Source organism: Saccharopolyspora shandongensis, from assembly GCF_900106995.1.
In the GTDB taxonomy this organism is placed as follows: domain Bacteria; phylum Actinomycetota; class Actinomycetes; order Mycobacteriales; family Pseudonocardiaceae; genus Saccharopolyspora; species Saccharopolyspora shandongensis.
The window spans coordinates 113,991-343,094 of sequence record NZ_FNOK01000003.1 but is presented as its reverse complement, the minus strand read 5'-3'; the positions used below and the strand labels follow the sequence as shown (position 1 = coordinate 343,094).

At 70.7% G+C, this 229,104-nt stretch carries 210 protein-coding genes, 2 pseudogenes and 3 riboswitches (2 of these 215 running past the window's edge); of the genes and pseudogenes, 134 read left to right on the top strand and 78 right to left on the bottom strand.

Annotated elements, in window-relative coordinates; all coding sequences use genetic code 11:
- From BLW84_RS04885 to BLW84_RS04875, 3 genes are all read left to right on the top strand, one after another.
- On the top strand, window positions 1-844 hold the 3' portion of the coding sequence (locus BLW84_RS04885) for a M16 family metallopeptidase (RefSeq protein WP_093261672.1). 494 nt of this gene lie to the left of the window's left edge; 844 of the gene's 1,338 nt are visible here — the last part of the coding sequence; its start codon lies beyond the left edge, outside the window; the stop codon is at window positions 842-844.
- A gap of 155 nt (window positions 845-999) precedes the next feature.
- Entirely contained in the window at window positions 1,000-1,752 is a 753-nt protein-coding gene (dapB, locus tag BLW84_RS04880) for a 4-hydroxy-tetrahydrodipicolinate reductase (protein ID WP_093261670.1), read from the top strand.
- 15 nt (window positions 1,753-1,767) lie between these two features.
- Entirely contained in the window at window positions 1,768-2,220 is a 453-nt protein-coding gene (locus BLW84_RS04875) for a hypothetical protein (RefSeq protein WP_177226288.1), read from the top strand.
- Between the two features lie 105 nt (window positions 2,221-2,325).
- Here BLW84_RS04875 and BLW84_RS50260 read toward each other — a convergent pair.
- Together BLW84_RS50260 and BLW84_RS04870 are read right to left on the bottom strand one after the other, a co-directional pair.
- Window positions 2,326-2,685: pseudogene (locus tag BLW84_RS50260) on the bottom strand (DUF7134 domain-containing protein); the annotation flags it as partial.
- A 28-nt stretch (window positions 2,686-2,713) separates the two neighbouring features.
- Window positions 2,714-3,166 (bottom strand): hypothetical protein, encoded by a 453-nt coding sequence (locus tag BLW84_RS04870; RefSeq protein WP_177226283.1) that lies wholly within the window; start codon window positions 3,164-3,166, stop codon window positions 2,714-2,716.
- A gap of 978 nt (window positions 3,167-4,144) precedes the next feature.
- Between BLW84_RS04870 and BLW84_RS04865 the strand changes: the two genes are divergently transcribed.
- The 5 genes from BLW84_RS04865 to BLW84_RS04845 all read left to right on the top strand — a co-directional run bounded on the left by BLW84_RS04865 (window position 4,145) and on the right by BLW84_RS04845 (window position 9,501).
- The gene (locus tag BLW84_RS04865) at window positions 4,145-5,965 is read left to right on the top strand and encodes a selenium-binding family protein (protein ID WP_245760930.1); all 1,821 of its coding nucleotides are present in this window, start codon (window positions 4,145-4,147) and stop codon (window positions 5,963-5,965) included.
- Window positions 5,966-6,068: 103 nt separating this feature from the next.
- On the top strand, window positions 6,069-7,787 hold the full coding sequence (locus BLW84_RS47240) for a hypothetical protein (protein WP_245760929.1): 1,719 nt from the start codon (window positions 6,069-6,071) through the stop codon (window positions 7,785-7,787).
- A 19-nt stretch (window positions 7,788-7,806) separates the two neighbouring features.
- On the top strand, window positions 7,807-9,042 hold the full coding sequence (locus tag BLW84_RS04855; RefSeq protein WP_093261667.1) for a YeeE/YedE family protein: 1,236 nt from the start codon (window positions 7,807-7,809) through the stop codon (window positions 9,040-9,042).
- A gap of 45 nt (window positions 9,043-9,087) precedes the next feature.
- Entirely contained in the window at window positions 9,088-9,279 is a 192-nt protein-coding gene (locus BLW84_RS04850; protein WP_093261665.1) for a hypothetical protein, read from the top strand.
- A 33-nt stretch (window positions 9,280-9,312) separates the two neighbouring features.
- Complete coding sequence (locus tag BLW84_RS04845; protein WP_245760928.1) at window positions 9,313-9,501, top strand: hypothetical protein; 189 nt, start codon at window positions 9,313-9,315, stop codon at window positions 9,499-9,501.
- A 147-nt stretch (window positions 9,502-9,648) separates the two neighbouring features.
- On the opposite strand, the gene BLW84_RS04840 is transcribed toward BLW84_RS04845, so the two are convergent.
- Complete coding sequence (locus tag BLW84_RS04840; RefSeq protein ID WP_245760927.1) at window positions 9,649-10,140, bottom strand: VTT domain-containing protein; 492 nt, start codon at window positions 10,138-10,140, stop codon at window positions 9,649-9,651.
- Window positions 10,141-10,224: 84 nt separating this feature from the next.
- Complete coding sequence (locus BLW84_RS04835) at window positions 10,225-10,788, bottom strand: GNAT family N-acetyltransferase (protein WP_093261663.1); 564 nt, start codon at window positions 10,786-10,788, stop codon at window positions 10,225-10,227.
- Between the two features lie 150 nt (window positions 10,789-10,938).
- Here BLW84_RS04835 and BLW84_RS04830 point away from each other — a divergent pair, with 150 nt between their 5' ends.
- Window positions 10,939-12,156, top strand: coding sequence for a winged helix-turn-helix domain-containing protein (locus BLW84_RS04830; RefSeq protein ID WP_093261760.1), 1,218 nt, complete (start codon window positions 10,939-10,941; stop codon window positions 12,154-12,156).
- 45 nt (window positions 12,157-12,201) lie between these two features.
- Here the strand turns inward: BLW84_RS04830 and BLW84_RS04825 are convergent, their stop codons facing one another.
- Window positions 12,202-12,597, bottom strand: coding sequence for a winged helix-turn-helix transcriptional regulator (locus BLW84_RS04825; RefSeq protein ID WP_425441677.1), 396 nt, complete (start codon window positions 12,595-12,597; stop codon window positions 12,202-12,204).
- Window positions 12,598-12,685: 88 nt separating this feature from the next.
- Between BLW84_RS04825 and BLW84_RS04820 the strand changes: the two genes are divergently transcribed.
- Entirely contained in the window at window positions 12,686-13,378 is a 693-nt protein-coding gene (locus BLW84_RS04820) for an NADPH-dependent F420 reductase (RefSeq protein ID WP_425441678.1), read from the top strand.
- Window positions 13,379-13,475: 97 nt separating this feature from the next.
- Here BLW84_RS04820 and BLW84_RS04815 read toward each other — a convergent pair whose 3' ends face one another.
- The gene (locus BLW84_RS04815; protein WP_093261660.1) at window positions 13,476-14,477 is read right to left on the bottom strand and encodes a DUF4097 family beta strand repeat-containing protein; all 1,002 of its coding nucleotides are present in this window, start codon (window positions 14,475-14,477) and stop codon (window positions 13,476-13,478) included.
- A gap of 14 nt (window positions 14,478-14,491) precedes the next feature.
- A complete protein-coding gene (locus tag BLW84_RS04810) occupies window positions 14,492-15,055 on the bottom strand; it encodes a toxin-antitoxin system HicB family antitoxin (protein ID WP_093261658.1) in 564 nt (187 codons plus the stop codon).
- 162 nt (window positions 15,056-15,217) lie between these two features.
- Between BLW84_RS04810 and thyX the strand changes: the two genes are divergently transcribed.
- The 6 genes from thyX to BLW84_RS04780 all read left to right on the top strand — a co-directional run bounded on the left by thyX (window position 15,218) and on the right by BLW84_RS04780 (window position 21,571).
- Window positions 15,218-15,970: an FAD-dependent thymidylate synthase gene (gene thyX / locus BLW84_RS04805; RefSeq protein WP_093261656.1), complete on the top strand. Its 753-nt coding sequence runs from the start codon at window positions 15,218-15,220 to the stop codon at window positions 15,968-15,970.
- Window positions 15,971-16,187: 217 nt separating this feature from the next.
- Window positions 16,188-17,633: a serine/threonine-protein kinase gene (locus BLW84_RS04800; RefSeq protein WP_093261756.1), complete on the top strand. Its 1,446-nt coding sequence runs from the start codon at window positions 16,188-16,190 to the stop codon at window positions 17,631-17,633.
- A gap of 44 nt (window positions 17,634-17,677) precedes the next feature.
- On the top strand, window positions 17,678-18,304 hold the full coding sequence (locus BLW84_RS04795) for a TIGR03085 family metal-binding protein (RefSeq protein ID WP_093261654.1): 627 nt from the start codon (window positions 17,678-17,680) through the stop codon (window positions 18,302-18,304).
- A 148-nt stretch (window positions 18,305-18,452) separates the two neighbouring features.
- Window positions 18,453-19,385: a 4-hydroxy-tetrahydrodipicolinate synthase gene (dapA, locus tag BLW84_RS04790; protein ID WP_093261652.1), complete on the top strand. Its 933-nt coding sequence runs from the start codon at window positions 18,453-18,455 to the stop codon at window positions 19,383-19,385.
- Window positions 19,386-19,392: 7 nt separating this feature from the next.
- Window positions 19,393-21,117 carry a ribonuclease J gene (locus tag BLW84_RS04785; RefSeq protein ID WP_093261650.1) on the top strand — a complete coding sequence of 575 codons (1,725 nt, stop codon included), beginning with the start codon at window positions 19,393-19,395 and terminating at the stop codon, window positions 21,115-21,117.
- A gap of 214 nt (window positions 21,118-21,331) precedes the next feature.
- Window positions 21,332-21,571 carry a hypothetical protein gene (locus tag BLW84_RS04780; RefSeq protein ID WP_093261648.1) on the top strand — a complete coding sequence of 80 codons (240 nt, stop codon included), beginning with the start codon at window positions 21,332-21,334 and terminating at the stop codon, window positions 21,569-21,571.
- 49 nt (window positions 21,572-21,620) lie between these two features.
- Here BLW84_RS04780 and BLW84_RS04775 read toward each other — a convergent pair whose 3' ends face one another.
- Entirely contained in the window at window positions 21,621-22,148 is a 528-nt protein-coding gene (locus BLW84_RS04775) for a hypothetical protein (RefSeq protein ID WP_143060858.1), read from the bottom strand.
- Between the two features lie 128 nt (window positions 22,149-22,276).
- Between BLW84_RS04775 and BLW84_RS49805 the strand changes: the two genes are divergently transcribed.
- Window positions 22,277-22,411: a hypothetical protein gene (locus tag BLW84_RS49805; protein ID WP_281247359.1), complete on the top strand. Its 135-nt coding sequence runs from the start codon at window positions 22,277-22,279 to the stop codon at window positions 22,409-22,411.
- Between the two features lie 45 nt (window positions 22,412-22,456).
- Here BLW84_RS49805 and BLW84_RS04770 read toward each other — a convergent pair whose 3' ends face one another.
- Together BLW84_RS04770 and BLW84_RS04765 are read right to left on the bottom strand one after the other, a co-directional pair.
- Complete coding sequence (locus BLW84_RS04770; RefSeq protein ID WP_177226281.1) at window positions 22,457-24,037, bottom strand: alpha/beta hydrolase; 1,581 nt, start codon at window positions 24,035-24,037, stop codon at window positions 22,457-22,459.
- A 132-nt stretch (window positions 24,038-24,169) separates the two neighbouring features.
- Entirely contained in the window at window positions 24,170-25,006 is an 837-nt protein-coding gene (locus tag BLW84_RS04765) for a lysophospholipid acyltransferase family protein (RefSeq protein WP_245760926.1), read from the bottom strand.
- 119 nt (window positions 25,007-25,125) lie between these two features.
- Between BLW84_RS04765 and BLW84_RS04760 the strand changes: the two genes are divergently transcribed.
- Together BLW84_RS04760 and BLW84_RS04755 are read left to right on the top strand one after the other, a co-directional pair.
- Entirely contained in the window at window positions 25,126-27,621 is a 2,496-nt protein-coding gene (locus BLW84_RS04760; protein WP_177226280.1) for an FtsK/SpoIIIE family DNA translocase, read from the top strand.
- 221 nt (window positions 27,622-27,842) lie between these two features.
- Window positions 27,843-29,123, top strand: coding sequence for a sialidase family protein (locus tag BLW84_RS04755; protein ID WP_093261642.1), 1,281 nt, complete (start codon window positions 27,843-27,845; stop codon window positions 29,121-29,123).
- 367 nt (window positions 29,124-29,490) lie between these two features.
- Here the strand turns inward: BLW84_RS04755 and BLW84_RS04750 are convergent, their stop codons facing one another.
- The 4 genes from BLW84_RS04750 to BLW84_RS04735 all read right to left on the bottom strand — a co-directional run bounded on the left by BLW84_RS04750 (window position 29,491) and on the right by BLW84_RS04735 (window position 32,620).
- A complete protein-coding gene (locus tag BLW84_RS04750; protein WP_093261641.1) occupies window positions 29,491-30,705 on the bottom strand; it encodes an alpha-hydroxy acid oxidase in 1,215 nt (404 codons plus the stop codon).
- Between the two features lie 133 nt (window positions 30,706-30,838).
- Window positions 30,839-31,408, bottom strand: a complete 570-nt coding sequence (locus BLW84_RS04745; protein ID WP_093261639.1) for a phospholipase — start codon at window positions 31,406-31,408, stop codon at window positions 30,839-30,841.
- Between the two features lie 120 nt (window positions 31,409-31,528).
- A complete protein-coding gene (locus tag BLW84_RS04740) occupies window positions 31,529-32,062 on the bottom strand; it encodes an amino-acid N-acetyltransferase (protein WP_093261637.1) in 534 nt (177 codons plus the stop codon).
- A gap of 51 nt (window positions 32,063-32,113) precedes the next feature.
- Entirely contained in the window at window positions 32,114-32,620 is a 507-nt protein-coding gene (locus tag BLW84_RS04735) for an amino-acid N-acetyltransferase (protein ID WP_093261636.1), read from the bottom strand.
- A gap of 127 nt (window positions 32,621-32,747) precedes the next feature.
- Between BLW84_RS04735 and rimO the strand changes: the two genes are divergently transcribed.
- The 7 genes from rimO (at window position 32,748) to BLW84_RS04700 (ending at window position 39,329) form a co-directional block, all read left to right on the top strand.
- Entirely contained in the window at window positions 32,748-34,184 is a 1,437-nt protein-coding gene (rimO, locus tag BLW84_RS04730; protein WP_093261635.1) for a 30S ribosomal protein S12 methylthiotransferase RimO, read from the top strand.
- Window positions 34,181-34,810: a CDP-diacylglycerol--glycerol-3-phosphate 3-phosphatidyltransferase gene (gene pgsA, locus BLW84_RS04725; protein WP_093261633.1), complete on the top strand. Its 630-nt coding sequence runs from the start codon at window positions 34,181-34,183 to the stop codon at window positions 34,808-34,810. Before rimO ends, pgsA begins: the two co-directional genes overlap by 4 nt.
- Window positions 34,807-35,298, top strand: a complete 492-nt coding sequence (locus tag BLW84_RS04720; RefSeq protein WP_093261631.1) for a CinA family protein — start codon at window positions 34,807-34,809, stop codon at window positions 35,296-35,298. The genes pgsA and BLW84_RS04720 overlap by 4 nt, the downstream gene beginning before the upstream one ends.
- A 170-nt stretch (window positions 35,299-35,468) precedes the next feature.
- Window positions 35,469-35,942, top strand: a complete 474-nt coding sequence (locus tag BLW84_RS04715; RefSeq protein ID WP_093261630.1) for a helix-turn-helix domain-containing protein — start codon at window positions 35,469-35,471, stop codon at window positions 35,940-35,942.
- Between the two features lie 254 nt (window positions 35,943-36,196).
- Window positions 36,197-37,033 carry a PspA/IM30 family protein gene (locus BLW84_RS04710; protein ID WP_093261629.1) on the top strand — a complete coding sequence of 279 codons (837 nt, stop codon included), beginning with the start codon at window positions 36,197-36,199 and terminating at the stop codon, window positions 37,031-37,033.
- An 11-nt stretch (window positions 37,034-37,044) separates the two neighbouring features.
- The gene (gene pspM, locus BLW84_RS04705; RefSeq protein ID WP_093261627.1) at window positions 37,045-37,893 is read left to right on the top strand and encodes a phage shock envelope stress response protein PspM; all 849 of its coding nucleotides are present in this window, start codon (window positions 37,045-37,047) and stop codon (window positions 37,891-37,893) included.
- A 158-nt stretch (window positions 37,894-38,051) separates the two neighbouring features.
- Entirely contained in the window at window positions 38,052-39,329 is a 1,278-nt protein-coding gene (locus BLW84_RS04700; RefSeq protein WP_093261626.1) for a uracil-xanthine permease family protein, read from the top strand.
- Between the two features lie 15 nt (window positions 39,330-39,344).
- Here BLW84_RS04700 and BLW84_RS04695 read toward each other — a convergent pair whose 3' ends face one another.
- From BLW84_RS04695 to BLW84_RS04685, 3 genes are read right to left on the bottom strand one after another with little or no spacing between them, the layout of a single operon-like run.
- Window positions 39,345-40,124 (bottom strand): Fpg/Nei family DNA glycosylase, encoded by a 780-nt coding sequence (locus BLW84_RS04695; RefSeq protein ID WP_093261624.1) that lies wholly within the window; start codon window positions 40,122-40,124, stop codon window positions 39,345-39,347.
- A 7-nt stretch (window positions 40,125-40,131) separates the two neighbouring features.
- Window positions 40,132-40,767, bottom strand: a complete 636-nt coding sequence (locus BLW84_RS04690) for a LysE family translocator (protein WP_093261622.1) — start codon at window positions 40,765-40,767, stop codon at window positions 40,132-40,134.
- Window positions 40,764-41,600 (bottom strand): ParA family protein, encoded by an 837-nt coding sequence (locus tag BLW84_RS04685; RefSeq protein WP_093261620.1) that lies wholly within the window; start codon window positions 41,598-41,600, stop codon window positions 40,764-40,766. Before BLW84_RS04685 ends, BLW84_RS04690 begins: the two co-directional genes overlap by 4 nt.
- A gap of 161 nt (window positions 41,601-41,761) precedes the next feature.
- Here BLW84_RS04685 and BLW84_RS04680 point away from each other — a divergent pair, with 161 nt between their 5' ends.
- Window positions 41,762-42,493, top strand: a complete 732-nt coding sequence (locus BLW84_RS04680) for a class I SAM-dependent methyltransferase (RefSeq protein WP_093261619.1) — start codon at window positions 41,762-41,764, stop codon at window positions 42,491-42,493.
- Window positions 42,494-42,722: 229 nt separating this feature from the next.
- Window positions 42,723-43,142, top strand: a complete 420-nt coding sequence (locus tag BLW84_RS04675; RefSeq protein WP_093261617.1) for a DUF3040 domain-containing protein — start codon at window positions 42,723-42,725, stop codon at window positions 43,140-43,142.
- A 214-nt stretch (window positions 43,143-43,356) separates the two neighbouring features.
- Here the strand turns inward: BLW84_RS04675 and BLW84_RS04670 are convergent, their stop codons facing one another.
- The 3 genes from BLW84_RS04670 to BLW84_RS04660 are packed head-to-tail and all read right to left on the bottom strand — an operon-like array spanning window position 43,357 to window position 47,878.
- The gene (locus BLW84_RS04670) at window positions 43,357-45,606 is read right to left on the bottom strand and encodes a transglutaminase TgpA family protein (RefSeq protein WP_177226279.1); all 2,250 of its coding nucleotides are present in this window, start codon (window positions 45,604-45,606) and stop codon (window positions 43,357-43,359) included.
- A complete protein-coding gene (locus BLW84_RS04665; RefSeq protein WP_093261615.1) occupies window positions 45,603-46,856 on the bottom strand; it encodes a DUF58 domain-containing protein in 1,254 nt (417 codons plus the stop codon). Before BLW84_RS04665 ends, BLW84_RS04670 begins: the two co-directional genes overlap by 4 nt.
- Window positions 46,857-46,858: 2 nt before the next feature.
- The gene (locus tag BLW84_RS04660) at window positions 46,859-47,878 is read right to left on the bottom strand and encodes an AAA family ATPase (protein WP_093261613.1); all 1,020 of its coding nucleotides are present in this window, start codon (window positions 47,876-47,878) and stop codon (window positions 46,859-46,861) included.
- A gap of 632 nt (window positions 47,879-48,510) precedes the next feature.
- Here BLW84_RS04660 and mraZ point away from each other — a divergent pair.
- The 4 genes from mraZ (at window position 48,511) to BLW84_RS04640 (ending at window position 52,802) form a co-directional block, all read left to right on the top strand.
- Complete coding sequence (gene mraZ, locus BLW84_RS04655; protein ID WP_093261611.1) at window positions 48,511-48,942, top strand: division/cell wall cluster transcriptional repressor MraZ; 432 nt, start codon at window positions 48,511-48,513, stop codon at window positions 48,940-48,942.
- Window positions 48,943-49,154: 212 nt separating this feature from the next.
- Complete coding sequence (gene rsmH, locus BLW84_RS04650; RefSeq protein WP_093261609.1) at window positions 49,155-50,183, top strand: 16S rRNA (cytosine(1402)-N(4))-methyltransferase RsmH; 1,029 nt, start codon at window positions 49,155-49,157, stop codon at window positions 50,181-50,183.
- A gap of 22 nt (window positions 50,184-50,205) precedes the next feature.
- Entirely contained in the window at window positions 50,206-50,946 is a 741-nt protein-coding gene (gene ftsL / locus BLW84_RS04645; RefSeq protein WP_093261607.1) for a cell division protein FtsL, read from the top strand.
- A complete protein-coding gene (locus tag BLW84_RS04640; protein ID WP_093261605.1) occupies window positions 50,946-52,802 on the top strand; it encodes a peptidoglycan D,D-transpeptidase FtsI family protein in 1,857 nt (618 codons plus the stop codon). Before ftsL ends, BLW84_RS04640 begins: the two co-directional genes overlap by 1 nt.
- Window positions 52,803-52,814: 12 nt before the next feature.
- Here the strand turns inward: BLW84_RS04640 and eccCb are convergent.
- A pseudogene (gene eccCb, locus BLW84_RS04635) lies at window positions 52,815-54,095 on the bottom strand (type VII secretion protein EccCb); the annotation flags it as partial.
- Window positions 54,096-54,185: 90 nt separating this feature from the next.
- Window positions 54,186-55,532: an MFS transporter gene (locus tag BLW84_RS04630; protein WP_245760925.1), complete on the bottom strand. Its 1,347-nt coding sequence runs from the start codon at window positions 55,530-55,532 to the stop codon at window positions 54,186-54,188.
- A gap of 216 nt (window positions 55,533-55,748) precedes the next feature.
- Here BLW84_RS04630 and BLW84_RS04625 point away from each other — a divergent pair, with 216 nt between their 5' ends.
- Complete coding sequence (locus BLW84_RS04625) at window positions 55,749-57,467, top strand: IlvD/Edd family dehydratase (protein ID WP_093261601.1); 1,719 nt, start codon at window positions 55,749-55,751, stop codon at window positions 57,465-57,467.
- Between the two features lie 65 nt (window positions 57,468-57,532).
- On the opposite strand, the gene BLW84_RS04620 is transcribed toward BLW84_RS04625, so the two are convergent.
- Together BLW84_RS04620 and BLW84_RS04615 are read right to left on the bottom strand one after the other, a co-directional pair.
- Window positions 57,533-58,018 (bottom strand): CHAP domain-containing protein, encoded by a 486-nt coding sequence (locus BLW84_RS04620; protein WP_143060857.1) that lies wholly within the window; start codon window positions 58,016-58,018, stop codon window positions 57,533-57,535.
- 388 nt (window positions 58,019-58,406) lie between these two features.
- Window positions 58,407-58,751, bottom strand: coding sequence for a hypothetical protein (locus tag BLW84_RS04615; protein ID WP_093261599.1), 345 nt, complete (start codon window positions 58,749-58,751; stop codon window positions 58,407-58,409).
- A 605-nt stretch (window positions 58,752-59,356) separates the two neighbouring features.
- Between BLW84_RS04615 and BLW84_RS04610 the strand changes: the two genes are divergently transcribed.
- The 8 genes from BLW84_RS04610 (at window position 59,357) to BLW84_RS04575 (ending at window position 69,673) form a co-directional block, all read left to right on the top strand.
- Window positions 59,357-60,913 (top strand): UDP-N-acetylmuramoyl-L-alanyl-D-glutamate--2,6-diaminopimelate ligase, encoded by a 1,557-nt coding sequence (locus BLW84_RS04610; protein ID WP_093261597.1) that lies wholly within the window; start codon window positions 59,357-59,359, stop codon window positions 60,911-60,913.
- Window positions 60,910-62,379 carry a UDP-N-acetylmuramoyl-tripeptide--D-alanyl-D-alanine ligase gene (locus BLW84_RS04605; RefSeq protein ID WP_093261595.1) on the top strand — a complete coding sequence of 490 codons (1,470 nt, stop codon included), beginning with the start codon at window positions 60,910-60,912 and terminating at the stop codon, window positions 62,377-62,379. The genes BLW84_RS04610 and BLW84_RS04605 overlap by 4 nt, the downstream gene beginning before the upstream one ends.
- A complete protein-coding gene (gene mraY, locus BLW84_RS04600) occupies window positions 62,376-63,455 on the top strand; it encodes a phospho-N-acetylmuramoyl-pentapeptide-transferase (RefSeq protein WP_093261593.1) in 1,080 nt (359 codons plus the stop codon). Before BLW84_RS04605 ends, mraY begins: the two co-directional genes overlap by 4 nt.
- A 59-nt stretch (window positions 63,456-63,514) precedes the next feature.
- Window positions 63,515-64,912 (top strand): UDP-N-acetylmuramoyl-L-alanine--D-glutamate ligase, encoded by a 1,398-nt coding sequence (murD, locus tag BLW84_RS04595; RefSeq protein WP_093261590.1) that lies wholly within the window; start codon window positions 63,515-63,517, stop codon window positions 64,910-64,912.
- 15 nt (window positions 64,913-64,927) lie between these two features.
- Complete coding sequence (gene ftsW / locus BLW84_RS04590) at window positions 64,928-66,334, top strand: putative lipid II flippase FtsW (protein ID WP_245760938.1); 1,407 nt, start codon at window positions 64,928-64,930, stop codon at window positions 66,332-66,334.
- A gap of 59 nt (window positions 66,335-66,393) precedes the next feature.
- Window positions 66,394-67,485 (top strand): undecaprenyldiphospho-muramoylpentapeptide beta-N-acetylglucosaminyltransferase, encoded by a 1,092-nt coding sequence (gene murG / locus BLW84_RS04585; RefSeq protein WP_093261747.1) that lies wholly within the window; start codon window positions 66,394-66,396, stop codon window positions 67,483-67,485.
- A gap of 80 nt (window positions 67,486-67,565) precedes the next feature.
- Window positions 67,566-68,930, top strand: a complete 1,365-nt coding sequence (gene murC / locus BLW84_RS04580; RefSeq protein WP_245760937.1) for a UDP-N-acetylmuramate--L-alanine ligase — start codon at window positions 67,566-67,568, stop codon at window positions 68,928-68,930.
- A 35-nt stretch (window positions 68,931-68,965) separates the two neighbouring features.
- Window positions 68,966-69,673 carry a cell division protein FtsQ/DivIB gene (locus BLW84_RS04575; protein WP_245760924.1) on the top strand — a complete coding sequence of 236 codons (708 nt, stop codon included), beginning with the start codon at window positions 68,966-68,968 and terminating at the stop codon, window positions 69,671-69,673.
- Window positions 69,674-69,810: 137 nt separating this feature from the next.
- On the opposite strand, the gene BLW84_RS04570 is transcribed toward BLW84_RS04575, so the two are convergent.
- A complete protein-coding gene (locus BLW84_RS04570; RefSeq protein WP_177226278.1) occupies window positions 69,811-70,254 on the bottom strand; it encodes a MarR family winged helix-turn-helix transcriptional regulator in 444 nt (147 codons plus the stop codon).
- Between the two features lie 52 nt (window positions 70,255-70,306).
- Here BLW84_RS04570 and BLW84_RS04565 point away from each other — a divergent pair, with 52 nt between their 5' ends.
- Together BLW84_RS04565 and BLW84_RS04560 are read left to right on the top strand one after the other, a co-directional pair.
- Window positions 70,307-71,401, top strand: coding sequence for an FAD-dependent oxidoreductase (locus BLW84_RS04565; protein WP_093261581.1), 1,095 nt, complete (start codon window positions 70,307-70,309; stop codon window positions 71,399-71,401).
- 58 nt (window positions 71,402-71,459) lie between these two features.
- Entirely contained in the window at window positions 71,460-72,695 is a 1,236-nt protein-coding gene (locus tag BLW84_RS04560; protein ID WP_177226277.1) for a nitric oxide synthase oxygenase, read from the top strand.
- A gap of 10 nt (window positions 72,696-72,705) precedes the next feature.
- On the opposite strand, the gene BLW84_RS04555 is transcribed toward BLW84_RS04560, so the two are convergent.
- The gene (locus tag BLW84_RS04555) at window positions 72,706-72,984 is read right to left on the bottom strand and encodes a carboxymuconolactone decarboxylase family protein (protein ID WP_093261579.1); all 279 of its coding nucleotides are present in this window, start codon (window positions 72,982-72,984) and stop codon (window positions 72,706-72,708) included.
- A 349-nt stretch (window positions 72,985-73,333) separates the two neighbouring features.
- On the opposite strand from BLW84_RS04555, the gene BLW84_RS04545 reads away from it, so the two are divergent.
- The 4 genes from BLW84_RS04545 to BLW84_RS04530 all read left to right on the top strand — a co-directional run bounded on the left by BLW84_RS04545 (window position 73,334) and on the right by BLW84_RS04530 (window position 77,400).
- Window positions 73,334-74,650, top strand: coding sequence for an ABC transporter substrate-binding protein (locus BLW84_RS04545; RefSeq protein ID WP_093261744.1), 1,317 nt, complete (start codon window positions 73,334-73,336; stop codon window positions 74,648-74,650).
- Entirely contained in the window at window positions 74,647-75,537 is an 891-nt protein-coding gene (locus BLW84_RS04540; protein WP_093261577.1) for a carbohydrate ABC transporter permease, read from the top strand. The genes BLW84_RS04545 and BLW84_RS04540 overlap by 4 nt, the downstream gene beginning before the upstream one ends.
- Window positions 75,530-76,330 (top strand): carbohydrate ABC transporter permease, encoded by an 801-nt coding sequence (locus BLW84_RS04535; protein ID WP_093261575.1) that lies wholly within the window; start codon window positions 75,530-75,532, stop codon window positions 76,328-76,330. Before BLW84_RS04540 ends, BLW84_RS04535 begins: the two co-directional genes overlap by 8 nt.
- A gap of 98 nt (window positions 76,331-76,428) precedes the next feature.
- Complete coding sequence (locus BLW84_RS04530; protein ID WP_093261742.1) at window positions 76,429-77,400, top strand: helix-turn-helix transcriptional regulator; 972 nt, start codon at window positions 76,429-76,431, stop codon at window positions 77,398-77,400.
- 11 nt (window positions 77,401-77,411) lie between these two features.
- Here the strand turns inward: BLW84_RS04530 and BLW84_RS04525 are convergent, their stop codons facing one another.
- Complete coding sequence (locus tag BLW84_RS04525) at window positions 77,412-78,329, bottom strand: SDR family oxidoreductase (RefSeq protein WP_093261573.1); 918 nt, start codon at window positions 78,327-78,329, stop codon at window positions 77,412-77,414.
- 514 nt (window positions 78,330-78,843) lie between these two features.
- Between BLW84_RS04525 and ftsZ the strand changes: the two genes are divergently transcribed.
- The 12 genes from ftsZ to BLW84_RS04465 all read left to right on the top strand — a co-directional run bounded on the left by ftsZ (window position 78,844) and on the right by BLW84_RS04465 (window position 91,718).
- Window positions 78,844-80,277 carry a cell division protein FtsZ gene (gene ftsZ / locus BLW84_RS04520; protein WP_093261571.1) on the top strand — a complete coding sequence of 478 codons (1,434 nt, stop codon included), beginning with the start codon at window positions 78,844-78,846 and terminating at the stop codon, window positions 80,275-80,277.
- 324 nt (window positions 80,278-80,601) lie between these two features.
- On the top strand, window positions 80,602-81,306 hold the full coding sequence (pgeF, locus tag BLW84_RS04515; protein WP_245760923.1) for a peptidoglycan editing factor PgeF: 705 nt from the start codon (window positions 80,602-80,604) through the stop codon (window positions 81,304-81,306).
- Complete coding sequence (locus BLW84_RS04510) at window positions 81,303-82,037, top strand: YggS family pyridoxal phosphate-dependent enzyme (RefSeq protein WP_093261567.1); 735 nt, start codon at window positions 81,303-81,305, stop codon at window positions 82,035-82,037. Before pgeF ends, BLW84_RS04510 begins: the two co-directional genes overlap by 4 nt.
- 72 nt (window positions 82,038-82,109) lie before the next feature.
- Window positions 82,110-82,742 (top strand): cell division protein SepF, encoded by a 633-nt coding sequence (locus tag BLW84_RS04505; RefSeq protein ID WP_093261740.1) that lies wholly within the window; start codon window positions 82,110-82,112, stop codon window positions 82,740-82,742.
- Between the two features lie 19 nt (window positions 82,743-82,761).
- Window positions 82,762-83,046 carry a YggT family protein gene (locus BLW84_RS04500; RefSeq protein ID WP_093160639.1) on the top strand — a complete coding sequence of 95 codons (285 nt, stop codon included), beginning with the start codon at window positions 82,762-82,764 and terminating at the stop codon, window positions 83,044-83,046.
- A 47-nt stretch (window positions 83,047-83,093) separates the two neighbouring features.
- Window positions 83,094-83,927 carry a DivIVA-like cell division protein Wag31 gene (gene wag31, locus BLW84_RS04495; RefSeq protein ID WP_093261565.1) on the top strand — a complete coding sequence of 278 codons (834 nt, stop codon included), beginning with the start codon at window positions 83,094-83,096 and terminating at the stop codon, window positions 83,925-83,927.
- A gap of 89 nt (window positions 83,928-84,016) precedes the next feature.
- Window positions 84,017-84,439, top strand: a complete 423-nt coding sequence (locus tag BLW84_RS04490; protein ID WP_093261563.1) for a hypothetical protein — start codon at window positions 84,017-84,019, stop codon at window positions 84,437-84,439.
- A gap of 346 nt (window positions 84,440-84,785) precedes the next feature.
- On the top strand, window positions 84,786-87,935 hold the full coding sequence (gene ileS / locus BLW84_RS04485) for an isoleucine--tRNA ligase (RefSeq protein WP_093261561.1): 3,150 nt from the start codon (window positions 84,786-84,788) through the stop codon (window positions 87,933-87,935).
- Between the two features lie 147 nt (window positions 87,936-88,082).
- Window positions 88,083-88,197: riboswitch (SAM riboswitch) on the top strand.
- A gap of 39 nt (window positions 88,198-88,236) precedes the next feature.
- A complete protein-coding gene (locus BLW84_RS04480) occupies window positions 88,237-89,574 on the top strand; it encodes an aminotransferase class V-fold PLP-dependent enzyme (protein ID WP_093261559.1) in 1,338 nt (445 codons plus the stop codon).
- A 222-nt stretch (window positions 89,575-89,796) separates the two neighbouring features.
- Window positions 89,797-90,447: a signal peptidase II gene (gene lspA, locus BLW84_RS04475; RefSeq protein WP_093261557.1), complete on the top strand. Its 651-nt coding sequence runs from the start codon at window positions 89,797-89,799 to the stop codon at window positions 90,445-90,447.
- Between the two features lie 41 nt (window positions 90,448-90,488).
- A complete protein-coding gene (locus tag BLW84_RS04470; RefSeq protein ID WP_093261738.1) occupies window positions 90,489-91,373 on the top strand; it encodes an RluA family pseudouridine synthase in 885 nt (294 codons plus the stop codon).
- A 45-nt stretch (window positions 91,374-91,418) separates the two neighbouring features.
- A complete protein-coding gene (locus tag BLW84_RS04465) occupies window positions 91,419-91,718 on the top strand; it encodes a hypothetical protein (RefSeq protein WP_093261555.1) in 300 nt (99 codons plus the stop codon).
- Window positions 91,719-91,863: 145 nt separating this feature from the next.
- Here the strand turns inward: BLW84_RS04465 and BLW84_RS04460 are convergent, their stop codons facing one another.
- The 4 genes from BLW84_RS04460 to BLW84_RS04445 all read right to left on the bottom strand — a co-directional run bounded on the left by BLW84_RS04460 (window position 91,864) and on the right by BLW84_RS04445 (window position 95,844).
- Entirely contained in the window at window positions 91,864-93,243 is a 1,380-nt protein-coding gene (locus BLW84_RS04460) for an NAD(P)(+) transhydrogenase (Re/Si-specific) subunit beta (protein WP_093261553.1), read from the bottom strand.
- On the bottom strand, window positions 93,240-93,545 hold the full coding sequence (locus tag BLW84_RS04455) for an NAD(P) transhydrogenase subunit alpha part 2 (RefSeq protein WP_093261552.1): 306 nt from the start codon (window positions 93,543-93,545) through the stop codon (window positions 93,240-93,242). The genes BLW84_RS04460 and BLW84_RS04455 overlap by 4 nt, the downstream gene beginning before the upstream one ends.
- A gap of 39 nt (window positions 93,546-93,584) precedes the next feature.
- Window positions 93,585-94,685, bottom strand: a complete 1,101-nt coding sequence (locus tag BLW84_RS04450) for a Re/Si-specific NAD(P)(+) transhydrogenase subunit alpha (protein WP_093261550.1) — start codon at window positions 94,683-94,685, stop codon at window positions 93,585-93,587.
- A 202-nt stretch (window positions 94,686-94,887) separates the two neighbouring features.
- A complete protein-coding gene (locus BLW84_RS04445; protein WP_177226276.1) occupies window positions 94,888-95,844 on the bottom strand; it encodes an AsnC family protein in 957 nt (318 codons plus the stop codon).
- A gap of 209 nt (window positions 95,845-96,053) precedes the next feature.
- Between BLW84_RS04445 and dnaE the strand changes: the two genes are divergently transcribed.
- Complete coding sequence (gene dnaE / locus BLW84_RS04440) at window positions 96,054-99,638, top strand: DNA polymerase III subunit alpha (RefSeq protein ID WP_093261546.1); 3,585 nt, start codon at window positions 96,054-96,056, stop codon at window positions 99,636-99,638.
- A 226-nt stretch (window positions 99,639-99,864) separates the two neighbouring features.
- Here the strand turns inward: dnaE and BLW84_RS04435 are convergent, their stop codons facing one another.
- A complete protein-coding gene (locus BLW84_RS04435; RefSeq protein WP_093261544.1) occupies window positions 99,865-101,016 on the bottom strand; it encodes a M20/M25/M40 family metallo-hydrolase in 1,152 nt (383 codons plus the stop codon).
- Between the two features lie 32 nt (window positions 101,017-101,048).
- Window positions 101,049-102,560: an AbgT family transporter gene (locus BLW84_RS04430; RefSeq protein WP_093261736.1), complete on the bottom strand. Its 1,512-nt coding sequence runs from the start codon at window positions 102,558-102,560 to the stop codon at window positions 101,049-101,051.
- Window positions 102,561-102,744: 184 nt separating this feature from the next.
- On the opposite strand from BLW84_RS04430, the gene BLW84_RS04425 reads away from it, so the two are divergent.
- Complete coding sequence (locus BLW84_RS04425; protein ID WP_245760922.1) at window positions 102,745-103,758, top strand: Lrp/AsnC family transcriptional regulator; 1,014 nt, start codon at window positions 102,745-102,747, stop codon at window positions 103,756-103,758.
- Between the two features lie 30 nt (window positions 103,759-103,788).
- On the opposite strand, the gene BLW84_RS04420 is transcribed toward BLW84_RS04425, so the two are convergent.
- Both BLW84_RS04420 and BLW84_RS04415 read right to left on the bottom strand, forming a co-directional pair.
- Window positions 103,789-105,351 carry a multicopper oxidase family protein gene (locus BLW84_RS04420; RefSeq protein WP_093261542.1) on the bottom strand — a complete coding sequence of 521 codons (1,563 nt, stop codon included), beginning with the start codon at window positions 105,349-105,351 and terminating at the stop codon, window positions 103,789-103,791.
- Window positions 105,348-105,779: a hypothetical protein gene (locus BLW84_RS04415; RefSeq protein ID WP_093261540.1), complete on the bottom strand. Its 432-nt coding sequence runs from the start codon at window positions 105,777-105,779 to the stop codon at window positions 105,348-105,350. The genes BLW84_RS04420 and BLW84_RS04415 overlap by 4 nt, the downstream gene beginning before the upstream one ends.
- A gap of 118 nt (window positions 105,780-105,897) precedes the next feature.
- Between BLW84_RS04415 and BLW84_RS04410 the strand changes: the two genes are divergently transcribed.
- The 5 genes from BLW84_RS04410 (at window position 105,898) to BLW84_RS04390 (ending at window position 111,097) form a co-directional block, all read left to right on the top strand.
- Window positions 105,898-106,782 carry a LysR substrate-binding domain-containing protein gene (locus BLW84_RS04410; RefSeq protein ID WP_177226274.1) on the top strand — a complete coding sequence of 295 codons (885 nt, stop codon included), beginning with the start codon at window positions 105,898-105,900 and terminating at the stop codon, window positions 106,780-106,782.
- Window positions 106,783-106,949: 167 nt separating this feature from the next.
- Entirely contained in the window at window positions 106,950-108,176 is a 1,227-nt protein-coding gene (locus BLW84_RS04405; protein ID WP_093261538.1) for a cytochrome P450 family protein, read from the top strand.
- Window positions 108,177-108,245: 69 nt separating this feature from the next.
- Entirely contained in the window at window positions 108,246-109,427 is a 1,182-nt protein-coding gene (locus BLW84_RS04400; RefSeq protein ID WP_093261536.1) for a sensor histidine kinase, read from the top strand.
- On the top strand, window positions 109,424-110,062 hold the full coding sequence (locus BLW84_RS04395; RefSeq protein WP_093261534.1) for a response regulator transcription factor: 639 nt from the start codon (window positions 109,424-109,426) through the stop codon (window positions 110,060-110,062). The genes BLW84_RS04400 and BLW84_RS04395 overlap by 4 nt, the downstream gene beginning before the upstream one ends.
- Before the next feature lie 81 nt (window positions 110,063-110,143).
- A complete protein-coding gene (locus BLW84_RS04390) occupies window positions 110,144-111,097 on the top strand; it encodes a hypothetical protein (RefSeq protein WP_093261532.1) in 954 nt (317 codons plus the stop codon).
- Here BLW84_RS04390 and BLW84_RS04385 read toward each other — a convergent pair.
- Complete coding sequence (locus tag BLW84_RS04385; protein WP_245760921.1) at window positions 111,073-113,064, bottom strand: arabinofuranosyltransferase; 1,992 nt, start codon at window positions 113,062-113,064, stop codon at window positions 111,073-111,075. The genes BLW84_RS04390 and BLW84_RS04385 overlap by 25 nt on opposite strands.
- A 155-nt stretch (window positions 113,065-113,219) precedes the next feature.
- On the opposite strand from BLW84_RS04385, the gene BLW84_RS04380 reads away from it, so the two are divergent.
- Window positions 113,220-113,840 (top strand): DUF2567 domain-containing protein, encoded by a 621-nt coding sequence (locus BLW84_RS04380; RefSeq protein WP_093261530.1) that lies wholly within the window; start codon window positions 113,220-113,222, stop codon window positions 113,838-113,840.
- 4 nt (window positions 113,841-113,844) lie between these two features.
- Here the strand turns inward: BLW84_RS04380 and BLW84_RS04375 are convergent, their stop codons facing one another.
- From BLW84_RS04375 to BLW84_RS04365, 3 genes are all read right to left on the bottom strand, one after another.
- The gene (locus tag BLW84_RS04375; protein WP_093261528.1) at window positions 113,845-114,840 is read right to left on the bottom strand and encodes a DUF8017 domain-containing protein; all 996 of its coding nucleotides are present in this window, start codon (window positions 114,838-114,840) and stop codon (window positions 113,845-113,847) included.
- A gap of 30 nt (window positions 114,841-114,870) precedes the next feature.
- The gene (locus tag BLW84_RS04370; RefSeq protein WP_093261730.1) at window positions 114,871-115,548 is read right to left on the bottom strand and encodes an LON peptidase substrate-binding domain-containing protein; all 678 of its coding nucleotides are present in this window, start codon (window positions 115,546-115,548) and stop codon (window positions 114,871-114,873) included.
- Between the two features lie 84 nt (window positions 115,549-115,632).
- Window positions 115,633-116,283 (bottom strand): NUDIX hydrolase, encoded by a 651-nt coding sequence (locus tag BLW84_RS04365; protein WP_093261526.1) that lies wholly within the window; start codon window positions 116,281-116,283, stop codon window positions 115,633-115,635.
- A gap of 152 nt (window positions 116,284-116,435) precedes the next feature.
- Here BLW84_RS04365 and nadA point away from each other — a divergent pair, with 152 nt between their 5' ends.
- The 3 genes from nadA to nadC are packed head-to-tail and all read left to right on the top strand — an operon-like array spanning window position 116,436 to window position 119,895.
- A complete protein-coding gene (gene nadA / locus BLW84_RS04360) occupies window positions 116,436-117,452 on the top strand; it encodes a quinolinate synthase NadA (RefSeq protein ID WP_093261524.1) in 1,017 nt (338 codons plus the stop codon).
- Window positions 117,449-119,050 (top strand): L-aspartate oxidase, encoded by a 1,602-nt coding sequence (locus tag BLW84_RS04355; RefSeq protein WP_093261522.1) that lies wholly within the window; start codon window positions 117,449-117,451, stop codon window positions 119,048-119,050. Before nadA ends, BLW84_RS04355 begins: the two co-directional genes overlap by 4 nt.
- Window positions 119,047-119,895, top strand: coding sequence for a carboxylating nicotinate-nucleotide diphosphorylase (gene nadC / locus BLW84_RS04350; protein WP_093261520.1), 849 nt, complete (start codon window positions 119,047-119,049; stop codon window positions 119,893-119,895). The genes BLW84_RS04355 and nadC overlap by 4 nt, the downstream gene beginning before the upstream one ends.
- Here the strand turns inward: nadC and BLW84_RS47235 are convergent, their stop codons facing one another.
- Entirely contained in the window at window positions 119,896-120,045 is a 150-nt protein-coding gene (locus tag BLW84_RS47235) for a hypothetical protein (protein WP_177226273.1), read from the bottom strand.
- A complete protein-coding gene (locus tag BLW84_RS04345; RefSeq protein ID WP_245760920.1) occupies window positions 120,042-120,617 on the bottom strand; it encodes a Uma2 family endonuclease in 576 nt (191 codons plus the stop codon). Before BLW84_RS04345 ends, BLW84_RS47235 begins: the two co-directional genes overlap by 4 nt.
- 174 nt (window positions 120,618-120,791) lie before the next feature.
- On the opposite strand from BLW84_RS04345, the gene BLW84_RS04340 reads away from it, so the two are divergent.
- Entirely contained in the window at window positions 120,792-121,718 is a 927-nt protein-coding gene (locus BLW84_RS04340) for a CPBP family intramembrane glutamic endopeptidase (RefSeq protein WP_245760919.1), read from the top strand.
- A 36-nt stretch (window positions 121,719-121,754) separates the two neighbouring features.
- Here the strand turns inward: BLW84_RS04340 and BLW84_RS04335 are convergent, their stop codons facing one another.
- Window positions 121,755-122,546 (bottom strand): carbon-nitrogen hydrolase family protein, encoded by a 792-nt coding sequence (locus tag BLW84_RS04335; protein WP_093261516.1) that lies wholly within the window; start codon window positions 122,544-122,546, stop codon window positions 121,755-121,757.
- A gap of 304 nt (window positions 122,547-122,850) precedes the next feature.
- Here BLW84_RS04335 and BLW84_RS04330 point away from each other — a divergent pair, with 304 nt between their 5' ends.
- A complete protein-coding gene (locus tag BLW84_RS04330; protein WP_093261514.1) occupies window positions 122,851-123,477 on the top strand; it encodes a GntR family transcriptional regulator in 627 nt (208 codons plus the stop codon).
- A 155-nt stretch (window positions 123,478-123,632) separates the two neighbouring features.
- On the opposite strand, the gene BLW84_RS04325 is transcribed toward BLW84_RS04330, so the two are convergent.
- Window positions 123,633-124,922 carry an MFS transporter gene (locus tag BLW84_RS04325; protein ID WP_093261512.1) on the bottom strand — a complete coding sequence of 430 codons (1,290 nt, stop codon included), beginning with the start codon at window positions 124,920-124,922 and terminating at the stop codon, window positions 123,633-123,635.
- Window positions 124,923-125,018: 96 nt separating this feature from the next.
- Between BLW84_RS04325 and BLW84_RS04320 the strand changes: the two genes are divergently transcribed.
- The 7 genes from BLW84_RS04320 to BLW84_RS47230 all read left to right on the top strand — a co-directional run bounded on the left by BLW84_RS04320 (window position 125,019) and on the right by BLW84_RS47230 (window position 131,146).
- Window positions 125,019-125,717 (top strand): DUF2848 domain-containing protein, encoded by a 699-nt coding sequence (locus BLW84_RS04320; protein ID WP_425441675.1) that lies wholly within the window; start codon window positions 125,019-125,021, stop codon window positions 125,715-125,717.
- A 154-nt stretch (window positions 125,718-125,871) separates the two neighbouring features.
- Entirely contained in the window at window positions 125,872-127,461 is a 1,590-nt protein-coding gene (locus BLW84_RS04315; protein ID WP_093261510.1) for an ABC transporter substrate-binding protein, read from the top strand.
- A complete protein-coding gene (locus BLW84_RS04310; protein WP_093261508.1) occupies window positions 127,458-128,432 on the top strand; it encodes an ABC transporter permease in 975 nt (324 codons plus the stop codon). Before BLW84_RS04315 ends, BLW84_RS04310 begins: the two co-directional genes overlap by 4 nt.
- Window positions 128,425-129,342 (top strand): ABC transporter permease, encoded by a 918-nt coding sequence (locus BLW84_RS04305; protein ID WP_177226272.1) that lies wholly within the window; start codon window positions 128,425-128,427, stop codon window positions 129,340-129,342. The genes BLW84_RS04310 and BLW84_RS04305 overlap by 8 nt, the downstream gene beginning before the upstream one ends.
- Window positions 129,339-130,283 (top strand): ABC transporter ATP-binding protein, encoded by a 945-nt coding sequence (locus BLW84_RS04300; RefSeq protein ID WP_093261507.1) that lies wholly within the window; start codon window positions 129,339-129,341, stop codon window positions 130,281-130,283. The genes BLW84_RS04305 and BLW84_RS04300 overlap by 4 nt, the downstream gene beginning before the upstream one ends.
- On the top strand, window positions 130,256-130,921 hold the full coding sequence (locus tag BLW84_RS04295; protein WP_245760918.1) for an ABC transporter ATP-binding protein: 666 nt from the start codon (window positions 130,256-130,258) through the stop codon (window positions 130,919-130,921). Before BLW84_RS04300 ends, BLW84_RS04295 begins: the two co-directional genes overlap by 28 nt.
- A 66-nt stretch (window positions 130,922-130,987) precedes the next feature.
- On the top strand, window positions 130,988-131,146 hold the full coding sequence (locus BLW84_RS47230) for a hypothetical protein (protein WP_177226271.1): 159 nt from the start codon (window positions 130,988-130,990) through the stop codon (window positions 131,144-131,146).
- A gap of 394 nt (window positions 131,147-131,540) precedes the next feature.
- Here the strand turns inward: BLW84_RS47230 and BLW84_RS04290 are convergent, their stop codons facing one another.
- The 3 genes from BLW84_RS04290 to BLW84_RS04280 all read right to left on the bottom strand — a co-directional run bounded on the left by BLW84_RS04290 (window position 131,541) and on the right by BLW84_RS04280 (window position 134,947).
- Complete coding sequence (locus tag BLW84_RS04290) at window positions 131,541-132,830, bottom strand: hemolysin family protein (protein WP_093261505.1); 1,290 nt, start codon at window positions 132,828-132,830, stop codon at window positions 131,541-131,543.
- Window positions 132,831-132,876: 46 nt separating this feature from the next.
- Complete coding sequence (locus BLW84_RS04285; RefSeq protein ID WP_093261503.1) at window positions 132,877-133,560, bottom strand: YqeB family protein; 684 nt, start codon at window positions 133,558-133,560, stop codon at window positions 132,877-132,879.
- A gap of 115 nt (window positions 133,561-133,675) precedes the next feature.
- Window positions 133,676-134,947, bottom strand: a complete 1,272-nt coding sequence (locus tag BLW84_RS04280; RefSeq protein ID WP_093261501.1) for a M14 family metallopeptidase — start codon at window positions 134,945-134,947, stop codon at window positions 133,676-133,678.
- Between the two features lie 205 nt (window positions 134,948-135,152).
- Here BLW84_RS04280 and hisD point away from each other — a divergent pair, with 205 nt between their 5' ends.
- From hisD to BLW84_RS04260, 4 genes are all read left to right on the top strand, one after another.
- On the top strand, window positions 135,153-136,469 hold the full coding sequence (hisD, locus tag BLW84_RS04275; protein WP_093261499.1) for a histidinol dehydrogenase: 1,317 nt from the start codon (window positions 135,153-135,155) through the stop codon (window positions 136,467-136,469).
- Window positions 136,470-136,498: 29 nt separating this feature from the next.
- Complete coding sequence (locus tag BLW84_RS04270; protein WP_093261497.1) at window positions 136,499-137,617, top strand: histidinol-phosphate transaminase; 1,119 nt, start codon at window positions 136,499-136,501, stop codon at window positions 137,615-137,617.
- Window positions 137,614-138,231, top strand: a complete 618-nt coding sequence (hisB, locus tag BLW84_RS04265; RefSeq protein WP_093261495.1) for an imidazoleglycerol-phosphate dehydratase HisB — start codon at window positions 137,614-137,616, stop codon at window positions 138,229-138,231. The genes BLW84_RS04270 and hisB overlap by 4 nt, the downstream gene beginning before the upstream one ends.
- A 441-nt stretch (window positions 138,232-138,672) precedes the next feature.
- A complete protein-coding gene (locus tag BLW84_RS04260) occupies window positions 138,673-139,617 on the top strand; it encodes a YdcF family protein (protein WP_177226270.1) in 945 nt (314 codons plus the stop codon).
- Window positions 139,618-139,973: 356 nt separating this feature from the next.
- On the opposite strand, the gene BLW84_RS48875 is transcribed toward BLW84_RS04260, so the two are convergent.
- Entirely contained in the window at window positions 139,974-140,627 is a 654-nt protein-coding gene (locus tag BLW84_RS48875) for an excalibur calcium-binding domain-containing protein (protein WP_245760936.1), read from the bottom strand.
- A gap of 374 nt (window positions 140,628-141,001) precedes the next feature.
- On the opposite strand from BLW84_RS48875, the gene BLW84_RS04250 reads away from it, so the two are divergent.
- Window positions 141,002-143,092, top strand: a complete 2,091-nt coding sequence (locus BLW84_RS04250; protein WP_093261490.1) for a phosphocholine-specific phospholipase C — start codon at window positions 141,002-141,004, stop codon at window positions 143,090-143,092.
- A 28-nt stretch (window positions 143,093-143,120) separates the two neighbouring features.
- The gene (locus BLW84_RS47225; protein ID WP_177226261.1) at window positions 143,121-143,294 is read left to right on the top strand and encodes a hypothetical protein; all 174 of its coding nucleotides are present in this window, start codon (window positions 143,121-143,123) and stop codon (window positions 143,292-143,294) included.
- A 61-nt stretch (window positions 143,295-143,355) separates the two neighbouring features.
- Here the strand turns inward: BLW84_RS47225 and BLW84_RS04245 are convergent, their stop codons facing one another.
- A complete protein-coding gene (locus BLW84_RS04245; protein WP_093261488.1) occupies window positions 143,356-144,726 on the bottom strand; it encodes a cation:dicarboxylate symporter family transporter in 1,371 nt (456 codons plus the stop codon).
- Window positions 144,727-144,870: 144 nt separating this feature from the next.
- Here BLW84_RS04245 and BLW84_RS04240 point away from each other — a divergent pair, with 144 nt between their 5' ends.
- Together BLW84_RS04240 and BLW84_RS04235 are read left to right on the top strand one after the other, a co-directional pair.
- Window positions 144,871-146,496 (top strand): sensor histidine kinase, encoded by a 1,626-nt coding sequence (locus tag BLW84_RS04240; RefSeq protein ID WP_093261486.1) that lies wholly within the window; start codon window positions 144,871-144,873, stop codon window positions 146,494-146,496.
- Entirely contained in the window at window positions 146,493-147,173 is a 681-nt protein-coding gene (locus tag BLW84_RS04235; RefSeq protein ID WP_093261484.1) for a response regulator, read from the top strand. Before BLW84_RS04240 ends, BLW84_RS04235 begins: the two co-directional genes overlap by 4 nt.
- A 299-nt stretch (window positions 147,174-147,472) precedes the next feature.
- On the opposite strand, the gene soxR is transcribed toward BLW84_RS04235, so the two are convergent.
- Window positions 147,473-147,931, bottom strand: coding sequence for a redox-sensitive transcriptional activator SoxR (gene soxR / locus BLW84_RS04230; protein WP_093261482.1), 459 nt, complete (start codon window positions 147,929-147,931; stop codon window positions 147,473-147,475).
- An 84-nt stretch (window positions 147,932-148,015) separates the two neighbouring features.
- On the opposite strand from soxR, the gene BLW84_RS04225 reads away from it, so the two are divergent.
- The 8 genes from BLW84_RS04225 (at window position 148,016) to hisI (ending at window position 154,090) form a co-directional block, all read left to right on the top strand.
- Window positions 148,016-148,720 carry a thiamine pyrophosphate-dependent enzyme gene (locus tag BLW84_RS04225; RefSeq protein WP_093261479.1) on the top strand — a complete coding sequence of 235 codons (705 nt, stop codon included), beginning with the start codon at window positions 148,016-148,018 and terminating at the stop codon, window positions 148,718-148,720.
- On the top strand, window positions 148,720-149,643 hold the full coding sequence (locus tag BLW84_RS04220) for a transketolase family protein (protein ID WP_093261476.1): 924 nt from the start codon (window positions 148,720-148,722) through the stop codon (window positions 149,641-149,643). Before BLW84_RS04225 ends, BLW84_RS04220 begins: the two co-directional genes overlap by 1 nt.
- A 56-nt stretch (window positions 149,644-149,699) precedes the next feature.
- Window positions 149,700-150,329, top strand: coding sequence for an imidazole glycerol phosphate synthase subunit HisH (hisH, locus tag BLW84_RS04215; RefSeq protein ID WP_093261474.1), 630 nt, complete (start codon window positions 149,700-149,702; stop codon window positions 150,327-150,329).
- The gene (locus tag BLW84_RS04210) at window positions 150,326-150,526 is read left to right on the top strand and encodes a hypothetical protein (protein ID WP_093261472.1); all 201 of its coding nucleotides are present in this window, start codon (window positions 150,326-150,328) and stop codon (window positions 150,524-150,526) included. Before hisH ends, BLW84_RS04210 begins: the two co-directional genes overlap by 4 nt.
- A gap of 32 nt (window positions 150,527-150,558) precedes the next feature.
- A complete protein-coding gene (priA, locus tag BLW84_RS04205) occupies window positions 150,559-151,290 on the top strand; it encodes a bifunctional 1-(5-phosphoribosyl)-5-((5-phosphoribosylamino)methylideneamino)imidazole-4-carboxamide isomerase/phosphoribosylanthranilate isomerase PriA (protein WP_093261470.1) in 732 nt (243 codons plus the stop codon).
- Window positions 151,291-151,406: 116 nt separating this feature from the next.
- Window positions 151,407-152,873, top strand: coding sequence for an alpha/beta hydrolase (locus BLW84_RS04200; RefSeq protein WP_093261468.1), 1,467 nt, complete (start codon window positions 151,407-151,409; stop codon window positions 152,871-152,873).
- Window positions 152,874-152,978: 105 nt separating this feature from the next.
- Window positions 152,979-153,752, top strand: a complete 774-nt coding sequence (gene hisF, locus BLW84_RS04195; protein WP_093261466.1) for an imidazole glycerol phosphate synthase subunit HisF — start codon at window positions 152,979-152,981, stop codon at window positions 153,750-153,752.
- On the top strand, window positions 153,749-154,090 hold the full coding sequence (hisI, locus tag BLW84_RS04190; protein ID WP_093261464.1) for a phosphoribosyl-AMP cyclohydrolase: 342 nt from the start codon (window positions 153,749-153,751) through the stop codon (window positions 154,088-154,090). The genes hisF and hisI overlap by 4 nt, the downstream gene beginning before the upstream one ends.
- 25 nt (window positions 154,091-154,115) lie before the next feature.
- Here hisI and BLW84_RS04185 read toward each other — a convergent pair whose 3' ends face one another.
- Complete coding sequence (locus BLW84_RS04185; protein ID WP_093261462.1) at window positions 154,116-154,748, bottom strand: TetR/AcrR family transcriptional regulator; 633 nt, start codon at window positions 154,746-154,748, stop codon at window positions 154,116-154,118.
- A gap of 89 nt (window positions 154,749-154,837) precedes the next feature.
- On the opposite strand from BLW84_RS04185, the gene BLW84_RS04180 reads away from it, so the two are divergent.
- The 6 genes from BLW84_RS04180 (at window position 154,838) to lgt (ending at window position 161,400) form a co-directional block, all read left to right on the top strand.
- Window positions 154,838-156,415, top strand: a complete 1,578-nt coding sequence (locus tag BLW84_RS04180; RefSeq protein WP_093261460.1) for an anthranilate synthase component I — start codon at window positions 154,838-154,840, stop codon at window positions 156,413-156,415.
- A complete protein-coding gene (locus BLW84_RS04175; protein ID WP_093261458.1) occupies window positions 156,393-157,013 on the top strand; it encodes a Trp biosynthesis-associated membrane protein in 621 nt (206 codons plus the stop codon). Before BLW84_RS04180 ends, BLW84_RS04175 begins: the two co-directional genes overlap by 23 nt.
- Before the next feature lie 276 nt (window positions 157,014-157,289).
- Entirely contained in the window at window positions 157,290-158,099 is an 810-nt protein-coding gene (gene trpC / locus BLW84_RS04170; protein WP_093261456.1) for an indole-3-glycerol phosphate synthase TrpC, read from the top strand.
- Between the two features lie 54 nt (window positions 158,100-158,153).
- A complete protein-coding gene (gene trpB, locus BLW84_RS04165; RefSeq protein ID WP_093261454.1) occupies window positions 158,154-159,431 on the top strand; it encodes a tryptophan synthase subunit beta in 1,278 nt (425 codons plus the stop codon).
- Complete coding sequence (gene trpA / locus BLW84_RS04160) at window positions 159,428-160,222, top strand: tryptophan synthase subunit alpha (RefSeq protein WP_093261453.1); 795 nt, start codon at window positions 159,428-159,430, stop codon at window positions 160,220-160,222. The genes trpB and trpA overlap by 4 nt, the downstream gene beginning before the upstream one ends.
- Window positions 160,223-160,332: 110 nt before the next feature.
- Complete coding sequence (lgt, locus tag BLW84_RS04155; RefSeq protein WP_093261451.1) at window positions 160,333-161,400, top strand: prolipoprotein diacylglyceryl transferase; 1,068 nt, start codon at window positions 160,333-160,335, stop codon at window positions 161,398-161,400.
- 20 nt (window positions 161,401-161,420) lie between these two features.
- Here the strand turns inward: lgt and BLW84_RS04150 are convergent, their stop codons facing one another.
- From BLW84_RS04150 to BLW84_RS04135, 4 genes are all read right to left on the bottom strand, one after another.
- Window positions 161,421-161,765, bottom strand: a complete 345-nt coding sequence (locus BLW84_RS04150) for a helix-turn-helix domain-containing protein (RefSeq protein WP_093261448.1) — start codon at window positions 161,763-161,765, stop codon at window positions 161,421-161,423.
- Window positions 161,766-161,903: 138 nt separating this feature from the next.
- Entirely contained in the window at window positions 161,904-162,677 is a 774-nt protein-coding gene (locus BLW84_RS04145; RefSeq protein ID WP_093261446.1) for an ABC transporter ATP-binding protein, read from the bottom strand.
- Window positions 162,674-163,708: a FecCD family ABC transporter permease gene (locus BLW84_RS04140; protein ID WP_093261444.1), complete on the bottom strand. Its 1,035-nt coding sequence runs from the start codon at window positions 163,706-163,708 to the stop codon at window positions 162,674-162,676. Before BLW84_RS04140 ends, BLW84_RS04145 begins: the two co-directional genes overlap by 4 nt.
- Complete coding sequence (locus BLW84_RS04135) at window positions 163,705-164,646, bottom strand: ABC transporter substrate-binding protein (RefSeq protein ID WP_093261442.1); 942 nt, start codon at window positions 164,644-164,646, stop codon at window positions 163,705-163,707. Before BLW84_RS04135 ends, BLW84_RS04140 begins: the two co-directional genes overlap by 4 nt.
- A 607-nt stretch (window positions 164,647-165,253) precedes the next feature.
- Here BLW84_RS04135 and gltB point away from each other — a divergent pair.
- Together gltB and BLW84_RS04125 are read left to right on the top strand one after the other, a co-directional pair.
- The gene (gltB, locus tag BLW84_RS04130; RefSeq protein ID WP_093261441.1) at window positions 165,254-169,804 is read left to right on the top strand and encodes a glutamate synthase large subunit; all 4,551 of its coding nucleotides are present in this window, start codon (window positions 165,254-165,256) and stop codon (window positions 169,802-169,804) included.
- Window positions 169,797-171,299: a glutamate synthase subunit beta gene (locus BLW84_RS04125; RefSeq protein ID WP_093261439.1), complete on the top strand. Its 1,503-nt coding sequence runs from the start codon at window positions 169,797-169,799 to the stop codon at window positions 171,297-171,299. The genes gltB and BLW84_RS04125 overlap by 8 nt, the downstream gene beginning before the upstream one ends.
- Window positions 171,300-171,471: 172 nt before the next feature.
- Here BLW84_RS04125 and BLW84_RS04120 read toward each other — a convergent pair whose 3' ends face one another.
- The 3 genes from BLW84_RS04120 to BLW84_RS04110 form a co-directional block, all read right to left on the bottom strand.
- Complete coding sequence (locus BLW84_RS04120) at window positions 171,472-171,957, bottom strand: cupin domain-containing protein (protein ID WP_093261437.1); 486 nt, start codon at window positions 171,955-171,957, stop codon at window positions 171,472-171,474.
- Between the two features lie 77 nt (window positions 171,958-172,034).
- A complete protein-coding gene (locus BLW84_RS04115) occupies window positions 172,035-174,323 on the bottom strand; it encodes a HelD family protein (RefSeq protein WP_093261434.1) in 2,289 nt (762 codons plus the stop codon).
- Between the two features lie 135 nt (window positions 174,324-174,458).
- Window positions 174,459-175,859: a GntT/GntP/DsdX family permease gene (locus BLW84_RS04110; RefSeq protein WP_093261432.1), complete on the bottom strand. Its 1,401-nt coding sequence runs from the start codon at window positions 175,857-175,859 to the stop codon at window positions 174,459-174,461.
- Between the two features lie 159 nt (window positions 175,860-176,018).
- Here BLW84_RS04110 and BLW84_RS04105 point away from each other — a divergent pair, with 159 nt between their 5' ends.
- A complete protein-coding gene (locus tag BLW84_RS04105) occupies window positions 176,019-176,717 on the top strand; it encodes a FadR/GntR family transcriptional regulator (protein ID WP_093261431.1) in 699 nt (232 codons plus the stop codon).
- A 6-nt stretch (window positions 176,718-176,723) separates the two neighbouring features.
- Here BLW84_RS04105 and BLW84_RS49800 read toward each other — a convergent pair whose 3' ends face one another.
- The 3 genes from BLW84_RS49800 to BLW84_RS04090 form a co-directional block, all read right to left on the bottom strand.
- Window positions 176,724-177,494 (bottom strand): transglycosylase SLT domain-containing protein, encoded by a 771-nt coding sequence (locus BLW84_RS49800; protein ID WP_281247356.1) that lies wholly within the window; start codon window positions 177,492-177,494, stop codon window positions 176,724-176,726.
- 116 nt (window positions 177,495-177,610) lie between these two features.
- Window positions 177,611-179,965 carry a LuxR C-terminal-related transcriptional regulator gene (locus BLW84_RS04095; protein ID WP_093261429.1) on the bottom strand — a complete coding sequence of 785 codons (2,355 nt, stop codon included), beginning with the start codon at window positions 179,963-179,965 and terminating at the stop codon, window positions 177,611-177,613.
- A gap of 114 nt (window positions 179,966-180,079) precedes the next feature.
- Window positions 180,080-180,433, bottom strand: coding sequence for a nuclear transport factor 2 family protein (locus BLW84_RS04090; RefSeq protein WP_093261427.1), 354 nt, complete (start codon window positions 180,431-180,433; stop codon window positions 180,080-180,082).
- Between the two features lie 356 nt (window positions 180,434-180,789).
- Here BLW84_RS04090 and BLW84_RS04085 point away from each other — a divergent pair, with 356 nt between their 5' ends.
- The gene (locus BLW84_RS04085; protein WP_093261425.1) at window positions 180,790-181,512 is read left to right on the top strand and encodes a DUF2461 domain-containing protein; all 723 of its coding nucleotides are present in this window, start codon (window positions 180,790-180,792) and stop codon (window positions 181,510-181,512) included.
- On the opposite strand, the gene BLW84_RS04080 is transcribed toward BLW84_RS04085, so the two are convergent.
- Window positions 181,490-181,861: a VanZ family protein gene (locus BLW84_RS04080; RefSeq protein ID WP_093261423.1), complete on the bottom strand. Its 372-nt coding sequence runs from the start codon at window positions 181,859-181,861 to the stop codon at window positions 181,490-181,492. The two genes, BLW84_RS04085 and BLW84_RS04080, sit on opposite strands and share 23 nt — an antisense overlap.
- Before the next feature lie 74 nt (window positions 181,862-181,935).
- On the opposite strand from BLW84_RS04080, the gene pyk reads away from it, so the two are divergent.
- Window positions 181,936-183,357: a pyruvate kinase gene (pyk, locus tag BLW84_RS04075; RefSeq protein WP_093261721.1), complete on the top strand. Its 1,422-nt coding sequence runs from the start codon at window positions 181,936-181,938 to the stop codon at window positions 183,355-183,357.
- A 72-nt stretch (window positions 183,358-183,429) separates the two neighbouring features.
- Complete coding sequence (tesB, locus tag BLW84_RS04070; RefSeq protein WP_093261420.1) at window positions 183,430-184,362, top strand: acyl-CoA thioesterase II; 933 nt, start codon at window positions 183,430-183,432, stop codon at window positions 184,360-184,362.
- Here the strand turns inward: tesB and BLW84_RS04065 are convergent, their stop codons facing one another.
- Window positions 184,363-184,875 carry an Lrp/AsnC family transcriptional regulator gene (locus BLW84_RS04065; protein ID WP_093261418.1) on the bottom strand — a complete coding sequence of 171 codons (513 nt, stop codon included), beginning with the start codon at window positions 184,873-184,875 and terminating at the stop codon, window positions 184,363-184,365.
- 92 nt (window positions 184,876-184,967) lie between these two features.
- Here BLW84_RS04065 and BLW84_RS04060 point away from each other — a divergent pair, with 92 nt between their 5' ends.
- The 4 genes from BLW84_RS04060 (at window position 184,968) to BLW84_RS04045 (ending at window position 189,953) form a co-directional block, all read left to right on the top strand.
- Window positions 184,968-185,576 carry a LysE family translocator gene (locus BLW84_RS04060; protein WP_093261719.1) on the top strand — a complete coding sequence of 203 codons (609 nt, stop codon included), beginning with the start codon at window positions 184,968-184,970 and terminating at the stop codon, window positions 185,574-185,576.
- A 74-nt stretch (window positions 185,577-185,650) separates the two neighbouring features.
- A complete protein-coding gene (gene dacB / locus BLW84_RS04055; protein ID WP_093261717.1) occupies window positions 185,651-187,231 on the top strand; it encodes a D-alanyl-D-alanine carboxypeptidase/D-alanyl-D-alanine endopeptidase in 1,581 nt (526 codons plus the stop codon).
- 123 nt (window positions 187,232-187,354) lie between these two features.
- The gene (locus BLW84_RS04050) at window positions 187,355-188,029 is read left to right on the top strand and encodes a DedA family protein (protein WP_093261416.1); all 675 of its coding nucleotides are present in this window, start codon (window positions 187,355-187,357) and stop codon (window positions 188,027-188,029) included.
- 571 nt (window positions 188,030-188,600) lie between these two features.
- The gene (locus BLW84_RS04045) at window positions 188,601-189,953 is read left to right on the top strand and encodes an HNH endonuclease signature motif containing protein (protein ID WP_093261414.1); all 1,353 of its coding nucleotides are present in this window, start codon (window positions 188,601-188,603) and stop codon (window positions 189,951-189,953) included.
- 24 nt (window positions 189,954-189,977) lie between these two features.
- Here BLW84_RS04045 and BLW84_RS04040 read toward each other — a convergent pair whose 3' ends face one another.
- Together BLW84_RS04040 and BLW84_RS04035 are read right to left on the bottom strand one after the other, a co-directional pair.
- The gene (locus BLW84_RS04040) at window positions 189,978-191,144 is read right to left on the bottom strand and encodes an NAD(P)/FAD-dependent oxidoreductase (RefSeq protein ID WP_093261412.1); all 1,167 of its coding nucleotides are present in this window, start codon (window positions 191,142-191,144) and stop codon (window positions 189,978-189,980) included.
- A complete protein-coding gene (locus BLW84_RS04035; protein ID WP_093261410.1) occupies window positions 191,141-191,455 on the bottom strand; it encodes a bifunctional 3-phenylpropionate/cinnamic acid dioxygenase ferredoxin subunit in 315 nt (104 codons plus the stop codon). Before BLW84_RS04035 ends, BLW84_RS04040 begins: the two co-directional genes overlap by 4 nt.
- 280 nt (window positions 191,456-191,735) lie before the next feature.
- Here BLW84_RS04035 and BLW84_RS04030 point away from each other — a divergent pair, with 280 nt between their 5' ends.
- A complete protein-coding gene (locus BLW84_RS04030) occupies window positions 191,736-194,174 on the top strand; it encodes a GcvT family protein (RefSeq protein ID WP_093261408.1) in 2,439 nt (812 codons plus the stop codon).
- 10 nt (window positions 194,175-194,184) lie between these two features.
- Window positions 194,185-195,306 carry an aromatic ring-hydroxylating oxygenase subunit alpha gene (locus BLW84_RS04025; RefSeq protein WP_093261406.1) on the top strand — a complete coding sequence of 374 codons (1,122 nt, stop codon included), beginning with the start codon at window positions 194,185-194,187 and terminating at the stop codon, window positions 195,304-195,306.
- A 1-nt stretch (window position 195,307) separates the two neighbouring features.
- Here BLW84_RS04025 and BLW84_RS04020 read toward each other — a convergent pair whose 3' ends face one another.
- On the bottom strand, window positions 195,308-195,955 hold the full coding sequence (locus BLW84_RS04020; protein ID WP_093261404.1) for a DedA family protein: 648 nt from the start codon (window positions 195,953-195,955) through the stop codon (window positions 195,308-195,310).
- 99 nt (window positions 195,956-196,054) lie between these two features.
- Between BLW84_RS04020 and BLW84_RS04015 the strand changes: the two genes are divergently transcribed.
- Window positions 196,055-197,209 (top strand): sensor histidine kinase, encoded by a 1,155-nt coding sequence (locus BLW84_RS04015; RefSeq protein ID WP_093261402.1) that lies wholly within the window; start codon window positions 196,055-196,057, stop codon window positions 197,207-197,209.
- On the top strand, window positions 197,200-197,841 hold the full coding sequence (locus tag BLW84_RS04010; RefSeq protein ID WP_093261401.1) for a response regulator: 642 nt from the start codon (window positions 197,200-197,202) through the stop codon (window positions 197,839-197,841). The genes BLW84_RS04015 and BLW84_RS04010 overlap by 10 nt, the downstream gene beginning before the upstream one ends.
- Window positions 197,842-197,849: 8 nt before the next feature.
- Here the strand turns inward: BLW84_RS04010 and BLW84_RS04005 are convergent, their stop codons facing one another.
- From BLW84_RS04005 to BLW84_RS03990, 4 genes are all read right to left on the bottom strand, one after another.
- Window positions 197,850-199,232 (bottom strand): amino acid permease, encoded by a 1,383-nt coding sequence (locus BLW84_RS04005; RefSeq protein ID WP_093261397.1) that lies wholly within the window; start codon window positions 199,230-199,232, stop codon window positions 197,850-197,852.
- A gap of 211 nt (window positions 199,233-199,443) precedes the next feature.
- Window positions 199,444-200,724: a serine hydroxymethyltransferase gene (gene glyA, locus BLW84_RS04000; protein WP_093261394.1), complete on the bottom strand. Its 1,281-nt coding sequence runs from the start codon at window positions 200,722-200,724 to the stop codon at window positions 199,444-199,446.
- Window positions 200,725-200,749: 25 nt separating this feature from the next.
- On the bottom strand, window positions 200,750-201,853 hold the full coding sequence (gene gcvT, locus BLW84_RS03995; RefSeq protein WP_093261392.1) for a glycine cleavage system aminomethyltransferase GcvT: 1,104 nt from the start codon (window positions 201,851-201,853) through the stop codon (window positions 200,750-200,752).
- 115 nt (window positions 201,854-201,968) lie between these two features.
- Window positions 201,969-202,069, bottom strand: a riboswitch (glycine riboswitch).
- Window positions 202,070-202,169: riboswitch (glycine riboswitch) on the bottom strand.
- A 77-nt stretch (window positions 202,170-202,246) separates the two neighbouring features.
- Window positions 202,247-202,873, bottom strand: coding sequence for a TetR/AcrR family transcriptional regulator (locus tag BLW84_RS03990; protein ID WP_093261390.1), 627 nt, complete (start codon window positions 202,871-202,873; stop codon window positions 202,247-202,249).
- A gap of 102 nt (window positions 202,874-202,975) precedes the next feature.
- On the opposite strand from BLW84_RS03990, the gene BLW84_RS03985 reads away from it, so the two are divergent.
- From BLW84_RS03985 to BLW84_RS50120, 10 genes are all read left to right on the top strand, one after another.
- Window positions 202,976-204,154 (top strand): acyl-CoA dehydrogenase family protein, encoded by a 1,179-nt coding sequence (locus BLW84_RS03985; protein ID WP_093261388.1) that lies wholly within the window; start codon window positions 202,976-202,978, stop codon window positions 204,152-204,154.
- Window positions 204,155-204,216: 62 nt separating this feature from the next.
- A complete protein-coding gene (locus BLW84_RS47220) occupies window positions 204,217-204,372 on the top strand; it encodes a hypothetical protein (RefSeq protein WP_177226269.1) in 156 nt (51 codons plus the stop codon).
- A gap of 73 nt (window positions 204,373-204,445) precedes the next feature.
- On the top strand, window positions 204,446-204,643 hold the full coding sequence (locus BLW84_RS45995) for a CopG family transcriptional regulator (RefSeq protein ID WP_143060856.1): 198 nt from the start codon (window positions 204,446-204,448) through the stop codon (window positions 204,641-204,643).
- 91 nt (window positions 204,644-204,734) lie between these two features.
- Window positions 204,735-205,043 (top strand): YbaB/EbfC family nucleoid-associated protein, encoded by a 309-nt coding sequence (locus tag BLW84_RS03980; RefSeq protein WP_177226268.1) that lies wholly within the window; start codon window positions 204,735-204,737, stop codon window positions 205,041-205,043.
- An 85-nt stretch (window positions 205,044-205,128) separates the two neighbouring features.
- Window positions 205,129-206,343 carry a Tm-1-like ATP-binding domain-containing protein gene (locus BLW84_RS03975; RefSeq protein WP_093261383.1) on the top strand — a complete coding sequence of 405 codons (1,215 nt, stop codon included), beginning with the start codon at window positions 205,129-205,131 and terminating at the stop codon, window positions 206,341-206,343.
- Complete coding sequence (locus BLW84_RS03970; protein WP_093261381.1) at window positions 206,340-207,170, top strand: phosphoenolpyruvate hydrolase family protein; 831 nt, start codon at window positions 206,340-206,342, stop codon at window positions 207,168-207,170. The genes BLW84_RS03975 and BLW84_RS03970 overlap by 4 nt, the downstream gene beginning before the upstream one ends.
- Before the next feature lie 81 nt (window positions 207,171-207,251).
- The gene (locus tag BLW84_RS03965) at window positions 207,252-207,689 is read left to right on the top strand and encodes an SRPBCC family protein (protein WP_093261379.1); all 438 of its coding nucleotides are present in this window, start codon (window positions 207,252-207,254) and stop codon (window positions 207,687-207,689) included.
- A gap of 50 nt (window positions 207,690-207,739) precedes the next feature.
- Window positions 207,740-208,693: an NAD-dependent epimerase/dehydratase family protein gene (locus BLW84_RS03960; protein ID WP_093261377.1), complete on the top strand. Its 954-nt coding sequence runs from the start codon at window positions 207,740-207,742 to the stop codon at window positions 208,691-208,693.
- Window positions 208,690-210,192 carry a hypothetical protein gene (locus tag BLW84_RS03955; protein ID WP_342743100.1) on the top strand — a complete coding sequence of 501 codons (1,503 nt, stop codon included), beginning with the start codon at window positions 208,690-208,692 and terminating at the stop codon, window positions 210,190-210,192. Before BLW84_RS03960 ends, BLW84_RS03955 begins: the two co-directional genes overlap by 4 nt.
- Window positions 210,114-210,929 (top strand): glycosyltransferase family 2 protein, encoded by an 816-nt coding sequence (locus BLW84_RS50120; protein WP_342743099.1) that lies wholly within the window; start codon window positions 210,114-210,116, stop codon window positions 210,927-210,929. The genes BLW84_RS03955 and BLW84_RS50120 overlap by 79 nt, the downstream gene beginning before the upstream one ends.
- Here the strand turns inward: BLW84_RS50120 and BLW84_RS03950 are convergent.
- The gene (locus tag BLW84_RS03950) at window positions 210,836-211,303 is read right to left on the bottom strand and encodes a GtrA family protein (RefSeq protein ID WP_093261375.1); all 468 of its coding nucleotides are present in this window, start codon (window positions 211,301-211,303) and stop codon (window positions 210,836-210,838) included. The two genes, BLW84_RS50120 and BLW84_RS03950, sit on opposite strands and share 94 nt — an antisense overlap.
- Window positions 211,304-211,468: 165 nt before the next feature.
- Between BLW84_RS03950 and BLW84_RS03945 the strand changes: the two genes are divergently transcribed.
- Window positions 211,469-212,638, top strand: coding sequence for an NAD-dependent epimerase/dehydratase family protein (locus tag BLW84_RS03945; protein WP_093261373.1), 1,170 nt, complete (start codon window positions 211,469-211,471; stop codon window positions 212,636-212,638).
- A 275-nt stretch (window positions 212,639-212,913) separates the two neighbouring features.
- Here BLW84_RS03945 and BLW84_RS03940 read toward each other — a convergent pair whose 3' ends face one another.
- Window positions 212,914-213,819, bottom strand: coding sequence for a sulfite exporter TauE/SafE family protein (locus tag BLW84_RS03940; protein ID WP_093261372.1), 906 nt, complete (start codon window positions 213,817-213,819; stop codon window positions 212,914-212,916).
- Window positions 213,820-214,585: 766 nt separating this feature from the next.
- Here BLW84_RS03940 and BLW84_RS03935 point away from each other — a divergent pair.
- The gene (locus BLW84_RS03935) at window positions 214,586-215,371 is read left to right on the top strand and encodes a M23 family metallopeptidase (protein WP_093261370.1); all 786 of its coding nucleotides are present in this window, start codon (window positions 214,586-214,588) and stop codon (window positions 215,369-215,371) included.
- Between the two features lie 70 nt (window positions 215,372-215,441).
- Here BLW84_RS03935 and BLW84_RS03930 read toward each other — a convergent pair whose 3' ends face one another.
- From BLW84_RS03930 to BLW84_RS03915, 4 genes are all read right to left on the bottom strand, one after another.
- Entirely contained in the window at window positions 215,442-216,260 is an 819-nt protein-coding gene (locus BLW84_RS03930) for a SigB/SigF/SigG family RNA polymerase sigma factor (protein ID WP_093261368.1), read from the bottom strand.
- Entirely contained in the window at window positions 216,257-216,697 is a 441-nt protein-coding gene (locus BLW84_RS03925) for an ATP-binding protein (protein WP_093261366.1), read from the bottom strand. The genes BLW84_RS03930 and BLW84_RS03925 overlap by 4 nt, the downstream gene beginning before the upstream one ends.
- A 94-nt stretch (window positions 216,698-216,791) precedes the next feature.
- Entirely contained in the window at window positions 216,792-217,421 is a 630-nt protein-coding gene (locus BLW84_RS03920) for a vitamin K epoxide reductase family protein (RefSeq protein WP_093261364.1), read from the bottom strand.
- A complete protein-coding gene (locus BLW84_RS03915) occupies window positions 217,418-218,164 on the bottom strand; it encodes a DsbA family protein (protein ID WP_093261362.1) in 747 nt (248 codons plus the stop codon). The genes BLW84_RS03920 and BLW84_RS03915 overlap by 4 nt, the downstream gene beginning before the upstream one ends.
- Window positions 218,165-218,341: 177 nt before the next feature.
- On the opposite strand from BLW84_RS03915, the gene ligD reads away from it, so the two are divergent.
- A complete protein-coding gene (gene ligD / locus BLW84_RS03910) occupies window positions 218,342-219,337 on the top strand; it encodes a non-homologous end-joining DNA ligase (protein WP_093261359.1) in 996 nt (331 codons plus the stop codon).
- 247 nt (window positions 219,338-219,584) lie between these two features.
- Here the strand turns inward: ligD and BLW84_RS03905 are convergent, their stop codons facing one another.
- On the bottom strand, window positions 219,585-220,304 hold the full coding sequence (locus BLW84_RS03905; RefSeq protein ID WP_245760917.1) for a GntR family transcriptional regulator: 720 nt from the start codon (window positions 220,302-220,304) through the stop codon (window positions 219,585-219,587).
- A 98-nt stretch (window positions 220,305-220,402) separates the two neighbouring features.
- Between BLW84_RS03905 and BLW84_RS03900 the strand changes: the two genes are divergently transcribed.
- The gene (locus tag BLW84_RS03900; protein WP_093261354.1) at window positions 220,403-221,251 is read left to right on the top strand and encodes an acyl-CoA thioesterase; all 849 of its coding nucleotides are present in this window, start codon (window positions 220,403-220,405) and stop codon (window positions 221,249-221,251) included.
- A gap of 224 nt (window positions 221,252-221,475) precedes the next feature.
- On the top strand, window positions 221,476-222,684 hold the full coding sequence (locus tag BLW84_RS03895; RefSeq protein ID WP_093261352.1) for a PucR family transcriptional regulator: 1,209 nt from the start codon (window positions 221,476-221,478) through the stop codon (window positions 222,682-222,684).
- On the opposite strand, the gene BLW84_RS03890 is transcribed toward BLW84_RS03895, so the two are convergent.
- Entirely contained in the window at window positions 222,681-223,715 is a 1,035-nt protein-coding gene (locus BLW84_RS03890) for an Lrp/AsnC family transcriptional regulator (protein WP_177226267.1), read from the bottom strand. The two genes, BLW84_RS03895 and BLW84_RS03890, sit on opposite strands and share 4 nt — an antisense overlap.
- 105 nt (window positions 223,716-223,820) lie before the next feature.
- Between BLW84_RS03890 and BLW84_RS03885 the strand changes: the two genes are divergently transcribed.
- Complete coding sequence (locus tag BLW84_RS03885) at window positions 223,821-225,095, top strand: MFS transporter (RefSeq protein ID WP_245760916.1); 1,275 nt, start codon at window positions 223,821-223,823, stop codon at window positions 225,093-225,095.
- 18 nt (window positions 225,096-225,113) lie between these two features.
- A complete protein-coding gene (locus tag BLW84_RS03880) occupies window positions 225,114-226,319 on the top strand; it encodes a M20 metallopeptidase family protein (RefSeq protein ID WP_093261347.1) in 1,206 nt (401 codons plus the stop codon).
- A 32-nt stretch (window positions 226,320-226,351) separates the two neighbouring features.
- Here the strand turns inward: BLW84_RS03880 and BLW84_RS03875 are convergent, their stop codons facing one another.
- Complete coding sequence (locus tag BLW84_RS03875; RefSeq protein WP_093261344.1) at window positions 226,352-227,392, bottom strand: Lrp/AsnC family transcriptional regulator; 1,041 nt, start codon at window positions 227,390-227,392, stop codon at window positions 226,352-226,354.
- Between the two features lie 106 nt (window positions 227,393-227,498).
- Here BLW84_RS03875 and BLW84_RS03870 point away from each other — a divergent pair, with 106 nt between their 5' ends.
- Both BLW84_RS03870 and BLW84_RS03865 read left to right on the top strand, forming a co-directional pair.
- On the top strand, window positions 227,499-228,776 hold the full coding sequence (locus BLW84_RS03870; RefSeq protein ID WP_245760915.1) for an MFS transporter: 1,278 nt from the start codon (window positions 227,499-227,501) through the stop codon (window positions 228,774-228,776).
- 59 nt (window positions 228,777-228,835) lie between these two features.
- Window positions 228,836-229,104 carry the 5' portion of a M20 metallopeptidase family protein gene (locus tag BLW84_RS03865; protein ID WP_093261342.1) on the top strand. Its footprint extends 946 nt past the window's final position, so only the first 269 of its 1,215 coding nucleotides appear in the window; its start codon is at window positions 228,836-228,838; its stop codon lies beyond the right edge, outside the window.

The following is a 229,104-nucleotide window of genomic DNA, read 5'->3' as shown; positions in this document are numbered from 1 at the left end:
GCTGTTCACCTCGGCGGTGCTCGGCGACCACCCGCTCGGCCGCTCGGTGCTGGGCACGGAGGACTCCATCACCGAGATGACCCGGGCCCGGGTCAACGGCTTCTACCGGCGCAGCTACGAGATGCCGAAGATGGTCATCGCCGCTGCCGGCAACGTCGACCACAGCCGGGTGCTGCGGCTGCTGCGCAAGGCGCTCGGGGAGCGGCTGGACGGCGACGCGCTGCCCGCGCCGCCGCGCGCGGGCCGGGCGCGGTTGCCGAAGCAGAAGCAGCTGGCGCTGCACACCGACGACACCGAGCAGGCCCACCTGCTGATGGGCTGCCGCGGCTTCGACCGCTACGACGACCGCCGCTTCGCGCTCGGCGTGCTCAACGCGGCGCTGGGCGGCGGCATGAGCTCGCGGCTGTTCCAGGAGGTGCGGGAGCGGCGGGGCCTGGCTTACTCGGTGTACTCGGCCACCACGGCGTACTCCGACGCCGGAACGTTCTCGGTGTACGCGGGCTGCACCCCGGACCGGCTCGGCGAGGTCGCGACGGTGATCCGCGGCGTGCTCGCCGGCGTCGCGGCCGACGGGCTGACCGCGGACGAGGTGGAGCGCGGGCGCGGGCAACTGCGCGGCGGCCTGGTGCTCGGCCTGGAGGACAGCGCGTCCCGGATGAGCCGGATCGGCAAGATCGAGCTGAACTACGGCAGGCACTTCACGGTCGAGGAGACCTTGGAGCGCATCGACGCGGTCACCGTCGACGACGTGGCGGAGCTCGCGGCCGAGCTGCTGCGCCGCCCGCTGACCACCGCCGTCGTCGGGCCGTACGACTCGCCCGAGGACCTGCCCGACGGCGTGTGATCCGTCCACGGTTTCCGCTGGGATCGAACCTCCGATCCCAGCGGAAATCGCGGGCTCGGGCACCGTCGAGCGGGCGTGGGGTGCCCGTCACCTCGGAGAACGCCGGTGCATAGACTCGCGGCAGTGCGGCGTCGAGGTGGAAAGGTAGTCGTCACGTGAACAGCCCGATCAAGGTCGGCGTGCTGGGTGCCCGCGGGCGGATGGGATCCGAGGCGGTTCGCGCCGTCGGCGAGGCCCCCGACACCGAACTGGTCGCCGCGATCAACCGCGAGGACGGCCTCACCGGGTTGCTCGACGGCGGCGCCCAGGTCGCGGTCGACCTCACCCATCCCGACGCGGTCCTCGACAACATCCGGTTCTGCGTCGAGCACGGCATCCACGTGGTGGTCGGCACCAGCGGGCTCGGCACTCCGGAGCTGGCGACCGTTCGTTCCTGGCTGGCCGACCGGCCGGAGGTCGGCGTGCTGGTGGCGCCGAACTTCGCGATCGGTGCGGTGCTGTCGATGCGGTTCGCCGAACTCGCCGCGAAGTTCTTCGAATCCGTGGAGATCGTCGAGCTGCACCACCCCAAGAAGGCCGACGCGCCGTCGGGCACCGCCGCGCGCACCGCGCAGGTGATCGCGCAGGCGCGCGCCGAGGCGGGCCTGGGCGAGGTACCGGACGCGACGACCAAGGAGCTCGACGGCGCCCGCGGCGCGGACGTCGACGGCGTCCGGGTGCACTCGGTGCGGATGACCGGGCTGGTCGCGCACCAGGAGGTGCTGTTCGGCACCGAGGGCGAGACGCTGACCATCCGGCACGACTCCTACGACCGCCGCTCCTTCATGCCCGGGGTGCTGCTGTCGATCCGCGAGGTCGGGTCCCGGCCGGGCCTGACCGTCGGCCTCGACGCGCTGCTGGGGATCTGAGTGGCCCGCAAGCTGATCACCCCGCGGACGTCCTCGTTCGTGGTGGCGATCGTGCTGCTGGTGTACCTGGTGCTCATGGGCGGCCGCGCGGTCACCATGATCACCAGCGGGCAGCCGGTGTTCATCGCCCTCGGGGTGGCGGTCTTCGTGCTGCCGGTGCTCGGCGCGCTGCTGGTCGTCGATCAGCTTCGGTTCGGCGCGAGCACGGAACGGCTCGCGCAGCGGCTCTACGACGAGGACGCGCTGCCGGACGTCTCGCACCTGCCCCGGCGGCCCTCCGGGCGCGTCGAGCGGGAGGCGGCGGACGCTTACTTCGACGAGAAGCAGGCCGAACTCGAAGCCGCGCCGCAGGATTGGCGGCGCTGGTTCGCGCTGGCGCAGGCGTACGACCTGGCCGGCGACCGCAACCGCGGCCGCAAGGCGATGCGCCGCGCGATCGAGCTGGAGCGCGAAGAATCCGGGCGGTGACGCCGTTTCCGCCACTCGTCCGCGCCGCGTGACCCAGCCGCAATGAGCCCGGCGTAACTGGTGAACTCGAAGCCGACCACGAAGGCCGGATCGTCGCCGGTTCGCAGCCGGGCCACCGTGGAGGATCAGCAGCAGCGCCACCGCGACCCCGCTCGCAACCCGCAGCCTGCCCTGCTCGGCCGCCGAGTACAGCGCAGCGGCCACCGGCACGGCCAGCCCGATCGGCGGGTACGAGAGCACGTAGTACGAGAGCAACGCGACCGTCGTCACCAGCAGCGTCCCGACCGGCCACCGGCGGCGCACCAGCATCAGCACGGCGAACAGCGCGCTGAATCCGTACGCGCCGAGGCCCGGCGGTTCCGATCCGCCGACGCTCGCGGTGATCGCCGTCCCGACCACCACCAGCACCAGCATCGCCAGGCCGGTGTCGACCGCCAGCTGCCGCCGGTCGCTCGAAGCGTCCACGTCGCGGATCTCCCTTCCACGCGGAACATCAGTGCTTCCGGAAGCCGGGCACAGCCTTCGCGATCATCCAGCCGACCATGCCGGTACCAGCCCCGACCAGCACGCCGGTGACGAGACCGCTCAGGAATGCGAACGCCCGCAACAACAATCCCTCGGCCGAAGGCGCCGGCACACCGGCGAGATTCCCGTCGAGGCCGGGCGCAGCGCCGCCGAAAGCTGGCGTCCAGAGCAGCTGGTGCACGACGTCTAGCAGAACGCCGTAGATGACGCCGGTGATCAGCAGTGTGCGGAACGCGTTGGGCGCCCGAAGCCACAGTACGATCGCCGGCCAGACCGCGATGGGCACGAACACGAGCAACGCGTTGACCAGCGGGCTCGCGAGGCGGAGATCGTGGGCGATCACCCGTGGCACGCCCAGCAGCGCCAACCCGAACATTGCCGACAGCGGCATGCCGAGGGATTCCCGGAACCCATCGAGCATCAGCGCACCTCTTCCCGGTGCTAGGGGAGGAAACCGATGAATGCCGCCGTCGCGGTCACGGCGCTCGTCGCCAGCCGGGACCAGTGCCCGGTCTCGAACTCGACCGCGACCTGCCGCAGGAGTTCGGCGGAATGCACGGGCGCTGCCTTCGGTGAACATGATCTCGTTGCGCGGCCAGAAGTAGAGCGCGGAGAACAAGAACTCACCGCCCAGCAGCGAAACCAGGCTGCCCGCGAGTCACCGGCGCGGCACCGGTGGCGCCACAGCAGGACGAGGCTCGCCGCCGCCAGCACGGTCACGGCCCCCATCGGCGGGAAGAAGTCGGCTGGCCCGGTGATCCGGAAGAACTCCACGGCATCGGACCGCGACCGCGGGCTGTGGAAGACGTTCGGGCCTGGAAGCTCTCGAGCCGTACGCATCTCGACGTACGCCGGTGTTCGCGCCGGTCCGAAGTGGATTAGCTCCTGGTGCGCCGCAACGGCGGCGGCATTGCGGGCGATCCTGAGGCACAATGGGGGCAGGCGCGCGGACTCCGGCGGTTTTTCGGGAATTGTGAAATAAATGTTTCGCGGCGGCCGCAAGATAGGGTTACGTTGTTAACTCCTCTACCGCTCTTCGGGTGAACGCGGGCTCGTGCTGCGCTTTTCCGGGTAACGATGTGCGGCGATCTCACCAAGTGGTTGGGCCATTGACAGCGTCACCGGTAATCCTGATCATTTCAGCCATGTCTAGGTTCGCCACACTGGTGGCTCGCCTGCATGTCGATTTGGTGCAGCAGGCCAGCGCGCTCTGTTGCGCCGGCTAGAGCTCTCCTTTCGCGGAACCGGGCCCGGCGTGACAACGCGGTTTTCCCCCGGTCCGATGTGTTCCCTTCGGCATCGCCGCTTTCTCCGCTAGCGCGCATTTTTTCCGAACGCGTCGCCGGTGGCATTCCGGCATGCCTTCAGTCGGGTGATTCCACGGATTCTCGGAGCACAAATGAAGATACGTTTTCGCAGATGGCCCACTGGGCTGGCCGCCGTGCTGCTGGCGGTCGGCGCGGTCACGCTACCCGTCCAAGACGCCTACGCAGATGTCGAAGTGTCGACGCAATCGGTCAAAGGCGCCGACGGCAAGGACTACACGGTCACCAACCACCTGGTGAAGAGCGCGCTGGAGAAGTCGCAGTCCGACGGCAAGCGCAAGGAATGGCTGCTGGTCTGGGCCGGCGACGAGAACATCGCCGACACGGTGGTCCCGGACGTGCGGAACCTGCCCGGATCGCTGGGCGGCGGCGTCGGCAAGGCCACGAACGCCCTGCCCGGTCCCGACTTCCTCGCCGTCATCGACGCGACCCCCGGATCGCCCGGATACGGCGAGGTCGTCAACACCATCACCGTCGGGCCGCTGGTGGAGAACGAGCCGCACCACATGCAATACGTGTGGCACAAGGGCGACACCATCTACGCGGGCGCGCTCTTCGGCGCCGCCACCTACGCCTTCGACGTGACCGCCCTGCCCAACGTGAAGCTGAAGGGCATCAGCCTGCCCACGCAAACGCTCGGCGGCTCCGTGCCCGACGCCTACTGGGTGCTCAAGGACGGCACGGCGTACGCGACCTACATGGGCGGACCGGTCGCGCCCGGCCCCTACCGCTACGACGACGGTTCGGTGCACATCGGCAATGGTTTCGCCGGCAGCCCCGGTGAAGTCGTGCGCTTCGACGAGAACGCCAAGGTGCTCTCGCAGTCCCCGGCGGCCACGCCCGGCGGCGACAACGAGAAGCTCTGCGCCAACCTGCCGAGACTCGGCGAGCCGACCTGCGCCAACCCGCACGGCATCCAGGCCCGCGAGGACCTGAACACGCTGGTGACCGCCGACTACGTCGAGCCGCGCAACATCATCCTCGACCCGGTGAAGGCGCCGTCGCCGTACCTGCGGCGGCCCACCGTGCGCACCTGGGACATCTCCGACCGCAACCACCCGAAGCTGAAAGCGGTGTCCTACCTGCCGGATGGGCCCCGCGCCGACCCGAACGACCCGCTGCACCAGGAAAGCCGCGCGGTGATGGAGACGACCGTCACCAACCTCCCCGGCCACAAGGGCGCCTTCGCCCAGACCATGCAGGGCGGCGCGGTCTTCTACACGCCGGACATCACCGCGGCCGAACCGCATTGGCGGCAGGTCTTCGACGACGGCACGGCCAACCCCGGCTTCGACGCGGCCAACGACCGCAACGGCGGCAGCTCCAACGGCGGCTGGATCCAGACCAGCCTGGACGACCGGTTCCTGTACCGGGCGATCGTCGGGCGCCAGCCCGGCACCTTCGGGCCCGACGACCCGGGCACCACGGGCGGCGTCTACGTGCTGGACATCTCCAAGCTCGTCGGAGCCGGCGACGACTACAAGTGCTCGATCGACACCAAGCAGGAGGCCGAGTACGGCGGCGCCGAAGCCGACTGCCCGACGCTCGCCGGCGCCACCCCGATCAACCCCGGCAAGCCCGGCGCCGGCCCGCACTGGGGCGCGTACGACAACTTCGTGCTCGGCCCGGACGGCTTCTACCAGGAAACCCAGCAGCCGCAGCGGCTCGCGGTGTCGAACTACTTCGTGGCCCGATCCGGCCTGGACGGCGATCACAAGGTCAGCATCGTGAGCCTGGGCAAGGACGGCTCGGTGTCGGTCGACGACGAGTTCCGCGACGAGGTCACCGGTGAGGTCGGCGTGAACTTCAACCGGCGGTCCTGGCCGCACGGCGAGTTCGGCAACGCCAAACCGCACTCGGAGCTGTTCGTGGTCGCCGACGGCGACGTGAAGTAGAGCGCGCGCCCGGTGGAGGAGCCGTTCCCGCTGCGGAACGGCTCCTCGCCAGGAGGAACGAGCGGCGATTTCGCGCGAAATCGCCGCTCCCCACGCGTGACAGATGGCGATTTCGCGCGAAATCACCGGAACCCGAGCGAGAGAACGCGAGTGGCTGATGGAGAACATGCACTCCCACACCGGGGTGTCCAGTGTGGATCTGCTGGCCTTGGTGCTGCGGATTCTCCTGCTGACCAGCACCGCGGTGGTCGCGGGAGTCGGCCTGCTGCGCGCCGTGGTGGCGGTGCCACCGTGGCTGGCCTGGACGGCCGGCGGCATCGCCGCGCTGGCCAGCGGGTGGTCCGCGGCGGTGCTCGACATCAACATCGGTTTCGCGGTGGCGCACGCGATCCTCGCGCTGGCGGTGCCGCTCGCGTTGCGGTGGCGGGCCGCCGCGACCTACCTCGGGTTCGCGCTGGCCCTGCTGCTGATCGCCGAGGCCGGGCTCGGGCATTCGTCGCTCGCGTTCTTCCTCGACACCGTGTTCGCCGCCGTCGCCGTGGTCTGGTTCGGCTTCGCCGTCGGATCCTGGCGCGACGACAGCGGGCTGCGACCCGGCCCGGTGGCGCTGACCGCGGCGTTGGCGCTCGCCGGGGCCGGGCTCGCCCAGCTGCTGGTGTCGGGCCTGCTCGACCGCCGGCTCGTGGACAGCGCGTACGGCCGGGTGCTCGTCGGGCTGGCCGTGGCGTCGCTGGGTGTTCTGGTGCTGACCGCGGTGCTCCGCGACGTCCGGCGGGTTTACCGGCTGGGCGCGGTGGGAGTGCTGGTCGCGGTCGTCGTCTGGACCGCCCTGCCGGGCATTCCGCAGCCGCACGACCTGGCAGTGCCCGGTATTCCACGGCTCGCGTCGGCTGCCGGGACACCAGTGCTGGTCAGCCCGCACCGGCCGGGGCGAAACCTGGTGCACTTCCCGGCGAGCGCGGGACTGGACGTCGTGGTCGAATCCGGCGGCCGGATCTCGCGGGCCGTCCCGCGACCGGGCAGCACCGGAACCTGGGCCGAGGTCGAACTGGCCAGCGGCCGCAGCGATTTCGTGGTGCGTCGCGGCGCGGAGCAGGGCACGGTGGACGTCGACACCGGCGAACTCCCGGCCCTGCCGGACGCCGTCGCCGCGGACGGACCCGAATGCGCCAGCGCCGCGTTGGGCAGCATCGCCGCCGGGGCCCCGTCGGTGCTGGAAAGCTGCCCATCCGCAGTGTTGTCCACAGAGGACGAAGATGCGCTGCGCAAGCAGATCGGCTACCTCGCCGCAGCCGGCGTTCCGTCGGTCGCCGTGATCAGCGACGAATCGCCCCGCTCCCGAGCCGCCGCCGACGCGGCGCTTTCCCAAGCACAGCAACGCGGACTGGCGATCCGGGACGATCCCGGCGGCGCGCTGCTCGTCGTCTCCGGCTGGTCCCGCGCCGAAGAAGCCCTCGAATCCAGCAACAGCGGGCCGGGCTACATCTACGGCGTCCACCTCGCTCCGTGGTTGCTGCACGGACCGGTCGTGAACGCCGTGGCCGGCTCGTCGATCCCACTGCGCTTCGACCCCCGCGACGAGCGCTCGCTGACCTACGGCATGACGTTGGCCGGCGTGTTCGGCGGCGAACCCCCGTCGCTCGCCGGATTCCGCAACTGGCTGGCGGCGCGTCAGGAGAACCTCACCGGCGACGTCGCGATCTACGCCTCCGCCCAGGTGGACGTGATGCGGATGGCCAACCACCCGCACGGCAGTTCCGCCGCGGGCCAATGGATCCCGCAGGGCACCATCGTCGCCATTTCCGGCCCCCTCCCGTCCTGACCCAGAACCAGGAGTGCTCATGTCTGTTGTGGACGTATCGCGTCCCGTCGTCGCACCTGTGCAGGCGCCACCGGCGCAGCGTGGCGTGGTCGCGATCGGTGTCGCAGTAGCCGTCGTGGTCGGCCTCGCCGTCAACAACGCCGCAGGCTGGAAGCTCACGGTGCTCTACGCGATCGGCCTCGCGCTCGGGCTCGTGCTGTTCCATTCCCGCTTCGGCTTCACCTCGGCGTGGCGGCAGCTGGTGACCGTCGGCCAAGGCCGCGCGATCCGGGCGCACATGCTGATGCTGGGCGTGGCGTGCCTGCTGTTCTCCGTGCTGCTGGGCAGCGGCGCGAGCCTGTCCGGAACGCCGGAGGGCACCGTGGCGCCGGCCGGGCTCGGCGTGGTGCTGGGCGCGTTCCTGTTCGGCGTGGGCATGCAGGTCGGCGGATCGTGCGCCTCCGGGACGCTGTTCGCCGTCGGCAGCGGGCAGACCGCGATCCTGTTCACCCTCGGCGGTTTCATCGCCGGCTCGGTCGCCAGCGCCTTTGCCGCCGACTGGATCAAACTGCTGCAGAACACCGGACCCAGTGTTTCGCTCGCCGACACGCCGCTGGGATACACCGGGGCTCTGATCATCTCGCTGCTGGTCATCGGCGCCATCGCCGGCGCATCGGTGCTGATCGAACGCCGCCGGACACCACCGCCGATCGAACAGCCGCCGACCGAACGCGGCGTGCTGCGGGCGCTGCGCGGCTCCTGGCCGTTGTGGATCGGGGCGCTGCTGCTCGCCGGGCTGAACGCGCTGACGCTGTTCGTGTCCGGGCACGCCTGGGGAATTACCTCGGCGTTCGGTTTGTGGGGCGCCAAGATCCTCGGTTGGGTCGGCATCGACATCTCCGGTGCGCCGTTCTGGCGCGTGCCGGAGAACGCGGCGAAGCTCTCGGCGTCCGTGCTCACCGACCGGATTTCGGTGATGGACTTCGGAATCATGATCGGCGCGCTCATCGCCGCCGCCCTCGCCGGTGCCTTCACCCTGCACCGCAAGATCCCGTGGAAGCTGGCGGTCGGCGCCGTGCTCGGCGGCGTGGTCATGGGAATCGGCGCCCGGCTCGCCGGTGGCTGCAACATCGGCGCCTACTTCTCGGGCGTGGCCTCGTTCAGCCTGCACGGCTGGTTGTGGGGCGCGATGGCCCTCATCGGCACCTTCGCGGGCGTTGCGCTGCGCCCGCTGTTCGGGCTCACCAACCCCAAGCCGTCCGACTCGGTCTGCTGATCTGCCGCGCGGAAACCGCGTGGAACACCAAGAAATGGAGGAACCATGGCCACATCCATCCGCAGGTTCGCCGCGGCGACCGCGACCGCGCTGGCCGCCTGCCTGCTGACCGGCGGCGTCGCCACGGCCGAGCCGATCTGGGTGCTGCCCGGCGTCGACCTGGGCGCGGTGCTCGGCCCCACCGTCCAGCTGCCCACCCAGCTGCTGCAGCCCGTCTTCGACGCGCTCGGCGGCTGAGCAACGACCGAAGACGAATTGAGGAGGAAGAACATGAAGCGGACCGCAGGACGTGCCGTCGCCACCTCGTTGCTCGCCGGAGTCGCCTTGTTCGGCGCCGGCCCGGCCGCACTCGGCGAGGCACCGCAGGGAGACGGCGTGGCGGTCGTCGACGAGCCCGACACCGGCGACCTGAACAACAAGTGGACCTTCGCGCCGCTGGGGTGCCGGTCTTCGGCTTGATCGACTCGATCAGCGGCGTCCCCAAGCGCCTCGGCCTGCTCTGAGCCACCGCGCCGGTCACCGGGCCGTGAGTCCTTCGCGTCGCTTCAGCGTCCCGACGGGCTCACGGCCCTGCACGTGCAGGTCAGGAGCCGCGCGGCCTTTCGGTCACAGCCAGCCGACGACCACACCTGGCGCGATCGCCAGCGCGCCGAAGCGGATGAAGCGCCCGACGAAACCCGTGACCAGGAACGTGGTCAGCGGCACCTTCGCCCAGCCCGCGATCACCGCGATCGCGGCGAACGGCGGCAGACTCGCGGCCGCGCTGATCAGCAGCACCGCGCCGGTCCACACCGGCCGCTCGTGGCAGTTCGTCCGGAACTTCTCCAGCCACTGGCGCCAGCGGCTGTCCTTGCGCTCCGGCTCGGTCTTGCGCCGGAACATCCGGGGCAGCCGGATCGAGCCGCGTGCCGCGTAGTAGTGCAGCAGCTTCCCGCCGATCTGACCGGTGGCGATGACCAGCGCCAGCAGCCACCACGGGATCTCCGGGCTCTTGAGCACCAGTCCGATCGCGAACAGCTCGATGCTGATCAACGGGAGCAGAGCGGAGGCCACCGACACCCCGAAGGCGGTGGACAGCAAACCGATCACGGTCAGCACGATCGCTCCCAGCGAGCTCGGACCCCAGCAGGCGGTGTGGCCGGCGACCCCGCGCGCGCGCCCGAGCGAGCACGGCACCGGTGTTCACCGTTCTTCGAACTGCAATTCCATCGGACCCGACAATCGCAACTCCCGCAGCGGACGGCCGCCGGCGTCCAACGTGCGTACCGTACCGTCCGGGGCCCAGCCCGCACTGCGGAAGAAGGCCATCGACGCCGTGTTCGCCTCCGGCACCCACGTGATGCCCCGCGTGGCCCCGCCCGCGGCGAGCCGCTCCACCATCGCGCCGAGCAGCCGCCCACCGTGGCCGCGCCGTCCCCAGCGCGGTTCCACCAGCAGTGCGCTGACCAGTGCGACCGTGGCCGCATCGGCAGGCAGGGTGCCGTTGGCCGCCGCCACCTCGGCCTCCGGGGCCGGGCCTGCCGCGCAGAAGCCCACGATCCACGAGCCCTCCATCGCGACCAGCACTGCGGCTGGACCGTCGGACAGGGCATGCCGCCACTCCTGCTCGGTCGCCGCGCTGTCCAACCCGTCCAGCACCGCCGCGGGCAGCAGCTCGGTGAAGGCGGTGCGCCACGTCGTCAGCTGGATGCGCGCGATCTCAGCGGCATCGGACGGCACAGCTTCCCGCACATCGGCATCGGCCATGGCGACAACCTAACGTGCCCGACCGGCTACCGACCGGCCGCCCTGCAACCGGTACCGGGACTTCCGGTTCCGGGTGAATCCTGGTCCGCGGAGCGGCAAAACCGGCCGCTGATGATCGGTTTGTCGGGGGATGCTGGCACGATCTGGCGGGTGCAGACCATGAGCCGCGACACCGCACGCCGACTCGCCTTGGCCGCCCAGGGATTCGCCGACCCGCCGCCCCGCGGTGAGGTGACGCGCCGACACCTGCAGCGCGCCCTGGCCCGCACCAAGCTCCTGCAGCTCGACTCGGTCAACGTGGCCGTCCGGGCCCACTACATGCCGCTGTTCAGCCGGCTCGGCGGCTACGCGGCCGAGCTCCTCGACGCGGCGGCCTGGTCGCACCGGGCACGGCAACCACGCCTGCTCGTCGAGTACTGGGCGCACGAAGCATCGCTGATCCCGGTCGAGGACTGGCCGCTGCTGCGGTGGCGGATGCGGGAGTACGGCGGGGCTTGGCGACGGCGCAGTCGCGAGCTGCTGGAACGTTCGCCCCAGCTGATCAACGACGTGCTGACCGCGGTGAAGGAACTCGGGCCGATCGGCGCGGGTGGCCTGGAACGCGAGCTCGGCGGCGGCGAACGCCAGGGGAGGGGGCCCTGGTGGAACCGCACCGACACGAAACGGGCCTGCGAACTGCTGTTCGCGATGGGCGAGCTGACCACCGGCACCCGACGCGGCTTCGAGCGGCTCTACGACCTGCCCGAACGCGTTCTTCCGGCGCACGTGCTCGCACACGAGCCGGAAGACGACGAGGCGATTCGCGCGCTGGTGGAGCGGTCCGCGCATGCGCTCGGCGTCGCCACCGAACCGGATCTGAGGGACTACTACCGGCTTTCGCCCGCGCAGTCCAAGCAGGCCGTGGCCGAGCTGGTGGAGGACGGCGTGCTGGAGCCGGTCGCGGTGCAGGGCTGGCGGCAGCCCGCATACCGCTACACCGCGGCCCGCATCCCGAGGAAGGTCACCGGCCGGGCGCTGCTCTGCCCGTTCGACCCGCTGGTCTGGGAACGTTCCCGCGCCGAACGGCTTTTCGAGTTCCGCTACCGCATCGAGATCTACGTGCCCGAGCCCAAGCGGCAGTACGGCTACTACGTTTTCCCCTTCCTCCTCAACGGTGAACTGGTGGCCCGCGTCGACCTGAAGGCCGACCGCGCTGCCGGTGTGCTGCGGGTACCGGGCGCATTCCTCGAAACCGGCCACGATTCGGGCGAGGTCGTGCCGGAGCTGTCCGCCGCGCTGCGCGACATGGCGTCCTGGCTCGGCCTCGACGACGTCGTCGTCGGCGCCAAGGGAGACCTGGCCAAGCCGCTCCGCTCAGCCAGCCGCTGATCACGGAGGCCCGCCGAGAGCGGTGGCCTTGCGGACGGCGCGCGTTCAGCTCGCGCAGGTGCCGTCCGCGCGGTCCTGTTCTTCTTGCGCCGCCATGACTTCGTCGCCGTGGCGGAAGCCCCATTCGCCGAGCATCCCGATCGGGCCCAGCAGGCTCTCGCCCAGCTCGGTCAGCCGGTACTCGACCCGAGGCGGAGCCTCCCGGTAGGTGCAGCGGTCGACCAGGCCGTTGTACTGGAGCCTGCGTAGCGTCTCGGAAAGCACCTTGGTGCGGATGCCGCCGATCTGCCGCCGCAGATCGATCGGACGCAGCGGTCCCTTCCGGAGCGCCCAGACGACCACCGGGTTCCACGTGTTGGACAGCAGGTCGAACGCCAGCCGCGCCCGGCAGTCGGCGAGGAACTCGCTGTCCGCGGGCAAGACCTCGGACATCTCGGTCATAGGCCCCTCCTCGCCTGCGCGTAACCCCATCCTGCCCTGCCGTGAGACACCGATTGGTAGCTATCGGGCCGCTTAGCTTCGGACCGGCATACCACCGGAGAACTCGAACGAAAGCGAGAAGAGCCCTATGCGGATCGGAATTCTGGGCAGCGGGAACATGGCCGACGCACTCGGTACACAGTGGACGCGAGCCGGTCACCACGTGATGGTGAGCGGTCGCGACCCGGCCAAGGCCAGAGCGCTCGCGGAGCGGCTCGGGCCGTCGGCACGGAGCGGAACCTTCGCGGAAGCAGCCGAGTTCGGCGATGTCGTCCTCGTCGCCGTTCCGTACTCGGCGGTCGCCGACGCGCTCACCGCCGCTGGAGCCGAGACCGGCACCTTGCGGGACAAGATGCTGATCGACTGCACGAACGCCGTCGTCCCCGATCGCTTCACCATCGACCTCCCCACCGGAACGTCGATGGCCGAACGAATCTCCCACCAGGCGGTCGGGGCACGCGTCGTCAAGGCCTTCAACACCTGCCACGAATCCGTCTGGCGTTTGACCCCACCGGTTTTCGAAGGCCGGCCGCTGGTCGTTCCGCTGTGCGGGGACGACGCTGAGGCGATCGCCACCGTCCGGACGTTGGTGACCGACATCGGCTGCGAGCCGGCAGACGGAGGCCCGCTGGAACGAGCGTCGCTGCTGGAGGCTACCACCGCGTTCATGATCGGCCTGTGGTTCCGCGGCGTCGATGCGCAGGCGATGCTGCCTCCGCAGAAGTACGGCACCGGCGGCTGATCAGCCGCGGCGGCAAAGCTCGGCAGCGTCGTTGGATCGGTCGTCGCCCGGCCGATCCAACGACGCTGTTCGGCGCTCGCATCCGGCCTTCCACGTTTCACGTGGCTGTTGTCAACACGGCATCACCCGTTCCTGTGCGGCCGAAGATCTGCAGCTTCGGTTCCTTCTCGGGAGGTACCTCGGAGACCACCAGGTCGCTGCTCGCCGTGCCGGTGGACGAGGTGAGGTCCACCTCCGCGGAGGTTCCGCGGTGGACGGACACCTGCAACTCGCCGGAACCGGTGATCAGCTCGACCTGCCCGGCGGTCGCGTCTGCGACCGTCAGGTCACCGCTGCCGGAACGCACCAGCACGTCACCGGACACGGTGCCGAGCCACACGTTCCCGCTGCCGGTGGCCACCGACGACGCCGTCTCGATCACGCTGATCTCGACGTCGCCGCTGCCGCTGCGCGCATGCACGCCGCCGGCCATCGTGCCCAGCCGGAGCTGACCGGAGCCGGACCGGATCGTGGCCCGATCCGACGCCCGCTCGATCGACACCGTGCCGGAACCGGCCTGAACGTTGATCCGCCCGGCCGCGCCGGTCACGCTGATCTCGCCGGAGCTGGAGTGCACCCCGACCTCCGAGTCCAGCGGGGCCCGCACCTTGACCGCCAGCGGGACGTTGCGCAGCGGTGCGTTGGCCGGGGTCCGGACGGCGAGCCGGTTGCCGGTGAGGTCGATCCGCGTCCGCCGCACGGCCTCGGAGATCGGCTCCTGCGCCCCGCGGCCGCGGTCGGCCTCGCCGCCGGTGCGGATGCCGGCCTCGCTGAACTGCTCGCTGACCCAGCTCAGCAACCCGGTCAGGCCGCTGCGCCAGTCCGGCCCGCTGGCGGCGGCATCGTGCCGGACCTCGACGTGGGTGGTCGCGGTTTCGGCCAACTCGATCACGACCGGCCCCAGGCTGTTGCCGATGTCGATGCGAATCGGCCCGGCGGTGTCGAAGTCCTGGCTGCGCACCAGCTCGGCCAACCGCTCCTCGGCGCTCGACCGCTCCTCGGCCTCCGGCCGGTCGGCGGGCTCTGCCGGGCCGCCGCCCGTGGTCTCGTCGTTCGTCATCGCGATCCCTCCTCTCAGCCTTCGACCCAGCCGCGCACCCGCGAGCCGGGCTCGCCGCGCCACCGCCCGCGCGGGCCGCCGCCGGGCGGTGGCCACTGCCGGCCGCGACCGTGCCGCGGGTGGTCCCACGGGCCGCGCGGCCGCCCGGTGTGCAGCGCACCCTGAACCGCCTGCGCGACCCAGGTGTTCAACGACACGCCCTGGCTCGACGCGGCCTGTTCGGCCTGTGACTTGATCTCCTCCATCAGGCGGAGCGTGATGCGGCTGATGTCACCGCTGTCGCCGCTTGGCGGGGGTGGCGGTGGCTCGGCCTCGTCCTCCACCGTGGGCGGTGCGGTGTCGCCGCTGACCACCACCCGGACGTCGCGGCCGTCGAGGCGGATGTCGACGACCTGGCCGTCCAGCAAGGTCGTCACCTCCGCCGCCAGGTCGGACAGTGCGTTCATGATCGCCAGCCGTGCGGCCGGCTCGATCGCGCCGGACAGCGCCGCCGCGGTCTGCCGGGTCTGGTCGTCCCCGGCGGAGGCGGCGGAGCTCAGGTCCTCGCGAAGCTGCTCGATGTAAGGGCTCAGATCCATGACACCACTATGACGGCATGGTTGATGTCATGCAATGACCTGATGGTGTCATCTGGCGTCAGGGATCTCGTTGGGACTGCCGGTTACGCTCGATGCGCGCATGGGGAGTCGCAAACGGCGGTCGTCGACCGCCGTGCAGAGCAGGAAAGGGGCCCGCCCGTCGTGACCGAGTTCGTGCGGCCGAAAGTGCAGCTGATCGGCAAGACCGAGTTCTTCCCGCCGGAGGACGTGCCCTGGTCGACCGACGCCGACGGTGGGCAGGCGCTCGCGGAGTTCGCCGGTCGCGCGTGCTACCAGTCGTGGCGCAAGCCGAACCCCGCCACTGCCACCAACGCCGGCTACCTGCGGCACATCCTCGAGGTCGGCCACCTGTCCGTGCTGGAGCACGGCTCCGTGTCCTTCTACCTGTCGGGGATGTCGCGCTCGCTGACCCACGAGCTGATCCGGCACCGGCACTTCTCCTACTCGCAGCTGTCGCAGCGGTACGTGCCGGAGCGCGACGCCGCGATGGTCGAGCCCGACGTCATCGCCGGGGACCCGGAGCTGCACGAGAAGTTCGTGCAGGCCACCGAGGCGAGCGTCGCCGCCTACACCGAGCTGCTCGCCGCGCTCGAGGAGAAGTACGTCGACGAGCCGAAGGCCACGCTGCGCCGCAAGCAGGCGCGGCAGGCGGCCCGCGCGGTGCTGCCCAACGCGACCGAGACGCGGATCGTGGTGACCGGCAACTACCGGGCGTGGCGGCACTTCGTGGCGATGCGCGCCTCCGAGCACGCCGACGTCGAGATCCGCGGCCTCGCCATCGAGTGCCTGCGGCAGTTGCAGAAGGCCGCGCCGAACGTGTTCAGCGACTTCGAGATCACCACGCTGAAGGACGGCACGGAGATCGCGTCCAGTCCGTTCGTCACCGAGGGCTGAGCGAGTTTCACCCAGGTCTTCCGCGCAGGGACGGCCGGTGCCCGGTTCGGGCGCCGGCCGTCCCTGCATTCGGCCGCACGCAAGGGCTTCTCCCGGGAACCGATCGCTCTGCCGCACAGTCCAATGGCTGGTCCGACTCATCTGATTGGATGATCGGCGGGGGAGGAACGTTTGCGCTGCGTGGTCGCGCGCGAGGACTTCGGTGGAGGACGGCGCAGTGGTTGAGCAGGTCGGGCCGGGGCAGCAGGCCCGGGTGATAGGCGGTCGGTACCAGGTCGTCCAGGAGCTCGGGCGGGGCGGCATGGGGATCGTCTGGCGCGCCTGGGACCAGGTCATTGGCCGCGAGGTCGCGATCAAGGAACTGCACCTGCCCGACGGCGTGCCCCCGGCCGAGCGGCAGGTCTTCGAGGAGCGGGTGCTCCGCGAGGCGCGCACCGCGGGACGGCTGAACGACCCGGCGGTGGTCACGGTGCACGACGTGCTGGCCGAGTCCGGCGTTACGTACATCGTGATGGAGCTGGTGCAGGCGGTCACCCTCAGCGACTACGTCGCGCAGTGGGGTCCGCTGCGCCCCGAGCAGGCCGTGGACCTGACCCGCCAGGTGCTCTCCGCGCTGGAGACCGCGCACGCGGCCGGGATCGTGCACCGCGACGTGAAGCCGAGCAACATCATGGTCGCCGACGGCCGGGTCAAGCTGGCCGACTTCGGGATCGCCCAGACCCTGGACGACCCGCGGCTGACCAGCAGCGGCGCGATCGTCGGCTCGCCGTCGTTCATGGCGCCGGAGCGGATCAAGGGCGCGGACGCCTCGCCGGCCAGCGACCTGTGGTCGTTGGGCGCGACGTTGTTCTTCGCGGTCGAGGGCTGGATTCCGTTCGAACGGCAGACGACGGCCGCCACGCTGCACGCCGTGCTCAACGAGACGCCCCGCATGTCCGGTCCGCACGGCATGATCGGCTCGGTGATCACCGGGCTTTTGATCGCCGATCCGCGGGCGCGGTTCACCGGCCCGCAGATCCGGGCGCTGCTGGACAGCGCGCCCGCCATCGGCGGCAACCCGGAGCAGACGCTGCCGGTCGGCAGCCACACCCGGGTCGCCCAGGGGGCGCCGAAGCCGAAGCGGTCCAAGGGCTCGTGGCTGATCGCTGCGGCTGTCGCCGTCGTCGTGCTGTTCGTCGCCGGGCTCCTGGTCGGGCGGTTCGCGCTGGTCGGCGGTGGTGTGCCGGCCGCGATGGATTCGACCCTGGTGTTCGGCACGGGCGGCGACGTCGCCGGTTTCGACCCGGACGCCAAGGACTGCGGCACCGGGAAGATCACCGCGGGCCAGCCCATCAACAACACGACGTCCTGCTCCGACCCGCACGACTTCGAGTTCTACGCGTCGGGGTCCGCGTTCAGCTCCAGCAGCTACGACACGGCCTACCCCGGGAAGGACGTGCTGGTCGCATACGGCGAGGGCTACTGCTCGATGTACTTCGCCTCGGACAAGGTCGTCACGCCGGGCAAGCAGACCACGTTGCGCTACGTCACGCTTGTCCCCTCGGCGCAGAGCTGGGACGCGTACCGCAAGTCCGAGGGTGACCGGAAGGCCGGCTCGCAGAGCATCTACTGCGCCCTCTACAGCGCGTCCGGCGACAAGCTGCAGACTTCCGCGACGAAGTGATCGCCTGCGCCACCCCGCGGGTCGGCGGTGGCTAGAGTGGGCGCATGGGTGTGGCCAGCGATGAGCGCCAGCAGTTGTGCGACCTGTTCGAGCGGCTCGGCCCGGACGCGCCGACGTTGTGCGCCGGGTGGAATACCAAGGACCTCGCGGTGCACCTCGTGGTGCGCGAACGGCGGCCGGACGCGGTGGCGGGCAAGTTCGTGAAGGCGCTCGTCGATCGCAGCGAGCGCATCCAGAACGAGCTGCGCGCGCTGTCCTGGCCGGAGCTGATCGACCAGATCCGGCAGGGGCCGCCGAAGTGGAACCCGCTCGGCTTCTCCGGTGTGGACGAGGCGGTCAACGCCGCCGAGTTCTACGTGCACCACGAGGACGTCCGGCGGGCCCAGCCGGATTGGCAGCCGCGCCCGTCCGACCCGGAGCGCGAGGAAGCGCTGTGGAAGTCGCTGACCCGGGTCGCGAAGATGTTCTACGGGCGCAGCCCGGTGGGTGTGGTGCTGCGGCGCCCGGACGGCACCGAGATCGCGGCCAAGCGCGGTCCGCGCACGGTGCGCTTCGTCGGCGAGCCCAGCGAGCTGATCCTGCACGCCTTCAGCCGTCGTGCAGCGAAGGTCACGTCCGAGGGCAACGAGGCCGATGTGCTCGCGGTCGAGGATCTGCGCCGGTCGTTCTGACGCGAGAGGCGGAAACTCGCGCGCGCGGCGGCGGCCGGACCGGAAGAAACACGGCGTTCCCCGGCCTGCGGACGCCGGGTTTCCCGAATGTTGCCGGAGGCAGATCCGGCCGCTCTGAACAGGGAACTCATTAGGTAGCGTCAGGGCCATGACCGTCTGCCCCACTGCCAGTCCGGGCCGCCCGTTCGGCCGCGTCCTGACCGCCATGGTCACGCCGTTCGACGAAGACGGAAAGCTCGACCTGAAGCTGGCGCAGGAGCTCGCCACCTACCTGGTCGACAGCGTCGGCAACGACGGCTTGGTCGTCAACGGCACCACCGGCGAGAGCCCCACGACCAGCGATCACGAGAAGCAGCAGCTGCTGCGTGCCGTGGTCGAGGCGGTGGGCGACCGCGCGACCGTGGTGGCCGGTGTCGGCACCAACAACACCGAGCACTCGGTCGAGCTGGCGCGCGCTGCGGAGCACGCCGGTGCGCACGGCCTGCTGGTCGTGACGCCGTACTACTCGCGCCCGCCGCAGGAGGGGCTGTTCCAGCACTTCTGGACGGTCGCCGACGCCACCGATCTGCCGGTGATGCTCTACGACATCCCGCCGCGCTCCATCGTGCCGATCCAGGTCGACACCCTGAAGCGGCTGGCCGAGCACCCGCGGATCCTGGCGGTCAAGGACTCCAAGCACGACCTGCTGGCCGGTAGCGAGGTGCTGGCCAGCACCGACCTCGCCTACTACTCGGGCGAGGACCCGCTGAACCTGCCCTGGCTGTCGGTCGGCGCGGTCGGCTTCGTCAGCGTGATCGGCCACGTGGTGGGGGACCGGCTGCGCAAGATGCTGGACGCCTACGAGGCGGGCGACGTCACCGGCGCCCGCGAGGTCCACAATGGACTTCTGCCGGTGTACCGGTCGATGAACTTCGTCGGCGGGGTGATCTTCTCGAAGACGGCGCTCCGGTTGTGCGGCTACGAGACCGGGCAGCCGCGGCTGCCGCTGCCCGCGGCGACCGAGGAGCAGGTGCGGTTGATCACCAGCGACCTGTGGGATGCTGGCCTGGTACTGGTCAATCCGGACGCCGCACAGAGGTGAAGCAGCGTTGAGCGCAAAGGCGACAGCCACCGAGTACCACCCGGTGACGCCGACATCGTCGGCCCCACCATCCCCGCTGGCCGACGGTGGGCTGCGCGTCGTCGCGCTCGGCGGCATCGGCGAGGTCGGCCGGAACATGACCGTGTTCGAGCACGCGGACCGGCTGCTGATCGTCGACTGCGGTGTGCTGTTCCCCGAGGACGACGCGCCCGGCGTGGACCTGATCCTGCCGGACTTCGCCGCGATCGAGAACCGGCTGGACGACATCGACGCGCTGGTGCTCACGCACGGGCACGAGGACCACATCGGGGCGGTGCCGTTCCTGCTGCGGCTGCGGCCGGACCTGCCGGTGGTGGGGTCGAAGTTCACCCTCGCCCTGCTGGCGGCCAAGTGCCGCGAGCACCGGCTCGACCCGGTGCTGGTGGAGGTGGCCGAGGGGCAGCGCAGCAAGCACGGCGCCTTCGAGCTGGAATTCTTCGCGGTCAACCACTCGATTCCGGACGCGCTGGCGGTCGCCATCCGGACCCCGGCCGGGGTCGTGCTGCACACCGGTGACATCAAGCTCGACCAGCTGCCGCTGGACAACCGGCTGACGGACCTCGCCGGCTTCTCCCGGCTCGGCGACGAGGGCGTGGACCTGTTCCTGGTGGACTCCACCAACGCCGAGGTGCCCGGGTTCGTCACGCCGGAACGCGAGATCGGGCCGGTGCTGGACCGGGTGATCGGCAAGGCCACCCAGCGCGTGATCGTGGCGTGCTTCGCCAGCCACGTGCACCGCGTGCAGCAGGTGCTGGACGTGGCCGAGGCGCATGGCCGCAAGGTGTGCTTCGTCGGCCGTTCGATGGTGCGCAACATGGGCATCGCGAACGATCTGGGCATGCTGCGCGTGCCCGACGGGCTGCTGGTCGACCTCGACGAGGCGCTGGCGATGCCCGAGCACATGGTGGCGTTCGTCTCGACCGGGTCGCAGGGCGAGCCGCTTTCGGCGTTGTCCCGGATGGCGCGCGGCGAGCACAAGCAGATCCACATCCGCGCCGGCGACACCGTGGTGCTGGCGAGCTCGCTGATCCCCGGCAACGAGACCGCGGTGTTCGGCGTGGTCAACGGCCTGGTCCGGCTCGGCGCCAACGTGGTGCACCAGGGCCACGCGAAGGTGCACGTGTCGGGGCACGCCTCGGCCGGTGAGCTGCTGTACCTCTACAACGCGGTGCGGCCGAGCAACGTGATGCCGGTGCACGGCGAGTGGCGGCACCTGCGGGCGAACGCCGAGTTGGCGCGGCTGACCGGGGTGCCGGCGGATCGCGTGGTGATCGCCGAGGACGGCGTCGTGGTCGACTTGGTGGACGGGATCGCCGCGATCGCCGGCCGGTTCGAGGTGGGGCACGTCTACGTCGACGGCTTGTCCGTCGGCGACGTGGGCGAGTCCACGCTCTCCGACCGGCTCGTGCTGGGCGAGGGCGGGTTCATCGCGATCACGGTTGCCGTCGAGGCGTCGACCGGCCGGGCGGTGTCCTCCCCGACGATCTCCGGGCGCGGCTTCTCCGACGATCCGAAGGCGCTGGACGACGTGGTGCCGCTGGTGGAGATGGAGCTGGCCCGCACCGAGGCGGAGGGCATCACCGAAACCCACCGGATCGCCCAGGCGGTGCGCCGGGTGGTCGGGCGGTGGGTGGCCGAGACCTACCGCCGGCGGCCGATGATCGTGCCGAACGTGCTCCCCGTCGGATCCTGACTCGATCACCTGATCGAGTGGCTTATTGGTCCGCTTTGTCGACTAATTTTGATCGCTGTCGGTGGCCGTGATCTCCGGTGGGTGATCTGCGGAACCCGTTGGGAGCACACGGCGGGCCTGCCCGGAGATCCACTGCGAGGGTGGGTTCCGCCGGTTCGGGGCGCATTCGGATTCCTGGACCGGAGGAATCACCAACGGGAGATTGGGGTCTGAAGTGCGTACCTCCGCTCGACTCTTCGGCGCTGCCACCGCCGCGGCCGCAATGCTGGCGATCGGTTCCCCCGCGTTCGCCGACAGCTACGGCAACGACGGGATCAACGTGCTGAACGACAACAACACCAGCGTGTTGCCGATCCAGGCATGCGGTAACAACGTTGGCGTCTTCGCCATCGTGGCGCCGATCGCGTCCCCACAGATCAACAACTGCATCAACGCGCCGATCTGGGACCACTAGCTCAAGACCTCACGCCAGCTGTGCAGAAGGGCTGACCTCTCTCGGGAGGTCAGCCCTTCTGGCGTGATTCGCCCGGCATGGGGCCAACTTCTCGGTCACCACGACCAATCGGCAGCTCGATTTCGTCCAGCACATCGCCACCCGGCTCGACAAGCTCGACCTGCTCATGGTCGATGGCGAACCTGCTGAGTCCGCTACCGCCGCTGCCATGCCAGAAGCGCCTTCCGCCGTGGCATCGATCACGGTGGTCAAGGGCCACGTCGTCGCTGATGAGCGGGATGTTGCGCTTGCCCGCCTGCTGCGTGAGGAACTCGGTGAACCTGATCTCACCTCCGAACGGCTGCGCGAGGTCATCGGCCTTGCGCGGGCCGGCCAGGGAGAGCAGTCGAACCGCTATGCCCTGTCTCGGCGACTTGAGGAATTGCAGGACCGGAACGCCGAGTTGCAGCGATCGCTGGACGAGGTCAGCGAGCAGCTGGACGACGAGACCTTGGAGCTTGCCGAGGCACGAGCTGAGCTGGTCAAGGAAGCCGCCGCGGCCAGACATCTGCGAAGCAAGCTCATCGAGGCTCAGCACTGGGAAGACGCCTGGTCGCAGCCCGTCCACTCGCACAGCGATGAGTTGCCGGATTCCTTCGTGGACGTGCTGGCCAGAATCGAAGCGCTGAAGGGCCGGAGGAGGTCGACCCGAGTGGCAAGGTCTTCATGGGCGCCCACTTCAAGATCGCGAAGGCGGGCATGATCAGTCCTCGGATGCATTATCACGACTCGACCCGGCGCACCGGCAAGATCTACGTCGGCTACATCGGAGCCCACCTGCGCAGCAGGATGACCAACTGACCGAAGGGCCGGTCTCCGCGTGGAGACCGGCCCTTCAGCGGGTGATCAGTGCCAGTTGGACTGCAGGGCTTCCTGCAGGACCGCGGGCTGTTGCGGTCGGACCTTCAGCGCGCCCATGCCCTCCGGGGTCGGTTGCGGCAGCGCCTCGCACGTGGTGTCCGGGCCGTCACCCGGCTTCCGGGCCGGCAGCTTGCCGGTGGCCAGGTAGTCGGCGATCTGGTCGTCCAGGCAGGCGTTGCCGCCGAGCGAGCCCGAGTGCGTGGTGCCGCCGGGCAGGCTGATCAGGCTGGCGTTCGGGAAGCGCTTGCGGGCTTCCAGCGCGCCGGGGAACGGGGTCGCGGCGTCGAGCTCTTCGCTGATCAGCAGCGCATCGGTCACCTTGCTGCCGTCGACCTCGACCGGCTTGCCCGGCTTCGCCGGCCACGAGCGGCACGGCGCGTTGTACCAGGCGTTGGCCCACGTCTCGAACGGCGCCTTCGCGTACACCTCCCAGTTGTCCTTGCTCCACTGCTGCCAGCTCTGCGGCCACTTCACGTCGGTGCACTGCACCGCCAGGTAGACCGAGAAGCCGTTGTCGTCGCCGGGTGGGTTGGCGCCGTCGTAGATCTTCTTCAGCGATTCCCAATCGCCGTTGTGCACCCAGCCCGAGAACGCCTTGGCGCGGCTGTCCCAGGTCGCCTGCGAGTAGCCCGCGTTCAGGAACAGGTCGGTCCACTCGTCGGAGCCGATCACGTCACCGGCCGGCTGCTGGTCGAGCTTGGCGAGCTGCTCGTAGTAGAGCTTCTCCACGTCGGCGCCGGTGGTGCCCAGGTGGTAGGTGGCGTCGTTCTTCGCGATCCAGTCGAAGAAGATCTTGATGTTGCGGTCGAAGGCCACGTCCTGGTTCAGGTTCGCGTCGTACCAGACGTCCTCGACGTTCACGACGCCGTCCATCACGACCCGGCGCATCCGGTCGGGGTGCAGGGTGCCGTAGACCTGGCCGAGGTAGGTGCCGTACGAGAAGCCGTAGTAGTTGATCTGCTCGACGCCCAGCGCCTTCCGGATGCTGTCCATGTCCTCGACGACATCCGTGGTCTTGATGTGCTCGATCAGCTTGCCGTTGTTCCCGCACGCCCGCGCGTAGCCCTCGGACCGGTCGAGCCAGGCCTTCTCCAGCTCCGCGGCGGTCGGCACGTAGTGCGGGCGGTCGTAGGAGAAGTAGTTCGGGTCGCAGGAGAGCGCGGGCCGGCTGGACCCCACTCCGCGCGGGTCGAACCCGATCCAGTCGTAGGCGGCACCGGCGCCCTTCGGCACGTACGCGCCGAGCATCGACAGGGTCAGCCCGGATCCGCCCGGTCCGCCCGGGTTGACCAGCATGACGCCCTGGTACTGGTCGTCGGGCACGGTGTGCTTGATCCGCGAGACCGCGAGCGAGACCTGCTCGCCCGCCGGATCGGCGTAGTCCATCGGGACGCTGACCATCCCGCACTCCGCCCCGGCCTTCTGCAGGTTCGCGTTCTCGCACTTGCCCCACTGGACCGGTGCGGGCTGGAAGACCGGTCCGGGCGCGGCGGTTGCCGCACCGACGGCGGGAGACAAACCGATCAGCAGACCGGCTGCCATGGCAGCGGTGACGACTTTTCTCATGTTTGCCCCGTCTGTCCAGTTTGGTGCGCCCGAATGGCGACCAGTGTGGACAGTTAACGGGATCAGCCCCGGTGGGGCCGCGACATTGGCGAGAAATGCTCTACCGGAACACCTTCGGCTTACCGGACGTGATCACGGGCGCCAGGGGCTGGGTTTGTCGGTAGCCGGGCGCGTCGGGTCGAAGTGGCGGGGCGCTCCGAGTTCTCCCTCACGCAGCGGCACCATGCCGGTTGCGATGGCCCGCATGATGCGGTCGCGGGCCCTGGTGGCGTCGCCGACCCGGTCCGGGGACAGGTCGCTCAGGTCCACCGGCGCTCCGAAGTGGACTTTCAGCTTCGGCTGGCGGCGTACGGCCCGCAGCCACGACGAGAACAGGATCCGCAGGTCGCCGGCTTTCTCGACGCGGACCATGCCGTAGCACATCGCCTCGTGGGCGCCCCACTGGCTGACCGGCACCACCGTGGCGCCGGAGGCCAGCGCCATCCGGGCCACGCCCGTCTTCCCGCGCTCCGGCCACATGTCCGGTTCGAGGGTGATGCGGCCCTCCGGGTACATCAGCACCGGGCGGTGATCGCTGGTCAGCGCCGTGACGACCCGGCCCAGTGCCTCGCCCGCGGTGCTCTTGCCGCGGTCGGCGCGGACGTGCCGGCAGGCGCGGAGCACCGTGCCCAGCACGGGTGTGTCGAAGAGCCCGCCGGTGGCGAGGAAGCGCGGCGCGAGGCGGCGGGTGCGGCAGGCCGCGATCAGCGCCAGCGCGTCGAGGTTGCCGATGTGGTTGGCGGCCAGCAGCAGCGGCTTGCCGCGCACCGAATCCGGCACGTCACCGGTGACCTCCAGGCGCCCGGTCAGCCCGATGATCGCGCGGTCGACCCGCATCAGCGCGCGCCACAGCAGCGGCGCGTCGCGGAACAGCTTCTCGCGGTCGGATCGGCGTGTCGGCTCGTTCGGACTGGAAGGCAGGGCGACCATGATGGTCAAGGATCTCACGCGCGCTGCGCCGGTTGGAGCGGATTGCCCGAAAAACGGCCGACCTGCGATCTCCCGTGGCTGGTGTGACGCGAGAGGCGGGTGGAGATACCGTGTGGGGCATGGCGAGCCGGACATCGAGCGGGGGACGGGGCTCGTCGCGTGGCAAAAGCGCGACCAAGAGTAACGGCTCCGCTGCCCGGAGTGGCGGATCGGGCAGGTCGAGCACCACGCGGAAGAGCACCGGGAGCGCCAAGCCCCGCCCCGGATCGACGCACGCACCCCGCAGAACAGCGCCGAAGCGCTCCACCAGGACGAGTTCCAAGGGTGGCGGGAGCATCGCGCGCGGCGTCGGGAGCGTGGTCCGGGCGGTGGGCAAGACCAAGGAGCTCGACCCAGCGCACCGGCGCGACGGGCTGGCGCTGATCTTCCTCGCGACCGCGGTGATCGCCGCCGCCGGCGTCTGGTGGCAGGCAGGTGGCCCGGTCGGGCACTGGTTCGACTGGGCGCTGCGCTCGGTCATCGGCGTGGCGGCCGTGGTGCTGCCGATCGTGCTGCTGATCACCGCTGTGCTGCTGATGCGCACCGAGACCAGCGCCGAGGCCCGTCCGCGCGTGGTGATCGGCTCGCTGCTGCTGATCTTCACCACGCTCGGCGTCCTGCACATCGTGTCCGGCGCCCCGCTTGATTCCGAGAACTGGGCGAACGCCGGCGGAGCCCTCGGCTTCGTCGCCGGCGGCCCGCTCGCGCACGGGCTCACCGGCTGGGTCGCGGCGCCGGTGCTGGTGCTGATCGGGTTGTTCGGGCTGCTCGTGCTCACCGGTACGCCGGTGCGCGAGGTAGCGGCCCGGTTGCGCGGTCTCGGGCAGGAGGCCGAGGCGGGCCGCCCGGCGGCTGCCGCCGCCAAGGAGCTGGCGGCCGATCCGGCCTCGGTGAAGCTGCGCCGGCCGTCCCGCCGTCGCCAGGCGGCGATGTCCGAAGAGGACCGTCAGCTGTCGCTGGAGGACGTGCCCGAAGAGCCGCCCAAGCCCGCCAAGTCGAAGGCCGCCGCGGTGCCCGCCAAGCCGGTCGCCGAAGCCGCCGAGGAGAAGCCGAAGAAGAGCAGCAAGCCGCAGATCAGCCGCAGCGTCGAAGGCGACTACCAGTTGCCGCCGCTGGACGTGCTCACCGACGGCGACCCGCCGAAGAGCCGCAGCCGCGCCAACGACGCCATGATCGAGGCGATCACCGCGGTGCTGGAGCAGTTCAACATCGACGCCCAGGTCACCGGCTTCACCCGGGGGCCGACCGTGACCCGCTACGAGGTCGAGCTCGGCCCCGGCGTGAAGGTCGAGAAGATCACCGCGCTGACCAAGAACATCGCCTACGCCGCGGCCACCGACAACGTCCGGCTGCTCGCGCCGATCCCGGGCAAGTCCGCGGTGGGCATCGAGGTGCCCAACAGCGACCGGGAGATGGTGCGGCTGGGCGACGTCCTGCGCTCCGCCGAGGCGGGCAAGGACAGCCATCCGCTCGTGATGGGGCTGGGCAAGGACATCGAAGGCCACATGGTCACCGCGAACCTGGCGAAGATGCCGCACCTGCTGGTGGCCGGCTCGACCGGGTCCGGTAAGTCCAGCTTCGTCAACTCGATGCTGGTGTCGCTGCTCGCGCGGGCCACCCCGCAGGAGGTCAGGATGATCCTGATCGACCCGAAGATGGTGGAGCTGACGCCGTACGAGGGCATCCCGCACCTGATCGCGCCCATCATCACCCAGCCCAAGAAAGCCGCCGCCGCGCTGGCCTGGCTGGTGGAAGAGATGGAGCAGCGCTACCAGGACATGCAGGCCAACCGGGTGCGCCACATCGACGACTTCAACCGGAAGGTCTCCTCGGGCGAGATCACCGCGCCGCTGGGCAGCGAGCGCGAATACCGGCCGTACCCGTACATCCTGGCCATCGTCGACGAGCTCGCCGACCTGATGATGACCGCGCCGCGCGACGTCGAGGACGCCATCGTGCGGATCACCCAGAAGGCGCGGGCCGCCGGCATCCACCTGGTGCTGGCGACCCAGCGCCCGTCGGTGGACGTGGTGACGGGCCTGATCAAGACGAACGTGCCGTCGCGGCTGGCGTTCGCGACGTCGTCGCTGACCGACTCGCGGGTCATCCTGGACCAGCCGGGTGCCGAGAAGCTGATCGGCATGGGCGATGCGCTGTACCTGCCGATGGGGGCGTCCCGGCCGGTTCGGGTGCAGGGCTCGTTCGTCGGTGACGACGAGATCCACCGCATCGTCTCGTTCACCAAGGACCAGGCCGACCCGGAGTACACCGACGGCGTCACGGCGGCCAAGGCGGGCGAGAAGAAGGAAGTCGACTCCGACATCGGCGACGACCTCGACGTCCTGCTGCAGGCCACCGAGCTGGTGGTGACCAGCCAGTTCGGCTCCACCTCGATGTTGCAGCGCAAGCTGCGGGTCGGGTTCGCCAAGGCGGGCCGGCTGATGGATCTGCTGGAGTCGCGCGGCGTCGTCGGTCCGTCGGAGGGTTCGAAGGCGCGCGAGGTGCTGGTCAAGCCGGACGAGCTGGAGAACACGCTGTACTCGATCCGCGGCGGGCCGCCGCCGGATGCCGAGTGATTCCGGCGTCCCCGCATCTGTCGGCAGGTGCGGGGACGTTGCCGTTTTCCGCGTTTTAACCAACGATTTCTCGGCCGGTTCCAACGGATTCTCGCTGCTCCGTTTGCGCTTTCCGAATTACGCTGAACGGAATTGTTGAAAGGGTTGATCTCCCGATTCCGTGCGATAGTGTCCCGCCCGCTAGAGGCGTTTTATCCGCCGCGATTTCGAAGGGCTCGCGCATGGTCGTCCGGAAAGTCCGCGTCTGGTTATCGGTGTTGTTGTCCGGATTTCTGCTGGTGGTGGGTTTCCAGCAGATCGCGTTCGGTGTCCCGGCCGGCGGGCGGGACGTGACACCGTCCGATGTGGACAGGGGTGAGCTGTTGCGCACCGGCGGCAGCAGCTATCCGCGAATGGTCCGGTTGCAGCATTCCGGCCTGGCCGACGGGCGCGTGCTGGCCAGCATGACGACCTATGTGGACCGCGCCGGATTCGCGGTCATCTACGAGAGCCGCGACGACGGCGAGACGTTCCGGCAGATCGGCGAGATCCGCGACCCGGAGGGCGCGGACGCGAAGGGCATGTGCTGCTCGACGCTGTACGAACTGCCGAGGCAGGTGGGTGACATGCCCGCCGGGACCCTGCTGTGGGCCGGCACCGCCGGCGTCGGCGCGGACCCGGAGGAGCGGCGCAGCAGCATCCGGGTGTGGCGCAGCGACGACCACGGGCGCACCTGGAGCTTCCTGTCGACGATCGTGCAGGCGCCGGCCGGGCCGGGCGTGTGGGAGCCCGAGTTCACGGTGTCCGCGCAAGGCGATCTGGTCGCGTTCTACTCCGACGACGGCGATCCGAAGCACGACCAGAAGATGGTCCAGGTGCGTTCGGCCGACGGCCGGAACTGGACCGATCTGCGGGAAACGCTGAAGAACGACAAGTTCACCGTGCGTCCCGGGATGTCCGGGGTCCGGCAGCTGCCCGACGGCACCTACGTGATGGTCTACGAGGTCTGCAACTACGACCCGGTGCACATCTGCACGGTGTGGATGCGGACCTCGGCCGACGGCTGGGATTTCGGCGACCCATCTGACCTGGGCACGGAGATCGTGTCGGAAACCGGCGGTCAGCCGCTGGGCACGCCGACGATCGCGTGGGCGCCGGGGCCGGGCCCGAACGGGCGGCTGCTGCTGGCGTACCAGATGCTCGGCGGCGACAACGGAGGTTGGGCGCCGGGCAACGGGCGCACGCTGATGGTCAACGACAACCCGTCCGACCTGGCGCGGGGCTGGCGGGAGATCCCGTCCCCGGTGCGGATCAGCTACAACCAGGGCAGCGTCTGCCGCAACTTCAGCCCGACCGTGCTGCCGACGTCGGACGGGAAGTCGGTCATCCACATCGCGACCGACTTCGAGAAGTACATCGGCGGGCCGTGCGAGGCGTTCCACGCGACGGGCCCGATCGACGCGACGGTCGGGACGGCGAGCAGCCACGACCCCAAGCCGCTGGACCCGCGCCCCGGCCGCTGACGATCCGCGATTTCAATGAGGTTTTTCATCCTCGTTGTGCGTGGCGGTGCGGGTGGCGGAACCTCAGCGCCCGCCTGGGCTGCGGGTGCCCAACCTGATGTATGTCCGATGCACGGCGGTGGGGCCGTCCTCGCTGGGAGAACTCCAGGGGAGTGGGCACCGTGAACCCGCGGCGGTGCGAGCTGCGTGGGTGGGCTATGCGCCTGCTTTCGGGATTCGGTCCGTTGGCTGTCGCGGCTGCGGTCACCAGCCAAGATGAAAAACGCTCAATGGGAATCAGGGGTCCGATTTCCAATTGGAATCGCGGGAGTCGTCCGCAATTGCCGTTGAAATCGAAGGTTCGGTTTCAACGGCAATTGCGGAGAATTCAGTGGCGCAGGGTGGCGTGGGTGGTGTTGAGGTCGTCGATCGCGTGGACGCCCAGCAGCTGGAGAGTCCGGACGATCTCGGTGCGGAGGATGTCCACCGTCTTCTGGACGCCGCGTTCGCCGCCCGCCATCAGGCCGTACAGGTAGGCCCGGCCGATCAGGCACGAGTCCGCGCCGAGCGCGATCGCCGCGACGATGTCGGCTCCGCTGACGATGCCGGTGTCCAGCAGGATCTCGGCCCGGCCGCCGATGGCCTCGCGGACCGACGGCAGCAGTTCCAGCATCGTCGGGGCCCGGTCGAGCTGCCGCCCGCCGTGGTTGGACAGCACCACCGCGTCGGCGCCCCGCTCGACCACGCGCCGGGCGTCGTCGGCGTTCTGGATGCCCTTGACGATCAGCGGCCCCTGCCACAGCTCCCGCAGCCACTCCAGGTCGGCGAGGTTCAGCGACGGGTCGAACATCGAGTTGATCAGTTCCTGTATGGTGCCGGACCAGTGCTTGAACGAGGCGAACGACAGCGGCTCGGTGGTGAGCAGGTTGAACCACCACGCCGGGTGCATGGCGCCGTCGGCGATGGTCTTGAGGGTCAGCTCCGGCGGGATCGTCAGGCCGTTGCGGGCGTCGCGCAGGCGCGCGCCGCCGACCGGCGTGTCGACGGTGAGCATCAGCGCCTCGTAGCCGGCGTCCTGGGCGCGCTGCACCAGCTCGCGGCTGGCCTCGCGGTCGCGCCAGAGGTAGAGCTGGAACCACTTGCGGGAGCTCGGTGCCGCCGCGGCCACGTCCTCGATGGAGGTGGTGCCCATCGTGGACAGGGCGTAGGGGATGCCCGCGCGTTCCGCGACGCGGGCCACCGCGGGCTCGCCCTCGTGGTTCATCATGCGCGTGAAACCGGTGGGGGCGAAGGAGAACGGCAGCTCGGAGTGGCCGCCGAGAATGGTCCTGCCGGTGTCCACCTTGGACACGTCCTGCAGCACGGAGGGGCGGAACTCGACGTTGCGGAAGGCCTGCCGGGCGCGGCGCAGGCTGATCTCCGCCTCGGCGGCGCCGTCGGTGTAGTCGAACACGGCGCGGGGCGTCCGGCGGCGGGCGATGGCCCGCAGGTCGGCGATCGAGTGGGCGGCCGACAGGCGCCGCTCGGTCGTGTTCAGCTGCGGGGGCTTGACCCGCAGCAGCGGACGCAGTTCGGACCAGCGCGGAAGTTGCCGCTTGACCATTCGTGTTCCCTTCTCGCCGTGCGCCGGGGCGCGAAGGGCACATTACCTTTTCGAGACGGCGAAAAAACCCGGCGAAGACGGGGGGAGGGCGCGTCCCGCTCGGGACGCGCCCTCCGCCGTTCGCACTCAGTGCTCAGCCGTTCGCGCCGAGCCGCACGACCTCGCCGGTGGCGTTGACCGCGTGGTACTCCAGCAGCGATCCGGCGCCCGAGAGCACCGGCTTGACCTGGGCCAGTTCGACGGCCTCGGCGGTCGAACCGCTCGTCCCGCCGAACTCGCGCACCGCGTAGTAGTAGATGTTCGCGGTGCCCTTGCAGACCACGTCGCTGCCGCAGACCGAGTACATGTCGGCCTTGAAGTTGTCGTCGACCTTCTTCCGGTCGGCCTCCCCGAACCGGTCCTGCTTCTTGTAGTTGCGGTAGCCGAAGTCGTGCCGCTCGCAGCTGGTGCGGAACTTGTAGCCCAGCGGCTTGTCCGGCGACATCGAGCAGCCGTCGGAGGACCAGTCGAGCTGATCCGCGTAGGGCTGCTCGGCGCGGGTTCCGGTGAACGTGTCGAGGGAGAACTCGTACAGGTACTCGTCGGTCACCTTCCGCAGCTGGGTCTGGCTGAGGTCGGCGTGCGCGGTGCCGGCGGTGAGCAACAGTGCGCCGGTTGCCGCGGCGCAAGCGAAGAAGCCACGGCGAGCAGGGGAACGTTCCACGGCTGGTCTCCTCGGAGCCGAACGGATCACTCCCCGTGTTATAGCTGGTGCGGGTGGTGTTCGCGGGACGTTCGGGCATCCGGCACGAGAACGGTGACCCCGAATTCGACCGGTCGGGCGCTACCGGTCGAGCTCCAGGAGCATCCGGGTGTTGCCGAGCGTGTTCGGTTTGATGTTGGCCAGGTCGAGGAACTCCGCCACGCCCGCGTCGACGGAGCGGCGCATCTCCTCGAAGACGTCCGGGCTGACCGGGGCGCCGTCGATGGTGCGGAAGCCGTGGCGGCCGAAGAACTCGGTCTCGAAGGTCAGCACGAACACCCGGGACAGGCCCAGCTCGCGGGCGAGGTCGACGAGCTGGTGCACGAGGCGGTGGCCGATGCCGTGGCCCTTCGTCGCCGGATCCACCGCGACGGTGCGGATCTCGGCGAGGTCTTCCCAGAGCACGTGCAGCGCGCCGCAGCCGACGACGTGGCCGGTGCCGTCCGGTTCGGTGCGCTCGGCGACCCAGAACTCCTGGATGTCCTCGTAGAGCGTGACGAGTTCCTTGGCCAGCAGCACTTCGCCGGCGTAGGCGTCGACCAGGGACTTGATCATCCGCACGTCGGCGATCCGAGCCCGTCGAATTGTTATCGCCGATGACGCATAGTCATTCATGCGAGCATCGTAGCGCCGCGATCCTGTCGCAGCATGCGCATTCTCCGCGCGTCACGCGCCCAGTCGCAGCAGCATGCGCGTGTTGCCCAGGGTGTTCGGCTTCACGTGCGCGAGATCCAGGAACTGCGCCACGCCCTCGTCCGGCGAGCGGCGGATCTCGTCGTAGACGTCCGGCGGAACCGGGGTGTCGGCGATCGGCAGGAAGCCGTGGCGGCCGAAGAACTCGGTCTCGAAGGTCAGCACGAAGATCCGCGACAGACCCAGCTCGCCGGCGGTGGCGACCAGATGGGCGACGAGCGCGTGGCCGATGCCGCGGCCCTTGGCCATCGGATCGACGGCGACGGTGCGGATTTCTGCGAGGTCTTCCCAGAGCACGTGCAGCGCGCCGCAGCCGACGATCCGGCCTGCCTGTTCGGCGACCCAGAACTCCTGGATGTCCTCGTAGAGCGTGACGAGTTCCTTGCCCAGCACCACTTTTCCCGCGTAGTGGTCGATCAACGCCTTGATCGTGCGGGCGTCGCGGACTCGGGCCGGGCGCACCTCGACGAGAGCTGTCATGTTAGGCAAGCCTAACCAACTGGGGGTTCGAGTGGTCGGCGGGCGGCCGTAATCTTGACCACGGCCGGGGTTTTCGCCCGACGGGCTCGTGCGCAGGGCGCGGCGGCCGGGACGTTACGCTCCTCGCATGTCAACCGAGCAAAATCACCGCCGAGTCGCCATGGTCACGCTCGGTTGCGCCCGCAACGAGGTCGATTCCGAAGAGCTCGCCGGTAACCTGCACGGTCGCGGCTGGGAGCTCGTCGACGCCGACGACGCCGACGTCGTGGTGGTCAACACCTGTGGCTTCGTCGAATCGGCCAAGAAGGACTCCGTCGACACGCTGCTCGCCGCCGCCGACACCGGTGCGAAGGTCGTCGCCGTCGGCTGCATGGCCGAGCGCTACGGCGCCGAGCTCGCCGAGCACATGCCCGAGGCCGACGCGGTGCTCGGCTTCGACCACTACGCCGACCTCGCCGACCGGCTCGACGACGTCGTCGCCGGGCAGGCCATCCAGTCGCACCAGCCGCGCGACCGGCGCAAGATGCTGCCGATCACCCCGGTCGCCCGGCCCGCCGCGGCCGCCGAGGTCTCGGTGCCCGGGCACGGCTGGGTCCCGGCCGCCCGCGCGGTGGCGCGCCGCCGGCTCGACGACTCGCCGGTCGCCGCGCTGAAGCTGGCCTCCGGCTGCGACCGGCGCTGCTCGTTCTGCGCCATCCCGTCCTTCCGCGGCTCCTTCCTGTCCCGGCCGCCGGAGGAGATCCTGGGCGAGGCCGCCTGGCTGGCCGAGCACGGCGCCAAGGAACTGTTCCTGGTCAGCGAGAACTCCACCTCCTACGGCAAGGACATGGCCGACGCGCGGGCGCTGGAGGTGCTGCTGCCGAAGCTCGCCGCCATCGACGGCGTCGACCGGGTGCGGGTGTCCTACCTGCAGCCCGCCGAGACCCGTCCCGGCCTGGTGCGGGCCATCGCCACCACGCCCGGCGTCGCGCCGTACTTCGACCTGTCGTTCCAGCACTCCAGCGAGTCGGTGCTGCGCCGGATGCGCCGGTTCGGCTCCACCAAGTCGTTCCTGGCGCTCATCGAGCAGATCCGCGAGCTCGCCCCGGATGCGGGCATCCGCAGCAACGTCATCGTCGGCTTCCCCGGCGAGACCGAGGACGACTTCGCCGAGCTGCAGGACTTCCTCACCCGGGCGCGGCTGGACGCCATCGGCGTGTTCGGCTACTCCGACGAGGACGGCACCGAGGCCGCCGGCTTCGACGGCAAGATCGATCCGGACGTCGTCGACGAGCGCGTCGAGAAGCTCTCCGACCTCGTCGACGAGCTGATCGCGCAGCGCGCCGAGGACCGCATCGGCAGCGAGGTGCGGGTGCTCGTCGAGCGCATCAGCGACGAGGAGTGCGCCGGCCGCGCCGAACACCAGGGACCGGAGGTGGACGGGGAATGCCTCGTCGCGGATCCTGGAGAGGTCAACGTGGGCGATGTGCTGCTCTGCCAGGTGGTGGACAGCGAAGGCGTGGATCTAGTGGTGCGCCCGATCGACAGCACGCCCGTGCAGAACAGGTCCGGGGAGCAGCCATGACGGCCGATGGCGCGACGTCCGACTCCGCAGCCGCGAACCCGACCGGGGCGCGGTCCGAGCCCGTGCCGCTGGTCAACATCGCCAACATCCTGACCGTGTCCCGGCTCGCGCTGGTGCCGGTCTTCCTCGTCGCGCTGTTCTGGGCGGACGGGCACGACACGCTGTGGCGGTGGATCGCCACCGCGGTGTTCGCGATCGCCTCCATCACCGACCGCATCGACGGCGACCTGGCCCGCAAGCGCGGCCTGGTCACCGACTTCGGCAAGGTCGCCGACCCCATCGCGGACAAGGCGCTGACCGGCGCCGCGCTGGTCGGACTGAGCCTCCTCGGCGACCTCGGCTGGTGGGTCACCTGGGTGATCATCGGCCGCGAGGTCGCCGTCACGCTGCTGCGCTTCTGGGTGATCCGGCACGGCGTCATCGCGGCCAGCCGCGGCGGCAAGGTCAAGACGCTGCTGCAGGCCCTCGCCATCGGCTTCTACCTGCTGCCGCTCGGCGCCTGGGCCGACGTGCCCCGCTGGATCGTGATGGGCGCGGCGCTGGTCGCCACGGTCGTGACCGGGCTCGACTACGTCGTGCGCGCGGTGCGGCTGCGCGCCGCCGGCCGGGCCAAGGTCGGCGCGTGATCGTCGATCACATCGGGCTGCCGTTGTCGCAGGTCGCGGCCTTGCTCGAGGCTTTGCGGCGGCGCGGTGAGACGGTCGCGACCGCGGAATCGCTGACGGCCGGCCTGGTGTCCGCCGTGCTGACCGACGTGCCCGGGGCCAGCGACGTGGTCCGCGGCGGGCTGATCGTCTACGCGACCGATCTGAAGGCTGAGCTGGCCGGCGTCGATCGCGATCTGCTCGCGGCGCACGGCGCGGTGCACCCGCGGGTCGCGGAGATGCTCGCCGACGGCGCCCGCCGGCGCTGCGGCGCGGACTGGGGCATCGGGCTCACCGGCGTGGCCGGTCCCGACCCGCAGGACGGGGTGGCGCCGGGCACCGTGCACCTCGGATTCGCCGGCCCGGATGGCGCTACGGTGCGGTCGGTGCGCCTCGACGGAGATCGGCACGCCGTGCGGGCTGCGGCCGTTCGGGTGGCGCTGGAACACTTCGCGGATCTGCTGCGTTGACTCAACGGGGCGCTGTGCGCTGGCAGAAGGCCACGCCCGAGAACGGTCACCGTGCGTTCGCCCTCGGCGGACTTGTGGGCGATCGTTCTCGTTCGGGCCCTCGGATGAGTAACGTAGGTGGCGTTCACGCGTGGTGCACGCGGTAGGCGACGAAGGAAGGGAGGCGCGCGATGACCGTATTGTTGCGGGAGGCGGTCGGTGAACGACTGCGCCGCGCCCGGACCGCACAGTCTCGGACCTTGCGGGACGTTTCGCGCGCTGCCCGGGTGAGCCTCGGATATCTCTCCGAGGTGGAACGGGGCCGCAAGGAGGCGTCCAGCGAGCTGCTCGCCTCGATCTGCGATGCCCTGGACCTGCCGCTGCCGGAACTCCTGGTCACCGTGGCCGGCGACCTCGACGAGACGCTGGTGGTGCCGTCGGTCGTCGAGCAGGCCACGCCGGCGGAGATCGACGGCGGCCGCCTGGTGCCCAGCCTGATCGGCACCGAGCTCTCGGACGCCGAACTGGCCAAGCAGCAGCTGACCGGCGCGGAAGCGGGTACGGACGCGGAACCGCGCGCCTGCGCGGACCGCCTGCAGCCGATGCTCAGCCAGCGGATCAGCGCGCCGGTGCGCAAGCCGGGCGGCGTAGTGGTAGCGGCTTAGGAACAAGACCAACCTCGTGAGTGCCGAAGCGGTGTATGACCGTTTCGGCACTCACGACCGTTTTCGGGGCCCGGTGGGCGGGCGGCGGCGGCTTTCTGGTTCGATCTTGGGTCGTGGCTCCGGGTAAATCCCGGAGAACTACCGTGTTTGGTGGAAGCCGACACGACTACCTGACACGATGGAACCAGCGGGCACGCCCGGTGCGGTCGTGTCGGCATGGGGCAGCCGAGCACAGAAGAAGGCAGGCGGAGGAGATGGCCAACCCGTTCGTGAAGGCCTGGAAGTACTTCATGGCGGCGTTCTCGTCGAAGGTCGATGAGCACGCCGACCCGAAAGTACAGATCCAGCAGGCCATCGAGGAAGCCCAGAAGCAGCACCAGAGCCTCTCCCAGCAGGCCGCTTCCGTGATCGGCAACCAGCGCCAGCTGGAGATGAAGCTGAACCGGCAGCTCGGCGAGGTCGAGAAGCTGCAGGCGTCGGCGAAGCAGGCGCTGGTGATGGCAGACCAGGCGCGCGCCAACGGCGACGAGGCGACCGCGCAGAAGTACGAGGAGACCGCCACCCAGCTGGCCAGCCAGCTGGTCACCGCCGAGCAGGGCGTGGAGGACCTCAAGACGCTGCACGACCAGTCGCTGGGCGCCGCCGAGCAGGCGAAGCAGGCGGTGGAGCGCAACGCGCAGATCCTGCAGCAGAAGATCGCCGAGCGCACCAAGCTGCTCAGCCAGCTGGAGCAGGCCAAGATGCAGGAGCAGGTCTCCGCGTCGATGCGGCAGATGACCGAGATCGCCGCGCCCGGCAACACGCCGTCGCTGGAAGAGGTCCGGGACAAGATCGAGCGCCGCTACACCACCGCGCTCGGCGAGGCGGAGCTGGCGCAGAACAGCGTGCAGGGCCGCATGCTGGAGGTCCAGCAGGCGTCCATCGACGCCGCCGGTGCCAGCCGGCTCGCGCAGCTGCGCGCCTCGATGGGCACCGGGCAGCAGCAGGTGGCGGGCGGACAGCAGCAGCAGATCGCCGGCGGTTCGCAGGCTGCCGGTGAGCCGGCAACCCAGCCGCAGCAACAGCAGAATCCGCAAGCCGGCCAAGCCTGAGCGAGCGAGGCGTGAAGTCCCGCAAGCAGGAGCTGACGCAGTTGGGCGAGGCCGCGCTGGAGCAGATGCGCGGCCCGCTCCTCTCCGAGGTGCGGCGGAGGTTCGCGAGCTGGCGCGATCCGCGGGCTCGGCTGCTGCGGCAGCGCAAGCGGGCGAAGCGGGCTGCTGCGGGCAGCGCGGCCTCGGCCGGCGTGTTCGGCGCCGGCGCGGCCGCCTCGGCGTCCCTGCCGGAGATGTGGGGCGCGCTGGGTGCCGAGGTGGGGTCGTTCCTGCAGTACACGAGCACCATTGGCCTGGGCGGCCTCGCCGTCATCAGCGGCCTGGGCGCGGTCAAGGTGGGACTGAAGTACCGGCGGCTCATGAGGACGCCGCTTCCCGAGCCGCAGCCGGAACCCGCGGCGCTGCCCCCGCAGGGGTCGGCGGCGCGGGTTCCGATGCAGCGGCTGCGCGATGCGGAGCAGAGCCTGCGCCACTCCTTGACGCAGCTGACGTCGGCGGGCGCGGGCAGCGCCGCAGCCGACGCGCGGGCCACCGCGGACATCGCGGCAGCGGAGCTGCGGCGCGTCGCGGAGCGGATCGTCGCCGTGGAGGCGGCGATCCCGCACGCGCCGGAGGCGCAGAAGCCCGCGTTGCAGGCTGATGTGCAGCGGCTGCGCGAGGAGTTGGACGAGGGCCTCGACGGGTACGGCGGTCTGGTCGCCGCCGCGGGGCGGGCCGTGGCCGCCAGCGGTGCTCCGGAGCAGAAGTACCTGATGCAGGACGCCACCGACCGGCTGGCCGGGCTCGCCGCCGGTTTGCGGGAGATCTTCGGGCCGGACGGGCCCGACGCGGACCCGCAGCGCCGATCCGGCCAGGTCTGACGCGACACGCCGAGCCGATATCACTGCTGGTAGTCGACGTTTTCGTCGATCCTCCGAGCGGGTTGGCTTGATTGTGTGATGCGAAATAGTAATCTTCCCCCTGTCATCACATGCCGTGGCAGGGCCTCGCCCGACCGGGCGGCTCGGGGGAGGACGATGTGGCGTTGTGGACCGTGCACGGCAACGGTCGACGCCTGGTGCGCGATGCCGTGGTGGCCTCCGAGGAGCGGCTCAGCTGGCCGCTGACCATCGGATTCGGGTTGCAGCACCTCCTGGCGATGTTCGGCACCACGACGCTCGTGCCGCTGCTGACCGGCTTCCCGCTGACGACCACGCTGCTGCTCTCCGGCGTCGGCACCCTGCTGTTCCTGCTGCTCACCCGCAATCGGGTGCCCACCTACCTCGGCGCGTCGGTGGCATTCGTGGTGCCGTTGGGCGCTGCCGCGGGTGAGGCCGGTGCGAGCCCGGCCGCCCTGCTCGGCGGGATCGTGGCGGTCGGCCTGGTGGTGATGGCCGTCGGTGTGGCGGTCAAGGCGCTGGGCGTGCGGCTGCTGGAGTCCGCGATGCCGCCCGTGGTGACGGGCGCGGTCGTGCTCATGATCGGGCTCAGCCTCGCGCCCCAGTCGGTGTCCTGGTTCGGCGAGCAGCGCATGCCCGCGGTGCTCACGCTCGGCACGATCGTGCTGCTCACGGTCCTCAGCCGGGGCATGGCCGGGCGGGCCGCGGTGCTGATCGGGGTGCTGGTTGGGTGGATCTACGCCGTGCTGACCGGCGACCTCGTCCCGGAGCGGATCGACGAGCTGGCCGCCGCGCCCTGGTTCGGGCTGCCCCAGCTGATCGTCCCGCAGGCGCACATCTCGGTGATGCCGTTCGTGCTGCCGCTGGTGATCGTGCTGGTCGCCGAGCACGTCGCGCACCTCAAGGCGGTCGCCGCGATGAGCGGCCGCGACCTCGACCCGTACGTAGGGGACGCGCTGATCAGCGGCGGCCTGGCCACCACGCTGGCCGGCTCGGCGGGTGGGTCGGCCCTGAGCAGCTACGCGGCGAACATCGGGGTGATGGCCGCGACGCGGGTGTACTCGACGGCGGCCTGCCTGGTCGCCGCGGTGGGCGCGATCGTGCTGTCGTTCTCGCCGAAGCTCGGCGCGCTGATCAACACGATTCCGCTCGGCGTGCTCGGCGGCACGACATTGGTGCTCTTCGGGCTGCTGGCGCTGGTCGGGGCGCGGGTCTGGCTGGATGCCGCGGTGGACTTCGCGGATCCGGTGAACCTGGTGGTGATGGGCACCGCGGTGATCGCCGGGGTCGGCAACCTGACGCTGCAGGTGGGGGAGCTCCGGATCACCGGCCTCGTGTGGGGCTCGGTCGGCATCGTGCTGATCTACCCGATCCTGCGGAGCCTCGCCGACGCCCGCGACGCGGCCACCGAAAGCTGACCTGCGGTTCCGCGGTCAGGGTTGGCAACGGGGGCAGTGGTAGGTGACGCGGGCTTCGACGTCGTCGCCCTGGATGCCGCGGCGGACCGGGCCGCCGCAGCGCAGGCAGGTGCGCCGGTCGTAGACCCAGTGCTGGGTGCCGCGCCGCAGGCTCTTGGTGGTGGACTGCTCGGGGTGCCAGGCGTTGCGCAGCAGCAACTCCCGGCACAGCCGCACCGCGCGGGCCGCATCGATCTCCGCGACGGGCGTCCACGGCGAGCGACCCAGCAGGAAGCAGACCTCGGTCTGGTAGATGTTGCCGACCCCGGCCATCACGGTCTGGTCCAGCAGCGCCCGGCCGAGCTCCCGGTCCGGGTCGGCGGTCAGCCGCCGGATCGCCTCTGCCGCGTGCCCGTCGTCCCACTCCGGATCGAGCAGGTCCGGCCCGAGGTGGCCGATCAGCTCGGATTCCACCGCGGTCGGCAGCCAGCGGAGGTCGTGCAGGTTGAACCCGACCGCCACCCGGTCGGCCGTGCCCAGGACCGCCCGGGCCTGGTGCGCCGGCCGCCGCCACCTGGTGCCAGGGGAGTAGAGGTGCCAGGCGCCGTCCATGCGCAGGTGGTTGTGCAGGGTGTGGCCGTCGTCGAAGCGGATCAGCAGGTGCTTGCCCACCGGGCGCACCGCGCGCACCCGCCGACCGCTGAGGTCCAATGTGGACAGGCGGGGGTGCCGCAGTTCGCCGCGGGTCAGCACCTGCCCGGCCAGCGCCTCGTGCAGCCGGTGGCAGGTGAGGAAGACCGTGTCGCCTTCGGGCAGGGCTCGCTCACCCCTCGGCTGCCAGCTTCAGGCCCAGGCCGATCAGCACCGTCGCGGTGATCCGGTCCAGCCAGGCGCGCACCCGCTGCCGCTGGAACAGCGCGCTGGCCCGGCCGGCGAGCCACACCAGCGCGGTGGACCACAGCAGCCCGATGGAGATGTGCGTCGCCACGAGCAGCGGGCCCCAGGCGAACGCCGCCGCTCCTGGCGGCAGGAACTGCGGCAGCAGGCTGACGTAGAACACGCCGACCTTGGGGTTGAGCAGGTTCGTGACCATCCCGGAGCGCAGCGCGCCGAAAGCGGTCAGCGCCACTCGCTCGACCGGGACGTCGTCGGCCTGCTGAACCCTGTTGCGCGGCAACGACTTCCACAGCGCCGAGCCGCCCAGCCAGAGCAGGTAGGCGGCGCCCGCCACCCGCACGATGTCGTAGGCCACCTGGGAGGCGGTGAGCAGCGCGGTCAGGCCCGCGACGCTCGCCGTGCCCCAGATCAAGCAGCCGAGGTTGATGCCGAGGAACGTCGCCACCCCGACGCGGCGCCCGCCGAGCAGCGAATGCCGCAGGATCAGCATCGTGTCCAGGCCCGGCGTCAACACGCCGATCAGCGCGACGAAGACGAACGTCAGGAACAACGTCGTGGTCATTCGGCACCGTCCAGCAGTTCGTCGTCATCGGGCTCGGCGCGGCGCGGACGGCCGGCCCGCAGCGTGCGGGCGAGCACCAGGTTGAACGCGAGCGCGACTTCCCGCGCTCCCGGCGTGCCCCACTGGTGGATCGGCATGCACGCTCCTTGCGCCTGCTGCACGGCCAGCCGATCGGGCAGCGCGACCGGCAGCACCAGTGGGCCGAAGATGTCCCGCAGCTCGTCGATGCGGAACTGGTGCTCGTGGGACCGCGGCCGCACCCGGTTCACGATGACGCCGAGCGGCTGCAGATCCGGGTTGGTCGACTGGCGCTCGGCCTGCACCGCCTCGAACGCCCGCTGCACGCCGGAGACCGCGAAGATCGTCGGCTCGGTGACCAGCAGCGCGCGGTCGGCGGCGATCAGCGCGGAGCGGGTCAGCCGCCCCAGCGACGGCGGGCAGTCCAGCAGCACCAGCTGGTACGGCAGCTCGCCGTCGGCGATCAGTCCGTCCAATTCGGACAGTGCCGTGGTGAGGCGGGACAGGTGCTCGCCGTCGCCGTGCTGGCCGTTGTGGCTCTCGGCGTCCTCGGAACCGACCAGGACGTCGACCTCTTCGCCCCAGGAGCTGCCGGTCACCGCCGCCCGCAGCACCTCCGGGCTCGGATCGGCCAGGACGTCGCTGAGGCCCTTGGTGGTCTCCTCCGGCTCCAGGCACGCGGTCGCGTTGCACTGCGGATCGAGGTCGACGACCAACGTCCGAACCCCGCGGCGCATGGCGGCCGAGGCAAGCCCGAGCACCACGGTCGTCTTGCCCACGCCACCCTTGAGACTCAGCACTGCCACCGTCTGCACGGTCGTAGCCTACGGAACCGGCGACCGTCCCAGAACTGATCCCTGAAACTTGATCAACCCCGGTGCTGCGGGTGGCGGAACGGGTTCTGCGGAATGCCGCCGGGGATCCGCCGATCCGCCCTCCGGTGAAACCGCCCGCGACCCCGCATTACGCTGCTCACATGAGATCCGACGCCGTCCACCAGGTGCTGGAAGCCGAACTCGACGCTGCGCGGCGGCGCCGCGGCGGGCGCCCGCCGCGGGTGCTCGACGTCGGTGGCGGCAGCGGAGTGTGGGCCGTGCCGCTGGCTTCCGCGGGCTGCTCGGTGACGGTGGTCGACCCGAGCCCGAACGCGCTGGCGATGCTCCAGCGCCGGGCCGTCGACGCCGGCGTGGCCGACCAGATCACCCCGCTGCAGGGCGACACCGACGCGCTGTCGGCGCTCAGCCCGGAAGGCGGCGCCGATCTCGTGCTGGCGCACGGGCTCCTCGAGGTCGTCGACGACGTCGAAGCGGCGGTGTCGGCGCTGGCCGAGGCCACCGCGCCCGGCGGCGCGGTGTCGGTGCTGGCCGCCAACCGGTACGCCGCCGTCCTGGGCTGGGCGCTGGCCGGCCGGCTCGCCGAGGCGCTGCAGCTGATCCAGGACCCGAACGGACGGCTCGACGAGGCATCGGACACGCTGCAGCGGCGGTTCGACACCGACGGCCTGCGCGAGGTCCTGGCGGGTGCCGGACTGACCGTGGAGCTGATCCAGGGCCAGGGCGTGCTCAGCGACCTGGTGCCCGGCTCGGCGCTGGACAACAACCCCCGGGCTGCCGACACGATGGCCGAGCTGGAGCGGGCGGCGGCGCTCCGAGCACCGCTGCGGGACATCGCGACCCGGCTCCACGCCATCGCACGCCGACCGGCCTGACGTCGCCGTTTCCGCCAGGCGTGGGGCGCGGCGCGGATCGATCACTGCCCCGAGGGGATGATGTAGGCAACCTCGCACAGTTCCGGTGCCGGGACCGGGTAGTACTCGCGTGCCGGGAACCGTATCCTCAGGGGTAACGCCCCCAAGCGTTCGCCGGTCCCCAGCCTGCGTGGGCAAAAGCCCACCGGGTCTCCGGCGCCACTGAGAGACCTGTGCCGGAGGAGGAGTCATGCCACTCTCCGAGCACGAGCAGCGACAGCTCGAACAAATCGAGCGCGCGCTCTACGCCGAGGACCCCAAGTTCGCCTCCACCGTGCGCGGAGGACGGCTGCATCGCCCATCCAGACGTCGGCGGCTGCAGGGCATCGCCGTCTTCGTCCTGGGGTTGGCCCTGCTGGTAATCGGTGCGGTGATCCCGGCCCTCAGGCCGGCCGACATCCCCGTGTTGAGCGTGGTCGGCTTCCTCGTGATGTTCGGCGGAGCAGTGATCGTCCTGTCCGCGTTGCGCGGTGGCGGGGACGACATCGAATCGGGACTGGAGAACGGCGGTGGTGGTCGGCCGAAGCGGGGCGCAGACCGCAGCAAGCCCGGACGCAGCTCCTTCACGCAGCGCATGGAGGAGCGTTTCCGCAAACGCTTCGATCAATAGCGGCTGATCGACCCGGAGATCGCCGCCGGTTCCGCTCCACCGAGCGGAACCGGCGGCGATCTCCGCTGTACGCGCGCTTTCACCCTCGGCCGGTCTCGGGGCTGCGGTAGGGCGATTTCGCGCGAAATCGCCAATCCGCGCCATGCGGCTTCATCGCGTCGGATTCGCACGCCCGGTATCGCATCTCCGGATCCAGAACGAACTCTGGCCGGGATCAGCGGTTGGCTTGGCGGAGTTCCAGCACCGAGCGGGGGAACAGGCGCGAGCGCCAGTCCAGCGGCGCCGTGCGGCGGAGGCTGTCCAGGACGCCGTGCAGCGTCTGCGGGAGCGTCGCCTCCGGCTCCTGCCCCGGTGGCGCATACCACTCCCGCTCCACCGCCACCACCAGCGCGCGCATCGCCTTGGCGCCGGGCTCGTCCAGGCCGTGGCGCTCGATCAGCCCCGTCGCGACCCGGCGTGCGGTATCGGCGGCCGCCGGCCGCGTGCCCCGGTCCTGGAACTCGTCCAGCACCTCCCGCCAGGCGATCCCCGCGGCGCCCTCCGCGCCTTCGGCGACCGCGCGCAGCCGCCGTCTCCGGCGGATCTCCCGCACCACGGCCGGCGTCGCGAGCAGCACCAATCCCAGCACGAGGACGCCGATCACGACCGGCCACGGGTTCGAGCTCTCCGCCTCGCGCGGTACCCGGGGGGTGCCGACGTCCGCGCCGTCCGGGTGCTCCGACCCGGGCACCGAGCCGGTGGTGGGCGACGTGCTCGGCTGGGCCTGGCCGGGCTGCGGCGCCGGTTGCTGAGCCGGGTTCAACTCGCTGTTCAGGAACTCCGGCAGCGCGGTTCGGCCGTCGCGCAGCGGCGTCGGGTCGAAGGTCTGCCAGCCCCAGCCGGGGAAGTACGCCTCGACCCAGGCGTGCGCGTCCTCGGTGGTGATCACCCGCTCGTCGCCGTCGCGGTAGCCGGGGGTGAAGCCGATCGCCACCCGGGACGGGATGCCGACCGAGCGCAGCAGCACCGCCATCGACGACGCGTACTGCTCGCAGAACCCGCGCTTGCCGCGGAACAGGAAGTCCGACAGGGCGTCGCCGCCGGTCGCCGGGGCCGTCTCCAGGTCGTAGCGGAAGCCGTTGGCCGGGTCGGTGAAGTAGCGGTTGAGCGCGACCGCCTTGTCGAAGTCGGTGGGCGCGTTCGCGGTGAGCCGCCTGGCCAGGTCGGCCACCTGCGGCGGGATCCCCGCCGCGTCCAGGTAGGCGGGTGCGATCGGCGCCGGGCCGCTGGCCTGGCGCAGCTGGTCCGGCGTCGGCCGCTGGACCAGCAGCTGCTCGACGTAGGGGCGGCTTTCCTGGTTGGTCTGGGTGAACACGATCCCGGCGGCCGGGTCGTAGCGCCAGTTCGTGCCCATCCCCGAGACGAACAGCGGGATGCCGAACACCGGCAGCCACGGATCCCGGTAGCCGATCGGCTGGATCTCGACCCGTTCGTCGTCGCCGAGCATGATGTCGGTGCCGTCGGGCGGCGCGAGCTTGGCGTTGGCGTCGACGCCCTGCGTGAGGCCCTCCAGCTCCCAGCCGCGCTCCGGGTCGAACTTCCGCAGCGTCATCGCCCGCAGGTAGGTGTCCTGCCGCAGGCCGCGGACGCGGAACAGCTCGACGACGCGGTCCCGGTCGAGCTGGCCGCGCAGCGAGGTGAACGGCTGCAGCCCGATGCCGTCGGTGCCGCCGAACTGCTCCGGCACGGATCCCGGCAACCGGCCTTCGGTGCCGACGCCGGTGAACACCACGCCCGCGAGCACCGCGATCACCCCGGCGGTTCCGGCGATGGTGGCGCTGGAGCGGCCGAACACGGTGTGCGCGACCTGGTTGCGGTCCTCCTGCCGCCGCCACCTGCGGTGCTGGCCGCCCGAGGCCAGCAGCACGGCGTAGCCCAGCGCGCCCGCGGTGAAGGCCCACCAGGGCAGCATGTCGTCGGCCAGCGACGCCGGGACGGCGAACACGCACAGCAACACCAGCCCGGCCACCGCCGGGCTGCGGTAGGTCACCACGATGACGTCGACGGCCAGGGCGACCAGCCCCAGGCCAAGGCAGACCATCAACTGCAGCGCCGGTTCGGCGGGCACCGGCGGCACCCCGGTCCGCACCAGGTCGCCGGACTCGGCCAGCAGGCGGCCGAGTTCCCCGAGGGCCGCCGGGCCGGGCAGCACGCCGAGCAACGCGTGCTCGGCGAACTGCGCGGCCAGGACCACCAACAGGCCGAACAGCTGCGCGAGCATGGTCAGCGTCAGCGACCACCGCACCTGGCGGCACAGCGCCCCGATGGCCGCGACGGCCAGCACGGTGACCAGCGCCGGGAAGACCCACCGGCTGTCGGCGAGCACTCCGGCGAACGCCGTCGACGCGCACAGCACGGCCAGCGCCGCGGCCGCGGTCGCCACCAACGACATGTCGATGGCCGCCGTCATCCGGTTCGCGGTCACGTCGCGACCTCCGATTCCGGTGCGGTGGTCTCCCGGCAGAGCCGCTGCCAGACGTCGGAGATCGCGACCGCCGGGCCGTCCACGACGACCACCGTCCAGCCGGCCGCGCGCAGTCGCCGGGCGGTCTGCTGCGGGTCGAAACCGCCGCCGTTCTCCCCGTTCCAGGCGCCGACGTCGAGCAGCAGCGCGAGGCTTCGAGTCTCTTGTGGACGGAGCTTGGTCAGCTCGGCGACCGCGGCGGTGGTCGTCTCGCCGAGCACCGCGATGAGCTCCTGCCCGCTGCCCGGGTCGCGGGTGGCCACCAGGTCGCGCTGCGGCGAACTGCGCACCGCGGCCAGTGCGTCCAGCACCGCGTCGTCGTCGTGCCCGCCGTCGGACGGCCCGGTGCCGCCGGTCAGCCCCTGCCCGTCCTCGGTGACCAGCCGGACCTGCTGGCCCGTCTGGTGCAGGTGCAGGCAGATGCTGGCCACCGCGGAGATCGCCCACTCGACGCTGCTGCGCGCGCCGCTGCCCCGGTGGGCCGCCGACCGCCGGTCCAGCAGCACCGTGACACCGCCGTGCCAGGGCCGTTCCTCGACCCGCACCATCAGCTCGTCGCGGCGCGCGGTGGATTTCCAGTGCACCCGCCGGATGTCGTCGCCGTGCCGGTACTGCCGCACCATCGTGTCGTCGTCGCCGTGCCCGGAGCGCAGGCGCGTCGTGCCGTCGTCGCCGGTGCCCAGCCCCGAACCGGCGGGCAGCCCGGTGAGCTGGAACACCCTCGGCACCGCGACCAGCCGGCTGCGGCCGGCGAGCTCCCGCTCGAACTCGGAGAGCCCGAACGGATCGTTGATCCGGGTGCGCAGCGGCCCGATGTGGTGGATGCCGCGCAGCGTCGGCGTCACCGAGTACTCCAGGATCGTGCCGCCGTGCCGGGGCACCGAGTCCAGCCGGAACCGCGGTCGCCCGCCGAGCGCGTGCGGCGTGTTGTCCTCCAGCACCAAGCCCTCGACCGGGAGCCGGCCGCTGCCGGTGACGTGCAGCTGGATGCCCGCCTCGGTGCCGACCGGGACGCGGGGCTGCACCACGTGCCGCCGGGCCGCGATGCCGAACCGGGTGCGGCTCGCCAGCAGCAGCGCCAGCAGTGGCAGCGCGATCACGAACGCCGACACCCGCAGGAGGTCCCGCTCGTCCAGCACGAGTGCGCAGAGACCGGCGGCCACGCCCGCCGCCAGCAGGCAGCGCCCGCGGATGGTCAGCCCCGAGAGCACGACTACCTGCGTTCGCCGTCGCTGTCGCCGCGCGGCACCGGGATCCGGTTGAGCAGCTGCCGCACCAGGTCCGTCGCCGAGCGGCGTGACGCGCGGGCCTCGCTGGTCAGCACCAGCCGGTGGGCCAGCACCGGCACGGCGATCGCCTGCACGTCGTCGGGGACGACGAACTCGCGACCGGACAGCGCGGCCTGCGCGCGGGCGGCGCGGACCAGCTGCAAGGTCGAGCGGGGCGAGGCGCCCAGCCGCAGCTCGGGCAGCTGGCGCGTCGCCGTCACCAGCTCGATCGCGTAGCGGCGGATCTCGGTGGACAGGTGCACCCGGCGCACGGCCCGCAACAAGGCCTGCACCTCGCCGCTGTCGGCGACGGGGCGCAGGTCGCGCAGCGGGTCGTGCCCGGCGTGCTCGTCCACCATCGCCAGCTCCGCCTTGGCGTCCGGGTAGCCGATCGACACCCGGGTCGTGAAGCGGTCGCGCTGCGCCTCGGGGAGGGCGTAGGTGCCTTCCATCTCGATCGGGTTCTGGGTGGCGATCACCATGAACGGCGCGCTGAGCGGGTAGGTCTCGCCGTCGACGGTGACCTGATTCTCCTCCATGCACTCCAGCAGCGCCGACTGGGTCTTCGGCGAGGCCCGGTTGATCTCGTCGCCGACGACGATGTTGGCGAACACCGGGCCGGGCCGGAACTCGAAGGACTCGGTCTGCCGGTTGTAGATGGACACGCCGGTGATGTCGCTGGGCAGCAGGTCCGGGGTGAACTGGATCCGGCTCACCGAGCAGTCGATGGACCGGGCCAGGGCCTTGGCCAGCGAGGTCTTGCCGACCCCGGGCACGTCCTCGACCAGCAGGTGGCCCTCGGCGAGCATGGTGACCAGCGCCACCCGCACCACCTCGGGCTTGCCCACCAGCACCTGCTCGACGTTGGCGGCGATGCGCTGGATGGTGCCGTGCAACCGGTCGATGCTCGGTGTGGGCTCGGTGCCGGCCGGCGCGGCGCCGGACAGCTGGGCTTCGGGCGTCACGCCACCTCCTGCGTGTTGCGGCGCGGCAGCACGCCGGAACGGTCGCGCATGCGAACCTCCAAGGTCTGCGGCCGGCGGGCGGCTGTCGCGGTCCGCGCCGGCATCACCCGGCGAATCGGAAACGATCACCTGATCGAGACCGGCGGGCACGTGCAGTCTGCCAAACCGGCGGTGCCCGGCGGGACACCCGCACCGAACCTCGCCGAGGCGGCGGACCGCCTCGCCCCACTTCGCCCCACCGCGCTCGCGCCACGGCCGGCCACCGGTGTCCGGGTCGGGCGGTTCCCGAGCATAACCGCGCGCCCCGACGGGTTGATCAAGGTCGGGACGGCGAAACCCCCCACTTCGCCACCACGCTGTGCTACCAGGGCAAACGGGGTCAATCCTGCCGGGGGAACCGGGGCAACTCGTGTTGACGGTGGAGTGAAGTGGGGTAGTGTGGGGGAAGGTGGGGCAAACGGGGGTCCTGCTGCTTGTAGTGGGCACTGCTTCAGGTGGGCACTGCTTCCGATGGCCATCGGGTTTTGGCGACCAGCGGGAGCATCGGTCCGGAGGCCGTTCGGGGAGAGGGCGGCGCCGGGGCGGGTCCCGGGGTCGCCGTGCCGGCGGCCTGGGCAGGGAGGTGGACCGGGATGTTCCTCGGTACCCACCATCCGAAGCTCGACGACAAGGGGCGCTTGACGCTGCCGGCGAAGTACCGGGAAGCATTGGCGGGGGGGTTGATGGTCACCAAGGGACAGGACCACTGCCTCTACGTCTTCCCGCGCGACGAGTTCGAGCAGATGGCGCGCAAGGTCGCCGAGGCGCCGTTCACCAACGAGGCGGTCCGCGCCTACCAGCGGTACCTGTTCGCCGGCACCGACGAGCAGCAGCCGGACGGGCAGGGCCGGATCAAGATCGCGGCGGAGCTGCGGCGCTACGCCGGGCTGGCCAAGGAGTGCGTGGTCATCGGCGCGATCAACCGCCTGGAGATCTGGCACTCGGAGAGGTGGCAGAGCTACCTCGACGAGCACGAGGAGGGCTATGCGAAGGCGCGCGAGGAGGTGTTGCCCGGCGTGTTCTGAGCGTTCCGCCGACCGGCGGGGCGGCAGTTGACGGCAAGGGATCCGGGTTTCGTGAGGCCTCGGTCCGCTCGGCTATCGCATGCCTGGTGCATCTTCCCCGGCACCAGGACGCGACGGGCGGGCGGGGACCTGACGGGATCCGGAAAACCTGGGGGCTTACCGAAGATCGCCACGCGCCGTTCGCGCGTGGCGATCGGCGGTATTCGACCGCGATGTCGAACCGGAACGGGGCACGCGGGAAGGGAGGGACCGCCGTGGCCGAACAGCGGCATGATCAGGGCGGATCCGCCCGCGACAAGCACGTTCCCGTGCTGCTCGACCGGACGCTGGAGCTGCTCGCGCCCGCGCTGTCCCGCGAGGGGGCGGTGGTGGTCGACGCCACGCTCGGCATGGGCGGGCACTCCGAGGCGATGCTCGCCGCGCACCCCGGGCTGACGCTGGTCGGGCTGGACCGCGACACGGACGCGCTGCGGCTGGCCGGTGAGCGGCTCGCGCCCTACGCCTCCCGCATCCACTTGGTGCACGCGGTGTACGACGAGTGGGCCGACGTGCTCGCCGACCTCGGACTGACCGAAGTGGACGGTGCGCTGTTCGACCTCGGGGTTTCCTCGCTGCAGCTGGACGAAACCGCCCGCGGCTTCGCCTACGCGCACGACGCGCCGCTGGACATGCGGATGGACCCCGGAGCACCGCGTACCGCCGCGGACGTGCTCAACACCTACGGCGCGGACGAGCTGGCGCGGGTGCTGCGGACCTACGGCGAGGAGAAGTTCGCGGGCAAGATCGCCGCGGCGATCGTCCGGGAACGCCAGAAGGAGCCGTTCACCAACAGCGCGCGGCTGGTCCAGCTGCTCTACGACACCGTGCCGGCGGCGAGCCGGCGCACCGGCGGGCATCCGGCCAAGCGCACCTTCCAGGCGCTGCGCATCGAGGTCAACGCGGAGCTCGACGTGCTGGACCGCGTGCTTCCGGCGGCGCTGGACTCGCTGGCCGTGGGCGGTCGGATCGTGGTGATGTCCTACCACTCGCTGGAAGACCGGATGGTCAAGCGGGCCTTCGCCGACCGGACGAAGTCCCGCACCCCGGTCGACCTGCCGGTGGAACTGCCGGGCCACGGACCGGAATTCCGGTTGCTCACCAGGGGCGCCGAGCTCGCCGGTGAGCAGGAGATCGAGGCCAACCCCAGGGCCGCATCGGTGCGGCTGCGGGCCGCGGAGCGGGTGGGCCGGGGAAACGCATGAGCGGCAAGGCGAGGGAGGCGAGATGACTGCACCTACGCGCGCCGGCAAGAAAGCCGCTTCGCGGGCGGGTTCCGCCGAGCGAACGCAACAGGCCACCCAGAAGACTGCGCAGAAGAGCAGCCAGAAGAAGTCGGGGCAGAAGCCCACCCAGAAGTCGGGACAGAAGACGAGCGAGAAGCCTCGGACGCGGTCCGCCGCGGCCGAGCGCGCCTACGCGCGTCGCGAGGAGCGGCGGGACCGGTCGGCGCGGGAGCCCGCCGACCGTCGGCCGCGCCAGCTGCGGCAGGGCGTGGAGGAGCGGCGTCCCGCGGCGAAGCCGAAGCCCAAGGCGAAGGCGAAGCAGCTGCACGAGCGGGTTTCGCTCGCGCGATTGCCGCTGGTGGTCGTGGTGATGGCGGTGCTGGCCACCGGGCTGGCCGCGACGTTGTGGCTGTCCATCGCCGCGGTCAGCGGCAGCTACCGGCTGCAGCAGGGCGAGGACCAGATCAACGCGCTGAGCGAGCGCAAGGAGCAGTTGCTGAGCGAGGTCAGCTCGATGGGCTCGACGCCGGAGATCCAGCGTCGAGCCGAGGAAGCCGGCCTGCGGCAGGCGCCTTCTCCGGCCCACCTCGTCCAGCAACCGGACGGCTCGGTGACCGTCATCGGTGAGCCGAAGAAGGTCACCGCGGCACCGCCGCCCGCTCCGCCGCAGCCTCCGGCGGCGGAAGGCCAGGCGCCGCAACAGCCTCCCGCGGACCAGCAGGTCGCGCAGGCGGGCCGCTGATGGCCCGAGGGTCGGCCAGCGGCATCCGGCGGCGCACCGCGCGCACGAATGTGGCCGGCAGCAACCGGCGGCTGCTCGTCGGCCGGTTGCTGCTGGTGATCGCTTTGGTGCTCACCGGCGGCAAGCTGATCCAGGTGCAGGGGTTCGAGGCCAGCGCCCTGTCCGAGAAGGCGCAGGCGCAGCGCGCGGCCAAGCAGATCATCCCGGCCGAGCGCGGATCCTTCACGGACCGCAGCGGGAACGTGCTCGCGTTCAGCGGTGAATCGCGGCAGCTCTACGCCAACCCGAACCTGCTGACCAAGACCTTCGACGAGGAGCACGCGAAGAACCCCGCGAAACCCACTTCGGAGCAGTACAAGCGGGAGATCGCCCGCTACATCGGGCAGGTGCTGCCGGGCGTGATCAGCGAGCAACAAGTACTGGACGCGCTGTTCAAGGACGCCGGGTTCACCTACTTCGGCCCGCCGATCGATCCGAGCCAGGCGCGGCTGATCACCGAGAAGTACCCGCACATCGGCGCCGAGTACCGGGCGACCCGCGAGTACCCGGCGCGCGATGTGGGCTCGAACATCATCGGCGCGGCGAACTGGCGGCCGGATGAGCGGAAGGTCAAGGGCCAGATGGGCCTGGAGGCCTCGATGGACCCGCTGCTGGCCGGTACCGCCGGAGAGAAGGTCTCCGACACGGCGAGGGATTCGAACCTGGTCATCCCCGGCACCGAGCGGGAGCTGAAGGCGGCGATCCCGGGCTCCGACGTGCAGCTGACGATCGACTCGGACCTGCAGTTCATGCTGCAACGCCAGCTCGCAGACTACGCTCGCTCGGCCCAGGCCAGGAGCGCCAGCGCGGTGGTGCTGGACGCCAAGACCGGCGAGATCTACGCGCTGGCCAACGACAAGGCCTTCGACCCGGGAGCCCCGTCGTGGGGCGAGAACCCGGACAGCAACCCAGCGGTGACCACGCCGTACGAGCCGGGCTCGGTGGGCAAGGTGATCACCGCGGCCGGGGCGATCGAGGACGGCATCGTCAAGCCGGACACCGTGCTGCAGGTGCCGGGTTCCATCAAGGTCGCCGACCGGACCGTCGGCGACGCCTGGCCGCACGGCACGCTGCCGCTGACCTTCACCGGCGTGCTGGGCAAGTCCTCCAACGTCGGCACCCTGATGGTCGCGCAGCAGCTCGGCGAGGACCGGTTCTACGACCTGGCCAGGAAGTTCGGGCTGGGCCAGGTGACCGGCAGCGGCCTGCCGGGGGAGAGCGCGGGCAGCCTGCCGCCGCGCCAGTCCTGGTCCGGGTCGACGTTCGCGAACCTGCCGATCGGTCAGGGCCTGTCGATGACGGTGCTGCAGATGGCGGGCATGTACCAGGCGATCGCGAACGACGGGGTGCGGATACCGCCGAGGATCATCGCGGCGGAGACCGGGCCGGACGGCACGCGCGTTGAGCGCCCGCGCCCGGAGGGCGTGCAGGTGGTCAGCCCGGAGACGGCGCACACGGTGCGGGACATGCTGCGCTCGGTGGTGCAGAACGGGCCGGGGCGCGAGCAGGACGGCACCGGGCCGGGCGCAGCCCTGCCGGGCTTCCAGGTCTCCGGCAAGACCGGGACGGCGCAGCAGGTCGACCCGGCCTGCCGCTGCTACAGCCAGTCGAAGTACTGGATCACCTTCGCCGGGATGGTGCCCGCGGACAACCCGCGCTTCGTGGTGGGGCTGATGCTGGACCAGCCCGCGTACGGGACGCAGGACGGTTCGTCGGCGGCGCCGCTGTTCCACGACGTCGCGTCGTTCCTCACCCAGCGCTACCAGGTCCCGCCGTCCAAGGAGCCAGCGCCGATCCAGACCCTCCAGGTCCCCTGACAGCGCTCGGCGTCAGGGGACGAGGGGCGTCTGGATCAGCTGGCTTCCGTCGAGGCGGCTGACGAGGGTGCCCCGGCCGGGCGGGAGCGGGCGAGAGTGCGTGACGCCGATCAGCCTGCCTGCATCGGCGTTCGCGCTCATCGCCAGTGCCGGAGCGCTGGTTTCGCGCAGCGTCAAGGTGAAGCGCTCGAACATCCCGCGGGTCGCACCGGCGGAGTCGCGGGTCAGCACGACGTGCAGGCCGAGATCGGCGGCCATCGGCAGGAACTCCGCCAGCGGCGCGAGCGGGTTCTCGCCGCCGGACGCCACCAGCTCGTAGTCGTCGATGACGATGAACAGGTCGGGGCCCGACCACCAGGAGCGGTTCCGCACCTGTTCCTGCGTCACGTGCGGCCCCGGCATCCGCTTCCGCAGCGCCGGGATCACGTCCTCGACGTGGCTCCTGAGCTGGTCAGGGGTGATCACGTACGCGGCCAGGTGCTCGGTGGTGAGGAACCCGAGCAGCGTGCGCCGGTAGTCGACCAGCATGATCAGCGCTTCCTGCGGCGAGTACCGCTCGGTGATGCCGCGGACGATGGTCCGCAGCAGCGTGGTCCGGCCGGATCCGCGTTCGCCGATCGCGTAGAAGTGCGGCTCCCGGCGGAAATCCAGGTGCACCGGTTGCAGGGCTTTCTCGCCGATGCCCAGCGGGATCTGCTTCGGGTCGTTCGCCGGCGGGAACCGGTACGGCAGCTCCGTCGGCAGCAGCCGCACCGGCGGAGCCGGGTATCCGCGCCAGCCGGAGCGCACGCGGTCGACCAGGCCCGCGACGGCTTCGGCGTGGCTGTCGCGGTAGACCTCCTGCGCGCGGCGGGGCCACCGCCCGTTCTTCTGGTCGGCTTCCACCAGGGCGTCGAGCTTCGCGCCGTCCACCCGGGGTAGCGCGGTGAGGAAGTGCTGTTTGCTCGGGTGCATGCCGCGGCCCGGTCGGCGCTGGGGCACGCGTGCGGCGTGCTCGGCGCCGATCTCCGATTGGTCCGAGTCCGAGAGCCGCAGCTCGATGCGGGTCTGCAGCAGATTCCGCAGCCCGGGGCGGATGGCGGCCCACTGCTTGGCCGCGACGAGCACGTGGATGCCCAACGTCAGGCCTTTTTCAGCCAGCTGGCGGACGTAGACGTCTGTCTCCGGGAACACCGCTCGTAGCTCTTCCCAGCCGTCGATCAGGAGGAACGCGTCGCCGTACGGGTCGGGATCCGGCTCGCCGCGCAGCCTGCGGTCGCGTAGTTCCGCCATGCTCTGGATTCCCAGCTGCTGGAAGAGCTGCTGTCCCCCCGAACGTCGTGATGCGGCTAGCCATGTATATCAAGCGGCTTGTCGCACCACGGTCGTTCGACCGACCCGCCGTCAGGTGGCCCCTCCGGTCTTGCTCGGTGAGGTCTGGATCTCCTCGGCGGGGGCTTTGAAACGGGACAGCGTGAGGAACAGCGCCGCCGCCGCGAAGCCGCAGAACGCCAGCAGGTAGAGGCCCGCCGTCTGCGAGCGGAAGGAGGTCTCGATCCAGGTCTTCGCGATCGGGGCCACGAATCCGCCCAGGTTGCCCAGCGAGTTGATCAGGCCGATGCCGGCCGCGGCGGCCGTGCCGGTCAGGTACGCCGCCGGGAACGTCCAGAACACCGGCTGCACCGAGATGTACCCGGCGGCGGCCACCGCCAGGCCCGCGATCGCCAGCACCGGGCTGCTGAAGAACGCCGACGCCGCGATGCCGACGGATCCGGTGGCGACGCACGCCGCGGCGACGAACCGCTTCTTGGGCTGGGCGAGCCGGTCCGCTCCGGTGGACACGACGATGTTCACCAGCAGCGCCACGGTCCACGGGATCGCCGTCACCAGGCCGACCAGCAGGCCGACCTTGCTGCCTACGGCGGCGGCCACCTGAGTCGGCAGGTAGAACGTCATGCCGTAGACGCTGCACTGGATCAGGAAGTAGATCAGGCAGAAGTACAGCACCCGCCGGTCCACCAGGGTCGACCACATCCGGTGCGGGCCGTGCGCCTGCTTGGCCTCGGCCTCGCGGTCGACCGCCGTCTGCAGGGCGGTGCGCTGGTCGGGCGAGAGCCACTTGGCGTCGACGGGCTTGTTGTCCAGGTAGAAGTACGCCCACACGCCGACCACGCACGCGATCAGGCCCTCGACCGCGAACATCCACTGCCAGCCCAGGATTCCCGCCACGCCGTCGAGTTCCAGCAGCAATCCGGAGAGCGGGCCGCCGAGCACCGAGGCGAGCGGGATGCCGAAGTAGAACAGCGCGTTGCAGCGCGCTCGGTACGCGTGCGGCACCCAGTAGGTGATGTACAGGATGACGCCGGGGAAGAAGCCCGCTTCGGCGACGCCGAGCAGGAAGCGCAGCAGGTAGAACAGGAACTCGCTGTTCACCAGGGCCATCGCGGCCGAGATGATGCCCCAGGTCACCATGATCCGGCACATCCACCAGCGCGCGCCGACCCGCGTCATGATGAGGTTGCTCGGCACCTCGAACAGCGCGTACCCGATGAAGAACAGCCCGGCCCCGAGCGCGTAGGCCCCCTCCGAGATCCCGGCGTGCGCCTGGAACTCCTGCTTGGCGAACCCGATGTTGACGCGATCCAGGAACGCGATCACGTACATGAAGAACAGGAACGGCAGCAGCCGCACCATGACCCGCCGGATCGCGGTCGTGAGCGCCTCGTCGGGCGCTCGCTCGCCGGTGTGCACCGTGCCTCCCACTGAGGTGGTGAGCGTTCGAAATATCGAACTACGTTCGTGATTTGGGTCACGAGCGTAGGGCGGCCGGTCGGGGTCGTCAATGGCGCGTCCGGTATCGCAACCATTGTTCGAGATTGCGGATGGTCGGGGCCGGGCTATTGCGCCCGGCCGGGCGAGCTGGTTACGTCGCAGTGGTCAGACCATGGTCTCGGCGATGGAGGACGCATGAGCACGCCACGGCGCAGTGCGAGTTGGTTCGGGGCCCACGGCCGGGCCGGGATGACCGCCCGATCCTGGGTCAAGAACCAGGGCTACAGCGACGAGGTGTTCGACGGCCGCCCGGTGATCGGCATCGGCACCACCTGGTCCGAGCTGGCACCGTGCAACGCCCACCAGCAGCGGATCGCCGAGGCGGTCAAGCGCGGGGTGTGGCAGGCGGGCGGTTTCCCGCTGGAGTTCCCGAACATGGCGCTGGGCGAGACGCTCATGCGCCCGACCACCATGCTCTACCGCAACCTCCTCGCGATGCAGGCCGAGGAGACCATCCGCGCCAACCCGCTGGACGCCGTCGTGCTGCTGTCCGGGTGCGACAAGACGACGCCCGGCCTGCTGATGGCGGCGGCCAGCGTCGACCTGCCCACCGCGATGCTCACCGGCGGGCCGATGCTCAACGGCAAGTACCGGGGCACCGACATCGGCTCCGGCACCGCGGTCTGGCAGGCCGAGGCCGACCTCGTGGCGGGCAAGATCACGCAGGACGAGTGCTACTTCATCGAGGGCTGCATGTCCCGCTCCAACGGGCACTGCATGACGATGGGCACCGCGTCCACGATGGCCTGCATCGTCGAGGCGCTCGGCATGCAGCTGCCGTACGCGGCGTCCTGGCCGGCCGTCGACGCGCGCCGCTACGCCGCCGCCCAGCAGACCGGGCAGCGCATCGTCGAGATGGTCGAGGAAGATCTCAAACCCTCCGACGTGCTCACCCGCGACGCGTTCCGCAACGCGATCCGGGCCAACGCCGCGATCGGCGGCTCCACCAACGCCGTCGTGCACCTGATCGCCATCGCCAAGCGCGTCGGCGTGGAGCTGACCGTCGACGACTTCGACACCGACACCCGCGACGTGCCGACGCTGGTGAACCTGCAGCCCAGCGGCAAGTTCCTGATGGAGGACTTCTGCTACGCGGGCGGGCTGCCCGCGGTGCTGAAGGAGCTCGGCGACCTGGTCGAGCGCTCGGCGGTGACGGTCAACGGCCGCTCGATGGGCGAGAACATCGCCGGCGCGGAAGTGCACAACCGCGAGGTGATCACCGCGTTCGACGAGCCGTTCCAGGCCGTCGGCACCGGAACGGCCGTGCTGCGCGGCTCGCTGGCGCCGGACGGTGCGGTGATCAAGCAGTCCGCGGCGTCGCCCCGGCTGCTGCAGCACCGCGGCCCGGCGATGGTCTTCGAGGACGTCGACGACTACTGCGCGGTCTGCAAGGACGACGACCTCGACGTCGACGAGAACACGGTGCTGATCGTCCGCAACGCGGGGCCGAAGGGCTATCCGGGCATGCCGGAGGTGGCCAACGTGCCGGTGCCGAAGAAGGTGCAGGACCGCGGATTCGACGACATCGTGCGGATTTCCGACGGCCGGATGAGCGGCACCGCCTACGGCACGGTGATCCTGCACGTCACGCCGGAGGCGGCCGCGGGCGGCCCGCTGGCCTTCGTGCACACCGGCGACATCGTCAGCATCGACGTGCCGAACCGCCGCGTCGACCTGGAGGTGCCGGAGGACGAGCTGAACCGACGCCGGGCGGAGTGGAAGGATCCGGACAACCCGTACCCGCGCGGCTACCAGCGGCTGTACTACGACCACGTGCTGCAGGCGTCGGACGGCGCGGATCTGGACTTCCTGGTCGGCAAGTCCGGCAGCGACGTGCCCCGCGACGGCCACTGACGGCGGCCGCGGGCCTTCCGGGGCGTCCTGGAAGGCCCGCGACCGGCCGAGGGTGTCCACTGTGGTCAGCCGCGCGGCACCTGCGGGTCGCTCCAGCCGAGGTAGTTCTTGAAGTAGGAGACGCTGTCGGCGTGGCCGATCTTGCCGCCGATGCTGCTCGCGTAGATGCCGCCCTTGCCGTCGGCGATGCCGACGTGCCCGTACTGGCTGATGTTCCAGTACACGAACGCGCCCTTGGGTGGGGTGGAGCCGTCGGTGTGCGCCTTGCCCGCGCGCACCGCGCCCTGCCAGTGCGCGATCGCGGACGGCCAGACGCCCGTCGTGCCCCAGGCGTTCTCCACGGCCTTCTCGCAGAGGCCCTGGTAGGAGGTGTCGCCCTGGTGCTGCTGGAACCACTCGACGGCGCCCTGCGCGGTGCCATCGGCGGGACTCATCTGAACGGCCTGCGATGCGGGTTCGGCGATCACGCTCGGCGCGGCGAGCGGAGCGAGCACGAGTGCTGCGGCAACACCGCAGGCGCCGGTTAATCGAACGAGACGGTTCTTGTTCACGAAGTCCTCCCGGAGCGCAAAAATCTCCAACGAACGGGAAGGACGCTAGCGACCCCCACTGCCGAACACCATCAAGAACACCTGAACAGCCGATGACAGCCTGCATTCGCGGCTCCTTCGCGCCACCCGTGAGCGTGGTGCCGGCGGCGGTGGGGGCTTGCGCGTCTTGCGGTTCCGAGATGCGGTGACGTCACCGCAGATCATCGGTCACGGGTTCCGGCCGGCTTCGAGGTTCTGCACATCCGGAGGGCAGTACGCGGCTACTGTTTCTGATATCGCGCCGAGTCGGGGCGGGTGCGCCGGGAATGCTCCTGCCACATGCCTGGAAGCAGGGAAGGGTCACGCTCGCGGGCTGGATCCTCGAAACGGGAATGCAGCAGCTCGACCGCTACCGGCCGATTTTGGTCCACAGTTGCTCGAAGTGCCTGAATACGATCTGTGAGGCATCGGTATCGGCGATTTGGCGGAGCACGTACGGGCTTGGCAGGCTCAAATTTCGTGCGACCATCGACGATTCGTTTGCGTTGCGAACGCTGATTGCGCGAAGAGGCTTGTCTCGATCATCCTGCCACCGGTGCAGGACTGATGGGGGGACGTTATCATCGGCGGCTTCGCCTCCGATCTCGGTATAGTCTTCTTCGGCCTCCGCCATGCCGTCTTCGTAGTCGAATCTGATGATCAGCGGGTGTCCGATGTGATCTGCGAGGAACTTCCAGAGCGATTCGTTCGGCAATTTTTGCATGGGATTCCGTGGTTTGTTCCCCGGGTCCAGGCGGTAGTAGTTGACGCTTTCGTCGTCTTTGAGACGGGCTTCCCAAGCGTGAGGTACACCGTGCAAGGCGTGCGAATTAGATGCCCGAGGTCGCTCATGGGCTCCTCATTCAATCTTTTCCTCAGCCGCCGAGTTCGTCGGCCATGCGCTGCAGGGCGGCCGGTCGCCTCGTGGTCCGCGATGGCTTCGCGCAGGGCGGTCGAGAGCGCGGAAACCGCATCGTGTGCCACGGATGTGGTCGACAGCACGGTCTCGGCGGTGTTGTCCAAGACCGGCGGCAGGAACTGGCAGATCACGCCGTAGGCGGTCGGTGCCCAGTCGCACGCCGCGCCCCGCGTCGGCGGCCTCGCCGCGGCGTGGCCCGAATATCCGAGTCGGACGAGTTCTACTGCACCTCGGGAGTGCGGCGGTGTGGGCGAATCGGTGCTGGGCCGGACGGCGCAGCCGGTGATCGACCGAACAGGTGGCCGACCATGGGGATGCTTCCTCAGGTGGTACCGGTAGCCTGTCGCGACGTGCCTTCCGCGGTCGCGACAGCTCCACCTCGCCCGTCTCACGTCGAGCCGGTGGAGATCGAGAAGCTCGCCGATTTCATCGGCGCGCGCGTACTTCGCGCCCCTGGTCACAGCGCTGCCGCAGCGCCGGTGACCGGGGCGACCCTGCGTGCTCAGCACGTTCGTCCTGGCGATCTGTTCGCCGCGCTGCCGGGCACCCGCGTGCACGGCGCCGACTTCGCCGAGCAGGCGCTGGATGCCGGCGCCGTCGCAGTGCTCACCGACCAGGCCGGGATCGAGCGGGTCACCCTCGCCGAGCACCCCGCCGTCCGGGAGGGCAAGGTCGCGCTGCTCGTGCACGACGATCCGCGCGGCGTGCTCGGCACCGCCTCGGCGCTGATCTACGGCGACCCGTCGCAGAAGCTCAAGGTGCTCGGCGTGACCGGCACCTCCGGCAAGACCACCACGACCTACCTGCTGGAGTCCGCGCTGCAGGCCGCCGGGTTCGGCACCGGGCTGGTCGGCACCGTCGAGACCCGCATCGCGGGCGACCGGCTGGACAGCGCGTTCACCACCCCCGAGGCGCCGGACCTGCAGGCGCTGCTGGCCGTGATGGTCGAGCACCGGGTGACCTATGTGCCGATGGAGGTCTCCAGCCACGCGCTGGCCATGGGCCGCGTCTCCGGCACCCGGTTCGCCGTCGGCGCCTTCACCAACCTCTCCCAGGACCACCTGGACTTCCACCGCGACCTCGAGGACTACTTCCAGGCGAAGGCGCTGCTGTTCGACGGCCGCGCCGAGCACGAGGTCGTCTGCATCGACACCGACTGGGGCAAGCGGCTGGTCAAGCCGGACACCATCACGGTGTCCACCGCCGCGGACGCGACCTGGTCCGCCACCGACGTGCAGGCGTTCCCGACCGGGGAGCAGACCTTCACCGCGCACGGCCCCGACGGCCTGGAGCTGGACATCCGGCTGCGGCTGCCCGGCCCGTTCAACGTCGCCAACGCGCTGCTCGCGATCGGCGTCCTGCACGCCGCCGACGTGCCGACCTGGGCCATCGAGCGCGGCCTCGCGGAAGTCGACGTGCCCGGCCGCATGGAGCGTGTCGCGCTCAGGCAGGAATTCACCGCTGTGGTGGACTACTCGCACAAGCCCGGCGCGGTCGCCGCGGTGCTCGACGCGGCCCGCGCGCAGGTCGACGGCAAGGTGATCGTCGTGCTCGGCTGCGGAGGCGACCGGGATGTCGCGAAGCGGCCGTTGATGGGCGAGGCGGCCGCCCGCCGGTCCGAGCTGCTGATCGTCACCGACGACAACCCGCGCAGCGAGGACCCGGCGGACATCCGGGCGGCCATGCTGGCCGGTGCGCAGGAGGTGCCCGCCGACCAGCGCGGGGACGTGATCGAGATCGGCGACCGGCGCGCGGCCATCACCGCGGCGGTCGAGCGAGCCGAACCGGGCGACATCGTCGTCGTCGCGGGCAAGGGCCACGAGACAGGGCAGGAGGTGGCGGGCGTCGTGCACCCCTTCTCCGACCGGGAGGAACTCGCCGCAGCCCTGCGCCATAGGCTCGGGGCCCCAGGGAAAACCGATGTTCGTCGGGGGCAGGGCGACGAGGAGGCAAGTTGATCCGGCTCAGCCTCGCTGACATCGCGGAAGCGGTGGACGGCAGGCTTCATCGTGCGGAAGGCCCGGAGATCGTCAGCGCGGGTGTCGAGTTCGACTCCCGCAAGATCGAACCCGGCGGGCTGTTCGTGGCCGTGCCCGGGGAACGGGTCGACGGGCACGACTTCGCCGCGCAGGCGATCGCGGACGGTGCGGCGGGCGTGCTCGCCGCGCGGGAGGTCGACGCCCCGGCGGTGATCGTGCCGCCGGTGGACGACGACAGGCACGGCGCGCTGGCGTTGGCCGGCGACGTGGACGGTTCCGGTGCCGCAGTGCTGGCCGGGCTGGCGAAGCTGGCCCGCCACGTGGTCGACCGGCTGCCGCAGCTCACCGTGGTGGGCGTGACCGGCTCGTCGGGCAAGACGTCCACCAAGGACTTGATCGCGCAGCTGCTGGAGCCGATGGGCTCGACGGTCGCGCCGCCCGGCTCGTTCAACAACGAGCTCGGCCACCCGTGGACCGTGCTGCGCGCCGACGAGAACACCCGGCACCTGGTGCTGGAGCTGTCCGCGCGCGGCGTCGGGCACATCGCGCACCTCTGCGAGGTGGCGCCGCCGCGCATCGGCGCGGTGCTCAACGTCGGCCACGCGCACCTCGGCGAGTTCGGCTCGCAGGAGGCGGTGGCCCAGGCCAAGGGAGAACTGGTCGAGGCGCTGCCCGCGGACGGCGTGGCGGTGCTCAACGCCGACGACCCGCTGGTCGCGGCGATGGCGGAGCGCACGAAGGCCCGCGTCGTCTTCGTCGGCGAACATCCCGACGCGCACGTGCGCGCCGTGGACGTCGACGTCGACGAGCTGGCGCGACCGACGTTCACGCTGGTCACCGCGCAGGGCGAGGCCCGGGTGACGCTGCCGCTGTTCGGCGAGCACCACGTGGGCAACGCGCTGACCGCGGCCGCCGTGGCGCTGGAGCTCGGCGCGACCGTCGAGCAGGTGGCCGAGCGGCTCGGCTCGGTGCGCCGGGTGTCCGCGCGGCGCATGGAGGTCAGCGAGGCGCCGGGTGGCTTCACGGTCGTCAACGACGCCTACAACGCCAACCCGGAGTCGGTCCGGGCGGCGCTGAAGACGCTGGCCGCGATGACCCGCGGGCGTCCGGGCCGGGCGTGGGCGGTGCTGGGACCGATGGCCGAACTCGGCGAGTCGGATACCGAGGCGCACGACGAGATCGGACGGCTGGTCGTCCGGCTGAACATCGACCGGCTGGTGGTGGTCGGCGAGCAGGCCCAGGTGATGCACCAGGCGGCATCGCTGGAGGGGTCGTGGGGAGAGGAGTCGGTTCTGGTGCCGGACGTCGATGCGGCCGTCGCGCTGCTGCGCGCCGAGCTGCGTTCCGGTGATGTGGTGCTGACCAAGGCATCGAATTCCGCCGGGCTGTGGCGGGTCGCCGAGGCACTGCTGGCCGAAGGGGACGCGGGGAGGCAGCAGCCGTGAAGCCGATCCTCGTGGCGGCCGCCGTGTCGCTCGTCGTTTCGATCCTGTTCACGCCCTATCTGATCCGGGTGTTCTCCAGGCAGGGCTTCGGCCAGGAGATCCGGGAAGAGGTGCAGAGCCAGCACGCCGCCAAGCGCGGCACCCCGACCATGGGTGGCGTGGCGATCCTGGTGGCCATGTGGGTCGGCTACCTGGTGAGCCACCTGATGGGCGGCGACCCGATGACCGCGTCCGGGCTGCTGGTGCTGGGCCTGACCACGGCGCTGGGCATCGTCGGGTTCCTGGACGACTTCATCAAGATCCGCAAGCAGCGCAACCTCGGGCTGAACAAGACCGCGAAGCTGGTCGGCCAGCTGATCGCCTCGGTGCTGTTCGCGATCCTGGCGATCCGGTTCGCCAACTCCAACGGCGTCACCCCGGCATCGGTGGAGCTGTCGTTCCTGCGCGACATCACGGTGATCTCGTTCGGCGCGATCGGGTTCGTGATCTTCGCCTACGTCGCGATCAGCGGCTGGTCGAACGCCGTCAACTTCACCGACGGCATGGACGGCCTGGCCGGCGGCACCGCGGCGATGGTGCTGGCCACCTACGTGCTGATCTCGTTCTGGCAGCTGCGCAACGACTGCTTCGCGCCGTCGGGCCCGATGCCGGGCTGCTACACGGTGCGTGACCCGCTGGACATCGCGGTGGTCGCCGCGGCGGCGATGGCGGCCTGCGTCGGCTTCCTGTGGTGGAACGCCGCGCCCGCGAAGATCTTCATGGGCGACACCGGTTCGCTGGCGCTGGGCGGCCTGCTGGCCGGGCTGTCCATGGTCACCCGCACCGAACTGCTGATGATCGTCATCGGCGGCGTGTTCGTGGTCGAGGCGCTGTCGGTGGTGCTGCAGATCGTGGTGTTCCGCAGCACCCGGCGACGGCTGTTCCGGATGGCGCCGTTCCACCACCACTTCGAGCTAGCCGGGTGGGCGGAAACCACGGTGATCATCCGGTTCTGGGTGCTGGCCGGGATCAGCTGCATGTTCGGCGTCGGCCTGTTCTACGCGGACTGGCTGGAGAAGGCCATGATCCTCAAGTGACGACGGGCGTCGGGGCCGTCGCACGGCCGACTGCGAAGACACGTTAGGGAGGCGGACCGGTGGCAGGGCGGTTCGAGGGGCGGAACGTGCTGGTGGCCGGTGCCGGGGTGTCCGGCCGCTCGGCCGCCGAGGCGCTGCTGGCGGCGGGTGCGACGGTCACCGTCACCGACGCCTCCGCCGACCGGCTGGTGGCGTTGGCGTCGCTGCAGGCGCAGGGCGCGGAGCTGGTAGCCGGACTGGTCGAGCCGCCCGCGGGCACCGACCTGGTCGTCACCAGCCCCGGCTGGCGGCCGGACGCGCCGCTGCTGGCGGCGGCCGTGGCGGCCGGCGTCGAGGTGATCGGCGAGGTCGAGCTGGCCTGGCGGCTGGACCAGGAGAAAGAGGTGCCGGCCAGGTGGCTGGCGGTCACCGGCACCAACGGCAAGACGACGACGGTCAGCATGCTGGAGTCGATCCTGCGGGCCGCCGGCGTCGACGTGGTGGCCTGCGGGAACGTCGGGCTGCCGGTGGTCGACGCGGTCCGCGCCGGGCACGAGGTGCTCGCCGTGGAGCTGTCCAGCTTCCAGCTGCACTGGTCGGATTCCGTGGCGGCGTTCGCCGCCGTCGTCCTCAACCTCGCCGCCGACCACCTGGACTGGCACGGTTCCCTCGACGCCTACGGCGACGCCAAGGCGAAGGTGTACGCCGGCAACTCCGTCGCCGTCGCGAACGCCGACGACGAGTGGTCGACCCGGCTGTCCGCCGCTGCCGTGGCGGACGCCCGGCGGGTCTCCTTCACCCTGGGCGCCCCGGCGGAGGGGCAGCTGGGCGTGGCGGGCGGTTCGCTGGTGGACCGGGCCTTCGGCGATGGCGTGGTGCTCGCGGGGCTCGCGGACGTGCATCCGGCGGGCCCGCACAACGTGGCGAACGCGCTGGCCGCGGCGGCGCTGGCGCGGGCCTGCGGCGTCGAGCCGGCGGCGGTGGCCGACGGGCTGCGGACGTTCCAGCCGGGCGCGCACCGGTCGGTGGTCGTCGCGGAGGCCGCCGGCGTGTCCTATGTAGACGATTCCAAGGCGACCAACCCGCACGCGGCGGACGCGGCACTGCGCGCGCATCCCCGGGTGGTGTGGATCGCGGGCGGGTTGCTGAAGGGCGCCGAGGTCGACGAACTGGTCGCGGCCAACGCCGATCGGCTCGCCGCCGCGGTGCTGATCGGCCGCGATCGGGGCCGGTTCGCCACCGCGCTGGCCCGACACGCGCCGGATGTGCCGGTCCGCGAGGTCGCCGCGGGGGACGATGCGGGCATGCTGGAAGCTGTTCGCGCGGCCGACGAGTTCGCGCGTCCGGGCTCGGTGGTCCTGCTCGCCCCGGCCGCCGCGTCGATGGACATGTTCACCGACTACGCCCACCGGGGCCGGGCTTTCGCCGACGCGGTGCGCGCGGTGCTGGCCGATGCCCCGGCGGCGCACGGCGGGTGATCCGCCGTGACCACGATGACCAAGCCCGCCGCGCGCAGCCCGAGGAAGCGCGCCACCCGGACCGTGCTGTCGCCGCTGACCGCTTGGCTGACCCGGCCGCTGGCGTCCTTCCACCTGCTGCTGGCCGTCTTCGGCCTGCTGACGATCTTCGGCCTGGTGATGGTGCTCTCGGCCTCCAGCGTCGACTCGTTCGACAAGGACGGCTCGTCCTACAGCGTGTTCAGCAAGCAGGTGATGTACTGCCTCGCCGGGCTGCTGGTGTTCTACGCCGCGATGCGGGTGCCGGTGCGGCTGATGCGCCGGTACAGCCTGATCCTGCTGACGATCTGCCTCGGGCTGCTGGTGGCCGTGCTGACGCCGCTGGGCGTCAAGCTGAACGGCGCGCAGAGCTGGTTCGTGGTCGCCGGCGTGTCGTTCCAGCCCGTCGAGTTCGCCAAGATCGCCTTCGCGCTGTGGGGCGCGCACGTGCTCGTCACCAAGCGCGGCCTGATGACGCAGTACCGGCACCTGCTGGTGCCGGTGGTGCCCGCGGCGCTGCTGATGTTCGCGCTGGTCATGATGCAGCCCGACCTCGGGTCCACGATCACGCTGTTCATCGTGCTGCTGGCGCTGCTGTGGTTCGCCGGTGCGCCGCTGCGGCTGTTCCTGGTGATGCTGCTGGGCGCGGTGACCGGCGGCGTGGTGCTGGCGATGGTCGCCGACTACCGGATGGCGCGGCTGACCAGCTTCCTCGATCCGCTCGCCGACCCGTCCGGCAACGGCTACCAGGCCTCGCAGGCGCTGTTCGCGCTGGCCGACGGCGGTCTGTTCGGCCGCGGGCTGGGGCAGGGCTGGTCGAAGTGGCAGTACCTGCCCAACGTGCACAACGACTTCATCTTCGCGGTGATCGGTGAGGAACTCGGGTTCGTCGGCTGCGCGATCGTGCTGATGCTCTTCGGCACCACCGCGTACGTGGGCATGCGCATCGCGTTCCGCAACACCGACCCGTTCATCCGGCTGGTTTCGGCGACGCTGACGACGTGGCTGGTGGGGCAGGCGATCATCAACGTCGGCTACGTGGTGGGCCTGCTGCCCACCACCGGGCTGCCGCTGCCGCTGATCTCCTCCGGCGGATCGTCTGTGGTCACGGCGATGCTGGTGTTCGGCCTGCTGGCGAACTTCGCCCGGCACGAACCCGAGGCCATCGCCGCGCTACGGTCTTTGGGGCCGGGTCGGGTAGGCAAGCTGCTGCGGCTGCCCACCCCGGCGCCGTACCGGCCACCGGCGAAGCGGCGGCCGGCACGACCGACCCCACGAAGCCGGCCCGGCGCGAAGAGCTCCGGGGCGGCGGCAACTCGCCGGGGAAGCGGGGACACGCGCGCGCGTGGTGCGCGCAGCGGACGACCCGGATCCCGGGCGCAGACACGAGGAGGACACCGTTGAGCGGGGAGCAGACGGTCCGCATCGACCAGGGTGCTGCGGCCGACCCGCGGGGCGCCGCCATGGCCAGGCGGCCGCTGTCGGTGGTGGTCGCCGGCGGCGGCACCGCCGGGCACATCGAGCCCGCGCTGGCGCTGGCCGACGCGGTGCGCCGGCTGCGGCCCGACGCCCGGGTGACCGCGCTGGGCACCGAGCGGGGCTTGGAGAACCGGCTGGTACCGGCCCGCGGTTACCCGCTGGAGCTCATCCCGCCGGTGCCGATGCCGCGCAAGCCCAACGTCGATCTGCTGAAGCTGCCGCTGAAGGTGCGGGATTCGGTGAAGCAGACCCGCGAGGTGCTGGAGCGCGTCGGCGCGGACGTGGTGATCGGCTTCGGCGGCTACGTGTCGCTGCCCGCCTACCTGGCCGCGCGCGGCCGGGTGCCGATCGTGGTGCACGAGGCGAACGCGCGCGCGGGGCTGGCGAACAAGGTCGGCGCGAAGTTCGCGGAACGCGTGCTGTCGGCGACCCCGGACAGCGGCCTGGCCGGGGCGCAGACCATCGGCATCCCGCTGCGCGAGTCGATCACGCAGCTGGACAGGTGGGCGCTGCGGATGCAGGCCCGCCAGCACTTCGGGCTGCACCCGCACGCGCCGACGGTCCTGGTGTTCGGCGGCTCGCAGGGCGCCCGCACCCTGAACACCGCGTTCTCCGGCGCGGCGGAAGCGCTGGGGCGCGCCGGAGTCGGCGTGCTGCACGCGCACGGCCCGAAGAACACCATTGCGGTGCAGCAGGTTCCAGGCGCGCCGGTGTACACGGCGGTGCCCTACCTGGAGCGGATGGACCTGGCGTACGCCGCGGCGGACCTGGTGGTGTGCCGGTCCGGCGCGATGACCGTCGCCGAGGTCTCGGCCGTCGGGCTGCCCGCGGTGTTCGTGCCGCTGCCGCACGGCAACGGCGAGCAGGCGCTCAACGCGCAGCCGGTGGTCGCCGCGGGCGGTGCGCGGCTGGTGGCGGACGCGGAGCTGACCACGCAGCGCGTCATCGACGAGGTGTTGCCGCTGGCGCTCGACGCCCAGCGGCTGCAGGAGATGAGCCGGGCGACGCTGGGCAGCGGCCACCGCGAGGCGGACCGGGTGCTCGCGCAGATCGTGCTGGAGGTGGCCGGACAGTGACCGGAACATCCCCCTCGAACCTTTCGGACCTGGAAGCCGTGCTGGCCCGGGTGCACCTGGTCGGCATCGGTGGCGCCGGGATGAGCGGCATCGCCCGCATCCTGCTGGCCCGCGGGCAGGAGGTGTCCGGCTCGGACGCCCGCGACTCGCGCACGGTGCTGGCGCTGCGCGCCCAGGGCGCGCACATCGGCATCGGCCACCGGGCCGAGAACCTGGACCAGTTCGACGCGGACCCGACGGCGGTCGTGGTGTCCACCGCGATCAAGCAGGACAACGCGGAGCTGGTCGAGGCGCAGCGCCGGGGGGTCACGGTGCTGCGCCGCGCCGAGGCGCTGGCGGCGCTGATGGCCGGGCACCGGGTGGCGTGCGTCGCGGGCACCCACGGCAAGACGTCGACGACGTCGATGCTGACGGTGGCCTTGCAGCACTGCCGCTTCGACCCGTCCTTCGCCATCGGTGGCGACCTCAACGAGTCGGGCGCGAACGCGCACCACGGCGACGGCAGCATCTTCGTCGCCGAGGCGGACGAGAGCGACGGCTCGTTCCTGGTGTTCTCGCCATCGGTCGCGGTGGTGACCAACGTCGAACCGGACCACCTGGACCACCACGGCACTGCCGAGGCTTACATCTCGGTCTTCGACGAGTTCGTGCAGCGGATCGAGCCGGGCGGCGTGCTGATCGCCTGCGCCGACGACGCGGGCTCGGCCGCGCTGGCCGACAAGGCGGCGGCGCTCGGGATTCGCGTGCGGCGCTACGGGAAATCGGTCACCGGCGAGGGCGATGCCCGGCTGGTCGAATACCGGGCCGAACACGGCTCCGGGGTGGCGACCGTGGAGCTCGGCGGCGAGCGCGTGGACGTGCAGGTGGCGGTGCCGGGCGAGCACATGGCGGGCAACGCGGTCGCCGCGCTGCTGGCCGGGCTGGAACTCGGCGCGCCGCTCGGCGGCCTGCTCGACGGGCTCGCCGCGTTCGGCGGCGTCCGGCGGCGCTTCGAGTTCAAGGGCCGCGCCGATGGCGTCCGCGTCTACGACGACTACGCCCACCACCCCACCGAGGTCGATGCGCAGCTGCGCGCGGCGCGGCCGGTGGTCGGCGACGGCCGGCTGATCGTGGTGTTCCAGCCGCACCTGTTCTCCCGCACGGCGGCGTTCGCCGGCGAGTTCGCGACGGCGCTGGGCCTGGCCGACGAGGTCGTCGTGCTGGACGTCTACGGCGCGCGGGAAGACCCGGAGCCCGGCGTCACCGGCAAGCTGATCGCCGACGAAGTGCCGCTGCCGCCGGGGAAGGTGCACTACGAGCCGTCGTTCACGGCGGCGGCGCCGCTGGTCGCGGGCCTGGCCCGGCCGGGCGACCTGGTGCTGACGATGGGGGCCGGTGACGTGACGATGCTCGGCCCGGAGATCCTCCGCGAGTTCGACCGCGACACCGCGGAGGACCAGGGGTGACCCCGACGCGCCGCCGTGCAACGGAACGTCCCGGGATGCGTAGCACCCGGGGTCGTCCGGTGCGGGGCGGCGCGTCGGCGCCGCCGAAGTGGCGGCGCTGGGCGCTCCCGGCGGTGCTGGCCGCGGTGACGACGGTGGCGCTCGTGCTGTACTTCACGCCGCTGCTGGGCGTCCGGTCGGTGCAGGTCGTCGGCAACGCGACGCTGGGCCAGGACCAGGTGGTGCAGGCGGCGGGCATCGAGCTGGGCACGCCGATGCTGCAGGTCGACGTCGACCAGATCCACGACCGGCTGCAGGTGGTGCCGAAGATCGCCGCGGTGCAGGTGTCGCTGAGCTGGCCGTCGACGGTGCAGGTCCAGGTGACGGAGCGGGTGCCGGTGGCGTTCCTGGTGGCCCGCAACGGGATTCAGCTCGTGGACGCCGGCGGTGTGCCGTTCGAGGCGGTCCCGGACCGCCCGGCGGACCTGCCGGAGCTCCGGGTGCGCGAGGCATCCCAGAACGACGCGGCGACCCGCGCGGCGATGACGGTGCTGATGGCCCTCTCCCAGCCGGTGCGCGCGGACGTGACGGCGGTGATCGCGGAGAACCCGAACGACATCCGCCTGGCGCTCAAGGGCGACCGCGAGGTCCACTGGGGAACGCTGGAGGAAACCCCGAGGAAGGCGGCGATCCTCCCGCCGCTGCTGACCCGCCCGGGCAACGTCTACGACGTGACGACCCCGGCGCTGCCGACGGTGGCCTGACGCGCCGCTTCCGGCGGCGTGACTCGGCGAAGGACTTCCCGGGCCCGTGGGACGAGGCGTCGAAGCTCTGAAGTCCGGACTCGCCGAAGCCGCGCACGCGATGACCTAGGCGCTGTCGACGGTGGCCTGAGCGGAGTTCAGGTTTCGTTGGCTGCGTGGTCGATGAAGCGGGTCAGCAGGGTGTGCAGGCGGTGTTGGTCGGATTCGGACAGGGGCGCCAGCAGTTCGCTCATCGTCTGCGCCGCAATCCGGGTGACTTCGGCCAGGCGGGCGCGGCCTTCGTCGGTGAGGTGGACGGCGTACCGGCGGCGGTCGTGCTCGTCCTTGCGGCGGTTGACCAGGTCCTGCCGCTCCAGCTCGTCGAGCACGTAGACCATCGAGGACTTGTCCATCTGCAGGTGGCCCACCAGTGCGCTCTGCGGGGTCGGGCCCGCCTCGGCGAGGTGGCCGAGCACCGCGAAGTGGCGCAGGTCGAGCCGGTGCGCGCGCAGGGCGCGGTTGGTCGCGGCGCGGGCGTAGCGGTGGGCCAGGTACAGGTCGCCGCCGATCAGCAGCTCGAGATGTTCGCCGGGCTTGTCCACGTGCGCATTATGCCCGATGACAGATCATCTGAATTCAGATAATCTCTGTTCGGTGGACATCATCGTCGTAGGAGCGGGCCTCGCGGGGCCCCTGCTCGCTCAGGGTCTGGTCCGAGCCGGCTTGCGCGTCGCGGTCTACGAGCGGGAAGCCGCCGTCGACCAGCGCAGCCAGGGCTACCGCATCCACGTCGGGCAGGAGGGCGATCTCGCCTTGCGCGCTTGCCTGCCGCCCGAGCTCTACGAGCGGGCGGTGGCGACTTCGGGCGTGCTCGGGTCGGGGGTGTCCTTCCTCGACCCGCAGCTGCAGGTCGTCCACCGCCTGGAGGTTCCGCCGGACTCCGACGATTCCGCGGGGCAGCACCTGGTGGTCGACCGGGTCACCCTCCGCCGGATCCTCCTGACCGGCCTGGACGTGCGCCACGGCTCGCCGTTCGAGCGCTACGAACTGCTCGACGACGGGCGGGTGCGGGTGTTCTTCGCCGGCGGCGAGGTCGCCGACGCGGACCTGCTGGTGGCCGCGGACGGAACGCACTCCCGGATCCGGGTCCAGCTGCTGCCCGGCGCCGAGGTCGTCGAGACCGGCCAGTTCCTGATCTACGGGAAGACGCCGTTGACCCCGCGGGTGCGGGCGCTGGCGCCTGCCGCCGCGCTGGACGGGTTCTCCATCGTGAACGGGCCGGACGGCCGGTACATGCCGTTGGCCGCCTTCGAATCCCGCACCGGTACCGGCGTCGAGGACTATCTGATGTGGGTCGTCGGTGTCCCCGGCTCGCTCCGGCCGGTCGCGGAGTCCGCCGCGGACGGGCCCGGGCTGCAGGAGGCGGCGGCCGAACTGATCGAGGACTGGCCCGCCGCGCTCGGCGAGCTCGTCCGGCTCGGCGATCCGCAGAGCGTGCACTCGACGACGGTCCGGACCGCGGAACCCGTGCCACCCTGGCGGACCGTCCCGGTCACGGTGATGGGCGACGCCATCCACACCATGGTCCCGACCGGGAACAGCGCGGCCGTCGCGATGCGCGACGCGGCCCTGCTCTGCAGCCGCATCGTAGAGTGCCGCGGACCCCTGCTCGACGCGGTCCGCGAGTACGAGGCGGAGATGCTCGACTACGGCTTCGCCGCCGTGGCGCAGTCGCTGCGCGGTGCCTGATCGCGCCGGGTGTGCGGGACGCTGCTCAAGATCGTCTTCGTCACGCTAACGTGTGGTCGTGTTCAGGGTTAGTGGCGACGCACCGGAGTCGGTCTTCTCGGGACAGGCTCAGCGGACCAGGCGGCTGCACTCGGTTCGCGCGGTGCCGGCCCGCCCCGCGCCGCCGGTGGACATCGCCGAGGCCGAGGAGTTCCTGCGGCTCTTCCACGCCGAGAACCGGGATTCCGGGTCGCTGCAGCAGCGGCTGGACCGGATGCGGTACGAGGTCGAGACCGTCGGCAGCTACCGGCACACGCCGCAGGAGCTGACCTTCGGCGCGCAGGTGGCGTGGCGCAACAACGCCCGCTGCATCGGGCGGCTGTACTGGCGGAGCCTGAAGGTGCGGGACCTGCGCGACGTGCACAACGTCTCCGCCGTCGCGGCGCACTGCGTGCAGCACCTGCGGATGGCTACCAACAACGGCAAGATCCGCCCGGTGATCAGCGTGTTCCCGCCGGAGATCCCGCAGCGCCCGGCGCCGCGGATCTGGAACGAGCAGCTGATCCGCTACGCCGGCTACCGGCGCCAGGACGGCTCGGTGCTGGGCGATCCGCGGTACGTGCGCTTCACCGACGCGCTGATCGGCTTCGGCTGGCGCCCGCCGGCGCAGCGCTCCGCCTTCGACGTGCTGCCGCTGGTGGTGGAGACGGCCGAGGAGGGGCCGCACATGTTCGCCCTGCCCGCGGAGCTGGTCAAGGAGGTTCCGCTGAGCCACCCGGAGCTGCCCTGGTTCGCCGAGCTCGGGCTGCGCTGGCACGCCGTCCCGGTGATCAGCAACATGCGGCTGCGCATCGGCGGGGTGTCGTACCCGGCGGCGCCGTTCAACGGCTGGTACATGGGCACCGAGATCGGCGCCCGGAACTTCGGCGACACCGACCGCTACGACCTCGTCCCGGTGGTGGCCGAGAAGCTCGGGCTGGACACCTCGCGCGAGGACACGCTGTGGCGGGATCGCGCGCTGGTGGAGCTCAACCGCGCGGTGCTGCACTCCTACCAGCAGGCCGGGGTGACCATCACCGACCACCACACCGAGTCGAAGCGCTTCCTGACGCACCTGGCCAAGGAGGAGGCGGCGGGCCGCAAGTGCCCGGTGGACTGGTCCTGGATCGTGCCGCCGATGTCGGGCTCGCAGACCCCGGTCTTCCACCGCTACTACGACGAGGACCCGCAGCGTCCGGACTTCCTCCTCGACGACGACGCGACCCGCCGAGCCCTCGAAGGCGGCCCACCCCGCTTCGCGCCGGGACCGCGGTAGGGGCTGAGGATCAGCCGCCGGGCCAGGGCGTTGCCCAGGACTCGGGTTCCAGGTCGAGGGCGTTGCACAGGTAGCCGATCGTCCGGTACCAGCCGATCAGGACTACCAGCTCCACCAGCTGAGGGTCGCTGTACCGGTCGCGCAGCCGCGCCCACATCGCATCGTCCAGGCTCGCGGTTGCGTCGAGTTGGTCGACGGCCGCGAGCAGCGCGAGATCCGCTTCGCTCCAGGTCTCGGCACTGGGCCGGGGCTCGGTGGTGTCCGCGAGCTGTTCGGCGCTCAGCCCCACCGTGGTCGAAGGTGGCTACCGCCTCACCCGGCTCGGCGAAGAACTGGTCGAAGCGATGGGGCCGATGGTCGAGTGGTCCCGGCGATGGGCCGACGAACTGTCCTGACCGCGAGCGCTTCCCGTTGCCGCGCAAGCCGTTTCGGGTGTGGGGCGAACGGCCCGTCCGCCTCGTCCATCGGGGCGAACGGTCCGTCCACCCTGCTCCAACTGTGCCGTGAATGGCGAACACTGGCAGCCACGAATGGAGCATTGACTCACCCGGAGGATGATCAATAGCGTCGTCAGCAATCGTTTACCGCGACACCGATGCTTACTGGGGGTGATCGGCGTGGCGTGTTCGGAGGGGAACGTGAGCCGCCGCGGGTTCCTGCGCGGCGTCGGAGCCGCCGCTCTCGCCGCTCCCGCTCTGGTCGGCTGCGCCCCGGCGAGAAATCCCCAGGAGATCACCTTCTGGAACTTCCTGGGGCCCGGCGGCGAGCCGAAGGCGCGCAGCGACTGGGTCGTGCGGCTGGCCGCCGAGTGGAACGCCACCCACGACGTCAAGGTCCGGCTGCGCTACGTGCCGACCAAGGACTACACCTCCGGGCCGACGCTGCAGACCTCGTTCAGCGCGGGCGCCGGGCCGGACGTCTTCATGCTCAGCCCCGGCGACTTCCTGCGCTACTACAACGGCGGCGTGCTCGCCGACCTCACGCCGCACCTGGATCCCGAGGTGCGGGCCGACTTCCTGCCGCAGGTCCTGCAGACCCGGCTGGTCGACGACCGGGTCTACGGCCTGCCGATGGAGATCGAGCCGCTCGCGCTCTACTACGGCGAGGCGGCCTTCGAGCAGGCCGGGCTCTCGGAGGGCGACCTGCCGCGCACCTGGGACGACCTGATCGCGGTGGCGGAGCGGCTGACCACGCCCGACCGCTTCGGGATGATGTTCGAGACGAATCCCGGCTACTACCAGAACTTCACCTGGTACCAGACGATGTGGATGGCCGGCGGCGAGGTGTTCGCGCCCGACCAGAGCCGGTCCGCCTTCGACGGCCCGGGCGTGCACGCGGCCCTGCGGTTCTGGCAGGACACCGTGCGGGCCGGCGTCGCGCCGCGCCGGGTGCGGGGCTCGGGCGCCAACGACACGATCTCCAACATCGCCGACGGGTACTGCGCGATGCAGCAGCTCGGGATCTGGGGCATCGCCGAAATCGCCGAGCAGGCACCGGATTTCCGCTACGGCGTCGCGCCCATGCCCGCCCCGCCCGGCGGCACCTACACCACGTCGCTGGGCAGCTGGGCGCTGGTCGCCAACGCCAAGGGCGCCAACCCGGAGGCCGCCGCCGAGTTCGTGGTGTGGGCGCTGGGTTCCGCCGATCCGGCGTGCATCGAGCGGATGCGGCTGTGGAACACCGTCGCCAAGACGAACCTGCCGCCCCGCTACTCGGTGCAGCGCGCCGCCGAGGAGCACGGCGCGTTCGACCACGGCCCGATGAAGGTGTTCGCCGAGCAGGTGATGGCCGAGGCCCGTCCCGAGCCGAGGTATCCGCCGGAGGTCTACCGGGCGATCTCCGACGCGCTGCAGGCCTGCCACCTCGACGGCGCCGATCCGGTCGCGGCCGCCGGTGCCGCGGCCGAGCAGATCGACACGTTCCTGTCCACCTACGACGGAGCGCCGATCCATTGAGCACCCGACGAAGCGGAGACCGCAGATCCGACGCCGCCGCGGCGTTCGCCTTCCTCGCCCCGGACGGGATCGGGTTGCTGCTGTTCGTCGTGATCCCCACGGCCCTGGCGCTGGTGGTGGGCCTGTTCGACGTCGACGGCTTCGGCAACGTCTCCTGGGCCGGGCTGGACAACTTCCGGCTGATGGCCGGCGACGGCCTGCTGTGGCGCAGCTTCGGCATCACCGCCACCTACGCGGTGCTGTTCGTGCCGCTGGCGTTCGCCGCCGCGCTCGGGCTCGCGCTGCTGGTCAAGGACCATTTCCCGGGCGTCGGGATGGTGCGCGCCGCGCTGTTCCTGCCGAACGCGGTGAGCCTCGTCGTCATCGGTCTGCTGTGGCAGTTCCTGCTCGCCGACAAGACCGGCGCGGTCAGCCGGCTGACCGGCCTGGACGGCGTTTCCTGGCTCGGCGACCCGAAGCTGGCACTGATCACCCTGGTGCTGATCAGCGTGTGGTTCCTGATGGGCTATCAGATGCTCATCTTCCTCGGCGGCCTGCAGGACATCCCGCGCGAGCTGTACGACGCGGCCGTCATCGACGGCAGCGGCCCGTGGCAGCGGTTCCGCCACGTGACCTGGCCGATGCTGCGCCCGACGAGCTTCTTCGTACTGGTCACCTCGACGATCAACGCGGTCACCGGGATGCAGGTGTTCGACCTGGTCTTCGTCACCACCTCCGGCGGCCCGGCCAACGCCACCACGACCGTCGTCTACTACGCCTACCAGCAGGCCTTCCAGTTCGGCAGGTTCGGCTACGCGGCGGCGATCTGCGCGCTGCTGGTGCTGGCCCTCGGCGCGGTCACCGGCGCCATGTTCGCCCTGACGAGGGGAGGTCGTTTCGATGCGTAGGACCTCCGGCAGGGCGGTGCTCGCCTACCTGGTCGCGCTGGTGACCGTCGCGCCGCTGCTCTGGTTGCTGCTCAGCGCCTTCCGCCCGGAATCGCAGCTGTACGACCTCGGCTGGCCCCGAGAGCTGACACTGTCCAATGTGGCCTACGTGCTCACCGAGGTGCCGTTCCTGCGCTACCTCGCGAACAGCGCGTTCGTGGCCGTCACGGTCACCGTGATCGCGCTGTTCCTGCACTCGATGGCGGCCTACGCGCTGGCCCGGTTGTCCTTCCGGGGCAGGGGATTCGCGTTCGCCTCGGTGGTCGCGACGCTGCTGATCTCGCTGCCGGTGATCCTGGTGCCGCTGTTCATCGTGGTCCGCGGGCTGGGCATGGTCGACACCTACGCGGGCCTGATCGTGCCGGGCCTGTTCAACGCCTTCGGCATCTTCCTGCTCCGCCAGTTCTACCTCGGGGTGCCGCGGGAACTGGAGGAGGCGGCGCACCTCGACGGCTGCGGCCACTGGCGGATCTACTGGCACGTCGTCCTGCCGCTGAGCCGCCCGATGCTGGCGGCACTGGCGGTGCTGTTCTTCCTGGCCAACTGGAACTCGTTCCTGTGGCCGCTGGCGGTGGCGCAGGACGAGTCGCTGCGGGTGGTCCAGGTCGGGATCGCGTCCCTGCAAGGCCAGTACGCCTCGAAGCAGCACTACGTGCTGGCGGCGGCGATGCTCGCGGCGCTGCCGACGATCCTGGTCTTCCTCTTCGGCCAGCGGTGGCTGGTCGCCTCCCTCAAGACCTCCGGCCTCCGCTGACCGGCGGCGGTTTCGCGCGAAGCAGATGAGGCCAAGCGGATCACGAGTCGCGCGGATCGCGCGGCGGGCTGTCGGTGCGGTGGCGTAGTTTGCCCGGAGTGCGGGCTTCGCGGTTGGTGTCGTTGCTGTGCTTGTTGCAGGTGCGGGAGGTCATGACCGGGCCGGAACTCGCCCGCGAGCTGGAGGTCTCCGAGCGGACGGTGGCCCGCGACGTGCTCGCGCTGGCGGCGGCCGGGGTGCCGGTGTACGCCGAGCGCGGGCGGGCCGGCGGATACCGGCTGCTCGGCGGCTACCGGGCGAAGCTCAACGGGCTCCACCAGGCGGAAGCGGAGGCGCTGTTCCTCGCCGGCGTGCCGGGGCCGGCGAGCGACATGGGCCTCGGCGAAGCCGTCGTCGCCGCGCGGCTGAAGGCGTCGGCCGCGCTGGCGCCGCCGTTCCGCGATGCGCCGCAACGGGTGGGGCAGCGCTTCCACCTCGACGCGCCCCGCTGGTTCCGCGAGGCCGAAACCCCGGCTGTGCTGCCGGAACTGAGCCGGGCGGTGTGGCGCGACCGCAAGATCGTCGCCCGGTACCGGCGCGGCGACGAGGAGGTGCGGCGCGAGCTGGAGCCGTACGGGCTCGTGCTCAAGGCGGGCGTCTGGTACCTGGCGGCCCGCAGCGGCCCGCGGTTCCTGACCTACCGGGTCGACCGCTTTCGCGAGGTGGAGGTCGGTGACGACGAGTTCGCCCGCGACGAGACCTTCGACCTCCCGGCCTTCTGGGAGGAGAAGGCCGACGAGTTCTCCCGCTCCCTGCTGACCGAACGCGTCGGGATCCGGATCAGCCCGGCGGGCCTGCGGAAGTTGCACGCGACGACCGACGGCGCCGCGGCGCGCGAAGCGGAAGCGGCCGCCGGCGAACCCGACGCGCGAGGCTGGGTGACCACCACGTTCCCGGTGGAATCCCTGGACGTGGCCTACGACCAGATCCTCTCGCTGGGCCCGGAAGCGGAGGTCCTGACCCCACCGGACCTCCGCACCCGCCTGGCCGAAGCGGCCACCCGCTTCGCCGCCCTCTACGAATTCGGCTGACGCTCAGGCGGTCAGCGGTAGTCGTCCGGGCTGCCGGGGTTGCCGGGCCATTCGACCTCGAGGACGTAGCGCCAGGCGTCCGGCTGGGAGCCGTCCGCGTCCGTGAAGCCGTAGGCCTTCGCCAGCTGGCCGCTGGACAGCGACTCCTTGTTCCAGCGGGCCACCTCCGGGTCCGTCGCCAGCGCGACCACCGCGCGGCCGACGAACTGCGGCGACTCGGAGATGCCGAAACCCTCCGGCGCCGTCGCGGACTCCCGCCAGTTCTCCTCGGTCACGCCGAAGAGTTCGAGCATCATCTCCGACCGCAACCAGCCCGGCGTCAGCGAAACCGCCGTGCCGCCGTGCTTCTCCAGTTCCTCGCCCTGCGCCCGGGCGAGGCGGTGCGCCGCGACCTTGACGATGTCGAAGAACGCGCCGCCCTCGCTGCGGTAGTACTGCTCGTGCACCTCCGCGGTGCCGTCGGTGAGCTCCACGACCAGCCCGCCCGGGCGCTTGCTCAGCAGCGCCAGCGCGAAGTGGCTGGTGATCATGTGCGCCTCGATGCCGACCCGCAGCCGCTGCAGGCCCTTGGCCAGGTCCTGCTCCCAGATCGGCTTGTGCCAGTCCATCAGGTTCTCGCCGCCGAGGTCGTTGATCAGGATGTCCAGCCGGCCCTGCTCCGCTTCGATCCGCCGGACCAGCTCGCGGACCTGTTCCGGGTCGGTGTGGTCGACCTGGACCGCGATGCCGTTGCCGCCGGCCCGGGTCACCAGCTCGGCAGTGTCCTCAATGGTCTCCGGCCGGTCGTAGTCCGAGCGCTGCGCCCGGGTGCTGCGCCCGGTCCCGTAGACCGTCGCGCCGGCCGCCCCCAGCTCCACCGCGATGCCGCGGCCCGCACCGCGGGTCGCCCCGGCGACCAGCGCGACCTTGCCGTGCAGTTGTCCACTCATGTCTGGGATTCCTCCTCTTCCGGAACGGTTCGGAAGCGAACCTGCCAGCGAATCCGGACACCTGCGGTCAGGATTCCCCGACGCGTTCCGGATCGCTCGTCGCGGCTCCGCCACGCGAAAGGAGTTCACGCACCGGCTCTTCTGCCTGCCTCGACCGGGTGAGCGGTACTCGGGGTACGGTATTGGTGGTGATCACGTCCGCGACGTGGTCGCCACCAAGGGGAGGAACAAGACTGGGCTCGCTGCGGCGGACGGACCCGCTGGGCGGCGGTGAAAGCGGTCGGGACGGAAGCGACGAGGTGCGCGGCACAACACACCTGCTGAAACTCCCGGCGTGGCTGCTGGACGCGGAGGCGGTTGGTGCCTACCGTCCGGACCGGGCACGGGAACGGCCGAAGCTCGCATCCCGCACCGACGGCGACCGGGGGGAACCCGCGTCGACGACGACCGGTACCGCGGTCGTCCCGACGGTCGACCCAGAGAGCACAGAGCCACGATCAGGAAGGCGGATCCGATGACGCCCCCGCACAACTATCTCGCGGTGATCAAGGTCGTCGGCATCGGCGGCGGCGGCGTCAACGCCGTGAACCGCATGATCGAGGTCGGGCTCAAAGGTGTCGAGTTCATCGCGGTGAACACCGACGCGCAGGCCCTGCTGATGTCGGATGCCGACGTCAAGCTCGACATCGGCCGCGAGCTGACCCGCGGCCTCGGGGCCGGTGCGGCCCCGGAGGTCGGTCACAAGGCCGCCGAAGACCACAAGGAAGAGATCGAAGAGGTCCTCAAGGGCGCCGACATGGTGTTCGTGACCGCCGGCGAGGGTGGCGGCACCGGCACCGGCGGCGCGCCTGTCGTGGCCTCGATCGCGCGCAAGCTCGGCGCGCTCACCATCGGCGTGGTCACCCGGCCGTTCTCCTTCGAGGGCAAGCGCCGCGCGGCCCAGGCCGAACAGGGCATCAAGGAGCTGCGCGAGTGCTGCGACACGCTCATCGTCATCCCGAACGACCGGCTGCTGCAGCTGGGCGACATCGGCGTGAGCCTGATGGACGCCTTCCGGTCCGCTGACGAGGTGCTGCTCTCCGGTGTCCAGGGCATCACCGACCTGATCACCACCCCGGGTCTGATCAACCTCGACTTCGCCGACGTCAAGAGCGTCATGTCCGGCGCGGGCAGCGCGCTGATGGGCATCGGCTCGGCGCGCGGCGAGGGCCGGGCGGTGCAGGCCGCGCAGAAGGCGATCAACTCGCCGCTGCTGGAGGCGTCCATGGAGGGCGCGCACGGCGTGCTGCTGGCGATAGCGGGCGGTTCCGACCTCGGCCTGTTCGAGATCAACGAGTCGGCATCGCTGGTGCAGGAATCCGCGCACCCCGAGGCCAACATCATCTTCGGTACGGTCATCGACGACTCGCTCGGCGACGAGGTGCGGGTGACCGTGATCGCGGCCGGGTTCGACGCAGGCACGCCCACCCACAAGAAGCTCGAACCGACGAAGGTCGGCGCGCGCATCGAGGAGCCGGAGCCCGCTCCGGTCGTGGAGAAGCCCGCGCCGCAGCCGGTGGCGAGCGAGCCCGCGCCGCAGCCGCCCGCGCCGCCGGTGCAGCAGCAGTCGACCCCGGCGCCGCAGCCCGCGCCGCCGGTGCAGCCGACTCCGCCGCAGCCCGCGCCGCAGGCGGAACAGCCGGCGGCCCAGCCGGTTCCGGCCCAGCCGGAGCCCGCGCCGGAACCGCCGCAGCGGCCGAACCTCGGCCAGCGGGCCGGGCTGTTCGGCAGCGACGGCTCCTCGACCGGGCAGCAGAGCCTCTCGGTGCCCGGTCGCGCCACCGGCGGCTACCCGACGCACAGCGGCACGTCCGCGACGAGCCGGCCCGGTGCGCTGTCCAACCGCGGCATCCCGGTCGCCGACGACACCGACGACGACGTCGACATACCGCCCTTCATGCGTCGCTGAAGCGCAAAGAGGGTGCGGTGGTCATTTTGCGAAGGTGGTCGCCTAGCGGAACCTCAGACGCCCTCTCGGTCCGGGATCCCCGACTCATGTATGTCCAATACACCACGTCGGGGCTGTCCTCCCGAGAGAACATCTGAGAACCCGCGGGTGGTCACCTTGCATACGTAGTTGGAAGCGGCTTCGCCGCTTGCCTGCGGCAACTGCGCGGCTTACTAGGTCGTACCCCTCAGGCAACGGCGCATGAGCGAGAATCGACACCGGAAACACCGCGTTTCCGGTGTCGACTTGTGTTCGGGAGGCTGAGCAGCAGTGCGGATTCGGCGCGTGATCACCACGCGGGAGGGCGGGAGTTCCCGGCCGCCCTTCGACTCCTTCAACCTGGGCGGCCGGGTCGGCGACGATCCCGCGGCCCTGGCTGCGAACCAGCGCAAGCTGGCCGACGGCATCGGCCTGCCCGAGGACCGTCTGGTGTGGATGGAGCAGATCCACGGGCGCACCGCGACCATCGTCGACGGGCCGCAGCCGGCGCCGGTGGAGGCGACCGACGCGCTGGTGACCGCCGAACCGAAGCTGGCGCTGATCGCGCTCACCGCGGACTGCGTGCCGGTGCTGCTCGGCGACCCGGAGACCGGCGTGGTCTCGGCGGTGCACGCCGGCCGGGTCGGCGCGCGCGTGGGAGTGCTCGTCGCAGCGCTGAAGGCGATGCAGGAGGCGGGCGCCCGGCTGGACCGCATCGAGGCGCTGCTCGGCCCGGCGGCCTGCGGCGAGTGCTACGAGGTACCCGCCGAGATGCAGGCCGACGTCGAGAAGCACCTGCCGGGGAGCGCGTGCAAGACCCGCAAGGGCACCGCCGGGCTCGACCTCCGCGCGGGGCTTTGGGAGCAGTTGGCCGCGGCCGGGATCGCCAAGATCGGCGTCGATCCGCGCTGCACCATGGAATCCCCGGAGCTCTACAGCCATCGCCGCGACAACGGCCGCACCGGCCGCTTCGCCGCGGTGATCTGGGCCGAGCCGGAGGAGACCGAGTGAGCGAGGAGTTGCGGCGGGCCGAGCTGGCCGAGTCGCTGCGGGAGGTCCGCGACCGGGTCGACCGCGCCTGCCGCGCGGCGGGGCGCGAGCCCGACGAGGTCGAGCTGCTCGCGGTGACCAAGACCTTCCCGGCATCGGACGTGGCGCTGCTGGCCGATCTCGGGCTGACCGAGTTCGCCGAGAACCGGGAGCAGGAGGCGCGCGGGAAGGTCGCCGAGTTCACCGCGCTGCGGCCGGCGGCGGAGGCGCGCTGGCACATGGTCGGGCAGCTGCAGCGGAACAAGGCCCGGTCCGTGGCCCGCTGGGCCGACGTGGTCGAGTCGGTGGACAGCGAGCGGCTCGTCGAGGCGCTGGGCCGGGCCACCGCGAACGCCCTGGAAGTGGGGGAGCGGGAGCGGCCGCTGGACGTCCTCGTGCAGGTGAGCCTGGACGAGTCGACCGGGCGCGGCGGCTGCCGTCCGGAGGACGTGTCGGCGCTGGCCGATAAGATCACGCGTACGAGTGATCTTAGGCTGCGGGGTGTGATGGCCGTCGCTCCGTTGGGTGGCGAACCCGATGTGGCTTTTGCCACACTTTCCGAGATCTCCGAGCGCTTGCGCCGTGATCACCCCGAAGCTGGCGAAGTGTCGGCGGGGATGTCCGGCGACCTGGAAAGTGCGGTTGCCCACGGCTCGACCCGGGTGCGTGTCGGAACCGCGCTGCTAGGTGGGCGGCGGTTAACCTCGCCGTAGCCGTGAACAGGGGGGTCGAGGGCCGGCCGCCTCGTGCTCGGTGCTAAGGAGTCGCAGAGGAAGGGCATGCCGATGAGCGCTTTGCACAAGTTGAAGGCCTACTTCGGCATGGTCCCGGCCGACGAGGTGGACGACTACGACGACGAGCCCGGCTACCGCGATCGGTACTCCGACACCGATCGCGATGCCTACGACGGCCCGTCGGACCGGGTCGGCGCGCGCCGCCGGGTCGGCACCCGCGGCGGCTACCAAGCGGAAGCCGAGGCGGAAGCGGACAGCTTCGTCGAGGAGTACCGCGAGCCCGCAGCACGGCCCCGGCGGCAGTGGACACCGGACCCGCCGGTGCGCAGCGTGACACCGGTCGACCCGCCGCGGGAGTCCGTCTCGCGGCTGCGGGCGGTCACCGACACGGGCACCCAGTTCAACTTGAGCAAGATCACAACGCTGCACCCGCGCAGCTACAGCGAGGCCCGCACGATCGGCGAGCAGTACCGCGACGGCACGCCGGTGATCATGAACCTGACCGAGATGGAGGAGGCCGACGCCAAGCGCCTGGTCGACTTCGCCGCAGGTCTGGCGTTCGCGTTGCGGGGCTCGATCGAGAAGGTCACCAATCGCGTGTTCTTGCTCTCACCGCCGAACGTGGACGTCGCGGCGGAGGACAAGCGGCGGCTGGCCGAGGGTGCCTTTTTCAACTACGGGTGAGTGGTGGCACAGTTGAAGCGTGAACCCGGTGCAGATCGTCCTGTTTTACGTTCTGTTCTTCTTCTGGCTGCTGCTCACGGCCCGTATCGTGATCGAACTCGTTCGAGTGTTCGCTCGCGATTGGCGGCCGGTCGGAGGGGTTGCAATCGCGTTGGAGAGCATCTACACAGTGACCGACCCACCCGTAAAGTTGGTGCGTCGGGTGATTCCGACGGTCCGGATCGGCGGCGTCGGACTGGACCTATCGATTATGGTGCTGCTGCTGGTCGTGTTCATACTGATGCGACTGGTGCAGCCCGGGTGACGGGGAACCCGGGCTACCCGCAGCCGAGGAGTGCGTGAGGTGATCTTGTGGGCTTGACCCCCGCCGACGTGCATAACGTCGCGTTCAGCAAACCTCCGATCGGTAAGCGGGGCTACAACGAGGACGAGGTAGACGCATTCCTCGACCTGGTTGAAGCCGAGCTTGCCCGGCTGGTGGAGGAGAACAACGACCTGCGCAGCCAGGTGGAGCAGCTGGAGTCCCAGCTGCAGACCGCGCAGGTCGACTTGGACGACGCGCGCAGCCAGGCCGCGTCGGTTCCCTCGACCCCGGCCGCCCCACCGGAGGAACCGCGCCGGCTTACCCCGGTCCCGGCGCCGACCGCCGCCGAGCAGACGTCCCCGGGCGGTGACCACCACGTGCAGGCCGCCAAGGTGCTGGGCCTCGCACAGGAGATGGCCGACCGGCTGACCGGTGAGGCCAAGGCCGAGGCCGACGGCATGTTGTCCGAGGCGCGGACGAAGTCCGAGCAGCTGCTGTCCGAAGCGCGCTCGAAGTCCGACAGCATGGTCAACGAGTCCCGGACCCGTGCCGAGACGATGCTCAACGACGCCCGCACGCGGGCCGAGACGCTGGAGCGGCAAGCCCGCGACAAGGCGGCGAGCCTGGAGCGCGACGCGCAGCGCAAGCACGCCGAGGTGATGGGCAACATCACGTCGGAGAAGAACGCCCTCGAGAAGAAGATCGAGACCCTGCGCACGTTCGAGCGCGAGTACCGCACTCGACTGCAGACCTACCTGGAGTCGCAGCTTCGCGAACTGCAGGACCGGGGCTCGGCCGCGCCCGCGGACAGCAGCGGCGGCCGGTCGGCCGGTCAGCAGGCCAGCTACAGCTTCGGGGCGCGCGCAGCCGAAGCCGGCTGAGCTAGTTCGTTCGCATCGGCGGCGACGGGCTGAACCGCCCGTTGCCGCCGACGTGCATCGGGGGCGTTCGGCGAGGGGCGTGAGGTCGCGTGCTGTTGGTCGTGCTGCTGCTGGTCCTGGTGGCCGGCGGTGTTCTGGCCGGTGCGGTCGCCGTCGGCGAACCGGATCTGGCGTGGCTGTCGGTGCTGATCAGCGTCGTCGGTGTGGCTCTGCTGGTCGCCGATCGGCGGCGGCGCCGGGCCGGGCCGCGTGAGCGGCCGCCGGCGGATCCCGCGCCGGTCGACGGCAGGGAGCCGGGCGAGGAGCGCAGCAACGCCGCGGAAGCGGCGGATCCGGACGCCGAGGTGCTGGTGCTCGACGAACGGCCGCGCTACCACGTGCGCACCTGCGAGTGGATCGGCGATCGGAAGACGATCGCGCTGCCACTGCGCGAGGCCTGGGAGCTCGGCTTCACGCCGTGCGCCCGCTGCGCGCCGAACGCGACGCTGGCCGCAGAGGTCCGCCGCGTGTAGCGCGGTTTCGATTGGAACGTCGGTCCCGCTGGGTACCTGGGTGTGAAACCGCGCACCGGTGAAAACCGGTGGCGGGCGCCCGGTACCCTGGACTGACCAGGCAATGATCCGGCCATCACCGGGGAGCCTCCGGAAGAACGGGTGCCCGGCCTGGGCACCTCAGTAGAACCGGACGGGTCCAGCCCGTCACAGCTGGCAACGAGTGGTCGTCGGCGTCGTCCGGCGGCAAGCGGGGTGGTACCGCGGATCTCGTGCGGGCATGCGCGCGAGGTGTCGTCCCCGTGTGGACACCGGGGTTCCGGTGACCGTGCGGCGGAAACGACACACCGCGAGGAGCACAACCGCGATGGCTTATCCCAAGGTTCAGTTCGGCGACGCCGGTGAGCGCGGCGTGGCAGCCCAGCCCGTGTTCCCCGAGATCGAGCGCCAGGTGCTGGATTTCTGGGCCGACGACAAGACCTTCCGGGCCTCGGTGCAGGCCCGCGAGGCCGGCGCCAACGGCGCCAACGAGTTCGTCTTCTACGACGGGCCGCCGTTCGCCAACGGGCTGCCGCACTACGGGCACCTGCTGACCGGCTACGTCAAGGACGTGGTGCCGCGCTACCAGACCATGCGCGGACGCCGGGTGGAGCGCCGGTTCGGCTGGGACTGCCACGGGCTGCCCGCCGAGGTCGAGGCGGAGAAGCAGCTCGGCATCACGTCGAAGTCCGAGATCGAGCAGATGGGCGTCGCCGCGTTCAACGACGCGTGCCGGGCGTCGGTGCTGCGCTACACCGCCGAGTGGGAGGACTACGTCACCCGGCAGGCCCGGTGGGTGGACTTCGACAACGACTACAAGACGCTCGACCTGGACTACATGGAAAGCGTCATGTGGGCTTTCAAGACCCTGTGGGACAAGGGTCTGGTCTACGAGGGCTTCCGGGTGCTCTGGTACTGCTGGCGCTGCGAGACGCCGCTGTCCAACACCGAGACCAAGATGGACGACGTCTACCGCCAGCGGCAGGACCCGGCGGTGACCGTGGGACTGCGGCTCAACGCGCCGGGCAAGGCCTTCGACGGCGCGCTGGCCCTGGTGTGGACGACGACCCCGTGGACCATGCCGTCGAACTTCGCGGCGGCCGTGCACCCGGATGTGGACTACGTGCTGGTCGCGCCGCCCAACGCCACCGAGCGCTACGTGCTGGCCGAGGCGCGGCTCGGCGCGTACGCGCGGGAGCTCGGCGAGGACGTGGCCGAGCACGTGGTGGAGCGGGTCAAGGGGGCCGACCTGCTCGGTGTCCGCTACACGCCGCCGTTCGACTTCTTCGTCGGCAACCGCAACGCCCACCAGGTGCTGCCAGGGGAGTTCGTCACCACCGAGGACGGCACCGGAATCGTGCACATCGCGCCGTTCGGTGAGGACGACAAGTCCGTCACCGACGCGGCGGATGTCGAGCTGGCGGTGCCGGTCGACGCCCACGGCAAGTTCACCGCCGAGGCTCCGCCGTACGAGGGCCAGCACATCTTCGACGCCAACAAGCAGATCATCCGCGACCTCAAGGACGCCGGGCTCCTGCTGCGGCACGAGACCTACGACCACCCGTACCCGCACTGCTGGCGCTGCGACAACCCGCTCATCCAGCGTCCGGTGTCGTCCTGGTTCGTGGCGGTCAGCCAGTTCAAGGACCGGATGGTCGAGCTGAACCGGCAGATCAACTGGGTGCCGGGACACATCCAGGACGGCCAGTTCGGCAAGTGGCTGGAGAACGCCCGAGACTGGAACATCTCCCGGAACCGGTACTGGGGTTCGCCGATCCCGGTGTGGGTCTCCGACGACCCGGCCTACCCGCGCACCGACGTCTACGGCTCGCTGGACGAGCTGGAGCGCGACTTCGGGGTGCGGCCGGCGAACCTGCACCGCCCGGAGATCGACGACCTGACCCGGCCGAACCCGGACGACCCGACCGGGAAGTCGACGATGCGCCGGGTTCCGGAGGTGCTGGACTGCTGGTTCGAGTCCGGCTCGATGCCGTTCGCCCAGGTGCACTACCCGTTCGAGAACTCGGAGTGGTTCGAGCACCACTACCCGGGCGACTTCATCGTCGAGTACAACGGCCAGACCCGCGGCTGGTTCTACCTGCTGCACGTGCTGGCGACGGCGCTGTTCGACCGGCCGGCGTTCACCAACGTGCTGGCGCACGGCATCGTGCTGGGCGACGACGGCCTGAAGATGTCGAAGTCCAAGCGCAACTACCCGGACGTCAACGAGGTCTTCGACCGCGACGGCTCCGACGCGATGCGCTGGTTCCTGATGGCCAGCCCGATCCTGCGCGGCGGCGACCTGGTGGTCACCGAGCGCGGTATCCGGGACGCGGTGCGCCAAGCCGTGCTGCCGCTGTGGAACTCCTGGTACTTCCTGGCGCTGTACGCCAACGCCGAGGGCGTCTCCGGTGAGTCCAAGGTGGACAGCAAGCACGTGCTGGACCGGTACATCCTGGCCAAGACGCACGAGCTGGTAGGCGACGTGCAGGCCGCAATGGACTCCTTCGACCTCGCGGGCGCCTGCTCGGACGTGCGGGACTTCCTGGAGGTGCTGACCAACTGGTACGTGCGCCGTTCCCGCGACCGCTTCTGGGCGGGTGACCGGGACGCGATCAACACGCTGCACACCGTGCTGGAGGTGACCTGCCGGGTGGTGGCGCCGATGCTGCCGCTGACCGCGGAGGCGGTCTGGCGCGGGCTGACCGGCGGCTGCTCGGTGCACCTGGCGGACTGGCCGCTGGTCGACGAGCTGCCCGCGGACGCCGCGCTGGTGACCGCGATGGACGAGGTGCGGCAGGTGTGCTCGGCCACGTCGGCGCTGCGCAAGTCCAACAAGCTGCGGGTGCGGTTGCCGCTGGCCAAGCTCGTGGTCGCCACCCCGGACGCGGAGGCGCTGCGGCCGTTCGCGGACCTCATCCGCGACGAGATCAACGTCAAGGAGCTCGAGCTGAGCACCGACGTCGCCGCGCACGGCCGCTTCGAGATCGCGGTGAACGCGCGGGCCGCCGGTCCGCGGCTGGGCCGCGACGTGCAGAAGGTGATCAAGGCGGTGAAGTCGGGCGAGTGGCAGCGCACCGGCGGCACCGTGGTCGCGGCCGGCATCGAGCTGCAGGCGAGCGAGTTCGACGAGCGCCTGGTCTCCAGCGACCCCGGCGCGGCCTCGGCGCTGCCCGGCGGCAAGGGCCTGGTCGTGCTGGACACCGAGGTGACCCCGGAGCTGGCGGCCGAAGGCCTGGCCCGCGACGTGGTCCGCGTCGTCCAGCAGGCCCGCAAGGAAGCGGACTTCCAGGTCTCCGACCGGATCGCGGTGGCGATCTCGGCCCCGGCCGAGGTCCTGTCGGCCGTCGCCGAGCACCGCGAGTTCATCGCGGCCGAAACCCTGGCGAACGCGGTCGAGTCCGGCGACGTGGCGGACGGCTTGACCGGCACCGTCGGCGAGGGCATCGAGATCAAGGTCGGCGTCACCAAGGCCTGATCCCGCGAGGTCGAGGGCGCTTCCCGCCGGATTTCCCGGCGGGAAGCGCCCTTCGCGCTTCCCAGGTTGGTGTGACCAAGGACGCTCCCACGATCCGGGATTGCCGTTGTCCGCTGCCGCGGCGGTTTCCTAAGGTCCGTATTCGAAGGTCATGAGTGCCAGCGTCAAGCCCCGGCTTGCTGGCCGGCAACCCTCCAACCGCGGTGGGGTGCCCCGGGTGAAGACCTGGCCGGTCGTGCAGGGCGATCGGCAAGCGCGGACCCCTCCAGACGGGTCCGATGAGGCCCCCTAGGAGGCCGTCATGTCTTCTGCCGTCATCGACATCCCGAAGCAGTCCGATGTGGACTACCGGATCCCCGCCGTCGTCGGCCGCTCGCTGCAGGTTCCGCTGGTCACCGGCGAGCACATCGGATACGCGAACCTCGACCACGGGGCGAGCGCGCCCTGTCTGGAGCCGGTGCAGTCGGCGGTGGACGAGCTGCTGCCCTGGTACGCGAGCGTGCACCGCGGTGCCGGGTTCGCCTCCCAGGTGTGCACCCGGGTCTACGAGGGCGCCCGGGACAAGCTCCGGGCCTTCGTCGGCGCCCGGCGCACCGACTCGGTGATCTTCACGCGCAACACCACCGACGCCCTGAACCTGCTGGGGCGGGCGCTGCCGCGCGGCACCTCCGTCGTCGTCTTCGACACCGAGCACCACGCCGCGCTGCTTCCCTGGTCCGGGCCGCGGGTGCGCCGCCTGCCCGCGCCGGAGACGCCGGCGGACGCGATCGCCGCGCTCGACGCCGCGCTGGCCGAATGCCAGGAGGGGCCGCGGCTGGCGGTGATCACGGGCGCCTCCAACGTCACCGGCGAGGTGTGGCCGGTCGCGGAGCTCGCGAAGGTGGCCCGCCGGCGCGGGGCGCGCACCGTGCTGGACGCCGCGCAGCTCGCGCCGCACCGGCCGGTGCGGATCGGCGAGCTCGACGTCGACTACGTCGCGATTTCCGGGCACAAGCTCTACGCGCCGTTCGGCGCGGGCGCGCTGATCGGCCGCGCGGACTGGCTCAACGCCGCCGAGCCGTACCTGGCGGGCGGCGGCGCGACCCGGCTGGTGCAGGAGCGGTCGGTCAGCTGGACGACCGGGCCGGAGCGGCACGAGGCCGGCTCGCCGAACACCGTCGGCGTGCACGCGCTGGCCAAGGCCTGCGAGACCCTCGCGGCCAACTGGCCGGACGTCGTCGAGCACGAGGAGACGCTGCTGCGCCGGCTGCGGGCCGGGCTGCGCGGCGTGCCGGGGCTGCGCGAGCTGCGGTTGTTCGACGCCGATCACGACCGGGTCGGCGTGGTGAGCTTCACCATCGACGGGCAGGACCCCGGCCTGCTGGCCGCGGCGCTTTCCGCGGAGCACGGCATCGGCGTCCGCGACGGCTTGTTCTGCGCGCACGTGGCCACGCGGCGGCTGCTCTCGAGGGCGGGCTCGGACGCCGATCGCGCGGTGCGCGTCAGCGTCGGGCTGGGCACGACGGCGGAGCACGTCGACCGCCTGGTGAACGCGCTGCGGCGGCTGGTGGCAATGGGCCCGGTGTGGCGCTACGAGCAGGTCGACGGCCGCTGGGTGCCCGCCGACGACCCGCGCCCGGTGCCGGACTTCCTCGGCTGACTGCTCCGTACCGCGGAACCGGACTTCCATGCGTCCCGATCTTGCCTAAAATCGGACGCTTCCCGGGCTGGGCCGGTTCTCCCGATTTTGCCTAAAATTGGGAATCTTCGTGGCGGGGCGCACCGATTAGGGCTTCCGATTTTGCCTAAAATTGGGTGGTTCTCCGCGTCGGGGTTCAGCGAATCGGTACTGCCGTGATGCGCCCGGTCAGGTTCGGGGACAATGGCGGTCGTGAGCACCGAGCAGTCCTCCCCGAGGGAGTCCTCAGCAGAGCAGGCGGGCACCGAGCCGACCGCCGCGGAACAGGCACTCGATACGCAGGCCGGGACGGCGGAGGAGCCGCCCAAGCGCGCCTCCGGGAAGCTGCTCGGGTTGCTGGGCGGGGTCGCCGTGGTGGCCCTGGCCATCGACATCCTCACCAAGGTCGCCGTGGTCGCGAACCTGGAGGGCAAACCGCCGGTCGAGTTGTTCGGCGGCCTGCTCTACCTCGACGTGCTGCGCAATCCCGGCGCCGCGTTCTCGCTGGCCACCGGCATGACCTGGCTGCTCGCGCTGCTGGCCACGGCGGTCGTCGGCGTGATCATCTGGCTGGCGCCGAAGCTGCGTTCGCTGGGCTGGGCGGTGGGGCTCGGCCTGGTGCTCGGCGGCGCCTGCGGCAACCTGGTCGACCGGTTCTTCCGCGCCCCCGGCCCGCTGCAGGGACACGTGGTGGACTTCCTGTCGGTGTTCGCGCCGGGCGGCGCGGTGTGGCCGGTGTTCAACGTCGCCGACTCCTGCATCGTCTGCGGCGGCATCCTGGTCGTGCTGATGTCGCTGCTGGGCCGCGACTACGACGGCACCGTGCACCGCAAGAAGAAGGCAGCGCAGTCGTGACGGACCTCCGTACGCTGCCGGTTCCCGAGGGGCTGGACGGCATGCGCGTGGACGCCGGCCTGTCGAAGCTGCTCGGCCTGTCCCGCAGCGCCGTCGCCTCGCTGGCCGAGTCCGGTGACGTGCTGGTCGACGGCAACCCGGCGGGCAAGTCGGACCGGCTGGTCGCCGGGGCCTGGCTGGAGGTGACGCTGCCGCTGGCGCAGCAGCCGCTGCAGGTCGTCGCGGTGCCGGTGTACGGGCTCAGGATCCTGCACCAGGACGACGACATCGTCGTGGTCGACAAGCCGATCGGCGTCGCCGTGCACCCGAGCCCGGGCTGGGAGGGGCCGACCGTGGTCGGCGGGCTCGCCGCCGCGGGCGTGCGCATCGCGACCTCCGGGGCCTCCGAGCGGCAGGGCGTCGTGCACCGCCTCGACGCGGGCACCACGGGTGTGATGGTCGTGGCCAAGAGCGAGCACGCGTACTCGGTGCTCAAGCGCGCGTTCAAGGAACGCACCGTGGACAAGCGGTACCACGCGGTGGTGCAGGGGCATCCGGACCCGAGCCGCGGCACCATCGACGCGCCGATCGACCGGCACCCGCGCCACGACTACAAGTTCGCGGTCGTCACCGGCGGCAAGCCCAGCATCACCCACTACGAGACGGCGGAGGCGTTCCGCGCGGCGTCGCTGGTGGACGTGAAGCTGGAAACCGGGCGCACGCACCAGATCCGGGTGCACTTCGCGGCGATCAAGCACCCCTGCGTCGGCGACCTGACCTACGGCGCGGATCCGGTGCTGGCCCGGCGGCTCGCTATTACCAGGCAGTGGTTGCACGCGCGCAGCCTCTCCTTCGAGCACCCGTCCGGCGGCTGGGTCACGTTCGAAAGCGATTACCCCGCCGACCTGCAGCACGCGCTGGACGAGCTCCGCGGTCAGGACGGCTGAGCCGGGTACGGTGGCGGGCAAGCCTGTGACGAGCAAGGGGGCTTGATGGCACAGTCGAAGTCGTTCGAGGGGTCGGATGCGCCGACGCCGCCCAGCGGCATTCCGGTGTTCGACGCCGGAGCCGACGTGGACACGCCGCCGGCCGGTTTCACCAGCCTCGGAGACGTGATCAGCGCGGAAGACGTGGGCAAGGCGGCACCGTCGGTGCTCGGCGCTCCGGAGCCGAACCAGGCGGGGGGCGAAGCGGGGGACTGGCCGACGCTGGAGTACCGCAGCCGCAACAAGCCGGAGCGCCCCAAGCGCAACAACCCGCTGAACATCTTCCGCCGCGACAAGGAGTCGTGAGCCCTTCGGGCGGCCGTGGCAGCAAGAGACTCACGGCCCCTGGGTTGGTTCACGTCCTGCAGCGGCTGTTTCGACTTGGGTGACGCGTGGGCTCTCTGAGGTTCCGCCACCCGCACCGCCAGGCAAAGGAGTTCGGAGAAAAGCTCTACAGCGCCTTGAGCTCTTCGACCACTTCCCGCACGGAGGCTTTGGCGTCGCCGAAGAGCATCGTCGTCTTCGGGTCGGTGTAGAGCGGGTTGTCCACGCCCGCGAAGCCAGCCCGCATCGAGCGCTTCAGGACGACGATCGCCTTCGCCTGGTCGACGTTGAGGATCGGCATGCCGTAGATCGGCGAGTTCGGGTCGGTGCGGGCCGCCGGGTTGGTGACGTCGTTGGCGCCGATCACCAGCGCGACGTCCGCGCGGGCGAACTCGTCGTTGATCTCGTCCATCTCCTTGAGCTGCTCGTAGGGCACGTCGGCCTCGGCGAGCAGCACGTTCATGTGACCGGGCATCCGGCCCGCCACCGGGTGGATCGCGTAGTCGACGGAAACTCCCTTGTCCGCCAACAACTTCGCCATGTCCTGCACCGCGTGCTGGGCCTGCGCGACCGCCATGCCGTAGCCGGGCACCACGATCACCTGCCCGGCGTAGACCAGCTGGATCGCCACGTCGGCCGCGCTGACCGAGCGCACCGTGCCGTCGGTGGCCGCCGGGGCTTCGGCCGCGCCGCCGCCGAAACCGCCGGCCACGATCGACGGGATCGACCGGTTCATCGCCTTGGCCATCTGGTCGGTGAGGATCGAACCGGACGCGCCGACCAGCATGCCCGCCACGATCATCGCGGTGTTGCCCAGCGCCAGCCCGGCCGCGGCCGCCGACAGCCCGGTGAACGCGTTGAGCAGCGACACCACCACCGGCATGTCGGCCCCGCCGATCGGCAGCACCACCGCGATCCCGGCCAGCCCGGCCAGCACCAGCACGGCCACGACCAGCAGTTCGGCGGTGCCACCGAGGCCGATCGCCACGGCGCAGGCGATGGCCCCGGCCAGCAGCAGTACGTTCAGCGGCATCTGCAGCCGGCCGACGGTGATCGGGCGGCCCGGCACGATCTCCTGCAGCTTGCCGAAGGCGACGAGCGAGCCCCAGAACGAGATCGAGCCGACGATCGCCGCGAACAGCGTTGAGATCGGCACGAACGCCGGCTCGCCCTGGAACCCGGTGGTCTCCCGGAACTCCACCCACGCGGTGAGCGCCACCGCGCCGCCGCCGACGCCGTTGAACAGCGCGACCATCTGCGGCATCGCGGTCATCTTCACCCGCCGCGCGGCGGGCACGCCGATGACCGTGCCGAGCACCAGGCCCAGCACGATCAGCCCCCAGTTGCCCAGGCCCGGGGTGAGCAGCGTGGCGACGACGGCGACCGCCATGCCCGCCGCCGCGATCGCGTTGCCGCGGACCGCGGTGCGCGGGCCGGTCAGCCCCATCAGGCCGTAGATGAACAGCGCGAACGCCAGGATGTAGAGCACCGAACGCAGGGTGATCACTTGTCGGCACCCTTCCGCGTCGCCTCCGGCTTCCGCTTGAACATGCCCAGCATCCGGTCGGTGACCAGGAATCCGCCGACGACGTTGATGGTGCCGAACACGATGGCCACCAGCGCCAGCAGCTGAGAGCCGAGGTCCTCCACCCCGGAGCCCAGCACGAGCACGCCGCCGAGCAGCACGATGCCGTGGATGGCGTTGGTGCCGGACATCAGCGGGGTGTGCAGCGTGTTCGGCACCTTCGAGATCACCGCGAAGCCGACGAACCCCGCCAGCACCAGGACCGCGAGATCGGCCAGGAACATCGCCTCTCCTCCCGTTCGCCTATGGAAGCTCGTTGACGCTCATGCCGGGTCCGGACGGGTGATGCAGGCGGCGGCGAGGACCTCGTCGGTGAGGTCGGGCGCGAGGCGGCCGTCGACGAGCATCAGCTCCAGGAGCGCCTGGACGTTGCGGGCGTAGAGCTCGCTGGCGTGCTCCGGCATGCTCGCCGGGAGGTTCAGCGGGGCCGCGATGGTGATCTCGTGGCCGACCACGGTCCGCCCCGGCTCGCTGAGCTCGCAGTTGCCGCCCGCCGCGCCCGCCAGGTCGACGATCACGCTGCCCGGCCGCATCCGGCGCACCGCCTCCGCCGGGACCAGCTTCGGGGCCGGCCGGCCCGGCACCAGGGCGGTGGTGATCACCACGTCGAAACCGGCGATGGCCGAGTTGAGCCGGTGGGTCTGCTCGGCGTGCTCGTCGTCGGTCAGCTCCCGGGCGTAGCCGCCCTCGCCGACCGCCGAAACGCCCAAGTCCAGCCATTTGGCGCCCACCGAGCGCACCTGGTCGGCGACCTCCGGTCGCACGTCGTAGCCGGTGGTGCGGGCGCCGAGCCGCTTCGCGGTCGCCAGCGCCTGCAGGCCGGCCACCCCGACGCCGAGCACCAGCACCGACGCGGGCTTCACGGTGCCCGCCGCGGTGGTCAGCATTGGGAAGAACCGGGTGCATTCGCTCGCCGCCAGCAGTACGGCCCGGTATCCCGCGACGTTGGCCTGCGAGGACAGCGCGTCCATCGACTGGGCCCGGGAGATGCGCGGCACCGACTCCAGCGCGAAGCCCTGCACCCCGGCGGCCCGCAGCCGGTCGGCGATGTCCGGATCGGTCAGCGGTGCCAGGAAGCCGATCAGCGCCGAGCCGGGCGACAGCCGGGCGATCTCCGCCTCGGTCGGCGCGTTCACCTTGATCACGACGTCGGCGGACCACGGATCGCCGATGCTCGCGCCCGCCTTGGCGAACGCCTCGTCCGGGATCAGCGCGGCCTGCCCGGCACCGGCCTCGACCACGACGCCGAGGCCCTGCGCGCACAACCGCTCCACCACGCCCGGGACGAGCGCGACCCGGCGTTCACCGGGCATCGTCTCGCGCGGCACACCGACGCTGGTGCGACCGCTCTCCGGAGAGGTCATGACTCCAGCTCTCCACACCGCGGCGCAAACCGCAAGACCACCCGCCCGTTCGGCCCCGGTAGATCACCAGGACAGACGTACTGGAGGGCGTGGAGTTCTGGCATTCACCGGATTTGCGGCCCCGCCGACCGGGAATGAACGCGCGGCGGAATCGGGCCGAAGCAGCTCCTGCTGCGCAGAACGAGGCCGGAATTCAAGAAGTTCAGAGGTCGGTGATGTCCCACGTGAGGGTGCGCTGTTCGTCGCCCGGGCGGGGCGTCCAGCGGACCTTGGTGAGCTCCGTGTTCTCCGGCAGCACGTACACCGTGTGGCCGCCCGCGGTTTCGCCCGGCTGCACGCCGATGCGGTGCGGTGGGCGGGAGGACAGCGACACCGGCGCCTTCGACACCGCCGCGCCTTCCTCGGTGATCAGCTCCAGGTACAGGTCGGGCAGCGACGCGAACGGCGTCGCCCCGCGGTTGGTCAGCTCGGTGTGCACGACGACCGAGCGCTCGCCGTCCTGCAGCTCGTAACCGGCCGCGGTGAACAGGAAGTCGGCCGGGTCCACGACCTCCACGAGCAGGATCGTGATCCGCTCGCCCTCCAGCCCCTCGACGTCGAGCTTGCTGCCGACCTTGCCGGTGCGCACCGGCTGCTGCTGCGGCGCCGGCTGGGCGCCCGGCCACTGCTGGTCGCCGCGGGCCCACGAGGCCGATCCCGGCGGCCCCCACACGTTCATCGGGTTCGACGGCGCGGGCTGCTGCTGGAAGGACGTCGCCGGCGGGCCGGCCGGGACGAACGGCTGCGGGCCGCTCGGGCCGCCGTAGGGCGCGGGGTAGCCGCCGGTGGGCATCGGGTAGCCGCCGGTGGGCTGCGGGTAGGAGCCGGACGGCTGCACCTGGTGGCTGCCGCTGGCCGGCCCGGGCACCTGGTACGGCCCGCTGGCCATGTTCTGCTGCGCGGCCCAGTGCTGAGCCGCGGCGACCGCGTTGCGGATGGCCTGGGGGTCGCACTCGACGCCGACGATCAGCGGCAGGCCGGTCGTGGAGAGGGCAGCAAGGCGTGCTGCGACGTCGCGCACGTCCATGCCGAGCCGACCGGCGATCTCGGGAACCGCCGCACGGCCCATCTCGGCGACGACGCTCAGCAGACGCACGTCCACGGGGTCAGGGCCAGCCACGTCGTGCCACGCTACCCGCTCGCCCCAACCCAGGCGTAAACGGCATGTGGTTTTGATCCGGACCTCGCGACCGGCCGGCGGGGCAGCGGGGCGGCTCACACCACGCCCGCGTGGGAACACCGCGCAACGCCGGGGGAATCTCCGATCGCGTCGGGGCCGGGAGTTAGGCTGGCACCTCTCCCAGAAGCCCGCCGAAGGAGGACTTTCCCGTGCCTGTCGACCCCTTCGTTCACCTCCATGTGCACACCGAGTACTCGATGCTCGACGGTGCGGCGAAGGTGGGGGCGTTGTTCGCCGAAGCCGAGCGGTTGGGCATGCCCGCGGTGGGGATGACCGACCACGGCAACATGTTCGGCGCGGACGAGTTCTACCAGCAGGCGCGCAAGACGGGTATCAAGCCGATCATCGGGATCGAGGCGTACCTCTCGCCGGGGAGCCGGTTCCACAAGAAGCCGGTGTTCTGGGGTGAGGCGAAGCAGCGTGGCACCGACGAGTTCGGTGAGGGCGGTGACGTCTCGGGTGCCGGTGCGTACACGCACATGACGATGCTGGCGCGCAACGCGACCGGCCTGCGGAACCTGTTCACGCTGTCCAGTCGCGCGAGCTTCGAGGGCATGTACCGCAAGCCGCGGATGGACAAGGAGCTGATCTCGGAGTTCTCCGAGGGCATCATCGCCACGACGGGTTGCCCGTCGGGTGAGGTGCAGACCCGGCTGCGGCTGCGGCAGTTCGACGAGGCGCTGCGGGCGGCGGCGGAGTACCAGGAGATCTTCGGCAAGGACTACTTCTTCCTGGAGCTGATGGACCACGGGCTGCCGATCGAGCGGTCGGTGCGCCAGGGCCTGCTGGAGATCTCCAAGAAGCTGGGCATCCCGCCGCTGGCGACCAACGACAGCCACTACGTCACGGTCGACCAGGCCGAGTCGCACGGCGCGTTGCTGTGCGTGCAGTCCGGCAAGACGCTCAGCGACGAGTCCCGGTTCAAGTTCGACGGCGACGGCTACTACCTGAAGTCCGCGGCCGAGATGCGGGAGTACTGGGACAAGGAGGTCCCGGGCGCGGCGGACAGCACGCTGCTGATCGCGGAGATGGTCGAGTCCTACGAGGACGTCTGGGCCTTCCAGGACCGGATGCCGCGCGTCACCGACGGCACCGGCCGCAGCGAGCGCCAGCTGCTGGAGGCCGAGGTCGAGCAGTACCTGCCGTCGCGGTACCCGGACGGGGCGACGCAGGAGTGCCTGGACCGGATCAAGGTCGAGCTGGACGTGCTCGACACCAAGGGCTACTGCGCGTACTTCCTGGTCGTGGGCGACCTGACGCGGTGGGCGAAGTCGCAGGGCATCCACGTCGGGCCGGGCCGTGGCTCGGCGGCGGGTTCGCTGCTGGCCTACATCCTGCACATCACGAACCTGGACCCGCTGGAGCACGGGCTGATCTTCGAGCGGTTCCTGAACCCGGAGCGCGACTCCCCGCCGGACATCGACCTCGACTTCGACGACCGCCGCCGCGACGAGGTGCTGCAGTACGCGATCAACAAGTACGGCCGCGACAAGGTGGCGCAGGTCATCACCTTCGGCAAGATCAAGACGAAGGCGGCGATCAAGGACTCCGCGCGGGTGCACCACGGCCAGCCCGGGTTCGCCATCGCGGACAGGATCTCCAAGGCGCTGCCGCCGCCGATCGCGGCCAAGGACATCCCGCTGTCGGGCATCGTGGACCCGCAGCACGAGCGCTACGCCGAGGCCGCCGAGGTCCGCAGCCTGATCGAGACCGACCCGTCGGTGTCGCAGATCTTCGACACCGCGCGCGGCCTGGAGGGCCTGATCCGCAACGCCGGCGTGCACGCCTGCGCGGTGATCCTCTCCTCGCAGCCGTTGCTGGGCACGGTGCCGCTGTGGGCGCGTGACGACGGCTCGATCATCACCGGCTGGGACTACCCGTCGTGCGAGGCCATCGGCCTGCTGAAGATGGACTTCCTGGGCCTGTCGAACCTCACGATCCTCGGTGACTCGCTGCGGATGGTGAAGGACAACCACGACCGCGACATCGACCTGTCCAACCTGGGGCTGGACGACAAGACCACCTACGAGATGCTCGCCCGCGGGGAAAGCCTGGGAGTGTTCCAGTTCGAAGGTGGCGGCATGCGGGAGCTGCTCAAACGCCTGCAGCCGACCGAGTTCGGCGACCTGGTGGCGGCCAACGCGCTGTACCGGCCGGGCCCGATGGACGTCAACGCGCACCTCGACTACGCCGACCGCAAGAACGGTCGCAAGGAGATCGAGCCGATCCACCCCGACCTCGAAGAGGACCTGCGGGACATCCTCGACGAGACCTACGGCCTGATCGTCTACCAAGAGCAGATCATGGCGATCGCGCAGAAGGTGGCGGGCTACAGCCTCGGCCGAGCGGACATCCTGCGCCGCGCGATGGGCAAGAAGAAGAAGTCGGTCCTGGACCAGGAATTCGAGGGTTTCCAGGCCGGCATGCAGGCGAACGGCTACCGCGACGAGGCCATCACCAAGCTCTGGGAGACGGTGCTGCCCTTCGCCGGCTACGCGTTCAACAAGTCGCACGCGGCCGGTTACGCCCTGGTGGCGTACTGGACGGCGTACCTGAAGGCCAACTACCCGGCCGAGTACATGGCCGGGCTGCTGACCTCCAACGGCGACAACAAGGACAAGATGGCGATCTACCTCGCCGAATGCCGCCGGATGGGCGTCAAGGTCCTGTCGCCGGACGTCAACGACTCGCGCGACACCTTCGCCGCGGTCGGCTCCGACATCCGGTTCGGGATGAGCGCGATCCGCAACGTCGGGTCCAACGTGGTGGCGTCGATCGTCAAGTCCCGCGAGGAGAAGGGCCGCTACACGTCGTTCACCGACTTCCTGGACAAGTCGGAGATCCTGGCCTGCAACAAGCGGGTCATCGAGTCGCTGATCAAGGCGGGCGCGTTCGACTCGCTGGGGCACAGCCGGATGTCGCTGGTGCAGCACCACGAGGCCGCGGTGGACGCGGTGATCGGGCTGAAGCGGCAGCAGGCGATGGGCCAGTTCGACCTGTTCGGCGCGGACTCCTCGGCGGACAGCGCGGACGCCTCGCCGCTGGCGCACCTGGTGTTCACCCTGGAGGAGTGGCCGCGCAAGCAGTTGCTGTCCTACGAGCGGGAGATGCTGGGCCTGTACGTCTCGGCGCACCCGCTGGACGGGGCGGAGCGGCTGCTCGCGCCCTACCAGGACACCGGGATCGCCGACCTGGTCGGCGGCGAGCGGGAGTTCGGCGGCGGCAAGGAGCAGCTCAAGATCGCCGGCATGATCTCGGGCATCCAGCGCCGCATCAACAAGAACGGGCACCCGTGGGCGATCGTCACGCTGGAGGACCTGGACGCCAGCGTGGAGGTGCTGTTCTTCCCGAAGTCCTACGAGATGTTCTCCGACTGCCTGGTGGAGGACACCGCGCTGGCCGTCAAGGGCCGCATCAACGAGCGGGAGGGCACGATCAGCGTGTTCGCCTCGGATGCGGTGCCGGTGGACATCTCGGCGGCGGAGACCGACCCGGGCACCGACCCGGCGTTCGTGATCAAGGTGCCGGTGGGCCGGGTGGACCAGTCGCTGGTGGCGGAGCTGAAGCGGACGCTGCAGGCGCACTCGGGCACGACGCCGGTGCAGCTGAAGCTGCAGAGCCCGCGCGGCACGACCCGCCTGGCGCTGTCCAGCGACTACTTCGTGTCCACGGAGAACGGCCTGCAGGGCGAGCTGAAGGGCCTGCTCGGCGCGGGCTGCTTCGAGGCGTACTGATCCGCAGAACCTGATTCCAGGCTCGTTTTGCGTGGCGGTGCGGGTAGCGGAACCTCAGGCACCTTCTCGCTGTGGGATCCCCGACACACGTATGTCCAAATACGACGCGTCGGGGCTGTCCTCGCGAGAAGGCCCCTGAGAGCCCGCGGCGGTGCAAGCTGCGTAGGTGGGCCAAGCGGCTGCGCCGCTTCAAAGACAGCAACCCCACACCGCCCATTCCCGGTGTTCAGTTGTCGCGGAGGCGGCTGATCAGGCCTGCGAGCATGGCGATCTGGCCGGGCGACTCGCCCGGGATCACGTGCTCGTCGCGCGAGTGCGGCCCGGCGCCGACCGCGCCGAGCCCGTCGAGGACCGGCTTTCCCAGCGCCGACACGAAGTTCGCGTCGCTCACGCCGCCTACGGCCGTGCCCTCCAGGTCCCGGCCGATGTCCTGCGCGGCGGCGCGGGCGGCGTCGAACAGCCGCTCCGACGGCGGGTTCGGGTTCATCGGCGGCCGGTTCCAGTCGCCGGTGATGTCGAACTTGATCCGGTCGTCGGCGACCGCCAGCGCGGCGAAACCCGCGTCGATCCGGGCCGTCTCGGCCGGGTCCTGGATGCGGATGTCGATCTCGCAGCTCGCCCGGCCGGCCACCACGTTGCGGCCGGTGCCGCCGGTGATCGCGCCGATGTTGATGGTGGTGCCGCGCTCCGGCGCGGCCAGCGCGGTGATCTGCGGGACGAGCTCGGCGATGGCGTGGATCGCGCTCGCGCCGGCCGTCGGATCGAGCCCGGCGTGCGCTTCGACGCCGTAGACCGCCAGGTCGAACATGCCCAGGCCCTTGCGGCGGACCTTGGCCATGCCCTCCCGGCTGGGCTCCAGCACCAGGGTCGCGGTGGCCTCGGCGCACGCCCGCTCGATGTGCGGGCGGGACGCGATGCTGCCGATCTCCTCGTCGCCGGTGAGCAGGAACCGCACCGCCGGGTGCGGGATCTCCAGCTCGCGCAGCAGGCGCAGCGCCCACACGCCGTGCACGATGCCGAGCTTCATGTCCAGGCAGCCCGGCGCGGTGATCCGGTCGCCTTCGGCGGTGAACGGCCATTCCGCCAGGGTCCCGATCGGCCACACCGTGTCGTAGTGGCACAGCAGCAGGACGGTTCCGCCCGCGGTGCCGGGGAACGTGATGTCGAGGACGTCACCGCGGTCGCCGCAGTCGTGCCGGGCCCGCGCGGTCGGCTCGCCCAGCCGCTCGGCGAGCCAGTCCGCGATGTCGGCGAGCCCGGCGTCCAGCGCGGCCTTGTCGTTGCTGGGGGTCTCGTGCTCGACCAGTCGCCGCAGGTCGGCGATCACCTCGGGAAGGTCGCGTTCGGCCGCACCGGTCAATGCCGTCGCACTGCTCACTCGTCATCACCTCTCTGCTCGTGCTTGCGTGTTCATCGCACCGGGGCGCCCGGGCCCAGCGGCACGCCGAGCGCCCACCACGCGATGAAGAACAGGGTCCAGCTGACCAGCACCGCGAAGGAGATCGGGATGGTCAGCGACATGAGCGTGCCGATCCCGGCCTCCTTGCGGTACCGCTGCAGGAGGCCGAGCGCCATCGCGAAGTACGGGCTCATCGGGCTGATCAGGTTCGTCGCCGAGTCCGCGATCCGGTACACCGCCTGGGTCGTCTCCGGCGACACGCTGAGCAGCATGAACATCGGCACCAGGATCGGGCCGACCAGCGCCCACTGCGCCGAGCCGCTGGTGATCACCAGGTTGATGCAGGTGACGAGCGCGATCAGGCCGAGGAACAGCACGAGCGGGTGCACGTTCGCGGCCTGCAGCAGCGCCGCGCCGTGGATGGCGATGATCTCGCCGATGTGCGTCCACTTGAAGTAGGCCAGGAATTGGGAGGCGGCGAAGAACAGCACCACCACGGGCGCCAGGTCGACCACGCCCTTGGTCATCGCGCCGGGGATCTCCGCGGCGCGGCCGATCGATCCGGTGCTGCGGCCGTAGACCGCGCCGGTGAGCAGGAAGGCGAAGCCCAGGACGTAGGCGACCCCGGTGATGATCGGCGAGCCGAGGACGTCGCCGTCCTCGCCGCGGAACGGCGAGCCGCTGGGCACCAGCACCGCGACCAGCACCGCGACGAGGGCCAGCAGGGTCAGCCCGGCGTTGCGCAGGCCCCGGCGCTCGGCGGCGGTCAGCCGCATCTCGCCGAGCTGCTGGTCCGGGGCACCGTCGCCGTCGGTGGCCATCCCGGCGGTGCGCTTGGTGAGCACGAACTCGGTGACCAGGGTGATCACGAACGCGAGGAAGATCGCCGAGCCGATCGAGAAGTAGTAGTTGGCCAGCGGCGTGACGGTGTAGTTCGGGTCGATGAGGTGGGCGGCGGTGGTGGTCAGCCCGGCCAGGATCGCGTCGGTGGGCGTCAGCAGCAGCGAGGCGTTGTACCCGGCCGAGATCGAGCCGAACGCCACCACCAGGCCGAGGACCGGGCTCCGGCCGACGGCCTTGAACACCATCGCGCCCAGCGGGATCAGCACCACGTAGGCGGCGTCGGAGGCCACGCTGCCGCTGATCCCGACCAGCGCCACGACGAAGGTCAGGTACTTGGCCGGGACGCGGGTGACGCTGCCGCGCAGCATCGCGCTGAGCAGGCCGCTGTGCTCGGCGACCGAGACGCCCAGCATCACCACGATGATCAGCGCCAGCGGCGGGAAGGCCGCGAAGTTGTCGACCGCGTCGCCGATGATCGCCTGCACGCCTTCGGCCGACAGCAGGCTCTTCACCTGGATCGTCTTGCCGTCCACGGGGGACACCGCGGAGACGCCGATGGCGCTGAGCACCGCGCTGAGCGCGATGACGAGGCCCGCCATCATGGTGAACAGCCAGAACGGGTGCGGCAGCTTGTTCCCCAGGCGTTCGACGCCTTGCAGGAAGCGCAGCAGCAAGGACATCGAGCGCGTGCTCCGCGCGTCCCCGGTGGTGGTCACCTTGCAGCTCCTAACCCGGTGCGGTCGATCACATAGGTGCTCCGATAGGGCGACATTCAAATCGGACATGACGGGAACTGTCAATAGTGGCGATCGAGGTGGTGCATCTATTCATGCAGCGGGAGCATGTGGGCTTAGTATCGACGATGTGGTCGGAGATGCCGTGCTGGACGAGCTCGATCTGAACCTGGTCGCCGCGTTGCAGGAGGCGCCGCGGGCGCCCATCAACGCGCTGGCCGAGGCGCTGGGCAGTTCCCCCAGCACCGTCGGGCGGCGGTTGCAGCGCCTGCACGGCGACCGCCTGCTGCGCGTGATCGGGCAGCTCGACTGGCGGCTGTTCTCCGACACCCATCCCCGGCACGTCTGGATCACCACCGAGGCCGGGCAGCTGCAGAACGTCGCCCACCGCGTCGCGGAACTCCCCGAAGCGCAGTACGTCGCCATGACGACCGGGCGCGCGGACGTGTACTGCACGGTCCACCCGTCGCGCCGGGACGCGGTGAAGGACCTGCTGACGCGGCGCATCCCGGGCCTGGCCGGGGTGGTCGCCACGCAGTCGGACCTGGTGCTGCGGCCCTTCGGCCGGGCCGACGCGTGGCGGGTGCGCCAGCTCGACGACGAGCAGCGCGCCGTGCTCGCCCCGCACCGCATCGAGCAGCCCGAAGCGCCTGCGGCCCAAGGGTTTTCCGAGCACGAGCGCCGGGCGGCCCGGTTGCTGCACGCCGACGCGCGACTGACGTCCAGCGAGCTGGCGCGCGATCTGGGCGTCAGCCAGTCCACCGCGCACCGGCTGATCGCCGGGTTGCTGGAGCGGCAGGTCGTCCGGCCGCGCGTCGAGGTGGAGCCCGCCCTGCTGGGCTTCCACCTGGAGGTGGTGCTGTCGCTGACCACCGAGCCGGGTTCCACCGACGAGGTCGGGCGGGCCCTGGGGAGCCATCCCTCCGCCCGCTACGTGTCGATGGTCGCGGGCAACGCGACCGTGATCCACCAGGGCGTCTTCCGCGACGAGGAGCGGCTCGCGGATTTCCTCTCCGGCGACCTGGCGCAACTGCCGGGCATCCGCTCCGTCGAGGTCTCGGTCGTCCTGGACGTCCTGCGCCGCTACTGGATCGGCCGGGACCGCAACCGCCTCGGCGCGGCCCGCCTGCCCGCCGACGGCTGACCGCCCTCCCGGTGCGGGAATTCGTTGCGGTCACACCGTTTCGAAGGTGGCCATCATGCCCATGTCCTCGTGTTCCGCGTTGTGGCAGTGGAAGACGTAGCGGCCCCGGTAGCCGTCGAAGCGGGCGATGACCTCCACCGCCTCGCCCGGGCCCAGGTCGACGGTGTCCTTCCAGCCGCCGTCCAGCGGGCCGGGCGCGCGGCCGCCGCGGGAGAGGACCTGGAAGTTCACCAGGTGCAGGTGGATCGGGTGGTGCAGGTCGGTGACGAAGCGCCAGATCTCCACGTCGCCGAGCCGCGGCCGGGCCGCCACGTAGCCGGTGTCGAACGGGCGGCCGCCGATCAGCCAGCCGTGCCGGTCGCCGTGCCGCCCGCTGCGGAAGGAGAAATCCCTCGTCACCACGGCCTGTTCGCGGCGCAGCGGCTCCACTTCGGACAGTCTCGCCGGGATGGCGGTGTCGTCGCGCTCCCGCCGCGCCACGCGGAACCGCATCACCTGCGCCGTCGAGCCGGCGCCCAGCCGGTTGACGAGGGTGACCTCGGTGCCGACCGGGTAGCGCCCGAAGTCGACGATCGCGTCGACGCGTTCGGCGGACGCGAGCGTGATGCTGCCGTGCTCGCGCGGGGATTCGAGCAGGCCGCCGTCGGATCCGATCTGCACGAACGCCGGGCCGTTCGGGGGCGGCGGGTCGAGCGCGAGCTCGTAGCGGCGGGCGTTGGAGGCGTTGAGCAGGCGCAGCCGGTGCCGCGTCGCCGAGACCTCGTGGACCGGCCACGGCACGCCGTTGACCAGGATGACGTCGCCGAGCACGCCGGCCAGGTAGGAGTCGGTCACGCCGGGCACCCGGGTCAGCGACGGGTCGAGCGACGGGTAGTCGAAGGAGCCGTCCGCGGCGAACGTGCGGTCGGTGATCAGCAGCGGGATCTCGCGCTCGCCGCGGGGCAGCGGGAGGGCGTCCTCCTCGTCGTCGCGCACGATGTGCAACCCGGCCAGCCCGCGGTACACCGCCGGGCCGGTGAAGTCCATCCGGTGGTCGTGGTACCAGAGCAGCGCCGCGCGCTGGTCGAGCGGGAAGGTGTAGTCGCGCGTGCCTTCGGTGATCGCGGCCGCCGGGTCGTGCATCGAGTGGTGGCCGCCGGACCAGCCCCGGGTGGGCAGGACCAGGTCGGTGGGGTAGCCGTCGGACTCCGGCGGGGTGTGCCCGCCGTGCAGGTGCACGACGGTCGGCACCGGCAGGTCGTTGCGGTGCCGGACGATCGCGGGGCGGCCGCGCCGGGATTCGATGGTCGGGCCGGGGAAGATGCCTTCGTAGCCCCAGATCGGCGTGCGCACACCGGGCAGGATCTCCGCCGCCGCCTCCCGTGCGGTGATCTCGTAGCGATCGGCTTTCCCGTCCCGCGCAACGGGTTCGAGCACCGGCGGCATGCGCAGCGGCAGCTGGAACGGGGCGGGCAGGCGGATGGCGCTGCGCAGGATCGCGCCGGTCGAGGTGCGCTGCGCCAGCAGCTGGGGGCCGCCCAGCCCGGCGGCCAGCACCAGCCCGGCGCCGCCGGCGATGCCGAGGAACCGGCGGCGTCCCAGGCGGCCGCTCATCGGGTCACCTCCGGCAGGCCCAGGGTGCGCGGCCGCAGGAGCGCGATCAGCGAGGTGACGGTCAGGGTGATCAGCGCGACGCCCAGCGGGAAGTGCAGGTCGAGCGCGCCGTTGAGGCCGGCGATGTACTGGACCGTTTCGCCGAGGACGATCAGCAGGGTCACCACGCTCGGCCAGCGCGCGCCGCGCAGCGCCCACAGCACGATCGCGGCGACCAGCTGCGCCAGGGCGAGGTAGAAGACGACGTCGGCGCCGACCGCGTGGTTGTGCAGCATGTCGTAGTCGCCGCTGAGGAAAACACCGGCGAACACCGGTTGCCCGAAGATGGCCACCGCGTGCGCCGCCGCGACGAGGCGGAGCGCGAACAACGCCGGACGGGTCCGGTCTCGGGCGGGCGCGGCCGGTTCGGCCGAAGTGGACGGTGCCATCGCGGTTCTTCCTGAGCAGTCGGGAATCTCGGGTCGATCGCGACGTTAACGGCGTTTTTCGATGCCTTCCAAGGCCAATTTCGCTATGTGCTCATGCCTCGTGAGGCATGATGATCCGATGGACCTGCTGCCGCTGCGCTACTTCCAGACCGTCGCGCGCCACGAGCACATCAGTCGGGCCGCGGCGGAGCTGCGCGTCTCCCAGCCGTCGCTGAGCCGCACCATCGCGCGGCTGGAGACCGAGCTCGGCGTCTCGCTGTTCGACCGGCAGGGACGCAACATCAGGCTGAACCGCTTCGGCGCGGCGTTCCTGCGGCGGGTCGACCGCGCGCTGGGGGAGCTCGACGACGGCCGGCAGGAGCTCGCCGACGCGGCCGGGCTGACGCGCGGCAGCATCGTGGTCGCCTCCGAAACGATGTACACGGTCGTCTCCGCGCTGGTCGGCTTCCGCGCCGAGTACCCGGGCGTCGACGTGCGGCTCTACCAGGCGTCGGCGGAGGTGATGTTGCAGCGGCTGCGCCACGGCGAGGTGGACCTATGCCTGTCGTCGCAGCCGGTGGACGACCCGGCGCTGGAGGTGGCCGAGGTGCTGCGCGAGGAGGTGCTGCTCGCGGTCCCAGCCGGACACCGCTTGGCGTCCCGCAAGAGCGTCGGCATCGAGGAACTGGCGGGCGAGCCGTTCATCACCACCGACCACGGCTACTGGCCGCGGGTGCTGGCGGAGCGGTTGTTCGCCGCCGCGGGGCAGCGGCTGTCGATCGCCTGCGAGGGCAACGAGCCGGGGGCGACGGCGTTCCTGATCAGCATGGGGCTCGGCGTCGGCTTCGTCCCGGAGATGGCCGGCCACCACGACGTGGCGCCGCTGGCCCTCCTGCACGTCGATTCGCCCGGTTGCCACCGCACCCTGTCGTTCGCGTGGCGCCGCGACGCCTACCTCTCCGCGGCCGCGCGGCGGTTCCGGGAGCACGTCACCGACGCCATCCGCAGCGAAGCGGCGAGGTGACGAAACGGTCGAAAAACGCTTTCCGCCACGGGTGTTGCGCCGTTCGGCAGTGGCGGCGTGCGGCCGAACGCGCATAGCTGAGCGGGCTCTCAGATCGGTGTGACAGCCGGACGTGAAAGGGGTTCACTGGATTTCAGGGTCAACGATGCCAAGTGCGAAGGAATCCGATGTCCACCACCGAGGCGTACACCGATCTTCCCGTCTTCGACCACGACTTCGTGCAGAACCTGCACGCCCGGTTCGACCAGCTGCGGGCCGCCACCCCGGTGCAGCGGATGGTCACCCGGGACGGGCTGGAGGTCTGGGTGATCACCCGCTACGACGACGCGCGCGCCGCGTTGGCGGACTCCCGGCTCAGCAAGGACGTCACCCGGCTCCAGCTGGTGATCAACGAGAAGCTGCCGCCCGTTGCGGACCGCCGGGAGTTCGCCAGCGACCTGGCCGGGCACATGCTCAACATGGACCCGCCGGACCACACCCGGCTGCGCAAGCTGGTGGTCAAGGCGTTCACCGCGCGCCGCGTGGAGGGCATGCGGCCGCGCATCGAGGAGATCAGCGCGGGACTGCTGGACGCGATGGCCGACCGGTCCGAAGTGGACCTGCTGGACGCCTTCGCGTTCCCGCTGCCGATCCAGGTGATCTCCGAGCTGCTCGGGGTGGACGAGACCCGCCGGGACGACTTCCGGGCCTGGACCAACACCTTGCTCGACGCCTCGGACCACGCGTCGGCCAAGCAGGCCGCTGAGGCGATGGCCAAATACCTGATCGAGCTCATCGAGATCAAGCGCCGCGAACCGGCCGACGATCTGCTCACCGGGCTCATCGAAGCCACCGAGGACGAGGACCGGCTCAGCGAGCAGGAACTGATCTCGATGGTGTTCCTGCTGCTGGTCGCCGGGCACGAGACGACGGTGAACCTGATCGGCAACGGGGTGCTGGCGCTGCTGCGCAACCCCGACCAGTGGGCGGCGCTGGTGGCGGATCCGGGGCTGGTGCCCGCCGCGGTCGAGGAGATGCTGCGCTTCGACGGGCCGGTGATCCACGGGACGTTCCGGTACACCGCCGAGGCGGTCGAGATCGGTGGCGTGGAGATCCCGGCGGGCGAGATCGTCTGGGTGGGGCTGACGTCGGCGAACAACGACCCGGACCGCTTCGCCGAGCCGAAGCGCTTCGACATCAAGCGCGACGCGCACGGCCACCTGGCCTTCGGCCATGGCATCCACTTCTGCCTGGGCGCGCAGCTGGCCCGGCTGGAGGCGCAGATCGCCATCCGGCACCTCGTCGAGCGCTTCCCGAACCTCCGGCCGGTCGGCTCGGTGGAGGACGCCCAGTGGCGCTTCAGCAGCCTGATCCACGGCCTCCGCGGCCTGCCGGTCCACCCCGGGACGCACTGACCCGAAGCCGGGACGATCTCCTCCTCGAGGAGGAGGTTCCGGGCCAGGTGGCGCGGTTACCTTGGTCCGATGCGGATCTCGTGGCCGGGCCGACCGCTGGTGGCCGACGGCGTGGTGGCGGTGCTCGTCCTCGCGTTGGCCGGTGGCACGTCGCTGACCGCCGTGCGGGGCGCCGATCCACTGCTGTGGGCGGCGCTCCTCGCGGTCTCGGCCTGGCTCTCCGCGTGCCTGGCCCTCCGCCGGGCGTGGCCGACCGGGGTGTTCGTCGCGGGCTCGATCGCGATGCTGGTGCTGGTAGCGCTGCCGGACATCCCCGGCGACGTCTCGCCGGTGTTGCTGCCGTTCTCGCTGATCTACCCGGTGCTGCTGTACTCGGTCGTCGCGTACGCCGAGCGGTCCGCGCCGCCGGTGCTGTGCGGTTTGCTCGGCGCCGCGATCGTCGTGGCACGGGTGCTGTTCGACCACCCGGAACCGGCGATCGAATGGCCCGCCGTCGTCGGGCTGGGGGCCGGAGCGGTCGGCTCGGTGCTCGCGGCCTGGGCGCTCGGCCGGTACCGGCGGATCAGGATCGCTTACGTGCGCTCGCTGGAGGAACGCGCGGCGCAGGCGGAGCAGCTACGAGAGCAGCAGGTGCGCGACGCCATCGCCGCCGAGCGCCGGCTGATCGCCCGGGAGATCCACGACGTGGCCGCGCATTCGCTGGCCGTCGTGCTCGCCCAGGCCGACACCGCGCGGCTGGTCTTCGACCGCGATCCGGCGAAGGCTCGGGCGATGATCGGCACGGCGGTGGAGGTCGGCCGGGAGGCGATGGGGGAGATGCGCAGCATGCTCGGCGTGCTGCGCGCCGGCGACGAGAGCATCGAGACCGGCGGAGATCTCGCCGAGCTGGTCGAGAAGTTCCGCGGCACGGGCGCCGACGTCGAGCTGGTCGGCACCGGCACTCCGCGCGAGATCAGCACCGCGCAGCGCCACGCCGTCTACCGGATCGTCCAGGAGTCGGTCACCAACGCCCTCAAGCACGTCGGATCCGGGGTCTCCTGCCGGGTCGCCCTGGACTGGGGCGCGGACCGGCTCGTGGTGGCGGTGTCGGACGACGGGCCGGGAACCGCGGCCGATCTCACCGCGCGCGGCGGCTATGGCATCGTCGGCATGGCCGAGCGGATGCGGCAGATCGGAGGCGATTTCGTGGTGCGCAGCGAGCCTGGTGCCGGGACCGAGGTCCGGGCCGAGTTCGGGTATTCCGCGCGATGACGATCCGCGTCGTCGTCGCCGACGACCAGCAGCTCATCCGGTCCGCGCTGACCACCGTGATCGGCCTGCACGACGACCTGGAGTGCGTGGCGGAGGCGTCGACGGGCCGGGAGGCCGTCGAGGCGTGCCGGGCGCACCGGGTGGACGTGGTGCTGATGGACATCCGGATGCCCGGCCTGGACGGCATCGCCGCGACCGAGCTGATCACCGGCGAGGTGCCCGGCACCCGCGTGCTGGTGCTGACCACGTTCGACCTCGACGAGAACCTGTTCGCCGCGCTGCGGGCCGGCGCCAGCGGCTTCCTCACCAAGGACACGCCGGGCGAAGACGTCGTCGAAGCGGTCCGGACGGTCCACAAGGGACATTCGATCGTCTCGCCGCGCGCGACCGGCAGCCTGCTGGAGCTCGCCCGCCGCGCGGCGCCCCGGCACCGGCCGGATTGGGAGGCGCTGACCGCCCGGGAACGCGACGTGCTCGTCTCGCTGGCGCGCGGCTCGTCGAACGCCGAGATCGGCGCCGAGCTGTACCTGGCGGAGACGACGGTGAAGACCCACGTCGGCGCGATCCTGCGCAAGCTCGCGGTCCGCGACCGCCTGCACGCGGTGATCTGGGCCTACGAGAACGGCGTGGTGTGACCGCGCCTCCTCCTCGAGGAGGAGGAAGCGGGTCCGTCGCGGAGGAAGTCCGCGAGGGGTGCTCCCGGCGAACATCGGTTCATGACAACCGAAAGACACCGATTCCCGGTCTACCTGGCCGGAATCACCGGACTGGCCCTGATCGCGATCGCGCTGCTGTGCTGGGCGACTGGAATCCCCAACCCGCTCGCCGTGGCGGATGACCCCTTCGGGCGATCGCTGCTGTTCCTGCCGCAACCCGCCGCGCACCTGGTGCTGGCCGCGGTCGGTGCGCTCACACTCGTGGCGGCGGTGCGGGGGCGCGGCCGGATCGCCGGGGTGGTCGCGGTCGGCGCGCTGGCGCTGCTGCTGGACTCGGGCGTGCTGGCCGCGATCGGATACCTGCCGTTCATGGCGTTCTCGGCCCTGACCGGGCACGTCGACCGGCTCGGCATCTACCTCTCGCCGTCGCTGCTGGTGCAGGTCGGGATCGCCGCTGCCGCCGCGAGCCTGCTGTGGGTGCAGGTGAGCCGGGCGACGGCGAGCGCCGCCGCCCAGGACCCGGCAGCGGTGCACGAGCGGGCGGTCGCGCGGACCCGGCGGTGGACCAAGATCGCCATGGAGGCGCCGCTGGTCTACGCCGCCACGCGGGTGCTGATGGCGTTGCAGGCGCCGGGATTCGACCTGCCGATGGAGCGCGACGCGGTGCTGGCCGGGCTCGGCCTGGCCCTGGCGGCGACCGGCGGCGCGGCGCTCACCTGGGGGCTGATCCGGCCCTGGGGCGAGCGCTTCCCGCGCTGGATCCCCGGTGCCGCCGGGCGGCCGGTTCCGGTCGACCTCGCCGTCGTGCCCGCGCTGACCGTGTCCGTGCTCGTGCTCGCGGCGTCCAAAGTGATCTTGACGGTGCTGTTCGCCGAAACCGGGATCGGCCTCGAATACGTGCTGGTCTGGCTGCCGATGTTGCTGTGGCCGCTGTGGTCGGTCGCCCTGGCGCTGGCGGCGGTGAACTACAAGATCCGCCGCAGCACCGGTCAGCGCAGCGCGATGATGGTGTAGGGGCCGACCTCGCGCTTGGCGAAGGCGGGCGAGTCGAACACCGCCGGGTCGAAGTAGACGTCGTAGTCCCGGACGTTCGGCAGCTGCGGGAAGGCGTCGTCCTTCAACTGCAGCACCAGCTTGCCCGCCTCGTCATCCGGAAGCTCCACAGTGGAGTACTGGCTTTCCGGGTTGGTCAGGACGAAGACGTTGGGCGTCTTGAACCGGCTGTGGCGCAGCATGCCGAGGAGCTCGTCGGCGGTCTTCGCGGTGGTCCACCGGCGGATCTCGGCGGCCCGCTCCTGGTAGTCCGCCAGCGGGTTGGCGTAGTGCGGCGTCTCCTGCTGGAAGCCCCAGTAGGACTTGAAGGACATCAGCTTGTAGTCGGTCGTGAGCAGCACGTTGTGCTCCGGCCGGCGGCCGGTCAGCTCGGCGATCGCGGCGACCTCGGCGGGAGTCCACGAGCCGAGCTTCTGCGGATCGCGCTGCCCCATCGCGTTGTCGCCGGTGGGGTAGTAGTCCGCGTAGGCCCGGTCGACGGACGGCTGCAGCGCCAGCCCGATCGCGCCCTGGTTGATGGTGATCGCGCCGAGCAGCCCGAGCGCGGTGGCGACCATGCTGATCCGCAGCGCGTACCGGGCGTCCAGCTTCTGCCGCAGGTAGCCGATGAGTTCCAGCAGGCCGAAGACGCCGGCGACGGCCAGCGTCACGTCCAGGATCACGTTGAGCCGGAACGCCAGCAGCGTGGTCTTGGCGATCAGCGCCAGCGTCGACAGCACGAACCAGCCGTAGACGGCGAGCACGGTGGTCAGCATCGCGGCGGCGACCTCGCTGCGCCGGCACCGCAGCAGCAGCCACACCAGCCCGGCCAGGCACAGCACCCCGAACGCGGTGCCCTCCAGCATCGGCACCGGCAGGAACGCGCCGTCCTCGGGCAGGTAGTGCTGCGCCGCGCTGCGCGGGTTGGCCAGCAGGAAGTTCGTGGACAGCAGGTACGGCAACCAGACCAGCAGCGCGATGACGAGGCTGACGATGCCGATCGGCAGCAGCCGCAGGAACAGCTGCCGCACGGTCGGCCACAGCCGCTGCCCCTGGTGCACCCGGAACGCGCCGATGAGCACCGCCATCAGCACGACCATCAGCACCGCGAACGCGAAGTGCAGGGTGTAGGTGATCGCCGCGAAACCGACGTAGCCGCCGATGCAGACGAGCGCCCACCGCGGAGCGCGCTCCTGGCGGCGCAGCGCGTGCCAGGCCAGCACCGCCACCGGTGCCAGCCACGCCGCCGACGGCCACGCGTAGGGCTCCTCGATGCCGTGCAGCATGCCGGCGAGCGCCGTCACCACCGCCGCGAGCAGCGCGAGCCGACGGCGCACCACGACGCTCCACAGCGTGAAGGCGACGACTGTGGTCACCGCCACCCAGGCCAGCGCGTAGGGCTTGTACGCCGCCCAGCCCTCCCAGCCGATGAGGTTGGCGAACCGGCCGCCCAGCCAGAACCAGCCGCCCGGGTAGTAGGGGGAGGTGTCGGCGTAGTTGAGGTCGGCCAGGCCCGGGGTGGCGGCCATCCGGGTCATGTACTGCAGGCGGAATCCGTTGTCCACGGAGGACCCGCCGTAGTAGAACCTGGTGGCCTGCAACGGGATCGCGAGCGCGAACGTGCTGAACGCGCTCAGCGCCACCCAGGTGCCGAACACCCGCGCCCACCGCGGTGAGCGGCGATGCCCGAACGCCAGCAGCAGGAACAGCACCGCTAGCACCAGCGCGCTGCTGACGGCCGCGAGGGCCTCCGGTGCGAAGCTGGGTTCGCTGATGCTCAACCTGGCGATGGCGAACTGCAGCACCAGGCTCACCAACGCCGCCACGAACGCGCCCAGCACCAGCTCGACGACGGTGCTGCGCAGCGGCAGCCGGACGGCCGAATTTCGGCGAGGTTCGTCGATCGGGCTCGGTCCGGTCAACAGCGGACTCGGCAGGATTCCCGCCACTTCGCGCGTCCTTCGGCGTAGCTGACATGGGGGCTCGCGCAGAATAGTTGATGTGCGCCCTGCGCCCCGCCATCGGGTGATGCTGGCAGGACGCGGTGGAGCGTTAGGGTGACGCAGCAGAACGGTCGTGTTAGCCGCTAGGAGGAGGTCGGCGGGTGGCGGACAGCCCGGTGGAGTCCGGCGGCACGCGCGCCGTCCCGGAGCGGATCGAGCCCAGGGCCGATGCCGCGGCGGAACTGCCGGTGCCGCGACTGGCCCCGCCGGTGCCGCACGTGGTGGTCAAGGCCGACCTGCTGCCCGCGGTGAGCGCGGTGTCGCTGATCGCGCTGCTGGGCCTGCCGATCGGCTGGGTGTGGTCGCGGCTGGCACCGCCGCAGGAGAGCGTGCTCGGCGAGCGGGGCAGGCTGACCCCGCTGCTGGTGGAGGGCTACCACGACTTCGACGCGATCGCGATCTTCGCCTTGCTCGCCCTCGCCGCCGGGTTGCTGACGGCCGCGGTGCTGTGGCTGGTGCGCGGGCGCCGCGGCCCGGTGCTGCTCATCGCCGGTGTGCTCGGCTCGGTGATCGCGTCGTGGCTGGGCGTGCAGATGGGCGCCTCGTTCGCCGCGGGTCTCTACGCGATGCCGCCGAACGCGAAGCTGGGCGACCTGATCACGGTCGCCCCGCAGGTCGGCAACGGCTGGGTGCTGCTGCTCCAGCCGTTGGGCGTCGCGCTCGGCTACGGCCTCGCCGCCTCCTGGAACGGCTTCGACGACCTCGGCCGCCGCCTGCGCTGAGCGGTCACTTCGGGCTCTGCCGCAGGGACTGGGTGATCTTGTTCAGCGTGTCGACCGGGATCGCGTCCGGCACGTCCTGATCGGCGACGGCGAGGAACACCATCGAGCTCTGCCCGTCGCTGTTGGTGGCGAGCACGCTGACCGCGGCGTTCTTGGAGTCGCAGGGGCCGGGCGCCATCAGCGTGACGCGAGCGGTGACCCGGACGGCCGGGATGCCTCCGGTGAGCTGCACCTGCTCCGGCGGGCCGAGGACGACCAGGGGCTTGTTGCCGTCGCGGACGTAAGCGAGTTCGGCCAGCTTCTGCGCCGTCTCGTTGGCCACGGTGGTGTCGTCCGGGCCCCTGCGCGCGCTCACGCCCGTGGTCGCCCGGAAGCTGCCGGGGTCGCCGGTGCAGAAGCCCTCCAGGTAGTCGGCGACGCCGGTCATGGTCACCGGGTCGTCGGGCGGGCCGAAGGCGTGGATGTTCTCCGGGTTGGGGTCGAGCTTCCAGCCCGGGCCGGCCGGCACGTCGTAGACCGCGCCCCGCTTCGGCGCGGTCACCACCTGCCAGCCGTCCACCACCGGCGTCAGGTTCGGGTTGGCCACCCCCGACGACGTGGGCGGGGGCGCGCTGTTGGTCGGCTTGGTGGGCGCGCTGGTGCGGGGCGGGGGCGGCGACGCCACCGACGGTCCACCGGAGGTGCTGAGCACGACGATCGTCGTGACGATGGCGATCACGGCCACCGAGGCGAGCGCGATCGCCGCGATCAGCGGCCCGCGGCTCTTGCCCGGCGGAGCCGGTTGCGCCGGATAGCCGCCGGCCATGCCGGGATGGACCGGCTGCTGCTGGGGGTGCTGCTGCTGTTGCGGTGGCTGCTGGGGCTGCGAGAACGCGCCGAAACCCTGGTACTGCGCGCCGGGCTGCGGCGTGGATCCGCCGGGACCACCGGCGATGGGCGCTCCGGTGATCGGATCGTACTGCCCGTACTCGTTGGAACCCCAGTTGCCAGGTGATGACATGCGGCGATCCTAGCGAGGCGCGCGAGTGCGTCAGTTGATGCTGGCGTGTTGCGCGAATTCGGTCAGCGGTGCCGGAACCGCGCGGAGCTCGCGGAGGAACTCGGCCTCCCGCAGCAGCAATCGCCGGATGCTGCGCAGCCGTTCCAGCGGATCGGTCTCGGCCAGCAGCTCCTGCCGGTCCTCGACGGTCAGCACGCAATCGTCGGCCAGCAGGTAGGAAAGCGCCGCGGCATCGGCGTCCTCGCCGGGCACGTCGCGCCGCCCGCCGCGCAGCCCGGTGTCGTGGTAGCGCTGGTGGGCCGCGCGGGCGGCGGTGACCAGGTGCTCGCGGCGGGCCGGCGAGTCGTTCTCCGGGGCGGTGTCCGGCAGCCAATCGACCTCGGCCATCAGGTACGGAGCCGCGGTCCGGTCGATCTGCAGCAGCCGGAACCGCCGCTCGCCGGCGGCGCTGATGTCGTAGCGCCCGCCGGGCAGCTGCCGCACCTGGTCCAGCAGCGCCGAGCAGCCGACGTCGTACATCGAGTCGACGTTGTCCTCGCCGACCTCCCAGCCCTGCCGGATGCCCACCACGCCGAACCGGCGGTCCGGCAGCTCCTCACCGACCAGGTCGGTGACCAGCTGCCGGTAGCGCGGCTCGAAGATGTGCAGCGGCAGGTGGCCGCCCGGCAGCAGCGCGGAGCCCAGCGGGAACAACGGCAGCACGTCAATCACGCCCCAAACCTACGTCCCAAATCACCCGATGGCACCACATCTGCGGACCGGGCTGGTCGATCCGCGTGGCGGGAGCGCTCGTCACGCCGGCGGGCGGAACACCGCGAAGGGATCCGTGACCTGCAGGTCGCGGGCGGTGAACTGGAACAGCGCAGGCGGGCGGCCGCCCGCAGGGCCCGCGGGCAGCGTTCGGCCGGTGGGCTCCAGCACGCCTCGCCGCGACAGCACGCGTTGCAGGTTCGTCGCCGCGACCTGGTAGCCGAGCGCGGCGGAGTAGATCCCGCGCAGCTCCGAGACGGTGAACTCGGCCGGGGCCAGCGCGAAGCCGATGTTGGTGTAGGACAGCTTCGCGCGCAGCCGGTCCTGCGCGGCGAGCACGATCAGCTCGTGGTCGAAGGCGGTCGGCGGCAGCGCGTCGACCGGGTGCCACGCGGTGTCGGCGGGCACCTCGGGGTCGATGTCGGAGGGCACCAGGCCGAGGAACGCGGTGGCGACCACCCGGCGGCCGGGCACCCGGTCCGGGGCGCTGAACACCGAGAGCTGTTCGACGTGGGACAGCTTGTGCACGTCGACCTTCTCGGCCAGCTGGCGGCGGATCGAGGTCTCGACGTCCTCGGTCGCCGCGAGCCGACCGCCGGGCAGTGACCAGCGGTGCACGTCCGGTTCCTGAGCGCGTTGCCAGAGCAGTACCTGCAGTCCGTCGTCGCGGACTTGGAGGACCCCGGCGAGCACTTCGTGACCAGCGTCGCCCTTGTCCGCACAACCTGCGGTGTTAGGATATGGCACGTTTTCGATTCTAAGGCGAAAACCTCGGAGCGCTTGATCCGGGGTGTTAGCGGAGCTTTCGGGCGGTTCGTCCCGGAGGGTCCGGCGAGGAGGACGACATGGCCGCGACTGCAACCTGGGAGCGGACCGACGCCGGCTACACCGGGGTGGAGCCCACCGCGGACTGGGCGCGCGAGGTGCGCCGGCTGGCCGACGAGCGGGACGCGGTGCTGCTGGCGCACAACTACCAGCTGCCGGAGATCCAGGACGTCGCCCACCACACCGGCGACTCGCTGGCCCTCAGCCGCATAGCGGCGAACAGCTCCGCGAGCACGATCGTCTTCTGCGGCGTGCACTTCATGGCCGAGACCGCGAAGATCCTCGGCCCGGAGAAGACGGTGCTCATCCCGGACGCCCGGGCGGGCTGTTCGCTGGCCGACTCGATCACCGCGGACGAGCTGCGGGCTTGGAAGGCCGAACACCCGGGCGCCGTCGTGGTGTCCTACGTGAACACCACGGCCGAGGTGAAGGCGGAGACCGACATCTGCTGCACGTCGTCGAACGCGGTGGACGTGGTGCGCTCGATCCCGGCCGACCGCGACGTGCTGTTCTGCCCGGACCAGTTCCTGGGTGCGCACGTCAAGCGCGAGACCGGCCGCGAGAACCTGCACATCTGGGCCGGGGAGTGCCACGTGCATGCCGGGATCAACGGTCCCGAGCTCGCCGACCGCGCGGCGGCGAACCCGGACGCGGACCTGTTCATCCACCCCGAGTGCGGCTGCGCCACCTCGGCGCTCTACCTGGCCGGCGAGGGCATCGTCGCCAAGGAGCGGGTGAAGATCCTGTCCACCGGCGACATGCTGACCGCGGCGAAGGAGACCGGCGCGCGTTCGGTGCTGGTGGCCACCGAGGTCGGCATGCTGCACCAGCTGCGCCGTGCCGCCCCCGAGATCGACTTCCGCGCGGTCAACGACCGGGCGTCCTGCCGCTACATGAAGATGATCACTCCCGCCGCGCTGCTGCGCTGCCTGCGGGAAGGCGCCGACGAGGTGCACGTGCCGGCGGACGTCGCCGACCGCGCGCGGGCCTCGGTCGAGCGGATGATCGCGATCGGCAAGCCGGGAGGCGGCGAATGAGCTGGGAAGCGGGCGCGGACTTACTCGTGGTCGGCACCGGCGTCGCGGGCCTGACGGCGGCGCTGCGGGCCCGCGAGCTGGGCCTGCGGGTGCTGGTGGTCAGCAAGGACTCCGCGACGGCGGGCAACACGAGCTGGGCGCAGGGCGGCATCGCCGTGGTCCGGCCCGACGAGCTCGACCCGGGCGACAGCCTGCGCGAGCACGTCGAAGACACGCTGACCGCCGGGGTCGGGCTGTGCTCGCGCCCGGCGGTTCGGGACATCCTCGCCGACGGCGCGGCGGCGATCGCGAGGCTGCAGGCGACCGGCGCCCGGTTCGACGTGGGCTCGGACGGCGCGCTGGCGCGCACCCGCGAGGGCGGGCACAGCGCGTTCCGCGTGATCCACTCCGGCGGCGACGCGACCGGCGCGGAGGTGCAGCGCGCGCTGTCCGAAGCTGTGCGCGGCGGCGGGATTCCGGTGCTGGAGCAGCATTGCGTCGTCGAGCTGCTGCGCGGTGACAGCGGCGCCGTGGTCGGTGCGGTCGCGATGGACGCCGAGAACAGGCCGGGTGTGCTGCGCGCCCCGGCGGTGCTGCTGGCGACCGGCGGGCTCGGCCAGCTCTACGCCGCGACCACCAACCCCGAAGTGTCCACTGCGGACGGAATCGCGCTCGCGCTGCGGGCCGGTGCCTCCGTCGCGGACCTGGAGTTCGTCCAGTTCCACCCGACGGTGCTCTACACGCCGGGCGGGCCGCGGGGGCGGCGGCCGCTGATCACCGAGGCGGTGCGCGGCGAAGGCGCGGTGCTCGTCGACGTGCACGGGCGGCGCGTGATGGAGGGCGAGCACCCGCTCGCCGACCTCGCGCCGCGCGACGTCGTGTCGGCGGCGATCAACCGGCGGGCCGCCGAAACCGGCGCCGAGCACGTGTTCCTCGATGCCACGAGCATCGGGGCCGGGTTCCCCGAGCGGTTCCCGACGGTCCACGCGGCGTGCCGGGCGGCCGGGATCGACCCGGTCCGCGAGCCGATCCCGGTGGCCAGCGCCGTGCACTTCTCCTGCGGCGGCGTGGTGTCCAGTGTGGATGGTCGTACCGCCGTGACCGGGCTCTACGTCGCCGGTGAGGTCGCGTGCACCGGGCTGCACGGCGCGAACCGGCTGGCGTCCAACAGCCTGCTGGAAGGCCTCGTGGTCGGCGGGCGCGCGGCCGAGGCGGTGGCCAAGGACCTGTGCTGCGGGCTGCTCAACCGCAAGCCCGCCGGCGCGGCCGTGCAGTCCGCGATGGCGGTGGTCGACCGGGACCTGCTGCAGCGCACCATGAGCCGGTACGCCGGCATCGGGCGCGACGACGAGGGCCTGGCGACCGCGACGAAGGAGCTGAACCGGGCGGCCATCGTCCGTCCACTTAGGAATCGGCAGGCCGTCGAGGACTCCTCGCTGGCGCTGACCGCGCAGGCACTGCTGGCGGCGGCCAGGCAACGCGCGGAGTCGCGCGGCTGCCACCGCCGAACGGATTTCCCGGACACCGACGACCTGCGCTGGCGGCGCAGCACGGTGCTCCGGCTGGACGCCTCGGGGCGCCTCATCCACACCGCGGCCGGGATTGCGAGGACGGCATGACCATCGATCTGGACGACGCGCGCGAAGTGGTGCGCATGGCACTGGCCGAGGACCTGCGCTACGGGCCGGACGCGACGACCGCGGCGACGGTCCCGGCCGGCGCGGTCGCCGAGGCGGGGTTCAACACCCGCAAGGCGGGCGTGGTCGCGGGCCTGCCGCTGGTGCGGCTGGTGCTCGACGAGGTGCTGGGCGCGGACGCCTACGCGGTGCTCTCCGAGCGGGCCGACGGCGACGTGCTGGAGCCCGGCGACTGCGTGCTGCGCGTGAAAGCGCCGACCCGCGGCCTGCTCACGGCGGAGCGCACGGCGCTGAACCTGCTGTGCCACCTCTCGGGCATCGCGACCGCGACGGCCGCGTGGGTCGAGGCGGTCGAGGGCACGGGCTGCCGGATCCGGGAGACCCGCAAGACGCTGCCGGGCCTGCGGGTCCTGCAGAAGTACGCGGTGCGCTGCGGCGGCGGCGTCAACCACCGGATGGGCCTCGGCGACGCGGTGCTGATCAAGGACAACCACGTGGTCGCGGCGGGCTCGGCGGTGGCGGCGGTGCGGGCCTGCCGGGAGCACGCGCCGGACCTGCCGATGGAGGTCGAGGTGTCCACGCTGGACGAACTCGACGAGGTGCTGGCGGAGGACGTGGCGCTGGTCCTGCTGGACAACTTCACCCCGCAGCAGTGCGCGGAAGCGGTGCGCCGGACCCGCGCGGCGGCGCCGCGAACGGAGCTGGAGGCATCGGGCGGCCTGACCCTGGAGGTGGCGAGGGCCTACGCGGAGGCGGGAGTCCAGTACCTGGCGGTGGGTGGCCTGACGCACTCCTCCCCAGCCCTGGACCTCGGCCTGGACATGTAGCTACTCGGTGGCGAGGATCTTGCCGAACAGGTCCGCGTCCCACTGGTCGACGAGTACCTGATGGGTGCGATGCCACTCGTTGTGCGTGAGGCCGCGCTGAAGCGTGTCGTCGGGACCAGGCTCGGAGTGGTTCGTGTCGTGCTCCGTCACAGCAGGGATTCGAAGTCGATGCGGAGCTCGACGGGGTCGGACACCGCCAGCTTGCCGGTGTCCACCCCGGCCGGGGCGTAGAGCCGTGTTGTCGGATCCAGCCGGTAGCGGAATGCGGCCAGCCGCCCGTTGTCTTGGTGTTCGCGTTCGATACGCCAGAAGTGTTCGATACCCGCAGCGGCGTACTCGGCGGGCTTGTCAGTTTGGTCGGCGGTGACCGAGCCCGGTGACATCACCTCGACGACCAGCAGGCAGTGCTGCGGGCGAAGCACGACATCGTCCGGCAGAGCTGAGTCGTAGACGACGATGTCCGGCCGGCGGTTGAGCAGGGGTACGTCCCGTAGCCGAAGGTCGACATCGAAGTCGACAGTGAGTCCGGGGCCAGCGGCAAGATCCAGTTCCTCCGCAAGGCGGCGAACGATCCTCTGGTGCGAGCGACGGGGGGCAGGAGTCACGACGATGGCTCCATCGACAATCTCGATGCGGCGGCACACTTCCTCGGGCAGCGCCTCGTACTCCGCAGCGCTCAGCCCCTCCGGCGGTAGCGCCATCCAGTCAGGAAGTGCGGTCATTGTCGAGCCCCTCTCCCTACGGGTACCGGACCAGCGTATCTGTAGCGCTTCGTCGCCGGGGATCTTGCACGACGACTAATTCACGCGGAGTGATCGAATGCTACCGACCGTGTTCGGTCTTGTGGATGTCGGGCATGATTTCGTCATGGTTCAGTTGATCGGGGTGGGGTACTGGTGAGCACTGTGCAGCCCGAGCGGGTTCTGCCTTCTCCGCTGCTGGGCGGGATCTACCGGGCCCGGCGGCCCACCGGGCCCGTGGTCGGGTTGCTCGTCGTGCTGTTCTGCCTGCTCGTCGGGCAGGCCGTCGCCGCGGTGGTGCTGGTCTCGGCGTTCGGGTTGCCGATGAGCGCGCTGATCGGCGGCGAGCTGGGGTTGACCACCCAGCTGGCGCTGATGCTCAGCTTCGCCGGGGCCTCCGGCCTGCTGGCGCTGTGGATCCTGGTCAAGGAGCGGCGGCCCTTCGGCTCCGTCGGGTTCTTCCCCGCGTCGCGCATCGGCGCGCACCTCGCGCTGGGTGCCGTCGTGGCCGTAGTGCTGCTGTCCGTGCCGGTCGGCATCAACCTGCTCGGCGGGCAGTTCGAGATCGGCTCGGTGCGCGCCGCGCAGATCGGCGGCGCGCTCGTGGCGCTGATCGGGTTCGCCGTGCAGGCCAGCACCGAGGAGATCCTCACCCGCGGCTACCTGATGCAGGTCACCTACCGGAAGTGGGGCCTGGTCGCCGCGATCGCCTTCCAGGCGGTGGTGTTCGCCGCGCTGCACGGCGTCAACGCCAACGTCAGCGTGATCGCGCTGGTCAACATCGTGCTGATCGCCGTCATGCTGGCGTTCTGGGCGCTCGCCGAGGGCGCGCTGTGGGGTGTGTGCGCGTTCCACGCGGTGTGGAACTGGTGGCAGGGCAACGTGTACGGCATCGAGGTGTCCGGAATGGACATCCGGACGACCGTGCTGGAGATCGGCGGCTCGCCGGGCAGCGCGCCCCTGCTCACCGGCGGCGGGTTCGGCATCGAGGGAAGCCTGCTCACCACCGCGGTCCTGGCCGTCGCCGCGGTGCTCGCCGCGCTCGCCTACCGCCGGAAGCTCGCCCGTTCGCAGGCCGGGTGAAGGGCGCCTTCCGCGCGGGAAGGCGCCCTTCGCGGTTCAGAAGCGGCGGTTGGCGAGGACCGGGATGGCTTGGCGGGCCTGCTCGACCGCGGCCGGATCGATGTCCACGACGAGGATCTCGGGCGAGTCGGCGAGCTGCGCGTGCACCTGGCCCAGCGGGGTCGCCGCGAGGCTGTAGCCGATGCCGGTCGGGGCCTTGCCGCTCGGCTCCCGGCCGATGCTGCGCGGGTCGGCCTGGTCGCAGGCCACCACCCACGACGTGGAGTCCAGCGCGCGGGCGCGCACCAACAGCTCCCACTGCTCGCGCTTGCCCTCACCGGAACCCCAGGACGCCGAGGTGACGATCACCGACGCGCCCTGGTCGGCCAGCGCCGTGAACAGGCCGGGGAAGCGCACGTCGTAGCAGGTCGTGAAGCCGACCTTGGTGCCGCCGAAGTCCACCACCACGGGCTGCTCACCCGGCGCGACGGTGTCCGACTCGGCGAAGCCGAAGGCGTCGAACAGGTGGATCTTGTCGTAGGCGGTGTCCACGCCGCGGCCGGTGATCAGCAGCGTGTTGGTCACCCGGCCGTCCTCGGTGGGCGTGAACATGCCCGCCGCGACGGCGATTCCCGCCTCCTCGGCCAGCCGCCGCACCTCGGTGGCCCACGGCCCGTTGAGCGGCTCGGCCAGCGGCCCGAGCTTGATCCCGAAGCAGGCCATCGTCGCCTCCGGGAAGACCGCGAGGTCGGCGCCGGCGTCGGCGGCCCGCCGCACGTAGTCGGCCACCAGCTCCAGGTTCGCCTTGGGGTCCGGGCCGGAAACGATCTGGCAGAGAGCAATCCGCATAACCACAACCATCCTTCAGGGATTGTTTCCAAACTCGTTTTGCGTAGCGGTGCGGGTGGCGGAACCTCAGACGCCGTCTGGACTGTGGGATCCCCGACTTACGTATGACCAATACGCGGCATCGGGGCTGTCCTCGCCAGACGACGTCTGAGAACCCGCGGCGGTGCGAGTTGCGCAGGTGGGCTAAGCGGCTGGCGCCGCTTCAAAGAAGAACGACATTTGAAACTCCTTCCAGCGCTCACCCGTTACGATGTTTGTATACCAGCGATATGCATGCAGCTAGATTTCACACAGGGGGTCTTCGTTGCCGTCGGGACGCGAACTGGCTTACGACCATCTCAAGGACACGGTCCTCAGCGACCCGTCGATGCAGGGGCAGTTCGTCAACGAACAGGCGCTCGCCGACGAGATCGGGGTGTCCCGCACGCCTATCCGCGAAGCGCTGCTGCTGCTCGCCGCCGAGGAGCTGGTGCAGCTCGTGCCCAAGCGCGGCGCCTACATCGCGCCGGTCGGCGGCCGGGAGATCCGCGAGTTGTTCGAGATCCGCGCGATGATCGAGTGCTACGCGGCCCGCCGCGCCATCGAGCTGGACGCGGTGCCGCTGGAGCAGATGCGCGCCGAGCTGGCCGCCCAGCGCGAGCTCGGCGGCGACGACCAGGCGCGCGCGTTCATTGACCGCGACCACGGGTTCCACGCCGCGCTGGTGTGCGCGGTCGGCAACGACATGCTCAGCAAGACCTACGACGCACTGCGGGCCCGCCAGATCCGCGCGGGCATCGTGGCGCTGTTCAGCGTCAGCGGACGGCGCAAGGCGGTGCTCGCGGAGCACGAGGCGATCCTCGCGGCGCTCGCCGCGGGCGACGCGGAGGCCGCGACGAAGGCGATCACCGAGCACCTGACGGCAACGCAGCAGGTCGTCCTGGCGGGCTGATGAGGGGTTCCCAATTTTAGGCAAAATCGGAAACCCTACTCCCGCATCACCCGGGCTTCCCGGCTGGGAAGCTCCCAATTTTAGGCAAAATTGGAAACCCCACCCTCGGGCCTCCCGGTGGGCGGGGTTTCCAATTTTAGGCAAAATCGGGCAGGTCACTGCGCGTTCCGGCGGCCGAGAGACAGGCCGATCAGGGTGACGACGCAGGTCGCCGTGAGGTAGCACGCCGGGGCGAACCAGGTACCGAACGACGCGAACAGGTAGGTGAACAGCAGCGGTGCCAGCGCGCCGCCGATGACGCCGGCCAGCGTGTACGCCAGCGACGATCCGGTCGCTCGCAGGGCCGGGCTGAACTGCTCGGACACGAACGCCGCCTGCGGCCCGTACATGAGCGCGTGCCAGACCAGGCCGATCACCACGCCGAAGATCAGCAGCCCCGGCGAGCCCTCGCCGACCATCGGGAAGAACACGAACGGCCACACGCCGGCGCCGACCGCGCCCACCGCGTAGACCTTCCGCCGTCCCCAGCGGTCCGACAGCGCGCCGGCCAGCGGCATCAGCACGAGCTGCAGCGTCGAGCCGAGCATGACGCCGGTGACCGCCCAGCTCTTCGGCATGTTCAGCTGCTGGGTGGCGTAGGTGAGCACGAACACGGTGAACAGCGCGTAGAGCACGTCCGGGCCGACGCGGGAGAGGATCGCCGACACCAGCGCGCGAGGTTCGCGGGTGAAGACGTCCCGCACCGGCGCCCCGGCCTGCTCGCCCTTCTCCTGCAGCTCCTTGAAGACCGGGGTCTCCTCCAGCTTCACCCGGATCCACAGGCCGAACAGCACCAGCACGGCGGACAGCAGGAACGCGACTCGCCAGCCCCAGGACATGAACTGCTCCTGGGTGAGCAGCGCCGCGAGCGCCGCCAGGACGCCGTTGGCCAGGAGGTTGCCGGCGGGCGGGCCGATCTGGGCGGCCGATGCCCAGAAGCCGCGGTGCTTCTCGCTGCCGAACTCGCTGGACAGCAGGACCGCGCCGCCCCACTCGCCGCCGATGCCCACGCCCTGCGCGAAGCGCAGCACCACCAGCAGCACGGCGCCGAGCGCGCCGACCTGGCTGTGCGTCGGCAGCAGTCCGATGAAGACGGTGGAGATGCCGGTGATGAGCAGGGTGATGACCAGCACCTGCTTGCGCCCCAGCACGTCGCCGAGCCGGCCGAACACGAAGCCGCCCAGCGGCCGGGAGACGTAGCCGACGGCGTAGGTGGAGAAGGCCAGCAGCGTGCCGGACAGCGGGTCGTGGCTGGGGAAGAACAGCTGGCCGAACACCAGCGCCGACGCCACCGAGTAGGCGGCGAAGTCGTACCACTCCAGGGAGGTGCCGCTGAGGCTCGCGACGAAGGCCTTGATCAGGTCCTTGCGGGCCGGCCTGGCCGATGTGGGTAGCGCTTGGGTCATCGAGGTCCCTCTCCTGATGCCGGGCTCCCGGGGGTCGTACGGCTCGTGGATGCCGACCACCGGGGTACTGTGATACACCAAATGTATACAACCAGTATGCGGACGTTGGAGGACATCTTGTTTCCACTGAGTTTCGATGTCAACGGCGAGGTCGTCGAGGTGCCGGTGACGGCTCTGCTCAACGGCGGCTACGCCGGGCGCAGCCAGGAGGACGTCGCGGCGCACGTCGCCGAGCTGGCCGAACTCGGTGTGCCCGCGCCGACGAAGACACCGTGCCTCTACCCGGTCGCGCCCTACCTGGCGATGCAGGCCGACGAGGTGCCCGCGCAGCACGAGCGCACCTCCGGCGAGGCGGAGTGGGCGCTGGTCGTCGCCGGGCCCGAGGAGCGGGACGTGCTGCTGACCGTGGCCTGCGACCACACCGACCGGGCACTGGAGGTGCACGGCGTCGCGTGGAGCAAGCAGGCCGGCCCGGACGTGCTGGGCCGCAAGGCCTGGCGGCTGGTCGACGTCGCCGACCGGATCGACGAGCTGACGCTGACCGCGTGGGCCGACGGCGAAGTGATCCAGCGGGGCACCCTGGCGGAGCTGCTCACGCCCCAGTTCTGGCTCGACGACCTGCGCGAACGCGGCCTGCTCAAGCCGGGCACCGTGCTGCTGTCGGGCACCATCCCGATGGACGCCGCCGTCGACCAGTTCGCCGGCTCCTGGCGGGTCGAGCTCGGCGACCCGAAGACCGGCGACGTCATCGCCTGCGAGTACCGGGTCAGCCGGATGCCCGAGCCGGTGGAGTGAGCCCCCTCGTTTCGCGCGAGATCGCCGCCCCGCGTGCGGGACGCCGGCGATTTCGCGCGAAACCGCCACCGCCCCGGGGGTTTCGGTACGCCGTCCCGGCGAGCAAGATCTCAGGTTATTGAGAACTACTTGCAACAGCACTTATTGTTCAAGAGTGCTGAATCGTCGTGCCTTTTTCGTCGCCGTTCCGGTCGCCCTGGGCCTGCTCGGGGCCGGTTGCGCCGCGCCCTCCGCGCCGGGCACCGGCGACCCCGGGTCGATGCTGCTCGCCGACGGCTTCGAGCCGGAGAGCCTGAACCCGCTGCTGGGCTACGGCGTGGAAGGCGCCGCGAAGTTCTACGACGGGCTGCTGGCCTTCGACGGCCAGGCCGCGCTGCGCCCCGCGCTGGCCGGCGAGGCGCCGCAGTCCACGCCGGACGCCAAGACCTGGACGGTCAAGCTCCGCGACGGCGTCCGCTTCCACGACGGCACGCCCTTCGACGCCGAGGACGTCGTCGCCACCTACCGGGCCGCGATCGACCCGGCCTACGCCTCGACGGTCTCGTCGGACTTCGACATGCTCGCCGGCGTCCGCGCGCTCGACCCGCACACCGTGCAGTTCGACCTGAAGATCCCCTACGCCGCCTGGCCGTCGAAGATGGTGCTCGGCATCGTGCCGAACGAGCAACTCGCCGGGCCCAAGCCGCAGGAGAGCTCGCCGCTGAACACGAAGCCGGTCGGCACCGGCCCCTACAAGCTCGTCGAGTGGCGCCAGGGCGACCAGATGACCTGGGAGGCCAACGCCGACTACTGGGGCGGCGCGCCCGCGATCGGCAAGGTCACCGTCGTCTTCGCCAAGGACGACAACACCCGCGCCCAGCGCCTGTCCTCAGGCGAGTTCGACGGCACCGTGCTGCCGCCGGTGCTGGCCGAGAGCGTCGGCCGCGACGGCTACCGGACGGTGCACCACCGCACCGCCGACTACCGCACCATCGCGCTGCCCAACGAGCACCCGGTCGCTGGTGATCGCGCCGTCCGGCAGGCGCTGAACCTCGCGGTCAACCGCGAAGGCATGATCCAGGCACTGCTGGGCGGGCACGGGAAGCCCGCCTACGCCCCGATCCCGGAGTCGATGGGCGCGAACTACGAGCCCGCCGCCCGGTTCGACTTCGACCCGCAGCGCGCCGCGCGGCTGCTCGACGACGCCGGCTGGCGCGTCGGCGGCGACGGCATCCGGGAACGGGGCGGGGTCCGCGCGGAGTTCACGGTGATGTACTTCGCCGACGACAGCCTGCGCAAGGACCTGGCCCGCGCGTTCGCTTCGGACGCCAAGGCGATCGGTATTCAGGTCGAGCTCGCCGGGGTGGACCGCTCGGCGGTGCCCGCCCGGCTGGCCACCGACGGGATCGTGCTCGGCGGCGGGAACCCGATGGACCCCGACCCGCAGGCCTACGCCGGCCTGCACTCCTCGGTCATCGGCACCGGCACGTACAACAACCCCGGCAAGTACCGCAACGCCGAGGTGGACGCCGCGCTCGACGGCGGCAGGCAGGAGCTCGACCCGGCCAAGCGGGCGGAGTTCTACAAGCAGGCGCAGCGCGCCTACGTCGCTGACCCGGGCCTGGTGTACCTGGCGTTCATCGACCACAGCTACGTGATGCGCGACGGCAAGTGGTCCGGCTACCAGCCGCCCGTCGAGCCGCACGTGCACGGGACCACCTGGGGCCCGTGGTGGAACATCGAGGCCTGGAAACCGCAGGCATGAGCCGCGCGATCGGCCGCCTGGTGCTGCGGCGGATCGGGTTCGCGGTACCGGTGCTGGTGATCGTCGCGTTCGGGATCTTCCTGCTCGCCGCCGCATCCCCGTTCGACCCCATCCACCAGTACTACGGCGTGGAGATCTTCGGCGCGTCCGCCGCCGACGTCGCCGCGGTGCGGGCCCGGCTGGGGCTCGACGAGCCCGTGCTGGTGCAGTTCTGGCAGTGGGCCACCGGCGTGTTCGGCGGCGATCTCGGCGTGTCGCGGTCGTTCCGGCAGCCGGTCGCGCAGGTCGTCGCGGAACGGCTGCCGTGGACGATCCTGCTGGCCGCGACCGGGCTCGCGCTGGCCGTGGTGATCGCGCTGGTGCTGGGCACCGTCGCGGCGTGGCGGCAGGGCGGCTGGGTCGACCGGTTCGTCACCGCCATCGGCCACGCGCTCGAAGGCGTGCCGCCGTTCGTGCTGGCGCTGCTGTCGATCGCGGTGTTCTCGCTGGGCCTGGGCTGGCTGCCGGTGGCGGGCCTGACCGACGCGGGCACCTCGGTGTCGTTCGGTCAGGTTGCGAAGCACCTGGCGCTGCCCGCGCTGGTGCTGGGCATCTCGCAGTCGCCGTGGCTGGTGCTGCACGTCCGGCAGTCGATGCTGACGTCGCTGTCCGAGGACCACGTGACCGGGGCGCGGGCGCGCGGCCTCGCGGAACGCGTCGTCGTGCTGCGGCATGCGCTGCCGACCGCGCTGCTGCCGTTCGTCACGCTGATCGGCGCGCGGGTTCCGGAGCTGGTCACCGGGGCGGTGCTGGTCGAGGAGGTCTTCTCCTGGCCGGGCCTGGCCGCGGCCGTCGTCACCGCCGCGACCGCCGTCGACTACCCGCTGCTGGCGATCCTGACACTGGTGGCCACGGCGGCGGTGCTGCTGGGCTCGCTGCTCGCCGACATCGCCGCGATCGTGCTCGACCCGAGGGTGGCCGCCGATGGCTGACGAATCCGTGCGCAGCACAACGGCCCGTCCGTCCACATCGGCCGGTCCGTGGCGCGCCGCGGGGCGCGGGCGAGCCGGGACGTCCCGGCTCGCCCGGCCCAAGGCCCGGCTCTGGGCGTCGCTGGGCGGCCTCGCGCTGCTGGTGCTGGCCGCGATCGTGGTGCCCGCGCTGTTCGGCAGCGAATCGGTGCGCTACGACTCGATCCGGCTCGCGCCGAGCCCCGCGCACCCGTTCGGCACCGACTCCGGCGGCCGGGACCTGTTCGTGCAGTCGCTGGCGGGGCTGCGGATCTCCTTGCTGGTGGCCGGGATCAGCGCCGTGGTGTCCACAGTGCTCGGTTCGCTGGTAGGCGCCATCGCGGGCAGTGCGGGCGGCTGGCCGGACCGGCTGCTGATGCGCTTGGTCGACACCGTCAACTCGGTGCCGCACCTGCTGCTGGGCATCGTGATCGTCGCGCTGTACCGGGGCAGCCTGGTGGCGGTGATCCTGTCCATCGCCCTCACCCACTGGACGACGGTGGCGCGCATCGTGCGCTCGGAGGTGCTGTCGCTGCGGCAGCGACCGCACATCGACGCGGCGATCGCGGGCGGCTCGTCGCGGTGGCGGATCCTGCGGCGGCACCTGCTGCCCGCGATCGTGCCGCAGGCCGCGCTGTCGGCGGTGCTGCTCGTGCCGCACGCCGTGTGGCACGAAACCGCGCTGAGCTTCCTCGGCCTCGGCCTGCCGCCGCACCTGGCCAGCATCGGCAACATCCTCGGCGACGGCCGGGAAGCGGTGCTGCTCGGCGCGTGGTGGATCGTGCTGTTCCCGTCGGTGCTGCTGGTGCTCACGACGCTGGCGGTGTCCGGGCTGGCCGCGACCTGGCGCGACCGGGTCGTGCCGCGACGGCGATCGGAGTTGGCGCTGTGAGTGAACCGCTGCTCGAACTGGACGGGCTCTCGGTGCGGTTCCTGCTGGGGCGCGGGACCGAGGTGCGAGCCGTGACCGATGCGACGCTGCGGCTGCGGCCGGGCCGGGTGCTCGCGCTGGTCGGGGAGTCCGGCTGCGGCAAGTCGGTGCTGGCCTCCGCGCTGCTGGGGCTGCTGCCCGGCAACGCGCAGGTGCGCGGCGAGGCCGTGCTCGCCGGCGGCATCGAGCTGCTGTCCGCGCCGGAAGCGGTGCTGGCCGGGCAGGTCCGCGGCCGGCAGGTCGGCCTAGTGCCGCAGTCCGCGGGCACCCACCTGACCCCGGTGCGGACCGCGCGCAGCCAGCTCGCCGAGGCGATCCGGGCGCTGGACGGCGCGGCCGGGCCGGACGAACTCGCCGAGCGCGTCGGGCTCGACCCCGCCGACCTGGACCGGTACCCGCACGAGCTCTCCGGCGGGATGGCGCAGCGGGTCGCGGTGGCGCTGGCGCTGGCCGGCGACCCGCGGATCATCCTCGCCGACGAGCCGACCACCGGGCTGGACCGGCCGCTGGTGCACCGCACCGTGGACCTGCTCGCCGAGGCCGCCGCCGAGGACCGCGCGGTGCTGCTGATCACCCACGACCTCGCGGCCGCCCGCCGGGTCGCCACCGACGTCGCGGTGATGTACGCCAGCCGGATCGTCGAGGCGGGGCCCGCGGAGCAGGTGCTCGCCGAGCCCTGGCACCCGTACACCGCTGGGCTGCTCGGCGCGCTGCCCGACGGCGGCTTCCAGCCGATCCCGGGTCATCCGCCGGCCCTCACCGAACTGGCCCGCCTCGAACAGGAATGGGGTTGCGTGTTCTGCCAACGCTGTCCGGACGTGCCCGGATTCGGGCCGTGCACGGGAGATCCGGAACTGCTCGAACTCGGCGACCGGTGGGTCGCCGCGCACCCGCCGTGCTGAGCGCGACCGGCCTGGTCGCCGGCTACCGGCGCGGCGAACCGGTGCTCGACGGCGTCGACCTGGACGTCCCGGCCGGCGCGGTGGTCGGGCTGGCCGGGCCGAGCGGGTGCGGGAAGTCCACGCTGGCCAGGGTCCTCGGGCTGCTGCACGAGCCGTGGTCCGGGCGGGTGGCGCTCGACGGCGAACCGGTCACCGGCTTCCGGCACGCGACGCCGCGGGCGCAGCGGACCGCGATCGGCATCGTGTTCCAGCATCCGCGGCCCGCCGTGGATCCGCGCTTCACGCTGCGCGAGATCATCGCCGAGCCGCTGCGCGCCACCGGCGCCGACGGCGACGTCGGCGAGCTGGCCGACGAGGTGGGGCTGACCGCGGAGCTGCTGTCGCGGCGGCCGCACGAGGTGAGCGACGGCCAGCTGCAGCGCGCCTGCCTGGCGCGGGCGCTGGCGCTGCGGCCCCAGTACCTGATCTGCGACGAGATGACCGCGATGCTGGACGCGTCGACCACGGCGGCACTGGTGCGGGTGGTCAACCGGCGCGTCGAGGAGCAGGGCGCGGGGGTGCTCGCGATCAGCCACGACGAGGACCTGCTGGGGCATTGGGCGGTGCACGTGGTTCGCCTCGGCGGCGGGTCGATGTGACAAGGTGGGGCGAACGCGGTCGCGGGGGACCGCTCGGCAAGTGACGACGGACCCTAGGAGTCGACGTTGAGCGAGGGCGAAGGCACGACCTTCATGCAGTGGCGGGAACGGTCCCAGACCGAGGTCCGCGACGACCGTCCCAAGATGCGGGCGCTCATGATCACCGCGGCGATCGTGGTGGTCATCGGGATCGTCGTGGGATCCCTCTTCCTGCTGCTGTCCTGACCCGGATGTCCGCGATTTCAATGAGGTTTTTCCAACCTCAGTTTGCGTGGCGGTGCGGGTGGCGGAACCTCAGAGGCTCCCTGGTCTGTGGGTGCCCCTCCTGATGTATGTCCGATACACGGCGGAGGGGCCGTCCTCGCCAGGAAGCCTCTGAGAACCCGCGGCGGTGCAGGTGTCGTAGGTGGGCTATGCGCCTGCGGCGCATGCGACACCCCATCGACGTGCAGCTTTGCGACCCGCGACTGCGGGCTCACCAGGATGAAAAACCCTCAATGGAAATCAGAGGTCCGATTTCCGTTGAAATCGCGGAAGTTGTCCACAGCCTCCGGCGTGTCGTGGCCCGACACGCCGGAGGTTCGCAGTTTCAATTGAAACTGCGGACCCTGGCACGGGATCACTGCTCCTCGGGGAGCTTGGTGACCAGCAGCCGTGAGACGCGGTGGCCGTCCATCGCGCGGACCGTGAAGCGGTGGCCCAGGGCGTCCACGGTGTCGCCTTCGGCCGGGACGCGGCCGAGGCGGCTGACCACGAAGCCCGCCACCGTGTCGTAGGGGCCTTCGGGCAGCGCGATCCCGGTCTGCTGCTCGAACTCGGCGCGGTGCAGCAGGCCGTCGGCCTCGAAGCTCCCGTCGCCCTTGGACCGCACCGGCGCGGCGCTGGGGTCGTACTCGTCCCAGATCTCCCCGACGACCTCCTCCACGAGGTCCTCGACGGTGACGATGCCCGCGGTCCCGCCGTACTCGTCGACCACCACGGCCAGGTGCCCGCCGCGGCGCCGCATCTGCGACAGCGCGGCCAGCACCGGCTTGCTGGCCGGCAGCGCGGTCACCGGCCGGGTCAGATCGCCGACCGTGCGCGCCTCGTGGCCGCCGTGCGTCGTGGCGAGCAGGTCCCGGACGTGGATGAACCCGACGACGTCGTCGGCGGTGTCCCGGATGACCGGGTACCGCGAGTGCGGCTTCCCGGCCACCTCGGCGATCGCCTCCGGCAGCGGCGTGGTGCGGTCCAGGAAGTCGACCTCGGTGCGCGGCACCATCACCTCGCCGAGCACCCGGTCGGTGGCCCGGAACGCGTCGCTGAGCAGCCGCCGCTCCTCGATGGTCAACTGCTCGTTGGTGCGCACCATGTCGCGCAGTTCTTCCTCGCTGACCTTGTCCTCGTCGGCGCGCGGATCGATGCCCATCAGCCGCACCACGGCGTTGGTGGACTTCGAGAGGAACCAGATCAGCGGCCGGAACAGCGTCGCGAGCCGGTCCAGCACGCCGGCGGTGAACAGCGCGACGGCCTCGGACTTCTGCAGAGCCAGCCGCTTGGGCGCGAGCTCGCCGAGCACCAGCGACAGGTACGAGACGAACAGCGTCACCAGCACCAGGGCCACCGAAGCGGCCAGGCCGATCGGCAGGCCCCACCCGGCCAGCATCGGCTCCAGGCGCACCGCGATCGTCGCGCCGCCGTAGCTGGAGGCGAAGAACCCGGCGAAGGTGACGCCGATCTGCACCGCGGAGAGGAACCGGTTGGAGTCGCCGCGCAGCTTGGCCACCTTCGCGCCGCGCCGGTCGCGTTCGGCGAGCTTGCGGACCTGGCTCTCGCGCAGCGACACCAGCGCGATCTCGGCGGCCGCGAAGTAGCCGCCGAACAGCACGAACAGCAGCACCAGCGCGAGGTTCCAGACGACACCGTCCATCTTCCGATTGTTCCACCCGCGGCGGGCGAGAGCCGGGGAGAACGGCTCAGCCGGTGGCGCGCCAGAACTGCCGCTTCTTCTCGTCGCGCACCAGGATTCCGTGCTGGGCGAGCTCGGTGCGCAGCACCGCCGCTTCCTTGCCGTCGCGCTTGCGCAGCGCGCGCTCGCGGGCCGCCATCAGCGCGTTGATCCGCAGCGGCAGCTCCGGGGCGTCCTCGACCCACAGCGCGTAGTGGCCGGCGAACGGGTCCTTCTCCCGCCACGGGTAGCCGTGCTCGACGAACGCCCGGCGCAGCTTCGTCCAGTCCAAATCGGACGGTTGCTGGGCCTGCTCGGCGCCGGATCCGTCCAGCACCACCAGGTGCTTGCGGTCGAGGAACACGGAGCCGATCTCGTCGCGCGCGATGTGCTGCGCCGAGCTGCCGACGGCCAGCGTCACCCGCCCGGGCTCGACGGTGACGGTCAACCGCTCCTGCGCCATCAGCCCGGCGAAGCCGAGCCCGATGATCAAGCCGACGACGACTGCGCCGACGGTGCCCCACGGATCGGGCACCGACGCGGCGAGCTCGAAAACGCCCTGGAACGGCGCCCACGACAGCCCGGCGACCCAGCCCGCCGCCATCCGCAGCAGCCAGATCAGCAGCGCGCCCAGAACCGGGCAGATGAGCCACGAGCCGTGCCGGATGAATCGGTGCTCGGCCACGGTGGTGGCGGCAGGTTCGGCGCCCATACCGCCATTATCCAAATGGCTGTTTCCAGGCTCGTCTTGCATGGCGGTGGCCGCCTTCGAAATGGAAGGGCCCGGGGCGCCACAGCGCCCCGGGCCCGTTCCCCCTCTCGCTGGATCAGGCGCCTGCCTCGCGGATCAGGATGTCCACCGCCGAGTCGTTGCGGGCGGTTTCCTTCTCGATCACGTCGTCAGGCGGGTAGAACCCGTCGATGCCGCCGCCGTTGGCCGGGTACATCTCGAAGGTGTAGGCCAGGATCTTGTGCTGGCCCCACATCCAGTCCAGGCTGTCGCCGTCGGTGACGTAGAGGTCGCTGGACTGCTGCGGGGTGTAGCCGTTGGCCTGGGCCATCTCGCCGCCGACCCGCGCGAACCGGTCGTACTCCTCCTGCGTCATGTCCTCGGTGACGTCGTCGCTGGTGTGCCCGAAGGGCCACAGGACGAGCTCGGAGTAGGTGTGGAAGTCGATCGCGGCCTTGATCTGCTGGGCGCCGCCGACCACCCGTGAGTCGATGAAGTCGCGCATCGCCGCGGTCTCCGGCGCCGACCACTCGGCCGTGCCCCGGTAGGTCTCGCCGTTCGGGTCGTCGTCGGAGCCGCCGCAGCAACCCCACTTGTAACCCCAGTTGCGGTTGAGGTCGGTGCCCGAGTCCTGCCGGTTCTTGCGCCAGCCCTGGAACTGGCCGGATTCCACGTCGTAGGACGAGCCGTCCGGGTTGACCACCGGGATGATCCAGATCTCCCGGTTGTCGACGGCGTCCTTCACGGCCTGGTCGGTGGCGTAGTCGTCGGTGAACCGGTTGGCGATGCGCAGGCACATCTCGGTGGTGAGGTGCTCGCGGGCGTGCTGGTTGCAGTTGAACAGCACCTCCGGCTCGTCCTCGTCCTGGCCGACGTTGTCGCTGATCTTCAGCACCGGGATGTCGCGGCCCTCGAAGGACTTGCCGATGCTGGACTTCGACGCGATGTCCGGGTGGTCCTTGACCACGGTGTCGAGCTCGGCGTTCATCTCGTCGAGGTTGTGGTAGCCCTCGTACCCGGGCGGGAAGTCGCCGGGCACCTGCTGCGCCTGCGCCGGGTTGATCCGCTTGAGCGCGTCGGCGACCTTGGTCTCGTCGTTGAGCGCGAAACCGGCCGCCCGCAGCTGCTCGGCCTGCGCCGGGGTGGCCTCCACAGTGGCCACCGCGCCGGACACCGCGATGACCTGGGCGCCGGTGCGGTTGATCTCGGTTCGCGTCTTGCTGTCGGTGTTGGGAACGGTGTAGGTGGCCAAGTCCTGGGCGGCGGTCGCCCCGGTCGGCTCCGCGGACACGCTGGCCTGGATCGGGGCCAGCAGGACCAGGCACGCGGCTGCCGCCACGGTCACTGCCTTGCGCCGTGAGCTGAACATCGGGTCTCCGATCGATCACTGATGGTGATGTTGGCAGGTTCTAGGAGCTGCCCGATGTTGGCAAGCCACTGGCGAACAATGGTCTGCCGTTGACGTTTTCCCATTCCGCGCTTGTCCCAGGTGACCTGCGACCGGGTTCGGGGACGGCGGGGCCCGGCGGCGATTACCCTGGTCGGTGTAGCCCCCGGGTATTGGAAGGACGCACATGCTCACCCGTACCGACCTGCGCGGTCGCGTTCCGTCCACCGTCGAGCTGCGCGCGACGCTGCCGCGCGCCGAGATGGACGTCGAGCACGTGCTGCATCGGGTCCGGCCGGTGATCGAGGCGGTCCGCGACCGCGGGGTGGCGGCCGTCCTGGAATTCACCGAGAAGTTCGACGCCGTTCGACCGGAACGGGTGAGGGTCGCGGCCGACGAGCTGCGGCGCGCCCTCGACGAGCTCGACCCGGCGGTGCGCGCGGCGCTGGAGGAGTCGATCGCCCGCGCCCGCAAGGTCCACGACGACCAGCGGCGCACCGACACGACCACGCAGGTCGTGCCCGGCGGCACGGTCACCGAGCGCTGGGTGCCGGTCGCCCGCGTCGGCCTGTACGCGCCGGGTGGGCTGGCGGTCTACCCGTCCAGCGTGGTGATGAACGTCGTCCCGGCGCAGGCCGCCGGGGTGGAGTCGCTGGTGGTGTGCAGCCCGCCGCAGGCGGAGTTCGGCGGCTTGCCGCACCCGACGATCCTGGCCGCCGCGCAGCTGCTCGGCGTCGAAGAGGTCTGGGCGGTCGGCGGCGCGCAGGCGGTGGCGCTGCTGGCCTACGGCGGGCACGACACCGACGGCGCCGAGCTGACGCCGGTCGACATGGTGACCGGGCCGGGCAACGTGTACGTGACCGCCGCGAAGCGGCACCTGCGCAGCCTGATCGGCATCGACTCGGAGGCTGGGCCGACCGAGATCGCGGTGCTCGCCGATTCCACCGCCGACCCGGTGCACGTGGCCGCCGACCTGATCAGCCAGGCCGAGCACGACACGCTCGCGGCGAGCGTGCTGGTGACCACCTCGGAGGAGCTGGCCGACGCGGTCGACGCCGAGCTGGAGCGCCAGGTGGCGCAGACCAAGCACGTCGAGCGGATCGGCACCGCGCTGGCCGGCGTGCAGTCCGGCTGCATCCTGGTGTCCACTGTGGAGGACGGGATCCGGGTGGTGGACGCGTACGCCGCCGAGCACCTGGAGATCCAGACCGCGGACGCCGAAGCGGTGGCCGCGCGGGTGCGCAACGCGGGCGCGATCTTCGTCGGCCCGTACGCGCCGGTGTCGCTGGGCGACTACTGCGCGGGCTCCAACCACGTGCTGCCCACCGGCGGCTGCGCGCGGCACTCGTCGGGCCTGAGCGTGCAGAGCTTCTTGCGCGGCATCCACGTGATCGCCTACAGCGAGCAGGCGCTCCGCGACGTCGCGGACCAGGTGGTGGCGCTGGCCAACGCCGAGGACCTGCCCGCGCACGGGCAGGCGGTCACCGCCCGCTTCCCCGGCTGAGCGCCCGGAACAACCGAAGGTAGAACCCCATGAGTGACGTGCCCGGCGCCGACACGACGCTGGCCGACCTGCCGTTGCGGGACGATCTGCGCGGCCGCAGCCCCTACGGCGCGCCGCAGCTGGACGTCTCGGTTCGGCTCAACACCAACGAGAACCCCTACCCGCCGCCGCAGGAACTAGTCGACGACGTGACCGCCGCGGTGCAGGAGGCTGCCACGGCGCTGCACCGCTACCCGGACCGCGACGCCAAGGCGCTGCGTGCCGACCTCGCCGCCTACCTGACCAAGGCCACCGGCGTCGCGCTGGTGACCGAGAACGTGTGGGCGGCCAACGGCTCCAACGAGGTCCTGCAGCAGATCTTGCAGGCCTTCGGCGGGCCGGGGCGTACCGCGCTCGGCTTCGAACCGTCGTACTCGATGCACCCGATCCTGTCCGCGGGCACCCGCACCGACTGGGTGCCGGCGCCGCGCCGCGACGACTTCAGCCTGGACGGCGCGCAGGCCGCCCGCATCGTCGCCGAGAAGCAGCCCGGCGTGGTGTTCGTGACCAGCCCGAACAACCCCACCGGGCAGTCGGTGTCGCAGGACGACCTGCGCGCCGTCCTCGCCGCCGCGCCCGGCATCGTGGTGGTGGACGAGGCCTACGCCGAGTTCTCCGGCCGGCCCAGCGCGATCGAGCTGATCCGCGAGTACCCGGCGAAGGTGATCGTCAGCCGCACCATGAGCAAGGCGTTCGCGTTCGCCGGTGGCCGGCTCGGCTACCTGGCGGCCGCGCCGGCGATGATCGACGCCCTGCTGCTGGTGCGCCTGCCGTACCACCTGTCGGTCGTCACCCAGGCCGCCGCGCGGGCCGTCCTGCGGCACGCCAAGGCCACCCTCGGCTCGGTGCAGGCGCTCATCGACGAGCGCGAGCGGGTCGTGGAAGCGTTGCGGGAGCAGGGTTTCTCGCCGGTGCCCAGCGACGCCAACTTCGTCCTCTTCGGACGGTTCGCGGACGCGCACCGCGCCTGGCAGCGCTACCTGGACGCCGACGTGCTGATCCGCGACGTCGGTATCCCCGGCCACCTGCGGGTCACCATCGGCACGCCGGAGGAGAACGACGCCTTCCTGGCGGCGAGCAAGGTCGTGAGCGAGGAGATCAGCAAGTGACATTCCAGCCCGGGACCCGCATCGGCCGGGTCGAACGCACCACCAGGGAATCCTCGGTGCTGGTCGAACTCGACCTCGACGGCACGGGGCAGGTCGACATCGACACCACAGTGCCGTTCTACGACCACATGCTCACGGCGCTGGGCACCCACGCGGCCTTCGACCTCAAGGTGAAGTCGACTGGCGACACCCACATCGACGCGCACCACACGGTGGAGGACACCGCGATCGTGCTCGGCCAGGCGCTGCGCCAGGCGCTGGGCGACAAGAAGGGCATCCGCCGCTTCGGCGACGCCTGGATCCCGATGGACGAAACCCTCGCGCACGCGGCGGTGGACGTCTCGGGCCGCTCGTACTGCGTGATGACGGGCGAACCGGAGCAGTACAACGGTTTCACGATCGGCGGCAACTACCCGTTCGTCCTGAACCGCCACGTGTTCGAGTCGCTGGCGTTCCACGCCCAGATCAACCTGCACACCAGGGTCATCCACGGCCGCGACCCGCACCACATCGCGGAAGCCGAGTACAAGGCGATCGCCCGAGCCCTCCGCGCGGCGGTGGAGCCGGACCCCCGCTTCACGGGAGTCGTCCCGTCCACGAAGGGCGCCCTGTAGGGGCGAGTCTTTTCGAGCGAGGGGCGCCTTTGGTCGGCCAAGCCGGTCAAGGGCGCCCTTCGCGCTCAAACCGATCGGATAACCAGATCCCGGTTGACGGCGTCGACCGCGTCGCTGAGTGCGGCGAAGGGGAGCCACCAGGACATCATGCAACGTTCAGCTCGAGGGCCCTACGCGGATTGGATGGATGACTAGCCTCCGTCCGGATCTGCCCCTCAGAACGGAATGCACATGTCCTCTTCTCTCGGTGCCCGGCTTCGGACGGCTATCGCTTCCAGCCTCCTTGCTACCGGCCTCATCGCCGGCGCGATGCCGAACGTCCAAGCTGCCCCGCAGAACACCGAACCGACCGCAATGCCCCCGAGCTCGAGCACTTGCGAGATCGAATTGTCCCCGCTGCTCCCGATGCCGAAGCCGAAAGCCGACGGCCGAGGAGCAGCGATGGACGGGATGCAGCCGGACTACGCGCGTTCCTACGCCCGTGACACGCAGTTGGCCGACGAGGTGGTCAACTACCGGCGCTGGGAATGGAACCAGATGTACACGTCACTGGACGCCCAGCAGAAGGCAACCCCGGACGACCTCGACGTGTACCGCCTGCAGGCCGACGCCTACCTTGTCAACAGCGCGTACCCGGAAGCCCTGTCCCAGCTCGACCAAATTCTGCGTCGCAGGCCCGACGACATCCAGACACTGGCTGTCACGGCGCTGGTCCAGCACTTCATGGGCAACAGCGACGACGCGCGGTGTCGCCTTTCCCATCTGCAGAAGCAGTCTCCGCCCGCGGCCCTCGACCTTCAACGCTTCATCGGGAACACCGACGCCGACCAGTACGCGGTGTACAGCTCCGAGCCGCGCCAGGACGCCGACCCCGGCGTGATCGCGGTGTTCGGGCAGTCTCCGAACCCGGACGGCACACCGTCCGCGGGCCTGCTCACGCGACTGACGAAGGCGAAGGAGATGGCCGACCGCTTCCCCAAAGCGTGGATCGTCGTCAGCGGCGCCGCGGTTCGCACCCAGTACGCCGAGGCCGACGTGATGCGCGACTGGCTGGTCCGGCAGGGCGTCGACCCTGCGCGGATCATCACGGACGACAAGGCTCGCGACACCGTTGGCAACGCGATGGGCATGGTCGCCGCCTTCCAGCAGTACGACCTGCACAACGTCCTCGCCGTTGGCACCGTCCAGCACCTGCCACGGGCCGTGACGACGCTCAAGGCTCTTGCCGACCGATATCACTGGCCGATTACGGTCGATGCTGCCGGTGGCGGGGAGGTCCCCGAGCCATCAAGCCAGGTGGGCGAGCGTCGCTACACCTATGTCACGGCTGCGCGCGCGGCCGGTCTGTTCGAGCTGGACGACTTCGCGAAGTACGGCAAGCGTTGAGGGCTGCAGTCACCCGAACGCGGAGAGCGCTTCGGTGAGCGCTGCGCGCCGCTCCGAAATGGGAAGGGTGACACATAGATCCGGCGCCGAGGAGCGGGTTGTCCGGCACGCTGGTCAAATCAACGGCGACGTTGAAGCCGGATGTCAGTTGGCGCAGCAGGCGGCGCCACTGGTCCTTGAAAATCTTGCGAAGTAGTAAGGGCTTCTCAGGTGAGGACCCCTTGGCTAAGTAAGTCGGCCAAGGGGCCCTTGCGCATCTGACCATGGTCAGCAGTCGAAGCGGCAATCCTTGATCACGACGGCGAACGCCGACCACTGTCGGCACTGGTCGGTTGTGAGAAACCCATGCCGCGCTGTTATTCGCAGGCTACGCCGTCGTGGTCCCTGTCCAATGCAGACCGGTACCCCGGTTCGCCGCTGTGGAGAGGTGCGGCGCCGGCGGCTCGCGCGGCGGCGCAGTTTGAGTAATACGCTGAACCACTTTCCCCATGACCGGTTTTCGTGTCCAGCTCGGTTGCTGGTGTGGGCTTCGGCGGCGGGGGCTTCGGAGGTCCGTCGGGTTGCGCCCGCGTGCGTTGCGGATCGTCGGGGGCGGGGTCCAGGTGGTCGGGGTCGCTGTCACCGTCACGGTTGGGCAGTCGTGGCCGGAGGCTCAGGTTTCCCGTGAGGCTGAGGTAGTCGAGTCCAGCGGGGCAGGCCACGACCTTCGGGGAAACGTAGAGAGTGATCGTCGCTGGTGGGTTGATCGATGTACCCGCAGCGACGCTCGTGCCGCACACCAGCGTTTCAGCATAGGTGGTGATGTCGTCGGCGTAAGCGTAGACCACCTGCGAGGCGATGCCCCTGGCTAGGGCTTCTACATCCTGCTGCGCTTGAGGTGTAGCGATGCCCTCCAGCGTGGGCACTGTTGCCGCCGGTGGCGGGGGCGGGCTGGTTGACTGCTGCTGGGTGTGGACCGGGGTGGTGCCGGGGGTGCGGTCTCCCGGAGAGTTGCCGCACGCGGCGAGCATCCCGGCGAGACCGACCGCGCAAACACTGGTCGTGAATGTCTTTCGGGTTCGGTTCACGGCGGGTCACGTTAGCAGCGCGCTCAATGCCTTGTGGGAGCTTTCGCGCACCTGTAGAAGCTCAAATGATTCTTAGCGCTTACCTGGAAGGTAGAAGCCGACGCCGAGGCGCTGCTGTGCGAGGCCGATGAGCGTGGCGTCCGTCGCCTGGCCAACCAGGAACGCGCCCGCTTCTGCCTCACCTAGCCACCGGCGCTGCGACGATGGGTGGTTGTCTGGATTCCTGCGGTTACGCCGTTTGGCGGACACGGGTGGTTCACCGTTGCGTCACTGCGGGTCTTACGCCGCTTGGCTTTCTTCGGTGACGATGTCCGCTCGTGACTGAGGTTTCTCGACGTCGGGTGTTGGCCGGTGCCGCTGGTGTTGCCGGTGGCGTTGCCGCCGCTTCGCTGCTGCCGCCTTCGCTCCACCAGGCCATGGCGAAGCAGGTTCCGCAGGGCGGGCTGGACACTGTCGAGCACGTCATCGTGCTCATGCAGGAGAACCGCTCGTTCGACCACTACTACGGCACGCTGCGCGGCGTGCGCGGCTACGGCGACCGATTGCCGTTGCAGCAGCCCGATGGGCGATCCGTCTTCCAGCAGCCCGCCGTCGGCGGTGAGGTGCTGCCGTTCTCGCTGCGGCAGGGCGCCGAGCGGGAGGGGCGGCCGGTTTCCGACATCCAGTACCTCGGCGCCCTTGACCACAGCTGGGGCGGCAGCGGTAAGGCCTGGGCGGGCGGCTGGAACAACGACTGGGTCGCCGCGAAGACCTCCGCCGCCATGACCTACTACGAGCGGCAGGACATCCCGCTGCAGTACGAGCTGGCCGACACCTTCACCATCTGCGACGCCTACCACTGCTCGGTCTTCGGCTCCACCAACCCGAACCGCAACTACCTGTGGACCGGCACCACCGGCTACGAGCCGGGCACCACCAAGCGGGCCGTCACCAACGCCGCCTACGACTACGACCACGCCGGCTACGAGTGGACGACGTACCCGGAGCGGCTGGAGAAGGCCGGGGTGCCCTGGCAGATCTACCAGGAGTGGGACAACTTCACCGACAACTCCGTCGAGTACTTCAAGACGTTCAAGGAGATCGGCCGCAAGATGCTCGCGGCGGTGGACGGGAAGTTCCGCACCACCGAGGAGTTCTACACCGCCCTGTTCGACAAGCCGGCCCAGGAGCAGCAGCGGCTGCTCAAGCAGCTGGAGGCGGGCCGCGATGCGCTGACCGACGCCGAGCGCAGCCTGTTCGACCGCGCCATGTACCGCAGCAAGCCGGGCACCCTCGTCGAGCGGCTCCGCGCCGACATCAAGGCGAAGCGGCTGCCGAAGGTGGTGTGGCTGGTCCCGTCCGCCGCGGACTCCGAGCACCCGGGCAGCTCCACGCCGGTCGGCAGCGCCAACCTGGTCTACGAGGTGCTGGACGCGATCGCCGACCCGCAGATCTGGTCGAAGACCGCGCTGCTGCTCAACTTCGACGAGAACGACGGCTTCTTCGACCACGTGCCGCCGCCGGTGCCGCCGAAGCCCGAGTCCGGCGAGGGCGACGACCACTTCGAGGGCCAGCCGATCGGCCTCGGCCCGCGGGTGCCGATGACCGTGGTGTCGCCGTGGACGATCGGCGGCGTCGTCAACTCCGAGGTCTTCGACCACACGTCGGTGCTGCGCCTGCTGGAGCGCTGGACGGGTGTGCAGGAGCCGAACATCAGCTCCTGGCGGCGCACCGCGTGCGGCGACCTGACCTCGGTCTTCGACTTCGAGAACGCGGCGAAGCCGCCGAAGCCCGCCGAGCCGGGCCCGGTACCGGAGCCGATCGAGCGCTGGCACCCCAAGCCGCCGGCGGAACAGGCGCTCCCGCTGCAGGAGCAGGGCCGCCGCCCGGCGCGGGCCCTGCCGTACCAACCGCAGGTCTCCGCCGTGCTCAACGGGGAAGCGGTGACGCTGCGGCTGGGCAACGTCGGCGCCGGATCGGCGCACTTCACGATCTACCCGTACGCGGGCGAGCTGTCCGGACCGTCCCATGTGGACGTTCGCGGCGAGCAGGTGGTGAACGTGCCGGCGAAGGAGGAGTACCGGCTCGCGGTGCAGGGGCCGAACCGGTTCTGGTTCGAGCTGAGCGGCTCCCGCGAAGGCAAGGCCGCGGGCCTCGACGTGCGGACGAACCCCGACGCCCGCACCGGCGGCCTGTCCCTGGAACTGCGCAACAGCGGCGCCGAGCCGATCACGGTGCGCCTGCGAGCCCTGGGCTACGCGCCCGGCGAGCAGCGCGAGGTCCGGCTCGCCGCGGGCGGCGCGGAGTCGGTGGCGTGGCCGACGGACCAGGGCTGGTACGACGTCGAGGTGGCGGCAGCGCAGGACCAGTCGTTCCGGCGCCGGGCCACCGGCCGGGTCGAGAACGGGGCCCCGGGCGTCACCGGCTGAGCCCGGGCCCCTCGGTACGCTGGCCGCGTTGAGGGGAGTGGTGATGCAGAGCTACCTGCCGATCATCCTGCTGGCCGTCGCGGGTTTCCTGATCGGCGGCGTCTACGCGACGTGGAAGACCGCCCGGTTCTTCGCCGTGGTGCTCGCCGTCGCCGCGCTGATGGCCATCGTCGGCGGCATCGGCTGGATGATCTACGGCTGAGCCTGAACGCGCGAAGGGTGCCCCCAACCGAGAGTCGGGGGCACCCTTCTGCTGTGGAACGTCAGCTCTTCGCTGCGACGGCTTCCTTCTCGGGCTCGTCGCCCTCGCTGGTCGCGCCGCCGTGGCCCTCGTCCACGAAGGACTGCTCGTTGAACGGGCTTCCTCCCGAGAACACCTGCTGCATCTGGTCGCGGTCGATCTCCTTCGTCCACGCGCCGATGAGGACCGTCGCCACCGCGTTGCCCGCGAAGTTCGTCAGCGCCCGCGCCTCCGACATGAACCGGTCGATGCCCACGATCAGGCCCACGCCGTCCAGCAGCTCCGGCCGGTGCGACTGCAGGCCGCCCGCCAGCGTCGCCAGCCCGGCGCCGCTGACACCCGCCGCGCCCTTCGAGGCGATCATCATGAACAGCAGCAGCCCGACCTGTTCGCCCAGCGACAGCGGGTCGCCCATCGCGCTCGCGATGAACAGCGACGCCATGGTCAGGTAGATCATGGTGCCGTCCAGGTTGAACGAGTAGCCGGTCGGCACCGTGATGCCGACGACCGGCTTGCTCACGCCGAGGTGCTCCATCTTCGCGATCAGCCGCGGCAGCGCGGCCTCCGACGACGAGGTGGACACGATCAGCAGGAACTCGCGGCCCAGGTAGCGCAGCAGCGAGAAGATGTTGACCCGCGCGAACATCCACAGCACCGGGCCCAGCACCAGGAACACGAACAGCAAGCACGTGATGTAGAAGCCGAGCATGATCACGGCCAGGCCCTTGAGGGCCTGCACGCCGGTCGCGCCGACGACCGCGGCGATCGCGCCGAACGCGCCCACCGGCGCCGCCCACATGACCATCGCCAGCATCTTGAACACCAGCCGCTGGATGTGCTCGATGCCGCGCAGGATCGGGGTGCCCTTGTCGCCCATCGCCTGCAGCGCGAAACCGGCCAGCAACGCCACCAGCAGCGTCTGCAGCACCTTTCCCTCGGTCAACGAGGACACCAGGGTGTGCGGGATGATCCCGAGCAGGAAGTCCGTGGTGCTCTCGGCGCCCTCACCGGCCTGCTTCACACCCTGGCCGCGCAGCGAATCGGTGATCTGCAGGCCCTCGCCGGGGTGCAGCACGTTGCCCACCAGCAGCCCGATGACCAGCGCCACCACGGACATGATCATGAAGTAACCCAGCGCGAGGCCGCCGACCTTGCCGACCTTGGCGGCCTTCCGGACGCCTCCCACGCCGAGCACGATGGTGCAGAAGATGACCGGCGAGATCATCATCTTGATCAGGTTGACGAACCCGGTGCCCAGCGGCTTCAGAGCCTTGCCGAGGTCCGGCGCGAGGAAGCCGACCGCGATGCCGGCCAGCACCGCGACGATCACCGCGATGTACAGGTAATGCGTTCTATCCCGACGGCGTGTCTGCGCAGCGTCTTTGCTTGCCACTGTTGCACTCCTACTGGGCTACCGGGTCACACTCGCACCAGCCGTGTCCCAGATCACGGTCCGGCCGGGAGAGACTATCTGTGCCGGGTATCGTCGGCGTCACGCTTCTGTTCATTGTGTTCACATCTCCGACACGGATCCGTGATGCCCACCGCCGATGACCGGAACTGGTTCGGCCGCGTCCGGCCCAGCTGGAGCCTGGCCCGCCAGCTCTTCGTGCTGCAGGTGGTCGTGGTCGCCATCGTCGTCCTCGCCGGGGCCCTGCTGGCCTGGTACGACGTGGGGCGGCGCAACGACGACGCGGCCACCGGGAAGGTGGTCGCGGTGGCCCGCACGCTCGCCACGCAGCCGGCCGTCCGGGACGGCCTGACCGCGCCGAACCCGACCGCCAGGCTGCAGCCGCTGGCCGAACGCGTCCGGGCGGAGACCGGGGTCGACTTCATCACGATCATGTCCCCGGCGGGCATCCGCTACACGCACCCCGATCCGACGCAGATCGGGCAGCGGTTCCTCGGGCACATCGAGGAGGCCATCGCCGGGCAAGTGTTCACCGAGACCTACACCGGCACCCTCGGCCCGTCGGTGCGCGCCGTGGTGCCGGTCTACGACGACGCGCACCGGCTGGTGGGCCTGGTGTCGGACGGCATCACGGTGCAGATGCTCACCGCCGAGCTCAGTGAGCAGGTCACGGCGCTAGTCTTGGTCGCGGCGGCCGCGCTGCTGGTCGGCGGGCTGCTGACCTACCTGGTCAGCGCCCGGATGCGGCGCCACACCCACGGGCTGCGGCCCGCCGAGCTCAGCCGCATGTACGAGTACCACGACGCGATCCTGCACGCGGTGCGCGAGGGGCTGCTGCTGGTGGCGCCCTCCGGGCAGATCACCTTGTGCAACGATGGGGCCGCTGTGTTGCTCTCGCTGGATCCCGTCGAAACCGAAGGCAGGCACGTGTCCGAGCTCGGCCTGCCGGTGTCCCTTGTGGACACCCTCGCGTTGGGCCGGGCGGTGCGCGACGAGGTCCACCTGACCGATGACCGCGTGCTGCTGGTCAACGTCTCGCAGATCCGCAGCGGCGATCGCGACCTGGGCACCGTCGTGACGCTGCGGGACCACACGGAGCTGCAGGCGCTCAGCGGCGAGCTCGACTCGATGCGCGGCTTCGCCGAAACGCTGCGCTCCCAGGCCCACGAGTCGGCGAACCGGCTGCACACCGTGGTGTCGCTGATCGAGCTGGGCCGTCCGGAGGAGGCCGTCGCGTTCGCCACCGAGGAGCTCCGGCTCGCCCAGCAGCTCACCGATCGCGTCGTCGGCGCGGTCGGCGAGCCGGTGCTGGCGGCGGTGCTGCTGGGCAAGAGCGCCGAGGCGGGGGAGCGCGGCGTGGAGGTCGTGCTCGGCGAGGGCACCGAGATCGACGACGTCGACCTGGAGCACATCGACTCCCGCGACCTGGTGACGATCCTCGGCAACCTGATCGACAACGCCGTCGAGGCGACGCTGGAGGGCTCGCGCCCGAGCGTCGAGGTGACCATCCGGTCCACATCGGACGGTGTGCTGATCCGGGTCGCCGACAACGGGCCGGGCGTCGACCCGGACAGCGCCCAGCGGGTCTTCCAGCGCGGCTGGTCGACGAAGGAGGGCGGCCGCGGGCTCGGGCTGGCGCTGGTCGGGCAGAGCGTGCGCCGCCACCGGGGCAGCATCGAGGTGCACAACGACGGCGGCGCGGTGTTCACCGTCCGGTTGCCCGGCCGCTCGGGAACGGGCGTGGCGCGGTGATCTCGGTCCTGGTCGTCGAGGACGATCCGCTGGTCGGCGAGGCGCACGAGGCCTACGTGAACCGGCTCGACGGGTTCGCGGTCGCGGGCCGGGTCCGCACCGGGCAGGCGGCGCTGCGGTTCGTCGAGCGCACCGCGGTCGACCTGGTGCTGCTGGATCTGCGGTTGCCCGACATGGACGGCCTGCAGGTCGCGCGGGCGCTGCGCACCGCGGGCAGCAACGCCGACGTGATCGCGGTGACCTCGGCCCGCGACCTCAAGGTCGTCCGCGCGGCGGTGTCCAGCGGAGTGGTGCAGTACCTGCTGAAGCCGTTCACCTTCGCGGCGATGCGGGAGAAGCTGGAGCACTACGCGCGGTTCCGGGCCAGCCTCGGCGACGACCGGGAAGTCAGCAGCCAGGCCGAGATCGACCGGGCGTTCTCCGCGCTGCGCGGCGTCGACCGCGCGGCGCTACCGAAGGGCATGAGCGAGGAGACGCTCGCGGCGGTCGTCTCGGCGCTGCGCGCCAACCCCGACGGAGCACCGGCGGGAGCCGTGGGCGAAGCCGCGGGGGTGTCCAGGGTGACGGCCCGCAGGTACCTCGAATACCTGGTCAACAACGGCATGGCCGACCGCCGCCCGCTGTACGGCGCGGTCGGCCGGCCCGAGATGGCGTACCGCTGGATCGGCGAAGCCTGACCAGGACCGCAATTTTCATTGAGGTTTTTCCAACCTCGTTCTGTGTGGCGGTGCGGGTGGCGGAACCTCAGAGGCTCCCTGGTCTGTGGGTGCCCCTCCTGATGTATGTCCGATACACGGCGGAGGGGCCGTCCTCGCCAGGAAGCCTCTGAGAACCCGCGGCGGTGCAGGTGTCGTAGGTGGGCTATGCGCCTGCGGCGCATGCGACACCCCATCGACGTGCAGCTTTGCGACCCGCGACTGCGGGCTCACCAGGATGAAAAACGCTCATTGAAATTGCGGCAAATGCGTGGGGACGGTCAGGAGCGGTCGGCCGTCGGGCGCAGGAGCGGTGCGCCGGGGCCGAATTCGGCCAGCTTGTCGTCGGCGTTGTGCAGTGCGCAGAGGCGCAGCGACAGGCAGCCGCAGCCGATGCAGCCGGTGAGGCGGTCGCGCAGCCGTTGCAGGCCGTCGATGCGCGCGTCCAGCTCGTCGCGCCACCGGCGGGACAGCCGCGCCCAGTCCGCCTTGGTCGGGGCGTGGTCGTCCGGCAGCGTCGCCAGCGCCTCGGAGATCTGCTCCAGGCTCAGGCCGACGCGTTGCGCGGAGCGGATGAACGCCAGCCGGCGCAGCACCGAGCGGTCATAGCGGCGCTGGTTCCCGGCGGTTCGGGTGGTGGCGATCAGCCCTTTCTCCTCGTAGAAGCGCAGCGCGGTCTGGGCGACGCCGCTGCGGTGGGCCACCTCTCCGATGGTCAGCAGTTTCGGTAGCTTCGACACGCCCGCCAGGTTACCTAAAACCTAGACCAAAGTGCAGGTATTTTCCCTTGACTTCGAGTGCGCTCGAAGTCCCACCCTGGTCGCATGACGATCACCGCACCGAGGGCCGGATTCGGATACGCCGATCTCCGCCCGCTGATGAGCGAACTGACCGGCGACGAGAAGCATTCCGCCGCCGCCACCTCGACGCTGGACGTGCTGTGGGTGCTCTACGACCAGATCCTGTCGGTCGACCCGCGACGTCCCGACGACCCGGACCGCGACCGCTTCCTGCTCTCCAAGGGCCACGGGCCGATGGCCTTCTACGCCGTGCTGACGGCCAAGGGCTTCCTCGACCCGGCGGAGCTCGCCCGCTTCGGCGAGTTCGACTCCCGGCTCGGCTTCCACCCGGACCGCGTCCTCGCGCCCGGCGTCGAGATCGGCAGCGGCTCCCTCGGCCACGGCCTGCCGCTCGGGCTCGGCGTGGCGCTCGGCCTGCGCGCCCAGGGTCGCACCCGGCCGCGCGTCGTGGTCCTCGTCGGCGACGCCGAACTCGACGAAGGCAGCAACCACGAGGCGATCCAGGTCGCCGGCCGCTGGGGGCTCGGCCGGCTGACCACCGTCGTGGTGGACAACAGCTCCTCCAGCACCGGCTGGCCGGGCGGCATCGCCGACCGCTTCGCCCGCGAAGGCTGGGCCGCGCACACCGTCGACGGCCGCGACCACGCCGCACTCCGCGAGGCGCTCGCCGACACCCACCACGACCGCCCGCTCGCGGTGGTCGCCCAGGTCGAACCCAAGGAGCTGTGATGACCGCACCGACCACCGAGAAGATCGCCCCGACGATGCGGGAAGCGTTCGTCGACACCGTCACCGAAGCGCTCGACGCCGATCCGCGGGTCGCCCTGGTGCTGGCGGAGATCTCCGCCGACCGCTTCGTGGACGCCGCCGCCCGCCACCCGCGGCGGGTGCTCAACGTCGGCATCCGGGAGCAGGCGCTGGTGAGCGTGGCCGGCGGGCTGGCGCTGACCGGGCTGCGGCCGGTGCTGCACTCGATCACGCCCTTCCTCGTCGAGCGGCCGTTCGAGCAGCTCAAGCTCGACCTCAACCACCAGGGCGTCGGTGCCGTCGTGGTCAGCACCGGAGCCTCCTACGACTACCCGACCGCGGGCCGCACGCACATGGCGCCCGGCGACGTCGCGCTGATCGACACGCTGCCCGGCTGGACCGTGCACGTGCCCGGCCACCCGGCCGAGGTCTCGGCGCTGCTGCGGTCGGCGATGCACGCCGACGACCTCGTCTACCTGCGGCTCTCCGAGCGGGTCAACGCCGATCCGCTGGTGACGGGGCCGGGCTGGCACACCGTCCGGCGCGGCAGCCGGGGCGTCGTGCTCGCCGTCGGCCCGATGCTCGGGCCGGTCCTCGCGGCGACGGCGACGCTCGACGTGACCGTGCTCTACACCGCCACCATCCGGCCGTTCGACGCCGGCGGGCTGCGGGAGGCGGTGCGGGCGGCGACCGCCGACGTGGTGCTGGTGGAGCCCTACCTGCGCGGCACGTCGACGCACGAGGTCAACGACGCGCTGGCCGACACCCCGCACCGGGTGCTCGCGCTGGGCGTTCGCCGCGACCTGGAACTGCGGGCCTACGGCACCGCCGAGGAGCACGAAGCGGCGCACGGCCTCGGCCCGACCGGTATCGCCGCGTCGGTGCGGTCGTTCCTGGCCGGATGATCTGCGGGCGGCCGCCCGCGACGTGGGCCGATGCGTCCGGGCGGTAGCCTGGGCGCGTGGCACGAGTCGTCATCTTGGACTACGGATCAGGCAACCTCCGCTCCGCCGAACGCGCGCTCGAGCGCGCCGGGGCCGACGTCGAGGTGACCGCCGACCATCGTGCCGCGACCGAGGCCGACGGCCTGGTCGTGCCCGGCGTCGGGGCCTTCGCCGCGTGCATGGAGGGCCTGCTCCACGTCGGCGGCGACAAGATCATCGACCACCGACTGGCCGGCGACCGCCCGGTCCTCGGGATCTGCGTGGGCATGCAGGTGCTCTTCGACGAGGGCGTCGAGCACGGCATGCAGGCCAACGGCTGCGGCCAGTGGCCGGGCACCGTCGAGCGGCTGCACGCCGACGTCCTCCCGCACATGGGCTGGAACGACGTGCAGCCACCGGAGGGCAGCACCCTGTTCGCCGGCATCGAGCCGGGCACCCGGTTCTACTTCGTGCACTCCTACGGCGTCCGCAAGTGGCAGCTGCCCGCGTCGGAGACGATCGCGCCGCCGCTGGTGACCTGGGCCGAACACGGCGAACCGTTCGTCGCCGCGGTGGAGAACGGGCCGCTGACGGCGACCCAGTTCCACCCGGAGAAGTCCGGGGAGGCGGGCGCGCGGCTGCTGCGGAACTGGCTGGGCAGCCTGTGACCCGCCGGGGCGGCCTGCTGGGGCCGACGGGGGTGCGGGTGATCTCGCTGGTGCTCGCGATCGGGATGATCGCCGGGATCGGCGCGCCGTACCTGCTGCAGGCCGGGGTGCCGCTGTGGACGGTCCTGCTGCTCGTGCTGATCGTCCTCGCGGTGCCCGTCGTCGCCGTCGTCCGCGCCGAGCGCAGCCGCCGGTGAACGGGTCGAGGCGCTGGCAGTAGGGTTGGGGCGTGACTTTCACGCTGCTTCCCGCTGTTGATGTCGCCGACGGTCAGGCGGTCCGCCTGGTGCAGGGCGCCGCCGGTACCGAGACCTCCTACGGTGACCCGTTGGAGGCCGCGCTGACCTGGCAGCGCGCGGGAGCCGAGTGGATCCACCTGGTCGACCTGGACGCCGCGTTCGGCCGCGGCTCGAACCGGGCGCTGCTGGCGGAGGTGACCGGCAAGCTCGACGTGCAGGTGGAGCTCTCCGGCGGCATCCGCGACGACGCCTCGCTGGAGGCCGCGCTGGCCACCGGCTGCGCGCGGGTCAACCTGGGCACCGCCGCGCTGGAGAACCCGGAGTGGGCGGACCGGGTGGTCGCCGAGTACGGCGATCAGGTCGCGGTCGGCCTGGACGTGCGGATCACCGAACAGGGCCACCGGCTGGCCGCGCGCGGCTGGACCAAGGACGGCGGCGACCTGTGGGAGGTGCTGGCCCGGCTGGACGCCGCCGGCTGCCGCCGCTACGTGGTCACCGACGTCAGCAAGGACGGCACCCTGCAGGGGCCGAACATCGCGCTGCTGCGGGAGGTCTGCGCCCGCACCGAAGCGCCGGTGATCGCCTCCGGTGGTGTGTCCAGTGTGGACGATCTGGTGGAGCTGTCGAAGCTCGCGCCGGTCGGCCTGGAGGGCTCGATCGTCGGGAAGGCCCTCTACGCCCAGAACTTCACCCTCGAAGAGGCCCTCGCCGCGGTGCGCTGACGCCCGCGCGAATGCGGGTGCTCTCAGGGTGATCCCTGATCCACTCCGCGCCCGAAGATCAGCACGATCGTGGGTGAGATCCGAAATGCGGATCTCACCCACGATCGGAGGTCTTCATGAGGCGAGGATCGGCATCCGGCCTCGGCGTGCTGATAGCCGCGACGGCCACCCTGGCCGCTTCGGCTCCGGCGCTCGCTGAACTCGCACCGCAGCTGGACTGGCGGCCGTGCCCGGAGAACGCGCAGGTCCAGTGCGCGACCGTGCAGGTACCGCTGGACTGGGCGCAGCCCGGCGGCGAGACGATCGAGATGGCCGTCGCGCGCCGCCCGGCGACGGATCCCGGCGCCCGCATCGGTTCGCTGGTCTACATGCCAGGTGGGCCGGGCGGAACCGGCGTCGACGCGCTGCTCCACGAGCAGCCGTTCTCCGCGGAGCTGGCGTCGCGGTTCGACATCGTCAGCTACGACCCGCGCGGCTTCGGCCGCAGCAACCCGCTGCAATGCGACGCCGAACTGGTCGCGGACGCGCCGGACATCCGGCCGGGCGGCCCCGCGCAGTTCGAGGAAATGCGGCGGTACAACCGGAAAGTCGCCGACGACTGCCGCCGGCGCACCGGCCCGATCATCGACCACATGGACACCGTCTCCGTCGCCCGCGACATCGACGCGTTCCGCCAGGCGCTCGGCGAGCAGCAGATCAGCCTCTACGGCATCTCCTACGGCACCCTGACCGGCCAGATGTACGCCGAGAACTTCCCGGAGCGAGTCCGGGCGCTGGCGCTCGACAGCGTCTTCGACCACAGCCTCGACACCCGCGCCTTCTTCACCACCGAAGCCGCGGCGGCCGAGGACTCGTTCCGCGAGTTCGAGAAGTGGTGCGCGCAGGACCAGCAGTGCGCGCTGCACGGCGAGGACGTCGGCGCGGTCTTCGACGAGCTCTACAAGCGCGCCGACAGCGGTGAACTGCACCAGCCCGGCGACCCGGGCAAGCCGATCGGCCCGGTGGAGCTTTCGAGCGGCGCCTTCGGCGCGTTCTACGGTCCCGACTGGCAGAACCTGGCCGCGCAGCTCAAGGCACTGCGGGACCAGGAGCCCGCGCCGGTGGCCCTGGCCGAACCCGAGACGATTCCGTACAACGTGGCGGCGTTCTGCAACGACTGGCGTCCCGAGATCGACTCCGCCGAGCAGTACGCGGAGGAGTGGCGGAAGCAGAACGAGGCCGCGCCGCACATGCGGGTCGGCGTGGGCGGCACCGTCGCCTGGGGCTGCATCGACTGGCCCGCGCAGCTGCAGAACCCGCCGCACGTGCCGCAGATCCGCACCGAGGCCCCGATCCTGATCCTCAACGCCCTCCACGACCCGGCCACCGGCTACAACTGGGCGACCAACGTGGACAGCCAGATCGAGCAGGCGACCCTGCTCACCTACGACGGCTGGGGCCACGGCGTCTACGACCGGAGCGAGTGCACCACCTCGGCGGCCGACCGGTACTTCGTCGACGGCGCGGTGCCGCCGGAAGGCACCCACTGCGCAGCCGTGCCGCCGACGCCGGACAACACGATCAAGCCCTACGTGGGTTGGTGACGGCTGATCGGCGTTCTCGCGCGTGTCCCATGAGGCGCGAGTGACGTTCTCGCGCGAGAACGCCCCATCCGCCGCGCCGCGCGGCCGTGTCTCTACCCTGGGGACATGGCCGTTGCGGTGCGTGTGATCCCCTGCCTGGACGTCGATCAGGGGCGGGTCGTCAAGGGTGTCAACTTCACCAACCTCCGGGATGCCGGCGACCCCGTGGAGCTCGCCCGCGCCTACGACGCGGAGGGCGCCGACGAGCTGACCTTCCTCGACGTCACGGCGTCCTCATCGGACCGCGAGACCACCTTCGACGTGGTGCGGCGCACCGCCGAGCAGGTCTTCATCCCGCTGACCGTCGGCGGCGGCGTGCGTAGCACCGACGACATCAACCGGCTCCTGCGCGCCGGGGCGGACAAGGTCAGCCTGAACACCGCCGCCATCGCCCGGCCCGAGCTGCTCAGCGAGGCGTCGCAGCGCTTCGGCGCGCAGTGCGTGGTGCTGTCCGTGGACGCCCGGCGCGTGCCGGAAGGCGGTCAGCCGACGGCGTCCGGCTTCGAGGTCACCACGCACGGCGGCCGGCGCGGCACCGGTATCTGCGCCGTGGAGTGGGCCGCGAAGGGCCAGCAGCTCGGCGTCGGCGAGATCCTGCTGAACTCGATGGACGCCGACGGCACCAAGGCCGGTTTCGACCTGGAGATGATCCGCGCGGTCCGCGAGGTCGTCGACGTGCCGCTGATCGCCAGCGGCGGCGCCGGCGCGGTCGAGCACTTCGCGCCCGCGGTGCGCGCCGGGGCCGACGCGGTGCTGGCCGCCAGCGTGTTCCACTTCGGACAGTTGAAGATCGGCGAGGTCAAGGACGCCATGCGGGCGGAAGGGATCACTGTTCGATGAGCGGTCTGGACCCGGCGATCGCGGCCCGGCTCAAGCGCAACGCGGAGGGGCTCGTCCCGGCGATCGCGCAGCAGCGCGGCACCGGCGAGGTGCTGATGATGGCGTGGATGGACGACGAGGCGTTGCACCGCACCCTCACCACCCGCCGCGGCACCTACTACTCCCGCAGCCGCCGGCAGTACTGGGTCAAGGGCGAAACCTCCGGCCACACCCAGCAAGTCCACGAGGTCCGCCTGGACTGCGACGGCGACACGATCCTGCTGGTGGTCGACCAGGAAGGCGCGGCCTGCCACACCGGCGACCGCACCTGCTTCGACGCCGACGTCCTGCTCGACTGACCGCGGTTCCGGCCGAAACCGGCGGTCAGGGGCCGGTGACGCCGGCGATGTCGCCGGTCAGGTAGCGCTGGAGGTTCGGGGCGATCGCGGCCACCACGGTGTCGTGGTCGGCCGAGGCCAGCGGTTCCAGGTGGATCACGTAGCGGGCCATCCCCAGCCCGACGATCTGCGAGCCGCACAGCGCCGTGCGCAGCTCCGCGTGGTCCATGCCCAGCGTCTTGACCAGCCGGTTGAACAGCACGTTCTGGATGAACTCCCGCAGCATCCCCACCGCGTGCTCGTTGGCCGCGACGCTGCGGACCAGGGCCGCGAACTGGCCGCCCTCCGCGTTGTCCCACGCCGTCAGGAACCGCCGCAGCAGCCGCTCGGCGAGCTGTTCCCGATCGCCCACCAGCAGCTGCGGCACCACCTCGGCCGGGTTGATCGGGATGTGCACCGCAGCGGTGAACAGCCCCTCCTTGCCGCCGAACCAGTGGTTGACCATCGCCGGATCGACCCCGGCCCGGCCCGCGATGGTGCGCACCGTCGCGGCGTCGTAGCCCTGCTCGGTGAACACCTCGCGCGCCGCGGCCAGCAACGCCGCCTTGGTGTCGGCTCCGCTGCGGCGCCGCCCGCGGCGCTTCGGCTCTGTTCCGCTCTGGTCGATGCCACTGCTCACCCGCCCATCCTCGCCGCCCCGGCGGGCCGAGGGCAAAGCGGTGCGGAGGTCCCGCGCGGCCGGGATCGGGTGGACGGCACAATGACGACATGGTCGGCGACGGTGATATCGGCACTATCAGCCCAGGACGCGAAGAGTTCCGCGGCCTGGCGGCGGACCGCCGGGTGATCCCGGTGGTGCGGCGGTTGCTCGCGGACGACGAAACCCCGCTCGGGGTGTACCGCAAGCTCGCCGGGGACCGCCCCGGAACGTTCCTCTTCGAGTCCGCCGAGAACGGTCGCTCCTGGTCGCGATGGTCCTTCGTGGGCGCCCGCAGCGCCGCCGCGCTGACCGTCCGCGACGGCCAAGCGCACTGGACGGGCAAGCCGCCGGTGGGTCTGCCCGACAGCGGCGACCCGCTGCAGGCGCTGCGCGAGACGGTCCGGCTGCTGCAGACCGACCCGCTCCCCGGGCTGCCGCCGCTGACCGGCGGCATGGTCGGCTACCTCGGCTACGACGCGGTCCGCAGGCTGGAGCGGCTGCCGAACCTGACCGAGGACGACCTGCAGATCCCCGAGATGGTGATGCTGCTGGCCACCGACCTCGCCGCGCTGGACCACCACGAGGGCACCATCACGCTCATCGCCAACGCGGTGAACTGGGACGACAGCCCGGAGCGCGTCGACGCGGCCTACGACGACGCGGTGCGCCGCCTGGACGAGATGACCGAGGCGCTGTGCACCCCGACCGCGCCGACGGTCGCCACGTTCTCCCGGCCCGCCCCGCAGTTCATCCGGCGCCGCCAGCCCGACGAGCACTACGCGGCGATCGAGAAGGCCAAGGAGGCGATCCGGGCCGGCGAGGCGTTCCAGGTCGTGGTGTCGCAGCGGTTCGAGATCGAGACCAGCGCGGACGCCCTGGACATCTACCGGGTCCTGCGCACCACCAACCCGAGCCCGTACATGTACCTGCTGCGGCTGGACGCCCCCGACGGCGGCACGCCGTTCGACATCGTCGGCTCCAGCCCCGAATCGCTGGTCACGGTGCGCGACGGGCAGGCGACCACGCACCCGATCGCCGGGACCCGCTGGCGCGGCGCCGACGAGGACGAGGACGCGCTGCTGGAGAAGGAGCTCATCAACGACGACAAGGAGCGCGCCGAGCACCTGATGCTCGTCGACCTCGGCCGCAACGACCTGGGGCGGGTCTGCAAGCCGGGTTCGGTGCACGTCGTCGACTTCTTCCGCATCGAGCGCTACAGCCACGTCATGCACATCGTGTCCACGGTGACCGGTCAGCTCGCCGAAGGCCGGACGGCGTTCGACGCGGTCGCCGCCTGCTTCCCGGCGGGCACGCTCTCCGGCGCGCCGAAGCCGCGCGCGCTGGAGCTGATCGAGGAGCTGGAGCCGACCCGGCGCGCCCAGTACGGCGGCGTGGTGGGCTACCTGGACTTCGCCGGCGACGCGGACACGGCGATCGCGATCCGCACCGCACTGGTGCGCGACGGCACCGCTTACGTGCAGGCCGGCGGCGGCATCGTGGCCGACTCCGACCCGGTCGCCGAGGACCAGGAATGCCTGAACAAGGCGCGCGCGGTGCTCAACGCGGTGGCGACGGCCGAGACGCTGTCGCGGCCCGCGACCGAACGGGCGATGGGGGAGCGGGTTGACCACCGAGCCGGGATCTGAGCCGAGCCCCCGGCCCGCGCGGTCGAAGGGCCTGCTGTGGTCGGTGGTGCTGCTGGCGCTGGTCGCCGCCGGCCTGCTCTGGGGCGCGAGCGCGCTCGTCTGGGTGGAGCAGCGGTTCCGCACGCCCTTCGGCACCGAGGTCTCCGCCGGGATCACCGGCGGGGACATCCGCCCGGAGCTGGTGCCGATGGCGCTGGCGGCGCTGGCCGCCGTCGCCGCGGTGCTGGCCACCGGCGGGTGGCTGCGGCGCGTGGTCGGCGCCCTCATCGCGGTCGCGGGGGCCGTGCTGGGCTGGCGGGTGTTCCAGCAGTTCGGCTCCGGCTGGTTCGCGACCGGGTCGGCCGGTGACGTGCCGCCGGGCAGCACGCCGATCGGCGAGATGGCCAGTCGGCCGTACGGGTTGCTGTTGATGGCCGCAGGTGCTCTGCTGCTGTTCGTCGCCGGTGCGCTGGTGGCGTTCCGGGCCGGCCGGATGCCCGCGATGGGCGCGAAATATTCGGCTCCGGGTGCCGCGAAGCAGAAATCCCACGATCCGGACCGGCAGATGTGGAACGACTTGGACGCCGGGCGCGATCCAACGGACGAGCAGGATCGCTGAAAATATTTCAAATTCACCGAAGGGTGGAAAACCCAGTTCGGCGCGGCCCCGAGCCGGTGACCGGGCGCGTCGCCAGGGCCGAAGGTCCTTGTTGCGCAGGGACGTTGGGCTACCCCTTGGTGGGACCGGTGGCCGGTGAGGTTTAGCATCGGCCATGCGACGGCACGGCGGGAAGGGGAGTGTCGTGATCGAGCGCAATGAGTTCATCTGCGCATCTGGTTACTTGCGGACCAACCTGAAGGCGAGTGTGCGGGACACGGCCGGCGAGGTGTTCGCGTGACCGTTCTGGAATCAATCATCGAAGGCGTTCGCGAAGATCTGGCGGTTCGCGAATCCGCGATTCCCTTCGACGAGATCAAACAGCTGTCCGCCGCGGCGGCACCCCCGCGCGACGTGCTCGCCGCGCTGCGGGCGCCGGGCGTGGGCGTGATCGCGGAGGTCAAGCGGCGCAGCCCGTCCAAGGGCGAGCTGGCCGAGATCGGCGAGCCGGCCGATCTCGCCGCCGACTACGCCGCCGCCGGGGCGCGGGTCATCAGCGTGCTCACCGAGCAGCGCCGGTTCGGCGGCTCGCTGGCCGACTTCGACGCGGTCCGCGCCAGGGTCAACACGCCCCTGCTGCGCAAGGACTTCATCATCAGCCCGTACCAGGTTCACGAGGCCCGTGCGCACGGCGCGGACATGGTGCTGCTCATCGTCGCGGCCCTGGAGCAGAACGCGCTGGAAGCGCTGCTGGACCGGGTCGAATCGCTGGGCATGACGGCGCTGATCGAGGTGCACACCGCCGAAGAGGCCGACCGCGCGCTGGAGGCCGGTGCGAAAGTAATTGGCATCAACGCGCGCAACCTGCATACGCTCGAGGTGGACCGCGACGTGTTCGGGCGGATCGCGCCGGGGTTGCCGCAGGAGGTTCTCAAGATCGCCGAGTCGGGGGTCCGCGGTCCGAGCGACCTGATGGCCTACGCGGGATCCGGCGCGGACGCCGTGCTGGTCGGTGAGGGCCTGGTGACGAGCGACAATCCCAAGACGGCGGTCACCCAGCTGGTGACTGCAGGGTCGCACCCAGCGTGCCCGCGGCCGAGCCGGTAGCCGGACCGGTTCCGCGAGTTCCAGGGTTCGGCGCAAGGCACAGGAGGTAAGGCAATGACCGTAGGCGCAGAGACCGCGCGCGCCCACCGACCGGGCAAGCCCGTGCCGGAGGGGCACGACCCGGACGAGCGCGGGCATTTCGGGGTCTACGGCGGCCGGTTCATGCCGGAGGCGCTGATCGCCGCCCAGGACGAGCTCGCCGCCGAGTACGCCAAGGCGCAGAGCGACCCGCAGTACCTCGCCGAGCTCGACGACCTGCTGCGCAACTACGCCGGGCGCCCGTCGCTGCTGACCGAGGCGAAGCGGTTCGCCGAGCACGCCGGCGGCGCTCGGATCCTGCTCAAGCGGGAGGACCTCAACCACACCGGCTCGCACAAGATCAACAACGTGCTGGGGCAGGCGTTGCTGGTCAAGCGGATGGGCAAGCGCCGGGTCATCGCCGAGACCGGGGCCGGGCAGCACGGCGTCGCCACCGCGACCGCCTGTGCGCTGCTGGGCCTCGAATGCGTCATCTACATGGGCAAGGTGGACACCGAGCGGCAGGCCCTCAACGTCGCCCGGATGCGGCTGCTCGGCGCCGAGGTCATCCCGGTCAGCAGCGGCTCGGCGACCCTCAAGGACGCCATCAACGAGGCGCTGCGCGACTGGGTCGCCAACGTCGACCACACCCACTACCTGCTGGGCACCGCGGCCGGGTCGCACCCGTTCCCGATGATGGTGCGCAACTTCCACAAGGTCATCGGCGACGAGGCCCGCCGGCAGGTGCTCGAGCTGACCGGCCGGCTGCCCGACGTCGTCGCGGCCTGCGTCGGCGGCGGCTCCAATGCCATCGGCATCTTCCACGGCTTCATCGACGACCCGGACGTGCGGCTGGTCGGCTTCGAACCCGGCGGGCACGGCATCGCCTCCGGCGAGCACGGCGCCACCCTCTGCGAGGGCACGCCCGGCACGCTGCACGGGGCCCGCTCGTACCTGCTGCAGGACGACGACGGCCAGGTCATCGAGGCCTACTCGATCTCCGCCGGGCTCGACTACCCGGGCGTGGGGCCCGAGCACTCGTACCTGAAGGACATCGGGCGCGCCGAGTACCGCTCGGTCACCGACGACGAGGCCATGCACGCCTTCCGGCTGCTGTCCCGCACCGAGGGCATCATCCCGGCCATCGAGTCGGCGCACGCGCTGGCCGGCGCGATCAAGCTCGGCCAGGAGCTCGGCCCGGAGGCGATCATCCTGGTCAACCTCTCCGGCCGGGGCGACAAGGACATGGACACCGCGGCGAAGTACTTCGGGCTCGTCGACGAGAACAACGACGACAACGAGGAGTCGCGGTGAACCTGCGCGAGGTCTTCCAGAACTGCCGGGAAGAGCAGCGGGCCGCCCTGATCGGCTACCTGCCCGCCGGGTACCCGACCGTCGAGGAGTCCAAGGAGCTGTTCAGCGCGATGCTGACCGGCACCGATGGTTCGACCGGCTGCGACATCGTCGAGGTCGGCATCCCGTTCTCCGACCCGGTGATGGACGGCCCCACCATCCAGGCCGCCAGCGACAAGGCGCTGCGCGCCGGGTTCCGGCTGCGCGACGTCTTCGACGTGGTGTCCTCGATCGCCGACGCCGGCGGCCACGCCGTGGTGATGACCTACTGGAACCCGGTGCACCACTACGGCCCGGACGCGTTCGCCCGCGACCTCAAGGCGGCCGGCGGGCTCGGCGCGATCACCCCGGACCTGATCCCGGACGAGGGCGAGGACTGGATCGCCGCGACCGACGCGCACGGCCTGGACCGGATCTTCCTGGTCGCCCCGTCGTCGACGGAGGAGCGGCTGGCGCTGACCGCCAAGGCCACCAGCGGCTTCGTCTACGCCACCTCGGTGATGGGCGTGACCGGGGCGCGCGAGAGCGTCGGCTCGGCCGCGGCCGGGCTCGTGCAGCGCACCCGCGCGCACACCGACCTGCCGATCGGCGTCGGCCTGGGCGTGCGCAACGGCGAGCAGGCCGCCGAGGTGGCCGGCTTCGCCGACGGCGTCATCGTCGGCTCCGCCTTCGTCACCCGCGCCGAGCAGGACGGCCCCGCCGGCGTCCGCGAGCTCACCGCGGAACTCGCCCGGGGCGTCCGGTCGCGCTGATCCGTTGCGAACGGCCTGTTCGCGCCTTCTAACGAGGCGAACGGGCCGTTCGCTCCGCCAGGGGCCGGGTGGTGCTCACCATTCGTGGAGCGACCGATACGGTAAGCGGCGTGAGTGCCCCGGTTGCCGCCTTGGCGAGTCCGTTCCTGGCCACCATCCCCAGCCCGCCGCAAGGGGTTTGGTTCATCGGCCCGATCCCGCTGCGCGCCTACGCGTTGTGCATCATCGCCGGCATCATCGCGGCGGTCTGGATCGGCAGCCGCCGCTGGGTGGCGCGCGGCGGACGCGAGGGCACGGTCATCGACATCGCGGTGTTCGCGGTGCCGTTCGGGCTGGTCGGCGGTCGGCTCTACCACGTCGCCACCGACTGGTACAAGTACTTCGGGCCGGACCGCAACCCGCTGGACGCCCTCAAGGTGTGGGAAGGCGGCCTGGGCATCTGGGGCGCCGTGGCGCTCGGTGCGGTCGGCGCCTGGATCGGCTGCCGCCGCCGGGGCGTGCCGCTGGCCGCGTTCGCCGACGCGGTCGCGCCCGGCATCATCCTCGCGCAGGCCATCGGCCGCCTCGGCAACTGGTTCAACCAGGAGCTCTACGGCGCGCCGACGGACCTGCCCTGGGGCCTGGAGATCTACCGGCGCATCGACCCGGCGACCGGGCTCGCCGACCCCATCACGGGCGTGGCGATGGACAGCACGCCGGTCACGGTCGTGCACCCGACGTTCCTGTACGAGCTGCTGTGGAATCTCGGTGTCTTCCTCCTGATCATCTGGGCGGACCGCAAGTTCCGGATGGGCCACGGCCGGGTGTTCGCGCTCTACGTCGCCGGCTACACGGCCGGCCGGGTGTGGATCGAGATGATGCGCACCGACGACGCCACGCACATCCTCGGCATCCGCATTAACGTCTTCACCTCCCTGATCGTCTTCGCCGGCGCGGTCCTGTACCTGCTGTACGTGCGCGGCAAGCGCGAGGACCCCGAGCTGCTGCGCGGCAAGCCGATGCCCGGCGACGACGACACCGCCGCGACGCCGGAGCGGCCCGCCGAGGAGCCGAAGGCGACGGCCGACGATGCGGACGAGGACGAGGGCAAGGACGAGCCGAAGGGCTCGGACGACTCGGGAGACGAACGCGCGGAGGCGCGCAGCGCCGACGGCAACGGCAAGGACGCGAAGGACTGACCGGACGGCGCCGGAGGCGCTCAGCGGGCGCCGAAGGCGACCGCGCCGCTCGGCGAGTCCTTGGAGCCGGTGGGGTCGTGCTGCGATGCCACCAGCTCCAGCCGGACACCGACGGCCTGCCCGAGCCGGTCGAGCAGGTCGATGGTCGGCAGGCTGCCGCCGCTCTCCCAGCGCGCGACCGAGGACTGCGTGGTGCCCATCCGCTTCGCGAGCTCGGTCTGGGTCAGCCCCGCGTCCGTGCGCAGCCCGTACACCAGCCGCGCCAGCTCGAACGCCAGCGAGGCTTCCGCGTACGACTCGTCGTACTCCTCCTGGTCGGTGATCGGGTTCTCGCGCCGGATCTGATCGAGCTTCTTCCAGGTCATCTCATGGCCTCCGGTCGTGCCGCACCTCCGGTTTCGCGGGACATGCTCCGAACATAGCGCGCACGCGATAACGCGTCGATGCTATATCCCGAACATGATCAGTTCGAGTGACGTGGGAGGCGGGAGAGGAACGGCGGGTCAGGCGCGGACGGGGGCGATGACCGGGGCGCCGTCCGGGGTGTGCAGGACCGTGACGCGGGCCGTGTAGCGCTCCGCCAGGATCGCCGGGGTCAGGACCTCCGCCGGGGTTCCTTCGGCCGCGACGCGGCCTTCGTCGAGGAGGAGCAGGCGCTCGGCGTACTGCGCGGCGAGGGTCAGGTCGTGCAGCGTCATGACCACCGTGGTGCCCAGTTCCCGGCGCAGTTCGTCGACCAGGTCGAGCAGGGCTTGGGCGTGTCCGACGTCCAGGCCGGTGGTCGGCTCGTCGAGCAGCAGCACGCCCGCTCGCTGGGCGAGGGCGCGGGCCAGCACCGCACGTTGGCGTTCGCCGCCGGACAGCGTCGAAAGGGCCCGGTCCGCGAGTCGCGTCAGGTCCAGTCGCTCCAGCAGGGCGCGGACCACGTCCAGGTCGGTGGGGCCCTCCCGGCCCAGCACGCCGAGGTGCGGGGTGCGGCCGAGCAGCACGTAGTCGGTAACCGTGAGGCCGATCGGCAGCTGCGGGATCTGCGGCGCGTAGCCGAGTGCCCGGGCCCGTTCGCGGCGGCGCAGCGACGCCAGCGGGCGGCCGTCGACCAGCACGTGGCCGTCGTGCCGCACCAGGCCCGCGACGGCCTTCAGCAGTGTCGACTTGCCCGACCCGTTCGGCCCGATGATGCCCAGCCAGCCGCCGGTGTCCACAGTGGTCGAAACATCGGAAATCACCGTGCTGCGCCGATATCCGGCCGACAGGCCGTGCACTTCGAGCGTGCTCATGCGCGCCTCCGGTGCAGCAGGACCGCGAAGAACGGCGCGCCGGTGAACGCGGTGATCACGCCGATCGGGATCTCGGCGGGCGCCAGCAGGGTGCGGGCGAGCATGTCGGCGAGCACCAGGAAGACCCCGCCGAACAGCAGGGAGAGCGGCACGATGATCCGGAAGCTGCCGCCGATCGCCAGCCGCACCAGGTGCGGCACCACGAGGCCGACGAAACCGATCAGCCCGGCCACCGACACCGCCGCGGCAGTGGCCAGCGAGGCCGCGGTGAGCACCAGCAGCCGCACCCGCCCCGGGTGCACGCCGAGCGCCGCGGCTTCCTCATCGCCGGTGCCCAGCAGGTCGAGCAGGCGGGCGCAGGTGCAGAGCACGACCGCCGCGACCGCCAGGTACGGCAGCACGATCAGCACTTCCCGCCAACCGGTGGTGGTCAGCCGCCCCAGGATCCACATGTAGACCTGCTGCAACGACTCCACGCGGAGCTGCTGCACGAACGTCTGCCCGGCCGTGAGGAACGCGCCGACGGCGACCCCAGCCAGCACCAGCGTCGCCGTGTCCCGGCCGGCCGAGCGGCCGACCAGCCAGGTCAGGCCCACCCCGCCGAGCGCGCCGACGAACGCCGCGAGCTGCACCGGGACCGACGGCCCTCCCGCCGGGGCCGCGGTGATCACCAGGGTGGCGGCCAGGCCGGCCCCGGCCGCCGCACCCAGCAGGTACGGGTCGGCGAGCGGGTTGCGGAACACGCCCTGGAAGGCGGCGCCGGACACCGCCAGCGCCGCCCCGACCAGCACACCGAGCACGACCCGGGGCACCCGCAGCTGCCAGAGGATCGCCGCCTCCCGCTCGGACAGCGGCGAGGCGCCGCCGGTCAGCTGCGCGACGATCTCGGCGAGCACCCGCTGCCAGCCGAGCTCGGCGGCCCCGAGCAGTACCGACAGCAGGACGCTCGCCAGCAGCACCGCCACCCCGACGAGCAGGTGGTGCGGGCGCAGCTTGGTCTGCTTCAGTGCCCCGCCGAGCGCCTTCGTCACCCGTTCTGGGCCTTGGCGACGCCGCCGGCGATCGCCCGCACCAGCTCGACCACCCGCGGGCCCCACCGGCTCGCGATGTCGTCGTCGAGTTCGACGACGCGGCCGTGCTGCACGGCGTCCAGGGTGTTCCAGCCCGGCCGGGCCGCGACCGCCGCCGCGTTGACCTGGCAGCACTTGACGTCGGACAGGAAGATCACGTTCGGGTTGGCCTGCACGATGTGCTCCTCGGACAGCTGCGGGAAGCTCCCGCCCGCCGGGTCCGCGATGTTGTGCAGTCCGAACAGGCTGTAGACGTTGCCGACGAAGCTCTGCGAGGTCGCGGTGTAGTAGTCCGGGCTGACCTCGTGGAAGTAGCTCAGCGGCTGCGCCGGGCGCGGGGTGGTGCGGACGATCTCGTCGATCTCCGAGCGCATCCGGTCGACCAGCTCGGCGGCCTGCTTCGTGTGCCCGGTGGCCTGCCCGAGCACCTCGATCTGCTTGTAGGCGTCGTTCAGCGTGGCCGGCGACGGCGTGAGCAGCGTCGGCACGTTGACCACCTTCAGGCCGTCCGCCAGCTTCGCGGCGCTGTCCGGCGCGATGACCAGGTCGGGGGTGTGCGCGCCGACGGCGGCGGCGTCCGCGGTGAAGCCGGTGAGGTCGGTGCGCGGCGCCTCCGCCGGGAAGTCGGAGAACTGGTCCACCGCGACGACCTGGTCGCCGGCGCCGATCGCGTACAGCGTCTCGGTGGCGGTGGGGGACAGCGAGATGATCCGCTTCGGCTGCTGCGCGACCGTCACGGGCGGCTGACCGGGCAGCTCGACCTTGACCGGGAAGGCCGAGGCCGGGTCGTCGGCCGGCGCGGGAGCCTCGGAGTGGGGACGGGTGGCGCACGCGGTGACCCCGACTAGCAGGGCGAGCATCGCGAGCAGCAGGGCGGCGAGTCGGCGGAACCCGATCATGTCTTCCCAACGGTTCGGCCGGTGCGTGGCGGGCGCGGTCCCGGGCTTCCGGGAGCGAGCCGCACCCCTGCACCGGGAGTGGCGGACATCGACGCCACGCACAAGGCGACCTGGCTCGTGCCCGCCCGGGGCGGGCCATCGCAGTTGCGGCACAGCACCGGATTCACACCGGTTTCGCTTGGCGCTGGCGTCCCGCGAGCACCCGCGTCGCGGGCGCTCTGAGCAGGAAAGATATCAGGAGAAGATCGGCCGTCCGCGCCGTCCGGGAGTGTCCTGCGGCACGGGGGCTACCCGGGACGCGACCCAGCGGTTAAATTTGACGACGGACCGTGTTCGGAGGCGTTCGGTCGCGAGCGCGGTAACCCAACCGAGTGTGTTACTACAAGATGGTTAGCATCACGCCCAGAGTGCTGCTTCCGGGTATCGCGGCTGTTAAAGTTCTCTGAACGCTCCGGTCACGAGCGGGCTTTCGAAAGCCCGAAAACTTCTGTCGTGCCACCTGGAGCCATCTGCGGGCCAGCGTCGTCCCGTGCCCAGAAGTCATGAAGTCAGGTCAGTAATTGACCGGGGGCTTCCAGCACGAGAAATGACGAGGGAGGTCTGCGCAGTGGTCTTCTCCGCCGTCCCAGCAGCCCAGGGGTTGTACGACCCGGCTGCGGAACAGGATTCCTGCGGTGTCGCCATGGTCGCCGACATCCGCGGCCGTCGCTCCCACGGCATCGTCGCCGATGCACTGACCGCGCTCGCCAACCTGGATCACCGCGGCGCCGCCGGTGCCGAGCCGACCAGCGGTGACGGTGCGGGCATCCTCCTCCAGCTGCCGGACGAGCTGCTGCGCGCCGAGACCGGCGTCGAGCTGCCGGAGCCGGACGAGGCGGGCCGGCACCGCTACGCGGCGGGCATGGCGTTCCTGCCCACCGACCCCGCGCAGCGCGCGCGGGCGGTGGAGCTGGTGGCGCGGGTCGCCGCCGAGGAGAACATGCGCGTCCTGGGCTGGCGCGACGTGCCGATCACCCCGGAGCGGGCAGGCGTGGGCACCACCGCCCAGAAGTGCATGCCGCATTTCGCGATCCTGCTGGTCGCCGGGCATCACGGCGAGGCGGGCGTCGAACTGGACCGGCTGGCGTTCGGCCTGCGCAAGCGCGCCGAGCGGGTGGCCGAGCAGGACGGGCTGGAGCTGTACTTCCCGTCGCTGTCCAGCCGCACCATGGTCTACAAGGGCATGCTGACCACCGAGCAGCTGCCCGCCTTCTTCCCGGACCTGGGCGACGAGCGGCTGGTCAGCGCGATCGCGCTGGTGCACAGCCGGTTCTCCACGAACACCTTCCCGTCGTGGCCGCTGGCGCACCCCTTCCGCTACGTCGCGCACAACGGCGAGATCAACACGATCCGCGGCAACCGCAACCGGATGCGGGCCCGCGAGGCGCTGCTGGAGTCCGACCTGATCCCCGGCGACCTCTCCCGGCTGTACCCGATCTGCGCCGGCGACGGCTCGGACTCCGCCTCCTTCGACGAGGTGCTGGAGCTGCTGCACCTGGGCGGCCGCAGCCTGCCGCACGCGGTGCTGATGATGGTGCCGGAGGCGTGGGAGAACCACGCCGAGATGGACCCCGAGCGCAAGGCGTTCTACCAGTTCCACGCCAGCCTGATGGAGCCGTGGGACGGCCCGGCGTGCGTCACCTTCACCGACGGCACGCTGGTCGGCGCGGTGCTGGACCGCAACGGGCTGCGCCCGGCCCGCTGGTGGCGGACCGTCGACGACAGGGTGGTGCTCGCCAGCGAGACCGGCGTGCTCAGCCTCAAGCCCGAAGAGGTGGTCGCCAAGGGCCGCCTGCAGCCGGGCCGGATGTTCCTGATCGACACCGAGCAGGGCCGCATCGTCGACGACGAGGAGATCAAGTCCGCCCTCGCCGGGGAGCACGCCTACGGCGATTGGCTGCACTCCGGGCTGCTCAACCTCGACGAGCTGCCGAACCGCGAGCACGTGGTGCACACCCACGAGTCGGTGGTGCGCCGCCAGCTGTCCTTCGGCTACACCGAGGAGGAGCTCAGCCTGCTGCTCGCGCCGATGGCCACCGGCGCCGGCGAGCCGCTGGGGTCGATGGGCTCCGACACCCCGCCGGCGCCGCTGTCGCAGCGCTCCCGGATGCTCTACGACTACTTCGTGCAGCAGTTCGCGCAGGTCACGAACCCGCCGCTGGACGCGATCCGGGAGGAGATCGTCACCTCGGTGGCACGCGTGATGGGGCCGGAGCAGAACCTGCTGTCCCCGTCGGCCGCGTCCTGCCGGCACATCGTGCTGCCCAACCCCGTGATCGACAACGACGAGCTGGCCAAGCTCATCCACATCAACGACGACGGCGACCTGCCCGGCTTCGCCTCCGCCGTGCTCTCCGGTCTGTACGAAGTGGACGGTGGCGGTGAGGCGCTGGCCGACGCCATCGAGCGGGTCCGGGAGGAGGCGTCCGAGGCGATCGCCGCCGGGGCGCGCGTGCTGGTGCTCTCCGACCGCGACTCCGACCACCGGATGGCGCCGATCCCGTCGCTGCTGCTGGTCTCGGCGGTCCACCAGCACCTGGTGCGGACCAAGGAGCGGCTGCGCGTCGCACTGGTGGTGGAGAGCGGCGACGCCCGCGAGGTGCACCACGTCGCCACGCTGCTCGGCTACGGCGCCGCGGCGGTCAACCCGTACCTGGCGTTCGAGACCATCGAGGACATGATCGCCACCGGTCGGATCACCGGCACGCGGGCGAAGGTGGCGATCCGCAACTACGTTCAGGCGCTGGTCAAGGGCGTGCTGAAGGTGATGTCGAAGATGGGCATCTCCACCGTCGGCGCCTACACCGCGGCGCAGGTCTTCGAGGCGGTCGGCCTGTCCGGGCAGGTCGTCGGCGAGTACTTCGAGGGCACCACCTCCAAGCTCGGCGGTGTCGGGCTGGACGTGCTGGCCGAGGAGGTCGCGCAGCGGCACCGCCGGGCCTACCCGGACAACTCGACCGAGCGGGCGCACCGCAAGCTGGAGGTCGGCGGCGACTACTCCTACCGCCGCGAGGGCGAGCTGCACCTGTTCACGCCGGAGACGGTGTTCCTGCTGCAGCACTCCACCAAGACCCGCGAGTACGACGTGTTCCGCAAGTACACGGCGGAATGCGACCGGCTGTCGGCCGAGGGTGGCACGCTGCGCGGGCTGTTCGAGCTGAACAGCGGCCGCGCGCCGATCGACATCGACGAGGTCGAGCCGATCTCGGAGATCATGAAGCGGTTCTCCACCGGCGCCATGAGCTACGGCGCGATCTCCGCGGAGGCGCACGAGACGCTGGCGATCGCGATGAACCGGATCGGCGGCAAGTCCAACTCCGGCGAGGGCGGCGAGGACGTCGACCGGCTCTACGACCCGGAGCGCCGTTCCGCGGTCAAGCAGGTCGCCAGCGGCCGGTTCGGCGTCACCAGCGAATACCTGGTCAACGCCACCGACATCCAGATCAAGATGGCGCAGGGCGCGAAGCCCGGCGAGGGCGGGCAGCTGCCCGGCCACAAGGTGTACCCGTGGATCGCCAAGACCCGGCACTCCACGCCCGGCGTCGGGCTGATCTCGCCGCCGCCGCACCACGACATCTACTCGATCGAGGACCTGGCGCAGCTGATCCACGATCTGAAGAACGCCAACGAGCACGCCCGGGTCCACGTCAAGCTGGTGTCCGAGATCGGCGTCGGCACGGTCGCCGCGGGCGTGTCCAAGGCGCACGCCGACGTGGTGCTGATCTCCGGCCACGACGGCGGGACCGGCGCCGCGCCGCTGACGTCGCTGAAGCACGCCGGCACGCCGTGGGAGGTCGGGCTGGCCGAGACGCAGCAGACGCTGCTGCTCAACGGCCTGCGGGACCGGATCACGGTGCAGGTCGACGGCGGCTTCAAGACCGGCCGCGACGTGATCGTGGCCGCGCTGCTGGGCGCCGAGGAGTACGGCTTCGCCACCGCGCCGCTGGTGGTCGAGGGCTGCGTGATGATGCGCGTGTGCCACCTCGACACCTGCCCGGTCGGGGTCGCCACCCAGAACCCGGTGCTGCGCAAGCGCTACACCGGCCAGGTCGACCACGTGGTGAACTTCTTCGAGTTCATCGCCCACGAGGTCCGCGAGTACCTGGCGGAGCTCGGGTTCCGCACCCTGGACGAGGCCATCGGCCAGGTCTCGGCGCTGGGCAAGGACGAGGCGATGGCGCACTGGAAGGCGCGCGGCCTGGACCTGACCCCGGTGTTCGCCGAGCCCGAGACGCCGTACTCGCCGGTGCGGCGCCGGGTCCGCGAGCAGGACCACGGCCTGGACCACGCGCTGGACCGCACGCTCATCCAGCTCGCCGAGGCGGCGCTGGAGGACGCGCGACCGGTGCGGCTGGAGCTGCCGGTGCGCAACGTCAACCGCACGGTCGGCACGCTGCTGGGCGCCGAGGTCAGCCGCCGCTACGGCGGCGAGGGCCTGCCCGCGGACACCATCCACGTGGAGCTGGAGGGGTCGGCCGGGCAGTCGCTCGGCGCGTTCCTGCCGCCGGGCATCACGCTGGAGATGGTCGGCGACGCCAACGACTACGTCGGCAAGGGCCTCTCCGGCGGGCGGATCGTCGTGCGCCCGCACCCGGATTCGGCGTTCGCCGCCGAGGACCAGGTGATCGCGGGCAACGTGATCGGCTACGGCGCGACCAGCGGCGAGATCTTCTTGCGCGGCAAGGTCGGCGAGCGGTTCTGCGTGCGCAACTCCGGTGCGATCGCGATCGCGGAGGGCGCCGGTGACCACGCCTTCGAGTACATGACCGGCGGTCGCGCGGTGGTGCTCGGCGGCACCGGCCGCAACGTCGGCGCCGGGATGTCCGGCGGCATCGCCTACGTGCTCGACCTGGACCCGGTCCGGGTGAACACCGCGATGGTGGACCTGCAGCGGCCCAGCGCCAAGGAACTGAATTGGCTGCACGAGATCGTGCAGCGGCACCACGAACTGACGGGTTCGGCGGTGGCGGCCTCGCTGCTCGGCGACTGGCCGCGGCGTTCGGCGGCGTTCACCAAGGTGATGCCGCGCGACTACCAGCGCGTCCTGGATGCCATGCGGATGGCCAAGATCGAGGGCCGGGATGTGGACGAGGCGATCATGGAGGCTTCCCGTGGCTGACCCGAGGGGATTTCTGAAGCACGCGCGGGCCGACGCCCCCAAGCGCCCCGTCGACGAGCGGCTGGGCGACTGGCAGGAGGTCTACGCCGCGCTGTCCACAGAGGACCGGAAGGCGGAGACCTCCACGCAGGCGGCGCGGTGCATGGACTGCGGCATCCCGTTCTGCCACTCGGGTTCGGCCGGTTGCCCGCTGGGCAACCTGATCCCGGAGTGGAACAACATGGTGCGCCGCGGCCAGTGGCAGGACGCCGCCGAGCGGCTGCACGCCACCAACAACTTCCCGGAGTTCACCGGCAAGCTGTGCCCCGCGCCGTGCGAGGCGGGCTGCGTGCTGGCGATCTCGCCGGAGGCCGGCGGTGCGGTGGCCATCAAGCGGGTCGAGGAGACCATCGCCGAGGTCGGCTGGGCGAACGACTACGTCACCGCCCGGCTGACGGAGGTGCACTCCGGCAAGCGGGTGGCCGTGGTCGGCTCCGGGCCGGGCGGGCTGGCGGCCGCGCAGCAGCTGACCCGCGCGGGGCACGAGGTGACCGTGTACGAGCGCGACGACCGCATCGGCGGCCTGCTGCGCTACGGCATCCCCGAGTTCAAGATGGAGAAGTCCGTCCTGGACCGGCGGTTGGCGCAGATGCGCGCCGAGGGCACCCGGTTCATCACCGGCTGCGAGGTCGGCGTCGACCTGACCGTCGAGGAGCTGCGCGCCGGTTACGACGCCGTGGTGCTCGCGGTGGGTGCGCTGCGCGGTCGTGACGACACCACGATCCCGGGGCGGGACCTCAAGGGCGTGCACCTGGCCATGGAGCACCTGGTGCCGGCGAACAAGGAGTGCGAGGGCGACGGCCCGACGCCGATCTCGGCGCAGGGCAAGCACGTCATCATCCTCGGCGGCGGCGACACCGGCGCGGACTGCTACGGCACCGCGACCCGGCAGGGCGCGCTTTCGGTGACGCAGCTGGACAACTACCCGCAGCCGCCGACGACCCGCGACGACGACCGGTCGCCGTGGCCGACCTGGCCGTACATCCTGCGCACCTACCCGGCGCACGAGGAGGCCGGCGAGCGGAAGTTCGCGGTGGCGATCGAGGCGTTCGTCGGCGACGACGAGGGCAACGTGCGGGCAGTACGGCTGCGCGAGGTGAAGGTGCAGCGCGACGAGAACGGCCGCCGGCAGGTCGTGCCGGTGTCCGACGAGGTCCAGGAGATCCCCTGCGACCTGGCGCTGCTGGCCATCGGCTTCGACGGCGTCGAGCACATGCCGCTGCTGGACGGCCTGGGCATCTCGCTGACCAAGCGCGGCACCATCGGCTGCGGCTCGAACTGGGAGACCACGGCGCCGGGCGTGTTCGTCTGCGGCGACGCGCACCGCGGCGCGTCCCTGGTGGTGTGGGCGATCGCGGAGGGCCGCTCGGTGGCCAGCGCGGTCGACGCCCACCTCACCGGAGCCTCCCAGCTCCCGTCGCCGGTGCACCCCACGGCGCTCCCGCTGGCGGTGTGATCTTCCAGGGCCGAAAGGGAAGCGCCCATCCGGTATCAATCCGGCCGGGTGGGCGCTTCGTCATGTCGTCGGAAAGTCTGGCGGCATGATCCGGAAGTCGATCCAGGGACCGACCGAGAGCAGTGTTCGAGCAGCCGAGCCACTCCGTCGATCAACACCAGCTACTGCACAGCTAAGGCGTGTTCGGGGGAACCTGGTGGGAGCGGGTCCGGTAACGGCTGCGGAATTCGGCCAGCAGTTCGTCGGTCGCCTCGGCCCCGGCGCTCACGGCGGCGTGGACGTCGCGGAAGTAGTTCTCGTAGCCGGCGGGGGTGTAGAGGCACAGGGCGCGTGCGGGGACCAGGCCCGCGTTGCGGAAGCCGTGCGGGGTGCCGCGAGTGGCGGCGAGCAGATGTCCGGAGCCGGCCGTCACCTCGCCGTCTCCGGTGTGGAGCGTCAAATCGCCCTCAAGGACGTAGAAGTACTCGTCGTGTCCGTCGTGCACGTGCGGCCTGGCACCAATGATGCCGGGAGCCAGGCTGAACTCCTCGAAGGCGAAGTGCCCGCCCGTGTGCTCGCCGGTGAGGCGGAAGAAGTGCGCGACACCGGCGACGTCGATGAGTTCACCGTCCTGGGGACGGCGCAGCAGTGGACGGGCGGGAGCCTGATGATCGGTCATGGGGGCATTGTGGCCCAGGTTGCTGACGTCCTCGATGATCTTGGTGGCGTGCCTTGCGCGGACCCGTCACCACGGTTTCACATGCCGCGCAGGACCGTCGGGAGCTCGTCCGGGTGGACCACGCCGAGGCGTTGCGTCGCCCGGGTCAGCGCCACGTAGAGGTCGTTGAGGCCGCGCTCGGACTCCGCCACGATCGCCGCCGGGTCGACCACCAGGACCGAGTCGAACTCCAGGCCCTTCGCCTGGTCGACCGTCAGCAGGACCGCCGGTGCTTCCAGGTCGTCGGGTCGGGTGCCGATCACCGCCTCCGGCAGGGATTCCGCCAGCCGCGGCCCGATCCCGGCCAGCAGCTCCGGCGGCAGCAGCACCGCGAGCCGGCCTTCGCCGATCTCGCGCAGCTCGTCGGTGATCACCGCCGGGAGCTCGGCGCCGAGGTCGGCGGCCGGGATCCGGCGGGTCCACGGCCGGTGCCCGCTGGTGCGCACCGAGCGCGGCGCCACCAGGTCGGTGTCCATTTCGGACAGCACGTCGGCGGCGATGGCCATGATCTCGGCCGGGGTGCGGTAGTTGACGGTCAGCTCGACCAGCTTCCAGCGGTCCTGGACGTACGGGTGCAGCACCTCGTGCCAGGAGTCGGCCCCGGCCAGGGCGCCGGTCTGGGCGACGTCGCCGACCAGCGTCATCGACCGGCTCGGGCAGCGCCGCATCAGCACCCGCCACGCCATCGGCGACAGCTCCTGCGCCTCGTCGACGATGACGTGGCCGAAGGTCCACGTGCGGTCGTCGGCCGCGCGTTCGGCGGCGGTCAGGTCGCTGCTGCTGCGGAACCGCTCGGCCAGCAGCTCGGCGTCGAGCACGTCGGAGACGCGCAGGCGCTCCTCGTCGGCGAGCTCCTCGTCCTGCTCCATGATGTGCAGAACGCCTTGCGCGTAGGCGAGTTCTTCGCGCTCCTGGCGTTCGCGCTCGGCCCGGGCCTGGGCGTCGTCCTCGCCGAGCAGCTCCGCGAGTTCGTCCAGCAGTGGCACGTCGCCGGGCGTCCACGGCGTGCCCGGCAGGCGCAGCAGCTCGTCGCGTTCGGCGTCGTCGAGGTGCTTGCGGGTGGCGGAGGCCAGCAGTTCCGGCGAGCACAGCAGGTCGTCCAGGAGTTCCTGCGGGGTGATCTCCGGCCACAGCTCGTCCAGCGCCTTGCCCACCACCGCGTCGGCGCGCAGTTCGCGGTTGATGTCGTCGAGGTCGCGGCGGTCCAGCAGGTCGCGGCCGAGCCGGTCGGCGACCTGCAGGGTCAGCGCGGAGAACATCTCGTTGCGGAAGATCCGCCGGGCCAGGTTGTGCGGCTTGCGGGAGCGGCGCGCGCGGGTGCGCGCCTGGGTCGCGGTGCGCCGGTCGATGCGCAGTGCCTCGCGGTCGAAGGTGATCTCGGTGTAGTCGGCGGGCACCTGCTGCCGGTCGCGGGCCGCGGTGGCGAGCACCTCGACCATGCTCGCGCGACCCTTGATCTCCGCCGCCCGCGCGGATTCCTCGCCGGTGGCCGTGATCCCCGGGTAGAGACCGCCCACAGTGGACAGCAGCACGCCGGTTTCGCCCAGCGACGGCAGGACCTGCCCGATGTAGCGGAGGAACGTCTGGTTCGGGCCGACCACCAGCACGCCGCGCTTGGACAGCTGCTCGCGGAAGGTGTACAGCAGGAAGGCGGCGCGGTGCAGCGCGACGGCGGTCTTGCCGGTGCCGGGACCGCCCTGCACCACCAGCACGCCGTTCATCCCGGCGCGGATGATCCGGTCCTGCTCGCCCTGGATGGTGGCGACGATGTCCTGCATCTGCCCGGTGCGGCGGGCGTCGAGCCGGGCCAGCAGCGTGGCCTCGCCGGCCAGGCCCAGGTCGCTGCCCTGCTCGGCGGTGTCGAGGTCGAGCACCTCGTCCTCGTAGTCGAGCACCTTCCGCCAGCTGGTGCGCAGGTGCCGCCGGCGGCGCACGCCGTCCCGCGCGGCGGCGGTGGCCAGGTAGAACGGCCGGGCCGCCGGGGCCCGCCAGTCCAGCAGCAGCGGCTCGTACTCGTTGTCCTCGTCGAACAGCCCGAGACGGCCGACGTGGAACGTCTCGCCGCCGTCGAGGTCCAGCCGCCCGAAGCACATCCCGTGCTCCACCGCGCTCAGCTGGGTGAGCTTGTCGGTGTACATCCTGGTGGAGATGTCGCGCTCGGTGCGCGCCTGCGGCGGCCCGCCGCTGTCCCGCAGCGTGTTCTTCAGGCGCTGCGTGGTTTCCTGCCGCAGCGCGTCGAGCTTCGCGTACAGCATCGAGAGGTACTGCTGCTCGGCTGCGATCTCCTGCGTGCGGACGGCATCCCGATCTGCTCGGGCCTTGGACAATTCGCCACCTCGTGCTGGGGAGGGTCGGGGGTAGAAGCCCGCGTGCGACGCGCAGGCCCGACCCGCCAATATACCTCGCCCGGCGTGCGCGGTCGTGAGCGCGAAAGCGGGGCCCGCGCGCTCACGACCGCGGGGTCACAGCACCGCGGACAGGCCGAGGATCACGGCGAAGGACGTCACCGACAGCAGCGTCTCCATCGCCGACCAGGTCTTCAGGGTCTGCCCGACGGTCATCCCGAAGTACTCCTTGACCAGCCAGAACCCGGCGTCGTTGACGTGCGACAGGAACAGCGACCCGGAGCCGATGGCCAGCGCGACCAGCGCGCCCTGCGCCGGCGGGAGGCCCATCACCAGCGGCGCGACCATGCCCGCCGCCGAGATGGTGGCCACCGTCGCCGAGCCGGTCGCCACCCGGATGCCGACGGCGATCAGCCAGCCCAGCACCAGCGGCGAGAGGTGCGCCCCGCTGGCGAAGTCGGTGATCATGTTGTTCACGCCGGAGTCGACCAGGGTCTGCTTGAAGCCGCCGCCGGCGCCGACGATCAGGATGATCCCGGCGATCGCCGGCAGCGAGCTGCCGATCACGTCGGACAGCCGGTTGCGGGTGAACCGGGCGCCGGTGCCGAGCACCACGATCGCGATCAGCACGGTCAGCAGCATCGCCACGATCGGCGTGCCGACGGTGTCCAGCACCTGGTAGGCGATGGTGTCCTCGGGCAGCAGCAGGTCGGCGACGGACTTGCCGAGCATCAGCACGACGGGCAGCAGCAGCATCGACACCGACGCGAAGAACCCGGGCCGCTTCTCGGGCGAGGCGTCGAGCTGGGACTTGCCCAGCAGGTGCGTCGCCGGGGGCAGCTCGACGCGCTTCGAGATGTAGGAGCCGAAGAGCGGACCGGCGACGATGGCGGTCGGGATCGCGACGACGACGCCCAGCGCGAGCGTCAGCCCCATGTCCACGTGCAGCGCGTCGACGGCGGCCAGCGGGCCGGGGTGCGGCGGCACCAGGCCGTGCAGGATCGACAGCCCGGCCAGCGCGGGGATGCCGATGCGCAGCATCGGCTGGTTCGACCGGCTGGCGACCATGACCACGACCGGGACCAGCAGCACGACGCCGACCTCGAAGAACATCGGCAGGCCCAGCAGCGCGGCGATGAACACCATCGCCCACGGCAGCGTCCGCCGGGTGGTGCGGCGCAGCACCGTCTCGACGACCTGCTCGGCGCCGCCGGTGTCGGTGAGCAGCTTGCCGAGCATCGCGCCGAGCGCGACGAGCAGGCCGACATCGCCGACGGTCTTGCCGAGTCCCTTGGTGAAGGTCTCCACCAGGTCGTCGAAGGGCATCCCGGCGACGACGCCGAGGGTGGCGGCGCCGAGGGCAAGCGACAGGAACGGATGCAGCTTGGCCCAGCTGATCAGCACGACGATCACCGCGATGCCCGCGATGGCGGCGGCCAGCAGTCGGGTGTCTTGGGCGGTCCACGTGCCGGATGCCTGGGCTAGGACGGAGAGGGCGCCGGAAGGGCTGATTGGCATGGAAGGGCTCCTCGTTGAGCAGCTGGTGCGCGGCACAGCCTAAGCAATAAGTATGACTTTATTGGCATGTGGACCGATTAAGTATGTCTGTTAGGCGGATCACCCGGCCCGGAGCGCCTATGTTTGAAGGCGATTTCAAGGGCGAAAGGGGCGTGCCGGATGGCCGGAGGGCTGCACGACAAGGTGCTGGACGAGCTCGGTCACGAGATCGCAGCGGGCGTCCACCGGCCGGGCAGCGTGCTGCGCATCGACGAGATGGAGCAGCGCTTCGGCATCTCACGCAGCGTCGCCCGCGAGGTGGTCCGCAGCCTCGCGTCGATCCGGTTGGTCATCGGCCGCAAGCGGGTCGGGATCGTGGTCCGGCCGCGCGCGGACTGGAACGCCTTCGACCCGCTGCTCATCCGGTGGCTGCTGGCCGCCGACCGCACGGCGCAGCTGAAGACGCTGGCGGAACTGCGCACCGCGGTGGAGCCGATGGCCGCGGCGGCCGCCGCGCAGCGCTGCGACGACGAGGACGCCGCGCGCCTGGTCGGCCTCGCCGAGCGGATGGTCGCCACGGCGCGAGCCGGCGACCTGGAGACGTTCATGGACGCGGACGTCGCCTTCCACCGGCTGGTGCTGACGGCGTCGGGCAACGAGATGTTCGCCCAGCTGCACGAGGTCGTCGAGGAACTGCTGCGGTGGCGGGCCGGGCGCGGGCTGATGCCCGAACACCCGCGCCCGGTCGCCGTGCGGCTGCACTGCGAAATCGCCGAGTGCATCCGCAGCGGTGACCGGGCGCGGGCCGAGTGGGCCATGCGCGAACTGGTCGCCGAAGCCCTGGAAGGAACCTTGACAGGGCTGACGGCCGCCGAGTAGCGGCTATCAGTAGCCGGAGTAGTTGCCGCCGGAGCGGAGACCGGCGACGCCGGGGACGTCGGCCACCGAGCCGTAGGTCGTCATCGCGTAGCGGGTGGCCGCGATGATGTTGTCTACCGGGTTGTAGATGTCGCCGTGGCCGGGGAGCGCGAAGGACTGGAAGGTCGGCTCGATGGTCTGCATCAGACCGATCGACGGGGTGCCGGCCGCCGCGTTGGAGTCCCAGCCGTTGGTGGCGTTCGGGTCGCCGTTGGACTCGTGCATGATGATCGTGCGGATCGCGTCCGCGTCGACCTGGGCGCGTGGGATGCCGTTCTTGTCCAGGACGCCGATCGCCTCGTCGATCCAGGCGCCGATCTGGTCCTTGGGCTTCTCCGCCACCTGCTCGGCGGGCTGTTCCTGCTTGGCCGGCTCGGGCGCGGCCTCGGGGGCGGGCTGCGCGGCGGGGGCCGGGGCGGCTTCGGGAGCCGGTGGGGTGACGGCCGGGGCGGGGAGCTGTCCGGCCAGCGGGGCGACGTGCGCGGCGGCTTCGACCGCGGGGGCTTCGGTCTTCGCGCCGGCGGTGCCGGCGAAGACGCCGATCACGCCGAACGCGGCGACTGCGGCACCGACCTGCAACGACCGCATCTTCGGGGGGACGCGGTGCTGCCGGTCGGCGGAGTCGCTGAGGAACGCTGCGCGAAGCCAGCTCGCCGTCTGCGGTACCGCCCTCTCCCAGCGGTGCCACCCGGCCTGTCGGAGACTTCGATCGGGGGTGTTCGGTTCGTCGGGGGTCACGAGAACCGAGAATCCGGCACGGAGAGTGTTCGCGCACCGAGGTTTGTACGTACACGGATACCTAGATTCGCCCAGATGGGCGACGTTTCGGAAGGTCGCAACTACCCAAAGTGAGATTATCTGGGGGCGATGTCGCTCGCGTCACTCGCCTTCTGCGCGGCCACCCAGCCGCCGATCTGCGCGCGGGACGAGAAGTCGAGCTTGGTCAGGATGTTCTGCACGTGGCCCTCGACGGTGCGCTGCGCGATCACCAGGCTCTCGGCGATCTCCTTGTTGGTGTTGCCCTGCGCGACGAGCTCCGCGATCTGCTGCTCCCGCCGGGTCAGCGGCATCGGGTGCACGTTGTCCTCGGTGCGCGGCCGCGCGTGCCGCTTGACCTCCAGCGCGAAGTCGACGGTGTGCGCCAGCGACAGCTGGCGGCCGCGGTCGAACGCGTCCTGGAAGGCCGACTCGCCGAGCGCGGTCCGGGCCTGCGCCTCGTGCTCGTCGTGGTCGGTGGCGAACCGCGCCCAGAAGCCCGGCGCCGCGCGCACCGCGTCCCACACCGCCGAAGCCGCGCCGAAGAGCCGGGCGGCGCGGTCGTGCCTGCCCTGCTGCTGCGCGATCCAGGCGAGCGTGTCGATGCTGAAGGCGATGCCCAGCCGGTTGTCCAGCTTGCGCTGCAGGTTCAGCGCCTCCTTCGCCGCGGCCTCCGCCCGCTCGAGGTCGCCCCGCCGCGCCTCCACCTGCGCCGACGCCCACAGCAGGTACGAATGCCAGTACAGCTCGCCGCGGCCGCCCGACAACCGGGTGCCTTCGGCCAGCACGCCCAGCCCGGTCTCGGGATCCTCGCCCAGGCCCTTGATCAGGCCGAGGCCGAACAGGGCGAACAGCTCGCCGACGGAGATCTCGTGCTTGCGGAACTGGCCCAGCGCGTCCTCTACCAGCACGGCGGCCCGCGGCGAGTCGTTCTGGGCGAACGCCGCCATCCCGCGCACCAGCGCCAGATGCGCCTTCTCGGTCTCCTCGCCACGCTGTGCGGCCAGCACCGTCGCCTGCTCCAGCGTCGGCTGCACGGTCTCCACGTCGCCGTGCAGCAGCGCGAACCAGGCGCTGACCCGCAGCGCGCGCACCCGCTCGGGCGTCTCGCAGGGCGCGGTGGCCAGCACCTGGTCGAGCCAGTGCCGGGCTTCGCCGTTGAGGCCGCGGATGCCCCAGTACTGCCACAGGTCGGTGCACATCCGCAGCGCCGTCCCGGCCGTCTCGGGATTCGCCGCAGCCGTGCGCAAGGCGACGCGCAGGTTCCCGTGGTCGCTGCGCAGCCGGTTGACCCAGGTGACCTGGTCCGGGCCGATCCACTCCGCGGCGAAGCGCCCGGCCAGGTCGGCGTACCAGGTGCAGTGCCGCTGCTGCATGGCCTTCAGCTCGCCGAACCCCACGAGCTTGTCCTGGCCGTACTCGCGCAGGGTGTGCGGCAGCCGGAAGCGGACCTCGCCGCCTTCTTCCTCGCGCATCAGCACGGACTTGTCGACCAGCGAGTGGATCGCGCTCAGCACGTCGGCGTCCGAGAGCCCGTTGCTGGCCACGTGCTCGGCGGCGGCGAGGTCGAAGGAGCCGGAGAACACCGACACCCGCGCCCACGTCAGCCGGTCCTGGCCGGAGGCGAGCTCGTAGCTCCAGTCGATCAGCGCGCGCAGCGTCTGCTGCCGGGCCGGTGCGCCTCGGCGGCCCTCGGTGAGCAGGTCGTAGCGCTCGGCCAGGCGCTCTTCGAGCTGCTGCAGCGACAGCGACCGCAGCCGGACGGCCGCCAGCTCGATCGCCAGCGGGTTGCCGTCGAGGTGGTGGCAGAGCCGCATCAGCGCGGTGGCGTTGTCGGCGGTGACCTCGAATTCGGGGACCGCGGCCCGGGCCCGGTCGACGAACAGCCGGACCGAGGAGAACTGCTCGTAGGCCTCCGGCGGCGGCGGGTGCTCGATGTCGGGGACCTGCAGCGGCGGGACGACCAGGGTCGCCTCGCCTGCGACGCCGAGGGACTGCCTGCTGGTGGCCAGCACCCGCACCCCGGGGCACCAGCGCACCACCGCGTCGACCAGCAGCGCGACGTCCTCGATCAGGTGCTCGCAGTTGTCCAGCACGAGCAGCATCTCGCGGGTCTTGAGCTGCTCGATGACGGTGTCGATGTCCTCCCCACCGGTGGGGCCGCCGATGCCGAGCTGTTCGATGACCGCGTCGACCACCAGCGAGCCGTCCCGGACGTCCTCTAGCTCGACGCACCAGGACTTGTCCCGGAACGTGCGGCGCATGTTGCCCGCGACCCGCATCGCCAGCCGGGTCTTGCCGACGCCACCGGGGCCGGTGAGGGTGACCACCCGGGACTCGGCGAGCAGCCGCTTGGTGAGGGTGATCTCGCGGCGTCGGCCGACGAAGCTCGTGACGTCGGCCGGGAGGTTGCCCGCTGACTCCCGCACACGGGCTCGAGCAGTGGAGACCACATCCCGAGCTTAACCCGCTGCGCGACCCCTGACCTGGGATCTTGTTCCGCGCTAGGCGGTGGCCCGGAGTCCGGCGAGCACGATGCGGAGGTTCCGGTGCTCGGCTGAACCGGTTCACGATCCCGGCGGGAGGCGCGTTCCCTGGTGGTGGCGCAGCTTCCAGGCGCCGTCTGCGCGGATCCAGATGGCCGTCCGGAGGGAGGTCGAGTCTTCCATCCGCGCGGTATAGGTCAGCAGGATCGCGTCCGGGCCGAGCCGCACCGGCCGGAGGTCGTCCGCCTGGATCGGCGTCGAACTGCTCGCGCGGGTCGCGTGCACGACCGTCTCCCGGTCCCAGATCGTCCCGGATGCGCCGAACTCGCGGAAGTCCTCGTGCAGCAGCGCCCGCACCGCATCGTCATTTGCGCGAACCCCGGGGGTGAGCAGTTCGAGCTCGCTGTTGATGACCGTCTCGAAGTCCTCGTCCATGGCTTCCGAGCCTAAGGCTGCGGTCACGCGAATTTTCGCTCGCGCGGGCGGCAGGTGGCCACTGTGGACTCGCGTGATCCGGGCTCGTGGCGGCCGTCCTTTCGCCCGAAGGGGTGGCATATTCCGTATCGAGTTGGTATATGCCAGCGGCTTGCTTAATGTTGGGGCACGCGAGTGACGTTCGCGTCTTTTGAATATCGGTCATCGAGGTCGCAGTCCGATGACCGGTTTCATGGCTGCGGCGCCTGACCGGCAATCCCCAGGTTCGGTCAGGCGCCGCAGTTCTTTCTCCACCCCCCCGGCACGCGGACGACGGGCGATCGCGGATCATCGTCGGGGCAACGGGGGGAGGAGCAGTGGGCGGCGAAAGCGCAGGGCCGAGGTTCGAGGGCTTCGGCAGGGGAGTGGGCGAGTTCTTCGAAGGGCTCGAACGGGTCCAGGCCGGCCTGGTGGATTCGCAGCGCGAGGTGCACGACGCCAAGGCCTACTGGAACGACAACCTCGCGTTCTACCGGGCGCAGGTACGGGCGCCGATGGAGGCGCTGCTCGCCGAGCTGGAGCCCGAGTTCGGGCCGGGATTCGGGCAGGGCAAGGTCTTCCGGCCGCACCGGGACGTCCGGTTCAGCGCCGACAAGTCGCCCTACAAGACGCATTGCGGCGCCGTGATCGAGTTGGGGCGCGGCGGCGGCGCCTACTACGTCGAGGTCAGCGCGGACGGGATGCTCGTCGCCGGGGGCTGCTACCACACCGAGTCCGACCAGCTGGCCCGGTTCCGCGCCGCCGTCGACACCGACATCCACGGCGAGCGGCTGCGGTCGCTGCTGGCCGCGCTCGTCGAGCAGGGCTGGGGGATCGAGGGGGAGGCGCTCAAGAGCCGGCCGCGCGGGTTCTCCGCCGGGCATCCCCGGCTTGACCTGCTGCGGCACCGCACGCTCTACGCGTCCCGCGATTGGGAAGCCGACGACGTCCTGCATGAGCGCGCCTGCATCGACCGCGTCCGGCAGTCCTGGCGCGCGGTGCGCGAGCTCAACCAGTGGTGCGCCGACCACATCGGAGTCACCGAGAAGAAGCGTCGCTGATTCGCCGCACCCGCCGCGCCGCCGAGATGAGCGCCCAGCCCGCCGCCGCGCCCGCCACGTCGACCAGGCCGTCGGTGACCTCGCAGCTGCGCCCGATCGGCAGCAGGCCCTGCATGATCTCCGACGCGATCGCGTAGCCGACCAGCGCCGGCAGCAGCCGCGACGTCGGGAACCCGGCGATCCGGCCGGTCGCGGCCAGCGCCGCGAACAGCACGAAGTGCACCACCTTGTCGGTGCCCGGCGGCGCCGTCGGCACCCCGGACGCCGGCATGAACAGGATGAGCAGGCTGGCCAGCACCGCGACGCCGAACGGAATCCGGGTGAGCCGCGTTCTGTAATGATCCAGCAACGATCTCCCCGATCCACGTCGACAGGCATGGCTGCGTGCTGCGCGCGTCGGTCAACAGACTACGCTGGCATAACGTGAGTCGACGAGCCAAGATCGTTTGTACCATGGGCCCAGCCACCGCCACACCGGACAAGATGGCTGAGCTCGTCAGCAGCGGAATGGACGTCGCCCGGCTGAACTTCAGCCACGGCAGCCACGCCGATCACCAGCAGGTCTACGAGATGGTCCGAGCCGCGGCGAAGGAGTCCGGTCGCGCCGTCGGCATCCTGGGCGACCTGCAGGGACCGAAGATCCGACTCGGCAAGTTCGCCGCCGGGCCGGTGGAGTGGCGGACCGGCGACATCGTGCGCATCACGGTCGACGACGTCCAGGGCACCCACGACAGGGTGTCCACCACGTACAAGGGCCTCGCCAACGACGCCAAGGTCGGCGACCGACTCCTGGTCGACGACGGCAAGGTGGGGCTGACCGTCACCGGCGTCGAGGACACCGACGTCATCTGCGAGGTGACGGAAGGTGGTCCGGTTTCGGACAACAAGGGAATTTCCTTGCCGGGCATGGATGTTTCGGTGCCCGCGCTGTCCGAGAAGGACATCGAGGACCTGGAGTTCGCGCTCGAGCTGGGCGTGGACTTCATCGCGCTGTCCTTCGTCCGCAGCCCGGCCGACATCGACCTGGTGCACCAGGTGATGGACCGGGTCGGCCGCCGCGTCCCGGTGATCGCGAAGCTGGAGAAGCCGGAAGCGGTGGACAACCTGGAGGCCATCGTGCTGGCCTTCGACGGCGTCATGGTCGCCCGCGGTGACCTCGGCGTCGAGTTGCCGCTGGAACACGTGCCGCTGGTCCAGAAGAAGGCGATCCGGATCGCGCGGGAGAACGCGAAGCCGGTCATCGTCGCGACCCAGATGCTCGATTCCATGATCAACAACTCGCGTCCGACGCGCGCGGAGACCTCCGACGTCGCCAACGCGGTGCTCGACGGCACCGACGCGGTGATGCTCTCCGGCGAGACCAGCGTCGGCCGCTACCCGATCGAGACCGTGCAGACGATGGCGCGCATCGTCGAAGCGGTCGAGGCGGGATCGACGGCACCGCCGCCGCTGAGCCACGTCCCGCGCACCAAGCGAGGCGTCATCTCGTACGCGGCGCGCGACATCGGCGAACGCCTCAACGCCAAGGCCCTGGTGGCCTTCACGCAGTCCGGCGACACCGTGCGCCGGCTCGCGCGGCTGCACACCAGGCTGCCGCTGCTGGCGTTCACCCCCGAGGAATCAGTGCGGAGTCAGCTCGCTCTCACTTGGGGGACGGAGACGTTCTTGGTGCCTAAGGTGGACACCACGGACCAGATGGTGCGGCAGGTGGACCAGGCGATGCTGTCGATCGGCCGATCGCAGCGCGGCGACATGGTCGTCGTCGTCGCCGGCTCGCCGCCCGGCACGGTCGGTTCCACCAACCTCATCCGCGTGCACCGGTTGGGCGAGGAAGACCACGTCTGATCCGCATTCTCGGACGGGAGCCACCCGGCGCTCCCGTCCGGAGATCCGGCGTACAACCCCAAGGAGCGCGCAGTGACCGAAGCTGCCCGAGCCGCCGCGGCCGATCCGTCCGGAACCCACCTGCAGGGCGAGGTTCCGCTCGACGTGAACGGCATGCCGCACGGCCAACCGGTGCTGGACAGCCTGGTCGCGCTGCTCGACCTCGAACGCATCGAGGAGAACATCTTCCGCGGCGTCAGCCCGGCCGCGTCGCCGGTCCGCGTGTTCGGCGGTCAGGTCGCCGGCCAGGCGCTGGTCGCCGCAGGCCGCACGGTGCCGCCGGAGCGGCGGGTGCACTCGCTGCACGCCTACTTCATCCGGCCCGGTGACCCGAGCATCCCGATCGTCTACGAGGTGGATCGCACCCGGGACGGCCGGTCGTTCACCACGCGCCGAGTGGTCGCCGTCCAGCGCGGCAAGACGATCTTCTCGCTGTCCGCGTCCTTCCAGGTCGACGAGGACGGCATCGACCACGCCGAGCCCATGCCCGAGGTCCCGGACCCGGAGACGCTGCCGACCTACGGCGAGCAGATCGGCTCGATGATCGAGAAGTTGGGGCGCGCCCAGCCGCGGCCGATCGACGTTCGCTACGTGACCGAGCCGCCGTGGATGAGCCGCCGCCCGCGCGAGGCCCGCAGCCAGGTGTGGATGCGCGCCGACGGCGTGCTGCCCGACGACGACCTGCTGCACGTGTGCATCGCGGCCTTCGCGTCCGACATGACGCTGCTCGACGCGGTGCTGGCCCGGCACGGCGTGTACTGGGGCCTGGACAAGGTCAACGGCGCCAGCCTGGACCACGCGATGTGGTTCCACCGGCGCTTCCGCGCCGACGAGTGGCTGCTCTACGACTGCGCCTCGCCCAGCGCCTCCGGCGCTCGCGGCCTGGCCACGGGCCGGTTCTTCTCCCGCGACGGCCAGCTGGTCGCGACCGTCGTGCAAGAAGGCCTGCTCCGCGTCGGCGACTGATCACCCCTCGCCGGACCGGCGGCGGCGCTTCGGGCGCAGCTGCCGCGGCGGTGTCAGGGCTCGCGTGTGCAGCTCCTCCAGCACGATCGAGCTGGTGAAGTGCCGGACCTCGGTGCGGGACGCGAGCTTGTCCACCAGGAACTCCTGCAGGTGCTTGGTGTCCGCCACCGCCACGTGCAGCAGGAAGTCCGCCTGACCGCTGACGTGCAGCAGCGAGCGGGTTTCAGGCTGCCCCATCACGAACTCCCGGAACTGGTCGACGACCTGCCGGGTGTGCGGGCGGACGTTGATCGCCACCACCGCCTCCAGCGCCAGCCCCGTCGCCGCCGGGTTGACGTCGATGTGCGACCCGGTGATCACGCCCTGTTCCCGAAGTCGCCGAACCCGTTGCAGACAGCTGGAAGCCGCCAATCCGACCCGCTCGGCGAGCACCCGGTTCGGCAAGGTCGCGTCGTTCTGCAATTCCTCCAAGATCCGCCAGTCGACCGAATCCAGTTCTACAGATTCCTGCATAACCGAACATGCTACGGCGCAACTGGCGAGACGGCGAACGAACGGCGGAAGATATGGGCAATCCACCGCTGATTCGATTCGAAGGAGCAGTCGTGCACATCGCCTGGGGGTCGTTCCTGCTGGCGCTGCTGGTGATCGTCCTGGTACCGGGGCCGGACTTCGTGCTGGTGACGCGCAACGCCGCGAACGGCGCGCGCTGGGGCTGGCTCGCGGCGGCGGGGGTCACCTGCGGACTGCTTCTGCACGCGACGGCGGCGACCCTGGGGCTGTCCGCGCTGGTGATGACCGTGCCCGCGGCGCTGCTGGTGGTGAAGGTGATCGGCGTCGCCTACCTGGGTTGGATGGGCCTGCAGATCCTCCGCAAGTCCGGAGCGGTGGCCAGGGCCCCGGAGGTGGACGTGCCCAGTTCCGGTCGCGCCGTCTTCCTGCGCGGGCTGCTGACCGACGTGCTCAACCCGAAGGTCATGCTGACCTTCCTGACGCTGCTGCCGCAAGCCATGGACCCGGCGGCGGAGCCGGTGAAGCAGGCCGCGCTGCTCAGCGGCGTCGCCGTGGCCGCGTTCGCGGCGTGGTGGCTGGTCGTGGTGCCCTCGGTGCAGTGGCTGTCCGCCTTCCTGTCCGACCCGCGCCGGCGGAAGGTCTTCGAGCGGTGCTGTGGCGGTGCGCTGCTGGCCATGGCGACCGCGATCGCCGTCGGCTGAGCAATTCCGTTGACCGCCTGTGATGATCGTGCTTACTCTGCATGATCCGTCCGGGCGAGCCGAGGGAGCTGCTCATGCGTCGACGCTGGGGACTGGCGTTCGGGCTCGCCGCGGCACTGGGCGCATCGGTCGCCTTCGTAGCGCCGTCCGGAGCGGCCCCCAGCGGGCCGGACGCGCTGCGCGTCGACCTCGACGACATCCTCGCCGATGAGCGGCTGAACGGGTCGCACGCCGGAGTCGTGGTGCGCGACCCGGCCGCCGACGAGGTGCTCTACAGCAGGCAGGCGACCGACCGCGCGACTCCGGCGTCGAACGCGAAGCTGCTCACCTCGGCCGCGGCGCTGGAGGCGTTGGGGCCGGACTACCGGTTCCGCACCGACGTCGTGACCGCCGGGCGCCAGCAGGGGCCGGCGCTGTTCGGCGACCTCTACCTGCGCGGCACCGGCGACCCGACGCTGCTCGCCGCCGACTACGAACGGCTCGCGGAACAGGTTGCGGCGTCCGGGGTTCGGGTCGTGCACGGTCGGTTGCTGGCCGATGACACCTGGTTCGACGACGTGCCGCTGGGCACCGGCTGGGCGTGGGACGACGAGCCCTACTACTACGCCGCACCGGTTTCTGCGCTGACCGTGGCGCCGAACACCGACTTCGACGCCGGAACCGCGCTCGTTCGGGTCAGCCCGACGGCCGAGGGGAGCCGGGCCGATGTGCGGCTGGAACCGGCCACCGGCGTCGTGCAGATCGACAACCGGACCACCACTTCGGCCGCGGACGGCGAACCCGACGTGACCGTGCAGCGCGACCACGGCGGATCCCGGGTGGTGGTGACCGGGAGCGTGCCGGCCGGCTCGCAGCCGTTCGAAGACCTCACCTCGGTGCCGGACGCGTCCGCGTACGCCGCCGACGTCTTCGCCCGCGCGCTGGCCGCGCACGGCGTGGTGGTCAAGGGGACGGGGGAGGGAGCCGCGCCGGCCGACGCTCGGGCGCTCGCCTCGCGGCAGTCGATGCCGCTGCGGGAACTCCTGGTCCCGTTCCTGAAGCTGAGCAACAACGGACACGCGGAAGTCCTGGTCAAAGCGATGGGGCGAGAAGTCCGAGGCGAGGGCAGCTGGTCGGCCGGGCTCGAAGTGCTGACCGAGAAGCTGAGCGGCCTCGGCGTGAACCCGGACGTGCTGCGCGTGGTGGACGGCTCCGGTCTGTCCACGATGGACCAGGTGACGCCGGATCAGCTGGCCCTGCTGCTGGACAACGTGCGCGAGCGGCCGTGGTTCCGGTCCTGGTACGACGCGCTGCCGGTCGCCGGGGTAGCGGACCGCATGGTCGGCGGCACGCTCCGCAACCGGATGGGCGGAACCGCGGCGGAGAACAACGTCCACGCCAAGACCGGATCGCTGACCGGGGTCACCTCGCTGTCCGGCTACGTCACCGCCGCCAACGGCCGCGAACTGGTCTTCTCCGTGGTGTTCAACGACTTCCTCACCGGTTCCCCGCGCGATCTGGAGGATGCGATCGCGATCAGGCTGGCCGAGTACGACGGCGCCGACGACCGGCCGAGCGGCCGGGTGCACGTGCCGAAATCGCGCACGCACGTCGACGACCCGGGCACGCCGGTCGACGAAACCGCCCTGGAATGCTCGTGGGTGAAGGCTTGCTGACCCGGAAGGGCCGGTGTGAGCCCGGTCTCAGGGACGGCTAAGGGGCATTCCGGAGACTGGGCCGCCGTTACGCCGGTAGCGTGAAGGGGGTAATGCCAGCACGCATGCCTAGGAGCCCGTCCCGTGACCTTCATCAGCGACATTCTGGCAGTCGTCGGAGGCTTGCCGAAGCCGCTATTGGTACTGGTGACCGGCGCATTGGTGCTCGGCGAATGCACCATCGGCCTGGGTTTCCTGGTGCCCGGCGAGAGCGGCCTGCTGATCGCCTCCGCGGCGGTGACCGACGTCGGGTTCTTCATCCTGCTGGCCTCCGTCGTCGCTGTGTGCGCGGCGGTCGGCGACAACATCGGGTTCTGGCTCGGGCGCCGCTACCGGCTGAAGATGCGCGAGACCAAGGTGGTGCGCAAGCTCGGCCAGAAGCACTGGGACCGGGCCGGGGAGCTGCTGTGCAAGTGGGGCGTGGGGGCCGTGCTGGTGGCGCGGTTCCTGCCGGTGGTGCGGACCCTGATGCCGGCCGCGGCCGGGGCGAGCGGGATGTCTTACGGGCGGTTCCTCGTGTCTTCGCTGATCGGGGCGATCACTTGGTCCGCGACGCATGTGAGCATCGGGTGGGCCGCCGGGGCTTCGGCCAAGTACATCGAGGAGACGTTGGGGCGGGCCAGTTGGGTGCTGGTCGTTGTTGTCCTGCTTGTCGGGGTGGCGGTTTGGTACGCCAAGCGGCGGCGTTCTCAGCGGGCCGCCGTTGCTTCGGAGGCTTCTTCGGACGGTGCGCTGGAGGATGTTGAGTCCGCGGCTTGACTTTTGGGGGGTTGGGCAGGCTCTTGGGTTTTCCTGGGGGCCTGTTTTTTGGTTGGGGTTGGGGTTGGGGTTGGGGCTTTTGGGGGTTCGGCGTGTTTTGGGGCCATCCCCGCGATTGGTGGATTGTGGGGGCTGCGTTCCGGAGGTCAAGCCCGGCCTGGCGGCCGCCCCTTCGGGGTTTCAGGCTTGACATCCGGAACGCAGCCCCGGTTCGGCTTTGTATCGCGGGGATGGCCCGGAGTGGGATGGCTCGTTCGCGGCTTTCGTCGCGGGGTGGGGTTTTTCGGGTTGGCTAGGGCTGGTGGGGGTTCCGTTTCGGGTTGATCCATTGGCGGGGTCGGGTCGCGTGGCGAGGGCGCGATTTCGTTGGGAATTGACCTCTGGTCGTCGGGTGCCGTGCGCGTGGTCGATGGTGGTGCTGGGTTTGGTGGTGGATGGGGTCGCCTTCGGCGTGTCGTGACCGTTTTCCTTGGCATGGGGCGGTATTTGCAGTCTTGGGTGGGGTGTTTCACCTGATCAAGCGACCATAAAAAACGTGCGAACACAAGTTCGAGTGCGGGACAATTCTGGCATGACACCGCTACTGAACACCCAGGACTTGACTGTGCAGGCCACGCCGCCCGCACAGTCGGTGGTGTCATGCACTGATACTGAACTCGCGGCCCGTATTCAGGGGTTGGAGAAGGAGATGCGGGTGCTGCTGTGGGAACAGCTGCAATGCATCGCCGAAGCCGACCACCGCGCCATCCACACCGACACCACCGCCCGATCACTACAAGTCTGGCTACAAGGACTGCTCAACATCGATCCGCGTGACGCGAAAACCCGCGTCACGGTCGCCCGTAACGTCGAAGACCGGCGGAGCTTGTATGGCGAGACGATGCCGCCCGACATGCCCGACACCGCCGCCGCTTTGTCTGAGGGTGCGATCGGGCTGGAGCACGCGCGTGTCATCGTCAACGGAATCCGGCGCCTACCCGAGTACGCTCGCTGTCACCAGGTCGCCGAGGTCGAGGCGACTCTCGCCGGGTATGCGCGGACGATGTCGCCGAGGGAGCTGGAGAAACTCGCCGAACGCATCCGTTACCTCCTTGACCAAGACGGCGCCTACCGCAACGAGGAAAACCAGCACGAAGCACGCGAACTTCACTACGCGACCGCCCGGGATGGCATGACTGTCATCAAAGCCAAGCTGGACCGCGAAACCGGGGCGAAGTTCGCCGCACTCATACAACCCCTCGCCGCACCCCGCCCCGAGATCGACGGGGAGAAAGACCCCCGCACGACGGGGCAGCGGAACGCCGACGGTTTCGCGGCATTGCTGGACCTGGCGCTGGACCATGACGGAATGCCGCGTGCTGGTGGGCAGCGTCCGCAGATGGCCATCTCTATCGACTTCGACGATTTGAAGCGGGGTCTGGGGTTCGTCAACGAGGACGGCATGCCCGGCGCCTTGAATACCGAACGTGCCATTACCGCGCAGAACGTACGCCGCATCGCCTGCGACGCTGAGGTACTGCCGATGGTTCTCGACGGCGACAGCCTGCCGCTGGATGTGGGCAGGGCGAAACGCACCGCACCTACCCACATCCGCGCCGCACTGCTCCGACGTGATGGCGTGTGCGCGTTCCCCGGGTGTGACCGGCCGCCGGGAACACCCGAGGCGCACCACGTCGAGCACTGGGTCGACGGCGGCGCCACCAATCTGGACAACATGGTCATGCTCTGCGGTCACCACCACCGCACACTCCACAACCAACGGTGGGAGATCGCCATGTGCGATGGGAGACCCGAGTTCATTCCACCGCCCACAGTGGACCCCAGACGAACACCCAGACCAGGCGGCAGAGCACTACCCGCCCAGCACCGCGAATACCTCCGGGGCCTCATCCCCGCACCACGGGGCCCGGCGGGCGATTCGTGACGCCCGGATTTGGTGGCGCTGGTGTCAGCCGACCGGTGTTGTGGATTTTGAGGCTAGTTGTCTGCGGTGTTTGGTGAACAGCTTTGGGTTGTTCATCGCTAGGACTGCCGTTGTTTCGTTCGCTCGGTGGAACCGGGCTACGAAGCGGCGGTCGTCCGGTGCTCCGTCGACTATTTCCATCTCGTCCTTCGGGGTCGCGTGGCCCGCGAACTGGATTCGGGCCCCGTATTGCTCTGACCAGAAGTACGGCACCGCCGTGAAGTGCCGCGCCGTGCGGCCCGCGAGGAGGTTGTGGATCGCCGTTGCCGGTTGTTCCAGCGCCGTTGTCCAGTGCTCGAACCGCTGCGCTCCATTCGGCGTGCTGTAGCTGGCCACGTCGCCGACCGCCACCACGTTTCGCAGGTTCGTGACTCCGCCTGCGTCGCACTGCACGCCGTTCGACACCGTCACGCCCGAGCCTTGCAGCCAGTCGGTGTTCGGTCGGGCTCCGATGCCGATCACCACCACATCGGCAGGGAGGACGGTGCCGTCCGTCAGTTCGACCGCCGTGACCCGGTGCTCGCCGTGCAGTCGCTTGACTCCCGCTCCGCAGAGCAGTCGCACGTCGTGGTCCTCGTGCAGGGCCGCGCACACCGCTCCGAGTTCCGGGCCCACGACGTGCGCGAGCGGAACTTCTAGCGCCTCCACCACCGTCACTCCGAGACCGAGCGCTCGGCAGGTCGATGCCACCTCGGCGCCCACGAATCCGGCACCGACGATCACCGCTCGCGCTCCCGGGCGCAGGTCTTCGCGCAAGGCAATCGCGTCGTCGAGGGTTCGCAGCGTGTGCACTCCTGGTGGCGTTGCGGGCAGCGTTCTCGGGGTTGCGCCGGTTGCGATCACCATCCCGTCCACTAGGCAGCGGGTGCCGTCGTCCAGCTCGATCGCACCGTCCGTCGTCGACAGGGCGACAGCGCGGCGGCCCAGGCGCCAGGTCGCGTCCACTTCGGCGAGGTCCGGTTCCTCCGCCAGCGCGAGGTCGCTCGCTTCTTGCTTCCCGGCCAGGAAGTCCTTCGACAGCGGCGGTCGGTCGTACGGCCGGTGCGGTTCGTCTCCGATCAGCTCTATCCGGCCGTCGAAGCCCTGCGCGCGCAGTTCCTGCGCCGCTCGCCAGCCGGCCAGGGACGCGCCGACGATCGCGACCGCCCTCATGCGACTTCCTGCGCTTCGGTCTCGACGTAGATCGTTCCGTCTGCGACCTGCACCGGGTACGTCCGCACCGGGCGCTTCGCCGGCAGGCCGCACGGCAGGCCCGTGCGCAGGTCGAACGCCGCCGCGTGCAGCGGGCACTCGACCCGGCAGTCCTCCACCCAGCCCTCCGCCAGCGAGGCGTCCTGGTGGGTGCAGGTGTCGTCGATGGCGTAGAGGTCGCCTTCCACGTTGAACACCGCGATCGGGACATGCGCCTCGATGCGGACGGACTCGCCGGGTGGCAGATCGGACACTCGGCAGGCTTCGAACATCTTGGACCTCCGTTGCGCTATCCAGAACACGGAGTGCGATGCGCAACAATGTGCGGCTTCGGTCCCGGGCTCGTCAAGGGGTTCGGTTGGCACATCGTGCGCGGCCTCCATTCGTGTTACACGGCCGAAAAACCCGTCTCGCGCTCTTGACGGCTCCCGGCGCTACCGGCGACGGTGTTGCTCTCAACGAAACTTGGCGCGCATCGCGCAACAAAATCCCTGCTGCTTCTTGAGCCGGTGCCCCGTGCCCCGGCGTCGACGCACCCACCCAGGAGGCCTCATGGGCAACCAACCCCGCGTGGTCGTCATCGGAGCCGGAATCGTCGGCTGTTCGCTGGCCGACGAGCTCACCGAACGCGGCTGGACCGACGTCACCGTCCTCGAACAGGGCCCGCTGTTCGCCACCGGCGGCTCCACTTCGCACGCCCCCGGCCTGGTGTTCCAGGCCAACCCGTGCCGGACCATGACCCGGTTCGCGGCCTACACCGCTGCCAAGTACCGCGGCCTCGACCTCGACGGCGGGTGGTGCTTCCAGTCGCTCGGCGGGCTCGAGGTCGCCGGTTCTGCGGCGCGCTGGGACGAGGTCGAGCGGCGGCACGGCTGGCTCACCTCGTGGGGCGTCGAAAGCCACCTGATCGGTCCCGACGAGTGCGCCGAGCTGCACCCGCTGGTCGATCCGGCGCGGATCCTCGGCGGGCTGCACATTCCCACCGACGGGCTGGCCAAGCCGGTGCGCGCCGCCGAAGCGCAGGCGCGGCGTGCGATGGCCCGGGGCGCGCGGTTCCTGCCCGGGCAGCGCGTCGTGTCCGTCGAGCGCGGCGGCGGGCGGGTGACCGCCGTCGTGACCGAGGAGGACAGGTTTCCCGCCGACGTCGTCATCTCCTGCGTCGGCATGTGGGGGCCGCGCATCGGTGCACTGGTGGACCTCGACGTTCCGCTCGTGCCGATGGCGCACCAGTACGCCAAGACCGGGCCGGTCGCCGCCATCGCCGGTCGCAACGACGAGCGGACCGAGGCCGGATTGCCGATCCTGCGGCACCAGGACGGCGACCTCTACTTCCGGGAGCACGTCGACCGCATCGGCATCGGCTACTACGGGCATCGCCCCCTGCCGATCGACGCCACCGACATCCGCGCCCCCGGCCAGACCGCCGAGATGCCGTCCATCGAGCCGTTCACCGCCGCCGACTTCCAGCCCGGCTGGGAGGAGGCCGTTTCGCTGCTGCCCGCGCTGGCCGACACCGAGGTCGTCGAGGGGATCAACGGCCTGTTCTCCTTCACCCCGGACGGGATGCCGCTGCTCGGCGAGCATCCCGACCTGCGCGGGTTCTGGCTGGCCGAGGCCGTGTGGATCACGCACTCCGCCGGGGTCGCCCGGGCGATGGCGCAGTGGCTCGTCGACGGGCAGCCCGCGGAGTCCCTGCACTCGTGCGATCTCAACCGGTTCGAACCCATGCAGCGCAGCCCCGAATACGTGCACGCGCGCAGCTGCCGCAGCTTCGTCGAGGTCTACGACATCCTGCATCCCCTCGAACCCGGGCAGGAGCCGCGCCCGATGCGGACGAGCCCGTTCTACGAGCGGCAGCAGGAGCTCGGCGCCGAGTTCCTCGAAGCCGCCGGGTGGGAACGCCCGCACTGGTACGCGGCCAACGCCGGGCTGCCGGAGGTCGAGGAGGTGCCCGCTCGCGGGGACTGGGCCTCGCGGTTCTGGTCGCCTATCGCCGGAGCCGAAGCTTTGGTCACCCGCAAGCGCGTCGCGCTGTTCGACATGACGCCGCTCAAGCGGCTGGAGGTGACCGGGCCCGGGGCGCTGGAGTTCCTGCAGTGGCTGACCACCAACCAGCTCGCGAAGAAACCCGGTTCGGTCACCTACACCCTGTCCCTGGACGCCGCCGGCGGGGTGCGCAGCGACCTCACCGTGGCCCGGTTGTCCGAGCAGCACTTCCAGGTCGGTGCCAACGGGAACCTCGACCTGGCCTGGATGCGGCGGCAGCTGCCCGACGACGGCCGGGTGCAGGTCCGGGACATCACCGGCGGGACCTGCTGCATCGGCGTGTGGGGACCGCTCGCGCGCGCCCTCGTGCAGCCGCTGACCAGCACCGACTTCTCGCACGAGGGCTTCGGCTTCTTCAAGAACAAGCGCGCGTTCGTCGGCGGCGTTCCGGTGACCGCCATGCGCCTGTCGTACGTGGGCGAGCTCGGCTGGGAGCTGTACACCGACGCCGACCAGGGGCGCCGGCTCTGGGACGTGCTGTGGGACGCCGGTCAGCGGCACGGGATCATCGCCGCCGGCCGTAGCGCCTTCAACAGCCTGCGACTGGAGAAGGGCTACCGGTCGTGGGGCGCGGACATGACCACCGAGCACGATCCGTTCGAGGCCGGTGTCGGGTTCGCCGTCCGGATGGACAAGGACTTCCTCGGTCGCGACGCGTTGCAGCGGCGGGAGGCCCGCCGCCGGTTGAGCCCGCTGCTGATCAAGGACCGGGAGACCGTGGTCATGGGGTCCGAGCCCGTTCACGCCGGCGGTGGCCCGGTCGGCTACGTCACGAGCGCGGCCTACGGCTACAGCATCGGCGAGAGCATCGCGTACGCCTGGCTGCCCAGCGCGCTCGCCGTGCCCGGCAACGCCGTGGAGATCGAGTACTTCGGCGAGAAGGTGCCCGCAGTGGTCGCCGAGGAGCCGCTTTTCGACCCCGAGATGAAGCGTCTGCGCAGCTGAAAGGGACACCATGACGACCACGGACCAGGAGTCCAGCCTCATCTCCACGCTGCCCGGCCACTACTACACCGACCCCGAGCTGTTCGCGCTGGAGCAGGACCGGATCTTCGGCGCGATGTGGTTCTGCGCCGTGCGCGCCGCCGATCTCGCCGCGGCCGGGCAGTTCCGGACCGTCCAGGTGGGGCGGGAGAGCGTGCTGATCGCCAGGGGCCGCGACGGCGCCCTGCGGGCGTTCCTGAACATCTGCCGCCATCGCGGCGCACGGCTGTGCGTCGCAGATGCCGGTCAGGTGAAGCGGTCCTTTCAATGTCCTTACCACGCCTGGACCTACGGCACCGACGGCAAGCTGATCGCGGCGCCGAACCTCACCTCGATGCCGGACGTCGACCGGACGCGGTACGGGCTGATCCCGGTCGCGCTGCGCGAATGGCTCGGCTACGCGTGGGTCTGCCTGGCCGACGAACCGCCGTCGTTCGAGGACACCGTGATCGAGGCCGTCTCGGGGCGGCTCGGCGGCGACGACGTGATCGGTGGTTACGGCGTCGACGGCCTCGCGCTCGGCCGCCGGATCAGCTACGACGTGCGGGCCAACTGGAAGCTGATCATCGAGAACTTCATGGAGTGCTACCACTGCGCCACGATCCACCCGGAGCTCACCGAGGTCCTGCCCGAGTTCGCCGACGGCTACGCCGCCCAGTACTACGTCGGCCACGGCGCCGAGTTCGGCTCGGACGTCGAGGGGTTCACGGTGGACGGCAGCGGCGGGTTCGGGCGGCTGGACGGCGTCGGCGACGAGCACGACCGGCGGTACTACGCGATCACGATCCGGCCCCAGGTGTTCCTGAACCTGGTGCCGGACCACGTGATCGTGCACCGGATGTTCCCGCTCGCGGCCGACCGCACGCTCGTCGAGTGCGACTGGCTGTACGCGCCGGAGGTGGTCGAGCAGGGCCGCGACGTGTCGCGCTCGGTCGAGCTGTTCCACCGGGTCAACCAGCAGGACTTCGACGCCTGCGAGCGCTGCCAGCCGGCGATGAGCTCACGCGCCTATGCCGGCGGCGGCGTGCTGGTGCCCTCGGAACACCACATCGGCGAGTTCCACGAGTGGCTGCGCGCCGAGCTCGAACCCTGAGTCACGCCCGGGCCTTGCGCATCCGGACGACCCGCGCGGCCACGAACCAGACGACCGCGACGACCACCGCCACGACGACGACCTTCTGGAAGATCCCCACGTAGGACTCGACGATCCACCAGCTCTGCCCGAGGAGGTAGCCGGCGAGCACCAGCGCGGTGTTCCAGATCAGGCTGCCGAGCGCGGTCAGCACCAGGAAGGCAGGCATCCGCATCCGCTCCACCCCGGCGGGCAGCGAGATGAAGCTGCGGAAGATCGGCACCATCCGGCCCAGGAACACCGCCTTCGTGCCGTGCCGGGCGAACCACGCCTCGGTCCGGTCCACATCGGACACCTTGACCAGCGGCAGCTTCGCCGCGATCGCGCGGGTGCGGTCGCGGCCCAGCCACGCGCCGAGGTAGTACAGCACGACCGCGCCGACCAGCGAACCGAGCGTGGTCCACAGGATCGCGCCGAGCAGGCTCATCGTGCCCCGGCTCGCGGCGAATCCGGCCAGCGGCAGGATCACCTCGCTGGGGATGGGCGGGAACAGGTTCTCCAGTGCCACCGCCAGCCCCGCGCCGGGGCCGCCGATGGTGTCCATGAGCCCGGTGATCCAGCCGACCAGTCCATCGGGCTGGGCGGTGCCGGGCTGCGCGAGGAAGTTCATGATCCGAACGCTAGGAATCCGCGGCACCGCGCGGAATGCGGTTTCCCGGCGACTCACCTGTGGAAAACCGCAGGTTGTCGCCGTGGCTAGGCTCGGATCATGCGTCGATGGTTGCGGGTGTTCCTCGGCGTCGTGCTCGGTGCGGGCACGGCGCTGGTCGAACTCGTCTTCGTGCTGTCGGCCGGTCTGGCGCTGACCGGACTGCTGATCTTGCCCCGGCTGCGCGCCCGGGTCGCCTCGCCGGCGTTCGCCGGGGCGCAGGCGATGGCCGAACTCGAACGGCGGCGCCTGGCGAAGTACCTGGACAGCAGCCATGCGGGCCGACCCGACGGCGCTCGCGCGCTGCGGTATCTCGCGGTCCGCTGCGCGGTCGGGCTGCTCGGTGCGATCGTGCTGGCCCTGATCGCCTACGGCGCGGTCGGCATGCTGGTCGAACTCGTCGAGCTCTGGATCACCGTCGGGGATCCGCTGGAAGGTCGTTCCGGCATCGAGAAGTTCTGGCTCACGGTCTACCTGATCGTTTTCTGCTCGGTGCTCGGGTTCCTGTCGTTGACCGGGCTCGCGGGCGTCGCGGTCATGGACCGCGCGCTCGGCGAGCGGTTCCTGGAACCCGACCGGGCCGAGCAGCTCCGGCAACGGGTGGAACAGCTCTCCACCACGCGCTCCGACGTGGTCGCCGCGATCCACGAGGAGCGCCGCCGCATCGAACGCGACCTGCACGACGGCGTGCAGCAGCGGCTGGTGGCGCTGGGCATGCTGATCGGCCGGGCCCGGCGCGCCGGCGACGGCGACCGGGCCGCCGAGCTGCTGCGCCAGGCGCACGAGGAATCCCAGGAGATACTCCGGGATTTCCGCGACGTCGCGTGGCGGGTCTACCCGGCCGCGCTGGACGCCGGGGGCCTGCACCCGGCCCTGGCGGCGCTGGTGGAGCGCGCCGGGATGCCGGTCGAGCTGCGGTACGAGGTGGCGCGGCGGCCGGCCGTGGAGGTGGAGGCCGTGGCGTACTTCGTGGTTTCGGAGGCCGTGACGAACGCGGCCAAGCACTCGGGCGCGGGTATCGTCACCGTCCGGGTCGATCGGGAAGAGGGGTGGCTCGTGGTTCGGGTCGACGACGACGGCGCCGGCGGCGCATCGGTGCGCGGCGCCGGGCTTTCCGGCCTGGCGCGGCGCGTCGCAGCGCTGGACGGGAAGTTCACAGTGGACAGTCCCGTCGGTGGCCCGACGACGATCGTCGCGGAGCTGCCGTGCGGGTGATCCTGGCCGACGATTCCACCCTGCTGCGCGAAGGCCTGGTGCGCCTGCTGGCGGAGGAGGGGCACGACGTGGTGGCCGCCGTCGGGGACGCGCCGAGCCTCCTCGCGGAGGTGGCGGCGTGGCAGCCGGACGTGGCCGTCGTCGACGTCCGCATGCCGCCCACGCACACCGACGACGGCCTGCGCGCCGCGCTGGAGATCCGGCGCCGGTTCCCCGGCGTCGGCGTGCTGGTGCTCTCGCAGTACGTGGAGAAGCGCTACGCGGTCGAGCTGCTCACCGGCGACACCGCGCGGGTGGGCTACCTGCTCAAGGACCGGGTGGTGCAGGTCGACGAGTTCCTCGACGCCCTCCAGCGGGTGGCCGACGGAGGCGTGGCGTTCGACCCGGAGGTGGTGCGGCGCCTGCTGTCCGGCAGCGACCGCGATCCGCAGTCGCTGCTGACGCCCCGCGAACGCGACGTCCTCGAACAGATGGCGCAGGGCCGCACCAACGCCGGCATCGCCGCGCACCTGCACATCTCGCAGAGCGCGGTCGAGAAGCACGCGAACGCGATCTTCGACAAGCTCGACCTCGCCCGCACCAGTGGCTACAGCCGCCGGGTCCTCGCCGTCCTGCACTACCTGGAATCCTGATCAGGCGTTCACCTGTTCGCGGACTCCTGCTGCGGCTGCTTGTTGCGCACCGCGAGGTAGCCGATCACCATCGCGATCCCGAGCACCGGGGTGATGTACAGCGCGATCCGGGTTTCGGCGTCGAAGGCCAGCAGCACCACGACGAACGCGAGGAACGCCAGCACGACGTAGTTGGAGTACGGCGCGAGCGGCATCCGGAAGGGCCCGGCCGGGAGCTCGCCGCGGGCGACCTTGCGCCGGTAGACCAGGTGCGCGATCAAGATCATGCCCCAGGTGAAGATGGCGCCGGCGGTGCTGGCGCTGGTGATGTAGGTGAACGCCTGCTCCGGGACGAAGTAGTTGAGCACCACGCCGATCAGCATCGCGCAGAACGTGACGGCGATGGCCCTCGAAGGCACCGCCCGGCCGCTGAGCACACCCACCGAGCGCGGCGCCTGACTGTCCTCGGACAGCGAGCGCAGCATCCGCGAGGTGGAGTAGATGCCGCTGTTGCACGACGACAGCGCCGCGGTGGTGACCACGAAGTTGATCACGCCGGCCGCCGCCGGGATGCCGATCAGGGTGAACGCGTGCACGAACGGGCTACCGCTGGCCGGGAACTGGAACCACGGGACCAGCGCGGTCAGCGCGATCAGCGCGCCCACGTAGAAGATCAGGATCCGCCACATCACCGAGTTGATCGCCCGCGGCAGCACCTTCTGCGGGTTCTTGCTCTCGCTGGCGGTCTGGCCGACCATCTCGACGCCGACGAAGGCGAACATGACGATCTGGAACGCCAGCAGCGACGAGGCGATGCCGTTGGGGAACAGCCCACCGTGGGACCAGATGTTGCTCAGCGACGCGGTGTCGCCGAGGTCGCTGAAGCCGAACACCAGGATCGCCGCGGCCAGCACGATCAGCCCGATGATGGCCAGCACCTTGATGAGGGCGAACCAGAACTCGAACTCACCGAACAGCTTCACCGCGATCAGGTTCACCCCGCTGAGCACGATCAGTGCTCCCAGGGCGGGGATCCACTGCGGAACCGTCGGGAACCAGAACTGGAAGTACTTGCCGACCGCGGTGATCTCGGCCATGCCGGTGACGATCCACACCAGCCAGTAGCCCCAGCCGACCGCGAACTTGGCCCACGGGCCGACGAACTCGCCCGCGTACTCCGCGAACGATCCGCTCACCGGGCGGTACATCAGCAGCTCGCCGAGCGCCCGCATCACGAAGAAGATCATCAATCCGGCGATCGCGTAGATCAGGATCAGGCCGGGCCCGACCTGGTGCAGCGCCTTGCCGGAGCCGAGGAACAGCCCGACCCCGATCGCCCCGCCGATCGCGATCATGTTGATGTGCCGGGTACTCAGATCCTTCCGGTACTCCTCGGCCTCTGGTTGGCTCATCGAAGCGTGACTCCTTAATCGCCAGCGTGTTTCGCTGAAACTGCGCAGATGATCCGACATTCGGGCAGTGCTGGCAAGCGATTGGGCACAGTTGAAATCGAGCCTTTTCCCAGTTCCAACATGGTCCACTTAGGACCCAGAGGCACGAAACGCCGCATTTCGGTCATTGTGGACCGAAATGCGGCGCTCGAGGCTACCCGCCGATCACATGTCAGAGGTTCGGGTACAGCGGGTGCTTGGCGGCCAGGGCCTCCACCCGCTCCCGGAGCTTCGCGCTCGCCGACTCGTCGAAGCCCGGCTTGAGCGCCTCGGCGATGACGTCGGCGACCTCCGCGAAGTCCTCCTTGTCGAAGCCGCGGGTGGCCAGCGCCGGGGTGCCGATGCGCAGCCCGGAGGTCACCATCGGCGGCCGCGGGTCGTTGGGCACCGCGTTGCGGTTGACGGTGATGCCGATCTCGTGCAGCCGGTCCTCGGCCTGCTTGCCGTCCAGCTCGGAGTTCCGCAGGTCCACCAGCACCAGGTGCACGTCGGTGCCGCCGGAGACCAGCTGCACGCCGGCCTTGGCGGCGTCGTCGGCGAGCAGCCGCTCGGCCAGGACCTGCGCGCCCTCCACGGTGCGGCGCTGCCGGTCGGCGAACTCCGGCGACGCGGCGACCTTGAACGCCACCGCCTTGCCGGCGATCACGTGCTCCAGCGGCCCGCCCTGCTGGCCCGGGAACACCGCCGAGTTGAACTTCTTCGCGAACTCCTGGTCCGCCGACAGGATCACGCCACCGCGCGGACCGCCGAGCGTCTTGTGCGTGGTGGTGGTGACGACGTGGGCGTGCGGCACCGGGCTCGGGTGCAGCCCGGCGGCCACCAGGCCGGCGAAGTGCGCCATGTCGACCATCAGGTAGGCGCCGACCTCGTCGGCGATCTCGCGGAACCGCTTGAAGTCCAGCTGCCGCGGGTACGCCGACCAGCCGGCGATGATCAGCTGCGGCTTGGACTCCCGCGCCAGCTTGGCGACCTCGTCCATGTCGACGCGGTGGTCGTCCTCGCGCACGTGGTAGGGCACCACGTTGTAGAGCTTGCCGGAGAAGTTGATCCGCATGCCGTGGGTCAGGTGGCCGCCGTGCGCCAGGTCCAGGCCCATGATCGTGTCGCCCGGCTTGAGCAGCGCGAACATCGCCGCCGCGTTGGCCTGGGCGCCCGAGTGCGGCTGCACGTTGGCGTAGGACGCGCCGAAGAGCTCCTTGACCCGGTCGATGGCCAGCTGCTCGACGACGTCGACGTGCTCGCAGCCGCCGTAGTAGCGGCGGCCCGGGTAGCCCTCGGCGTACTTGTTGGTCAGCACCGAGCCCTGCGCCTCGAGGACGGCCTGCGGTGCGAAGTTCTCCGAGGCGATCATCTCCAGCGTGCTCTGCTGGCGGTTGAGCTCGGCGCCGACCGCCGCCGCCACCTCGGGGTCCACCGCGGCCAGCTGGTCGTTGAACAGGTCCGGTGTCGACATGGTGTTGCCTCCTGTGTATTTCTCGTCAGGCATTGCGGCGGTAGAACGGCAGCTCGACGACCTGCACCGCGACGGTCTTGCCGCGGATGTCGACCTGCAGCTGCGTGCCGGGTTCGCTGTGGGCGCGGTCCACGTAGGCCATCCCGATCGGGTGGCCGAGCGTCGGGGAGGGGGCGCCGCTGGTCACGACGCCGATCTCGGCGCCGTCGGCGTCCAGCACGCGGTAGCCGTGCCGGGGCGCCCGGCGCTGCTCCGTGCTCAGGCCGACCAGCGTGCGCTCGGTGGGCTTCTCCGCCGCGGCGGCCAGCGCCTCCTTGCCGACGAAGTCGCCGGCCTTGTCCAGCTTGACCACCCGGCCGAGGTTGGCGTCGAACGGCGTGAGCTCGGCGGACAGCTCGTTGCCGTACAGCGGCATGCCGGCCTCCAGGCGCAGCGTGTCGCGGCAGGACAGCCCGGCGGGCTGCAGGCCGTGCTCGGCGCCGGACTCGGTCAGCGCCTGCCAGACCGCCTCGGCGTCGCCGGGCTCGGTGAACAGCTCGAAGCCGTCCTCGCCGGTGTAACCGGTGCGCGCCAGCAGCACGTCCTTGCCCGCGACCCGGCTGCGGTAGCCCGCGTAGTACTTGACCTCGGCGAGGTCGGTGTCCGTCAGCTGCGCGAGGATCGCGACCGCGTTCGGGCCCTGCACCGCGATCAGCGCGTAGTCGTCGGAGACGTCCTGGTGCTCGGCGTCGAAGCCGCCGATGCGCTCGGCCAGCTCGGCGGAGACCACGGCGGCGTTCGCCGCGTTGGCCACCACCAGGAACTCCTCGTCGCCGAGCCGGTAGACGATCAGGTCGTCGAGCACGCCGCCGGCGGCGTTGCAGATCATCGTGTAGCGGGCGCGGCCGGGCTTGATCGAGGACGCGTTGGCGACCAGCGCGTAGTCCAGCGCCTCGGCGGCCTGCGGCCCGCTGATCCGGATCTCGCCCATGTGGGTCAGGTCGAACAGGCCGGCGCCGGTGCGCACCGCGTTGTGCTCGGCGGTGTCACCGGAGTAGCGCAGCGGCATCCGCCAGCCGGCGAACTCGGTGAACGTCGCCCCGAGGGCTTCGTGCACGTGGTGCAAGGGTGTCTGTCGTGGCGACGACATGGTGAGACTCCTCCTGGTGGGCGCCGGTCGGCAGTCGAGGGCCGGTCAGCTCACTGAGCCCAACCTTATCGGGGACGCCTCGACCCCGACCTGCGCGGGCTTGCGCTGGTCGGGCGGTCTCCCCGGAGTCATTGGCCTGAGAGTTTCGCCGCCCGCGAGGGGGCAGCTTGCACCGTGGGCGAGAAGCGGGTGCTCCTGCTTTTCTCCGTGTTCGCCTGGTGTCGTGCGGTGCCGGTGCCTGAGAGTTTGCTGGGGAGAATTGCTCCTTCGGCGCTCCGGTCCCGGAACGGGCCGGAGTCTCTCCCGCACGACGTCGTGGGCGCGGTATTCGGTTGTGTGAACGCCGACGCTACGAACCGACGTGACCCACGTCAACCGGGCGGGTGCGTGATTTCAGGCGGTGAGCTCGCGGTACTGCTTCGCCAGGCCGTCGACCAGGGCGGCCAGGGCCAGCTCGAAGCTGTCGGCGTCGATCTCCGCCGCGTGCTCGCGGAGCAGGTGGGCCTTGTTCAGGTGCGGGAAGCGGTCGCCGTAGAGCGCCGCGTCGTCCGGGAAGCCGCCGCTGAAGGAGCCCATCGCCGAGCCCACCACCAGGTACTTCGTCGAGGCGCCGATCATCGTGGCGTAGCGCTGCGGCCAGCCCGCCCTGGTCAGGCCGCCGTGCACCGCGTCCGCCCGGCGCAGCGCGTTCTCCCGGCGGGCCGGGCCGTAGGCCAGGAACGGGACCAGGTTCGGGTGGGCGATCAGGGCGGCCCGGTAGGAGCGCGCCCAGGTGCGCAGGCCGGTCGTCCAGTCCACGTCGAAGCCCGACACGTCCACCGCGGTCATCACGCCGTCGGCGATCTCGTGCAGCAGCTCGTCCTTGGTCGACACGTGGTTGTACAGCGACGCCGCGCGGACGCCGAGGCGTTCGGCCAGCCGCCGCATGGACAGCGCTTCGAGCCCGTCGGCGTCGATGATCTCCAGGCCGATCCGCCGGATGCGTTCCGGCGACAGCCGGGGGGTGGTCGGTCTGGGCACGTCTTCTCCTCGTCGGATCCCTTGCGGCGGTCGCCGGGACCGCCTTAGGCTGCCACAAAACTAACGACGTTAGTTAGCTGGCCGCAGGAAAGGATCCCGGCGATGGTCGACTTCTCGCTGTCCGACACAGAGCGCGACATCCGCGACTGGGTGCGCAACTTCGTCCAGCGCGAACTGGTGCCGCTGGAACCGGAGGTACTGCGCCGCGAGCGCGCCGGGGAACGCGGCCTGACCAAGGACGAGCAGCGGGAACTGCAGGACAAGGCGAAGCAGGCCGGGTTCTGGGGCGTGCAGACGCCCGAGGAGTACGGCGGCATGGGCCTGTCGGCGGTGATGACGGCGCTCATCGAGGTCGAGCTCGGCCGCACCTTCGTGCCGTTCCGCTTCGGCGGCTACGCCGACAACATCCTCTACTACGCCAACGACGACCAGAAGGAGCGCTACCTGCTCCCGACGATCGAGGGCACCCGCAAGTCGTGCTTCGCGATCACCGAGCCCGGTGCCGGCTCGGACGCCAAGAACCTGCGCACCACCGCCGTCAAGGACGGCGACGAGTGGGTCATCAACGGCGAGAAGACCTTCATCACCGGCGGCATCGACGCCGACTTCGTGATGGTCTTCGCCGTCACCGACCGGGAGAAGGGCGCCAACGGCGGCGTCACCTGCTTCCTGGCCGACCGCGACGCGGGCTGGAAGTCCGAGCCGATCGACATCATGGGCCCGTGGGAGCGGCAGCCCGCGGCACTGGTGTTCGAGAACGTGCGGGTCCCGGAGCGCAACGTGCTCGGCGAGGTCGGCCACGGCTTCAAGCTCGCCATGCAGTGGATCGGCCGCGGCCGCTACCTGCTGCCCGCGCACGCCCTCGGCGCCTGCGAGCGGCTCGTCGAGATGGGCATGGAATACGCCAAGACCCGCGAGACCTTCGGCAAGCCGATCGCCGAGCGCCAGGCCATCCAGTGGATGATCGCCGACTCCGCGGTGGAGATCGAGGCGCTGCGCTGGCTCGTGCTGCAGGCGGCCTGGCAGGTCGACCAGGGCATGGACTCCCGGCACGCGCAGTCGGTGGCCAAGCTCTTCGGCGCCACCCGCGCCAACGAGATCGTGGACCGGGTCCTGCAGATGCACGGCGGCATGGGCTACACCAAGGAGCTGCCGGTCGAACGCTGGTACCGCGACCTGCGGCTGCTGCGCATCTTCGAGGGCACCGACGAGATCCAGCGCCGCACCGTGGCGCGGAACCTGCTGAAGGGCCACGCATCGATCGGCGGCGTACTCGGCTGATTCATGACCGATTTGTCGGTAGCCTGGTGGCAGCCGTAACTGTCGAACCGCCGGGAGCGACGATGTCTCTGTTCAAGAAGGTCGCCGATTTCGCCAGCAGCCCGCAGGGCCGCAAGGTGATCGACCAGGCCAAGAAGTACGCCTCCGACCCGAAGAACAAGGAGAAGATCGACCAGGTCAAGAACAAGTTGTTCGGCAAGGACGGCAAGAGCCACTGACCGATTGCCCTGACGACAGCCCCCGGTGTCCGCACCGGGGGCTGTTTCATCGGGCTCGCTACTGTGTGTAGGCATGGGGCTGATCTTGCGGCTCAATGACGACGACAACACGAAGCTCCGTGAAACTGCCGAACGAGAGGGTTGCTCGATGCACGAGATCGTGGTGACAGCGCTGCGTGAGTACTTCGCTCGTCACGATGAGTATCGGACGAACCAGGTGCGCCGGTTTCTCGCGGAGGACGCTGAGCTTCTGGAGTTGCTGACCCGGTGACCTTTGCCGCTCGTAGATCGAGTCGAAACGTGTTGCGGTGAATGGGTCTTGTGAGATGGTCGTGGAGGGTTCGGACTTGGGAGGGCACGTGATGGCGGACGACGTCCGTGGCCAGGGCAGTGCTGCCGGGGGCGCCGTGCGGGTGACCGTCGGTGCCGACGGGAAGATCGACGAACTGCACCTGGAGCCGCGGCTGCTGGGCAGCGGCGTCGCGGCCATCGCGGATGCCGTTCGGGAGGCCGTCAACGCCGCTCAGGACGACGTCGCGGCGAAGCCGCAGCCGGACCGCACGATGCAGGCGTTCGAGACGGAGCTGGACAAGCTCAGCGACGGCTTCGAGCGGGCGATCGAGAAGGTCACCAGGAACCTGGCCGAGGCGCAGAAGCGGCTGGAGCAGTAGTCGCCTGATCTGCCGACTGTGCGAGGGCGGCGCCGCCAGTAGAGTTTCGCGGGGTTGACCCGATTCCGAGCCGCGGAGGGCGCGAATGGGCAGCGCGTACGTCGTCGGGACCTTCGATACCAAGGGCGCCGAGCTGCACTACGTCGCCGCGCTGATCGCCGGCGGTCATCCCGTGGTCACCGTGGATCTGTCCACCACCGGGGGAAATTCCGACGCGGACGTGTCGGCCGCCGAGGTCGCTGCGCACCACCCGGGCGGGGCAGGCGCGGTGTTCACCGGCGATCGGGGCTCGGCGGTCGCCGCGATGGCCGTGGCGTTCGAACGGTTCCTGGCCGCGCGGGACGTCGCCGGGATCATCGGGCTCGGCGGCTCGGGCGGCACCGCGCTGATCACGCCCGCGATGCGCGCGCTGCCGGTCGGCGTGCCCAAGGTCATGGTGTCCACAGTGGCCTCCGGCGACGTTTCGGCCTATGTGGACGCCACCGACATCGCGATGTTCCCGTCGGTCACCGATGTCGCCGGGCTGAACCGGATTTCCCGCCAGGTGCTGGGGAACGCCGCGCACGCGCTGCTGGGCGCGGTGACGCGCCCGGTGCCCGCGGTCGAGGACAAGCCCGCCATCGGGCTGTCCATGTTCGGTGTCACCACGCCGTGCGTGACGGCCGTGGCCGGGCAGCTGGCCGACGACTACGACCCGCTGGTGTTCCACGCGACCGGAACCGGCGGTCGCGCCATGGAGAAGCTCGTCGACGACGGCCTGATCCGCGCCGTCGCGGACATCACCACCACCGAGGTGTGCGACCTGATCGCCGGCGGCGTGATGAGCGCGGGGGAGCAGCGGCTGGACGCCATCGCCCGCACCGGCGTGCCCTACGTCGGCTCCTGCGGCGCCCTGGACATGGTGAACTTCGGCGCGCTGGACACGGTTCCGGCGCAGTACCGGGACCGCAACCTCTACGCGCACAACCCGCAGGTCACGCTGATGCGCACGTCCGCGGCGGAATGCCGGCGCATCGCCGAGTTCATCGCCGCCAAGCTCAACGCCTGCGACGGCCCGGTGCGCTTCCTCCTCCCGGTCGGCGGAGTGTCCATGTTGGACGCCCCGGGGCGGCCCTTCCACGATCCCGAGGCGGACGCGGTGCTGTTCGAGACGCTGGAGGGCCAGGTGCGGCAGACCGGGGACCGGCGGGTCGAGCGGGTGCCGCACAACGTCAACGATCCGGAGTTCGCCGCCGCGCTGGTCGCGGCGTTCCGGGAAGTCGCCGGATCTGCCGGGAGAACCGAGTGGGAGAGAGCATGAGCCGATTCGACCGGGCCGAACTGATGCGCCGGTTCCGCGCCAAGGTCGAGCGCGGCGAGCCGATCGTCGGCGGCGGCGCGGGCACCGGCCTGTCCGCCAAGTGCGAGGAGGCCGGCGGGATCGACCTGATCGTCATCTACAACTCCGGCCGCTACCGGATGGCCGGGCGCGGCTCGCTGGCCGGGCTGCTGGCCTACGGCAACGCCAACGACATCGTGGTCGAGATGGCCCGCGAGGTGCTGCCGGTGGTGCGCCACACCCCGGTGCTGGCCGGCGTCAACGGCACCGACCCGTTCATGCTGCGTGACCGGTTCCTCGGTGAGCTGCGCGACCTCGGGTTCGCCGGGATCCAGAACTTCCCGACGGTCGGGCTCATCGACGGCACCTTCCGGGCGAACCTGGAGGAGACCGGCATGGGCTACGACCTGGAGGTCGAGCTCGTCGCCGCCGCGCGTGAGGCCGACCTGCTGACCACGCCGTACGTGTTCTCCAGCGCGGACGCGCGGGCGATGACCGAGGCGGGCGCGGACATCATCGTGTGCCACCTGGGCCTGACGACCGGCGGCGCGATCGGCGCGGAGACCGCCAAGCCGCTGGACGAGTGCGTGGCCCTGATCGACGAGTGGTCGCAGGCGGCGGCCGAGGTGCGAGACGACGTGCTGGTGCTCTGCCACGGCGGGCCGATCTCGACGCCGGAAGACGCCGCGTACGTGCTGGCCCGGACCAAGCGCTGCCACGGCTTCTACGGCGCCAGCAGCATGGAACGACTACCGACCGAGCAAGCACTGACCGAACGGACGAAAGCCTTCACACAACTGAGAAAATAGAAGAAGTCGTCTTGCGTGGCGGTGCGGGTTGCGCAGGTGGGCTAAGCGGTTGCGCCGCTTACAAAAAGGTTGGGAGGAACGGTGGCGAAGTCCTATACCAGCGCGGTGATCGAGGCCTCTGCCGAGCAGGTGTGGCAGGCGGTGCGCGACTTCAACGGCTTGCCGCAGTGGCACGTGGCGATCGAAGGCAGCGAGATCGAGGGCGGCGGCGTCGCCGACGCGGTGGGCTGCGTCCGGCATCTGACGCTCGCCGACGGCGGCGTGGTCCGGGAACGGCTGGTGTCGCTGGACGACGTCGAGCGCAGCTACACCTACGAGTTCGTGGAAAGCCCGTTCCCGGTGCGCACTTACCGCTCCACGATCCGGGTCGCGCCGATCACCGACACCGGGCACAGCTTCGTCGAGTGGTACTCGTACTGGGACGCCGACGCCGCGGACGAGGAGAAGATGGACAAGACCTTCGCGCACGGCGTTTACCGGACCGGGCTGAACGGGCTCCGGGAATTCCTGGCCCAGTAGAGGGAAGGGTGTAGACCGGGGCGGATCCGGCGGCCGTTAGAGTCGGGCGCGTGCCAAGCAGCGCCACAATTTCTGAAGCAGACACTGCCCAGGCCGATCGCGTAGTCGTCACCGGTGGCACCGGTTTCGTCGGCAGAGCCGTGGTTCGTGCCTTCCTGGAGCGCGGCACGCCGGTCACCACCGTCGGCCTGCAGGACCCGCCCGCCGAGTTGCGCAGCGAGCTGCTGACCCACGTCGACGGCGACCTGCGGGACCCGGCGGTGCGGGAGGCGGCGGTCCAGGCCGGCACGGCGGGGATCATCCACCTGGCCGCGATCACCTCGGTGCTCCGCTCGGTGGACCAGCCCGCCGAGACCTACGCCAGCAACGTCGCGGTCACCCAGGAACTCCTGGAACTGGCCCGGATCCGCGGCATCAGGCGGTTCCTGCTCGCCTCCACCAACGCGGTGGTCGGCGACATCGGCCGCGGCACCATCTCCGAGGCGCTGCCGCTGCGCCCGCTCACGCCCTACGGCGCCACCAAGGCGGCGTGCGAGATGCTGCTCTCCGGCTACGCCGGGGCGTACGGGCTGGCCACCTGCGCGCTGCGCTTCACCAACATCTACGGGCCCGGCATGGGGCACAAGGACAGCTTCATCCCGCGGCTGATGCGCGCGGCCGCGGCCGGCAGCGGCGTCGAGGTGTACGGCGACGGCTCGCAGTCGCGGGACTTCGTGCACGTCGACGACGTCGTGCAGGGCGTGCTCGCCGCGTGGGACGAGGAGTACACCGGCACCGTGGTGATCGGCTCGGGGCGCTCGATCTCGGTGCTGGAGCTCATCGACGCGGTCCGCGCGGCCACCGGCGAGGACGTGCCGGTCACCCACGTGCCGGCCAAGAACGGCGAGATGCCCGCGGTGATCGTGGACGTATCCAAGGCGCAGCGGGAGCTCGGCTACCGCCCGAACGTCGAGCTCACCGAGGGTCTTCGCACGGTCTGGGCGGACTTCCGCGGGGCGCGATGAGCGCGGCGCTCGCGCGCGCCCTCCGCCGGCACTGGTTGCTGGCGCTGCTCCTGCTCGCCGGGCTGGCCCTGCGCATCGTCGTGCAGCTGGCCTACCGGCCCGCGCTGCTCTACATCGACTCGTTCCGCTACCTCGACGACGTCGGGGCGTTCTTCCCGGGCGGCATCAACCCGATCGGCTACGAGCTGTTCCTGTGGCCGCTGCTGAAGATCGGCGGCCTGACCTGCGTGGTCGTGGTGCAGCACCTGCTCGGCCTCGGGCTCGGCATCGGGATCTACGCGCTGCTGCGGCGTTTCGGGGCCCGGACGTGGCTCGCGGCGCTGGCCGCCGCGCCCGTGCTGCTGGACGCCTACCAGCTGCAGATCGAGCAGAACATCATGTCCGATCTGCTGTTCCAGGTGCTGCTGCTGGTCGCGATCTACGTGCTGACCTGGTGGGGCGCGCCGGGCCCGAGGCTCGCCGCGCTGGCCGGGATCGTGCTCGCCGCGGCGGTGGTGGTGCGCGTCGTGGGCGTGACGCTGGTGGTTCCCGCCGCGGCGTTCGTGCTGCTGGCGACCGGTTGGCGGCCGCGGGAGGGCTGGTCGCGGCGATTGATCGCCGCCGGTGCGCTCGTCGGCGGGTTCGCGGCCGGTGTGTTCGGCTACTCGCTCTATCACCTGACGTGGACGGGTTCGTTCGGCCTCGGCGGCTCCGGCGGCGGCGCCCTGTACGGCCGCGCCGCGGCGGTCGCCGAGTGCGACAACCTGGACCTGACGGTCGAGGAGAAGCTCGTCTGCCCGAACGAGCCGCTGGAACGCCGCGCCGCCAACGGCATCGACTTCTACATCCACTTCTGGAACGTCCAGGAGAACGTCGCGAAGTTCCTGCCGGTGGACATGGACGTCGCCGCCGCGCAGGGCTCGTTCACCCGCAAGGTCCTGCTGCAGCAGCCGCTGGACGTGCTCGGCGGGATGGCCGGCGACTTCTTCAAGGGATTCGCCCCGACCCGCACCCAGACCCCCGGCGACGTGCCGCTGGACCGCTGGCAGTTCCAGGCGGTCTACCCGATGTTCGCCCCCGACTGGTACGTCGCGGAGTGGGCGGAGCTCTACGGCGGCGGCACGTACTCGGTCGACCCGGCGCTGGCCGGATTCCTGCGCGCCTATCAGCTCGGCGGCGGCTACACGCCGGGCATCGGCCTGGGCGGCGCGCTGGTGGTCGCGACGCTCGCGGTGCTCGGCGTCGGCCGGGCCCGCAGATCCGGGCTGCGGGCGGTGTGCCTGCTGCCCGCCGGACTGGCGACCACCGTGCTGGGCACCGCCGCGGCGATGGAGTTCTCCTGGCGCTACCAGTTGCCGGGCTTGATCCTGCTCCCGCTCGCGGGTGCGCTCGGCGTGACCGCCCTGATCGCACGACCCGAATCCCCAAGGAGAGTTGAAGAATGCCCACGACCTTCCCGAGCGAGGTGGACCGCGCGGCGCTGGAGGACTACGCCGCGCGCTACGGCGACCAGTCGTTAGCGCCGGCGGTCGTGCTGATCGCCGCCTACAACGAGGAGGAGTCGCTCGGCGAGGTGCTCGACGGGATCCCGGCCTACAGCTGCGGCCTGGACGTGGACAAGCTGGTAGTGGTCGACGGCGCGACCGACGACACCGCCAAGGTCGCGCTGAAGCACGGCGCGCAGACCTGCGTCGTCCCCACCAACCGCGGGCAGGGCGCCGCGCTGCGGCTCGGCTACCACCTGGCGGCCGAGCGCGGAGCGCGCTACATCGTCACCACCGACGCCGACGGCCAGTACGACATCGCGGAGCTGCCCAAGCTGCTGCGCCCGCTGATCGACGACCGCGCCGACTTCGTCACGGGATCCCGCCGGCTGGGCAGCAACGAGCGGCCGGCGCTGATCCGCCGCGTCGGCACCTACGTGTTCGCCTGGCTGGTCACCGCGCTGACCGGGCAGCACATCACGGACACGTCGTTCGGGTTCCGCGGCATGCGGGCCGAGGTGCCCAACTCGGTGACCCTGGAGCAGCCGCAGTACCAGTCGTCCGAGCTGCTGGTCGGCGTGCTCAGCCGCGGCTACCGGGTGCTGGAGCAGCCGATGCGGATGCTGCCGCGCACGGCCGGGGTGAGCAAGAAGGGCGGCAGCTTCCGCTACGGCTACCGCTACGCGCGGGTCGTGCTCGGCACCTGGTGGCGGGAGCGCCGGAACACCAACCGGTCGATCAGGAAGAACTTGACCACGAACATCACCGCGTAGGTCGCGAGGAACGCGCCCCAGACGACGGCGACCTGACCGGCCCGGGCGTCCGGGAACAGCGCGTGCGCCAGCGACTCGGCGTGGTGCGTGGCGAGCGCGGCCAGCAGCGCCGTGCCCACGGAGATCGCGCCGTAGCGCAGGATCTCGCCGCGCAGCGCGGCCCGCCCGCCGCCGCCCCAGGTGCGCCGGTTGAGCACGAAGTTCGGGATCGCGCCGGAGAGCCACGCCAGCACGGTCGACGCCACCGGCGTGGCACCGAGCGAGTAGGACAGCAGGAACACCAGCTGGCTGATTCCGGTGGCCACCACCGACGCGGCCGCGAAGCGGCCGAGCAGCCGCCAGTACCGGCTCCTGGTGCTGGTCTGCTGCGCCATTCGGGCTCCGTTCCGATGCGATTCGGCCAGGCCGCACCATACCGAGTCCGGACTCAGCGAATTCTCAGTGCGGGGCAAGGAAAAGGGGAGTTGGTCATGGAATGGTCACGAGATGAGACCATGCCGGGTGTTTGTATCCAACGGGTGAACTGGAGGAGTTAAGGCGTGCGAATCCTCGTCCTCGGAGGGGACGGCTACCTCGGCTGGCCGACCGCTCTGCACTTGTCCGACCGCGGTCACGAGGTCGCGGTCGCGGACAATTACGCCCGCCGGGGCTATGACCACGAGCTCGGCGTGGACAGCCTCGTGCCGATCGAACCCATGCAGGTCCGCCTGGACGCCTGGCGCGAGGTCTCCGGCAAGTCGATCAAGTCCTACTACGGGGACCTGGTCGACGGCGAGTTCACCGAGGCGATGATCGCGGACTTCCGGCCGGACGCGGTCGTGCACTTCGCGGAGCAGCGGGCCGCGCCGTACTCGATGATCGACCGCAGGCACGCGGTCTACACCCAGCAGAACAACGTGATCGGCAACCTCAACGTGCTGTTCGCGATCCAGCAGGTCGACCCGGACATCCACCTGGTCAAGCTGGGCACGATGGGCGAGTACGGCACGCCGAACATCGACATCGAGGAAGGCTGGCTGGAGGTCACCCACAACGGGCGGACCGACCGGATGCTGTACCCGAAGAAGGCCGGCTCGTTCTACCACCTGAGCAAGGTGCACGACAGCCACAACATCGAGTTCGCCTGCCGGGCCTGGGGCCTGCGCGCCACCGACCTCAACCAGGGCGTCGTCTACGGCCAGGAGACCCCGCAGACCGCGCGCGACGTGCGGCTGGCGACCAGGTTCGACTACGACGCGATCTTCGGCACGGTGCTCAACCGGTTCGTCATCCAGGCCGTGCTCGGCCACCCGCTGACGGTGTACGGCACCGGCGGCCAGACCCGCGGCCTGATCGACATCCGCGACACCGTCGAATGCATCCGGCTAGCCGCGGAGAACCCGGCCGACCGCGGCGAGTTCCGGGTGTTCAACCAGATGACCGAGAAGTTCTCGGTGGGGGAGATCGCCAAGATCGTGGCCAACGGCTACGGGGGGCCGATCGAGATCGAGTACCTGGACAACCCGCGGGTCGAGCAGGGCGAGCACTACTACAACGTCCGGCACACCGGGCTGGTCGAGCTGGGGCTGGAGCCGCACCTGCTGTCGGACACGCTCATCGAGTCGCTGTTCCGGGTGGCGGACAAGTACAAGGAGCGGGTCGACGTCGCCGCCATGCGGCCTACCGTCAATTGGCGCCACGCCGCGAATCCGCTGCGTGCGGATCGCTGAACGACGGGTGCTGCAACTGGGCTCACGACTGGGCCGCGTGGCGGCTGGAATATACCAACGCGGCCGGGCACACTTGAGCACTAACGCCGCGGTCGCCGCCGTCGATCGCGGCCGGTAACGGGGAGCGGTGCCCCGGGCGCGGAGCGTGACTTCGCACCCGGGGCGCCTACCGTGTGTCGGGGGGCTTCCACACGGTCTACCGAACAGTAACTCGTTCGGTTGATCTCGGCGATACGGCACGTGGGTAAACCTTCACCGTCCGGAGGCGGATCGGGTCAGTGCCCGACCGGCTCGGCGGCTTGCTCGCCCACCTCGGTCGTCGCCCGCCGCTCCGCCCGGATCACGCGGACCGTGTAGACCAGCGCCGCGACCCAGGCCACGACGATCGCCGCGTAGATGATGGTCGGCGACGGAGCGGGCAGCTCGAAGTTCTTGATCAGCGTCCGGGCGTTGGTCAGCACGATCAGCCCGCCGGCGCCGACCCCGATCAGCCGCATCGGCACGATGCGCACCAGGTAGGCCGCCAGCGGCGCCGCGAGCACGCCGCCCAGCAGAAGGGCACCGACCGTGGTCCAGGACAGCTCCTGGTGCGACAGCGAGGTCAGGAAGCCCAGGCTCGCCGCGGCGGCGATGAGGAACTCGCTGGTATCGACGGAACCGATCACCTTGCGCGGCTCGATCTTGCCGGTGCTCAGCAGCGTCGGCGTCGCCACCGGGCCCCAGCCGCCGCCACCGGTGGCGTCCACGAACCCGGCCACCAGGCCGAGAGGGGCCAGCAGCTTCGGGCTGACGCCGGTGAGCCGGCGGCGCTGCAGCGGGCGGATCGCGAACCGCAGCAGCACGTAGAGGCCGAGCGCGAGCAGGATCGTGGACATCCACGGCTCGGCGGCCTCGGTGGAGAGGTTGCTCAGCGCGGTGGCGCCGAGGAACGCGCCGACGGCGCCAGGCACGCCGAGGGTGAGCACCACCTTCCAGTCCACGTTGCCGAACTTCCAGTGCGACAGGCCGGAGGCGACCGAGGTGCCGAGCTCGGCGAGGTGCACCGAGGCCGACGCCAGGGCCGGCGTGAGGCCGGCGGTGAGCAAGATCGTCGTGGACGTCACCCCGTAGGCCATGCCGAGTGAGCCGTCGACCAGCTGCGCGACGAAACCGCCGATGGCGAAGATCAGGAATGCTTGCACGATGTCTCCGTAGGTGCGTGCGTGAGTACCGGCGTGGGCGCGCGACGAGCCGCGATGCGGCGCTGCGCAGCCGGGCGAGATCCGGTTCGGGGTGGGGAGAAGAGGCAGCGGGCGGGTCTACCGCGCGCACCGACACCCTGCGGAGGTGACGCGGAGCAGGTCGACGTGGAGGCGCTGCACGAGCAGCCGCCACTGATCACCAGGCGTCATGCGGGACAGTGAAACAGATCCCGCGATAGAGCGGCACTGCTCTCAAACTGCGGGAAGGTTGCGGCGCGGTTTCGCGCTTCGTGTGCCGAAGGCCACTTTCGGGGCCGATTGATCTTGTCGATCGGGTGATCGCGGAGTTCAGGTGCCGGCGCGGCGCGGTGTCCTTTGTGGATCCGGCGGGGCGGGCGCCGGGTGGTGTGGCGGGCGGCATGCGGCGGCTCGGCCTGATCGTTTTCGTTCTGGACCAGCGGAAACGATCGACGCCTTGATCGTTTCGAGTGGGCTGCCCGGCAGGCTCGGCCGAATCGGCGATTTCCGGATCGACCGTTATCGAATGGTCATCTTCATGAACCACTCAGAGTTACTGGCCAAGTGGCGTCGGTGCTGATTTTTACCGCCGATCGGGTCAACGCTTGCGTCTATCGATGACCCTCAGCTACGTTCGCGGCTCGTACGTCACGGTTCGGTCACAGGAGATGCCTCACCCCCGAAGAGGCGGCCACCCCGCAATCCCCCGGCGGGGCAGCGACCGGATCCCCCGAGACGGAAGGTGAAGATGAGCAAGCACCGCAAGGAGGGCGGCCATACCCCGACGGCCACCCTCCCGGTTCGCAGCAAGGTCGTCGCGACCATCGTCGCCGGAGGCGCCTTCGCCGCCGTGGGGCAGCCGATGGTCGCCAACGCCGCTTCCGAGCTCGACCGACCCGTGCCGCGGCTCACCGGTTCGAAGAACCTGAGCCTCGCCGTCACCGGGACCACCCGGAGCCCCGCCGCGGTCCGGCTGCTCGCCGCCGAGTCCCGGATCGACTCGGCCGAGGAGATCGAGAAGATCGACAAGAGCGAGGCGATCGAGCAGGAGCGCGAGGCCGCCCGCGCGGAGGCGGAGCGGGCCGAGCAGGCCGAGCGGGCCGCCGCCGAGGCCGCCAAGCGCGCGGAGGAGGAGCGGAAGCGGAAGGCGCGCAGCTTCGTCAAGCCCGCCGAAGGCACCTTCACCTCCGGCTTCGGCGCCCGCTGGGGCACCAGCCACCGGGGCGTCGACATCGCCAACAGCATCGGCACCCCGATCCGCTCGGTGGCCGCGGGCAAGGTCATCGAGGCCGGCCCGGCCAGCGGCTTCGGCCTGTGGATCCGGGTGCAGCACGACGACGGCACGATCACCGTCTACGGGCACATCAACACCATCGACGTCAGCGTCGGCGAGCGGGTCGATGCCGGTGACAAGATCGCCACGATGGGCAACCGCGGCCAGTCCACCGGCCCGCACCTGCACTTCGAGGTCCACGTAAACGGCACCAAGATCAACCCGCTGCCCTGGCTGGAAGAACGCGGCATCTCCCTGTAGTGCCCCCGAGCAGCCGCCCGGGACCCGAATCCCCCGACGGGTCCCGGGCGGCTTCCTATTTCCGGGTCGGCTACTGCTCGGCGGCGGTTTCGGCCGGTCGGTCTTCCTCCAGGCGTTGGCGGAGGAAGCCGAGCGTTCGCGCCAGCAGGCGGGAGACGTGCATCTGCGAGATGCCGATCTGCTCGGCGATCTGCGTCTGGGTCATGCCGCGGAAGAAGCGCATCACCAGGATGCGGCGCTCGCGGTCCGGCAGGTCCTGCAGGAGCGGCCGGACCATCTCGCGGTTCTCCACCTCGGCCAGTTCGGCGTCGTCGGAGCCGATGGCGTCGCCGAGCGGGATCTCGTCGGTGTCGGTCAGCAGTTCGTCGAGCGAGGCGCTGCGGTAGGCGTTGCCCGCCTCCAGACCGCGGTAGACGTCGTCGGTGCCGATCCCGAGGTGCTTCGCGAGCTCGCTCGGCGTCGGCGCGCGGCCCAGTTCCTGCGACAGCCGGGCGATCGCCGCCGACACCGACAGGTGCAGCTCCTGCAGCCGGCGCGGCATCCGCACCGCCCAGCCGGTGTCCCGGAAGTGCCTGCGCACCTCGCCCATGATCGTCGGCACCGCGTAGGACAGGAAGTCCACGCCTCGCTCCGGGTCGAAGCGGTCCACCGCGTTGATCAGCCCCAGCGTGGCCACCTGGGTGAGGTCCTCCTGCGACTCGCCGCGGTGGCTGAAGCGGCGGGCGATGTGCTCGGCCACCGGCAGGTGCTCGGTCACCAGCGTTTCGCGGAGCGCGCCGCGGCGCGGATCCTCCTTGCCCAGCTTCGCGAGCTCGCGGAACAGCGGCGCCAGCCGGTCGTAGCGCTCGTTGCGCGAATGCGCCGTCGGCTTGGAGTCCGCTCGTTTCACACGTGGGCCGTCCGTCCCTTGGTCAACTCGATCCGCACCAGGTGGCTGCCGTTGGCAGCCGGATCCGACTCGACCGAGGTTGACACAACGTCGGCCAACGCGCTCAGCACGCGCCAGCTGAAGGTGTCCTTGCGGGGCCCGAACGCATCGTCGCTGATGACCTCGGCGGTGACCGACAGCCGGTCGCCGGCGATGCGGAACCGGCAGACGAGCGTCGCGGCCGGGGCGGCCAGCCGGACCAGCGACGAGCACGCTTCATCGACGGCCAACCGCAGGTCGGCGATGGTGTCGACGTCGTAGTCGGCGCGCATCGCGAGATCGCCGACGACGGCCCGCATGACCGCCAGCTGGGCGGGTTCGGCTGCGATGCGGACCTCGACCAGGTTCGTCGCGGCTGTCTCCGGCTCGACGTGCGCGAGCTCGCGTTCCACGCTCATCCCGGGCCACCTCGTCTCGGTCGGTGCGGGGCACACCTCACTCACAGTCACCTGGTACCCGAGGCCCGGACCGAACAAACGGACGGCCCGCCGGTTACACCAGGGTGGTCCAGTAGTCCCAGAACCGCTGCAGGATCAGGGCCACGATGACCAGATACCACACCACGAGCACCACGCTGTGGACCTGGCGCAGCGCCGCGCCGACGGATTTGCCGCCGCCGAAGTTGCCCGCCTCGAGGTTGTGCAGCGTCGTGTACCAGAACAGCGGGATGGTGACGACCCACACGACCATGCAGTACGGGCACAGCGCGCCGATCTCGTAGAGGCTCTGCACCACCAGCCAGTGGATGAAACCGACCGCCAGCGTGGTGCCGAGCTGCATGCCCAGCCAGAACCAGCGCGGCGGCCGGAACCCGGCCAGCACCGCGACCCCGGCGGTGACCACCACCGGGAACGACGCCACCCCGATCAGCGGGTTCGGGAAGCCGAGCACCGCCGCCTGGGCGCTCTCCATCACCGAACCGCACGAGATGATCGGGTTGATGCTGCAGGTCGGCACGTAGCCGGGGTTGGCCAGCTTCTGCAGCTTCTCCAGGATCAGCGCGAACGATCCGGCGAAGCCGATGACGCCGCCCACGACGTACAGCCAGCCCAGGCCGCGCGGCGCGCCGGCCGGGTGCGATCGCTCGGCGGCGGCCGGCTCGACGGCGTGGGCGTCGGTCACTTCGTGAGCTCCTTCTCGACCTCGCCGCGGAAGGCGTCGTTGAGCTGCTGGAAGGTCTGGACGTTGCCCGCGTCGAACTCCTTGCCGTTGATGAAGATCGTCGGCGTGCCCTGCACTCCGGCCTTCTCGCCGTCGGCGACGTCGGCGTCGATCTTGGCGTTCACCTGCGGCGAGTTCATGTCCTGGCGGAACTTGTCCACGTCGAGGCCGAGCTGCTGGGCGTACTGGTCGAACAGCCCGCGCGCCTTGGCCTCGTCGGTGCTGACGTTCTGGCCGTCGGGCGCCAGCGCCCACGCCTCGTAGTTGTCGTAGAGGGCGTGGTACATCTCCTTGTACTTGCCCTGCACCGCCGCGGCCTCGGAGGCCTGCGCGGCCGGCCTCGCCAGCGGGTGCATGTCGAGCGGGAAGTTGCGGGTGATGAAGGTGATCTTGCCCGCGTAGTCCTTCTCGACCTGCTTGGTCAGCCCCGAGTAGTACGAGTGGCAGCCCGGGCACTGGTAGTCGAGGAACTCGACCACGGTGACCTTGTCGTCCGGCGCGGAGGTCAGCACGTGGCTGTCGGGCTTGCGCAGGATCTCGGCCGCCACCGCGGGACCGCTGGACGCGTTGTTCTCCGAACCGCTGCGGTTGAACAGCAGCACGCCCCCGATCACCACGATGGCGACGACAACCACCACGATGGTGAGGATGACGTTCGTGGACAGCCCGCTCTTCTCGGTCACGGGATTCTTGTTCTTCGACATCGCGTGCTTTCACCTTCGGCGGTCGGGCCCGCTGGTATTGCGGGTGAGGACGGCTCATCCAGTTTCTCGCATTAACCCGATTGGGAACTCTCGCGGGGTCCAAATCACAGGTCGTTCACAGCTGGCTCTCAGCTGAACCGGTTTGCACCGCCGAATTCGGCGGGTATTCCGCAAAGGATGAACGACCCGTTGCGCCTTCTGGACGATGCCGAAAGCGGTCTGCTGAGGTCCTGGCCCGGCGGGACCTGGCACGAGCCGGCCCTGGCGACGCTGACCCACCACCGGTTCTCCGGCCCGGACTGGATCTTCGAGCGCAAGCTCGACGGGGCGCGGGTGATCGCCGGATGCGACGGCGACCGCCCGGTGCTGTGGTCGCGCAACCACAAGCGCGTCGACGCCTCCTACCCGGAGATCATCGACGCGCTCGCCGCGCAGGGCGCCGACCGGTTCGTGCTGGACGGCGAGATGGTCGCCTTCGAGGGCGACCGGACGAGCTTCGCGCGGCTGCAGAAGCGCCTCAACCTCACCGATCCGCGGGCGGCCCGCCGCACCGGCGTCGCGGTCCACTACTACGTGTTCGACCTGATCGCCTTCGGCGGCGTCGACCTGACGAGGCTGTCGCTGCGCTCCCGGAAGCGCCTGCTGCGCGAGTGCTTCGACTTCGCCGACCCGCTGCGGTTCAGCGCGCACCGCGCGGGCGACGGCGAGGCGTTCTTCCGCGAAGCGTGCCGCCGCGGCTGGGAGGGCCTGATCGCCAAGCGTGCCGACCGGCCCTACCACGGCGGGCGCAGCCGCGACTGGCTGAAGTTCAAGTGCGTCGCCGACCAGGAATTCGTCATCGGCGGCTACACCGACCCCAAGGGATCCCGGTTCGGCTTCGGAGCGTTGCTGGTCGGCTACTACCAGGAATCGCGGCTGCGCTACGCGGGCAAGGTCGGCACCGGCTACGACGAGCGCACGCTGCGGGACCTGCGCGGCAGGCTCGACGAGCTGGCCCGCGAGCGCTCGCCGTTCGCCGACCCGGTGACCGAGCCCGGCGCGCACTGGGTGGCGCCGGAGCTGGTCGCGCAGGTCGGGTTCACCGAGTGGACCGGTGACGGGAAGCTGCGGCACCCGCGCTTTTCGGGGCTGCGCAACGACAAGCGCCCGCGGGACGTGGTCCGGGAGACCTAGTGGTCCACGACGATCGCGGCCTCGTTCGCCGCCGGTTGTACCGGTGTATCCGATTGAGCGGGGCTCCACGTTGCGAGCAGAACGGTCGTCACGACCATCATCACCGTTCCGACAACCGACACGAAGGTGCGGCTGTTGCTCTGCATGGCTGGTGCCCCCGGATTCTCGCGTAGGAACAGAAAAGGCGATTGCGGCGAACGCCACATCGGGCGTCTCACCTGGGGTGTCGCCACGAGGGGGAACAACGTTAGCGACCGTCGCCATGTTCCAGGTGTGATGCGGAACTCCCTGGCGGGGGTGGGTTTTCGGGAGTCTCGGACCACAAGCCGAGTTGCTGCAGGTGATGGATCAGTAACTGTCCGGTATGGGTGATGTGCTGGTGCATCGCGGCGCGCGCGGCCGTTGGGTCCCGGTGGCGCAGCGCGGTGAGCAGGTTCTGGTGGTCGGCCACCGCGATCTCCCGCCAGCCCGGCACGTCGGCGGTGGCGTTGCGCGGCGTGTAGCGCACCGCGATGCCGAGGAACCAGGACAGCTTCGGTGACTCGGCGGCCCGGCAGATCACGGTGTGGAAGCGGGCCACCGGCTCGCCCATGTCGAGCAGTGCGAACTGGCTCGCCATCTGGATTTCCTCAAGCAGGGCACCGAGTTCGGCGAGCCGCTCGGTGTCGATCTGGCGCGCCGCGCGGGCCGCGAGCTCGCCGGCGATGGTGGCCTGCAGCCGGTGCGCGTCCTCGAAGTCCTGCCGGCTCAGCGGCGCCACCGTGAACCCGCGGCGCGGTTCGAGGTCGACGAAGCCCTCCCCGCGCAGGGCCAGCAGCGCCTCCCGGACCGGCGTGACGCTGACGCCGAGCTGCTCGGCGAGTCGCTCCAGGTGCAGGTGATCGCCCTGCCGCAGCCGGCCCGTCATGATCCCTTCCCGCAGCCGGCCGGCCAGCTCGTCGGGAAGCCGGGGGGAGCGTGCGCGCATCGCAGCCTCGATCACCGCTCGGCCGCCCCAGATCCGCCGGTTGTGTCGCCTGTCACGTGCAACTTGATACCACCTGTTGTGCGTAGTTGATTCAGGTAATGGACGTTCCCCGCCTGCAGGATCTGCTCGACCTGGCCGAGCCGGACACCGACCGGTTCCTGGGCCGCACCCAGCCGATGCCGAAGCTCCGCCTGTTCGGCGGGCTGCTGCTCGCCCAGTCGATCGCCGCGGCGGGGCGCACGGTCGCCGGCGACCGGCCGGTGCACTCGATGCACGCGCTGTTCGTCCGGCCCGCGGACCCGACGGACCTCGTCGAGTACACAGTGGACAGAATTCGGGACGGCGGGGCCACCTCGGCGCGGCGGGTGATCGCCCGCCAGGGCGGGGTGGAGGTGTTCACCGCGCTGGTCTCCTTCCAGCGCGGCCGTGACGGCGTGCGGCACCAGGCGGAGTTCCCGCGGACCACCGAGCCCGAGGAGCTGCTGCCGCTGCACGAGCGCTTCGCCGACTCCGACGTGCCGGTGCCGGACTGGTGGCGCAAGCCGCGCGCGATCGAGCTCCGCCACGTCGACGACCCGCCGTACCCGCCGCCGGTCGAGCCGAGCGACGCCTCCCGGCACCTGGTGTGGATGCGCGCCCCGGAGAAGCTGCCGGACGATCCGTTGCTGCACGCCTGCGCGCTGGCCTACGCCTCGGACATGACCTTGCTGGAGCCGGTGTTCCTGCTGCACGGCGTCGACCGGCACGCCAAGGGGCTGCAGCTGGCCAGTCTGGATCACGCGATGTGGTTCCACGAAGACCTCCGCGCCGACGAGTGGCTGCTCTACGACCAGGACTGCCCGGTTGCGGCGGGCGGTCGGGTACTTGGACGCGGCAACGTCTTCGACCGTTCCGGCCGCCACGTGGCGACGGTCGCGCAGGAGGGACTGCTGCGAATCGAGCGATGAACAAAAGGTGTTCCAGGCTCGTTTTGCGTGGCGGTGCGGGTGGCGGAACCTCAGGCGTCTTCTCGCTGTGGGATCCCCGACATCATGAATGGCCAATTCACCACGTCGGGGCTGTCCTCGCGAGAAGACGCCTGAGAACCCGCGGCGGTGCCGGTTGTGGGGGTGGGCTAAGCGGCTGCGCCGCTTCAAAGAAGAACAGCGGGTGGCCGGTATCGTTCCTGGGTGTGGTAGCTGATCCTGCCGACTCCGCCGCCGAAGTCACCCACGCGCTGGCCCGGGCCCGCCTGGCCGACGTGCCCGCTCTCACCGAGCGGTTGATGGCCGCGATCTTCACCGACAACCCGGAGTGGACCGACTACAGCCCCGTTCCCAAGGAGGACCTCTGGGAGGGCTGCCGGCAGTACCTCGAACGCATCCTGCAGATCCTCAGCGGCGAGGTGCCCGGGCCGGACGGCGACGACGTGGCGGCCGCGATCGGCCGCCGCCGCGCCGAACAGGGCGTGCCGCTGGAGGTGATGCTGCGGACGTTCCGGCTGGGCGGCCGGATCGCCTGGGAGGCGCTGGTCGACCAGGCGCACCAGGACGGCGCCGACCCCGACTCGGTGCTGGGCGTCGCGACGTCGATCTGGACGGTCATCGACGGGCTGTCCTCGACGCTGTCGACGTCCTACCGCAACACCGAGCTCGAGCGGCTGCGCCGCGACGACCAGCGGCGCCACGCCATGGTCGAGGACCTGCTCGCGGGTCGCGCGCGCGACATCGCCTTCGCGCAGCGCACCGCGAAGGAGCTCGACCTGCCCACCGGCGGGCGGTACCTGGTGATCGTCGCCGACCTGACCAGCGACGGCGGCTTCGCGCTGCGCGGGCACCAGGACGCCTTGAGCGCCCTGCACTTCCGCTCCGTGTGGCAGGTGCGCGCCGATTCGCTGGTGGGCCTGGTGGCGCTGGAGCAGCGGAGCAAGGACCTCGCGCTGGACGCGCTGCGACCGCTGGCGCGCGGCCGGGTCGCGGTGTCGCCGCCGGTGCGCGGTCTCGCGGAGGTGGGGCTCGCCCACCAGCTCGCGCTCACCACGCTGGGCACCTCGTCGTACGGCGCCGCGGAGCTGGTGACCCTGGAGGAGCGGTATCCGGAGGCGCTGCTGGTGCAGTCGCCGGACCTGGCGCAGCGGATGCTGGAGTCCCAGCTCGGTCCGATCCTGGAGCTGCCGGTCAAGGAACGCGACATGCTGCTGGACACCCTGGCGGCGTGGCTGGAGGAGAACTGCTCGACGGCCAACGCGGCGGTCCGCCTCCACTGCCACCGCAACACGGTCCTCAACCGCCTGCACCGCATCACGTCGCTGATCGGCCAACCCCTCTACGGCCGCTCGGCGTACGTGTCGCTGTCGCTGGCGCTGTCCGCGCTGCGCCTCCGCGACGGCCTCCGGGACTAGGCGGCCGGTAGGGACTTCGGGGGTAGCCAGGGGTCGATCGGGACGCAGCCCTCGGCGTGGCCGTTGTCGTCCAGGAGCCTGCCCATCAGCTTGACCTGCCGGAGCGCCACCGCTCGGTCGACCAGCTGCAGTTGGGGGAGGCGCTCGCCGAGCAGCGCTTCCAGGCGGCCCAAGTCCGCCACCGATTTCAGCCACACCGTGAACAGCAGGTTCTGCGGGCCCGTGACGGATGCGCACAGCCGGAGCTCGGGCAGCGCCCGCAGGCCTTGCACCACCTTGTCCAGCTGTCCCGGCGGCACGCTCGCCCACAGGCTCGCCGAGACCGGCCAGTCGGTCAGGTCGCGCGCGATCTCGCAGCGCAGCGACAGGCCGCCGTTGTGCGTCATCCCGGCCAGCCGCCGGCGCACGCTGGGCGGGTTCAGACCGGTCTCCTGGGCGAGCTCGACCGCGGTCACCCGGCCGTTCCGGGACAGCGCGGTGATCAGCCTGCGGTCGCGTTCTTCGAGGTCGGTCGCGGGCGGCAGGTCCGTCGCGGTCGGGTGGGTCAGTCGGCGCTGCTGGGATGGCGTCAGCGCGCGGAGCCGCCAGCTGGATCCCTCGGTGAAGACCTTGGTGCCCAGCGCGGCGCGGGTGCGCATGACGCCCGGCAGCGGTGAGATGCGGTCGGACAGCAGTTCGGAGAGCGCGCCGAGATCCCGGATCATCACGGTGATCAGCAGGTCCCGGCCGCCCGCCATGTGCTCGACGGTGATCACCTGCGGGTAGGTCGCGAGCTCGCGGCCGACCGCCACCTGCTGCCCGGACTGCACGTCGATCTCGATGAAGGCCATGCAGATCGAGCCGGCCAGCCGCATCCCGGGGTAGCAGGTCGTCCAGGCGAGACCCGCCGCGTGCAGCCGTTCCCAGCGCCGCCCGACGGTGGCCGAATCCACGCCGAGCACGCCACCGATCTCGGTCCAGGTGGCGCGCGGCGAGATCTGCAGCGCGTGCAGGATCGAGCGGTCCAGCTCGTCGAGTGAAGTTTCGTGCATCCGGACCTGCCCTTCGAGCTTTTCCATGCATTCTCGCGCGGGTTTCTATCGACTTTTGCCGCCGGGTCGCACGCTGCTCCGAATGAAAGCACCTCGGAGGTGAACGTGACGCAGGTGGACGACACCCTGGCAACGCGACCAGGGAGATCAGCGGTCTCGGTGAAGGGGCGCCGGGAGCTGCTCGCCGGGACGGTGGGCGGCGTCGTCGAGTCTTTCGACTGGACGATCTACGCGGTGCTGGCGCCGTACTTCGCGTCGCAGATGTTCGCCGGGAACAACGAGCTGACCAAGCTGCTGGCCGCCTACGCGGGCTTCGCGGTGAGCTTCGTGGTCCGGCCCTTCGGCAGCTACCTGCTGGGGCGGCTCGCCGACGCGCGAGGCCGCCGGTTCGCGCTGATGGTCAGCATGATCGCCATTTGCCTCGGCAGCCTGCTGATCGCGCTGCTGCCCACTGCGGCGTCGATCGGGGTCGCGGCTCCGGCGCTGCTGGTGCTGCTGCGGGCGCTGCAGGGCGTCGCGATGGGCGGGGAAGCGCCCAGCGTGGCCGCGTACATCAGCGAGACGGCACCGTCGAACCGCAAGTTCTTGTTCAGCGCACTGTCCTACAGCGGCGTGATCATCGGCAACGTCCTGTGCTTCGCCGTCGTGGGCGTGCTGCTGCTCGTGATGGGCAAGCCCGGCGTCGTGGACGGCGGCTGGCGGATCGGGTTCGTCATCGCGGCGGTGTTCGGTGTGCTGGCGTTCTGGGTGCGCAGCATCGCGGCGGAGAGCGGCGAGTTCGAGAGCGGCAAGCGCGAAGTGCAGCGGCCGAAGCTGGCCGGGCACATGCGGAACATGATCGCGGTGTTCCTGATGACCACCGGGGTGACGGTCGGCTACTACCTGGGCACGACCTACATGCCGGAATACGCGGCGCAGGTCGGTGCGGCGCCGGCCGCGAGCTCGAACCTGAGCATGATCCCCAGCCTGCTGCTGCTGATCGCCGCGATGGCGGTGTTCGGGATCCTGGCGGACCGCTTCGGCGGCATGCGGGTGTTCCGGATCGGGTTGGTGCTGCTGGCGTTGTGCACGGTGCCGCTGATGACGGCGCTCGCGCAGGGCTGGTTGCCGGTGTGGGCGGTGACGACCCTCTACCTGGTGCTCGGTGTCGCGCCGACCATCGCGCTGGCCAACGTGCTGTCCGCGCGCGGATTCCCGGTCGAGGTGCGGGTGGTGTGCATGGGTGTGCCGTCCACCCTCTCGATCGCGTTGTTCGGCGGCACCTTCCCGCTGCTGGCGCAAGGCCTCGGCGCGGCCGGGTACCTCGCCGCGGTGCCCTGGGTGGCCGCCACCGTCGCCGCCATCGCGCTGGTGGGCACCGCGCTGTTCAAACAGGACTGAATTCGGAGAAGGATTGCCATGACTTCCTTGTCGACCTTGCTAGACGATGCCCGTGCGCTGCACCCGGATCTGGTGCAGATCCGCCACGACCTGCACCAGATTCCGGAGCTGGGGTTGCAGCTGCCGCGCACCCAGGAGCGTGTTCTGTCCGAATTGGATGGTCTTGGGCTGGAGGTGTCCACCGGGGAATCGGTCAGCTCCGTCACGGCAGTGCTGCGCGGGGCCCGGCCCGGCCCGACGGTGCTGCTGCGCGGGGACATGGACGCGTTGCCCGTCGCGGAGGAGACCGGGCTGGACTTCGCCGCCGGCGACGGGCGGATGCACGCCTGCGGGCACGACCTGCACACCACGATGCTGCTGGGTGCGGCGAAACTGCTGGCCCCGCGCCGGGATCAGCTCGCAGGCGATGTGGTGTTCATGTTCCAGCCCGGGGAAGAGGGCTACGACGGCGCGGCGCGGATGATCGAGGAGGGGCTGCTCGAGGCCAGCGGCCGCAAGCCCGACGCGGCCTACGCCCTGCACGTGATGTCGTCGTGGATCAAGCGCGGGGTGTTCACGACTCGCGGCGGGCCGATGCTCTCGGCGTCGAACCGGTTGCGGGTGACCGTCCGCGGGCGCGGCGGCCACGGTTCGGCGCCGTTCCGGGCGGTGGACCCGGTGCCGGTGGCGTGCGAAATGGTCACCGCGCTCCAGTCGTTCGTCACCCGCCGGTTCGACATCTTCGACCCGGTCGTGCTGACGGTGGGCATGATCCACGGCGGCACCCAGGAGAACGTCATCCCCGACGAGGTCACCTTCGCCGCGACGGTCCGGTCGTTCTCGCCGGAGGCCCAGGCGGTGGTCAAGGACGGCTCGATCCGGGTGTGCGAGGGCATCGCGGCCGCGCACGGAGCCGAGCTGGACGCGGAGTTCGTCGAGTTGTACCCGGTGACGGTCAACGACGTGGCCGAGACGTCGTTCGTGACCGACACCTTGCGCGAGTTGCACGGCGAGGAGCGCTTCGCCCCGGCGCCCAACCCGGTCGCCGGTTCCGAGGACTTCTCCCGAGTCCTCGACGAGGTGCCGGGCGCGATGATCGCCCTCGGCGCCTGCCCGGCCGACCTCGATGTGGCGAACGCGCCGAACAACCACTCGCCCCGCGCCCAATTCGACGACGCGGTCCTCGGCGACGGAGCCGTCGCATACGCGGCGCTGGCGGTGCAACGCCAGCAGTCGGGCGGCTGACCCGCAGGGGCGGTGCCGATTCGGTGCCGCCCCTACCGGCGGGGATCCGGCAGCTGCTTCGGCGGGGACCACGGGTTGATCGGGACGCAGCCGGACTCGTGGCCGTCCTCGTCGAGCAGCCTGCCCATCAGCTTCACCATGCGCAGCGTCACCGCCCGGTCCACGAGGTGGAGTTGGGGCAGGCGGTCGGCCAGCAGCGCTTCCAGGCGCGCCAAGTCGGCCACGGATTTCAGCCACAGCGTGAACAGCAGGTTGTGCGGGCCCGTGACCGACGAGCACATCCGCAGTTCGGGCAGGGCGCCCATGCCCTGCACGACCTTGTCGAGCTCGCCGGGCGGGACGCTGGCCCAGAGGGTGGCGGCGATCGGCCATTCCGTGAGGTTGCGGGCGACCTCGCACCGCAGCACGGCGTCTCCGTGGTGCGTAAGGCCGGCGATGCGGCGGCGGACGTTCGGCGCGCTCAGCCCGGTCTCCCGGGCCAGCTCGACCGCAGGTGCCCGGGCGTCCCGGGACAGGGCGGTGATCAGCCGGTGGTCGTGCTCGTCGAGGTTGGCGCGCGGCTGGTCGGCGGCCGGTCGGGCCAGCTGCCGCTGCTGGGCGGTGGTGAGGCTGCGCAGTCGCCACCGGGAGCCTTCGGTGAACACCCGGGTACCCAGCGCGGCGCGGGTGCGTGCGACCCCGGGCAGTGCCGAGATTCGTTCGGACACCAGCTCCGACAGCGCGCCGAGATCCTGGATCAGCACCATGACCAGCAGGTCCCGGCCGCCCGCCAGGTGTTCGACGGTGGCCACCTGCGGGTAGGTCGCCAGCGTCCGGGCCACCTCCATCGCCCGACCGGACTGCACGTCGACCTCGACGTAAGCCGTGAAGATCGCGTCGATCAGCCGGACCCCCGGGTAGCAGGTCGTCCAGGCCTGGCCGGTGCTGCGCAGCCGATCCCAGCGCCGCGCCGCGGTGACCGCGTCCACGTCGAGCACGCGGCCCACCTCGGTCCACGAGGCGCGGGGCGAGATCTGCAGCGCGTGCAGGATCGAGCGGTCCAGCTCGTCCAGCGTTCGCTCCTTTTCCTGCATCGCCCTCCAGCCCTCGCGCTTTTTCCTGCATTCTCGCGCAGGTTCCTTTCCGGTAGCTACACCGGCTCGCACTCTGCTCCGCACGAACACACCTCGGAGGTGAGTGGTGGCGCAGGTGGATGAGGCCCTGGCAGCGCGGCCAGGGCGAGCGGCGGTTTCGCCGAAGGGACGTCGCGAGCTGATCGCCGGGACGGTCGGCGGGATCGTCGAATCGTTCGACTGGACGATCTACGCGATTCTGGCGCCGTTTTTCGCATCGCAGATGTTCGCCGGGAACGACGAGCTGACCAAGCTGCTCTCGGCGTACGCGGGATTCGCGGTGGGCTTCGTGGTCCGGCCGTTCGGCAGTTACCTGCTCGGCCGGATCGCCGACGCGCGGGGCCGGCGGTTCGCATTGATCGTCAGCATGGCCACGATCTGCCTCGGCAGCCTGCTGATCGCGGCGCTGCCCACCGCGGCGACGATCGGGGTCGCGGCTCCGGTGCTTCTGGTGCTGCTGCGCGCCTTGCAGGGGATCGCGATGGGCGGGGAGAACCCGAGCGTCGCGGCCTACATCACCGAGACCGCGCCGCCGCGCCGCAAGTTCTTCTACAGCGGCCTGTCCTACACCGGGGCGTTCATCGGCAACATCCTCTGCTTTGCGGTGGTCGGCGCGCTGGTGCTCTTCCAGGGCACGCAGGGGGTCTCCAACGGCGGCTGGCGGATCGCATTCGTCGTGGCGGCGCTCTTCGGGCTCGTGGCGTTCTGGGTGCGACGCATCGCCGCCGAGAGCGAGGAGTTCGAGGCCGGTAGGGCAACCTCGGCGCCGCGGCCGAAGCTGCTGGAGCACGCCCGGAACATGCTCGCGGTGTTCCTGATGACCACCGGCACGACGGTCGGCGTCTACTTCGGCACCGTCTACCTGCCGGAGTACGCCGCGCAGGTCGGAGTCGTCCATTCCGCCGCGTCCGACCTGGCGATGATCCCAAGCCTGCTCGCGTTGATCGCCGCGATGGTGGTTTCCGGGCTGCTGGCCGATCGCTTCGGCGGCATGGCGGTGTTCCGCATCGGGGCCCTGCTGCTGGCGTTGAGCACGGTGCCGCTGATGACCGCGCTCGCTCAGGGCTGGTTGCCGATGTGGGCGGTGGCGACCTGCTACCTGGTGCTCGGCGTCGCGCCGACGACGGCCGTGGCGAACGTGCTCTACAGCGAGGTCTTCCCGGTGGCGGTGCGGGTCGTGGCGATGGGCGTGCCGTTCACCCTCGCGGTGGCGCTGTTCGGCGGCACCTTCCCGCTGCTGGCGGAGGGGCTCGCGGCGCTCGGGCACCTGACCGCGGTTCCGTGGTTCGCCGCCGGTACCGCTGTCATCACGCTGTTGGGCACCGCGGTGCTCAGACGCGGCTGATCTCCCGCTGCCGCAAGCGGAAACGAGTCGTGCGCACATCCTGATGAGAACGGACTCCCATGATCGCTCTGCCGACGTTGTTGGACGACGCCCGCGCCCTGCAGCCGGACCTGGTGCGGATCCGCCATGATCTGCACCGGGTTCCGGAGCTGGGGCTGCGGCTGCCGCGCACCCAGGAACGCGTGTTGTCCGAATTGGACGGACTGGGGCTGGACGTGTCGACGGGGACCGGGCTCGGCTCGGTCACCGCGGTCCTGCGCGGATCGCGACCGGGCTCGACGGTGCTGCTGCGCGGGGACATGGACGCGTTGCCGGTGGTCGAGGAGAC

Excerpts from the sequence above, each read along its gene's own strand:
- glyA (WP_093261394.1), bottom strand. The coding sequence starts at position 200,724 with ATGTCGACACCGGACCTGTTCAACGACCAGCTGGCCGCGGTGGACCCC.
- BLW84_RS03880 (WP_093261347.1), top strand. The coding sequence starts at position 225,114 with ATGACTTCCTTGTCGACCTTGCTAGACGATGCCCGTGCGCTGCACCCG.
- BLW84_RS04765 (WP_245760926.1), bottom strand. The coding sequence starts at position 25,006 with ATGGTCGCCCTGCCTTCCAGTCCGAACGAGCCGACACGCCGATCCGAC.
- BLW84_RS04345 (WP_245760920.1), bottom strand. The coding sequence starts at position 120,617 with ATGACCGCACTTCCTGACTGGATGGCGCTACCGCCGGAGGGGCTGAGC.
- BLW84_RS04015 (WP_093261402.1), top strand. The coding sequence starts at position 196,055 with ATGCGTCGATGGTTGCGGGTGTTCCTCGGCGTCGTGCTCGGTGCGGGC.
- BLW84_RS04105 (WP_093261431.1), top strand. The coding sequence starts at position 176,019 with ATGGCCGGAGGGCTGCACGACAAGGTGCTGGACGAGCTCGGTCACGAG.
- BLW84_RS03950 (WP_093261375.1), bottom strand. The coding sequence starts at position 211,303 with ATGGCGCAGCAGACCAGCACCAGGAGCCGGTACTGGCGGCTGCTCGGC.
- lspA (WP_093261557.1), top strand. The coding sequence starts at position 89,797 with ATGGCGGTCGTGAGCACCGAGCAGTCCTCCCCGAGGGAGTCCTCAGCA.
- BLW84_RS04135 (WP_093261442.1), bottom strand. The coding sequence starts at position 164,646 with ATGATCGGGTTCCGCCGACTCGCCGCCCTGCTGCTCGCGATGCTCGCC.
- BLW84_RS04870 (WP_177226283.1), bottom strand. The coding sequence starts at position 3,166 with ATGCTCGATGGGTTCCGGGAATCCCTCGGCATGCCGCTGTCGGCAATG.
- BLW84_RS04505 (WP_093261740.1), top strand. The coding sequence starts at position 82,110 with ATGAGCGCTTTGCACAAGTTGAAGGCCTACTTCGGCATGGTCCCGGCC.
- dacB (WP_093261717.1), top strand. The coding sequence starts at position 185,651 with ATGCGTCGACGCTGGGGACTGGCGTTCGGGCTCGCCGCGGCACTGGGC.
- BLW84_RS03875 (WP_093261344.1), bottom strand. The coding sequence starts at position 227,392 with ATGCAGGAAAAGGAGCGAACGCTGGACGAGCTGGACCGCTCGATCCTG.
- BLW84_RS04770 (WP_177226281.1), bottom strand. The coding sequence starts at position 24,037 with ATGAGAAAAGTCGTCACCGCTGCCATGGCAGCCGGTCTGCTGATCGGT.
- BLW84_RS04850 (WP_093261665.1), top strand. The coding sequence starts at position 9,088 with ATGGCCACATCCATCCGCAGGTTCGCCGCGGCGACCGCGACCGCGCTG.
- BLW84_RS04320 (WP_425441675.1), top strand. The coding sequence starts at position 125,019 with ATGCGGACGTTGGAGGACATCTTGTTTCCACTGAGTTTCGATGTCAAC.
- BLW84_RS04710 (WP_093261629.1), top strand. The coding sequence starts at position 36,197 with ATGGCCAACCCGTTCGTGAAGGCCTGGAAGTACTTCATGGCGGCGTTC.
- mraZ (WP_093261611.1), top strand. The coding sequence starts at position 48,511 with ATGTTCCTCGGTACCCACCATCCGAAGCTCGACGACAAGGGGCGCTTG.
- BLW84_RS04795 (WP_093261654.1), top strand. The coding sequence starts at position 17,678 with ATGGGTGTGGCCAGCGATGAGCGCCAGCAGTTGTGCGACCTGTTCGAG.
- BLW84_RS04270 (WP_093261497.1), top strand. The coding sequence starts at position 136,499 with ATGAGTGACGTGCCCGGCGCCGACACGACGCTGGCCGACCTGCCGTTG.
- BLW84_RS03915 (WP_093261362.1), bottom strand. The coding sequence starts at position 218,164 with ATGTCGAAGAACAAGAATCCCGTGACCGAGAAGAGCGGGCTGTCCACG.
- BLW84_RS04855 (WP_093261667.1), top strand. The coding sequence starts at position 7,807 with ATGTCTGTTGTGGACGTATCGCGTCCCGTCGTCGCACCTGTGCAGGCG.
- BLW84_RS03980 (WP_177226268.1), top strand. The coding sequence starts at position 204,735 with ATGGCGGACGACGTCCGTGGCCAGGGCAGTGCTGCCGGGGGCGCCGTG.
- BLW84_RS04810 (WP_093261658.1), bottom strand. The coding sequence starts at position 15,055 with ATGGATCTGAGCCCTTACATCGAGCAGCTTCGCGAGGACCTGAGCTCC.
- BLW84_RS04835 (WP_093261663.1), bottom strand. The coding sequence starts at position 10,788 with ATGGCCGATGCCGATGTGCGGGAAGCTGTGCCGTCCGATGCCGCTGAG.
- gcvT (WP_093261392.1), bottom strand. The coding sequence starts at position 201,853 with ATGTCGTCGCCACGACAGACACCCTTGCACCACGTGCACGAAGCCCTC.
- BLW84_RS04200 (WP_093261468.1), top strand. The coding sequence starts at position 151,407 with ATGAGGCGAGGATCGGCATCCGGCCTCGGCGTGCTGATAGCCGCGACG.
- BLW84_RS04240 (WP_093261486.1), top strand. The coding sequence starts at position 144,871 with ATGCCCACCGCCGATGACCGGAACTGGTTCGGCCGCGTCCGGCCCAGC.
- ftsZ (WP_093261571.1), top strand. The coding sequence starts at position 78,844 with ATGACGCCCCCGCACAACTATCTCGCGGTGATCAAGGTCGTCGGCATC.
- BLW84_RS04030 (WP_093261408.1), top strand. The coding sequence starts at position 191,736 with ATGGGCAACCAACCCCGCGTGGTCGTCATCGGAGCCGGAATCGTCGGC.
- BLW84_RS04455 (WP_093261552.1), bottom strand. The coding sequence starts at position 93,545 with ATGTTCCTGGCCGATCTCGCGGTCCTGGTGCTGGCGGGGTTCGTCGGC.
- trpB (WP_093261454.1), top strand. The coding sequence starts at position 158,154 with ATGACCGTAGGCGCAGAGACCGCGCGCGCCCACCGACCGGGCAAGCCC.
- BLW84_RS04450 (WP_093261550.1), bottom strand. The coding sequence starts at position 94,685 with ATGACCTCTCCGGAGAGCGGTCGCACCAGCGTCGGTGTGCCGCGCGAG.
- BLW84_RS04465 (WP_093261555.1), top strand. The coding sequence starts at position 91,419 with ATGGCACAGTCGAAGTCGTTCGAGGGGTCGGATGCGCCGACGCCGCCC.
- murG (WP_093261747.1), top strand. The coding sequence starts at position 66,394 with ATGGCCAGGCGGCCGCTGTCGGTGGTGGTCGCCGGCGGCGGCACCGCC.
- BLW84_RS04355 (WP_093261522.1), top strand. The coding sequence starts at position 117,449 with ATGAGCTGGGAAGCGGGCGCGGACTTACTCGTGGTCGGCACCGGCGTC.
- BLW84_RS04290 (WP_093261505.1), bottom strand. The coding sequence starts at position 132,830 with ATGGACGGTGTCGTCTGGAACCTCGCGCTGGTGCTGCTGTTCGTGCTG.
- ileS (WP_093261561.1), top strand. The coding sequence starts at position 84,786 with ATGGCTTATCCCAAGGTTCAGTTCGGCGACGCCGGTGAGCGCGGCGTG.
- BLW84_RS47220 (WP_177226269.1), top strand. The coding sequence starts at position 204,217 with ATGTCTCTGTTCAAGAAGGTCGCCGATTTCGCCAGCAGCCCGCAGGGC.
- BLW84_RS04735 (WP_093261636.1), bottom strand. The coding sequence starts at position 32,620 with ATGACAGCTCTCGTCGAGGTGCGCCCGGCCCGAGTCCGCGACGCCCGC.
- BLW84_RS04375 (WP_093261528.1), bottom strand. The coding sequence starts at position 114,840 with ATGTCATCACCTGGCAACTGGGGTTCCAACGAGTACGGGCAGTACGAT.
- BLW84_RS04065 (WP_093261418.1), bottom strand. The coding sequence starts at position 184,875 with ATGCAGGAATCTGTAGAACTGGATTCGGTCGACTGGCGGATCTTGGAG.
- BLW84_RS04180 (WP_093261460.1), top strand. The coding sequence starts at position 154,838 with ATGGTCGGCGACGGTGATATCGGCACTATCAGCCCAGGACGCGAAGAG.
- BLW84_RS04420 (WP_093261542.1), bottom strand. The coding sequence starts at position 105,351 with ATGAGCGGCCGCCTGGGACGCCGCCGGTTCCTCGGCATCGCCGGCGGC.
- BLW84_RS04845 (WP_245760928.1), top strand. The coding sequence starts at position 9,313 with ATGAAGCGGACCGCAGGACGTGCCGTCGCCACCTCGTTGCTCGCCGGA.
- BLW84_RS04390 (WP_093261532.1), top strand. The coding sequence starts at position 110,144 with ATGACAACCGAAAGACACCGATTCCCGGTCTACCTGGCCGGAATCACC.
- BLW84_RS04280 (WP_093261501.1), bottom strand. The coding sequence starts at position 134,947 with ATGTTCAGCTCACGGCGCAAGGCAGTGACCGTGGCGGCAGCCGCGTGC.
- pgsA (WP_093261633.1), top strand. The coding sequence starts at position 34,181 with ATGACGGCCGATGGCGCGACGTCCGACTCCGCAGCCGCGAACCCGACC.
- BLW84_RS04150 (WP_093261448.1), bottom strand. The coding sequence starts at position 161,765 with ATGACCTGGAAGAAGCTCGATCAGATCCGGCGCGAGAACCCGATCACC.
- BLW84_RS04755 (WP_093261642.1), top strand. The coding sequence starts at position 27,843 with ATGGTCGTCCGGAAAGTCCGCGTCTGGTTATCGGTGTTGTTGTCCGGA.
- BLW84_RS04325 (WP_093261512.1), bottom strand. The coding sequence starts at position 124,922 with ATGACCCAAGCGCTACCCACATCGGCCAGGCCGGCCCGCAAGGACCTG.
- BLW84_RS04535 (WP_093261575.1), top strand. The coding sequence starts at position 75,530 with ATGCGTAGGACCTCCGGCAGGGCGGTGCTCGCCTACCTGGTCGCGCTG.
- rimO (WP_093261635.1), top strand. The coding sequence starts at position 32,748 with ATGTCAACCGAGCAAAATCACCGCCGAGTCGCCATGGTCACGCTCGGT.
- BLW84_RS04680 (WP_093261619.1), top strand. The coding sequence starts at position 41,762 with ATGAGATCCGACGCCGTCCACCAGGTGCTGGAAGCCGAACTCGACGCT.
- BLW84_RS04310 (WP_093261508.1), top strand. The coding sequence starts at position 127,458 with ATGAGCCGCGCGATCGGCCGCCTGGTGCTGCGGCGGATCGGGTTCGCG.
- BLW84_RS04410 (WP_177226274.1), top strand. The coding sequence starts at position 105,898 with ATGGACCTGCTGCCGCTGCGCTACTTCCAGACCGTCGCGCGCCACGAG.
- BLW84_RS04400 (WP_093261536.1), top strand. The coding sequence starts at position 108,246 with ATGCGGATCTCGTGGCCGGGCCGACCGCTGGTGGCCGACGGCGTGGTG.
- BLW84_RS04035 (WP_093261410.1), bottom strand. The coding sequence starts at position 191,455 with ATGTTCGAAGCCTGCCGAGTGTCCGATCTGCCACCCGGCGAGTCCGTC.
- BLW84_RS04305 (WP_177226272.1), top strand. The coding sequence starts at position 128,425 with ATGGCTGACGAATCCGTGCGCAGCACAACGGCCCGTCCGTCCACATCG.
- nadC (WP_093261520.1), top strand. The coding sequence starts at position 119,047 with ATGACCATCGATCTGGACGACGCGCGCGAAGTGGTGCGCATGGCACTG.
- BLW84_RS04470 (WP_093261738.1), top strand. The coding sequence starts at position 90,489 with ATGCGCGTGGACGCCGGCCTGTCGAAGCTGCTCGGCCTGTCCCGCAGC.
- BLW84_RS04640 (WP_093261605.1), top strand. The coding sequence starts at position 50,946 with ATGGCCCGAGGGTCGGCCAGCGGCATCCGGCGGCGCACCGCGCGCACG.
- BLW84_RS03935 (WP_093261370.1), top strand. The coding sequence starts at position 214,586 with ATGAGCAAGCACCGCAAGGAGGGCGGCCATACCCCGACGGCCACCCTC.
- BLW84_RS04120 (WP_093261437.1), bottom strand. The coding sequence starts at position 171,957 with ATGACCGATCATCAGGCTCCCGCCCGTCCACTGCTGCGCCGTCCCCAG.
- hisF (WP_093261466.1), top strand. The coding sequence starts at position 152,979 with ATGGCCGTTGCGGTGCGTGTGATCCCCTGCCTGGACGTCGATCAGGGG.
- BLW84_RS04575 (WP_245760924.1), top strand. The coding sequence starts at position 68,966 with ATGCGTAGCACCCGGGGTCGTCCGGTGCGGGGCGGCGCGTCGGCGCCG.
- dapA (WP_093261652.1), top strand. The coding sequence starts at position 18,453 with ATGACCGTCTGCCCCACTGCCAGTCCGGGCCGCCCGTTCGGCCGCGTC.
- BLW84_RS04020 (WP_093261404.1), bottom strand. The coding sequence starts at position 195,955 with ATGAACTTCCTCGCGCAGCCCGGCACCGCCCAGCCCGATGGACTGGTC.
- BLW84_RS04260 (WP_177226270.1), top strand. The coding sequence starts at position 138,673 with ATGGACGGGATGCAGCCGGACTACGCGCGTTCCTACGCCCGTGACACG.
- BLW84_RS04220 (WP_093261476.1), top strand. The coding sequence starts at position 148,720 with ATGACCGCACCGACCACCGAGAAGATCGCCCCGACGATGCGGGAAGCG.
- BLW84_RS50120 (WP_342743099.1), top strand. The coding sequence starts at position 210,114 with ATGCCCACGACCTTCCCGAGCGAGGTGGACCGCGCGGCGCTGGAGGAC.
- BLW84_RS04865 (WP_245760930.1), top strand. The coding sequence starts at position 4,145 with ATGAAGATACGTTTTCGCAGATGGCCCACTGGGCTGGCCGCCGTGCTG.
- murC (WP_245760937.1), top strand. The coding sequence starts at position 67,566 with ATGAGCGGCATCGCCCGCATCCTGCTGGCCCGCGGGCAGGAGGTGTCC.
- rsmH (WP_093261609.1), top strand. The coding sequence starts at position 49,155 with ATGTCGAACCGGAACGGGGCACGCGGGAAGGGAGGGACCGCCGTGGCC.
- BLW84_RS03890 (WP_177226267.1), bottom strand. The coding sequence starts at position 223,715 with ATGCACGAAACTTCACTCGACGAGCTGGACCGCTCGATCCTGCACGCG.
- BLW84_RS47240 (WP_245760929.1), top strand. The coding sequence starts at position 6,069 with ATGGCGATTTCGCGCGAAATCACCGGAACCCGAGCGAGAGAACGCGAG.
- BLW84_RS03925 (WP_093261366.1), bottom strand. The coding sequence starts at position 216,697 with ATGAGCGTGGAACGCGAGCTCGCGCACGTCGAGCCGGAGACAGCCGCG.
- BLW84_RS04715 (WP_093261630.1), top strand. The coding sequence starts at position 35,469 with ATGACCGTATTGTTGCGGGAGGCGGTCGGTGAACGACTGCGCCGCGCC.
- BLW84_RS04625 (WP_093261601.1), top strand. The coding sequence starts at position 55,749 with ATGAGCACGCCACGGCGCAGTGCGAGTTGGTTCGGGGCCCACGGCCGG.
- BLW84_RS03975 (WP_093261383.1), top strand. The coding sequence starts at position 205,129 with ATGGGCAGCGCGTACGTCGTCGGGACCTTCGATACCAAGGGCGCCGAG.
- BLW84_RS04335 (WP_093261516.1), bottom strand. The coding sequence starts at position 122,546 with ATGCGGATTGCTCTCTGCCAGATCGTTTCCGGCCCGGACCCCAAGGCG.
- BLW84_RS03985 (WP_093261388.1), top strand. The coding sequence starts at position 202,976 with ATGGTCGACTTCTCGCTGTCCGACACAGAGCGCGACATCCGCGACTGG.
- hisI (WP_093261464.1), top strand. The coding sequence starts at position 153,749 with ATGAGCGGTCTGGACCCGGCGATCGCGGCCCGGCTCAAGCGCAACGCG.
- nadA (WP_093261524.1), top strand. The coding sequence starts at position 116,436 with ATGGCCGCGACTGCAACCTGGGAGCGGACCGACGCCGGCTACACCGGG.
- ftsW (WP_245760938.1), top strand. The coding sequence starts at position 64,928 with ATGACCAAGCCCGCCGCGCGCAGCCCGAGGAAGCGCGCCACCCGGACC.
- ligD (WP_093261359.1), top strand. The coding sequence starts at position 218,342 with ATGAACGACCCGTTGCGCCTTCTGGACGATGCCGAAAGCGGTCTGCTG.
- BLW84_RS03905 (WP_245760917.1), bottom strand. The coding sequence starts at position 220,304 with ATGCGCGCACGCTCCCCCCGGCTTCCCGACGAGCTGGCCGGCCGGCTG.
- BLW84_RS04480 (WP_093261559.1), top strand. The coding sequence starts at position 88,237 with ATGTCTTCTGCCGTCATCGACATCCCGAAGCAGTCCGATGTGGACTAC.
- BLW84_RS04285 (WP_093261503.1), bottom strand. The coding sequence starts at position 133,560 with ATGGGCGCCGAACCTGCCGCCACCACCGTGGCCGAGCACCGATTCATC.
- BLW84_RS03970 (WP_093261381.1), top strand. The coding sequence starts at position 206,340 with ATGAGCCGATTCGACCGGGCCGAACTGATGCGCCGGTTCCGCGCCAAG.
- BLW84_RS04740 (WP_093261637.1), bottom strand. The coding sequence starts at position 32,062 with ATGAATGACTATGCGTCATCGGCGATAACAATTCGACGGGCTCGGATC.
- BLW84_RS04225 (WP_093261479.1), top strand. The coding sequence starts at position 148,016 with ATGACGATCACCGCACCGAGGGCCGGATTCGGATACGCCGATCTCCGC.
- BLW84_RS48875 (WP_245760936.1), bottom strand. The coding sequence starts at position 140,627 with ATGCTCGCCGCGTGCGGCAACTCTCCGGGAGACCGCACCCCCGGCACC.
- ftsL (WP_093261607.1), top strand. The coding sequence starts at position 50,206 with ATGACTGCACCTACGCGCGCCGGCAAGAAAGCCGCTTCGCGGGCGGGT.
- BLW84_RS04045 (WP_093261414.1), top strand. The coding sequence starts at position 188,601 with ATGACACCGCTACTGAACACCCAGGACTTGACTGTGCAGGCCACGCCG.
- BLW84_RS04395 (WP_093261534.1), top strand. The coding sequence starts at position 109,424 with ATGACGATCCGCGTCGTCGTCGCCGACGACCAGCAGCTCATCCGGTCC.
- BLW84_RS45995 (WP_143060856.1), top strand. The coding sequence starts at position 204,446 with ATGGGGCTGATCTTGCGGCTCAATGACGACGACAACACGAAGCTCCGT.
- BLW84_RS04040 (WP_093261412.1), bottom strand. The coding sequence starts at position 191,144 with ATGAGGGCGGTCGCGATCGTCGGCGCGTCCCTGGCCGGCTGGCGAGCG.
- BLW84_RS04675 (WP_093261617.1), top strand. The coding sequence starts at position 42,723 with ATGCCACTCTCCGAGCACGAGCAGCGACAGCTCGAACAAATCGAGCGC.
- BLW84_RS04760 (WP_177226280.1), top strand. The coding sequence starts at position 25,126 with ATGGCGAGCCGGACATCGAGCGGGGGACGGGGCTCGTCGCGTGGCAAA.
- BLW84_RS04525 (WP_093261573.1), bottom strand. The coding sequence starts at position 78,329 with ATGAGTGGACAACTGCACGGCAAGGTCGCGCTGGTCGCCGGGGCGACC.
- BLW84_RS04750 (WP_093261641.1), bottom strand. The coding sequence starts at position 30,705 with ATGGTCAAGCGGCAACTTCCGCGCTGGTCCGAACTGCGTCCGCTGCTG.
- BLW84_RS04145 (WP_093261446.1), bottom strand. The coding sequence starts at position 162,677 with ATGAGCACGCTCGAAGTGCACGGCCTGTCGGCCGGATATCGGCGCAGC.
- BLW84_RS03900 (WP_093261354.1), top strand. The coding sequence starts at position 220,403 with ATGGACGTTCCCCGCCTGCAGGATCTGCTCGACCTGGCCGAGCCGGAC.
- BLW84_RS04815 (WP_093261660.1), bottom strand. The coding sequence starts at position 14,477 with ATGACGAACGACGAGACCACGGGCGGCGGCCCGGCAGAGCCCGCCGAC.
- BLW84_RS04825 (WP_425441677.1), bottom strand. The coding sequence starts at position 12,597 with ATGACCGAGATGTCCGAGGTCTTGCCCGCGGACAGCGAGTTCCTCGCC.
- BLW84_RS04025 (WP_093261406.1), top strand. The coding sequence starts at position 194,185 with ATGACGACCACGGACCAGGAGTCCAGCCTCATCTCCACGCTGCCCGGC.
- hisD (WP_093261499.1), top strand. The coding sequence starts at position 135,153 with ATGCTCACCCGTACCGACCTGCGCGGTCGCGTTCCGTCCACCGTCGAG.
- BLW84_RS04005 (WP_093261397.1), bottom strand. The coding sequence starts at position 199,232 with ATGAGCCAACCAGAGGCCGAGGAGTACCGGAAGGATCTGAGTACCCGG.
- BLW84_RS03955 (WP_342743100.1), top strand. The coding sequence starts at position 208,690 with ATGAGCGCGGCGCTCGCGCGCGCCCTCCGCCGGCACTGGTTGCTGGCG.
- BLW84_RS04415 (WP_093261540.1), bottom strand. The coding sequence starts at position 105,779 with ATGGCACCGTCCACTTCGGCCGAACCGGCCGCGCCCGCCCGAGACCGG.
- BLW84_RS04090 (WP_093261427.1), bottom strand. The coding sequence starts at position 180,433 with ATGGACGAGGACTTCGAGACGGTCATCAACAGCGAGCTCGAACTGCTC.
- BLW84_RS04430 (WP_093261736.1), bottom strand. The coding sequence starts at position 102,560 with ATGTCCTTGCTGCTGCGCTTCCTGCAAGGCGTCGAACGCCTGGGGAAC.
- BLW84_RS04405 (WP_093261538.1), top strand. The coding sequence starts at position 106,950 with ATGTCCACCACCGAGGCGTACACCGATCTTCCCGTCTTCGACCACGAC.
- BLW84_RS49805 (WP_281247359.1), top strand. The coding sequence starts at position 22,277 with ATGGGCGCCCACTTCAAGATCGCGAAGGCGGGCATGATCAGTCCTCGG.
- BLW84_RS04110 (WP_093261432.1), bottom strand. The coding sequence starts at position 175,859 with ATGCCAATCAGCCCTTCCGGCGCCCTCTCCGTCCTAGCCCAGGCATCC.
- BLW84_RS04690 (WP_093261622.1), bottom strand. The coding sequence starts at position 40,767 with ATGACCACGACGTTGTTCCTGACGTTCGTCTTCGTCGCGCTGATCGGC.